Origin of the sequence: Ancylobacter gelatini (genome assembly GCF_022601675.1) — a bacterium.
Taxonomy (GTDB): Bacteria; Pseudomonadota; Alphaproteobacteria; order Rhizobiales; family Xanthobacteraceae; genus Ancylobacter; species Ancylobacter gelatini.
In genome coordinates, this window is the sequence record NZ_JAKVIL010000002.1 from 1 (window position 1) to 222272 (window position 222272).

At 67.8% G+C, this 222272-nt stretch carries 220 protein-coding genes, 2 tRNA genes, 1 pseudogene, 3 riboswitches and 1 other annotated feature (1 of these 227 running past the window's edge); of the genes and pseudogenes, 118 read left to right on the forward strand and 105 right to left on the reverse strand.

Features of this window, described 5'->3' with window-relative positions; genetic code table 11:
- The 5 genes from MKI84_RS03205 to MKI84_RS03225 all read right to left on the reverse strand — a co-directional run.
- Positions 1-302 (reverse strand): NAD(P)-binding domain-containing protein (locus MKI84_RS03205; RefSeq protein WP_241616531.1); only part of this gene is annotated, 302 nt, incomplete at its 3' end.
- A 29-nt stretch (positions 303-331) separates the two neighbouring features.
- Positions 332-1096: an aldolase/citrate lyase family protein gene (locus tag MKI84_RS03210; protein ID WP_241616532.1), complete on the reverse strand. Its 765-nt coding sequence runs from the start codon at positions 1094-1096 to the stop codon at positions 332-334.
- A 40-nt stretch (positions 1097-1136) separates the two neighbouring features.
- Positions 1137-2636: a tripartite tricarboxylate transporter permease gene (locus tag MKI84_RS03215; protein WP_241616533.1), complete on the reverse strand. Its 1500-nt coding sequence runs from the start codon at positions 2634-2636 to the stop codon at positions 1137-1139.
- An 18-nt stretch (positions 2637-2654) separates the two neighbouring features.
- Complete coding sequence (locus MKI84_RS03220) at positions 2655-3104, reverse strand: tripartite tricarboxylate transporter TctB family protein (protein ID WP_241616534.1); 450 nt, start codon at positions 3102-3104, stop codon at positions 2655-2657.
- 122 nt (positions 3105-3226) lie between these two features.
- A complete protein-coding gene (locus MKI84_RS03225; protein WP_241616535.1) occupies positions 3227-4204 on the reverse strand; it encodes a Bug family tripartite tricarboxylate transporter substrate binding protein in 978 nt (325 codons plus the stop codon).
- A 145-nt stretch (positions 4205-4349) separates the two neighbouring features.
- On the opposite strand from MKI84_RS03225, the gene MKI84_RS03230 reads away from it, so the two are divergent.
- Positions 4350-5249 (forward strand): LysR family transcriptional regulator, encoded by a 900-nt coding sequence (locus tag MKI84_RS03230; RefSeq protein WP_241616536.1) that lies wholly within the window; start codon positions 4350-4352, stop codon positions 5247-5249.
- Positions 5250-5254: 5 nt separating this feature from the next.
- Here the strand turns inward: MKI84_RS03230 and MKI84_RS03235 are convergent, their stop codons facing one another.
- Positions 5255-5578 carry a hypothetical protein gene (locus MKI84_RS03235; protein ID WP_241616537.1) on the reverse strand — a complete coding sequence of 108 codons (324 nt, stop codon included), beginning with the start codon at positions 5576-5578 and terminating at the stop codon, positions 5255-5257.
- Between the two features lie 285 nt (positions 5579-5863).
- On the opposite strand from MKI84_RS03235, the gene MKI84_RS03240 reads away from it, so the two are divergent.
- Positions 5864-6403 carry a TRAP transporter small permease subunit gene (locus MKI84_RS03240; RefSeq protein ID WP_241616538.1) on the forward strand — a complete coding sequence of 180 codons (540 nt, stop codon included), beginning with the start codon at positions 5864-5866 and terminating at the stop codon, positions 6401-6403.
- 76 nt (positions 6404-6479) lie between these two features.
- Entirely contained in the window at positions 6480-7892 is a 1413-nt protein-coding gene (locus tag MKI84_RS03245) for a TRAP transporter large permease (RefSeq protein ID WP_241616539.1), read from the forward strand.
- A 97-nt stretch (positions 7893-7989) separates the two neighbouring features.
- Here MKI84_RS03245 and MKI84_RS03250 read toward each other — a convergent pair whose 3' ends face one another.
- Positions 7990-8478, reverse strand: coding sequence for a hypothetical protein (locus tag MKI84_RS03250; RefSeq protein WP_241616540.1), 489 nt, complete (start codon positions 8476-8478; stop codon positions 7990-7992).
- Between the two features lie 334 nt (positions 8479-8812).
- Here MKI84_RS03250 and MKI84_RS03255 point away from each other — a divergent pair, with 334 nt between their 5' ends.
- Positions 8813-10021 (forward strand): multidrug effflux MFS transporter, encoded by a 1209-nt coding sequence (locus MKI84_RS03255; protein ID WP_241617506.1) that lies wholly within the window; start codon positions 8813-8815, stop codon positions 10019-10021.
- A 27-nt stretch (positions 10022-10048) separates the two neighbouring features.
- Here MKI84_RS03255 and MKI84_RS03260 read toward each other — a convergent pair whose 3' ends face one another.
- A complete protein-coding gene (locus tag MKI84_RS03260) occupies positions 10049-10567 on the reverse strand; it encodes an NUDIX hydrolase (protein ID WP_241616541.1) in 519 nt (172 codons plus the stop codon).
- Positions 10568-10639: 72 nt separating this feature from the next.
- On the opposite strand from MKI84_RS03260, the gene MKI84_RS03265 reads away from it, so the two are divergent.
- Positions 10640-11038 (forward strand): MAPEG family protein, encoded by a 399-nt coding sequence (locus MKI84_RS03265; RefSeq protein WP_241616542.1) that lies wholly within the window; start codon positions 10640-10642, stop codon positions 11036-11038.
- A gap of 17 nt (positions 11039-11055) precedes the next feature.
- Positions 11056-11622, forward strand: coding sequence for an RBBP9/YdeN family alpha/beta hydrolase (locus MKI84_RS03270; RefSeq protein WP_241616543.1), 567 nt, complete (start codon positions 11056-11058; stop codon positions 11620-11622).
- A gap of 8 nt (positions 11623-11630) precedes the next feature.
- Here the strand turns inward: MKI84_RS03270 and MKI84_RS03275 are convergent, their stop codons facing one another.
- Positions 11631-11843, reverse strand: coding sequence for a hypothetical protein (locus tag MKI84_RS03275; RefSeq protein WP_241616544.1), 213 nt, complete (start codon positions 11841-11843; stop codon positions 11631-11633).
- A gap of 115 nt (positions 11844-11958) precedes the next feature.
- Entirely contained in the window at positions 11959-12687 is a 729-nt protein-coding gene (locus MKI84_RS03280) for a phosphatase PAP2 family protein (RefSeq protein ID WP_241616545.1), read from the reverse strand.
- Positions 12688-12959: 272 nt separating this feature from the next.
- On the opposite strand from MKI84_RS03280, the gene MKI84_RS03285 reads away from it, so the two are divergent.
- From MKI84_RS03285 to MKI84_RS03310, 6 genes are all read left to right on the forward strand, one after another.
- Entirely contained in the window at positions 12960-15254 is a 2295-nt protein-coding gene (locus tag MKI84_RS03285; protein ID WP_241616546.1) for an MHYT domain-containing protein, read from the forward strand.
- Between the two features lie 98 nt (positions 15255-15352).
- Positions 15353-15477: riboswitch (TPP riboswitch) on the forward strand.
- Positions 15478-15534: 57 nt separating this feature from the next.
- Positions 15535-16539: a glycine oxidase ThiO gene (gene thiO, locus MKI84_RS03290; RefSeq protein WP_241617508.1), complete on the forward strand. Its 1005-nt coding sequence runs from the start codon at positions 15535-15537 to the stop codon at positions 16537-16539.
- On the forward strand, positions 16517-16714 hold the full coding sequence (gene thiS / locus MKI84_RS03295) for a sulfur carrier protein ThiS (protein ID WP_241616547.1): 198 nt from the start codon (positions 16517-16519) through the stop codon (positions 16712-16714). Before thiO ends, thiS begins: the two co-directional genes overlap by 23 nt.
- A 47-nt stretch (positions 16715-16761) precedes the next feature.
- Complete coding sequence (locus tag MKI84_RS03300) at positions 16762-17559, forward strand: thiazole synthase (RefSeq protein ID WP_241617510.1); 798 nt, start codon at positions 16762-16764, stop codon at positions 17557-17559.
- A gap of 36 nt (positions 17560-17595) precedes the next feature.
- Positions 17596-18201, forward strand: coding sequence for a thiamine phosphate synthase (locus MKI84_RS03305; protein WP_241616548.1), 606 nt, complete (start codon positions 17596-17598; stop codon positions 18199-18201).
- Positions 18202-18272: 71 nt separating this feature from the next.
- Positions 18273-18719, forward strand: coding sequence for a YybH family protein (locus MKI84_RS03310; RefSeq protein ID WP_241616549.1), 447 nt, complete (start codon positions 18273-18275; stop codon positions 18717-18719).
- On the opposite strand, the gene MKI84_RS03315 is transcribed toward MKI84_RS03310, so the two are convergent.
- From MKI84_RS03315 to MKI84_RS03335, 5 genes are all read right to left on the reverse strand, one after another.
- Positions 18698-19264 (reverse strand): DUF2087 domain-containing protein, encoded by a 567-nt coding sequence (locus tag MKI84_RS03315; protein ID WP_241616550.1) that lies wholly within the window; start codon positions 19262-19264, stop codon positions 18698-18700. The genes MKI84_RS03310 and MKI84_RS03315 overlap by 22 nt on opposite strands.
- A gap of 219 nt (positions 19265-19483) precedes the next feature.
- Positions 19484-20977 carry a SulP family inorganic anion transporter gene (locus tag MKI84_RS03320; protein WP_241616551.1) on the reverse strand — a complete coding sequence of 498 codons (1494 nt, stop codon included), beginning with the start codon at positions 20975-20977 and terminating at the stop codon, positions 19484-19486.
- 67 nt (positions 20978-21044) lie between these two features.
- Positions 21045-21100 (reverse strand) — a sequence feature (sul1 is cis-regulatory element that is thought to sense ions involved in sulfur or methionine metabolism; They are found in Alphaproteobacteria).
- 71 nt (positions 21101-21171) lie between these two features.
- A complete protein-coding gene (locus MKI84_RS03325; protein ID WP_241616552.1) occupies positions 21172-22542 on the reverse strand; it encodes an NAD(P)H-dependent oxidoreductase in 1371 nt (456 codons plus the stop codon).
- A gap of 137 nt (positions 22543-22679) precedes the next feature.
- Positions 22680-24044 (reverse strand): coiled-coil domain-containing protein, encoded by a 1365-nt coding sequence (locus tag MKI84_RS03330; RefSeq protein WP_241616553.1) that lies wholly within the window; start codon positions 24042-24044, stop codon positions 22680-22682.
- A 247-nt stretch (positions 24045-24291) separates the two neighbouring features.
- The gene (locus MKI84_RS03335) at positions 24292-24876 is read right to left on the reverse strand and encodes a DUF1134 domain-containing protein (protein ID WP_425353789.1); all 585 of its coding nucleotides are present in this window, start codon (positions 24874-24876) and stop codon (positions 24292-24294) included.
- 354 nt (positions 24877-25230) lie between these two features.
- Between MKI84_RS03335 and chpT the strand changes: the two genes are divergently transcribed.
- The 4 genes from chpT to copM all read left to right on the forward strand — a co-directional run bounded on the left by chpT (position 25231) and on the right by copM (position 28151).
- Positions 25231-25878 (forward strand): histidine phosphotransferase ChpT, encoded by a 648-nt coding sequence (chpT, locus tag MKI84_RS03340; RefSeq protein ID WP_241616554.1) that lies wholly within the window; start codon positions 25231-25233, stop codon positions 25876-25878.
- Positions 25879-26000: 122 nt separating this feature from the next.
- The gene (locus MKI84_RS03345) at positions 26001-27176 is read left to right on the forward strand and encodes a chemotaxis protein CheW (RefSeq protein WP_241616555.1); all 1176 of its coding nucleotides are present in this window, start codon (positions 26001-26003) and stop codon (positions 27174-27176) included.
- Positions 27177-27297: 121 nt separating this feature from the next.
- A complete protein-coding gene (locus MKI84_RS03350) occupies positions 27298-27660 on the forward strand; it encodes a hypothetical protein (RefSeq protein WP_241616556.1) in 363 nt (120 codons plus the stop codon).
- 77 nt (positions 27661-27737) lie between these two features.
- Positions 27738-28151 (forward strand): CopM family metallochaperone, encoded by a 414-nt coding sequence (gene copM, locus MKI84_RS03355; protein WP_281063190.1) that lies wholly within the window; start codon positions 27738-27740, stop codon positions 28149-28151.
- 133 nt (positions 28152-28284) lie between these two features.
- Here the strand turns inward: copM and ctrA are convergent, their stop codons facing one another.
- Positions 28285-28986 carry a response regulator transcription factor CtrA gene (ctrA, locus tag MKI84_RS03360; protein WP_241616557.1) on the reverse strand — a complete coding sequence of 234 codons (702 nt, stop codon included), beginning with the start codon at positions 28984-28986 and terminating at the stop codon, positions 28285-28287.
- 531 nt (positions 28987-29517) lie between these two features.
- On the opposite strand from ctrA, the gene MKI84_RS03365 reads away from it, so the two are divergent.
- Positions 29518-29913, forward strand: coding sequence for a flagellar export protein FliJ (locus MKI84_RS03365; RefSeq protein ID WP_241616558.1), 396 nt, complete (start codon positions 29518-29520; stop codon positions 29911-29913).
- Positions 29914-29964: 51 nt separating this feature from the next.
- On the opposite strand, the gene MKI84_RS03370 is transcribed toward MKI84_RS03365, so the two are convergent.
- The gene (locus MKI84_RS03370; RefSeq protein ID WP_241616559.1) at positions 29965-30618 is read right to left on the reverse strand and encodes a GNAT family N-acetyltransferase; all 654 of its coding nucleotides are present in this window, start codon (positions 30616-30618) and stop codon (positions 29965-29967) included.
- A gap of 181 nt (positions 30619-30799) precedes the next feature.
- Here MKI84_RS03370 and MKI84_RS03375 point away from each other — a divergent pair, with 181 nt between their 5' ends.
- A complete protein-coding gene (locus tag MKI84_RS03375; protein WP_241616560.1) occupies positions 30800-31900 on the forward strand; it encodes a sulfate/molybdate ABC transporter ATP-binding protein in 1101 nt (366 codons plus the stop codon).
- A gap of 3 nt (positions 31901-31903) precedes the next feature.
- Here the strand turns inward: MKI84_RS03375 and tmpT are convergent, their stop codons facing one another.
- From tmpT to recQ, 4 genes are all read right to left on the reverse strand, one after another.
- Positions 31904-32539: a thiopurine S-methyltransferase gene (tmpT, locus tag MKI84_RS03380; protein ID WP_241616561.1), complete on the reverse strand. Its 636-nt coding sequence runs from the start codon at positions 32537-32539 to the stop codon at positions 31904-31906.
- 69 nt (positions 32540-32608) lie between these two features.
- The gene (locus MKI84_RS03385) at positions 32609-33538 is read right to left on the reverse strand and encodes a YVTN family beta-propeller repeat protein (protein ID WP_241617516.1); all 930 of its coding nucleotides are present in this window, start codon (positions 33536-33538) and stop codon (positions 32609-32611) included.
- Positions 33539-33790: 252 nt separating this feature from the next.
- Positions 33791-34339, reverse strand: a complete 549-nt coding sequence (locus MKI84_RS03390) for an SRPBCC family protein (protein WP_241616562.1) — start codon at positions 34337-34339, stop codon at positions 33791-33793.
- A 127-nt stretch (positions 34340-34466) separates the two neighbouring features.
- Positions 34467-36299 carry a DNA helicase RecQ gene (gene recQ / locus MKI84_RS03395; protein WP_241616563.1) on the reverse strand — a complete coding sequence of 611 codons (1833 nt, stop codon included), beginning with the start codon at positions 36297-36299 and terminating at the stop codon, positions 34467-34469.
- A gap of 121 nt (positions 36300-36420) precedes the next feature.
- Here recQ and cbiB point away from each other — a divergent pair, with 121 nt between their 5' ends.
- A complete protein-coding gene (gene cbiB / locus MKI84_RS03400) occupies positions 36421-37404 on the forward strand; it encodes an adenosylcobinamide-phosphate synthase CbiB (RefSeq protein ID WP_241616564.1) in 984 nt (327 codons plus the stop codon).
- Between the two features lie 3 nt (positions 37405-37407).
- Here cbiB and MKI84_RS03405 read toward each other — a convergent pair whose 3' ends face one another.
- The 7 genes from MKI84_RS03405 to MKI84_RS03435 all read right to left on the reverse strand — a co-directional run bounded on the left by MKI84_RS03405 (position 37408) and on the right by MKI84_RS03435 (position 41955).
- The gene (locus tag MKI84_RS03405; protein ID WP_241616565.1) at positions 37408-38874 is read right to left on the reverse strand and encodes a cobyric acid synthase; all 1467 of its coding nucleotides are present in this window, start codon (positions 38872-38874) and stop codon (positions 37408-37410) included.
- A gap of 28 nt (positions 38875-38902) precedes the next feature.
- Positions 38903-39127 carry an NINE protein gene (locus tag MKI84_RS03410; RefSeq protein WP_241616566.1) on the reverse strand — a complete coding sequence of 75 codons (225 nt, stop codon included), beginning with the start codon at positions 39125-39127 and terminating at the stop codon, positions 38903-38905.
- A 90-nt stretch (positions 39128-39217) separates the two neighbouring features.
- A complete protein-coding gene (gene cobO / locus MKI84_RS03415) occupies positions 39218-39832 on the reverse strand; it encodes a cob(I)yrinic acid a,c-diamide adenosyltransferase (protein ID WP_241616567.1) in 615 nt (204 codons plus the stop codon).
- The gene (cobU, locus tag MKI84_RS03420) at positions 39832-40335 is read right to left on the reverse strand and encodes a bifunctional adenosylcobinamide kinase/adenosylcobinamide-phosphate guanylyltransferase (RefSeq protein WP_241616568.1); all 504 of its coding nucleotides are present in this window, start codon (positions 40333-40335) and stop codon (positions 39832-39834) included. Before cobU ends, cobO begins: the two co-directional genes overlap by 1 nt.
- Before the next feature lie 19 nt (positions 40336-40354).
- The gene (locus MKI84_RS03425; RefSeq protein WP_241616569.1) at positions 40355-40978 is read right to left on the reverse strand and encodes a HupE/UreJ family protein; all 624 of its coding nucleotides are present in this window, start codon (positions 40976-40978) and stop codon (positions 40355-40357) included.
- 50 nt (positions 40979-41028) lie between these two features.
- Positions 41029-41751, reverse strand: a complete 723-nt coding sequence (locus MKI84_RS03430) for a CbtA family protein (RefSeq protein WP_241616570.1) — start codon at positions 41749-41751, stop codon at positions 41029-41031.
- 15 nt (positions 41752-41766) lie between these two features.
- Entirely contained in the window at positions 41767-41955 is a 189-nt protein-coding gene (locus tag MKI84_RS03435; RefSeq protein WP_241616571.1) for a CbtB domain-containing protein, read from the reverse strand.
- Between the two features lie 33 nt (positions 41956-41988).
- Positions 41989-42207, reverse strand: a riboswitch (cobalamin riboswitch).
- Positions 42208-42303: 96 nt separating this feature from the next.
- Positions 42304-42513, forward strand: a riboswitch (cobalamin riboswitch).
- A 132-nt stretch (positions 42514-42645) separates the two neighbouring features.
- On the opposite strand from MKI84_RS03435, the gene cobW reads away from it, so the two are divergent.
- The 6 genes from cobW to MKI84_RS03465 all read left to right on the forward strand — a co-directional run bounded on the left by cobW (position 42646) and on the right by MKI84_RS03465 (position 50497).
- Complete coding sequence (gene cobW / locus MKI84_RS03440) at positions 42646-43701, forward strand: cobalamin biosynthesis protein CobW (protein ID WP_241616572.1); 1056 nt, start codon at positions 42646-42648, stop codon at positions 43699-43701.
- A 95-nt stretch (positions 43702-43796) separates the two neighbouring features.
- Entirely contained in the window at positions 43797-47186 is a 3390-nt protein-coding gene (gene cobN / locus MKI84_RS03445) for a cobaltochelatase subunit CobN (protein ID WP_241616573.1), read from the forward strand.
- Positions 47183-48370, forward strand: coding sequence for a precorrin-3B synthase (gene cobG / locus MKI84_RS03450; RefSeq protein ID WP_241616574.1), 1188 nt, complete (start codon positions 47183-47185; stop codon positions 48368-48370). The genes cobN and cobG overlap by 4 nt, the downstream gene beginning before the upstream one ends.
- Positions 48367-49017, forward strand: a complete 651-nt coding sequence (locus MKI84_RS03455; protein ID WP_241616575.1) for a precorrin-8X methylmutase — start codon at positions 48367-48369, stop codon at positions 49015-49017. The genes cobG and MKI84_RS03455 overlap by 4 nt, the downstream gene beginning before the upstream one ends.
- A complete protein-coding gene (locus MKI84_RS03460; RefSeq protein WP_241616576.1) occupies positions 49014-49742 on the forward strand; it encodes a precorrin-2 C(20)-methyltransferase in 729 nt (242 codons plus the stop codon). Before MKI84_RS03455 ends, MKI84_RS03460 begins: the two co-directional genes overlap by 4 nt.
- Positions 49739-50497, forward strand: a complete 759-nt coding sequence (locus MKI84_RS03465) for a precorrin-3B C(17)-methyltransferase (RefSeq protein ID WP_241616577.1) — start codon at positions 49739-49741, stop codon at positions 50495-50497. Before MKI84_RS03460 ends, MKI84_RS03465 begins: the two co-directional genes overlap by 4 nt.
- On the opposite strand, the gene MKI84_RS03470 is transcribed toward MKI84_RS03465, so the two are convergent.
- Positions 50467-51291: a cobalt-precorrin-6A reductase gene (locus tag MKI84_RS03470; RefSeq protein WP_241616578.1), complete on the reverse strand. Its 825-nt coding sequence runs from the start codon at positions 51289-51291 to the stop codon at positions 50467-50469. The genes MKI84_RS03465 and MKI84_RS03470 overlap by 31 nt on opposite strands.
- On the opposite strand from MKI84_RS03470, the gene cbiE reads away from it, so the two are divergent.
- From cbiE to glgX, 10 genes are all read left to right on the forward strand, one after another.
- Complete coding sequence (cbiE, locus tag MKI84_RS03475) at positions 51290-52561, forward strand: precorrin-6y C5,15-methyltransferase (decarboxylating) subunit CbiE (protein ID WP_241616579.1); 1272 nt, start codon at positions 51290-51292, stop codon at positions 52559-52561. The two genes, MKI84_RS03470 and cbiE, sit on opposite strands and share 2 nt — an antisense overlap.
- The gene (locus MKI84_RS03480) at positions 52558-52944 is read left to right on the forward strand and encodes a cobalamin biosynthesis protein (RefSeq protein WP_241616580.1); all 387 of its coding nucleotides are present in this window, start codon (positions 52558-52560) and stop codon (positions 52942-52944) included. Before cbiE ends, MKI84_RS03480 begins: the two co-directional genes overlap by 4 nt.
- Positions 52941-53699 (forward strand): precorrin-4 C(11)-methyltransferase, encoded by a 759-nt coding sequence (cobM, locus tag MKI84_RS03485; protein ID WP_241616581.1) that lies wholly within the window; start codon positions 52941-52943, stop codon positions 53697-53699. The genes MKI84_RS03480 and cobM overlap by 4 nt, the downstream gene beginning before the upstream one ends.
- On the forward strand, positions 53696-55003 hold the full coding sequence (locus MKI84_RS03490) for a cobyrinic acid a,c-diamide synthase CobB (RefSeq protein ID WP_241616582.1): 1308 nt from the start codon (positions 53696-53698) through the stop codon (positions 55001-55003). Before cobM ends, MKI84_RS03490 begins: the two co-directional genes overlap by 4 nt.
- Before the next feature lie 4 nt (positions 55004-55007).
- Positions 55008-55379 carry a DUF423 domain-containing protein gene (locus MKI84_RS03495; RefSeq protein WP_241616583.1) on the forward strand — a complete coding sequence of 124 codons (372 nt, stop codon included), beginning with the start codon at positions 55008-55010 and terminating at the stop codon, positions 55377-55379.
- Between the two features lie 109 nt (positions 55380-55488).
- Positions 55489-57987: a glycogen/starch/alpha-glucan phosphorylase gene (locus tag MKI84_RS03500; protein WP_241617518.1), complete on the forward strand. Its 2499-nt coding sequence runs from the start codon at positions 55489-55491 to the stop codon at positions 57985-57987.
- 201 nt (positions 57988-58188) lie between these two features.
- Positions 58189-60390: a 1,4-alpha-glucan branching protein GlgB gene (gene glgB / locus MKI84_RS03505; protein ID WP_241617520.1), complete on the forward strand. Its 2202-nt coding sequence runs from the start codon at positions 58189-58191 to the stop codon at positions 60388-60390.
- A 52-nt stretch (positions 60391-60442) separates the two neighbouring features.
- A complete protein-coding gene (glgC, locus tag MKI84_RS03510; protein ID WP_241616584.1) occupies positions 60443-61711 on the forward strand; it encodes a glucose-1-phosphate adenylyltransferase in 1269 nt (422 codons plus the stop codon).
- Positions 61712-61736: 25 nt separating this feature from the next.
- The gene (glgA, locus tag MKI84_RS03515; protein WP_241616585.1) at positions 61737-63194 is read left to right on the forward strand and encodes a glycogen synthase GlgA; all 1458 of its coding nucleotides are present in this window, start codon (positions 61737-61739) and stop codon (positions 63192-63194) included.
- Entirely contained in the window at positions 63191-67327 is a 4137-nt protein-coding gene (glgX, locus tag MKI84_RS03520; RefSeq protein ID WP_241616586.1) for a glycogen debranching protein GlgX, read from the forward strand. The genes glgA and glgX overlap by 4 nt, the downstream gene beginning before the upstream one ends.
- Positions 67328-67336: 9 nt before the next feature.
- Here the strand turns inward: glgX and MKI84_RS03525 are convergent, their stop codons facing one another.
- On the reverse strand, positions 67337-67516 hold the full coding sequence (locus MKI84_RS03525; RefSeq protein WP_241616587.1) for a hypothetical protein: 180 nt from the start codon (positions 67514-67516) through the stop codon (positions 67337-67339).
- A gap of 126 nt (positions 67517-67642) precedes the next feature.
- Here MKI84_RS03525 and MKI84_RS03530 point away from each other — a divergent pair, with 126 nt between their 5' ends.
- Positions 67643-68083 (forward strand): hypothetical protein, encoded by a 441-nt coding sequence (locus tag MKI84_RS03530; RefSeq protein WP_241616588.1) that lies wholly within the window; start codon positions 67643-67645, stop codon positions 68081-68083.
- A gap of 241 nt (positions 68084-68324) precedes the next feature.
- Here the strand turns inward: MKI84_RS03530 and MKI84_RS03535 are convergent, their stop codons facing one another.
- Complete coding sequence (locus tag MKI84_RS03535; RefSeq protein WP_241616589.1) at positions 68325-68762, reverse strand: GlcG/HbpS family heme-binding protein; 438 nt, start codon at positions 68760-68762, stop codon at positions 68325-68327.
- A gap of 220 nt (positions 68763-68982) precedes the next feature.
- On the opposite strand from MKI84_RS03535, the gene MKI84_RS03540 reads away from it, so the two are divergent.
- The 3 genes from MKI84_RS03540 to MKI84_RS03550 all read left to right on the forward strand — a co-directional run bounded on the left by MKI84_RS03540 (position 68983) and on the right by MKI84_RS03550 (position 72055).
- Positions 68983-69966 (forward strand): TRAP transporter substrate-binding protein, encoded by a 984-nt coding sequence (locus tag MKI84_RS03540; RefSeq protein ID WP_241616590.1) that lies wholly within the window; start codon positions 68983-68985, stop codon positions 69964-69966.
- 221 nt (positions 69967-70187) lie between these two features.
- Positions 70188-70739, forward strand: a complete 552-nt coding sequence (locus tag MKI84_RS03545; protein ID WP_241616591.1) for a TRAP transporter small permease — start codon at positions 70188-70190, stop codon at positions 70737-70739.
- A complete protein-coding gene (locus MKI84_RS03550; protein ID WP_241616593.1) occupies positions 70736-72055 on the forward strand; it encodes a TRAP transporter large permease in 1320 nt (439 codons plus the stop codon). The genes MKI84_RS03545 and MKI84_RS03550 overlap by 4 nt, the downstream gene beginning before the upstream one ends.
- A gap of 182 nt (positions 72056-72237) precedes the next feature.
- Here MKI84_RS03550 and MKI84_RS03555 read toward each other — a convergent pair whose 3' ends face one another.
- Complete coding sequence (locus MKI84_RS03555; protein WP_241616595.1) at positions 72238-75213, reverse strand: FAD-binding and (Fe-S)-binding domain-containing protein; 2976 nt, start codon at positions 75211-75213, stop codon at positions 72238-72240.
- 175 nt (positions 75214-75388) lie between these two features.
- Between MKI84_RS03555 and MKI84_RS03560 the strand changes: the two genes are divergently transcribed.
- The 5 genes from MKI84_RS03560 to MKI84_RS03580 all read left to right on the forward strand — a co-directional run bounded on the left by MKI84_RS03560 (position 75389) and on the right by MKI84_RS03580 (position 80278).
- Positions 75389-76594, forward strand: coding sequence for a pyridoxal-phosphate-dependent aminotransferase family protein (locus tag MKI84_RS03560; RefSeq protein ID WP_241616597.1), 1206 nt, complete (start codon positions 75389-75391; stop codon positions 76592-76594).
- 100 nt (positions 76595-76694) lie between these two features.
- Positions 76695-77381 carry a GntR family transcriptional regulator gene (locus MKI84_RS03565; RefSeq protein WP_241616599.1) on the forward strand — a complete coding sequence of 229 codons (687 nt, stop codon included), beginning with the start codon at positions 76695-76697 and terminating at the stop codon, positions 77379-77381.
- Positions 77382-77511: 130 nt separating this feature from the next.
- Positions 77512-78231, forward strand: coding sequence for a GntR family transcriptional regulator (locus MKI84_RS03570; protein ID WP_241616600.1), 720 nt, complete (start codon positions 77512-77514; stop codon positions 78229-78231).
- A complete protein-coding gene (locus tag MKI84_RS03575; RefSeq protein ID WP_241616601.1) occupies positions 78228-79478 on the forward strand; it encodes a CaiB/BaiF CoA transferase family protein in 1251 nt (416 codons plus the stop codon). Before MKI84_RS03570 ends, MKI84_RS03575 begins: the two co-directional genes overlap by 4 nt.
- Positions 79475-80278: an enoyl-CoA hydratase/isomerase family protein gene (locus MKI84_RS03580; RefSeq protein WP_241616602.1), complete on the forward strand. Its 804-nt coding sequence runs from the start codon at positions 79475-79477 to the stop codon at positions 80276-80278. The genes MKI84_RS03575 and MKI84_RS03580 overlap by 4 nt, the downstream gene beginning before the upstream one ends.
- Before the next feature lie 66 nt (positions 80279-80344).
- Here the strand turns inward: MKI84_RS03580 and MKI84_RS03585 are convergent, their stop codons facing one another.
- The 5 genes from MKI84_RS03585 to MKI84_RS03605 form a co-directional block, all read right to left on the reverse strand.
- Positions 80345-81373: an amino acid ABC transporter substrate-binding protein gene (locus tag MKI84_RS03585; RefSeq protein WP_241616603.1), complete on the reverse strand. Its 1029-nt coding sequence runs from the start codon at positions 81371-81373 to the stop codon at positions 80345-80347.
- Positions 81374-81407: 34 nt separating this feature from the next.
- Positions 81408-82037 carry a L,D-transpeptidase gene (locus tag MKI84_RS03590; RefSeq protein WP_425353790.1) on the reverse strand — a complete coding sequence of 210 codons (630 nt, stop codon included), beginning with the start codon at positions 82035-82037 and terminating at the stop codon, positions 81408-81410.
- A 575-nt stretch (positions 82038-82612) separates the two neighbouring features.
- A complete protein-coding gene (gene xylA, locus MKI84_RS03595; RefSeq protein WP_241616604.1) occupies positions 82613-83950 on the reverse strand; it encodes a xylose isomerase in 1338 nt (445 codons plus the stop codon).
- Positions 83947-85404, reverse strand: a complete 1458-nt coding sequence (gene xylB, locus MKI84_RS03600; RefSeq protein ID WP_241616605.1) for a xylulokinase — start codon at positions 85402-85404, stop codon at positions 83947-83949. Before xylB ends, xylA begins: the two co-directional genes overlap by 4 nt.
- Positions 85405-85439: 35 nt before the next feature.
- Entirely contained in the window at positions 85440-86477 is a 1038-nt protein-coding gene (locus tag MKI84_RS03605) for a LacI family DNA-binding transcriptional regulator (RefSeq protein ID WP_241616606.1), read from the reverse strand.
- A gap of 294 nt (positions 86478-86771) precedes the next feature.
- Between MKI84_RS03605 and xylF the strand changes: the two genes are divergently transcribed.
- The 7 genes from xylF (at position 86772) to MKI84_RS03640 (ending at position 93272) form a co-directional block, all read left to right on the forward strand.
- Complete coding sequence (xylF, locus tag MKI84_RS03610) at positions 86772-87800, forward strand: D-xylose ABC transporter substrate-binding protein (RefSeq protein WP_241617524.1); 1029 nt, start codon at positions 86772-86774, stop codon at positions 87798-87800.
- Between the two features lie 177 nt (positions 87801-87977).
- Positions 87978-89303 carry a sugar ABC transporter permease gene (locus tag MKI84_RS03615; RefSeq protein WP_241616607.1) on the forward strand — a complete coding sequence of 442 codons (1326 nt, stop codon included), beginning with the start codon at positions 87978-87980 and terminating at the stop codon, positions 89301-89303.
- A gap of 14 nt (positions 89304-89317) precedes the next feature.
- A complete protein-coding gene (locus MKI84_RS03620; protein ID WP_241616608.1) occupies positions 89318-90100 on the forward strand; it encodes an ATP-binding cassette domain-containing protein in 783 nt (260 codons plus the stop codon).
- A gap of 215 nt (positions 90101-90315) precedes the next feature.
- A complete protein-coding gene (locus tag MKI84_RS03625; RefSeq protein ID WP_241616609.1) occupies positions 90316-90666 on the forward strand; it encodes a hypothetical protein in 351 nt (116 codons plus the stop codon).
- A gap of 74 nt (positions 90667-90740) precedes the next feature.
- The gene (locus MKI84_RS03630) at positions 90741-91316 is read left to right on the forward strand and encodes a copper chaperone PCu(A)C (RefSeq protein ID WP_241616610.1); all 576 of its coding nucleotides are present in this window, start codon (positions 90741-90743) and stop codon (positions 91314-91316) included.
- 112 nt (positions 91317-91428) lie between these two features.
- A complete protein-coding gene (locus MKI84_RS03635; protein WP_241616611.1) occupies positions 91429-92787 on the forward strand; it encodes a PepSY-associated TM helix domain-containing protein in 1359 nt (452 codons plus the stop codon).
- Positions 92788-92849: 62 nt separating this feature from the next.
- Complete coding sequence (locus tag MKI84_RS03640) at positions 92850-93272, forward strand: winged helix-turn-helix domain-containing protein (RefSeq protein ID WP_241616612.1); 423 nt, start codon at positions 92850-92852, stop codon at positions 93270-93272.
- Here MKI84_RS03640 and modC read toward each other — a convergent pair.
- From modC to modA, 3 genes are all read right to left on the reverse strand, one after another.
- The gene (gene modC, locus MKI84_RS03645) at positions 93205-94359 is read right to left on the reverse strand and encodes a molybdenum ABC transporter ATP-binding protein (protein ID WP_241616613.1); all 1155 of its coding nucleotides are present in this window, start codon (positions 94357-94359) and stop codon (positions 93205-93207) included. The genes MKI84_RS03640 and modC overlap by 68 nt on opposite strands.
- Positions 94360-94369: 10 nt before the next feature.
- Positions 94370-95074: a molybdate ABC transporter permease subunit gene (gene modB / locus MKI84_RS03650; protein WP_241617526.1), complete on the reverse strand. Its 705-nt coding sequence runs from the start codon at positions 95072-95074 to the stop codon at positions 94370-94372.
- An 86-nt stretch (positions 95075-95160) separates the two neighbouring features.
- The gene (gene modA, locus MKI84_RS03655) at positions 95161-95931 is read right to left on the reverse strand and encodes a molybdate ABC transporter substrate-binding protein (RefSeq protein WP_425353799.1); all 771 of its coding nucleotides are present in this window, start codon (positions 95929-95931) and stop codon (positions 95161-95163) included.
- Positions 95932-96125: 194 nt separating this feature from the next.
- Here modA and MKI84_RS03660 point away from each other — a divergent pair, with 194 nt between their 5' ends.
- The gene (locus MKI84_RS03660; protein WP_245404629.1) at positions 96126-96611 is read left to right on the forward strand and encodes a BA14K family protein; all 486 of its coding nucleotides are present in this window, start codon (positions 96126-96128) and stop codon (positions 96609-96611) included.
- Positions 96612-96695: 84 nt separating this feature from the next.
- Here MKI84_RS03660 and MKI84_RS03665 read toward each other — a convergent pair whose 3' ends face one another.
- Positions 96696-97679, reverse strand: coding sequence for a zinc-dependent alcohol dehydrogenase family protein (locus MKI84_RS03665; protein WP_241616615.1), 984 nt, complete (start codon positions 97677-97679; stop codon positions 96696-96698).
- A 410-nt stretch (positions 97680-98089) separates the two neighbouring features.
- On the opposite strand from MKI84_RS03665, the gene MKI84_RS03670 reads away from it, so the two are divergent.
- Together MKI84_RS03670 and MKI84_RS03675 are read left to right on the forward strand one after the other, a co-directional pair.
- Positions 98090-99826 carry a YadA-like family protein gene (locus MKI84_RS03670; RefSeq protein WP_241616616.1) on the forward strand — a complete coding sequence of 579 codons (1737 nt, stop codon included), beginning with the start codon at positions 98090-98092 and terminating at the stop codon, positions 99824-99826.
- Positions 99820-100635, forward strand: coding sequence for a hypothetical protein (locus MKI84_RS03675; protein ID WP_241616617.1), 816 nt, complete (start codon positions 99820-99822; stop codon positions 100633-100635). The genes MKI84_RS03670 and MKI84_RS03675 overlap by 7 nt, the downstream gene beginning before the upstream one ends.
- 158 nt (positions 100636-100793) lie before the next feature.
- On the opposite strand, the gene MKI84_RS03680 is transcribed toward MKI84_RS03675, so the two are convergent.
- From MKI84_RS03680 to MKI84_RS03695, 4 genes are all read right to left on the reverse strand, one after another.
- On the reverse strand, positions 100794-101615 hold the full coding sequence (locus tag MKI84_RS03680) for a sugar phosphate isomerase/epimerase family protein (RefSeq protein ID WP_241616618.1): 822 nt from the start codon (positions 101613-101615) through the stop codon (positions 100794-100796).
- A 26-nt stretch (positions 101616-101641) separates the two neighbouring features.
- Positions 101642-103171, reverse strand: coding sequence for a tripartite tricarboxylate transporter permease (locus MKI84_RS03685; RefSeq protein ID WP_241616619.1), 1530 nt, complete (start codon positions 103169-103171; stop codon positions 101642-101644).
- A gap of 78 nt (positions 103172-103249) precedes the next feature.
- Positions 103250-103783 carry a tripartite tricarboxylate transporter TctB family protein gene (locus MKI84_RS03690; RefSeq protein WP_241616620.1) on the reverse strand — a complete coding sequence of 178 codons (534 nt, stop codon included), beginning with the start codon at positions 103781-103783 and terminating at the stop codon, positions 103250-103252.
- A gap of 16 nt (positions 103784-103799) precedes the next feature.
- Positions 103800-104777: a Bug family tripartite tricarboxylate transporter substrate binding protein gene (locus MKI84_RS03695; protein ID WP_241616621.1), complete on the reverse strand. Its 978-nt coding sequence runs from the start codon at positions 104775-104777 to the stop codon at positions 103800-103802.
- Positions 104778-104908: 131 nt separating this feature from the next.
- Between MKI84_RS03695 and MKI84_RS03700 the strand changes: the two genes are divergently transcribed.
- The 4 genes from MKI84_RS03700 to MKI84_RS20625 all read left to right on the forward strand — a co-directional run bounded on the left by MKI84_RS03700 (position 104909) and on the right by MKI84_RS20625 (position 108255).
- Positions 104909-105694, forward strand: coding sequence for a GntR family transcriptional regulator (locus tag MKI84_RS03700; RefSeq protein WP_241616622.1), 786 nt, complete (start codon positions 104909-104911; stop codon positions 105692-105694).
- 215 nt (positions 105695-105909) lie between these two features.
- Complete coding sequence (locus MKI84_RS03705; RefSeq protein WP_241616623.1) at positions 105910-106803, forward strand: beta-keto acid cleavage family enzyme; 894 nt, start codon at positions 105910-105912, stop codon at positions 106801-106803.
- Positions 106804-106832: 29 nt separating this feature from the next.
- Complete coding sequence (locus MKI84_RS03710; protein WP_245404630.1) at positions 106833-107900, forward strand: aldo/keto reductase; 1068 nt, start codon at positions 106833-106835, stop codon at positions 107898-107900.
- Between the two features lie 226 nt (positions 107901-108126).
- Positions 108127-108255 carry a hypothetical protein gene (locus MKI84_RS20625; RefSeq protein ID WP_281063191.1) on the forward strand — a complete coding sequence of 43 codons (129 nt, stop codon included), beginning with the start codon at positions 108127-108129 and terminating at the stop codon, positions 108253-108255.
- 205 nt (positions 108256-108460) lie between these two features.
- Here MKI84_RS20625 and MKI84_RS03715 read toward each other — a convergent pair.
- Positions 108461-108537, reverse strand: a tRNA-Met gene (locus MKI84_RS03715).
- A gap of 117 nt (positions 108538-108654) precedes the next feature.
- Positions 108655-109116: an NUDIX domain-containing protein gene (locus tag MKI84_RS03720; RefSeq protein WP_425353800.1), complete on the reverse strand. Its 462-nt coding sequence runs from the start codon at positions 109114-109116 to the stop codon at positions 108655-108657.
- A 66-nt stretch (positions 109117-109182) separates the two neighbouring features.
- On the opposite strand from MKI84_RS03720, the gene MKI84_RS03725 reads away from it, so the two are divergent.
- Positions 109183-110115 carry a metallophosphoesterase family protein gene (locus MKI84_RS03725; protein WP_241616625.1) on the forward strand — a complete coding sequence of 311 codons (933 nt, stop codon included), beginning with the start codon at positions 109183-109185 and terminating at the stop codon, positions 110113-110115.
- Here the strand turns inward: MKI84_RS03725 and MKI84_RS03730 are convergent.
- On the reverse strand, positions 110102-110710 hold the full coding sequence (locus MKI84_RS03730) for a hypothetical protein (RefSeq protein ID WP_241616626.1): 609 nt from the start codon (positions 110708-110710) through the stop codon (positions 110102-110104). The two genes, MKI84_RS03725 and MKI84_RS03730, sit on opposite strands and share 14 nt — an antisense overlap.
- A gap of 196 nt (positions 110711-110906) precedes the next feature.
- On the opposite strand from MKI84_RS03730, the gene MKI84_RS03735 reads away from it, so the two are divergent.
- A complete protein-coding gene (locus MKI84_RS03735) occupies positions 110907-112034 on the forward strand; it encodes an alpha-hydroxy acid oxidase (protein ID WP_241616627.1) in 1128 nt (375 codons plus the stop codon).
- Here MKI84_RS03735 and MKI84_RS03740 read toward each other — a convergent pair.
- Together MKI84_RS03740 and phnF are read right to left on the reverse strand one after the other, a co-directional pair.
- Positions 112013-112621, reverse strand: a complete 609-nt coding sequence (locus MKI84_RS03740; RefSeq protein WP_241616628.1) for a pyridoxamine 5'-phosphate oxidase family protein — start codon at positions 112619-112621, stop codon at positions 112013-112015. The two genes, MKI84_RS03735 and MKI84_RS03740, sit on opposite strands and share 22 nt — an antisense overlap.
- A gap of 13 nt (positions 112622-112634) precedes the next feature.
- Positions 112635-113423 carry a phosphonate metabolism transcriptional regulator PhnF gene (phnF, locus tag MKI84_RS03745; protein ID WP_241616630.1) on the reverse strand — a complete coding sequence of 263 codons (789 nt, stop codon included), beginning with the start codon at positions 113421-113423 and terminating at the stop codon, positions 112635-112637.
- 109 nt (positions 113424-113532) lie between these two features.
- Here phnF and phnG point away from each other — a divergent pair, with 109 nt between their 5' ends.
- From phnG to phnN, 8 genes and pseudogenes are all read left to right on the forward strand, one after another.
- A complete protein-coding gene (phnG, locus tag MKI84_RS03750) occupies positions 113533-114003 on the forward strand; it encodes a phosphonate C-P lyase system protein PhnG (RefSeq protein WP_241616631.1) in 471 nt (156 codons plus the stop codon).
- Between the two features lie 2 nt (positions 114004-114005).
- Positions 114006-114593: a phosphonate C-P lyase system protein PhnH gene (phnH, locus tag MKI84_RS03755; RefSeq protein WP_241616632.1), complete on the forward strand. Its 588-nt coding sequence runs from the start codon at positions 114006-114008 to the stop codon at positions 114591-114593.
- 5 nt (positions 114594-114598) lie between these two features.
- Positions 114599-115684 carry a carbon-phosphorus lyase complex subunit gene (locus MKI84_RS03760; protein WP_241616633.1) on the forward strand — a complete coding sequence of 362 codons (1086 nt, stop codon included), beginning with the start codon at positions 114599-114601 and terminating at the stop codon, positions 115682-115684.
- 20 nt (positions 115685-115704) lie between these two features.
- Positions 115705-116562, forward strand: a pseudogene (locus tag MKI84_RS03765) (alpha-D-ribose 1-methylphosphonate 5-phosphate C-P-lyase PhnJ); the annotation flags it as partial.
- Positions 116563-116728: 166 nt separating this feature from the next.
- Positions 116729-117505, forward strand: coding sequence for a phosphonate C-P lyase system protein PhnK (gene phnK, locus MKI84_RS03770; protein ID WP_241616634.1), 777 nt, complete (start codon positions 116729-116731; stop codon positions 117503-117505).
- A 121-nt stretch (positions 117506-117626) separates the two neighbouring features.
- Complete coding sequence (gene phnL / locus MKI84_RS03775; protein WP_241617532.1) at positions 117627-118337, forward strand: phosphonate C-P lyase system protein PhnL; 711 nt, start codon at positions 117627-117629, stop codon at positions 118335-118337.
- A 21-nt stretch (positions 118338-118358) separates the two neighbouring features.
- Positions 118359-119516, forward strand: coding sequence for an alpha-D-ribose 1-methylphosphonate 5-triphosphate diphosphatase (locus MKI84_RS03780; protein ID WP_241616635.1), 1158 nt, complete (start codon positions 118359-118361; stop codon positions 119514-119516).
- Positions 119513-120112: a phosphonate metabolism protein/1,5-bisphosphokinase (PRPP-forming) PhnN gene (phnN, locus tag MKI84_RS03785; protein ID WP_241616636.1), complete on the forward strand. Its 600-nt coding sequence runs from the start codon at positions 119513-119515 to the stop codon at positions 120110-120112. The genes MKI84_RS03780 and phnN overlap by 4 nt, the downstream gene beginning before the upstream one ends.
- A 57-nt stretch (positions 120113-120169) precedes the next feature.
- Here phnN and sciP read toward each other — a convergent pair whose 3' ends face one another.
- Positions 120170-120445, reverse strand: coding sequence for a CtrA inhibitor SciP (sciP, locus tag MKI84_RS03790; protein ID WP_241616637.1), 276 nt, complete (start codon positions 120443-120445; stop codon positions 120170-120172).
- A 260-nt stretch (positions 120446-120705) separates the two neighbouring features.
- Here sciP and mnmA point away from each other — a divergent pair, with 260 nt between their 5' ends.
- Positions 120706-121908, forward strand: a complete 1203-nt coding sequence (gene mnmA / locus MKI84_RS03795; protein WP_241616639.1) for a tRNA 2-thiouridine(34) synthase MnmA — start codon at positions 120706-120708, stop codon at positions 121906-121908.
- Positions 121909-121957: 49 nt separating this feature from the next.
- The gene (locus MKI84_RS03800; RefSeq protein WP_241616641.1) at positions 121958-122647 is read left to right on the forward strand and encodes a class I SAM-dependent methyltransferase; all 690 of its coding nucleotides are present in this window, start codon (positions 121958-121960) and stop codon (positions 122645-122647) included.
- A gap of 12 nt (positions 122648-122659) precedes the next feature.
- Here MKI84_RS03800 and MKI84_RS03805 read toward each other — a convergent pair whose 3' ends face one another.
- Both MKI84_RS03805 and MKI84_RS03810 read right to left on the reverse strand, forming a co-directional pair.
- Entirely contained in the window at positions 122660-123577 is a 918-nt protein-coding gene (locus MKI84_RS03805; protein ID WP_241616643.1) for a hypothetical protein, read from the reverse strand.
- A 29-nt stretch (positions 123578-123606) separates the two neighbouring features.
- The gene (locus MKI84_RS03810) at positions 123607-124575 is read right to left on the reverse strand and encodes a glutathione S-transferase family protein (RefSeq protein WP_241616645.1); all 969 of its coding nucleotides are present in this window, start codon (positions 124573-124575) and stop codon (positions 123607-123609) included.
- A gap of 215 nt (positions 124576-124790) precedes the next feature.
- Here MKI84_RS03810 and MKI84_RS03815 point away from each other — a divergent pair, with 215 nt between their 5' ends.
- Positions 124791-126074 carry an MFS transporter gene (locus MKI84_RS03815; RefSeq protein WP_241616647.1) on the forward strand — a complete coding sequence of 428 codons (1284 nt, stop codon included), beginning with the start codon at positions 124791-124793 and terminating at the stop codon, positions 126072-126074.
- Here MKI84_RS03815 and MKI84_RS03820 read toward each other — a convergent pair.
- Positions 126071-127054 carry a helix-turn-helix domain-containing protein gene (locus MKI84_RS03820; RefSeq protein WP_241616648.1) on the reverse strand — a complete coding sequence of 328 codons (984 nt, stop codon included), beginning with the start codon at positions 127052-127054 and terminating at the stop codon, positions 126071-126073. The genes MKI84_RS03815 and MKI84_RS03820 overlap by 4 nt on opposite strands.
- 166 nt (positions 127055-127220) lie before the next feature.
- Between MKI84_RS03820 and MKI84_RS03825 the strand changes: the two genes are divergently transcribed.
- From MKI84_RS03825 to MKI84_RS03850, 6 genes are all read left to right on the forward strand, one after another.
- The gene (locus MKI84_RS03825; protein WP_241616649.1) at positions 127221-128324 is read left to right on the forward strand and encodes a helix-turn-helix domain-containing protein; all 1104 of its coding nucleotides are present in this window, start codon (positions 127221-127223) and stop codon (positions 128322-128324) included.
- A gap of 252 nt (positions 128325-128576) precedes the next feature.
- Entirely contained in the window at positions 128577-130010 is a 1434-nt protein-coding gene (locus MKI84_RS03830) for a basic amino acid/polyamine antiporter (protein WP_241616650.1), read from the forward strand.
- Between the two features lie 25 nt (positions 130011-130035).
- On the forward strand, positions 130036-131271 hold the full coding sequence (locus MKI84_RS03835) for an arginine deiminase (RefSeq protein WP_241616651.1): 1236 nt from the start codon (positions 130036-130038) through the stop codon (positions 131269-131271).
- A gap of 91 nt (positions 131272-131362) precedes the next feature.
- A complete protein-coding gene (locus MKI84_RS03840) occupies positions 131363-132790 on the forward strand; it encodes a basic amino acid/polyamine antiporter (protein WP_241616652.1) in 1428 nt (475 codons plus the stop codon).
- A 217-nt stretch (positions 132791-133007) separates the two neighbouring features.
- Positions 133008-133517 carry a GNAT family N-acetyltransferase gene (locus MKI84_RS03845; protein ID WP_241616653.1) on the forward strand — a complete coding sequence of 170 codons (510 nt, stop codon included), beginning with the start codon at positions 133008-133010 and terminating at the stop codon, positions 133515-133517.
- A 96-nt stretch (positions 133518-133613) separates the two neighbouring features.
- On the forward strand, positions 133614-133826 hold the full coding sequence (locus tag MKI84_RS03850; RefSeq protein ID WP_241616654.1) for a hypothetical protein: 213 nt from the start codon (positions 133614-133616) through the stop codon (positions 133824-133826).
- On the opposite strand, the gene MKI84_RS03855 is transcribed toward MKI84_RS03850, so the two are convergent.
- The 5 genes from MKI84_RS03855 to MKI84_RS03875 all read right to left on the reverse strand — a co-directional run bounded on the left by MKI84_RS03855 (position 133814) and on the right by MKI84_RS03875 (position 141566).
- Positions 133814-134362: a dihydrofolate reductase family protein gene (locus tag MKI84_RS03855; protein WP_241616656.1), complete on the reverse strand. Its 549-nt coding sequence runs from the start codon at positions 134360-134362 to the stop codon at positions 133814-133816. The genes MKI84_RS03850 and MKI84_RS03855 overlap by 13 nt on opposite strands.
- 53 nt (positions 134363-134415) lie before the next feature.
- Positions 134416-136488, reverse strand: a complete 2073-nt coding sequence (locus MKI84_RS03860) for a hypothetical protein (RefSeq protein WP_241616657.1) — start codon at positions 136486-136488, stop codon at positions 134416-134418.
- 154 nt (positions 136489-136642) lie between these two features.
- Positions 136643-139531 carry a DUF4159 domain-containing protein gene (locus MKI84_RS03865; protein WP_241617534.1) on the reverse strand — a complete coding sequence of 963 codons (2889 nt, stop codon included), beginning with the start codon at positions 139529-139531 and terminating at the stop codon, positions 136643-136645.
- A gap of 5 nt (positions 139532-139536) precedes the next feature.
- The gene (locus MKI84_RS03870) at positions 139537-140490 is read right to left on the reverse strand and encodes a DUF58 domain-containing protein (RefSeq protein WP_241617536.1); all 954 of its coding nucleotides are present in this window, start codon (positions 140488-140490) and stop codon (positions 139537-139539) included.
- 65 nt (positions 140491-140555) lie between these two features.
- Positions 140556-141566 carry an AAA family ATPase gene (locus tag MKI84_RS03875; protein WP_241616658.1) on the reverse strand — a complete coding sequence of 337 codons (1011 nt, stop codon included), beginning with the start codon at positions 141564-141566 and terminating at the stop codon, positions 140556-140558.
- 191 nt (positions 141567-141757) lie between these two features.
- Between MKI84_RS03875 and MKI84_RS03880 the strand changes: the two genes are divergently transcribed.
- The 4 genes from MKI84_RS03880 to MKI84_RS03895 are packed head-to-tail and all read left to right on the forward strand — an operon-like array spanning position 141758 to position 144487.
- Entirely contained in the window at positions 141758-142345 is a 588-nt protein-coding gene (locus MKI84_RS03880) for a DUF1285 domain-containing protein (protein WP_241616660.1), read from the forward strand.
- The gene (locus MKI84_RS03885; RefSeq protein ID WP_241617538.1) at positions 142345-143016 is read left to right on the forward strand and encodes a CoA pyrophosphatase; all 672 of its coding nucleotides are present in this window, start codon (positions 142345-142347) and stop codon (positions 143014-143016) included. Before MKI84_RS03880 ends, MKI84_RS03885 begins: the two co-directional genes overlap by 1 nt.
- Positions 143016-143279: a DUF6111 family protein gene (locus MKI84_RS03890; RefSeq protein WP_241616661.1), complete on the forward strand. Its 264-nt coding sequence runs from the start codon at positions 143016-143018 to the stop codon at positions 143277-143279. The genes MKI84_RS03885 and MKI84_RS03890 overlap by 1 nt, the downstream gene beginning before the upstream one ends.
- Positions 143276-144487, forward strand: coding sequence for a CCA tRNA nucleotidyltransferase (locus MKI84_RS03895; RefSeq protein ID WP_241616662.1), 1212 nt, complete (start codon positions 143276-143278; stop codon positions 144485-144487). Before MKI84_RS03890 ends, MKI84_RS03895 begins: the two co-directional genes overlap by 4 nt.
- Positions 144488-144511: 24 nt before the next feature.
- On the opposite strand, the gene hemF is transcribed toward MKI84_RS03895, so the two are convergent.
- Together hemF and MKI84_RS03905 are read right to left on the reverse strand one after the other, a co-directional pair.
- On the reverse strand, positions 144512-145411 hold the full coding sequence (gene hemF, locus MKI84_RS03900; RefSeq protein ID WP_241616663.1) for an oxygen-dependent coproporphyrinogen oxidase: 900 nt from the start codon (positions 145409-145411) through the stop codon (positions 144512-144514).
- 80 nt (positions 145412-145491) lie between these two features.
- On the reverse strand, positions 145492-146184 hold the full coding sequence (locus MKI84_RS03905) for a VIT1/CCC1 transporter family protein (RefSeq protein ID WP_241616664.1): 693 nt from the start codon (positions 146182-146184) through the stop codon (positions 145492-145494).
- A 105-nt stretch (positions 146185-146289) separates the two neighbouring features.
- On the opposite strand from MKI84_RS03905, the gene MKI84_RS03910 reads away from it, so the two are divergent.
- Positions 146290-148158, forward strand: a complete 1869-nt coding sequence (locus MKI84_RS03910; RefSeq protein WP_245404633.1) for an ABC transporter ATP-binding protein — start codon at positions 146290-146292, stop codon at positions 148156-148158.
- A gap of 3 nt (positions 148159-148161) precedes the next feature.
- Here the strand turns inward: MKI84_RS03910 and MKI84_RS03915 are convergent, their stop codons facing one another.
- Positions 148162-148626 carry a tRNA (cytidine(34)-2'-O)-methyltransferase gene (locus tag MKI84_RS03915; protein ID WP_241616665.1) on the reverse strand — a complete coding sequence of 155 codons (465 nt, stop codon included), beginning with the start codon at positions 148624-148626 and terminating at the stop codon, positions 148162-148164.
- 224 nt (positions 148627-148850) lie between these two features.
- On the opposite strand from MKI84_RS03915, the gene petA reads away from it, so the two are divergent.
- The 3 genes from petA to MKI84_RS20755 are packed head-to-tail and all read left to right on the forward strand — an operon-like array spanning position 148851 to position 151596.
- Positions 148851-149411, forward strand: a complete 561-nt coding sequence (gene petA / locus MKI84_RS03920) for a ubiquinol-cytochrome c reductase iron-sulfur subunit (RefSeq protein ID WP_241616666.1) — start codon at positions 148851-148853, stop codon at positions 149409-149411.
- A 22-nt stretch (positions 149412-149433) separates the two neighbouring features.
- Entirely contained in the window at positions 149434-150711 is a 1278-nt protein-coding gene (locus MKI84_RS20750; RefSeq protein ID WP_241616667.1) for a cytochrome b, read from the forward strand.
- 9 nt (positions 150712-150720) lie between these two features.
- On the forward strand, positions 150721-151596 hold the full coding sequence (locus tag MKI84_RS20755; protein ID WP_241616668.1) for a cytochrome c1: 876 nt from the start codon (positions 150721-150723) through the stop codon (positions 151594-151596).
- Positions 151597-151921: 325 nt separating this feature from the next.
- On the opposite strand, the gene MKI84_RS03935 is transcribed toward MKI84_RS20755, so the two are convergent.
- The 11 genes from MKI84_RS03935 to lgt all read right to left on the reverse strand — a co-directional run bounded on the left by MKI84_RS03935 (position 151922) and on the right by lgt (position 162458).
- Complete coding sequence (locus MKI84_RS03935; protein ID WP_241616669.1) at positions 151922-152701, reverse strand: outer membrane protein; 780 nt, start codon at positions 152699-152701, stop codon at positions 151922-151924.
- 183 nt (positions 152702-152884) lie between these two features.
- Positions 152885-153982, reverse strand: coding sequence for a redox-regulated ATPase YchF (ychF, locus tag MKI84_RS03940; RefSeq protein ID WP_241616670.1), 1098 nt, complete (start codon positions 153980-153982; stop codon positions 152885-152887).
- A gap of 91 nt (positions 153983-154073) precedes the next feature.
- Entirely contained in the window at positions 154074-154694 is a 621-nt protein-coding gene (gene pth / locus MKI84_RS03945) for an aminoacyl-tRNA hydrolase (RefSeq protein WP_241616671.1), read from the reverse strand.
- A gap of 97 nt (positions 154695-154791) precedes the next feature.
- Positions 154792-155427 carry a 50S ribosomal protein L25/general stress protein Ctc gene (locus MKI84_RS03950; protein WP_241616672.1) on the reverse strand — a complete coding sequence of 212 codons (636 nt, stop codon included), beginning with the start codon at positions 155425-155427 and terminating at the stop codon, positions 154792-154794.
- A gap of 176 nt (positions 155428-155603) precedes the next feature.
- Complete coding sequence (locus tag MKI84_RS03955; RefSeq protein WP_241616673.1) at positions 155604-156503, reverse strand: hypothetical protein; 900 nt, start codon at positions 156501-156503, stop codon at positions 155604-155606.
- A gap of 222 nt (positions 156504-156725) precedes the next feature.
- Positions 156726-157679: a ribose-phosphate pyrophosphokinase gene (locus tag MKI84_RS03960; protein WP_241616674.1), complete on the reverse strand. Its 954-nt coding sequence runs from the start codon at positions 157677-157679 to the stop codon at positions 156726-156728.
- 150 nt (positions 157680-157829) lie between these two features.
- The gene (locus MKI84_RS03965; protein ID WP_241616675.1) at positions 157830-158495 is read right to left on the reverse strand and encodes a hypothetical protein; all 666 of its coding nucleotides are present in this window, start codon (positions 158493-158495) and stop codon (positions 157830-157832) included.
- A gap of 89 nt (positions 158496-158584) precedes the next feature.
- On the reverse strand, positions 158585-159736 hold the full coding sequence (locus tag MKI84_RS03970; protein WP_241616676.1) for a M24 family metallopeptidase: 1152 nt from the start codon (positions 159734-159736) through the stop codon (positions 158585-158587).
- 9 nt (positions 159737-159745) lie between these two features.
- A complete protein-coding gene (gene pgeF, locus MKI84_RS03975) occupies positions 159746-160507 on the reverse strand; it encodes a peptidoglycan editing factor PgeF (protein WP_241616678.1) in 762 nt (253 codons plus the stop codon).
- Positions 160504-161625: a class I SAM-dependent methyltransferase gene (locus MKI84_RS03980; protein WP_241616679.1), complete on the reverse strand. Its 1122-nt coding sequence runs from the start codon at positions 161623-161625 to the stop codon at positions 160504-160506. The genes pgeF and MKI84_RS03980 overlap by 4 nt, the downstream gene beginning before the upstream one ends.
- Positions 161622-162458: a prolipoprotein diacylglyceryl transferase gene (lgt, locus tag MKI84_RS03985; RefSeq protein WP_241616680.1), complete on the reverse strand. Its 837-nt coding sequence runs from the start codon at positions 162456-162458 to the stop codon at positions 161622-161624. Before lgt ends, MKI84_RS03980 begins: the two co-directional genes overlap by 4 nt.
- Positions 162459-162680: 222 nt before the next feature.
- Between lgt and MKI84_RS03990 the strand changes: the two genes are divergently transcribed.
- The 5 genes from MKI84_RS03990 (at position 162681) to MKI84_RS04010 (ending at position 165854) form a co-directional block, all read left to right on the forward strand.
- A complete protein-coding gene (locus tag MKI84_RS03990) occupies positions 162681-162947 on the forward strand; it encodes an accessory factor UbiK family protein (RefSeq protein ID WP_241616681.1) in 267 nt (88 codons plus the stop codon).
- Positions 162948-163194: 247 nt separating this feature from the next.
- Positions 163195-163692 carry a type III secretion system chaperone family protein gene (locus MKI84_RS03995; protein ID WP_241616682.1) on the forward strand — a complete coding sequence of 166 codons (498 nt, stop codon included), beginning with the start codon at positions 163195-163197 and terminating at the stop codon, positions 163690-163692.
- A 129-nt stretch (positions 163693-163821) separates the two neighbouring features.
- Complete coding sequence (proC, locus tag MKI84_RS04000; RefSeq protein ID WP_241616683.1) at positions 163822-164646, forward strand: pyrroline-5-carboxylate reductase; 825 nt, start codon at positions 163822-163824, stop codon at positions 164644-164646.
- Between the two features lie 82 nt (positions 164647-164728).
- Positions 164729-165430: a TetR/AcrR family transcriptional regulator gene (locus tag MKI84_RS04005; RefSeq protein WP_241616684.1), complete on the forward strand. Its 702-nt coding sequence runs from the start codon at positions 164729-164731 to the stop codon at positions 165428-165430.
- Between the two features lie 70 nt (positions 165431-165500).
- Positions 165501-165854: a tRNA-binding protein gene (locus MKI84_RS04010; protein WP_241616685.1), complete on the forward strand. Its 354-nt coding sequence runs from the start codon at positions 165501-165503 to the stop codon at positions 165852-165854.
- Positions 165855-165857: 3 nt separating this feature from the next.
- Here MKI84_RS04010 and MKI84_RS04015 read toward each other — a convergent pair whose 3' ends face one another.
- The 4 genes from MKI84_RS04015 to MKI84_RS04030 all read right to left on the reverse strand — a co-directional run bounded on the left by MKI84_RS04015 (position 165858) and on the right by MKI84_RS04030 (position 168861).
- Positions 165858-167243 carry an ATP-binding protein gene (locus MKI84_RS04015; protein WP_425353801.1) on the reverse strand — a complete coding sequence of 462 codons (1386 nt, stop codon included), beginning with the start codon at positions 167241-167243 and terminating at the stop codon, positions 165858-165860.
- A gap of 17 nt (positions 167244-167260) precedes the next feature.
- Positions 167261-167989 (reverse strand): response regulator, encoded by a 729-nt coding sequence (locus MKI84_RS04020; protein ID WP_241616686.1) that lies wholly within the window; start codon positions 167987-167989, stop codon positions 167261-167263.
- 64 nt (positions 167990-168053) lie between these two features.
- Positions 168054-168629: a MarR family winged helix-turn-helix transcriptional regulator gene (locus tag MKI84_RS04025; protein WP_241616687.1), complete on the reverse strand. Its 576-nt coding sequence runs from the start codon at positions 168627-168629 to the stop codon at positions 168054-168056.
- Positions 168622-168861, reverse strand: a complete 240-nt coding sequence (locus tag MKI84_RS04030) for a hypothetical protein (RefSeq protein ID WP_241616688.1) — start codon at positions 168859-168861, stop codon at positions 168622-168624. The genes MKI84_RS04025 and MKI84_RS04030 overlap by 8 nt, the downstream gene beginning before the upstream one ends.
- 36 nt (positions 168862-168897) lie before the next feature.
- Between MKI84_RS04030 and MKI84_RS04035 the strand changes: the two genes are divergently transcribed.
- On the forward strand, positions 168898-169785 hold the full coding sequence (locus MKI84_RS04035; RefSeq protein WP_241616689.1) for a branched-chain amino acid aminotransferase: 888 nt from the start codon (positions 168898-168900) through the stop codon (positions 169783-169785).
- A gap of 93 nt (positions 169786-169878) precedes the next feature.
- On the opposite strand, the gene MKI84_RS04040 is transcribed toward MKI84_RS04035, so the two are convergent.
- The 8 genes from MKI84_RS04040 to bluB all read right to left on the reverse strand — a co-directional run bounded on the left by MKI84_RS04040 (position 169879) and on the right by bluB (position 176016).
- Complete coding sequence (locus tag MKI84_RS04040) at positions 169879-170337, reverse strand: molybdenum cofactor biosynthesis protein MoaE (RefSeq protein ID WP_241616690.1); 459 nt, start codon at positions 170335-170337, stop codon at positions 169879-169881.
- A 14-nt stretch (positions 170338-170351) separates the two neighbouring features.
- Complete coding sequence (gene moaD / locus MKI84_RS04045; protein WP_241616691.1) at positions 170352-170603, reverse strand: molybdopterin converting factor subunit 1; 252 nt, start codon at positions 170601-170603, stop codon at positions 170352-170354.
- Positions 170600-171241, reverse strand: a complete 642-nt coding sequence (gene pgsA / locus MKI84_RS04050; RefSeq protein ID WP_241616692.1) for a CDP-diacylglycerol--glycerol-3-phosphate 3-phosphatidyltransferase — start codon at positions 171239-171241, stop codon at positions 170600-170602. Before pgsA ends, moaD begins: the two co-directional genes overlap by 4 nt.
- 76 nt (positions 171242-171317) lie before the next feature.
- On the reverse strand, positions 171318-173474 hold the full coding sequence (gene uvrC, locus MKI84_RS04055) for an excinuclease ABC subunit UvrC (protein WP_241616693.1): 2157 nt from the start codon (positions 173472-173474) through the stop codon (positions 171318-171320).
- A gap of 94 nt (positions 173475-173568) precedes the next feature.
- On the reverse strand, positions 173569-174294 hold the full coding sequence (locus MKI84_RS04060; protein ID WP_241616695.1) for a retropepsin-like aspartic protease family protein: 726 nt from the start codon (positions 174292-174294) through the stop codon (positions 173569-173571).
- Positions 174291-174482 carry a DUF1289 domain-containing protein gene (locus MKI84_RS04065; RefSeq protein WP_241616696.1) on the reverse strand — a complete coding sequence of 64 codons (192 nt, stop codon included), beginning with the start codon at positions 174480-174482 and terminating at the stop codon, positions 174291-174293. Before MKI84_RS04065 ends, MKI84_RS04060 begins: the two co-directional genes overlap by 4 nt.
- A gap of 75 nt (positions 174483-174557) precedes the next feature.
- Positions 174558-175370 (reverse strand): adenosylcobinamide-GDP ribazoletransferase, encoded by an 813-nt coding sequence (gene cobS, locus MKI84_RS04070; RefSeq protein ID WP_241616697.1) that lies wholly within the window; start codon positions 175368-175370, stop codon positions 174558-174560.
- A gap of 4 nt (positions 175371-175374) precedes the next feature.
- Positions 175375-176016, reverse strand: coding sequence for a 5,6-dimethylbenzimidazole synthase (bluB, locus tag MKI84_RS04075; protein ID WP_241616698.1), 642 nt, complete (start codon positions 176014-176016; stop codon positions 175375-175377).
- Positions 176017-176128: 112 nt separating this feature from the next.
- Here bluB and cobT point away from each other — a divergent pair, with 112 nt between their 5' ends.
- Genes cobT through MKI84_RS04090 form a run of 3 tightly spaced genes read left to right on the forward strand, consistent with a single transcriptional unit; the run spans position 176129 to position 178386 of the window.
- Entirely contained in the window at positions 176129-177151 is a 1023-nt protein-coding gene (gene cobT, locus MKI84_RS04080; protein ID WP_241616699.1) for a nicotinate-nucleotide--dimethylbenzimidazole phosphoribosyltransferase, read from the forward strand.
- A 4-nt stretch (positions 177152-177155) separates the two neighbouring features.
- Entirely contained in the window at positions 177156-177677 is a 522-nt protein-coding gene (locus MKI84_RS04085) for a thermonuclease family protein (RefSeq protein ID WP_241616700.1), read from the forward strand.
- A 4-nt stretch (positions 177678-177681) separates the two neighbouring features.
- Positions 177682-178386: a uracil-DNA glycosylase family protein gene (locus MKI84_RS04090; RefSeq protein ID WP_425353791.1), complete on the forward strand. Its 705-nt coding sequence runs from the start codon at positions 177682-177684 to the stop codon at positions 178384-178386.
- On the opposite strand, the gene MKI84_RS04095 is transcribed toward MKI84_RS04090, so the two are convergent.
- The 3 genes from MKI84_RS04095 to MKI84_RS04105 form a co-directional block, all read right to left on the reverse strand.
- On the reverse strand, positions 178358-179107 hold the full coding sequence (locus MKI84_RS04095) for an ABC transporter permease (protein ID WP_241617547.1): 750 nt from the start codon (positions 179105-179107) through the stop codon (positions 178358-178360). The genes MKI84_RS04090 and MKI84_RS04095 overlap by 29 nt on opposite strands.
- Positions 179107-179832 (reverse strand): ABC transporter permease, encoded by a 726-nt coding sequence (locus MKI84_RS04100; RefSeq protein ID WP_241616701.1) that lies wholly within the window; start codon positions 179830-179832, stop codon positions 179107-179109. Before MKI84_RS04100 ends, MKI84_RS04095 begins: the two co-directional genes overlap by 1 nt.
- A 103-nt stretch (positions 179833-179935) precedes the next feature.
- On the reverse strand, positions 179936-180712 hold the full coding sequence (locus MKI84_RS04105) for an ABC transporter substrate-binding protein (RefSeq protein WP_241616702.1): 777 nt from the start codon (positions 180710-180712) through the stop codon (positions 179936-179938).
- Positions 180713-180958: 246 nt separating this feature from the next.
- Here MKI84_RS04105 and MKI84_RS04110 point away from each other — a divergent pair, with 246 nt between their 5' ends.
- From MKI84_RS04110 to MKI84_RS04130, 5 genes are all read left to right on the forward strand, one after another.
- Entirely contained in the window at positions 180959-182161 is a 1203-nt protein-coding gene (locus MKI84_RS04110) for an Mrp/NBP35 family ATP-binding protein (protein ID WP_241616705.1), read from the forward strand.
- Between the two features lie 10 nt (positions 182162-182171).
- Positions 182172-182474, forward strand: a complete 303-nt coding sequence (locus MKI84_RS04115; RefSeq protein ID WP_241616707.1) for a putative quinol monooxygenase — start codon at positions 182172-182174, stop codon at positions 182472-182474.
- 297 nt (positions 182475-182771) lie between these two features.
- A complete protein-coding gene (locus tag MKI84_RS04120; RefSeq protein ID WP_241616709.1) occupies positions 182772-183860 on the forward strand; it encodes a TRAP transporter substrate-binding protein in 1089 nt (362 codons plus the stop codon).
- A 153-nt stretch (positions 183861-184013) separates the two neighbouring features.
- Positions 184014-185102, forward strand: a complete 1089-nt coding sequence (locus MKI84_RS04125; RefSeq protein ID WP_241616710.1) for a TRAP transporter substrate-binding protein — start codon at positions 184014-184016, stop codon at positions 185100-185102.
- 35 nt (positions 185103-185137) lie between these two features.
- A complete protein-coding gene (locus MKI84_RS04130; RefSeq protein WP_241616714.1) occupies positions 185138-186238 on the forward strand; it encodes a TRAP transporter substrate-binding protein in 1101 nt (366 codons plus the stop codon).
- A 19-nt stretch (positions 186239-186257) separates the two neighbouring features.
- On the opposite strand, the gene MKI84_RS04135 is transcribed toward MKI84_RS04130, so the two are convergent.
- From MKI84_RS04135 to moaA, 3 genes are all read right to left on the reverse strand, one after another.
- Positions 186258-187169: a DMT family transporter gene (locus MKI84_RS04135; RefSeq protein WP_241616715.1), complete on the reverse strand. Its 912-nt coding sequence runs from the start codon at positions 187167-187169 to the stop codon at positions 186258-186260.
- A 95-nt stretch (positions 187170-187264) separates the two neighbouring features.
- On the reverse strand, positions 187265-188446 hold the full coding sequence (locus MKI84_RS04140; protein ID WP_241616716.1) for an MFS transporter: 1182 nt from the start codon (positions 188444-188446) through the stop codon (positions 187265-187267).
- 155 nt (positions 188447-188601) lie between these two features.
- Positions 188602-189630: a GTP 3',8-cyclase MoaA gene (moaA, locus tag MKI84_RS04145; RefSeq protein WP_241617549.1), complete on the reverse strand. Its 1029-nt coding sequence runs from the start codon at positions 189628-189630 to the stop codon at positions 188602-188604.
- Between the two features lie 218 nt (positions 189631-189848).
- Between moaA and MKI84_RS04150 the strand changes: the two genes are divergently transcribed.
- Positions 189849-190229, forward strand: coding sequence for a gamma-butyrobetaine hydroxylase family protein (locus MKI84_RS04150; protein WP_241616717.1), 381 nt, complete (start codon positions 189849-189851; stop codon positions 190227-190229).
- Between the two features lie 22 nt (positions 190230-190251).
- On the opposite strand, the gene MKI84_RS04155 is transcribed toward MKI84_RS04150, so the two are convergent.
- A complete protein-coding gene (locus tag MKI84_RS04155; protein WP_241616718.1) occupies positions 190252-190866 on the reverse strand; it encodes a L,D-transpeptidase in 615 nt (204 codons plus the stop codon).
- Positions 190867-191039: 173 nt separating this feature from the next.
- Positions 191040-192959: an acyltransferase family protein gene (locus MKI84_RS04160; RefSeq protein WP_241616719.1), complete on the reverse strand. Its 1920-nt coding sequence runs from the start codon at positions 192957-192959 to the stop codon at positions 191040-191042.
- 173 nt (positions 192960-193132) lie between these two features.
- Between MKI84_RS04160 and MKI84_RS04165 the strand changes: the two genes are divergently transcribed.
- Positions 193133-193303 (forward strand): hypothetical protein, encoded by a 171-nt coding sequence (locus MKI84_RS04165; protein ID WP_241616720.1) that lies wholly within the window; start codon positions 193133-193135, stop codon positions 193301-193303.
- A 52-nt stretch (positions 193304-193355) separates the two neighbouring features.
- On the opposite strand, the gene MKI84_RS04170 is transcribed toward MKI84_RS04165, so the two are convergent.
- The 3 genes from MKI84_RS04170 to MKI84_RS04180 all read right to left on the reverse strand — a co-directional run bounded on the left by MKI84_RS04170 (position 193356) and on the right by MKI84_RS04180 (position 195612).
- Positions 193356-194654: a DUF2254 domain-containing protein gene (locus MKI84_RS04170; protein WP_241616721.1), complete on the reverse strand. Its 1299-nt coding sequence runs from the start codon at positions 194652-194654 to the stop codon at positions 193356-193358.
- 103 nt (positions 194655-194757) lie between these two features.
- A tRNA-Val gene (locus tag MKI84_RS04175) sits at positions 194758-194832 on the reverse strand.
- Between the two features lie 87 nt (positions 194833-194919).
- Positions 194920-195612, reverse strand: coding sequence for an HAD hydrolase-like protein (locus MKI84_RS04180; protein WP_241616722.1), 693 nt, complete (start codon positions 195610-195612; stop codon positions 194920-194922).
- Between the two features lie 192 nt (positions 195613-195804).
- Here MKI84_RS04180 and MKI84_RS04185 point away from each other — a divergent pair, with 192 nt between their 5' ends.
- The 3 genes from MKI84_RS04185 to MKI84_RS04195 all read left to right on the forward strand — a co-directional run bounded on the left by MKI84_RS04185 (position 195805) and on the right by MKI84_RS04195 (position 197788).
- A complete protein-coding gene (locus MKI84_RS04185) occupies positions 195805-196347 on the forward strand; it encodes a hypothetical protein (protein ID WP_241616723.1) in 543 nt (180 codons plus the stop codon).
- A gap of 126 nt (positions 196348-196473) precedes the next feature.
- The gene (rpiA, locus tag MKI84_RS04190) at positions 196474-197175 is read left to right on the forward strand and encodes a ribose-5-phosphate isomerase RpiA (protein WP_241616726.1); all 702 of its coding nucleotides are present in this window, start codon (positions 196474-196476) and stop codon (positions 197173-197175) included.
- A gap of 28 nt (positions 197176-197203) precedes the next feature.
- Entirely contained in the window at positions 197204-197788 is a 585-nt protein-coding gene (locus MKI84_RS04195; protein WP_241616729.1) for a DUF2059 domain-containing protein, read from the forward strand.
- Positions 197789-197873: 85 nt separating this feature from the next.
- On the opposite strand, the gene MKI84_RS04200 is transcribed toward MKI84_RS04195, so the two are convergent.
- From MKI84_RS04200 to MKI84_RS04210, 3 genes are all read right to left on the reverse strand, one after another.
- On the reverse strand, positions 197874-199385 hold the full coding sequence (locus MKI84_RS04200; RefSeq protein WP_241616731.1) for a tripartite tricarboxylate transporter permease: 1512 nt from the start codon (positions 199383-199385) through the stop codon (positions 197874-197876).
- Between the two features lie 13 nt (positions 199386-199398).
- Positions 199399-199881, reverse strand: coding sequence for a tripartite tricarboxylate transporter TctB family protein (locus MKI84_RS04205; RefSeq protein WP_241616733.1), 483 nt, complete (start codon positions 199879-199881; stop codon positions 199399-199401).
- Positions 199882-199971: 90 nt separating this feature from the next.
- Positions 199972-200940, reverse strand: coding sequence for a Bug family tripartite tricarboxylate transporter substrate binding protein (locus MKI84_RS04210; protein ID WP_241616736.1), 969 nt, complete (start codon positions 200938-200940; stop codon positions 199972-199974).
- Between the two features lie 204 nt (positions 200941-201144).
- Between MKI84_RS04210 and gor the strand changes: the two genes are divergently transcribed.
- From gor to MKI84_RS04235, 5 genes are all read left to right on the forward strand, one after another.
- Positions 201145-202548 carry a glutathione-disulfide reductase gene (gene gor, locus MKI84_RS04215; RefSeq protein ID WP_241616738.1) on the forward strand — a complete coding sequence of 468 codons (1404 nt, stop codon included), beginning with the start codon at positions 201145-201147 and terminating at the stop codon, positions 202546-202548.
- 139 nt (positions 202549-202687) lie between these two features.
- Positions 202688-204073, forward strand: coding sequence for a class II 3-deoxy-7-phosphoheptulonate synthase (locus MKI84_RS04220; protein ID WP_241616741.1), 1386 nt, complete (start codon positions 202688-202690; stop codon positions 204071-204073).
- A 163-nt stretch (positions 204074-204236) separates the two neighbouring features.
- Positions 204237-205079, forward strand: coding sequence for an alpha/beta hydrolase (locus MKI84_RS04225; protein WP_241616743.1), 843 nt, complete (start codon positions 204237-204239; stop codon positions 205077-205079).
- Positions 205080-205178: 99 nt separating this feature from the next.
- Positions 205179-206519: a glycosyltransferase family 4 protein gene (locus MKI84_RS04230; protein WP_241616745.1), complete on the forward strand. Its 1341-nt coding sequence runs from the start codon at positions 205179-205181 to the stop codon at positions 206517-206519.
- 52 nt (positions 206520-206571) lie between these two features.
- The gene (locus MKI84_RS04235) at positions 206572-208245 is read left to right on the forward strand and encodes an NAD+ synthase (protein WP_241616748.1); all 1674 of its coding nucleotides are present in this window, start codon (positions 206572-206574) and stop codon (positions 208243-208245) included.
- A gap of 7 nt (positions 208246-208252) precedes the next feature.
- Here MKI84_RS04235 and MKI84_RS04240 read toward each other — a convergent pair whose 3' ends face one another.
- Positions 208253-209173 carry an AEC family transporter gene (locus MKI84_RS04240; protein WP_241616750.1) on the reverse strand — a complete coding sequence of 307 codons (921 nt, stop codon included), beginning with the start codon at positions 209171-209173 and terminating at the stop codon, positions 208253-208255.
- A gap of 153 nt (positions 209174-209326) precedes the next feature.
- Between MKI84_RS04240 and MKI84_RS04245 the strand changes: the two genes are divergently transcribed.
- Positions 209327-210685, forward strand: coding sequence for a glutamate--tRNA ligase (locus MKI84_RS04245; RefSeq protein WP_241616752.1), 1359 nt, complete (start codon positions 209327-209329; stop codon positions 210683-210685).
- A gap of 5 nt (positions 210686-210690) precedes the next feature.
- Here the strand turns inward: MKI84_RS04245 and MKI84_RS04250 are convergent, their stop codons facing one another.
- On the reverse strand, positions 210691-211713 hold the full coding sequence (locus tag MKI84_RS04250) for a DUF2865 domain-containing protein (protein WP_241616754.1): 1023 nt from the start codon (positions 211711-211713) through the stop codon (positions 210691-210693).
- Positions 211714-211922: 209 nt separating this feature from the next.
- Here MKI84_RS04250 and MKI84_RS04255 point away from each other — a divergent pair, with 209 nt between their 5' ends.
- Positions 211923-212450, forward strand: coding sequence for a CreA family protein (locus MKI84_RS04255; RefSeq protein WP_241616757.1), 528 nt, complete (start codon positions 211923-211925; stop codon positions 212448-212450).
- Positions 212451-212536: 86 nt separating this feature from the next.
- On the opposite strand, the gene MKI84_RS04260 is transcribed toward MKI84_RS04255, so the two are convergent.
- Positions 212537-213046, reverse strand: coding sequence for a hypothetical protein (locus tag MKI84_RS04260; RefSeq protein WP_241616759.1), 510 nt, complete (start codon positions 213044-213046; stop codon positions 212537-212539).
- Positions 213047-213154: 108 nt separating this feature from the next.
- On the opposite strand from MKI84_RS04260, the gene cysS reads away from it, so the two are divergent.
- From cysS to MKI84_RS04275, 3 genes are all read left to right on the forward strand, one after another.
- Positions 213155-214549 (forward strand): cysteine--tRNA ligase, encoded by a 1395-nt coding sequence (gene cysS / locus MKI84_RS04265; RefSeq protein WP_241616762.1) that lies wholly within the window; start codon positions 213155-213157, stop codon positions 214547-214549.
- The gene (locus MKI84_RS04270; protein WP_241616763.1) at positions 214546-215058 is read left to right on the forward strand and encodes a GNAT family N-acetyltransferase; all 513 of its coding nucleotides are present in this window, start codon (positions 214546-214548) and stop codon (positions 215056-215058) included. Before cysS ends, MKI84_RS04270 begins: the two co-directional genes overlap by 4 nt.
- A 161-nt stretch (positions 215059-215219) precedes the next feature.
- Positions 215220-216413, forward strand: a complete 1194-nt coding sequence (locus tag MKI84_RS04275) for a GGDEF domain-containing protein (protein WP_241616766.1) — start codon at positions 215220-215222, stop codon at positions 216411-216413.
- Positions 216414-216431: 18 nt separating this feature from the next.
- Here MKI84_RS04275 and MKI84_RS04280 read toward each other — a convergent pair whose 3' ends face one another.
- Positions 216432-217043: an LOG family protein gene (locus MKI84_RS04280; protein WP_425353792.1), complete on the reverse strand. Its 612-nt coding sequence runs from the start codon at positions 217041-217043 to the stop codon at positions 216432-216434.
- Between the two features lie 159 nt (positions 217044-217202).
- On the opposite strand from MKI84_RS04280, the gene MKI84_RS04285 reads away from it, so the two are divergent.
- The 4 genes from MKI84_RS04285 (at position 217203) to pssA (ending at position 221568) form a co-directional block, all read left to right on the forward strand.
- Positions 217203-217583 carry an ArsR/SmtB family transcription factor gene (locus MKI84_RS04285; RefSeq protein ID WP_241616767.1) on the forward strand — a complete coding sequence of 127 codons (381 nt, stop codon included), beginning with the start codon at positions 217203-217205 and terminating at the stop codon, positions 217581-217583.
- 12 nt (positions 217584-217595) lie between these two features.
- A complete protein-coding gene (locus tag MKI84_RS04290) occupies positions 217596-219518 on the forward strand; it encodes an ABCB family ABC transporter ATP-binding protein/permease (RefSeq protein WP_241616769.1) in 1923 nt (640 codons plus the stop codon).
- 345 nt (positions 219519-219863) lie between these two features.
- Positions 219864-220562: a phosphatidylserine decarboxylase gene (locus tag MKI84_RS04295; protein ID WP_241616771.1), complete on the forward strand. Its 699-nt coding sequence runs from the start codon at positions 219864-219866 to the stop codon at positions 220560-220562.
- Between the two features lie 115 nt (positions 220563-220677).
- A complete protein-coding gene (gene pssA / locus MKI84_RS04300) occupies positions 220678-221568 on the forward strand; it encodes a CDP-diacylglycerol--serine O-phosphatidyltransferase (RefSeq protein ID WP_241616773.1) in 891 nt (296 codons plus the stop codon).
- Positions 221569-221625: 57 nt separating this feature from the next.
- Here pssA and MKI84_RS04305 read toward each other — a convergent pair whose 3' ends face one another.
- Both MKI84_RS04305 and MKI84_RS04310 read right to left on the reverse strand, forming a co-directional pair.
- The gene (locus tag MKI84_RS04305) at positions 221626-221886 is read right to left on the reverse strand and encodes a transferase (RefSeq protein WP_241616775.1); all 261 of its coding nucleotides are present in this window, start codon (positions 221884-221886) and stop codon (positions 221626-221628) included.
- 298 nt (positions 221887-222184) lie between these two features.
- A protein-coding gene (locus MKI84_RS04310; protein ID WP_241616777.1) for a protease inhibitor Inh/omp19 family protein crosses the window boundary here: on the reverse strand, positions 222185-222272 show its 3' end. The gene runs 500 nt beyond the window's last position; only the last 88 of its 588 coding nucleotides appear in the window; the start codon falls outside the window, past its right edge; the stop codon is at positions 222185-222187.

The following is a 222272-nucleotide window of genomic DNA, read 5'->3' on the forward strand; positions in this document are numbered from 1 at the left end:
TTGGTCTCCACCGGAGCGATCGAGGACATGTCCACGACGATCTTGCCCGCGCTCAGACCCGCCGCGATCCCGTTCTCACCGAACAGCACGGCCGCGACGTCGGAGGTGTCGGGCAGCATGGTGAAGATCACGTCCGCGGCCCGCGCCACCTCCGCCGCGGAACCGCAGGCGATCGCGCCGGCGGCGGCGAGTTCCGCCGGCAGCGCGCGCCGGGCATGGGCATGCAGCGTGTGCCCCGCGGCGAGGAGGTGCCCCGCCATGGGGGCTCCCATGATGCCGAGACCGATGAAACCGAGCTTCATGAGGCGCTCCCCGCTGCCGGAAAAGGTGGTCAGGACTTGTACTTCTTTGCGATCGCTTCCGTCGACCGCGCGAGCAGGCCGGTATCGATGCCCACCGCCGTGAAAATGCAGCCCGCCGCCATGTAGCGCCGTGCCAGCGTCTCGTCGCCGGTGAGGATGCCGGCGCGGTTGCCGGCGGCGACGATACGGGCAATCGTCTTCTCGATCAGTTCCACCACCTCCGGGTGCCCCTGATTGCCGAGATGGCCCATGTCCGAGGACAGGTCGCCCGGCCCGATGAACAGCCCGTCAATGCCCGGGACGGCGGCGATCGCCTCCAGATTGTCGAGGCCTTTCAGCGTCTCGATCTGGACGAGGAGGCACAGCTCGTCATGCGCCTTGTGGTGATAGTCCTTCACCCGGCCGAAGCGGGAGGCGCGGCTGGCGCCGGCGAAGCCGCGCAGGCCGTGCGGGGGAAACCGCGTCGCCGCCACGGCGGCCTGCGCCTCCTCGACGGTCTCGACCATCGGGATCAGGAAGCTCTGGGTGCCGATGTCGAGATGGCGCTTGATCACGATCGGGTCGTTGACGGGGATGCGCACGATCGGGTGCGTGGTGTTCTCCATCATCGCCTGAAGCTGCGCCATCACGTTCGGCACGTCGTTGGGCGCATGTTCGGCATCGATCAGCAGCCAGTCGAAGCCGGAGCCGGCGAGAATCTCGGTCGTGGTGGGGCACGCCATCGAGTTCCAGAAGCCGATCTGCTGCTGGCCGGCATGGATGGCGCGCTTGAAGGTGTTGACGGGCAGGTCCACGGGGAACGTCCTCGGTTTCGGTACAACGGGTCGGATGGAGCTATTCCGCCAGGGCTTCCTTGCGGGTCTTCAGTACGGCGGGGGACAGCATCGCCAGCAGCATGATCGCCACGATGCCGAGCAGCACGGCGCTGATCGGCCGGGTGACGAAGACCGACGGATCGCCGTCGGAAAGCTGCATGGCGCGGCGGAAATTCTCCTCCAGCTGCGGGCCGAGCACGAGCCCGAGCAGCAGCGGGGCGGGCTCGACGCCGACCTTGATGAAGAAGTAGCCGACGACCGCGCAGCCCAGCATCAGCCAGACGTTGAACGCGCTGTTGGAGATGCCGTAGGTGCCGATGCAGCAGAACAGCACGATGGCGGGGAACAGCAGCCGGTAGGGGATCTTGAGCATCGAGACCCAGAGCCCGACCAGCGGCAGGTTGATGATCAGCAGCATCAGATTGCCGGTCCACATCGAGGCGATGACGCCCCAGACCAGCTCCGGCTGCTCGGTCATCACCTGCGGGCCGGGCTGGATGCCCTGCATCATCAGCGCGCCGATCATCAGCGCCATCAGCGCATTGGCGGGAATGCCCAGCGTCAGCAGCGGGATGAAGCTGGTCTGCGCGCCGGCATTATTGGCGGCCTCCGGCCCGGCGACACCCTCGATCGCGCCCTTGCCGAAGCGCGAGGGGTCCTTGGCGATCTTCTTTTCCAGCGCGTAGGCGGTGAAGGGCGGCAGCGCCGCGCCCCCGCCCGGCAGCACGCCGAGCGCCGAGCCGATGAAGGTGCCGCGCACCATGGCCGGGAAGGCGGCCTTGAGGTCGGCGCGCGAGGGCATCAGGTCGCGCAGCTTCTGGCTCACCACCTGCCGCACCGCCGGCCTCTCCAGATTGGCGATGATCTCGGCGAGGCCGAACAGGCCCATGGCCACCGGCACGAAGTCCAGCCCGTCCGCCAGCGCCGGCACCCCGAAGGTCATGCGCGCAATGCCGGAATTGACGTCGATGCCGACCGTGCCGATCAGCAGGCCGAGGAACACCATGGCGAGCGACTTCGACACCGAGCCATGGGCGAGGATCACCGCCGCGAACAGGCCGAGCACCAGCAGGCTGAAATATTCCACCGCGGTGAACTTCAGCGCCAGCGCCGCCAGCGGCAGGCTCAGCACCGCGATGATCACCGTCGCCACCGTGCCGGCGAAGAAGGAGGAGATGGCGGCGATGGCGAGCGCGGCGCCGGCGCGGCCCTTCTTGGCCATCTCGTGGCCGTCGAGACAGGTCACCACCGAGGAGGTCTCGCCCGGCACATTGACCAGGATGGCGGTGGTCGAGCCGCCATATTGCGCGCCGTAGAAGATGCCGGCGAGCATGATCAGCGCCGAGGCCGGCTCCAGCCCGAAGGTGAAGGGCAGCAGCAGCGCGACGGTGGGGATCGGCCCGATACCGGGCAGCACGCCGATCGCGGTGCCGATCACCACGCCGATCAGGCAGTAGAACAGATTGTTGAACTGCAGGGCCGTGGAGAGGCCGAGGAGCAGGTTGTCGAACAGTTCCATAGGGTGTCCGCCTTTTGCTCACCAGGGCCAGATCGGAACCGGCAAAGCGAGCGCCTTCACGAACAGAAGGACCGCGCCGGCGGCGACGAACAGGCCGAAGAGGATCACCTCGAAGAACCGGCTTTCCCGGCTCGCCAGCGCGGCGATGAAGATCGAGGCCAGCGAGGCGGTCGCGAGGCCGGCCGTCTCGATCAGCAGCGCGAACACGCCGACCGCCGCCCCGACGCCGAGGATCGGGCGAAGCTGCACCCGCTCGATGCCGGAATGGGCGCGCAGCAGGCCGCGTATCGCGAAGAACAGCCCGAAGGCGAGCAGGATGCCCGCGATGGCGCGGGGCATGTAGCCCGGGCCCATATTGGCCGCCGTGCCGCCGTTCAGGCGCCAGGTCGCGGCGAAGGTGCCGGCCGCCACAAGGATCAGGAAGGCGCCGAACAGCAGGTCCGGCCAGTCGATCCGACGCTGTGTCATGATCGTGTATCCGCGCTGGGGCAGGGCCCGGCCGGCTCATGGGGAGCCGGCCGGATCTTGCGCGTTTCAGTCAATCGGAAGCGGCTCCCGGCCCGTCGCCGGGTGGCCGCCGGTTCGGCCGGTCAGTTGATCTTGACGTCGGCGGCGCGGGCGACTTCACCCCAGTTCTTGATGGCGTTGGCCAGCCAGGCCTTGGCATCGTCCGGCGAGCCGGGGCGCACCGAGCCACCCTGCTCGGCGACACGGTCCTTGATCTCCGGCATGGCAAGGATCTTGGCCAGTTCGGCATTGAGGCGGGCGACCACTTCCGGCGGGGTGCCGCCGGTGGTCATCACGCCCTGCCAGGTGCCGGCATCGGCCAGCGGCAGCTTGGCTTCCTTGAAGGTCTCGACATTCGGCAGCGCGGCGAGGCGCTCCTCGCCGGTGACGGCGATGCCGACAAGCTGGCCATTGGTGACGAAGGGCAGCGTCGCGGTGGCGCCGTTGATGATCACGTTGCTCTCGCCGGAGACCACGGCGCGCGAAGCGGCCGAGCCGCCCTTATAGGGCACGGTCTTCCATTCGATGCCGAGGTCCTTGGCAAGGGCGATGGCGGTGATGTGGTTCAGCCCGCCAATGCCGGAATTGGCGGCGGCCAGCTTGCCGGGATTGGCCTTGGCATAGGCCACCAGCTCGGCCACGTTCTTGGCCGGCACCGACGGATGCACCGCCAGCACGTAAGGCGCGAACATCACCATGCCGACCGGGGCGAGGTCGTTCTGCACGTTGAAGGTGAGGTCGGGGAACACGGTGGGCGCCAGCGCAAGGGTCCCGATGTCGGCCAGCAGCAGCGTGTGGCCGTCAGGCTTGGCCTTGGCGACGGAATCCGCGCCGATATTGCCGGCGGCGCCGGGCTTGTTCTCGACCACCACGGACTGGCCGATGGCTTCCGACAGCTTCGGCGCGATCAGGCGCGCGAGAATGTCGGAGGTGCCGCCGGGCGCGTAGGGCACGACGATGCGCACGGGGCGCTCGAATTCCTGGGCGCTCGCAAGCGAGGGGAGGGCGGCACTGCCGAGCGCGAGGGCGGCGAGGGCCGCCTTGAAGAGGCGTAGCGTCATTGGCGTTTCCTCCAGAAACGGAATCGGAAAGGGCGGCAAAGCTCTTGGGCTCTTGGGAACGCAGCGCGATCCGGGGCGCATGTTAGGCGAGACATGATGCGCGAATGAGTTGTTCTCGGCATGGATCAATGCCATTTTTGTATCGATGTTCGAGCTTTCCCACCTTCGATGTTTCGTCGCCGTCGCCGAGGAGCTGCATTTCGGCCGTGCCGCCGCGCGGCTGAACCTCACCCAGCCCCCGCTCAGCCGGCAGATCCAGCTGCTGGAGCACACGCTGGATGTGCGGCTGCTGGACCGCACCAGCCGTTCGGTGCAACTCACCCGCGCCGGACGGAGCTTCCTGCCCGAAGCGCGGCGGCTGCTGCGGCTGGCGGAGGGCGCGGCGCTGGCGGCGCGGCGCACCGCAAGCGGCGAGGCCGGCTCGCTCACGCTCGGCTTCACCGCGGTCTCGGGCTATGACTTCCTGCCGCGGCTGATCAAGCGCCTGCGCGCGGAAGCGCCGGACATCGATCTGGTGCTGAAGGAAATGGTGTCATCCGACCAGTTCGAGGCGCTGGCGACGGGGCAGATCGACGTCGGCCTGCTGCGGATGACGTTCAACCGCCACGAGTTGCAGGCGGTTTCGGTGGTGCGCGAGCCGCTGATGCTGGCCGCACCCGAGGATCATCCGCTCGCCGGCATCGAGGTGGTGCACCTCTCCGATCTCGCGGGGCAGCCCTTCGTCGCCTATTCGCCCTATGAGGCGCGGTATTTCTACGATCTGGTCGCGACCTTGTTCGCGCAGTCCGGCCTTGCGCCGCATTATGTCCAGCACATCAGCCAGATTCACACCATTCTCGGGCTGGTGAAGGCCGGGCTCGGCGTCGCGCTGGTGCCGCGCGCCGCGCGCCATCTCGGCTTTGAAGGGGTCGTGCTGAAGACGGTGGCGATGGAGCCCCCGGCCCTTGCGGAGCTGCACGCCGCGTGGCGCGCCTCGAACATCAACCCGGCCATCGCCACGCTCCGCCGCACCCTGTCGCGGATGGAGAGCACCGAGAGCGCCTAAGCGGCTCAGGCCGGAGAGAGCGGTCCGCTCGCGGTGCCCGGCAGCAGGCGCAGGTGGATTTCGTCGGCGCCGGCGGCATAGGCGGCGGCGCGGGCCTTGGCGCCCGCCGGGCCGCTCCACAGCGGCTCGCAGCGCCCGCCCGAACGCCGGACGGCCAGCGCGATGGCGTCGGGATAGTCCGGCGCGTCGTCCACGGCATAGACCGAGAACACCTGCCGGCGGCCGGTGCCGTCGCGCCAGAGATGGAAGCGTCGCGCCAGAACGAGATCGGCCGCGCTCAGCGGTCCGTCGTCGCTCAGGTGCCGGTCAGTGGGTGCGGTGCGCATCATCATGTGAACAAAAATAGAACATCATTCCCCGGCGTCAATCGCCGACGCCTAGTGAATCCGTCAATATGCTGAAGGTTCCCCTACCAACGGGCGAAATTCGCGGTTGCACACGCGAATGTGCGCAGCCCGCCGGTATCGGCCTGCGCCTTGAGAAAGCTGGATCGGGCGGGCTTAAATTGCGTGAGACGATGGTCTATCTTGCGTCATCGTACCTAAACGGCGGATTGAACGCCGAAATAAGAAACACGCCCCATTGCGGGGCAGCCTTTTCGAGGGGAACGTCGCATGGGTGGGCTTCTGGGCTTCAGCCGGGCTGTCGACTGGCTGAACGAGCGCTTCGGCCGCGTCGCCGATTATTGCGTGCTGGCGTCCTGCCTCATCAGTGCCGGCAATGCCACGGTGCGCTACCTGTTCAGCTACTCCACCAACGGCCTGCTGGAAATCCAGTGGTACCTGTTCGGCGCGGTGGTGCTGCTCGGCGCGCCCTATACGCTCAAGCGCAACGAGCATGTGCGGGTCGATCTCGTCTACATGGCGCTTACGCCGCGGGGCCGGCTCTGGGTCGACGCACTCGGCTTCACCATCATTCTGATCCCCGCCGGTCTCTATTTGTCCTGGCTGTGCTTCCCGTTCTTCTGGCAGGCCTTCGTGTCCGACGAGGTGTCGCAGAATGCCGGCGGCCTGATCCTGTGGCCGGCGAAGCTGTTGCTGCCGCTGGGCTTCGCACTGCTGACGGCGCAGGGCCTCTCCGAGCTGATCAAGCGTGCCGCCGCGCTTCAGGGCGTGATCGAGGTCGAGACCGAGTACGAGAAGCCCCTGCAATAGCCGAGCAGCCCGGGCGCCGTGAGGCGTCCCGCATCGCGTCCTCCCCCTATCCCTTTTCGCCAGAGACGAGCCCCGCATGTTTTCACACGGCGTAATGCCCCCGCTGATGTTCGCCGGCATGGTCTGCTTCATGCTGGCGGGCTTTCCGGTCGCTTTCTCGCTGGTCGCGGTCGGGCTGTTCTTCGGCACGGTCGGGATCCTGACCGATCATTTCCATCTCAGCTTCCTGCAGGCGCTGCCGCTGCGCTTCTACGGCATCATCTCCAACGACCTGCTGCTCGCCATTCCGTTCTTCACCTTCATGGGCGCCATCCTTGAGCGCTGCGGCCTGGCCGAGGACCTTCTCGAGGGAACCGGCAAGCTGTTCGGCAAGGTGCCCGGTGGCCTCGCCTATGCGGTGATCGTGGTCGGCGCGATTCTCGGCGCCATTACCGGCACGGTGGCGGCTTCGGTGATCGCCATGGGCGTGATCTCGCTGCCGGTCATGATGCGCTACGGCTACGACCAGAAGCTCGCCACCGGCGTGATCGCGGCGTCGGGCACCATCACCCAGCTCATTCCGCCCTCGCTGGTGCTGATCATCCTCGCCGAGCAGCTCGGCCGTCCGGTCGGCGAGATGTATCTCGGAGCCATCGGCCCCTCGATGCTGCAGGTGCTGATCTTCCTCGGCTTTGTGTTCGTGATGTCGCTGATCAAGCCGCAGATCATGCCGCCGCTGCCGCCCGAGGCGCGCGGGGAGGGCGGCTGGCCGCTGATCTGGCAGGTGCTGCGCGGCATGGTGCCCTCGATCGTGCTGATCATGCTGGTGCTCGGCACGCTGGCCATGGGCCTTGCCACCCCGACCGAGGCCGGCGCCATGGGCGCGGTCGGCGCGATCCTGCTGGCGGCGGTGCACAGCCGTCTGTCCTGGACTCTGGTGCGTCAGGCCATGGCCTCGACCGCCCGCATCACCTCCATGGTGGTGTTCATCCTGATCGGCGCCACCGTGTTCAGCCTCGTGTTTCAGGGCATGGACGGCGCGCTGTGGATCGAGCACCTGCTGTCCCAGCTCCCCGGCGGGCGCCTGGGCTTCCTGATCTTCGTCAACGTCTTCGTCTTCTTCATCGCGTTCTTCCTCGACTTCTTCGAGATCGCGTTCATCATCGTGCCGCTGCTGGTGCCGGTGGCGGTCAAGCTTGACATCAACCTGATCTGGTTCGGCGTGCTGCTCTGCGTGAACATGCAGACCGCCTTCATGCACCCGCCCTTCGGCTTCGCGCTGTTCTATCTGCGCGGCATCGCGCCGCCCTCGATCAAGACCTCGCAGATCTACTGGGGCGCGCTTCCGTGGCTGTTCATGCAGCTTATCCTCGTGGTGGTGGTGATCATGTGGCCGGAGGCGGTGACCTACTGGATCAGCGCGGGGCCGACCGTCGACCCCAACACCATCGAGCTGAACATTCCGCAGTTCGATGCGCCGCCACTGGACATGGGGCCGCCGCAGTTCTGATCCTGCATCGAGCCGCGACCTGACCGCCCGACAGGCCCGATCCCCCGCGGATCGGGCCTGTTGTGTTGAGGAGAGCGTGGGTCGTGGCGCGAAGCGGTCAGGCGGGCCGCAGCGCGGTGCGCCCGCCCCGGACTGCGGCGAAGCCGATCGCCACGAACAGCGCGAGCACGACAAGCTGCGCGATGGCGAAGGGCGGTTCGGACTGGGTGGGGGCGCTGGCCTGGAGCGCGGGGATCTTCACGAAGGCCTGCGCCACGCCGACGAAGACCAGCAGATACAAGCTGATGACCACGCCTACCACGTAGATCAGCCGCCACGGCCCGGCATAGTTCAGCAGGTAACGCGCGGGGAAGGTCGCCGCGAGCACCACCAGCGCCACCGCGCCGACGATGTGCGAGGGCAGCACGGTGTTGAAGGGAAAGCCGTAGCCGGTCAGGCTGGTCGCCGCCGCGGTTCCCAGGAACAGTGCCGTGACCATGGGCCGGTCGCGCCCGCCGATGAGGTCGTAGACGACCACGATGCCGGTGGCGATCGCGATCAGGCTCAGCCAGGTATGAAACCCGGTCCAGTTGGTAGGGTCGAACATGAAGGGCTCCCCGCCGCGGTGCGTTGCTCAAAAAGCACCGTGCGGCGTCAGGAGCCGTCCGGCACCCTTGCGGCCTGCGTTCCGTGCCGGCCGAATACTAATCATGCTAGCGATCCTGAAACGGCGGCGCCAGCGGAATACCGATGCGCCCGACCCATGTGATCACACCTTGATGAGCCGAGAGCGGAATGTTCGCTCCTGTGTCTTCTGGCCAATAGGGCGGACGGCGCTTTTGGGCGATAAGGCCAGCCCCGGCGAGTTGCGCCGGCGCTTCAAGCCTTCGGTCCGTCTCATGTCCTCCGCTCCCGCCACGCCTGAAAATCCCCATCCCGGCATGGGTTTCCGGCAGTTCGTCGTGTTCATCGCCGCCATGATGGCCACCAATGCCATCGCGATCGATTCCATGCTGCCCGCGCTTCCCGAGATCGGGCACGCGCTGGCCATCGACACGGCCAATCATGCGCAGTGGGTGATCACGGCCTATCTGCTCGGTTTCGGCGCGGCGCAGATCATCTATGGCAGCCTTGCCGACCGCTTCGGGCGGCGCAGCGTGCTGATGGTCGGGCTGGCGATCTACACGCTGGCCTCGATCGGCGCGATCTTCGCCGGCAGCTTCGAGGTGATGATGGCCGCGCGGGCCCTGCAGGGCGTCGGCTCGGCCGCGACCCGCATTCTCGCGGTCGCCATCGTGCGCGACTGCTATTCCGGCCGGCAGATGGCCCGCGTCATGTCGCTGGCCTTCATCGTGTTCCTGTCGGTGCCGATCATCGCCCCCTCCATCGGCCAGCTCATCGTGCTGTTCGCGCCGTGGCGCGGCATCTTCGTCATGCTCTGCCTGTTCGGCGCGGTGCTGATGGTCTGGACCTGGTTGCGCCTGCCGGAGACGCTGCACCCCGAGGACCGCACGCCGATCTCGGTCGCCGGCATTTCCCATGCCTTCGGGCTGGTGCTCGGCAGCCGCATCACGGTCGGCTACATGCTGGCCATGACCATGGTGATGGGCGGGCTGTTCGGCTTCATCAATTCCTCGCAGCAGATCTTCGCCGATGCCTTCGACGCGGCGCATCTGTTCACCATCGTCTTCGCGCTGATCGCGGTGTTCATGGCGCTGTCCTCGCTGCTCAACGCCCGCATCGTCGGGCGGGTCGGCATGCGGCGGGTGTCCCATGCCGCGCTGCTCGGCTATCTGGCGATCACGCTGGTCCATGCCGGCGTCGTGGCGTCGGGCGTCGAGAACATCTGGACCTTCTCGATACTGCAGGCCGGGATGATGTTCTGCTTCGGCCTGATGGTGTCGAACTTCAATTCCATGGCGATGGAGCCGGTCGGCCATGTCGCCGGCACGGCGTCCTCGCTGCTCGGCTTCGTCAGCACCATCGGCGGCGCGCTGCTCGGCTTCGTGCTCGGCCAGAATTTCGACGGGACGACGCTGCCGCTGACCTTCGGTTTCGCCGCGTTCGGAGTGATGGCGCTGGTGTTCGTGCTGTTCGCGGAAAAGGGCCGGCTTTTCAGTTCGCACGGCGCGCCGGCCGGCCGGTCCTAGTTCCCGGCTCCCTCGTGCCGGCGCGGCTCAGGGCGTGCTGCTGGAGGCGAGCGAACGCGGCGCGCGCAAATCCTCCTCGGGCGGCAGCGTCCAGCCGCGCGACTGGGCAAAATCGAGAATCAGCGTGCCGAGATCGGGCTCGTCGATCAGCAGCGCCGCCTCGTCCGGCGCCACCCACATATGCACCCGCTCGTGCCGCTCGGGCCAGTCGTCGAGCTGGCGCTTCACCATCAGCGGGTAGACCGTGACGCGGGTCAGCGCGAAATGGCTTTCCAGCCGCTTCCAGTACAGGTAGCGGCCGCAGGATTTGCGGCCGATTTCGCCAAGCACGCCGGCCTCCTGCCGCGCCTCGATCTGCGCCGATTTCCAGTCCTTGCGGTTCTTCATCGGCCAGCCCTTGGGAATCACTGCGCGATGGGTCTCGCGCGAGCTCATCACCAGGATTTCCAGCCGGCCATGCGCGCCGACGCGAAACGGCAGGGCCGCAACCTGCGTGAGCGGGCGGCCGGAGGAGGCTTTCCGTTTCTGTTGTTTTGCATTGGCCATGGCTGCTAAATCTAACGGGCCTTTCCGCATACAGCGACCGTTTTCGCCCGTCCTTCCCGATTGGAAGCCTCGATGACGACCGAGTTGACGCTGCTGGCCTGGACGCTGATCCTGGCCATCCTTCAGATATTGCTACCGGCGATGTTTCGCAATCGCGAGACCGGGACCGAGTTCAACGTCGGCCCGCGCGACACCGAGCGGCCGCCGGTCGGCGTGATCACGGGGCGGCTGCGGCGCGCGCAGGCCAACCTGTTCGAGACGCTGCCGCTTTTCGCGAGCGCGGTGCTGATCGCCCATGTCGCGGGCCGCGAGGGCGCGCTCACCCTGTGGGGCGCGTGGCTCTATCTCGGCGCGCGTGTGGTCTATGTGCCGCTCTATGCATTCGGCGTGCCCTATGTTCGTACGCTGGCCTGGTATGTCGCCATGGTCGGCCTTGTCCTGATTCTCGCCGCGCTGCTGCTGCCGGCCTGACCTTTCCGGGAGCCTTCATGCCTGTTGAACTCAGCTCCTTCGATTTCCTCGTCGTCCCGGGCCGGGAGAACGCTCCCGCGGCGCACTGGCAGTCGCACTGGCTCGGCGCCTTCGCCAATTCCTCGCGGCTGATCCAGGCCGACTGGTCGCGCCCGGAGGTCGGGGCGTGGACCGGGCAATTGGGGGCGGCGGTGGAGGCGGCGCCGCGCCGGGTGGTGCTGATCGGCCATTCGGTCGGGGTTGCGACCATCCTGCGCTGGACCGCGAGCGCGCCGGCCGCCCAGGTCGCCAAGGTGGCGGGCGCGTTCCTCGCCGCGCCGACCAATGTCGAGGACCCCGACCCCTCCTTCGATCTGGTGCGCAATTTCGCGCCGATGCCGATGGCGAGGCTGCCCTATCCGGCGCTGGTGGTGGCGAGCCGCGACGATCCGCGCGTGACGATGCCGCGGGCACGCGAATGCGCGCAGGCCTGGGGCGCGGATTTCGCCGATATCGGCGAGGCCGGCCATATTGGCAGCGCCGCCGGTCTCGGCATGTGGCCGGCGGGGCTGCTTCTGCTCGGCGGCCTGCTGGCGAGGATTTGAGCGACGGCTCAGTGGTGGCCGCTGAGCATGTCGGCGATGGCGCGGGCCACCTGCTTGGTCACGCGGCGCCGGTACTTGCGGTGTACCAGCTGGCCATTGTGGTAGATGTCCTGTTCCACATAGAGGTTCTCGCCGTCCCAGTGCAGCACGTTGTCGGACTCGGTGGTCTCGATCACACCGATCTCCCGGATCAACTGACCTTCGAGGGTCGAAGTGGACATGGTTGTTTCCTCCTGGAACGGTCCTTGGCACTCACCGCGGCGTGGGTCCGTCTCGCGTGGACCCTTCGCCGTCGCGGCTGTGTCACAACAATAGCTCGGGCCGCGCCGAACGCCATCACCCTTCGCGGGCTCCCGCGCCGCTTTCCTCAGGCTCGATGTCGCCGTGGCGCTGCAGCCGGAGCGCCACCAGCCAGCACCCCAGCGCCCACGCCCCGCCCAGGCACCAGCCGGCCAGAACATCGGTCGGCCAGTGCACGCCGAGATAGACCCGGCTGAGGCCGATCAGCAGCGTCAACGTCACCGCGACCGTCAGCGCATAGGCCTTGATTCGCCGCTTCTGTTCGGTGCGCACGATCAGTACGCCGAGCGTGAGATAGGTCAGCGCCGCCCCCATGGCGTGGCCACTGGGGAAGCTCAGCGTGTGCACCTCGACCAGATGCGCCACGAGGTCCGGGCGCGGTCGCTCGAAGCCGAGCTTCAGCAGGGTGGACATCACGCCGCCACTGGCGGTGGCCAGCAGCACGAACAGCGCTGAGGCGCGCTTGCCGTCCATGAACAGGAAGCCGGTGACGATCAGCGTCACCAGGATCAGCACCGTGGTGCTGCCCAGCGCGGTGATGTCCAGCATCATGATCTCCAGCCAGGCCGGGCCGAGTGGATCGGCGGTGTCGCCCGGCGCGCGGAACGCCAGAAGCAGCGCCTCGTCGAAACCATGGGTCTCGCCCTCGATCACCTCGTCGGCGAGCAGGGCGAAGCCGAGCAGGCCGGCGGCGATGGCAATGAGCGCGTAGAGCACCCCGAGTTCCGCGAAAAAGCGCGGGCGGGGCGAAGGCGGGGTCGGCATGGCGTCGTCCTCGTACATTCCCTTGAGGGAGGGGAACCAAATCGGGGCATGCGGTGTTCCCGCTGGACCAATGCAACAGGAGGAAGGCATGCTTAGAGGTGGTCTGCTATGGCTCATCGGCATTCCGCTGCCGATCATCATCGTGCTGTGGCTGATGGGGTACCTGTAATCCGAATTTCTCCTGCCGTCGGCGCCAGGAAGGTGCCGACGGTATGTACCAGTTTGGCGGGAGGCAGGGGGAGCCGGCCGCCGGGGGCTTGAACATCGTGGCGATGCACGTCGTCGGAGGTCATCATGTCGCGCTGGTCGCTCTGTCGATCCTGATCGCGATTGCCGCTTCCTATACTGCTCTCGATCTTGCCGGACGCATGCGGCATGCATCGCTGTCGATGCAGCGGCGTTGGTTGGCCGCGGGTGCCGTGGTGATGGGCGGCGGCATCTGGTCGATGCATTTCATCGCGATGCTGGCGCTGAAGAGCGGCATGGTCGTGTCCTATGATCCTCTTCTCACGCTGTTGTCCTTCCTGATCGCGCTCGCCGCGACCGGCGCCGCCTTTCTCGTGGCCAGCGGCCGCGAGACCTCGCGGCGCCTGGTGGTGCTGAGCGGCGTGTTCATGGGGCTCGGCATCGTCGGGATGCACTACACCGGCATGAGCGCGATGCGCATGTCGGGCCAGCTCTACTATGATTATCTCTTCGTCGGCGCCGCGATCATCATCGCCATCGGCGCGTCGGTCGCCGCTCTCTGGCTGGCGTTCCGCCGCCATTCGATCCCGCAGCGCATCGTCGGCGCCATCGCGCTCGGCATCGGCGTTGCCAGCGTGCATTACGTTGCCATGATCGGCATCACCTATGTGGGATCGGACGAGGCGATGGCCACGCATCAGGCGGCCGGGATCGACGATTCCCATCTCGCCGTGCTGGTGACGGGTACCAGCTTCATCATCTTCGTCGCCGCCATCCTCGCGGCCATGTATGACCGCCGCTTCGTGCTGCTGGCGGAGCGCGAGGCGCTGATGTGGCGCGAGGACGAGGAGCGCTACCGCACGCTCTACCGCCGCACGCCGCTGCCGCTGCATTCGCTCGGCGCCGACGGGCGGATCGAGCAGGTCAGCGACAAGTGGCTCGACATGCTGGGCTATCAGCGCAACGAGGTGATCGGCCGCCCGCTCACCGATTTCATGACCCCGGAATCCGCCCGCCAGCGCAATGAGGAGCACTGGCCGCTGCTGCTGGGCACCGGCGAACTGCGCGAGGCGGAGTACAAGCTCATCACCCGGGAAGGTCGCCAGCTGGACTGCGTGCTCTCCGCGGTCGCCGAGCGCGATTCCGAGGGGCGCCTGACCAAGACCCTGTGCGGCCTGATCGACATTTCCGAGCGGCGCCAGGCCGAGGAGGCCCTGCGCCAGGCGCAGAAGCTGGAAGCAGTCGGCCAGCTCACCGGCGGCATTGCGCACGATTTCAACAATCTGCTGGCGGTGATTCTCGGCAATCTCGAACTTGCTTCCAAGCGCGCGCCGGACGACCCGCGCCTGCGGCTCCTGCTCGGCAACACCATGCAGGCGGCGCAGCGCGGGGCGGCCCTCACCCAGCGCATGCTCGCCTTCGCGCGCCGGCAGGACCTCAATCCGCAGCCGGTGGACGTGCCCGAGCTGGTGCTCGGCATGGCGGAGCTGATGCGCCGGTCCATCGGGCCGAGCGTGAAGATCGAGACCCGCTTTCCGCTGGGCCTGCCACGCGCGCGGGTCGACGCCAACCAGCTCGAACTGTCCCTGCTCAACCTTGCGGTAAACGCGCGCGACGCCATGCCCGATGGCGGCTCGATCGTGATCGCCGCGCGCGAGGAGGAGATCGACGCCGCCAGCGCGGCGCAGGAGCCCGAGGGGCTGCCGACCGGCCGCTATTTCTGCCTCACCGTCACCGATGACGGCGTCGGCATGGACGAGGAAACGCTCTCGCACGCCACCGAGCCGTTCTTCACCACCAAGGGCATTGGCAAGGGCACCGGGCTCGGCCTTGCCATGGTGCATGGCCTTGCCGCGCAATCGGGCGGGCGGCTGGTGCTGACCAGCCGCAAGGGCGAGGGCACCACGGCGGCGATCTACCTGCCGATCGCCGACGAGATGGCCAAGGTTCCCGCCGTGGCGCCGCCCGCCGAGGTGTTCGCGGATTGCGCCGGCGCGCGCATCCTGGTGGTCGATGACGATCCGCTGGTGCTGTCGGCCACGGTGGCGATGCTCGAAGACCTCTCTTATGTCGTGACAGAGGCGTCCTCCGCGCAGCAGGCGCTCAACATCCTCGATGGCGGCGCGGCGTTCGACGTCGTGCTTACCGATCAGGCCATGCCGGGCATGACGGGTGTCCAGCTCTATCTCGCCATCCGCCGGCGCTGGCCGGATTTGCCGGTGATCCTCGGCACCGGCTACGCCGAGCTGCCCCCGGAGGCGGGAGCCGACCTCAAGCGGCTCGGAAAACCGTTCGGTCGGGATGCGCTGGAACAGGCGATTTCGGTCGCAACCCGCCGCGCCGGCGAGAACGTGGTCCGCATGCCGTCACGCCACGGCTAGGCTGTCCGCGCCGGTGGACCACGCGGCGCCGACCCTCGCGCGAAGCGTCGCAATTCTTCCGGCGCTCCCGTGACATCCGTGATCCGAATGATTATATCAGACCCGTCCAGGGGAGCCTCGTCAGGAGGCTGAGAGGCCATCAACGCGCGGGTTTCGCGTGGCATGGCGACCCTTTGAACCTGATCCAGCTCGGACTGGCGGAGGGAGGGAGTGCATGACCCCGCATACTGACCTGCATGACGACACGGTGACCGATGCCGCGCGCGGCGCCGACAATGCGATGCGCGTGCGCATCGTGGGCGCGGGCGTCGCGGGGCTGACCTGCGCCCATGCCTTCGCAAGGCGCGGGGCACGCGTGACTCTGGTGGACCGCAATGCCGGCTCCGGGCGTGGCTGCTCGTGGTATGCGGGCGGCATGCTGGCGCCATGGTGCGAGCGCGAGAGCGCCGAGCCGATCATCGTCGACCTTGGGCTGGAATCGCAGGCCTACTGGCGCGAGGCGGTGCCGGACGTGCCGAATGAGGGTAGCCTCGTGCTGGCGCAGCCGCGCGACCTGCCCGACCTTCGGCGCTTTGCGCGGCGTACCGATCATTATGAATGGCTCGACGGCCCGGCCATCGCCGCGCTGGAGCCGGATCTCGACGGGCGCTTCGACCAGGGCCTGTTCTTCGCCAGCGAATCGCATCTGGAACCGCGCAAGGCGTTGGCCGCGCTGACCCGTCGGCTGACCGACGAGTTCGGCGTCGAGATGACATTCGAGGCGGAAGGCTTCGCGGCGGAGGCGGACGACGCCGATGTCGTAGTCGACTGCCGGGGCCTTGCCGCCCGCGACGAACTCACCGACCTGCGCGGCGTCAAGGGCGAGATGCTGGTGCTCTATTCCACCGAGGTGTCGCTCAAGCGCCCGGTGCGCATGCTGCATCCGCGCATCCCGGTCTATATCGTGCCGCGCGGCGACGGGCATTTCATGATCGGCGCCACCTCGATCGAGAATGACGAGCGCGGCCGCGTGACCGGGCGTTCCATGCTGGAGCTGCTCGGGGCGGTCTACGCGCTGCACCCGGCCTTTGGCGAAGCGGAAATCGTGGAGATCGGCGCGGATGTCCGCCCGGCCTTCCCGGACAACCTGCCGCGCCTGCGCCGGCGGGGAAAGACCATTTATGTCAACGGCCTGTACCGCCACGGCTTCCTTGCCGCCCCCGCGCTGGCGCGCCGCGCGGCGGAACTGGCCTTCGACGGGACGCATTTCCCGGAGGTGATGGATGAAGATCGTCGTGAATGGTGAGGCGGCCGAGACCCGCTCGGCCAGCCTGACCGACCTTCTGACCGAACTCGGCTTTGCCGATGCCATAGTCGCCACCGCGGTGAACGGGGCGATGGTGCGCGCCGCCCGGCGCGGCGAGACCCCGATCACTGAAGGCGACCGCATCGAAATCCTCGCCCCGATGCAGGGAGGCTGAGCATGGACGCCGTGAACACCACCACGAATACGACATCGTCGAGCGCCATGACCGATCCGCTGGAGTTCTATGGCACGCAGGTGGCGTCGCGCCTGCTGCTCGGCACGGCGCAATATCCCTCGCCCGCCATTCTCACTGAGGCGATCCGCGCCAGCGGCACCGAGATCGTCACGGTCTCGCTGCGCCGCGAATCCGGCGCGGCCAAATCAGGCGAGAAACTGGCGGGCCAAAGCTTCTGGTCGCTGATCCGCGACCTCGGCGTGAAGGTTCTGCCCAACACCGCCGGCTGCAAGACCGTGAAGGAAGCCGTCACCACCGCCGAGATGGCGCGCGAACTGTTCGGCACGCCCTGGGTCAAGCTGGAGGTGATCGGCGAGGACGACACGCTGCAGCCCGACGTGTTCGGCCTGGTCGAGGCCGCGCGCATCCTGTCGCGCGACGGCTTCCAGGTGTTCCCCTACACCACCGAGGACCTCGTGGTCGCCGAGAAGCTGGTCTCCGCCGGCTGCGAGGTGCTGATGCCGTGGGGCGCGCCGATCGGCAGCGGGCGCGGGCTGAACAATCCCTATGGCCTGCGCTCCATGCGCGCGCATTTCCCCGGCATTCCGCTGGTGGTCGATGCCGGCGTCGGCGTGCCGTCCCATGCGGCGGCGGCGATGGAACTCGGCTATGACGCGGTGCTGCTGAACACCGCCGTCGCCAAGGCCGGCGATCCCGCGCGCATGGCCCGCGCCTTCGCCCGCGCGCTGGAGGCCGGCCGCGAGGCTTTCCTCGCCGACCCGATCGACGCGCGCGACATGGCCGCTCCCTCGACCCCGGTGATGGGACGGGCCGTGCTCGGCTGATCCATCGCCACCCTTCGCATATGTTCAGGTGCCTGAATGAAGCTCGACCCGTTCTATCTCATCGTCGACCGCGCGAGCTGGCTGCCGCGCCTGCTGCCGCAGGGCGTCAAGCTGGTGCAGCTGCGCGCCAAGGAGATGGAGCCCGACCAGCTTCGCCGCGAAATCCTGCTGGCGAAGGAAAGCTGCGCGCGCTACGGCGCGCAGCTCGTGGTCAATGATTACTGGCAGCTCGCCATCGAACTCGGCTGCGACTTCGTGCATCTGGGCCAGGAAGACCTCGCGGACGCCGATGTCGGCGCCATCCGCGCGGCCGGCATGCGGCTCGGCATCAGCACGCATGACGATGCCGAGCTCGACACCGCGCTGGCGGTGCGGCCGGATTATGTCGCGCTTGGCCCGGTCTATCCGACCATCCTCAAGCAGATGCGCTGGGCGCCGCAGGGGCTGGAGCGGGTGAGCCAGTGGAAGGCCCGCGTCGGCAAGGTGCCGCTGGTCGGCATTGGCGGGCTCACCATCGAGCGCGCGCAGGGCGTGCTTTCCGCCGGGGCCGACTGCGTGGCGGTTGTGACCGACGTGCTGCTGAATCCCAACCCCGAAGCGCGCGCCCGCGAATGGGTCTCGGCCACGCGCGAAAGCGCCTGACGCTGCACCGGGCCGGCCGCGCGTGCTAGGCTTGCCGGCGAACGGGAAGCCTCACGCCGGGAGCCTTCTGCATGCGCCTCTTCGCTTACGGCCTCTCTGCTTGCGGCCTCGCCGCGTTGGTCCTGTTCGCGGCAATGCCCGCGCGGGCGGACGATGCCGCCGACATCCGCGCGCGACTTCACGAATGGACCCGGCAGTTCAATGCCCGCGACAAGGCCGGCGCCTGCGAGCTGTTTTCCCGTTCGCTGGTCTCCGATTATCGCGGGCAGGGCGAGGCCGATTATGCGGCGCGCTGCGCCCTTATCTCGAAGGCGCTCGACGACCCCGCCCGCAGCTTCCACTACGGGCTCGACATCAAGGAAATCATCGTCGACCGCGACATGGCGGTCGTCCGCCTCACCTGGACGCTGACCGTCGCTCCCGGCGACATCACCAGCGTCGAGCCGGGGCTCGACGTGTTTCGCCGGGAGGAGGATGGACGCTGGCGGATCATCCGCTACATGGCGTTCGAGGAATAGCTTCCTTTCCCCGCCCGCAGCAGCGCGTTGAGCGCCGGCAGCTCCGGCGGCGGCGCGCGCTCGATGCGGGAATATTCCCGCCCGCCCGGCGTGCGGCGGAACAGGCCGAGTTCCACCAGCTCGCGGCGCAGCAACGCGTGGTCGCCGAAGCCGTGATGCTGGTTGAGCAGCTGGTTCATCCGCTTCTCCGCGAACACCTCATGCGCCGGGAGCTGCGCCCAAAGTACCCACAGGCACAGTTCCTGAAGATTGCGCTTCTTGGGCCAGCGCTGGAGCACGCCCGCGCCGTCGAACAGCCGCAGCGCCTTGGCGCAGCGCGCGTGATCGGGCGGCGGGGCCGGCGGCGCGGTGGGCTCCGCCAGCCGCTGGCGGGCCTGCGCGTCGGCCCTCAGATGCTGGAAGTTGCGGAAGCCGGCGGCTCTGGCCAGCAGGTTGAGCAACTCGACATGACCGGGCGGCCGGTCGCGGCCGGTCAGGTCGTTGCGGAGCGAGCGGGCGAGGGCGGAAATATCCGGCGCCTCATAGGCGAGAACGGTTCTGGGCATGACTTATCCTCATGCGTGCCGGACTCTAGGTAAGAGCGTCGGGGTTGCCGTCTTGCGACCGGGCACGGGGACAAGTGCGAAGGTCATCTATGGTGGTGCAGGTTTAGCTCCCCTTGCGGGGCGGCAACGCCTCGGTGAACTGCGGACCGTGGCGGCGATGTACACGCGGCGCGCGGCGAAGTCCAGCGGGGCGCGCCCGCCGGACGTCGCCGCCTGCGTTCAGTGCAGCGAGGCCGGGGCGCCGCTGGCCTTGTCGTGGATGGCGAAGCGGTCGACCAGCGTGGCGCTTGCCTCGTTGAGGCCGATCACCTCGACGCTGGCCCCTGCCTTGCGGAACTTCAGCACGGCCTTGTCGAGCGCTCCGATGGAGGTGATGTCCCAGAAATGGGCGTGGGTCAGGTCGATCACCACCGCGCGCTTCGGCGTCTCGAAGTCGAAGGCGCGCAGGAAAACCTCCGAGGAGGCGAAGAAGATCTGGCCCTCGACCACAAAGGTGATGCGCCCGGCCGCCTCGTCGATCACTTCACCGACGCTGACCAATTGCGCCACCTTGCCGGCAAAGAACACGCCCGAGAGCAGCACGCCCACCAGAACGCCGATGGCGAGGTCATGCGTCGCCACCACGGTCACGACCGTCGCCAGCATCACGATGGACGAGGATCGCGGATTGGTGCGCAGGTCGAGGATCGAGCGCCAGGAGAAGGTGCCGATCGAGACCATGATCATCACCGCGACCAGCGCCGCCATCGGGATGATGCGCACCAGATCGTCCAGCACCAGGATGAGGAACAGCAGGAAGGCGCCCGCCACGAAGGTGGAGAGCCGGCCGCGGCCGCCCGAGGTGACGTTGATCACCGACTGGCCGATCATCGCGCAACCGCCCATGCCGCCGATCAGCGCCGACGCGATGTTGCTGGTGCCCTGGCCGATGCATTCCTGGCTCTTGTTGCTCGGCGTGTCGGTCGTGTCGTCGACGATCTGCGCCGTGAGCAGCGATTCCAGCAGGCCGACCGCCGCCAGCGTCAGCGAATAGGGCAGGATGATCTGCAACGTCTCCAGGGTGAACGGCACCTGCGGCAGGGCGAAGACCGGCAGGCTGGAGGGCAGCTCCCCGAGATCACCGACCGTGCGCAGGTCCATCCCGCTCCACCACGCGAACAGGGTGAGGGCGGCGATGGCCACCAGCGGCGAGGGGATCGCCTTGGTCAGGCGCGGGAACAGATAGATGATGGCGAGGCCCACCGCGATCATCGGGTAGGTCTGAACCGGCACGCCGATCAGTTCGGGCAACTGTGCCATGAAGATGAGGATGGCAAGCGCATTGACGAAGCCGGTGATGACCGAGCGCGAGACGAAGCGCATCAGCCGCCCCACCCGCAGCGCGCCGGCGACGAGCTGGATGAGGCCCATGAGTATGGTGGCGGCGAAGAGATATTGCAGGCCGTGATCGCGCACGAGGCTGACCATCACCACGGCAGTGGCGGCGGTGGCGGCGGAGATCATGCCCGGCCGGCCGCCCACCAATGCGGAGACGCAGGCGATGGCGAAGGAGGCGAACAGCCCGACCTTCGGATCGACACCGGCGATCACCGAGAAACCGATGGCCTCGGGAATGAGGGCGAGAGCGACCACGATGCCGGCGAGGACGTCGCCGCGAATATTGGAGGTCCAGTCACGGAAATAGCGGGAGGCGGAAATGAAGCTCGGAGTCATGAGGGACAATCTTCGCAAAGAGCGGGGCATCCGCCCGGTGGGGCGGTGATGGCATGCGCTGACTATGCGTGGTCCGGCGGATCGGCGGCCGGAAGAGCCACCCGGATTTTCACCGGGTCCTGATGGGTGAGGGCGACCTAGCGCAATCGGCGCTGCAAGGCAACATGCAGCGCCGATCGGCGCGCCGATAGCGCCTATTCGGCGGCCGCCTGTGCGGTGCCTGAGAACCGTCGTTCCATCTCGCGACGCAGCCGCACGGTGTCATCCTCGACCATCGCGACATCGGCCCAACCCACGATTTCCCCTTCCGCGATGTCGCGGTGGAGCCGGGCGTGATGGGCAAGGCCGATGGGCAGGCCGCCACGCGCCAGCGAGGTGCCGGCCGGCAGCAGCTTGCCCCACACCGTGAAGCCGCCTTCCCCGTCGAGCATTTCGCCGGCCTTCAACGGGCGCTTGGCGACCGCCACCACGTCGGCATTGAAATGCTCCGTGACGCCGGTCGGCTCGCCACGCAGGGCGGCTGCGGCGACCGAGACGCCGAGTTCCAGCCCGATCATGTGATAGGGGCGATAGAGCGCGGTATAGCGGCCGGAGGAATCCGTCACCACGCCATATTCCTTGAAGCAGCGCCGCGCATAGTCGCCGCTCGGGCCGGGCTCGGCCTCGAACACCACATAGACGCCCCAGCGTAGATCGCGGAACACCGGCCGCCCGTCGCGTTCCAGCGAGGAGACGGTCTCCACCGTGCCGGAATGCTCCAGTACACCGCCATCCCCACGCGGGCGCAGGATGGTGGCGAGGTCGTCCACCCCGCAGGGCGGGAACAGAAGGCCGTCGGACGGCGCCTTCAGGTCGGCGGCATTGGCGATGGCCGCCATCTCGATCGAGGATTTGGTGCCGTCGGCGAAGGAGTTGAACATCTGCGCGTTCATGCCACCCTGCGCCGCCTGTTCGGCGGTGAGACCATAAAGGTCCCAGATCGTGTCGGGCGTCGAGCGGTGGAAGCTCGGCAGATATTTCGTGCCCTTGCCGGCGCAGACCACGTTGAAGCCGCAGGTCCGCGCCCAGTCCACCATGTCGCACACCAGCGCCGGCTGGTCGCCATAGGCCATGGAATAGACCACGCCGGCCTTGCGCGCACGCTCGGCCAGCAGAGGGCCGACCAGCACGTCGGCTTCCACCGTGACCATCACGATGTGCTTGCCATGCTCGATCGCCAGCAGCGCGTGGCGTGCCCCCGCCGCCGGGCTGCCGGTGGCCTCGACCACGACGTCGAGCCCGTCGGCGGCGATCAGCGCTTGCGCATCCTCGGTCAGCATGGTGCGCTCCGTCCGGCGCGCCTCATCGAAGGAGGCAGCGATGGCGGCATCGGCATCCCACCCGGTGCGCTCCAGCGCCTGCCGCGCGCGGGTGGCGGACAGATCGGCGATGCCGAGCAGATGCAGGCCGGGAGTGGTTCGGATCTGCGACAGGAACATCGAGCCGAACTTGCCGGCGCCGATCAGGCCGACCCGGACCGGGCGGCCGGCATCGGCGCGCGCCTTCAGCATGCGGGCGAGATTCATGGATTTCCTCCCTGTGTGCCGGACGTTGCCGGTCGTCGAACGCGGATCTGGCGGCGTTCGGCGTGTGCATCACGCGGGGGGAGCATAGTCCGAACCGGGGGGTACGATCCAGCCGGGCAGTCCGAGCGGGTGAGGTCTTATCCCGCCGCGACGTGATCGGGTGCGGGCGGACTGTCGGGCACGAGGCCGGGCGGGCCGCCAGCGGCCGGCTGGCTGGTCGCGGCCTGTCCATTAAGGGCCTGCCCATTGAGAGAGGGGCCGTTGAGAGCCTGCCCGTTCACCGGCGCCCCATGCGCGCCCTGTTCCTGAAGCGCGCGGATGCGGTCGGCGAGCGTCGGGCCGGCGCCGTTGTTTTTCCTGGCCGGGGAACCGGCGACGAGCAGGGACGTCACGGGCGAGCCGGGACCTTCCAGCGCGGCGGTGATGCGCGCCACTTGCGCGGCGACCTCGCTGATATGGCGTCGCAGCAGGCCGGCGTCTTCCACCGCCGGCGCACCGGGAACAACCGGCAGGCCGGCGTCGAGGCGGGACTGCAGCGCGTTGCGCTCCTCGCGAGCCTTGGCCAGCGCCCCCTCCAGCATGGCCTTCTCGGCCTGCAGCATGGTGACCTGGTCCTGCGACTGGCGCGCCGAGGTCTCGGCGGCGCGCTGGTAGCTCAGGGCGAGCCCGTTGCTGCGCTCGGCTTCGGCCCGGACCTCGTCGCGCTCCTTCTCGACCGCGGCGGAGCGCGCTTCCAGCAGCTCGGCATTGATCCTGAGGGCGGAAAGCTCGGCGCTCACCAGCGCCGCCTGGCTGCTGGTGGCGGCGAGGCTGGATTCGGTCAGCGACAGGCGACCGCCGAGGTCGGCGGTGCGGCTGCGCTCGGTGGCGAGCTGTTCGGTGGTTGTGCGCAGGGCCGCGCGCTCTTCCTCCAGCAGCGCGGTGGTGCGGGCCAGCCGGTGTTCAAGGTCGGCCACACGCCCGCTCAGCGTGTCGCGTACCGTGGTGAGCGTGACATTCTCGACCTGCAGCTCCTCGGCGAGGGTCTGGCTTTCGTCGCGGGCGGCGCGGGCCTCGGCAAGGTCGCGCCTCGTGATGTCGAGCGCGGCGGAAACCGTTGCGAGCTCGCTGGTGCGCGCGTCCAGCTCGGTGCTGATCTGCTGATCATGCCGCTCCAGCTCGCCATGGCGGATTTCCAGCGCAGCGAGCGTGGCGGACGTCTCATCCAGCCGGATCTGGCGCAGGCGCAGATCTTCAGTCTGGCGGCTGATCTGCGCCCATTGCTCGGCGGTGCGTTCGCGCAACTCGCCAACGTCCATTTCCTGGCGGCGCGCCTCCAGGGCGAAGGCCGCGCGCATCTCGTCCTTCTCGGCCTGGAACTCGGTCACGGAGATCGGCATGGCCGCCTCCATGCGCCGGCGCGTCAGCCTGACCGCGCGCCGCCAGACGGCAGGCAGCGTGAGCAGGGCGAGCAGCGTCGCCGACAGGAAGCCGATTGCGGCGTACATGATCGTTTCGATCACGCGGCGGTCTCACTTTGGCTCATGGAGCGCATCGAACGCAACGCTCCTACTCATGGAACAGGCAGTCATATGGGCAGGCACGTCGTCGGCGCCAGCCGGTTTCGAGGCACGGAACGTCGCTGCGGCACGCAGGCGTGCGAACGCGCAACCTCGGCGGAGCGGGCCAGCTGGGCACAGCATAGCGCCCAACCGTTACAAACATCAAAACGGCCGGTCACGCCGGCCGATGATCACGTGTCGTCGGTTTTCAGAACGGGTTCCACGTCGCCGAGGGCGTGAATTTCAGGTAGCCGATATTGGCGCCCAGCCGCACGCCGACGCCGGAGCGGATCGGCACCACCACCATGTTGTCGGCCGCGAGCGCGGTCATGCCGAAGCCGGCCACGAAATAGGCCGAGCCGGAAATGCCGCCGAAGCGCCGGAAGATGTCATTGATGGAATTGAGGTTGTAGACCAGGATCATGGTACGCGCGCCGTCGCCGCCGAAATCCCAGCCCAGCGACGGGCCCTGCCAGAACACCCGCAGGTCGCCGGCATTGCGGGTGTAGAGCGTGCCTTCGCCATAGCGCAGGCCACCGACAAAGGCGCCGCTGCCTTCCTGGCCGAGGATATAGCCATTGGGCTGGCCCCACTGGCTGACCGCCTTCTCGATGGACAGTGCGAGACCGCGCGAAACCTCGCCGAAGAAGCCGTGGCCCTGGCTGACGAGTTCATCGCTCGAATAGGAGCCCTGCTGCTGAGGCTGCTGGGCATATTGCGCCATGGCGGGGGCGGCGGCGAAAGGGACGCAGAGCAGGGCAAGGCAGGCAAGCAGGGCGCGCAAGGTCGGCATTGGCGGTCTCGCGATTGGTCGACGATGGACATGCAAAGGCATGGGGCATGGCGGGCCGGCAGCGCACCGGCACGCACACGTCCCAGCGTATCATTAGCACGTAGTGCGACCTTAGGAAGGCGGAGCGGGCCGCGGCGGCGGCGCAAAGGCCGGGCAGTGTGACGCGCCTGCGTCAGGTGATCCGCTGCGAACCCGCACCAGTGCTTGGCTCGCGCGTCGCGTCGCCCCCGTGGCTACCGGCCGGCCGCCGCGTGCCGCGGGTTGGCGTGGGCAGGGGTGCGGTGTATCACAACCCTCGTCCATTCCGCGCCGATGCGCGGCGATTCGCCCGAACCTGCCTTACATGGGAGCCCGATGACGACCGCCATCGATCTCGACAAGCTCGACCTCGCCGCCCTGCTGTGCTCGCGCGTCTGCCACGATGTCATCAGCCCGGTGGGGGCCATCGTCAACGGGCTCGAAGTGCTCGAGGACGAAGACGACGCCAGCATGAAGCAGTTCGCGCTCGATCTCATCGCCAAGAGCGCGCGCCAGGCGTCGGCCCGCCTCCAGTTCGCGCGCCTTGCTTTCGGAGCGGCCGGCTCGGCCGGCGCACAGATCGACACCGGTGACGCCGAGACCGTCGCGCGCGGCTTCATCGTCGATGACCGTACCAGCCTGGAGTGGCAGGTGCCGCGCGCGCTGCTGCCCAAGAACCGGGTGAAGCTGCTGCTCAACCTGCTGCTGGTCGCCGGTGCCACCATTCCGCGCGGCGGGCGCATCGCGGTGAGCGCGACCGGGGAGGGCGAGGCCGGCGGTTTCCGGCTCACCACCGTCGGTAGCCATTCCCGCATTCCTCCGCATCTGCCGCAGCTTATTGCCGGCGAGCCTCCGGAAGGCGGCGCCATCGATGCCCATGCTATCCAGCCGCATTATACCGGGCTGCTGGCCCGTGAAGTCGGGCTCGCCATCAGCTTCGCGCTGGAAGGCGAGGGTGTGACGATCCTCGCCGCGCCGGCGTGACCGGCCGGCGAAATCGGTAACGACGCACGTTTCGTTACGGCACTTTCAGAAGACATTAACGCGTGGCGGCACATTTTGTCGGTGAGCGCCTCCGGGCGCGCGTCCTGTCGAGTGCTGTGTCCATGTTTGAAAGAGACCTCTCTCCCGCCCGTAGCGACGGCGTCCCGGCTTCCGGCGCGCTGTCGTCCGGCATGGCAGGGACGACCATGGCGGCCGTGGTGCCGCTGCGTCCCCATGCGCCGCGCGAGGTCCCGGAAACCGATCTTCTCGTCTTCGCCCTGCGTGGCATGCGCTTCGCGCTGCCGGCGGCGCGCATCGTCGACACGCTGCCGGTGACCGGCGAGCGCTGGGGCAAGCTTCTCAACATGGCCGCCGCTGGCACGCTGGGCAGCAGCGGCCTGCCGCTGATCCGCCTGTCCAACCGGCTCGGCTTCCCGCCTGAGACGGCGCCGGAGCGCGGCGCGCTGGTGCTGTTCGGTACGGGCGGGCGGGTGCGGGCGACCGTTCTGGTCGACGACGCGCCGGTGCGCATGCGCGCGAAGGTCGAGCCGATGCCGGCAGCCTGGCGCGAGCATTTCCAGCCCTGCGCGGACCTGATCGACGGCGTGGCCCTGCTGCCGGACGGCACGCAGGCGGCGATGCTGGACCTCGCCATCGGCGTCGATGCGCCGCGTGCCCGGGTCATGCCGCGCGTGGAGCGCGACAGCGCGCATCTTCTGGTGCGCGCTGGGCGGCAGGAACTGGAAGCGGTGCGCGTCGCCGCATTGCGCGGCCTGCACCCGATCGAGGATGGCCGGATTTCCGGCGGACGCACCCTTCTGCTGCTTGGCGGCGAGGGCGAGGCGGTGGCGGTGGACGAGGTCATCGGTCTCGCCCCACAGGGCCGCATCGAGCGGATCGCCGGCGTACGCTACCTTGTCGCCTCCAATGGCCGCTACCGGCTGCTGGAGCCCGGCGAGACCAGCCCCGACGCTCTCGCGGTGCTGCGCGTTCTGGTGACGGCGCCCGCCGGGGAGGCCCGCAGCCGGCTCCGCGATCTCGTGCGCTCCATGGGTCATGACGTCTCGCTGGCCGACGACCCGCGCGCCGCGCGCCTCGCCGGCGGGCGGTTCGACGTGGTGCTGTTCGACCTCGACACCTATGCCGATGTCCGTGAGGCCGGGATCGCGACCCGCGACGGTGCGCGGCGCATCGGCTTTTCCACCGAGAGCCGGGTTCCGGTTCCGGCCGGCTTCGAGCGCGTCGTGGCGCCGGGCGATGCCGTGGCGCTGGTCGCCGCGCTCATCGGCGGCGCCTGAGCATTCACGCAAGCCTGATCACCGCGCGCGCCGGGTCCGTAGGGATCCTCCTGCCGCCTGCGCGAGCCTGTGCTAGCGTGGCGTCGCGCTGCTTTGGCGCGGCGGGACATCACACGCATCCATGCCCATCATCCGTATCCTCCGGCTGCTGCTGACGCTTCTTGCGCTGGGGTTCGCCATGGCGAACCCGGCGGTGGCGGTTCCGGCCATGACGGCCGGCGCGTCGGGCGCGGTGGACACCGGCGCGGCGACCATGCCGTGCCATGAGACGGAAGCGATTGCGTCGAAGGCGATGTCGCCTCCCGCCAAGATCGCGGGCGGCGCCCATCTGTGCTGCGTGCTGGCGTGCCTTGTGGTGCCGCCGCTCGGCGGGATGACACTGAGCCATCCGGTGGCACGTGCCGCCGTGCTCACACCCCCGACGATGCTCGTGCCGCGCGGGCGCATGGTGGCGATGCCGACCCCTCCGCCGCGTTTTTCCTGAACCTCGCATCGAGCCGATCTGCGCGCGGCGCGTTTTCGCGCGGCGCGCTCACTACCGATGATTCAGGAGTTCACACCATGAAGACCTTCCTTCGCGCCGGCCTCGTCGCCGGCAGCCTGCTGACGGCCGGCATTGCCTTCGCCCAGCAGGGGGCGCCGTCTGGAAACATGCCTCACGGCAACATGCCGGGCATGGACCACAGCGCCCATACAGGCGGGGCGGCGCCCGCCACCAGCCCGTCCAGTGCCGCCTTCGCCGCGGCCAATGCCAAGATGCATGAAGGCATGAGCGTGCCGATGACCGGCGACACCGATGTCGATTTCGCGCAGGGTATGATCCCCCATCATCAGGGCGCGATCGACATGGCCAGGATCCAGCTCGCCTTCGGCAAGGACCCGGAACTGCGCAAGCTGGCCGAGGACATCATCAAGGCGCAGGAGAGCGAGATCGCCTTCCTGAAGGAGTGGCTGGAAAAGAACGCGAAGAAGTAGCATTTCGCGACAGGACAAGGGCCGGCGCCAGCGAACGGCGCCGGTCTTCAGCAAACAAAAACCCCGCCTTGCGGCGGGGTTTTCAGTTGGGCGGACGACAGGTCGCGTCACGCCTCTCGGGAACTCGTCCGGCTCAGGCGGGGATGCGCTGCTCCTGCTCGCCCATCTCCCGCAGCACATAGCCGCGACCCCAGACCGTCTCGATGAAATTGTGACCCTGGCTGGCATTGGCGAGCTTCTTCCGCAGCTTGCAGATGAAGACGTCAATGATCTTCAGCTCGGGCTCATCCATGCCGCCATAGAGATGGTTCAGGAACATCTCCTTGGTGAGCGTCGTGCCCTTGCGGAGCGAGAGCAGCTCCAGCATCTGGTACTCCTTGCCCGTCAGGTGCACGCGGGCGCCGCCGACTTCCACGGTCTTGGTGTCGAGGTTCACCACCAGCTCGCCGGTGATGATCACCGACTGGGCGTGGCCCTTCGATCGCCGGACAATGGCGTGGATGCGGGCGATCAGCTCGTCCTTGTGGAACGGCTTGGTGAGATAGTCGTCGGCACCGAAGCCGAGACCCTTCACCTTGTCCTCGATGCCGGCAAGGCCGGAGAGGATCAGGATGGGCGTCTTCACCTTCGCCACGCGAAGGCCCTTCAGCACATCATAGCCCGACATGTCGGGCAGGTTCAGATCGAGGAGAATGATGTCGTAATCATAGAGCTTGCCGAGATCGACACCCTCCTCGCCGAGATCCGTCGTGTAGACGTTAAAATTCTCGGACTTGAGCATCAGTTCGATGCTCTGCGCGGTCGCGCGGTCGTCCTCGATGAGCAAGACGCGCATGCCAATCCCCTTCCCTCGCCACGGCCCCCGGGGTTTCGGCACAATCGGACATTACGCAGCCGAGCGTGACCCCACCCCGCGCCCGGCTTTGGCACAACCGATTCGACCTTCGATGGATTAGGGATAACAAAGTCTGATTCTCCTGCACAAGCGGGGTTCTCGATTTTATTCGAGTCTTTCCGCAACGCGCTGGAACAGAAACAGAATCTGTGAGTCCAAACCCTAGAGTCGAATCTCAAGAAGTGCCTCTAAGTGAATCGTGCGACTCTGCTTTTCCGCAAAAGCCGTCGATCCACACCGGACGGTGACCTGATCATTAACGAGGCCGGTAAACAAATCGTTTCCATCTGCCTGAAGAGTCACAGATTCAGCCCCCAATCGCCGCATTCGCGCCCACAGGGTAAGGAAGCGGCAATATCTGTTCGCGATCATGACCATCGCCGCTGCGTAATGGCGGCTCGAACCGGAGGGGTATGCGCCGTGCACACGGGGCATGGGGGCCAGCCGGACGAAAAGCGGAGTATCGCCGGCATGAAGCTCGACACAGCCATTCGTCTCAAGCGGTTCCAGGCGGAGGAAAAGCGCCGCCATTTCGTTCAGATCGAGACCATGATCTCGGACTTCGACCGCATGGCGCGCGAACTCGACCGGGAAATAGAGGCCGAGGAACAACGGGCCGGTATCACCGACGCCCAGCATTTCGCCTATCCGACCTATGCCCGCGCCGCGGCGACCCGCCGCGACAATCTGCGCCGCTCCGCTGACGAGCTGAAGCAGCAGCTCGACGAGGCCCGCGCGCTCTGGGACGCGGCGGTCGAGGAACTGAAGAAGGTTGAAGCGCTGGGCGAGCGCGAGCGCGGCCCCGAGGCGCCGGTGGAAATCGTCAAGAGCGTTGCCGGACGGGCGCGGGCCAGCCTCGCCATGTGATGTCGGCGTCGGACGCGCATTTCCCCGGCCGGGCTTCGGCCCCGTCGCCGTTCACGGTTGGATGATCGGGATGTGCGGTGCCGCCTCGCGCGGCAGCACGCCGGAAAGCCGGGGGTCGTCGACCACCTCCACCATCTGCGCCACCGGCTTGAAGCCCGCCTTGCGGTAGAAGCCGAGTGCGGCAGGGTGGTCGTTGCTGCAGGTGTGCACGAAGAACCGCGTCACCGCGCGCGCCCATACCAGCTCATTGGCGCGGTTGATCATGAAGCGGCCGGCCCCGGCGCCGACCAGTGCCGGCACCACGCCGAAGAACGCCAGCTCGACATCCGGCGCCTGCCGGAAATCCAGCTCCAGCAGGCCGAGATCGGTCTCGTCCCCGCGCTCCAGCACATAAATTTCCACCGCCGGATCGGTGATGATCGTTTCCAGGGCGGCATCCGACAGCGATTGCCGCGAGAACCACAGCCAGTCCTCGCCGATGGCGCGGAACAGCGCGCGGTACCAGCGGGCACGCGGTGCGCTGACCCGGCGCAGCCGCAGTGGCTCGCCACCGCGTTCGGGCAATGGGGCGGGGCGGGCGTGCATTTCCAGAAAGGTGACGATGGTCGCGACCTTGCCCGGCGGCAGCGCGGTATAGCCGTTGAGATCAAGGGCAGGGCCGGGCGGTAGGGTCTGGGGCGTCTGGGGCGATGATGGATCGGTCACGGGAACCTGACGGGCGGTTGAACCTACCCGCTTGTACAAGGGGGAACCGCTCCGGCGCTACCACCGCGGTGCCATGGGCGGGGATGGAATTCGGCTTGAACGCGCCCGAGGGTTCACAACAGCGAATTTTCAGATATCTTACGGGTAATTCAATTTATTACACTTAATGGAAGTTAATTAGATGACCGTCGCCGTGTCCATCGATTCCGTCGGCAAGAGCTTCGGCAGCGGGGCACCGGCACTGTCGCACGTCTCGCTCGACGTGGCGCCGAGCGAGCTGGTGGCGCTGCTCGGGCCTTCGGGCTCGGGCAAGACCACGCTGCTGCGCATCGTCGCCGGGCTGGAGCAGCCGAGCCATGGCCGCGTGCTGTTCAATGGCGAGGACGCGCTCTCGGTTCCGGTGCGTCGGCGCGGCATTGGCTTCGTGTTCCAGAACTACGCGCTGTTCCGGCATATGACAGTGGCGGAGAACGTCGCCTTCGGCCTGCGCTCGCGCCCGCGGGCCGAGCGGCCATCCGACGCAGAGATCCGCTCGCGCGTGGCCGATCTTCTCGCGCTGGTTCAGCTTGAGAGCTATGGCGGGCGCTTTCCCGCGCAGCTCTCCGGCGGCCAGCGCCAGCGCGTGGCGCTCGCCCGTGCGCTCGCCATCGAGCCGAAGGTGCTGCTGCTGGACGAGCCCTTCGGCGCGCTCGACGCGCTGGTGCGCAAGGAATTGCGCAAATGGCTGCGCGAGTTGCATGACCGCACCGGGCACACGACGCTGTTCGTGACCCACGATCAGGAAGAGGCGCTGGAGCTTGCCGACCGCGTGGTGGTGATGGGCAAGGGCAAGATCGAGCAGGTCGGCACCCCGGACGACGTGTATGACCGCCCGGCGACCGCCGCCGTGTTCGGCTTCATGGGCGAATCCAGCCGCATCGAGGTCGAGGTCAGGGACGGCGTGGCACTGGCCGGTAGCACCCCGATCGCGGCGGCGACTCAGACCGTGCCGAATGGCCCGGGTCTGCTCTATGTGCGCCCGCATGACATTTCGCTCGGCCTGCCGGGCACGCCGGGCCTCAAGGGCCAGGTGCGCGGCTTCCGCCGCCACGGTGCGATCCGCCGGGTTGAGGTCGAGGTCGGCAGCGCGCTGTTCGAGGCCGACATCGCGCCGACGGTGCGGGTGCCGATCGGCGAGCCGGTGGCGGTGCGGCTCGACCGCGCGCGGCTGTTCCCCGGCGGCGGCCTTGGGGTCGACTGCCGCGCCCCGGCGGCGCAGCAGAGCGGCGAATACGCGATCTGACGCTCAGCGCGGCTCCAGCAGCCAGGCGTCCTCATGCGCGGGGTGGCCCTTGAGGCCTCCCTTCAGCGCCACCCGCTCCAGCCGCGAGACATGATAGGCCCCGCCATAATGGCGGCGCACTTCGTGCTCGGGCACGCTGAAGGGCGGGCCTGCCATCAGCGCGGGGTCATAGTCGAAGCTGATGAGAAGCTGGCGGGCGTGATGAGTGAGCGCGGCCAGATGCGCGGTGTACTCGCCGCGCATCGCCTCGGGCAGAGCGACCAGCGCCGCGCGATCGTAGACCGCGTCCACCGGGCCGAGCGCATCGCGGTCGAGATCGAAGATGTTGCCGGCGAACACCGTGATTGCCTCGGCCTCGAACCGCTCCAGCGTGCCCTCATAGGTGATGGCAGGTGTAAGGTTCAGCTCGGCAAAGAGCTGTTCGACGGCGAGCCGGCTCAGCTCGGCGCCGGCGACGCGATAGCCCTGCTGGAGCAACCAGTGGATATCGAGGCTCTTGCCGCAGAGCGGCAGGAAAACGCGGGCGCCCGGGTGCAGTCCCAGCGCAGCGAGATGGCGCAGCAGCAGCGGATGCGGCGCGGCACTATGAAAGCCGATGTCGTTGTCAGACCATTTGCGGTGCCAGAACTCATGTTCCATCGCCTGTCCTCTCGGTCGCCCCCGGCGCTGGATAGCGCGCCGCAGCCCACATCCGACACTCCCCTCATGTCAGCGCGATGGCGCCCGGATGAACGCGCCGAAGGCGCGCGGGCCATCCGCAACCACGATGTCATCGACGAGCTTGAGCGTCCTCGCATCGACCACGCTCAGCGTGTTGGTCTCCCAGTTCGCGACATAGACGAAGGCGCCATCGCTGCTGGCGGCGATGCCTTCCGGGTATTCGCCGACCGCGACCGTGCCGATCGGTTCCAGCGTATCGAGGTCGAACACACTGAGCGTGCCGGCATACTGGTTGGTGACGAAGGCGCGGCCCTGCGCCAGCGCCACCGCATAGGGCCGCTCGCCGACCGTCACCGTGGCGATGAGCTGGCGCGTGGCGATGTCGATCACGCTGACATCGTTCGACGCGACATTGGCGGTGTAGGCGCGCGCTCCCGCCGCATCGATGGTGACGCCGAACGGGCGGCTTCCGACCTTGATCTCGCCGACCCGCTTCAGGCTCGCCGTGTCGATGACGCTCACCGCATCGGAATCGCGATCGGCGGAGAGCAGCAGCGCGCCATCCGGCGTGACCGCGAGACCGGAAGGCGAGAGCCCGGTTTCCACCGTGCCGAGAATGCGTCCACTGGCGGCCTCCACCGCCACCACTCGCGCGCCGTACCAGTCCGCGACATAGGCGACCTCACCGGAAGGCAGCACCGCGACACCGACCGGCCCGCCGCCGACATCCACCCGCGCGGTGACGGTGCGGGCGGCGGCGTCGAGAATGGTGAGTGCGCGGCCGTCCGGGCTGGTCACGAAGGCGCGCCGGCCATCCGGCGACACCGCGATACCCGCCGGCTTGCCGGGGATCGACAGCGTGGCCACGACCTTGCGCGTGTCGAGGTCGACGATGGAGAGCATTTCCGCCGGCTGCGAGGTGACGAAGGCTTCGTCCGGGCGGGCGGGGAAGGCGGCGAGGAAAGGCAGCAGCAGCAGGGCGCCCCAAAGCCCTCTCCACGAGGAAGCGGGATGGGAGGTCAGGCGGTTGCGCAGCGATGTGCTTGGCGGGCGCTGCCCCTCTCCCCACTGGTGAGAGGGGGCCGTGTCGCGCGTCCCGCACCCATCATCCCGACCGGAGGCAGGCCGATCCGCGATCACGCCACAGGCGCTCGTCCTTCCCGGCACAGGACGGCGCGAGGCCGGGAGGAATTGCGAGGGCCGAAGCGCAGGCGGCACAGGCGCGCTCGATCAGCTGCCGCCTTCGATCTTCTTCTTCAGCCCGTCGAGCCCTGCCTTGTAGAGCCCGCTCACGGCCTTGATCGCGGCCTCGTCGTTCAGTTCCGGCGGCGGGTCGTTGTTGGGGTAGCCGCGATAGAACGCGCCGCGCCACTCGACTTCCGACTTCTTGCCGCCGTCGAGCGGCGACACCACCAGCCAGGACGAGTAATTGGTGACGGGCAGCACCTTCACGTCGACCTTGTCGATCCGGTACATGAGCGTCATCTTCTCCGGATCGAGCTTGGCGACTTCCTCGTCCACCGTCGCCCCGCCCTTGAGCGTCAGCGTGCGCTTGGCGCCGGGGGCGTTGCCGCCCGTACCCTCGGTCTTGTCGACCACCGGAATCCAGCTGCCATCCTGGAAATTGGACACCACCGCCCAGACCTTCTCCGGCGCGGCGTTGATCTCGATCTTTTCGGAGACCTTCTGGCGCGTGGGGCCATGGGCATCGGCGCCGCTGAGCGTGACAACGGCGAGGGCGACCGCGGCACCGGCGGCGGCAAGGAGTTTCATCTTCATCGTTTCCATCCCGGAGACTGGTTTTGTGGCCGGACTTCACGTCCGTTGGCAGCAGTCTACGAAGAGAAACGCGGTTCGTGAACTCTTGGAATCGGGAAAAACTTCCCGATTTTTATATTTGAGATTTCTAAGAAAATTCTTTGAGAATCTTAAGAAACGCCGCGCCGAAGGCTTCCAGCTTGGCGGCGCCCACGCCCTTGATCCCCGACAGTTCGGTGCGGGTGCGCGGGTGCTCCACCGCCATCTCTTCGAGCGTGCGGTCGGCGAACACGACATAGGCCGGCACGTTGCGCTCGGCGGCGAGTTCGCGCCGCAGCGCCTTGAGCTTGCCGAGCAGCGCCGCCTCGGCGGGGGCGAGGTCGGGCTCGGAGGCGCGGCCCGGCTTCTCGCGCCGGCGCTTCACCGGCGCGCGCAGGGTGAAGGCGCGGGTGCCGGCGAGCACCGCCTGGCCGGTCTCGGTGAGGGTGAGCGCGCCGAAATGGGCAGCGTCGGCATGCAGCGCGCCGGTGGCGACCAGCTGGCGCAGCAGGGCCCGCCATTCCGTGGCCGGCCGGTCCGCCCCCGCGCCGAAATCGGCCAGACGGTCATGGCCGCGCGCGCAGACCTGGTCGGTGCGCTGGCCGGTAACGAGGCTGGCGATATAGGCCGCGCCGTAGCGTTCTCCGGTGGCGCGGGCGAGCCGGAGCGCGAGCTGCGCCTGTCGGCTGGCATCCACCACCTGCGGGGGATCGCGGCAGACATCGCACGCTCCGCACGCCTTGGCACGCTCGCCGAAATAGCCGAGCAGCACCGCGCGCCGGCAGGTCACCGCCTCGCAGAAGCCGACCATGGCGTCGAGCCGGCGGGCCTCCATCATCTTGCGCTCGGGCGAGGAATTCTCCTCGTCGAGGAAGCGGCGCCGGGTGGCGATGTCGCCGGCGCCGTAAAGCAGCAGCGCCTCGGAGGGCAGGCCATCGCGGCCGGCGCGGCCGATTTCCTGATAATAGGCCTCCAGCGTGCCCGGCGCGTCGGCGTGCAGCACGTAGCGCACATCTGACTTGTCGATGCCCATGCCGAAGGCGACGGTGGCGACCATGACGATGCCGCGCTCGGCGAGGAAGGTTTCCTGGTTGGCCGCCCGCGCCTCCGGGCTCAGCCCCGCATGGTAGGGCAAGGCGCGGATGCCGAGTGACTGCAGCCGCTCGGCGGTCTCCTCCACCTTCTTGCGCGAGATGCGGTAGACGATGCCGGACACGCCCGGCCGCGCCCGCACATAGCTCTCGATCTGCTGCGCCGGGGCGGTCTTTTCCTCCACCCCGATGAAGATGTTCGGCCGGTCGAAGCCGGAGACGAACACCCGCGCCTGCCCGCCGAGCAGCCGCTCCACGATGTCGGTCTGGGTCGCCTTGTCGGCGGTGGCGGTGAGCGCGACCATCGGCAGATCGGGGAAGATGTCGCGCAGCCGGCCGAGTTCGAGATATTCCGAGCGGAAGGAATGGCCCCATTGCGAGACGCAATGCGCCTCGTCCACGGCCACCAGCCGGAGCGGCAGCCGTGACAGCGCGGCGAGCATGCGGTCGGTCATCAGCCGCTCGGGCGCGAGATAGAGCAGGCGCACCTCGCCGGCCGCCACGCGGCGCCAGATCGCGACGTTCTCGTCGCGCGACTTGCCGGAATGGATCGCCTCGGCGGCGACGCCCTGCAATTTCAGCGCGTTCACCTGATCGTCCATCAGCGCGATCAGCGGCGAGACCACCAGCGCCAAACCGCCCAGCACCAGCGCCGGCAACTGGTAGCACAGCGACTTGCCCGCGCCGGTCGGCATCACCGCCAGCGTCGGCGCGCCGGAGAGCACGGCGTCCACCACCTCCTGCTGGCCGGCGCGGAAGCGGTCGAAGCCGAACACCTCGGCCAGATGGCGCTTCTTGCTGGCCTCCAGCGCGGCGGGCAGCATGCTGAGCGAGGGGGGCATCGCGTTCATCGGGGGAAGGCTTCAGCTTTCTGGTCGTGCCGCAAACTCGGCTCTTGTCGCCTGCGGCGCGGAAGGAAATGGTTCAGCCACTCGACCCTGCCGAATCGGACGAACCGGAGAATCAGTGCCGATGGCCCTGGAGCTTACCCTCGCTTTAACCGCTCTGGCGCTGCTGTTCGAGGCGGCATTCGGCTATCCCGCCGTCCTGTACCGCGTGATCGGCCATCCGGTGGGCTGGATCGGCCGGCTGATCGCCGGGCTGGAGCGGGTGCTGAACCGCGAGGAGGCGGCGCCGGGCGAGCGGCGGCTGGCGGGGGTGGCGACGCTGCTGGTGATCCTCGGCGCCAGCCTCGTGCCCGGCTTTCTCCTTCAATCCTGGCTGCTGTCGCTGCCGTTCGGGCTGTTCATCCTGGCCATTTTCGCCTCGTCGCTGCTCGCCCAGCGCAGCCTGCATCAGCATGTGGAGCGGGTGGCGCAGGCACTCGATCGTTCGCTGGACGAGGGGCGGGAGGCGGTCGCGCAGATCGTCGGGCGCGATCCGCATGTGCTGGACGAGGCCGGTGTCGCCCGCGCCGCCATTGAGAGCCTCGCGGAGAATTTTTCCGACGGCATCGTCGCGCCAGCGCTGTGGATGGCGGTCGGGGGGCTCGGCGGGGCGGCGGCCTACAAGGCGGTGAACACCGCCGACAGCATGATCGGCCACCGCAACCGGCGCTATCTGGAGTTCGGCTGGGCCTCGGCGCGGTTCGACGATCTGATCAACCTGCCGGCGGCGCGGCTGGCCGGCGCGTTGATCGTGGTGGCCGCGGTGATGGTGCCCGGCGCCTCGGCGGCCGATAGCTGGCGCGCGATCCGCCGCGACGCCCGCCGCCACCGTTCGCCCAATGCCGGCTGGCCGGAGGCGGCGATGGCCGGCGCACTCGGCCTCGCGCTCGCCGGGCCGCGCCATTATGGCGGCCAGCTCTCGGTGGACGGCTATATGGGCGAGGGCGGCCGGCGCGACTGCACGCAAGCCGATATCCGCCGCGCGCTGAGGCTCTACCGCGTGGCGGATACGCTGCTGGTCGCGCTGGTCCTTGCCGGCGCCGCCGCCGCGCTGTTCTCAGGGATGTGACCGCTACCGTCGGGCCGCCAGCGCCAGCAGCCGATCGAGATCGACATGCGCGCTCAGGTGGATGGCCAACCGGTCGAGTGTGGCGTCGATCCCGGCCTCATAATTCAGCCCGCTCGGCCCCAACCCCAGGCGGGCGAGCCAGGCGGAGCGCTGGTCATCGTCGCCGAACAGACCGTGCAAATAGGTGCCGGCGATCCGGCCATCAGCGGAGAGCGCGCCTTCCGCGTCCTCGCCGTCGATCTGCGCGAAGGGCCGAGCCCGGCCGGGGCCGGTGGTCACGCCCATGTGCATCTCGTAACCCGAGAACGGCACATCGTCCTGCGTGCGGCCGGTGATGGCGACGAGGCGCTTCTCGCCCGCGAGCACGGTGTCGACGTCGAGCAGGCCGAGGCCGGGTACGCTGCCGGGCGCACCTTCCACGCCATCCGGGTCGGACAGGGTGCAGCCGAGCATCTGGTAGCCGCCGCAGAGGCCGAGCACCCGCCCGCCGCGCCGCACATGGGCGAGGAGATCGATGTCCCAGCCGGCGCGCCTGAGATCGGCAAGATCGGCCATGGTGGATTTCGAGCCGGGCAGGATCACAAGATCGGCGTCGCCCGGCAGCGCCGTGCCGGGGCGGATGCGCAGCACCTCGACCATGGGTTCGGCGTCGAGCGGGTCGAGATCGTCGAAATTGGCGATGCGCGGCAGGATTGGCACGACGATGCGCAGCCGCGCGCCGGGTTTCGCCGGGCGAGGGCCGTCGAGCCCCAGCGCATCCTCGGCCGGCAGCCGCGCCGCCTCAGTGAAGAACGGGATCAGCCCGAGCGCGTCCCAGCCGGTGAGGGTTGCAATCTCATCCATGCCGGCGCGGAACAGCGCCGGATCGCCGCGAAAGCGGTTGACGAGGAAGCCCTTGATCATCGCCGCATCGTCCGGCGGCAGCACGGCTTTCGTGCCGACGAGACTGGCGATCACGCCGCCGCGGTCGATGTCGCCAATGAGAATCACCGGCACATTCGCCGCGCGGGCAAAGCCCATATTGGCGATGTCCGCCGCGCGCAGGTTGATTTCGGATGCCGAGCCCGCGCCCTCCACGAGCACAAGGTCGGCCTCGCCGCGCAACAGCGAGAAGCTCTCCAGCACGGGGGCGAGCAAAGCGGGCTTCAGCCTCTGATAGTCGGCCGCCTTCGCCATGCCGTGGACGCGGCCCTGCACGATCACCTGCGCACCGATTTCGCTCTGCGGCTTCAGCAGCACCGGGTTCATGTGAACGGAAGGGGGGATGCGCGCGGCGCGGGCCTGCAGCGCCTGAGCCCGGCCGATCTCGCCGCCGTCGGGCGTCACCGCCGCGTTGTTCGACATGTTCTGCGGCTTGAACGGGCGCACCTTCAGGCCCCGATTGGCGAAGGCGCGGGCGAGGCCGGCGACGATCAGCGATTTGCCGACATCCGAGCCGGTGCCCTGGAACATCAGCGCGAGGGCGCTCATCGCGAACCCTCGCGCCGGAGAGGCAGGCTCAGCCGTGACGGGCTTCGAGATAGTCGACGCGGCGTTCCAGATTGGCCTCGCGCACCATGCCGGGGATCAGGAACAGATCGATGATCTGCCCGATTCCGAGCAGGCCGAGGGTCAGCAGCCAAAGGGCGCCCGTCCAGTAGCGGCCGGTGTAGAAACGATGAATGCCGCAGACGCCGATCAGGCCGAACAGCCAGAAAAGGTAGGCGACGGGGGTGGAACGCATCGAAGCGTTTCTCCATGAACAAGCCACGCCGCAACAGCCGGCGTCCTTCTTCACATAGGAAGTCCCTCGCGGAATTTCGAGGGATCGGCATCAGAATTCGATGCCCTGCTGTGCCTTCACCCCGGCACTGAAATGATGCTTGACCGCGCCCATCTCGGTCACGAGATCGGCGGCTTCCACCAGCGCGGGCTTCGCGTTGCGGCCGGTGATCACGACATGCAGCCCCTCGCGGCGGGTTGCGAGCGTCGCGATCACCTCGTCGAGCGGCAGGTAGTCGTAGCGCAGCGCGATGTTCAGTTCGTCGAGAATGACGAGGCCAATCGCGGGGTCCGCCATCAACTCGCAGGCTTTTTCCCAGGCGCGGGCGGCGCTGGCCTTGTCGCGCGCGAGGTCCTGCGTCTCCCAGGTGAAGCCCTCGCCCATCGAATGCCAGCGCACCCGCGGGCCGAAGCTCTCCAGCGCGTCGCGCTCGGCGGAATGCCACGCGCCCTTGATGAACTGAACCACCCCGACCGAACCACCATGGCCGAGCACCCGCAAAGCGAGGCCGAAGGCGGCGGTGGACTTGCCCTTGCCGGGGCCGGTGTGGACGATCAGCAGGCCCTTCTCGATAGTCTTGGACGCGACCTCGGCATCCTGCACCTGCTTGCGCTTGGCCATCTTGGCGCGGTGGCGCTCGGCCTCGGCTTCCGAGAGTTCGCTCATCATTTCACCTTCATAGGCAGGCCGGCGACCATGAAGATCACGGTATCGGCCTTTGCTGCCACCATCTGGTTCAGCCGGCCCTGGGCATCGCGAAAGCGCCGGGCCAGCGCGTTGTCCGGCACGATGCCGAGCCCGACCTCGTTCGACACGACGAAGCTCGGTCCCGCACGTCGGGCAAGCCGATCGGCCAGCGCCGCGCTTTCCGCCGCGACATCGGCCTCGGCCAGCATGCGGTTCGACAGCCAGAGCGTCAGGCAGTCCAGCAGCAGCACGGCATCGGCGGGCACCTCGTCCAGGGTGCGGCAGAGGTCGTGTGGCGCGTCATGCGTCACCCAGCCCGCGCCGCGCCGGGAATGGTGGAGCGCGATGCGCTCCACCATCTCGTCATCATAGGCCTGCGCCGTGGCGATGTAGTGCCACGGCGAGCCCAAGCCTTCGGCCAGTGCCTCGGCATGCGCACTCTTGCCGGAGCGGGCGCCGCCGAGGACGAGGGTGAGGGGCACGGCCTGTATGCCGCGCCGCTCAGCCCGGAACCACCTGTCCGACCAACGCGGCAAAGCCGATGCCGGCAACCGCCGCGCCGGCAAGGCGCGGGGCGAGGGCCGAGAAGGCACGCCGGGACACGGCCGCCACCCCGATGGCGAGGGCTGACTGGATGATCACCAGGCCGGCCAGATAGGCATAAAGCGGGGTGGGCTCGGCGCCGACGATGGATTCGCCATAGGCGTAGCCATGGAACAGGCCGGCCACGGCGAACAGCGCCAGCCACGCGCCGGTGGCGACGCGAACGCCTCCCGCCAGCAGCACGCCCGCCAGCAGCACGGATGCCGCGATGACAAGCTCGGCCGCCGGCAGGTCGACCAGCGCCAGATGCAGGCCGACCCCCACCGCTGAAGCCGCGACGAACGCGACCGGCATCCAGAGCGGCATGGCGCCGACCGCCGTGGCGACGCCGACCGCGACCAGGAAGGCGAGATGATCGACCCCGATCACCGGATGGGCGAGGCCGGAAATGAAGCCCTCGGCGAAGGTCGAGGGCATGGCGCCGTCCATGGCGTGGTGGGCGGCGGCGGGGGTGGCGGCAAGCGCCAGCGCGGCGGGAACCGCCGCCAGAAGCGCGAACACGCGCGAATACGAAGACGTCATTGTCATCATCCTATGGCCCGCCTTTGCCGGCAGGCTGGAGAGGGAAAGGGTTACGCCGCCCGCTGGGCGAGGCGCGGACGCAGCCAGCCGGCGAGGCCGCCGAGCAGCACCCAGAACATGAAGCTCGCCACGATGCTCGCCACCACGAAGCTGTGGTGCAGCGATTCCGGGATCGGGCTGTCATGGCTGCCGGGCTGCGGCGCGCCGATGGCGTGCGGCGCGACGATCAGCACCACGCCGAGCACCGCCAGCAGCGGCGAGCCGCCATAGACCAGCAGAGCGAGACCGGTGGCGGTGGCTGTCGCCGTCCCGACCCACCAGAGCTGCCGCGCATCAAGATCGGCGGCGGGCATGGCCGGCAGTTCCGGCGGAAGGCCGAGCCCCGGCGCGAGGGTGAACACGGCGAAGCCGGCTAGCCCCCAGAGCACGCCCTGATGCCAGCCCTTGAGCCCGCCGGCGATCTCGCTGGCGGACACCAGCAGCAGCGCGAAGCCGAAGCCGGTGAGCACGGTGAAGATCACGGTGAGCCCGTTGCGTTCGAAGCCGTCGGCCGGCGCCCATTCGTCCTCGCCGTGCGAATGCTCATGCGCGGCCGTGCCCGGCGCGTGCTCATGCGCGGTCGCTTCCGCGGGAGAGGCCTCGCCGGCGCCCTCGAAGGTTTCCGCCTGGAGAATCAGTGGAACGGTGGTGAAAAGGTGAAGCCCCGCACTGGCAAGGCCGGTGCCGATGCCGGAAAGCGCGGCGACGAACAGAATCGTCCTGAAGACAGACATGCAACGTCCCCCGGTTCAGTGGCAGGGGAAGGCGTTCGCGTGGCGCACGTCATGCGTCGCGTTATGCGCGGCGCTGACATGGGAGAAGCCCACGCCGCCGAGAACGACCACGCCGAGCAGAGCGGCAAAGGTGATCTGGATCGCGCGGGAGGCCGGGGATTCGGCGGAAAGGCTGGGGGCGGACGTGGTCCGTTCGGTCGTCATGACAGGCTCCTTTGGCCCTCCACCCGAGGGCCAGTGCGGGTTGCGTCATCGGCCGGTCTCCTGGCTCGCGGGTCCTCGCCCGTTCCCCGCCTTCCCGGCGCCAAGGCGCCAGTGGCATGTGGAGTGGGCTCGCCGCTTACAGTTGCGGGGGCAGCCGCGGATTCGGCATCCCTCGAAGACCGAGCAATGCCCCACCGCGTTCCCGTCTTGCGTCCCGTGTGGATCACGGGAACCGACGACAGGGCGCGACTATAACGGCCGGCGGCCGCGCTGCAAATGGAAGATGTGGCGGCATTGGGGCACATCGGCGTTGCGCGGCCCCGCGTTGACATTCCACCCCTGCGCTCCTTAAGTGCCGCGACCGACGGTTCCTTCCTGCCAGGGAGGGATGAAAAGGGAATGCGGTGAGGGGGCCTTGCGAGAGGCGCCCGATTCCGCGGCTGCCCCCGCAACTGTAAGCGGCGAGCCCGTGCCACAAGTCCACTGGAGCGATCCGGGAAGGCGGCATGAGGGCTGTGACCCGCGAGCCAGGAGACCTGCCGTAGGTTCGGTCCTCATGCCGGCGGGGTGCCCGGTATCGGAGAGCGTCGCGCACCGTGCGCGGGGCTTGCGCGGAAGCTGTTTCCGCGGCCGGCGCATCCCGTTCCGCCCCCGGGCATTCCTGCCCCTTGGCCTTCGTGGAGACGCCGCATGACCGCCGCCGTAACCCTTTCCAAGGTGCCGTGCACCATCGTCACCGGCTTTCTGGGCTCGGGAAAGACCACGCTGATCCGCCATGTGCTGGAAAACGCGAAGGGCCGCCGGCTCGCGGTGATCGTCAACGAGTTCGGCGACGTCGGCATCGATGGCCAAATCCTCAAGGGCTGCGGCGTTGAGGCCTGCCCGGAGGAGAACATCGTCGAGCTGGCCAATGGCTGCATCTGCTGCACGGTGGCGGATGATTTCGTGCCCGCGCTCGACGCCATCCTCGCACTGCGCCCGAAGGTCGATCACATCCTGATCGAGACCTCGGGCCTCGCTCTGCCCAAGCCGCTGGTGCAGGCGTTCCACTGGCCGGCGATCAAGAGCCGCGTCACGGTGGACGGCGTGGTCGCGGTGGTGGACGGCGACGCACTCGCCTCCGGCCGGGTGGCGCATGACCATGACGCGCTGGCCGAACAGCGCGCGACCGATGTGGTGCTCGACCATGACGACCCGATCGAGGAAGTGTTCGACGACCAGATCGCCTGCGCCGACCTCGTGGTGATGACCAAGGCCGACCTGATCGACGCCGACGGTGCCGTGCGCGCCCGCGCCGCGCTCGATGCCGAATTGCCGGCCGGCGTGCGGGTGGTGAGCGTGACGCAGGGCCGGCTCGATCCCGCCGTCCTGCTGGGCCTCGGCGTCGGGACCGAGGACGATATCGAGAACCGCAAGACCCACCATGACGACGAACTCGACCACGACCACGACGATTTCGACAGCTTCGTCGTCGAGGTGCCGGAAATCGCCGACCCGGCGGAATTTGCCGCCCGCGTCGCCCGCGCGGCGAGCGAGGCCGATGTGCTGCGGGTGAAGGGTTTCCTCGCGGTCGCGGCCAAGCCGATGCGGCTGCTGGTACAGGCAGTCGGTCCGCGCGTGGCGCACCAGTTCGATCGGCCGTGGGGGAGCGACCCCCGCGCCGGCCGGCTGGTTGCCATCGGGCTCAAGGGGCTGGACCGCGCCAAAGTCGAGGCCATCCTAGCCGGGGAAAGCGTGCCGGCGTGAGCGGCGCGCAGTCATCCCGCAGGCGGCCTGCGGCAGTTCCGGGATCGCACGCCGCGTCGGCCAGGATGACGACAAGCTAGGAGAACTGCCGGTCCATGCACATTCTCGCCACCACCAGCGCCTCGCTCGACGATCTCGCCGAGCCGGTGGACCTTGCCCAGACGCCGGGCGAGATGGTGGTGGTGTCGTTCACCGACAGTGATCTGGGGGCGCTGGCCGCCGCCTATGAAGGCGAGAGCGACAAACTGCCGAGCCTGCGCCTCGCCAGCCTGCGCGATCTCAAGCACCCGATGTCGGTCGACCTCTGGATCGATCGCGTGGCCGCCCATGCGCGCCTTATCGTGGTGCGGCTGCTCGGCGGGCTGGACTGGTGGCGCTATGGCGTCGACCGGCTGACGGTGCTGGCGCGGGCGAATGGCATCGCGCTCGCGGTGCTGCCGGGCGAGGACCGCGACGATCCGCGCCTGAGCGACGCCTCGACCCTGCCGGATCAGGAACTGGCCGCGCTACTCGGCTATTTCCGCGCCGGGGGGCCGTCAAACATGTGCGCCCTGCTGCACCGGATGGCGGGCCATGCCGGGGTGGCGCTGGAGGCCGAACCGCCCCAGCCGGTGCCGCTGGCGGGGTTTTATGAGTGGAAGGGCGGCCCCTCACCCCTGCTGGGGGAGGGAGCCGCGCGGGCCGGAATCGGCGAAGCCCTCTCTCCATGGGTGAGAGGTGCGGGAGAGGGGACCGGCAGACCCGTCATCCCCGTCATCTTCTATCGATCCATGTGGCTCGCCGGCGATACCGCGCCGGTCGATGCGCTGTGCGCCGCGCTGGCGGCGCGCGGCCTCGAACCCCGCCCGATCTTCGTCGCCAGCCTCAAGGAGCCGTTCTCGATCGCCTTCCTGCGCGAGGCGCTCACGGCGCGAAAGCCGGCCGTGATCCTGACACTGACCGCCTTCGCCGCCGCCGAGCCGGGCGAAGCCACGGTGCTCGACACACCCGGCGTGCCGGTGCTGCAGGCGGTGGTGGCGACCACGCGGCGCGAGGCGTGGCAGGAGGGCGCGCGCGGGCTGACCGGCGCGGACCTTGCCATGCATGTCGTGCTGCCCGAGCTCGACGGGCGTATTCTTGCCGGAGCACTCTCGTTCAAGGCGCCGGCGGAGCGCGAGAGTGTGCCGGGCTTCGGCGCGCTGGTGAACCGCGCGGAGCCGGACCGGGTGGCGCAGGTGGCGGCGCGCGTGGCGGCGCTGGCGCGCCTTGCCGCGCTTCCCGCCGCGGAGCGACGGATAACGGTCCTCATACCTGAATATGCCGGCGCGCCGGGCCGCACCGGCTGGGCGGTCGGGCTCGACGTGCCGGCGAGCGTGCGGGCGCTGCTTGAGGATCTGCGCGCCGCCGGCTATCGCGTCGAGGGCGCGCCGGCGGATGAACGGGCATTGCTGGAGCTGTTGGCGCAAGCCCCGGACCAATCTGCGCCCACATCGCGGGAGGGCTTTGCCGGGCAAGCGCGCGCGTGGCGCGGAACGCTTGACCTCGCCACCTACCGCGCCCGCCTTCATGCGCTACCCGACGAGGCGCGCGCCTCGCTCCACGCGGCATGGGGCGCGCCGGAGGACGACCCGGATCTCATCGGCGGCGCCTTCCGGTTCCGCGCCCGTGCCTTCGGGAATGTCACCGTGGCCATCGCGCCCGATCGCGGCAGTTATGCGGAGCGTCGCGCGCAGTATCACGATCCTGCTTTGCCGCCGCGCCATGGCCTGCTCGCCTTCGGCCTGTGGCTGCAGGAGCATGCCGACGCGCTGGTGCATATGGGCGCCCATGGCACGCTGGAATGGCTGCCGGGCAAGCAGGCGGCGCTGACCGGCGCGTGCTGGCCCGAGCTGGTTCTGGGCCGCCTGCCGGTGGCCTATCCGTTCATCGTCTCCAATCCCGGCGAGGCCGCGCAGGCCAAGCGCCGCATCGCCGCCGTGACGCTCGGCCACCTGCCGCCGCCGATGAGCGAGCAGGGGCTGGCCGGCGAGGCGCAGGAACTGGAGCGTCTGGTCGACGAATATGCGCAGGCCGAGGGGCTGGATCCGCGCCGTCGCGAGAAGCTGGCACGGCTGATCGTGGACGAGGCCCAGCGCACCGGCTTTGCCCGCGACGCCGGGCTGGAGGGCCAGCCCGAAACCAATGAAGCACTGCGCCGGATCGATGCCTTTCTGTGCGACCTCAAGGATTTGCGGCTCAAGGACGGGTTCCATGTCTATGGACGCGGCGCCTGCGGCGCGGCCGAGCGCGACGGGCTGCTGGCCGCTCTGGACGGGCGCCGCGTCGCGCCGGGTCCGGCCGGTGCGCCGGGGCGGGGGCGATCCGATGTGATGCCGACCGGGCGCAATCTCTACGCCAGCGACCCGCGCGCGCTGCCGACCCCGACCGCCATGGACCTCGGCCGGCTGGGCGCGGACGAGGTGCTGCGCGCCTATCTGCAGGCCCATGGTGACTGGCCGCGCGCCCTCGTGCTCGATTTGTGGGGCAGCGCGACGCTGCGCACCGGCGGCGAGGAGATCGCGCAGGGGCTGGCGCTGATCGGCGCCCGGCCGGTCTGGGACCCGGCGACGGGCCGGGTGACGGGCGTCGAGGTACTGCCCTGCGCGGTGCTGGGGCGCCCACGCATCGATGTCACCTTCCGTATTTCCGGCCTGTTCCGCGACCTGTTTCCTGCACAGATCGCGCTGCTGGACGCGGCGCTGCGCGCGGTGGCGCGGCGGGAGGAGAGCGCGGAGGAGAACCCGCTGGCGGCGGCCGGTGAGGACGCGCCGCGCATTTTCGGCACCGCGCCGGGCGCCTATGGCGCGGGGCTCGATGGGCTGGAAGCCGACGCCCCACGCGAGGCGGTGGGGGCGGCCTATCTCGCCAGCGCCTCGCATGCCTATGGCGGGCCGGAAGGGCAGGCGCGGCCGGTGCCCGGCGCGTTCGTCGCGCGGGTGGCGGCGGCGGACCTTCTGGTGCACGGCGCCGACGATCCCGGCCGCGACCTGCTGGAGGGCGATGGCGACCTCGCCTTCATCGGCGGCTTCGCGGCGGCGGCTTCAAAGCTCGGCCGGCTGCCGGACCTCGTGGTGCTCGACACCGCCGATCCCGCCCGCCCCAGGGCGCGCCCGCTGGAGCAGGCGCTGGCGCGGATCGTGCGCGGGCGCGCCCATCCCCGCTATATTGCCGGCCTGCTGCGCCACGGCCCGCGCGGTGCGGCGGAAATGGCGGAGACGATCGACCGGCTGGTCGGCTTCGCGCAGGTAACGCGCGCCGTGCCGTCTCATCTCATCGAGCTGATGCACGACGCCTATGTCGCCGACGAGACGGTGCGCGCCTTCCTTGCGCAGGCTTCGCCCGAGGCGGCGCGCTTCATTGCGCAGCGGCTGGAGGAGGCCCGCGCTTGTGGTTTATGGCATCCGCGCCGTAATGATGCGGCCTTGCATGGCGAGGCGCTGCTCGCGGCAGCGGAGGGGGCGCGATGACGGCTTCCCTGCGGCGCGGCGCCTGTCCGAGCCTGCCAGCGCCGATGCTGACCGGCGACGGGCTGCTGGCCCGCCTCGTTCCCGCCGAACCGCTCAGCCCGGCGCAGTTGGCCGGCCTCGCCCGGCTGGCGCGCACGCTGGGCAATGGCGTGGTGGAGGTGACCGCGCGCGGCAAGCTGCAACTGCGTGGCCTCACCTCCGACACCGCGCCGAGACTTCCCGGCGGCATCGCGGCGCTGGGGATCGCGGTGCGCCCGGGGTTGGCGGTGGAGTTTCCCGCGCTGGCGGGACAGGCGGCGGATGCCGTGTTCGACCCGCGCCCGCTGGCGCGCGCGATCGAGAGCGGCGCCGCGCCCTTCGCTCCGGAGCTGGCGCCGAAGGTCTCGGTGGTGGTGGATAGCGGCGGGGCGCTCAACCTCTCGGCGCTCTCCGCCGATCTCGCACTGACGGTCGGCGACGAGCCGGGAGGGGTGCGACTGGTGCTCGCCGGCCAGCCGATCGGCACGATTCCCGAGACGGAGGCCGCCGACATGGCGGTCGCGTTGCTGGCGCGCCTCGCCATGCGCGGCCCGGCGGCCCGCATGGCCGAGCTGCTGCGTGGGGAGCTTCAGATCGAGCCGCAGGAAAGGGCTCCCGCCCATTCCGCCGAGCCGGTCGGGCTTCATCCGCTGCGCGAGGGCGGGGTGGCACTGGGCATCGCGCTGGCTTTCGGCCATGGCGAGGCGGATGCGCTGGAGCAACTCGCTGCGCGGGCCGAGGCCGCGGGCGTGACGAGCGTCGAGCCTGCCGCCGGGCGGGCTCTGCTGCTGTCGGCCCTGAGCGCGGACGCTGTCGCCCGGCTGCGCGAGGAAGCACACGCGCTCGGTTTCATCACCAATCCGGCCGATCCGCGTCGCGCGGTGTTCGCCTGCGCCGGCCGCCCGGCCTGCGGTGCCGCGACGCTGGAAACCCGGCCGCTGGCGCTCGCCCTCGCCCCGCTCATACGGGGGCGCACACTGCATGTGTCGGGCTGCTCCAAGGGCTGTGCCCATCCCGCGCCTACGGCTTTCGCCATCGTGGGGCTGGACGAGGGGGCCGGGATCGTGGTCGAAGGCTCCGCGCGCGCCACACCCGCGAGGATCGTGCCGGTGGCGGAGTTGCGCGCGAGGATGGAAGCCATGCTGGCGGAAAAGGCGGGGACATGACGGTGGCCGACGGGTCCGCGCCGTTCGAGTACGTCCGGGACGGCACGGCGATCTATGAACGCTCCTTCGCCATCATCCGCGCGGAGGCCGAACTCGGCCGCTTCGCGCCCGACGAGGCCGATGTCGCGGTGCGGATGATCCACGCCTGCGGGCTGGTGGAAGCCGCCGCCGCCATCGACTTCTCTCCCGGTGCCGTTCGCGCCGGCCGTCGCGCGCTTGAGGCCGGCGCGCCGATCCTGTGCGACGCGCAGATGGTGGCTCACGGCGTTACCCGCGCCCGGCTCCCTGCCGGCAATGAGGTGATCTGCACGCTGAACGATCCCGCCGTGCCGGAGCTTGCCGCGCGGCTCGGCACCACGCGCTCGGCGGCGGCGCTGGAGTTGTGGCGCGACAAGCTGGACGGCGCGGTGGTCGCCATCGGCAATGCGCCGACCGCGCTGTTCCATTTGCTGGAAATGCTCGATGCCGGCGCGCCGAAGCCGGCGGTGATTCTCGGCATTCCCGTCGGCTTCGTCGGCGCGGCGGAATCCAAGGACGCGCTGGCGGCCGGCGATCACGGCGTGCCGTGGATCGTGGTGCGCGGACGGCTCGGCGGCAGCGCCATGACGGCGGCGGCGGTCAACGCACTGGCGAGGCCCGGCATATGAATCCCGGCCATCTGATCGGTGTCGGCGTTGGCCCGGGCGACCCGGAGCTGATGACGCTCAAGGCGGTGCGGGCGCTCCAGCACGCCGATGTCGTCGCCTATTTCTCCAAGCTCGGCAATGCCAGCCACGCGCGCGCCATCGCTCACACCCATTTCCGCGCCGGCATCGAGGAACTGCCGCTCGGCTATCCGGTGACCACCGAGATGCCCAAGGACGAGGCGCCCTATCGCGCCGCGATCGATGCGTTCTACGAGCAGGCGGCGCAGGCGGTGGCGTGCCATCTCGACGCCGGCCGCACCGTCGCGGTGCTGTCGGAAGGCGATCCGCTGTTCTACGGTTCCTATATGCATCTGCATGTGCGCCTCGCCCATCGCTACCCGACGGACGTGATTGCCGGGGTTACCGGTATGTCCGGCTGCTGGTCGCAGGCCGGCACGCCGATCACACAGGGCGACGACGTGCTGAGCGTGCTGCCCGGCACGCTCTCGGAAGACGCGCTCACCGAGCGGCTTGCCGGAACCGATGCGGCGGTCATCATGAAAGTCGGGCGCAATTTGCCGAAGATCCGTCGGGCGCTGGCCCGCGCCGGCCGGCTGGATCGGGCGCTTTATGTCGAGCGCGGCACCATGACGGGCGGCCATCACGCCCCTCTGGCGACGCGCCCGGAGGCGCCTGCGCCTTATTTCGCCATTGTGCTGGTGCCTGGCTGGGAGACGAAGCGGTGAGTGGCGTTCTCTACGTGGTCGGCCTCGGGCCGGGCGATCAGCGCTTCCTCATTCCCGAGGCGGCGGACGCGCTGGCGCTCGCCGAGGCGGTCTATGGCTATGGGCCCTATGTCGAGCGCGTGCCGGCGCGCGAGGGGCAGGCCCGCCATGCTTCCGACAACCGCGTCGAGCTGGAGCGCGCGCAGGACGCGCTGGCCCATGCCGCCGCCGGCGCGCGGGTCGCCATGGTGTCGGGCGGCGATCCCGGCGTGTTCGCCATGGCGGCGGCGGTGATCGAGGCGATCGAACAGGGGCCGGAGAGCTGGCGGCAGATCGAATTGCTGATCGTGCCGGGCATCACCGCCATGCTGGCGGTGGCCGCCAAGGCCGGCGCGCCGCTGGGGCATGATTTCTGCGCCATCTCGCTCTCCGACAATCTCAAGCCGTGGGAGGTGATCGAGAAGCGGCTGCGTCTCGCCGCGCAGGCGGGGTTTGCCATGGCGTTCTACAACCCGGTCTCCAAGGCGCGCCCGCACCAGCTCGACACCGCCTTCGACATCCTGCGCGAGGAGCTGCCTTCCAGCGTGCCGGTGATCTTCGGGCGCGCGGTGGGGCGGCCGGACGAGCGGTTGCGCGTCGCCCCGCTCGCCCATGCGCGTGGGCACATGGCGGACATGGCGACCTGCATCATCGTCGGCTCGACCGAGACCCGCATCGTGGAGCGGCCCGGCAAGCGGGCACTGGTCTATACGCCGCGCCGGGCGGGGGATGCATGAGGGCGTGGCAGCGGTTGCCGCCGCTCCAGCCATGTGAGCGCGGCCTCGACGTCCGCGACGCTCTCCACCGCCGGCCGCGCCGGGCGCGTGATCATCATCACCTCGATGCCCAGCGCCCGGGCGGCGGCGATCTTGGCATAGGTCTCCGGCCCGCCGCTGTTCTTGGCCAGCACGGCGTCGATGCGGTGGCCGGTGAGCAGGTCGCGCTCGTCTTGTTCCGCGAAGGGGCCGCGCGCTTCGATATAGGCGGCGGAAGGCAGGTCGAGACGGGCCTCGACCGGATCGATGCTGCGGATCAGGTAATGGTGCTGCGGGGCGGCCTCCAGCGCCTGCACCTCGTTGCGGCCCAGCGCAGCGAACACACGGCGCGGGGCGGCTCCCAGAGCGGTCAGCGCCTCCGCGAGGCTTGCCGCTTCGCGCCAGATGTCGCCCGGCAGGGGCTCCCACTGGGGGCGGGCCAGCGCAAGCAGGGGGACGCCCGCGATCCGCGCGGCTTCCGCGGCATGGGCCGACATGATGGCGGCGAAGGGGTGGGTGGCATCGATCAGGGCATCGATGCGCTCGGCTTCGAGATAGGCGACAAGTCCCTCCACCCCGCCGAAGCCGCCCGTGCGCGTCGGCAAGGCCAGCACCAGCGGGTTGCGCGTGCGCCCGGCAAGCGACACGTTGGCCTCGAATGCGGGACGGGCCGCCAGCGCCTCGGCAAGGCGCCGCGCTTCGCCCGTGCCGCCCAGAACCAGCACGCGCAGCCGCGCGTTCGAGCCTGAAGGCGTGTCGATGTCGGAAGCCGCCATGCCGGACTGTGATCCTCTCGCGCCTCAAGGCCCCGAGCCTGTAGCAGGCCGGCGCTGGTTGTCCATTGTCGGTATCGGAGAGGACGGGCTCGCGGGCCTTTCGCCGGCCGCACGCGCGCTGATCGAGCAAGCGGGAATCGTGTTCGGCGGTGCACGCCATCTCGCCCTTGCCAGCGACGCCGTGAGGGGGACGGCGCGGGCGTGGCCGAGCCCGTTCGAGGAGGGCGTGCGCGAGGTGCTGGCGATGCGGGGTGAAAACGTCTGTGTGCTGGCTTCGGGCGACCCGTTCCTGCACGGCGTCGGTGCGGTGCTGGCGCGCCATGTGCCGGTGGATCAAATGCACGTTATGCCGGCTCCGTCCGCCTTCAGCCTTGCCACCTCGCGGCTCGGCTGGGCGCTACCCGATATCACCTGCCTGTCCGCCCATGGCCGCCCGCTCGATCTCATCCGACCGCATCTCCATCCCGGCCGCCGGCTGCTGGTGCTGACCTCGGACGAGAATGGCCCGCGCGCGCTGGCCGAGCTGGTGACGGTGGCCGGCTTCGGCGGCTCGCGGCTTCATGTGCTGGAAGCGCTGGGCGGCGCGCGGGAATGGGTGCGCGGCGTCGCGGCCGAGGCGTTCGATCTGGCGGACATCGACCCGCTGAACGTCGTCGGCCTTGAGGTCGAGGCGGGAGAGGGCGCGCGGATCATTGCGCTCACGCCCGGCCTGCCGGACGAGCTGTTCGAGCATGACGGCCAGCTCACCAAGCGCGACATGCGGGCCATGACACTCGGTGCGCTGGCGCCGCGCCGGGGCGAATTGCTGTGGGACATCGGCGCCGGGGCGGGCTCGGTCGCCATCGAATGGATGCTCGCCGATCCCTCCCTCAAGGCCATCGCCATCGAGGAGCGCGAGACACGCGCGGCCCGGATCGCCCGCAATGCCAGCGCGCTCGGCGTGCCCGGTCTCGTGCTGGTGCAGGGCAGCGCGCCGGCGGCGCTGGCCGGGCTGCCGGCGCCGGATGCCATCTTCGTCGGCGGCGGGGCGAGCGAGGCGGGCGTGATGGACGCGGCGCTGGCCGTGCTGAAGCCCGGCGGGCGGCTGGTGGTCAATGCGGTGACGCTGGAAACCGAAGCGCTGCTGCTGGCGCGCCATGCCGCGCTCGGCGGGGAACTCACCCGCATCGCGATTTCCCGTGCCGCACCGGTGGCGGGCATGACCGGCTGGCGCCCGGCGATGCCGGTGACGCAATGGAGCTGGATGAAGCCCGTGGGTCAGGCGCGATGATCGTCGCCGGGGTCGGCAGCCGTCGCGGCGTGACCGCGCAGGAGGTCTGCGCGGCGGTGCGCGGCGCCATGGAGCGCCACGGCGTGAAGCTCTGCGACATCTCGCTGATGGCAACCCCGGCGCTCAAGGGCAGCGAAGCCGGGATCATGCGCGCGGCGCTCGACCTAGGCCTCCTGCTGGTCATGGTGCCGCAGTCGCAGATGGAAGCGGCCGGCACGCGTGCGCTCTCCCATTCCGACCGCGTGGTCGCGCTGATGGGCGTGCCGTCCGTGGCCGAGGCCGCCGCGCTCGCCGCCGCCGGGCGGCGCTCCACCCTGATCGGCCCGCGCTTCGTGCTCGGCCCTGTGACCTGCGCGCTGGCGCGTGAGGCGGAAAAATCATGACCGTGCACTTCATCGGCGCCGGTCCCGGCGCGGCCGACCTCATCACACTGCGCGGGCGAGACCTGATCGCGCGCTGCCCGGTCTGCCTCTATGCCGGTTCGATCGTGCCGCGCGAGATGCTGGGCTGGTCCCCGCCCGGTGCGCGCCTTGTCGACACAGCGCCGCTGTCGCTGGACGAGATCGAGGCCGAGTTCCGCGCCGCCGACGCGGCAGGGCTCGACGTCGCGCGGCTGCATTCGGGCGATCTGTCGATCTATTCGGCGGTGGCCGAACAGATCAGGCGGCTGGAGCACGCCGGCATCGCCTATACGCTGACCCCCGGCGTCCCGGCCTTTGCCGCCGCGAGCGCGCTGCTGGGGCGTGAACTCACCGTGCCGGGCGTGGCGCAGAGCGTGGTGCTGACCCGCGTCTCCGGCCGCGCCTCCGCTATGCCGCCGCGCGAGACGCTGGAGGCGTTCGGGCGGACGGGGGCAACGCTCGTGCTCCACCTCGCCATCCACGCGCTCAGCGAGGCGGTGCGCGATCTTTCGCCGCTGTACGGCGCCGACTGCCCGGTCGCCATCGTGGTGGAGGCGACGCGCCCGGCGGAGCGGGTGATCGCCGGGACGCTCGACGACATCGAGGCACGTGTCGCCACCGAGCCGGTCGAGCGCATGGCGCTGATCCTGGTCGGGCGCGCGCTCGCCGCCGAAGGTTTCCGCGAGAGCGCGCTGTACGATCCGGGCTATCAGCGCCGCTTCCGGGGGCGTGAATGAGCGCCTTCATCATCGCCGCGCCGCGCTCGGGCTCCGGCAAGACCACGGTGACGCTCGGCGTGGTCGCGGCTTTGGCGCGCCGGGGGCTCAGGGTGCGGGCGGTGAAGTCCGGACCGGACTATATCGATCCCGCCTTCCACGCCGCCGCCAGCGGGCGTGCCGGTCTCAACCTCGACAGCTTCGCCATGGCGCCGGAGCTGGTCGACGCGCTGGCGGGCGACGCGGCGCGCGAGGTGGACCTCGTGATCATCGAAGCGGCGATGGGCCTGTTCGACGGCATTTCCGGCGAACCGGGGCGCAGCGGGGCGGCGGCCGACCTTGCCGCGCGACTTAATTTGCCCGTCGTGCTTGTGCTCGACATTTCCGGCCAGTCGCAATCGGCCGCCGCCGTGGTGCGCGGCTTCGCCAGCCATGACCCCGGCGTGCGAATTGCGGGCGTTGTGCTCAACAAGGTGGCAAGCGAGCGCCATCGCCTCCAGGCCAGCGAGGCGATCGCCGCGATCGGCATTCCGGTGGTCGGGGCCATCCCGCGCGACGGCACGGTGACCCTGCCGGAGCGCCATCTCGGTTTAGTGCAGGCGGCCGAACATCCGGCGCTGGCGGAGCATTTCGGGCGGCTGGCGGGGCTGGCGCAGGCGCATATCGACCTCGATGCGCTGGTGGCACTGGGCGCGCCGCTCCCCGCGCGTGATGGCGTACCCGTTCCGCTGCCTCCGCCGGGCCAGCGCATCGCGCTCGCCAGCGACGTGGCGTTCAGCTTCGCCTATCCGCATGTGCTGGAGGGCTGGCGGCGGGCGGGGGCTGAGATCGTGCCGTTCTCCCCGCTTGCGAACGAGGCGCCACGCCCGGATTGCGATGCCTGCTGGCTGCCGGGCGGCTATCCCGAGCTGCATGCCGGCCGGCTCGCGGCGGCGGAGCGGTTCCGCGAAGGGGTGCGCGCCTTCGCCGCGCGCGGCGGCATGGTTCACGGCGAATGCGGGGGCTTCATGGTGCTGGGCGAGGCACTGGAAGATGCCGACGGCCAGACCCACGAGATGCTGGGTCTGCTCGGCCATGCCACCAGCTTCCACAAGCGCCGGCTCAATCTGGGCTATCGCCGCGCGGTGACGCTGGCGGCCTCCGGTATCGGGCCGGCGGGGCTCGCCCTGCGCGGCCACGAATTCCATTATGCCAGCGTCACAGAGCCGGGCGACGATGCGCCGCTGGTCGCGCTGAGCGACGGGCAGGGTAAACCGATGGGCGAGGCGGGCGGCCGGCGCGGGCCGGTCTCCGGCGCGTTCTTCCACCTCATCGCCACGGAGTGAGCCAATGACCCTGTTCCGCCGCCTGATCGTCTTCCTGGCCGGGCTGTTCGGTACGGCGGGGGTCGCGGCCGCGGCCGCCGGTGCCCATGCCTTTTCCGACCCCGCTTTGACGACGGCCGCCACTTTCCTCATGATCGGCGCCTGCGCGCTGGCTGGGACTGCCGCGCTGGCGATCGCGCAGGGGCCGGGCTGGTCCTTCGCCGACGTGTCCGGTGGCCTGATTGCGCTTGGAACCTTGCTGTTCAGCGGCGCGTTGGCGGGCCGTGTCGTCTGGAATGTGGTGATTTTTCCCATGGCGGCGCCGACGGGCGGTACTATTCTGATGGCCGGATGGCTCGTGCTGGCTCTGGCCGCGTTCAAGCGGCGGGGCGGCTGACGGGCAGTTGGCCAAAAGGTTGCATGACGGGAACCGATATCCGCCGATGGGGGATCCGCGCTGATGGCGCGGGTCCGACGGGCCATCGCTTAGGGAGCAGATGCTGCACATGACAGTCGAGGTCGAGGAAAAGATGCTGGAAAAGCCGGAGACCCTCTCGCGCGCGATCGCCGACGGTGACGACGTGGCGAAGTTCCGCGCCCAGGTGATTTCCAAGCTCACCTATGCGGTGGGCAAGAATCCGGCGGCGGCGAGCGACCGTGACTGGTTCCTCGCCACGGCCTTTGCCACCCGCGACCGCATCGTCGACCGCTGGATCACCTCGACGCGGCAGACCTACTCCGAAGGCCGCAAGCGCGTCTATTATCTCTCGCTGGAATTCCTGATCGGCCGGCTGCTGTTCGACGCGCTGACCAATCTCGAACTGCTCGACACGGTGCGCGCCGCGCTCGGCGATCTCGGCGTCGATCTCGACCGGCTGCGCCAGGTCGAGCCGGACGCGGCGCTGGGCAATGGCGGCCTTGGCCGTCTCGCCGCCTGCTTCATGGAAAGCATGGCCACGCTCTCCATCGCTGCCTATGGCTATGGCATCCGCTACGACCATGGCCTGTTCCGGCAGGTGGTGAAGAACGGCTGGCAGCAGGAATATCCCGAGGACTGGCTGTCCTTCGGCAATCCATGGGAATTCGAGCGCCCGGAGGTCTATTACGATGTCGGTTTCGGCGGCTCGGTCGAGGCGGTGTCCGCCGGCGGCGAACGCAAGAAGCAGGTCTGGCACCCGGCCGAGACCGTTGAGGCGGTGGCCTATGACACGCCCATCGTCGGCTGGCGCGGCCGCCATGTGAACACGCTGCGGCTGTGGTCTGCCCGCGCGGCCGACCCGCTGCGCCTCGACGCCTTCAACCAGGGCGACCATGTCGGCGCACTGGTGAACCAGGTGAAGGCCGAGGCGATCTCCAAGGTGCTGTACCCGAGCGACGCCACCCCGGCCGGCCAGGAACTGAGGCTGCGGCAGGAGTATTTCTTCACCGCCGCCTCGCTGCACGACCTGATGCGCCGCCACATCGACAGCTTCGGCGACGTGCGTTCGCTGCCCGACAAGGTGTCGATCCAGCTCAACGACACCCACCCGGCCATCGCGGTCGCCGAACTGATGCGGTTGCTGGTCGACGAGCACGACATCGCCTGGGACGAGGCGTTCGACATCACCAACCGCACCATCTCCTACACCAACCACACCCTGCTGCCGGAGGCGCTGGAGACGTGGCCGGTGCCGCTGATGGAGCGCGTGCTGCCGCGCCACATGCAGATCATCTACCTCCTGAACGCCAAGCACCTTGAGAAGGTGCGCACGCAGTTCCCGGACGATGACGGCCTGCTCTCGGCGGTCTCGCTGATCCAGGAAGATCACGGCCGGCGCGTGCGCATGGGCAACCTCGCCTTCCTTGGCTCGCACTCGATCAACGGCGTGGCCGCGCTGCATTCCGACCTGATGAAGGTGACGGTCTTCAAGGATTTCTACCGCATCTTCCCGGAGCGGATGAACAACAAGACCAACGGCATCACCTTCCGCCGCTGGCTGATGCAGTCCAATCCCGGCCTCACCCGGCTGCTGGTCGATGTGTGCGGGCCCGAGGTTCTCGACGACCCCGCCCAGCTTAAGAAGCTGGAGCCGCTCGCCGGCGACAGCGCGCTGCACGACAGGCTGGCGGCGGTGCGCCGACAGAACAAGGTGGCGCTCGCTCGCATCATCCGCGACCGGCTGGACATCAAGGTCAATCCCGGCGCGCTGTTCGACGTGCAGATCAAGCGCATCCACGAATATAAGCGCCAGCTGCTCAACGTGCTGGAGACCATCGCGCTCTATGACGCCATGCGCGCCAACCCGGCCCGCAACTGGGCGCCGCGGGTGAAGATCTTCTCCGGCAAGGCGGCGGCCAGCTACCACATGGCCAAGCTGATCATCAAGCTGGCCAACGACGTGGCGAAGGTGGTGAACGACGATCCCACCGTGCGCGACCTGCTCAAGGTCGTGTTCCTGCCGAACTACAACGTGTCGCTCGCCGAGAGCATCATCCCGGCGGCGGACCTGTCCGAGCAGATCTCCACCGCCGGCATGGAGGCCTCCGGCACCGGCAATATGAAGATGGCGCTCAACGGCGCGCTTACCATCGGCACGCTCGACGGCGCCAATGTCGAGATCAAGGAACATGTCGGCGACGACAACATCTTCATCTTCGGTCTCACCGCCGAGGAGGTGGAGCAGCGCCGCATCGCCGGGATCGACGAGTTCGGCGCCATTTCCAGCTCCGCGCATTTGGGCGAGGTTCTGACGGCCGTCGAATCCGGCGTGTTCTCGCCGGACGAGCCGGACCGCTTCAAGCCGCTGGTCGACGCGCTGCGCCACCACGACTACTTCCTCGTGACGCCCGATTTCGACGCCTATTGGGATGCCCAGCGCAAGGTCGACGCGCGTTGGCACGCCCGGTCGGAATGGTGGACGTCGAGCGTGATCAACACCGCCAATATGGGGTGGTTCTCCTCCGACCGCACCATTTCCGAATATGCCAAGGACATCTGGAACGTGCCGGTTCGCCCGGTGCGCTGACAGCGCGCAATGGTCGCACGAAACGCCGTCCGGCCTTGCCGGGCGGCCCTTGGGGGGAGCCGGGTGGACCCGGCAGGGGTGTTTCACGCACCTCGTGCGGCAGTGAAGTGATTGCGGATAGTGGACTTTGTTTCAGCGGTAACGGAACCTGTACTGCACCCGGGTCTTGATGAGACGGATCCGCAGGAAAGGTCGTTGCTGATGCATGCGTGGCAGGCACCCGATCACGAGGTCGACGCACTCGTTGGTGGTCGCCATGACGACCCGTTCGCCCTGCTTGGTCCGCATGAGGACGGCGAGGGTCTGGTGATCCGCGCCTTCGTGCCCCATGCCGGCACGCTGGAGGCGATCGAGGAGGATGGCCGCGTCATCGCCAGGCTCGAGCGGCGCAACGATGCCGGCTTCTTCGAGGGGCGGATCGCGGAGCGTCCCGCCTGGGCACGCTATCGCCTGCGGGCACGCAATGAGGGCGGGGAATGGGAGCTGCGCGACCCCTATTCCTTCGGACCCGTGCTCGGCCCGCTCGACGACCACCTGCTGATCGAGGGCACCCACCACCTGCTCTATGAGCGCCTCGGCGCGCATGTCTGCACCCATGAGGGCGCGGAGGGCGTGCGCTTCGCGGTCTGGGCGCCCAATGCCGCCCGCGTCTCGGTGGTCGGTGACTTCAACGAATGGGACGGGCGCCGCCACCAGATGCGCAAGCGCGTCGACAGCGGGCTGTGGGAATTGTTCGCTCCCGATGTGTGCGAGGGCACGGTCTACAAATACGAGATCGTTTCCGCCGACGGTCGGCTGCTGCCGCTGAAGGCCGATCCGTTCGGCTTCCGCGGCGAGTTCCGCCCGGCGACCGGCTCGATCGTCGCCCGCACCGACCAGTTCACCTGGGACGACGACGCCCATGTCGCGGCGCGCGCCGAGGGCGAGGCGATCGCCAGGCCGATGTCGGTCTATGAGGTGCATCTGGGGTCGTGGCGGCGCGGGGAGGGCAACCGCTTCCTCACCTATGACGAACTGGCCGACCAACTCGTGCCCTATGCGGCCTGGATGGGTTTCACCCATATCGAGTTGCTGCCGGTCTCCGAGCATCCGCTCGATGCCTCGTGGGGCTATCAGCCGATCGGGCTGTTCGCCCCGACCAGCCGCTTCGGCGACCCGGCGGGCTTCGCGCGGTTCGTCGACCGCGCGCACCAGGCCGGGCTTTCGGTGCTGCTCGACTGGGTGCCGGCGCATTTCCCGACCGATATTCACGGCCTCGCCCATTTCGACGGCACCGCGCTGTACGAGCACGCCGACCCCCGCCGCGGCTTCCACCCGGACTGGAATACGGCGATCTATGATTTCGGCCGGCACGAAGTCGCCAATATGCTGATCGCCAACGCTCTGTATTGGCTCGACCGTTTCCATATCGACGGGCTGCGCGTCGATGCGGTGGCCTCGATGCTCTACCTGAACTACTCCCGCAAGGATGGGGAATGGGCGCCGAACCCGGATGGTTCCAACGACAACAAGGACGCCGTTGGTTTCATCCGCCGCGCCAATGAGGCGGTGTATGCCGAGCATCCCGGCACCGTGGTGATCGCCGAGGAATCTACCACCTGGTCCGGCGTCTCCGCTCCGGTCTATGCCGGCGGGCTCGGCTTCGGCTTCAAGTGGAACATGGGCTGGATGCACGACACGCTCGACTACATGGCGCTCGATCCGGTGCATCGCCCGTGGCACCACGACAAGATCACCTTCGGCTTTACCTATGCCTTCACCGAGAATTTTGTGCTGCCGCTCTCCCATGACGAGGTGGTGCACGGCAAGGGCACGGTCTTCAGCCGCATGGGCGGGGCCGATGACTGGCAGCGCTTCGCTACCCAGCGCGCCTATTACGGACTGATGTGGGCCTATCCCGGCAAGAAGCTGCTGTTCATGGGGCAGGAATTTGCCCAGCGTGCGGAATGGAGCGAGGAGCGCTCGCTGGACTGGCATCTGACTGGCCAGGGGCCGCACCATGCCGGGATGCAGAAGTTGGTGCGCGATCTCAACCACCTCTATCGCGATATGCCCGCGCTCCACGCCCGCGACTGCCGTCCTGACGGCTATCAGTGGATCGTGGTCGACGACGCCGCCCAGTCGGTGTTCGCCTGGATGCGGATCGGCGAAGAGGGCGATCCGCCGGTGGTGATGGTGTCGAACTTCACCCCCGTCTCGCGCCCGTTCTACCGGCTCGGCCTGCCGCAGGCGGGCACATGGCGGGAAATATTGAACACGGACAGTATCGATTACGGCGGCTCGGGCGTTGGCAATATGGGCGCCGCGCAGGCGGAGGACGTGCCCGCGCACGGTCAGCCCGCCAGCGCGCAGATCGTCCTGCCGCCGCTTGCGACGCTGTATTTCGTATGGGAGCCGGCGTGAGCCTCGAAAGTTCGCGCCCACAGGGAAACGCCAGTTAAGGAGAACGCGAGTCATGGCCAGGCCACCGGCACCAAATGCACCTCTCGCCCGCACGGCCATGGCCTACGTTCTCGCGGGCGGTCGCGGCAGTCGCCTCATGGAACTCACCGACCGGCGCGCCAAGCCGGCGGTCTATTTCGGCGGCAAGTCGCGCATCATCGATTTCGCGCTGTCCAACGCCATCAATTCCGGCATCCGGCGCATCGGCGTCGCCACCCAGTACCAGGCGCACAGCCTGATCCGCCACATGCAGCGCGGCTGGAACTTCCTGCGCCACGAGCGCAATGAGAGCTTCGACGTGCTACCCGCCAGCCAGCGGGTTTCCGAGACCATGTGGTATCTCGGGACCGCCGACGCCGTGTATCAGAACCTCGACATCATCGAGGCCTATGACACGCGCCACATCATCATCCTGGCCGGCGATCACATCTACAAGCAGGACTATGAGATCATGCTCCAGCAGCATGTTGATCAGGGCGCCGATGTGACGGTGGGGTGTCTGGAGGTGCCGCGCATGGAGGCGAGTGCCTTCGGCGTGATGCATGTCGACAAGAACGACAAGATCCTGTCCTTCCTCGAAAAGCCAAAGAACCCGCCGGCCATGCCGGGCCACCCGGACAAGGCGCTGGCGAGCATGGGCATCTATGTGTTCGAGACCAAGTTCCTGATCGACCTGCTGCGGCGCGATGCTGCCGATCCGCTGTCGACCCATGATTTCGGCAAGGACATCATCCCCTACATCGTCAAGCACGGTAAGGCGGTGGCGCATCACTTCTCGCGCTCCTGCGTGCGCTCGGACATGGAGACCGCCCCCTACTGGCGGGACGTGGGAACGGTCGATGCCTATTGGGAAGCCAATATCGACCTGACCGAGATCGTTCCGGAGCTCGATCTTTATGACAAGGACTGGCCGATCTGGACCTATGCCGAGATCACCCCGCCGGCCAAGTTCGTGCATGATGACGAAGGCCGGCGCGGTCAGGCGATTTCCTCGCTGGTCTCGGGCGGCTGCATCATTTCCGGCTCATCGCTGCGCCGTGCGCTGCTGTTCACCGGCGTGCGGGTGAACTCCTACGGCTCGATCGAGAATGGGGTGGTGCTGCCTTATGTCGAGGTCGGGCGCGGGGCGCGGCTGAAGAATGTGGTGATCGATTCGCATGTGCGGATTCCCGAGGGGCTGGTCGTCGGCGACGACGAGGTTCTCGATGCGCAGCGCTTCCGTCGCACGGAGAAGGGCATTTGCCTGATAACCCAGTCCATGATCGACCGGATCGAACTTTGACGGCTGTGAACGCGGGCAGGGCAACGTGGCGGATCTGAAGCTTCTCTCGGTCGTCTCCGAAGTGTTTCCGCTGGTGAAAACCGGCGGGCTCGCCGATGTCGCCGGCGCCCTGCCGGAGGCGCTGGCCCCGCATGGCGTCGGCTCGTACACGCTGGTTCCGGGCTATCCGGCGGTGATGGCGGCGCTGGGCGAGGCGGAGGTCGCGCACAGCTTCGACCATTTGTTCGGCGGGCCGGCTCGGCTGCTGGCGGGGCGCGCGGCCGGGCTCGACCTGTTTGTGATCGACGCGCCCCATCTTTATGACCGGCCGGGCGGGCCCTATGTCGGGCCAAACGGGCAGGACTGGGGCGACAATGCCGCGCGCTTCGCCGCGCTCGGTGCGGTGGCCTCCGGCATCGGGCTCGGCCTCGTGCCCGGCTTCGTGCCGGACATCGTGCATGCGCATGACTGGCAGGCCGGCCTTGCGCCGGCCTATCTCCACTATTCCGGCGGCCGCCGGCCTGCTACGGTGATGACGATCCACAACATCGCCTTCCAGGGCCAGTTTCCGCAATCCGTCGTGCCGATGCTCGGCCTGCCGTCCCATGCCTTCGCGGTGGACGGCATCGAGTATTACGGCATGGTCGGCTACCTGAAGGCGGGCCTCCAGCTCGCCGACCGCATCACGACGGTCTCGCCGGGCTATGCCGGGGAAATCCTCCAGCCGGAAGCCGGCATGGGGCTGGACGGGCTGCTGAATGCCCGCAGCCACGCACTCTCCGGCATTCTGAACGGGCTCGACCTCAACGCCTGGACGCCGGCCACCGATCCTCTGATCCCGCTGCCCTTCGACGAGAAGAAGCCAAAGGCGCGCGTCGCCAACAAGATCGCGCTCAAGCAGGCCTTCGGGCTCGATGCCGACCCGGACGCGCTCTTGTTCGGCGTGGTCAGCCGGTTGTCCTGGCAGAAGGGGCTGGATCTGCTTGCCGATAATCTCGGCACGCTGCTCGGCCTCGGCGCGCAGCTCGTGCTGCTGGGGGCGGGAGATGCCGACCTGGCCGAGCGCTTCATCGGCGCGGCGCGTGCCAATCCCGGGCGGATCGGCGTGAAGCTGGGCTATGACGAGGCGATTGCGCACGGCATTCAGGCCGGCGCCGACGCGCTGATCGTGCCCTCGCGCTTCGAGCCCTGCGGCCTCACCCAGCTCTCGGCCCTGCGCTATGGCGCGCTTCCCGTCGTGGCGCGGGTCGGCGGGCTCGCCGATACCGTGATCGACGTCAACGAGATGGCGCGCGCCGTCGGTGTCGGCACCGGCGTCCAGTTCTCGCCCGTGACCGCGCCGGCGCTGCGCGGCGCGCTGATCCGCGCGCACCAGCTCTGGCAGGACAAGGCGCTGTGGCGCAAGCTGCAGAAGAACGCCATGGCGACCGACGTGTCCTGGGACCGCGCCGCCAGGCAATATGCCGAGCTGTTCCGCACCGTGGTGGCGGAGCGCGCCGGGTGAACGACTGGACGCGTTCTCCCGGCAGCCCGGAGCCGCTCGGCGTCAGCGCGGATGCGAGCGGCGTCAATGTCGCGGTGTTCTCAGCTCATGCCGAGCGCATCGAGTTCTGCCTGTTCGATCCGACCGGCGAGCACGAGATCGCGCGGATCGAGCTGCCCGGGCGCACCGGGGACGTGTTCCACGGTCATATTGCCGGCGTGCCGCCGGGCGCGCGCTACGGCCTGCGCGCCGCCGGGCCATGGCGCCCGCAGGAGGGGCACCGCTTCAACCCGTACAAGCTGCTGGTCGATCCCTATGCCAGCCACCTGGACCGGCCGTTTCGGCTCGACGAGACCCTGTTCGACCGCCGCGCCCATGGCGCCGAGCGCGACGAGATCGACAGCGCGGCGGCGGTGCCGAAGGCCATCGTGCCCCATCCGGTCGCGATGGCGCAGCCGGCGACCCCGCGTTTCGCCTGGGACGACCAGGTGCTGTACGAACTGCATGTGCGCGGCTTCACCATGCGCCATCCCGAAGTGCCGGTGGAAATGCGCGGTACCTTCGCCGCGCTGGGGCAGCCGGCGGTGATCGAGCATCTGGTGAGGCTCGGCATTACCACGGTCGAGCTGATGCCGGCCTTCGCCTGGATCGACGAGCGGCATCTGCCCCCGCTCGGGCTGACCAATTACTGGGGCTACAATCCGATCCTGTTCGGCGCGCCGGATCCCCGGCTCGCGCCCGGCGGGTTCGAGGAGGTGACGCAGGCCATCGAGGTGTTGCACGGCGCGGGCATCCGCGTGGTGCTGGACGTGGTGCTGAACCACACCGGCGAGAGCGACGAGTTCGGGCCCACGGTGAGCCTGCGCGGGCTCGATAACGCGACCTATTACCGGCATGCGGCGGATGATCCCTCGCGCCTGCTCAACGATGCCGGCACCGGCAACACGCTGGCGCTGGAGCGCAGCCCGGTGCTTCGGCTCGGCATGGACATGCTGCGGCGCTGGGCTGGAACCGGGCTTGACGGCTTCCGCTTCGACCTCGCCGCCACGCTGGGACGGCGGGTGGACGGCTTTGACCCGCACGCCCCTTTCCTCGCCGCCATGCAGCAGGATCCGATGCTGCGCGACCTCGCATTGATCGCCGAACCGTGGGACGTTGGCCCGGGCGGCTACCAGGTCGGGCGCTTTCCCGCCGGCTGGGGCGAGTGGAACGACCATTTCCGCGACACGGCGCGCCGGTTCTGGCGTGGCGATGCCGGCCTCGTCGGCGAACTCGCCACCCGCCTCGCCGGATCGGCCGATCTGTTCGGTGCCAGCGAGCGCCCGCTGTCGCGCGGCATCAATTTCGTCACCGCCCATGACGGCTTCACGCTGGCCGACCTCGTCTCCTTCGAGACCAAGCACAACGAGGCCAATGGCGAGGATAATCGCGACGGCACCAACGCCAATTATTCATGGAATCACGGCATCGAGGGCTGGACCGACGATCCGGGGGTGCTCGGCCGGCGGCGTGCCGACATGCGGGCGCTGCTGGCGATTCTGATCGCTTCGCGCGGCACGCCGATGCTCACCATGGGCGATGAATGCGGGCGTTCGCAGGCCGGCAACAACAACGCCTATGCCCAGGACAACGAACTGACCTGGCTGGACTGGTCCCGCACTGACGAAGACCTCGCCGCCTTCACCGCGCGATTGGTGCTGCTGCGTCGTCGCCATCGCGCGCTCCGGCTGGAAGCCCCGCTCACCGGCCGCCCGGTCGATGCGAGCGCGATTCCCGATGTCGAATGGCGTGATCCCGCCGGTGGGGCGGTCGACTGGGACGGGCCGCAGGCGCGTGCGCTGGTCGCGGTGTTCTATGCGCCCGCAGCGGGTGGCCTGCCGGCCGACCGGGTGGCGGTGGCGCTGAACGCCTCGCAGGAAGCGCTGCCGCTGGTGCTGCCCGAGCCGCGCGACGGTTTCGCCTGGCGCCTCGCGGCGGACAGCGCGGGCGAGGATGCGCCCGCCGTGAACGATATGCCCGCCCGGGCGGTGCGAATTCTGGTCGAGGAGCCCGCGCCTGCGGCGCCGCAGCGCCGGGCGGACCCTGCGCTGCTGGAACGCCTCGCGGCCGCGGCAGGCATTTCCAACGAATGGTGGGATGTCGGGGGCACCCATCATGTGGTGAGCGATGACACCAAGCGCGCGCTGCTGAAGGCGCTGCGCCTGCCGGCCGGCACGTCCGGCGAGGCGCGCGATAGTCTGGCCGGTCTTTCGGACCAGCAGTTCGGCCGCGACCTGCCCTTCGCGCTGGTGCTGCGGCAGGGCGAGGCCGGCGAGGTGCGGCTCGGCGGTGAGGCCGCGCGGGCACGGCGCCGGCTCGACCTCGACATCGCGCTGGAGGACGGCACGCGGCGTGTCCTCCCGATCCATGCCGATGACGGCATCCGCATGCAGGCGACGCAGCCGGACGGCCGGCTGGCGGTGACCCGCCGGGTTGCGCTACCGGAACTTCCGCCGGGCCGGCACGAATTGCGGCTCGGCGATGTCGTCTGCCGCCTCACCGTGGCGCCGCCGGCCTGCTATCTGCCGCCAGCGCTGGTGCAGGGCGGCCGGTGCTTCGGCCTCGCCGCGCATCTCTACACGCTGCGCCGCGCCCGGCACGATCAGGGCATAGGCGACTTTACCGCGCTGGGAGAACTGGGGGCGCTGGCGGCCGGGGAGGGAGCGGCCACGCTCGGGCTCAACCCGCTGCACGCGCTGTTCCCGCACGACCGCGAGCGGGCGAGCCCCTATCACCCTTCGGATCGGCGTTTTCTCGACCCGATCTATATCGATCTTGCCGCGTTAGGCGCGGATGTGTCCGGCTTTGCCGGCATCGCAGGCGATGCGAATGTCGACTACACGGCGGTCTGGGCGGCCAAGGATGCGCTGCTGCGCGAGGCCTTCTCGCGCTTCGAAGCCGAGCCCGAGCCCGGCTTTGCCGGCTTCATCGCCGAGGGCGGCGAGCCGCTGAGCCGGTTCGCGGCGTTTCAGGCCATCTCCCGCCTGTACCCGAAGCGTGGCTGGCGCGACTGGCCGGAGGGCCTGCGCGATGCCAACCCTTCCATCATTGCGGAATTTACCGGCCAGCATGAGCGCGAGGTGCGGTTCGCACTGTGGCAGCAATGGATCGCCGACCGCCAACTCGGGGCTGCGGCGCGGAAGGCGCGCGAGGCCGGACTCATTCTCGGCTTTTATCGCGACCTCGCGGTCGGCACCGCGCCGGACGGAGCGGAAGCCTGGGCGGAGCAGGGCATGCTGATGCAGGGCGTGACCGTCGGCGCGCCGCCTGATCCGCTCGGTCCCGAGGGGCAGAACTGGAATCTGCCCCCGCCCGACCCGCTTGCCCTGCAGCGCGACGGCTATCGCGGCTTCGCCAAACTGGTGGCGGCCAATATGCGCCATGCTGGTGCGCTGAGGATCGATCATGTGATGGGCCTGCGCCGCCTGTTCCTGCTGCCGGAAGGCGCAGGAGCGGTGGAGGGCGCTTATCTCGCCTATCCGTTCGAGGACCTTGCGGGGCAGGTGGCCGCCGAGAGCGTGCGCGCGCAGTGCCTCGTGGTCGGTGAGGATCTGGGCACGGTGCCGTTCGGCATGCGCGATCAACTCACCCGCGAGCGCATGCTGTCCTACCGCGTGCTGTGGTTCGAACGCTCGGGGGAGGATTTCCTGCCGCCGCAGGATTACCCCGCGCTGGCGGCCGCCTGCGTCTCCACCCATGACCTGCCGACGCTCACGGGCTGGTGGGACGGCGTGGATATCGACGAGCGTCTTGCCCTCGGCCTTGCGGACGAGGCGGCAAGCGCGGTGGCCCGCGAGGAGCGGATCGCCGAGAAGCAGCGGCTGGCAAACGCCCTGCTGGCCGAGGGGCTGATCGAGGCCGCGCCGGAGCCGGACGCACCGCTGGCCGAAGCTTTCCTGATCGCGGTGCATGCCTATGTCGGGCGCACGCGCGCCCAGATCGCGCTCGCGCAGCTTGACGATCTCGCGGGCGAGGAGGTGGCGGTCAACCTGCCGGGGACGGATCGCGAGCGGCCGAACTGGCGACGGCGCCTCTCTCTATCCGCGGAGGCCGTGCTGGAGCGCCCCTCCGCCCGTGCCGCCCTCAAGGCGATGGCCGAGACGCGCGCGGAATAGCCAGCCCGCTCACGGGGCCGGCGCGGCGGGAGCCGGTGTTGCGGGAGCGGGGGGCGTCACGGGCTCGCCGACGGGCGGCGTCGGGCTCTCGGTCGGCTGGGTGGTGGTGCGGCCGGAATAATCGATCGCGGCATAGAGGGCGAGCCCCAGCACGATGGCGGCGATGACGAGGGTGGTGGTCCGGTTCATGAAGCGTCTCCCGTGGGTCGGCACGCACCCTTGAGTTGTTCCAGGCAACTTTTTTCAAGACGCGCCGCAGTCTCTCCGCGTGCATGAATAATAACCGCCGGGCCGACCCCATCCCGGCTTCGGGCGATGTCTCTACGTCAGGTTAAAAATGGATCGGACGCGGAGATTTTCGTTGTCGAAACGCCCGGCAACCCTCAAAGTTCCCATGAGAGTTTTCTGCGGCATCGCGAGCGCCTTGCCGGCAGGTTTGTGCCAGAGCCGCGCCAAGCGGCCAGCCCGCCTGGCGCGAGCCAGTGCGGTTTTCAACGAAGACGAGAGGGAGAACCCATGCCACACAACGAGTTCGATGTCGTGACGCTATCGCCTTCGACGGTGCGGGTGATGCACCGCAGCGCGCATCACGTGTACGAATTCGCGGTGGTGGATGATGGTCGCGGCCGCCGCATCGTGTCGAGCGGGCCGGCGATTCAGTTCGGCAAGGATGGGCAGATCGCTGCCTGGGATCTCGTAGCCGCCGCCGAGAAGGCCGCCGCCGCCGCCGCGCGCTCGACCGGGGTCATCGACTGAGCCCTCGGGCGCCGGAGCGTCCGGGAGACTGTTTGCCCACACAGCTTCGAGTGGCAATTTTGAACGGCATGGCCGCTCCGCCTGCTCAACGGGCTGCGCGGTGGCAGGCGGGATAATTTCCCGCGACAATCTCGTGGCGCTCGGCCTCGCCGGTCGGAATCTGCCGCCACGCATGAGAGCGATGGTCCACGCATGAAAAAGGCCGGGGGATGCCCGGCCTTTTTGCGTATTCAGCCAGCGCTCAGTCCGCGCCCGGGTCGCCGGCAAGGCCTGCCGCCGCGATGCCGGCCAGCGCCGCCGCCTCGTCATTCTCCGACGTGTCACCGGAGATGCCGACCGCGCCGACCACCTCGCCGGAGCCGTCGCGGATCAGCACGCCGCCGGGCACCGGCACCAGCGCGCCGCCGACCACGTTGGTGGCCGAAGCGATGAAGAAGGCCTGCTCCTTGGCCCGCTTGAAGATCGAGCGCGAGCCAATCCCCAGCGAGAGCGCGCCGTAAGCCTTGCCATGGGCGATCTCGAAACGCTTCAGGCTGGTGCCGTCCTCCGACGCCGCCGCACGCACCGCGCCGCGCTCGTCGAGCACGACGACGGCCATCGGCTTGAAATTGCCCTTACGGCAGGCGTCGAGCGCGGTCGCCAGAATGGTCTGGGCGGAACTGAGGCTCAGGCTTGGCATGGAATCTCCCAGGCTGATCGGTGTCAGGTTGCGCTCGATTGACGCCTTCGATGGGTCGACGTCAAGTCTCGCCTTGCCTTCTTTGTCATTTTTTGCATTCATAATTCATAGTTCGATTTTGTCGCGTTCGGCACGCCTCGGAGTGCTATCGTGACCTGGTCGCACATCAACAACAAACGCTGGACGAACCGGCGGCTGAGGAAACCCAAAGGAGCAAGCCATGATCCGCCTTACGCGACTCGTGTCGGCCATTGCCGGCACCGTCCTGCTCGCCGCGACGGCAAGCGCTGAACCTATCGAAATCAAGCTCGGGCATGTCGGCGAGCCCGGCTCGCTGTTTGACCAGACCTCCCAGGAATTCGCCAAGCGCGCGAATGCCAAGCTGGGCGACAAGGCCAAGGTCGTCACCTACGGCTCCAGCCAGCTCGGCGGCGATACCGAACTCCTCAAGAAGCTCAAGCTCGGCACGGTCGACCTGGCGCTGCCCTCCACGGTGATGACCACCGTCTCGCCGGAATTCGGCGTGTTCGAAATGCCCTATCTGGTGCAGAATCGCGAGCACGCGGCCAAGATCCGCGAGGCCGTGATCAAGCCGGTTCTGGTCCCGATCGCCAAGGACAAGGGTTACGAGATCATCGCCGTCTGGGAAAACGGCATCCGCCACGTCACCAACAATACCCGGCCGATCAACAAGCCGGAGGACCTGAAGGGCATCAAGCTGCGCGTGCCGCAAGGCGTGTGGCGCGTGCGCATGTTCCAGGCCTATGGCGCGACGCCGAGCCCGATGGCGCTGTCGGAAGTGTTCGTCGCGCTGCAGACCGGTGTGATGGACGGCCAGGAGAACCCGCTCGCCCAGATCTATCCGTCCCGCTTCCAGGAAGTGCAGAAGTACCTCTCGATGACCGGCCACGTCTATACGCCGGCCTATGTCACCGCGGGCCGCAGCTGGTCGAAGCTGCCGCCGGACGTGCAGAAGGCGCTGGTCGAGACCGCGGTGGAGATGGAGCCGGTCGCGCTCGACATCGCCGCCAAGCTCGACGACGAGCTGCTCGGCAAGCTGAAGGCTGCCGGCATGCAGGTGAACGAGGTCGACAAGGCCGCCTTCATCGAGGCCAGCAAGCCCGTCTACGAGGAATTCGCGAAGGAAGTGCCCGGCGGCCAGAAGCTGGTCGACGACTCCCTCGCCCTCGGCAAAGGCTCCTGAGCCTTCCCGGCGACCGGCGCTCCCCCGCCGGTCGCCGGAAGCCTCGGCTTATCGGATGCATCGCCGACCCACGCGGCGGGCGATGCACATCATGCAGCGTGCCGCCCTGATACGGCAGGATCGCCCGCTCTCGCGGGACAGGCCATCGTTCGCAGAACTCACAGCTCCCGCACTCACATCGTGCACGGTCGCCTGAGCGGCCGCGCCCTTGGAACAGGAACATGCTCGCAATCAGAAGATCCTACGACCGGATCTTGGAGATCATCGCCGCGCTGCTGATGGCGGCACTGACGGTCATCATCGTCCTTGGCTTCGTCTTCCGCGCCGTCGGCCTCTCGCTGGTCTGGTACGACGAAATCGCCTCGATCGGCCTGTGCTGGCTGACCTATTACGGCAGCGCGCTGGCGGCCCTGCGCGGTGCCCATATCGGTTTTCCGGGGATTGTGAACGCCTTCCCGCCGGGATTGCGGGTCGCCTCGACTATTTTCGCCGAGGTCATCGTGCTGGCCTTCTTCATCATCCTCACGGTGACGGGGCTTGAGGTGCTCGACATCCTGCAGGGCAGCACGCTGGTGTCGTTGCCGAACGTGTCGCTCGTGGTGACGCAGTCGGTGATCCCGGTGACGGCGGTGCTGATCATCATCTCCGAACTGCTGCGCTTCCCCGAAGTGCTGGCCGCCGCGCGCGGCGCGGGCTTCGAGGACCATGAACTGAAGGAAGCGCTCGAAACCGTCCATGAGACGGGCACGGCCAAGGAAGGGGCGGCACGATGACGAGCACTATGGGTCTGATGTTCATCGGCCTGTTCGGCATGGTGCTGCTGAACGTGCCGATCGCGATCGCACTTGGCATGGTCGCCGTGATCGCCATCTGGGCGACGCAGGGTGCCGACATGCTCCCGAACGTCGCGCTGGTGATGTTCGAAGGTGCGACCAACTTCCCGTTGCTGGCGATCCCGCTGTTCATCCTCGCCGGCGGCATCATGAATTCGTCGTCGATCTCGCGGCGGCTCATCAACCTCGCCTCGGCGATGCTCGGCTTCATCCGTGGCGGCCTCGCCATGGTGACCATCGGCTCCTCGATGTTCTTTGCCGAGATTTCCGGCTCGGCGGTGGCGGGCGTCGCGGCGCTCGGCTCGCTGCTGATCCCGGCGATGAAGAGCCGCGGCTACAGCAAGGAATTCGCCGCGGCGATCTCCTCGTCCTCGGCGAGCCTCGCGATCATCCTGCCGCCGTCGATCCCCATGATCCTCTACGCGGTCATGGCTCAGGTCTCGGTGGTGAAGATGTTCATCTCCGGCCTGCTGCCGGGCCTGCTGGGCGGCGCCGGCCTCGCGCTGGCAAGCTGGTACTATGCCGTCAAGTACGACTTCCCGGTGGAACAGCGTTTTGCCTGGAGCCGGCTGGCGACCGCCTTCCGCGAGGCGCTCTGGGCGCTGATGCTGCCCGTGATCATCCTCGGCGGCATCTTCGGCGGCCTGGTGACGGCCACGGAAGGCGCGGCGGTCGCGGTTTGCGCGGCGCTGTTCATTTCGGTGGTCATCTATCGCGAGCTCGACTTCAAGGCGCTGTACCGCGCCCTGGTCGACAGCGCGCTGCAGACCGCCGTGGTGATGCTGCTGGTGGCCGCTTCGGCGCTGGTCGGCGTGTTCCTCACCGAAAGCCGGGTGCCGCAGGCGCTGGCGCAGTCCATCGCCGAGCTGACGGACAATCCCTACCTCGTCCTTCTGCTGCTGAACGTGCTGTTCCTCATCCTCGGCATGTTCCTGCACTCGGCGGCGGCGATCATCCTGACCGTGCCGATCGTCCTGCCGCTGATCCAGCAGGTCGGCATCGATCCGGTGCATTTCGGGCTGGTGCTGACGCTGAATCTGGCGATCGGCCAGCAGACGCCGCCGGTGGCTTCGGTGCTGATCGCGGCGTGCTCGATTGCCAAGGCGGACATCTGGCAGACCACCAAGGCCAATCTCGGCTTCCTGCTGGTGCTGCTGGTGGTGCTGCTGATCTGCACCTATGTGCCCTGGTTCGCCCTTGCACCGACCCAGTGGTTCTACGGCGACAGCTCGATCGGCATGATGCCGACGAACTGATCGTTTCCCTCGAACCTCTCGACCTCCCCGGATGCCTTGCCGGGGAGGTTTTTTTTATGCGCCGGCAGCGCTGGCCCACTTAACCCCGCGGCGACATGCAGGGAGGGGCCGACAGCAGAACGCCCGGGCTTGCGGCCCGGGCGTCTGGTCGGCGTCGATGTCGGGGCGGCGAGGGGAGGCCGCTACTCGGCCGCCTCCAGATCGCGGACCGTGCCCGACTGACGCGCCGAGACCACGGAGCGAGCCAGTACCTGCACCACATGCACCGCGTCGCGCTGAGCGCCGTCATGTATCTGGTGGCGGCAGGAGGTGCCATCCGCCACCACCAGCGTGCCGGCATCGGCCTTGCGCACCGCCGGCAGCAGCGAGAGCTCGGCCATGGCAATCGATGTGTCGATGGTCTCGGAATGATAGCCGAAGGCCCCGGCCATGCCGCAGCAGCTCGACTCGATGGTCTCAACGGCGAGGCCCGGCACCAGACGCAGCGTCTTCTCCACCGCGCCCATCGCTCCGAAGGACTTCTGGTGGCAATGCCCGTGCAGCAGCGCCTTGTCGCCCACCGGGCCGAGGTCCAGCTCAAGCCGGCCGGCCTCATGCTCGCGGGCGAGAAACTCCTCGATCAGCAGCGCATGGGCGGAAAGCCGCTGCGCGCTCTCGCCGGGGAACATCGAGGGCAGTTCGTCGCGGAAGGCGAACAGGCAGCTCGGCTCAAGGCCAACCACCGGCACGCCGCGCGCGACGAACGGGGCGTAGGTGTCGAGCACGCGACGCGCCTCGGCTTTCGCCTGATCGACCAGACCGGCGGAGAGGAAGGTGCGCCCGCAGCACAGGGCGCGGGACTTGCCGTCGGACGGCGCGGGCATGTGCACGCGGTAGCCGGCGGCGGTGAGCACGGTGAGCGCGGCCTTGATGTTCTCGCTCTCGAACCAGCGATTGAAGGTGTCGGCGAACAGGACGACCTCGCGCCCGTCTTCCGGACCAAAGGTGGCGCCGTCGCCGCAGAAGCCGTCGGCGCGCCATTTGGGCAGGCTGCGGCGTGCGCTGAACTGGGCGACCTTTTCCGACATTGCTGCCGCGCCGGGCAGACGGTCGCGCAGATTAAGCAGCCACGGCACTTTCGAGGCGAGCGCCGCGTAGTGCGGGAGATAGGCGACGAGGCGCTGATGCAGCGTGATGCCCTTGGCTCTGGCGCGAGCGGCCAAGGCCTCGATCTTCATCTTCGCCATATCGACGCCGGTCGGGCATTCGCGCCGGCAGCCCTTGCAGGAGACGCAGAGCTTGAGCGTCTCCATCATCTCGTCGGAGGCGAGCGCGTCGGGGCCGAGCCGGCCGGAGATGGCGAGACGCAGCGTGTTGGCGCGCCCGCGCGTCACGTCGCGCTCGTTGCGCGTAACGCGGTAGCTGGGGCACATCACCCCGCCGACGGCCTTGCGGCAGGCGCCGTTGTTGTTGCACATCTCGATGGCGCCCTGCAGGCCGCCGCCCTCGCCGGAATAGCCGGACCAGTCCATAGCCGTCTTGATCGGCGCAACCTTGTAGTCCGGGGCGTAGCGGAACAGCGAGCGGTCGTCGAATTTCGGCGCGCGCACGATCTTGCCGGGATTGTAGAGCCCGTTGGGATCGAAGCGGTCCTTCACCTCCTCGAACACCTTGACGAGGTGCGGGCCGAACATGGTCTCGTGGAATTCCGAGCGCACGATGCCGTCGCCGTGCTCGCCGGAATGCGAGCCCTTGTACTCGCGCACCATGTGGAAGGCTTCCTCGGCAATGGCGCGCATCGCCTTCACATCCTGCTCCTGGCGCAGATTGAGCACCGGGCGCACATGAAGGCAGCCTTCGGAGGCGTGGGCGTACCAGGTGCCCTTGGTGCCGTGCTTCTCGAACACCTGGGTCAGCCGGGCGGTGTAGTCGGCCAGATGCGGCAGAGGGACCGCGCAGTCCTCGACGAAGGAGACGGGTTTGCCCGCCTGCTTCATCGACATCATGATGTTGAGGCCGGAGGTGCGCACATCCGCGATCGCGGCCTGAAGCCCGGGGTCGCGCACGTTCACCACGCCGCCCCAGCGCTCCCCGCTTTTGTCCCAGCCGAAGCCGAGATCGCCCATGGTCTGCTCCAGCAGCTTCAGGCGGCGCTCGTTCTCGTCCTCATCCTCGGCGAACTCGACCAGCAGCACCGCCGCCGGCGTGCCACGCACGAACTGGCGGAGCGTCGGCTGGAACATCGGAATCTCGCTGGCCAGCGACAGCAGCGTCTCGTCGACCAGTTCGACCGCGATGGGCCCCAGCTTCACCAGATGCTGGGCGGCGTCCATCGCCTGATAGAAGCTGCCGAAATGGCAGGCGCCGATCACCTTCTTGCCGATGACCGGCCAGAGCTTCAGCTTGATGCGGGTGGAGTAGGCGAGGGTGCCTTCCGAGCCGACGAGCAGATGGGCAAGGTTGTAGCCTGCCGGGTCCGGCACCAGCGCGTCGATATTATAGCCGCCGACGCGGCGCTGGACGCTGGGAAAGCGCGCGGCGATCTCGCCGGCCTCGCGGGCGCCGATATCCAGCAGGTCGCGCGCCAGCGGCATCAGCGGCGAATCCGTGGAGAGGCCGGACAGATTGTGATCGACCCGGCCGAAATGCGCCTTGGCGCCGTCGGCCATCATGGCGTCGATGGCGATCACATTGTCGCGCATCGTGCCGTAGCGCAGCGAGCGGCCGCCGCAGCTGTTGTTGCCCGCCATGCCGCCAATCGTCGCCCGCGAGGCGGTAGAGACGTCCACGGGAAACCACAGGCCGTGCTGCCGAAGCTGCCGGTTGAGGTCGTCCAGCACGATGCCGGGCTCGACCACGCAGCGCCGCTCGGCGACATCGAGTTCGAGGATGCGGTTGAGATATTTGGAGCCGTCGACCACAAGGGCGTCGTTGATGGTCTGTCCGCACTGCGACGTGCCGCCGCCGCGGGCCGTGACCGGCACGCCTTCCGACCGCGCCAGCGCGATCGCCCGCTCGGCTTCCTCCACCGTACGGGGAACCACGACACCCAGCGGCATGATCTGATAGAACGAGGCATCGGTGGCGTAGCGCCCGCGATTGAAGCGGTCGAACCACACGTCACCCGTGATTTCGCTCTTCAGGCGCCGCTCAAGTCCCGGCGTGAGCCGTGCCGCCATTTCATTCCTCCCTATGCCCGACGTTAAAGACGCAAACAGCGCTCCGACGGGCTTGACTGAATTTTGCATTCATAATTCATATATGCAAGACAGTCGGTGCGGAAAGTGGGTTTCCGCGTCGCGAGGCTGAACCGGAACGCGGTCCCAAGCACCGCGCCGTCAAGGGAGAAATAAGATGTCCAGCAATTCCGCCCGGGTCGCGGGTCGCCACTTCCTGCAGATTCCGGGGCCGACCCCGGTGCCGGACCGCATCCTGCGCGCCATGGACATGCCCACGATCGACCATCGCGGCCCCGAATTCCAGAAGCTCGGCCATCGGGTGCTGGACGGCATCAAGACCATCTTCAAGACCCAGAGCCCGGTGATCATCTATCCCGCGTCCGGCACCGGTGCCTGGGAAGGCGCGCTCGCCAACGTGCTGTCGCCCGGCGACAAGGTGCTGATGTTCGAGACCGGCCATTTCGCGACGCTGTGGAAGAACATGGCGATCAAGCTCGGCCTCAAGCCCGACTTCATCGCCTCCGACTGGCGCATCGGCGCCGACGCCGCGCAGATCGAGGCCAAGCTGCGCGAGGACAAGAACCACGAATACAAGGCGGTGTGCGTGGTCCATAACGAGACCTCGACCGGCTGCATCACCCGCGTCGACGAAGTGCGCAAGGCGATCGATGCCGCCGGCCACCCGGCGCTGCTGATGGTCGACACCATTTCCTCGCTGGCCTCGATCGATTTCCGCCATGACGAGTGGGGCGTGGACGTCACCGTCTCCGGCTCGCAGAAGGGCCTGATGCTGCCGCCGGGCCTGTCGTTCAATGCGTTGTCCGACAAGGCGCTGGCCGCCGCCAAGACGTCGACCATGCCCAAGCTGTTCTGGTCGTGGGAAGAGATGCTGCCCCACAATGCCAAGGGCTTCTTCCCCTATACGCCCGGCACCAACCTGCTCTACGGCCTCGCCGAGGCGATCGACATGCTGCACGAGGAAGGCCTCGACAACGTGTTCGCCCGCCACGATCGCCATGCCGAAGCCACCCGCCGCGCCGTGCGCGCCTGGGGGCTGGAAGTGCTGTGCCGCGAGCCGAAGTACTATTCGTCCTCGCTGACCGCCGTGATGATGCCGGAAGGCCATGACGCCGACGCCTTCCGCGAGAAGACGCTGAACCATTTCGACATGTCGCTCGGCACCGGCCTCACCAAGCTCACCGGCCGCGTGTTCCGCATCGGCCATCTCGGCGACACCAACGACCTGACCATGATGGGCGCGTTGTCCGGCGTCGAGATGGGCCTGTCGGTAGCCGGCGTTCCGCACAAGAAGGGCGGCGCCCAGGCGGCGATGGACTACCTTGCCGAGTGCGCGCAGGCCCCGGTCCGCGCCGCGGCATGATCGCCTGAATGCGCCGACCGGCGGCTCAAGTGGCTTGCCAAAGTCGCCGGTCGGCGCAATCTAGAAGCCTGAATCGACACATACGGGAGAGTGTCGCCCCATGGCGATGTCGGGCACGGCCATTATTCCTCGTCGCAGCCTTCACGGCGAACTCGCCGCGCAGTTGCGCGACATGCTGATGCGCGGGGACCTCAAGGCCGGCGAGAAGATCTCGGAGCAGGCTTTGTGCGCCCGATTCGGCGTCTCGCGCACGCCGCTGCGCGAGGCGCTGAAAGTGCTTGCCAATGAGGGGCTGCTGATCCTCTCGCCCAATCGCGGCGCGTCGGTCGCCCGTGTCACGCCTGAGGAAGTCGACGAACTGTTCCCGATCATGGGCGCGCTGGAAGCGCTGGCGGGGGAGGCTGCGTGTGCCCGGGCGACCGATGCCGACGTCGCCCGCATCCAGGCCATGCACGACCAGATGCTGGCCTATTACCGGGCCAATGATGCGGCCGGCTATCTGCGCCTCAACCGGCAGATTCACGAGGCCTTCTTCGACCTGTCCGGCAATGCCTCTCTGGTCCAGCTCTACCAGACACTGATGGTGCGCATCCACGCGGTGCGTTTCATCGCGCAGAAATCGTCGGAGCGCTGGCGCGAGGCGGTCGACGACCACGAGGAAATGATGGCCGCGCTGAAGGCCCGCGACGCCATGCGGCTCGGTAATATTCTGCGGCTCCATTTGCGCCACAAGGCGGCGATGGTGCACGAATCGCTGGGCCCGATGGACAGCGCCGCCGCCGAATAGGCATCCTGCCGCTGCTGCCGCCCTTGCTGCGGCGAGGGTCGAGGGGCTTAACGGATTGCATCTTTAATTATTGATGCGCAATGCGGGATCGGCTAGCGTTACGGCAACGTCGCCGGCAGGAAGCCCGCTTATGAACGCCCCGCAGATCGTTCGCCATTCGCTCCATGAATCGCTGGTGGCGCCTCTGCGTGAGATGATTCTCAACGGCGAATTGCGGCCCGGCCAGAAGGTGCCCGAAGAGCAGCTTTGCGAACGCTTCGGCGTCTCGCGCACGCCGATCCGCGAGGCGCTGAAGGTGCTTGCTGCCGAGGGTGTTCTTCAGATCCTGCCGCATCGCGGCGCCATTGTCGCGCGCATCACCGCCGAGCAGGTCGAGGAGTTGTTCCCGATCATGGCCTCGCTGGAGCGGCTCGCCGGCATCCTCGCCTGCGCCAGAGCCACCGAGGCCGACATTGCCCGGCTCGGTGCATTGCATGACGGGATGATGGCGTGTTTCGAGGCCGGCGAGGAGGTGGATTATCTACGCTACAACCGGCTGATCCATGAGGCGTTCTTCGAGGTCGCCGGCAATGCCACGCTGAGCACCTATTACCAACAGGTGCTGACCCGCATCCATTCCTGCCGCTTCGTGATGCGCAAGAGCCGCGAGCACTGGCTGGCGGCTGTGGCCGAGCATCGCGCGATGATGGAAGCCTTCGCCGCACGCGACGCGGCCCGGCTCGGCGCGCTCATGGAAGCGCACATCACCGGCACCACCGCGGGCATCGCCCGCGCCTTCATCAGCGGTGAGGGCGGTTCGGCTTCGGCTGACGCCCCCGAAAGCCGAACCAGAAAGGGACGCAACCGATGACCGACGTTCTCGACGAGACGCGCCCGCAGCAGCAGGCCGCTGCCGCCGCCCGCCCGCTGCCGCTCGCCGGCGTGCGTGTCCTCGATGTTGCGCAGGTCATGGCCGGGCCGTTCGCGTGCATGATGCTGGGCGATCTCGGCGCCGACGTGATCAAGGTCGAGCCGCCCGGCACCGGCGACCAGACCCGCGGCGCCATGGGGTTCAAGATGAAGGGCCCGGACAGCATGGGCTTCCTCAACATGAACCGGAACAAGCGTTCCGTGACGCTCAACCTCAAGAGCGAGGCCGGCCGCGAGCTGTTCTATGAGCTGGTGAAGAGCGCCGATATCCTGATCGAGAACTACCGGCCCGGCGTCATGAAGAAGCTGAAATGCGACTATGACATCGTATCAAAGCTGAATCCCCGATTGGTCTATGCCTCGATTTCCGGCTTCGGCCAGAGCGGCCCCTGGGCGAGCCGTCCCGGCTTCGATTTGATGGCGCAGGCCATGTCCGGCGTGATGAGCGTCACCGGCCATCCCGGCGGGCCGCCGGTCAAGGCCGGCGTGCCGGTCGCCGATATCGGCTGCGGCCTGTTCGCCACCTATGCGGTGCTCGCCGCCTATATCGGCGCGAAGAATACCGGGCAGGGGCAATATATCGACGCTTCGCTTTTCGAGGCCGCGCTCGCCTTCTCGGTGTGGGACATTTCCGAATATTGGGGCCGCGGCACCTACCCGATCCCGCTCGGCACGGCCAACCGCATGAGCGCGCCCTATCAGGCGGTGAAGTCGAAGGACGGCTATTTCGTCATGGGCGCGACCAATCAGAAGCTCTGGCTCTCGCTATGCGAGACCATCGGCCGGCCCGATCTGCTGGACGATGCGCGCTTCGACACCAACCCGCACCGGCTCGATAATCGCGAGGCGCTGATCGAGGAGCTGGAGAAGACCTTCGCCACGCGGACCTCCGAGGAATGGGTCGAGGCGCTGCTGGCGGTCGGCATTCCCGCCGGCACCATGTATTCCTACCCCGAGGCCTTCGAGAGCGAGCACGGCCGGCACCGCAACATGCGGATGGAGATCGACCACCCGAACGAGGGCAAGGTCTCCACCATCGGTTTTCCGGTGAAGCTGATGGGCACGCCCCAGCAAGTGCGCCTGCCGCCGCCGCTGCTCGGCGAGCACACGCAGGCTATCCTGACCGAGATCGGTCTCGACGAAGATGCCGTCGCGGCCTTCGGCGCGCGCGGAGCCTTCGCGGCATGAGCACGAAGGACAGCCCGGCCGTTGAGGCCGACGACAAGGGGCGGGTGCGCTTCGCCGTCGACGGGCCGGTGGCGCGCATCACCTTCGACCGTCCGGCGGCGCGCAATGCCATGACCTGGCGCATGTATGAGGAACTGGAGCAGGCCTGCCTCGCCATCGCGGCCGACCCGTCGATCCGGGTCGCGGTGCTCCGCGGCGCCGGCGGCAAGGCCTTCGTCGCCGGCACGGACATCGACCAGTTCCGGGCCTTCACGTCGGGCGAGGACGGGGTTGCCTATGAGCAGCAGGTCGAGCGCTTCGTCGGCGGGGTCGAACGCCTGCCGGTGCCGACGCTCGCGGTGGTGGAGGGCTGGGCGGTGGGCGGCGGCATGGCGATCGCCAATGCCTGCGATCTGCGCCTCGCCACGCCCGGCACGCGCTTCGGCGTACCGATCGCGCGCACGCTCGGCAATTGCCTCTCGACCACCAATCTCAGCCTGCTGGCCGCCACGCTGGGCGTGGGCATGGTCAAGCGCATGGTGATGCTGGCGGAGATGCCGACCGCGGAAACCATGCCGCCGGGCTATGTCGGCGTGGTCGCGCCCGAGGCGCTGGACGCCGAGGTCGATACGCTCTGCGCGAAGCTGGTGTCCCACGCCCCGATCACCATGCGGGTCACCAAGGAGGCCCTGCGCCGCCTGCGCCTCGATCCGCAGGCGTCCGCTGCGGATCTGGTGCGCGAGACCTATGGCAGCGCCGATTTCCGGGAGGGCGTCGACGCCTTCCTCGCCAAGCGTCCGCCGAACTGGCGTGGGGTGTAGCTGGTCGCGGCCGCAAATGAAAATGGCCCAGCGAACCGGGCCATTTCTGTCTCAAGGGCGTGCGCGTCAGCGGATCGGCGGGGCGTACTGGATGCCGCCGGCGCTCCAGAGCTGGTTGATGCCGCGCGGGATGCCGAGCTTGGAATCGGTGCCGATATTGGCCTCGAACACCTCGCCGTAATTGCCGACATTCTTCACGATCAGGGCGGCGAAGTCCTTGGTGAGCCCGAGCTGCTCGCCATAGGCGCCTTCGGTGCCGATAAGACGCTTCACGTCCGGCTTCTCGGACTTCAGCGCCTGATCGAGAGTCTGGGACGAGACGCCCAGCTCCTCGGCGTTCAGCATGGCGTAGAGCGTCCATTTCACGACGTTCAGCCACTGGTCGTCGCCCTGGCGCACCACGGGGCCGAGTGGCTCCTTGGAGATGACGTCGGGCAGCACGATGTGGTCGGCGGGCTTGGAGAGCTTCAGCCGCAGCGCGTAGAGCTGCGAGACGTCGGTGGTCAGCGCGTCACACTTGCCGGCATCGTAAGCCTTGGTCAGCTCCTCGACGTTCGGCAGCTCGATGAGCTGGAATTCCATCCGGTTCTGCTTGAAATAGTCGGTGACGTTCAGGGCGCTGGTGGTGCCGGCCTGGGTGCAGACCTTGAAGCCGCCGAGTTCGAGCGCGCCATTCACGTTCTTTGCGGCCGGGACCATGAAGCCCTGGCCGTCATAATAGGACACGCCCGCGAACATCAGGCCCAGATCGGCCTCGCGCGAGAGCGTCCAGGTGGAGTTGCGCGAGAGCAGGTCGATGTCGCCCTTCTTCAGCGCGGGAAAGCGCGCCTCGGCGGAGAGCGGGACATACTCGACCTTGGCGGCGTCGCCGAGCACGGCGGCGGCGACCGCGCGGCACAGGTCGACGTCGAAACCCTTCCAGTCGCCCTTGTCGTCCTTGGAAGAAAAGCCCTGCAGGCCCTGGCTCACGCCGCACTTCAGCGTGCCGCGCGCCTTGACGTCCGCGAGGGTCGCGGCGCCGGCCGCGGTGGAGTGTCCCATTTGCGACACGAGAAGAGCGCCGGCGACGGCCAGCGCGGTTCCAAGCTTGTTCATAGATCCCCCAGTGGGTTCAGCCCGCAACGGGCCGTCAGAGTTCGGGCGCGTGCTTGATGACCACCTTGGTGCCGACCGGCACCCGGTTGTACAAATCCTGGACGTCGGAGTTCACCAGACGGAAGCAGCCGGACGAGACGGCGCTGCCGATGGTCTGCGGCTGGTTGGTGCCGTGAATGCGGTACACGGTGCTGCCGAGATAGAGCGCGGCGGCGCCCATCGGGTTGCCCGGCCCACCCGCCATGAAACGCGGCAGGTAGGGCTGGCGCTGGATCATTTCTGCCGGCGGCGTCCAGTCCGGCCATTCGGCCTTGCGCGAAACCTTCTGGAGGCCGGCCCAGGTGAAGCCCTCGCGGCCGACACCGATGCCATAGCGCAGCGCGCTGTTGGGGCCGAGCACCAGATAGAGAAAGCGCTCATTGGTGTGGATGACGATGGTGCCGGGTGCTTCGTTGCTCCGGAAATAGACCGGCTGGCGACGGAACGCCGGATCAAGCTGCTCTTCGTCCGGCGAGGGCACGTAACCGGGCTTCTCCGGCACGTCGAGGATCTGGTTTCCCATCCCGGCGGTGGGGCGCATCTGCGCTTCGGCGGAAGAAAGGGAGAGGGCCGCGACGACCGTCAGCGCCACCCCCAGAATGCCAGAACGCATGGAATCGCGCATGGTCGTGGTTCCTTCTCACACATCTTGCCGCCCCTCGTGCCTTACCCGGCGAGGGTGCGATTCAAGTCGCTCCCGATGAGCGATCGAAGGGATTAATTCACCATAAGTCAATTACAGCGAGATTAATTCGCGGTCGCCTGCGCCGGGGCGCCACGGCAAAGTGATCGTCAGCTGTCGAGGCGTTCACCGGCATCGGGATGCCGGCGCGCCCGGATCGAACCAAAAATCGCCATTAGCTGCCGGGCCCGCGACAGTTAACACATACTGCGTCCGAAACACGGCGACTGGAGAGACAAGCGATGCGTGTTCATGCGCCGGCGCCGCCGGTCGCTGCCTCGCTGCGTGGCGCCGTCCCGGCGATGGCCCGGGAGAACAACCTCGTCACCTCGTGCAAAGCCGACATCGAGCGGCTGTGCAGAGGCATTCGGCCCGCGGCGGCAGGCTGATGAAACGCTTCAAATCCCGGCCGGTCGGTTGCGCTCCGGCGCTACAGAAAATGAAAAACAGCTGACCGGCCCCGCCGGGGGGCGGAGCGAAGGGGCGCGGTCCACCGGGATCGCGCCCCTTCGGCGTTTTCAGCGCAGATAGCTGCCCGCGAGCGCTTCCAGACGCTCCTGACGGCCCGAGCGCGGCTGCGGGTCGAGATTCTCGGCTTCCACCCGCGCGGCAATGCTCTCCAGCGAGGCGCCGGGCTCCAGCATCGCCTTGTTCTCCGGCTTGTCCCAGCCGGCATAGCGCGCATCGACCGCGTTCTTGAGCGCGCCGTCCTCGATCATGTCGGCCGCGATCAGCAGCGCCCGGGCGCACACGTCCATCGCGCTGGCATGGGCGAGGATGAGGTCTTCCGGCTCGATCGACTGGCGGCGGATCTTGGCGTCGAAATTGGTGCCGCCCGTGGTATAGCCGCCGGCCTTGAGGATTTCGTACATGGCGAGCGCGGTGTCCTCGACATTGGTCGGGAACTGGTCGGTGTCCCAGCCGGACTGGGCGTCGCCCTTGTTCATGTCGATGGAGCCGAAAATGCCGAGCGCCGCCGCCATGGCGATCTCGTGCTCGAAGGAGTGGCCGGCCAGCGTGGCGTGGTTGGCCTCGATGTTGACCTTCACTTCCTTCTCCAGCCCGGCGCGGGCCAGCAGGCCGTACACGGTTCCGACGTCGAAGTCGTACTGGTGCTTGGTCGGCTCCTGCGGCTTGGGCTCGATCAGGATCGTGCCCTTGAAGCCGATCTTGTACTTGTGCTCGACCACCATGTTGAGGAAGCGGCCCATCTGGTCCAGCTCGCGCTTCAGGTCGGTGTTGAGCAGGGTCTCATAGCCCTCGCGGCCGCCCCACAGCACATAGTTCTCGCCACCGAGCTCATGGGTGATCTCCAGCACGTTTTTCACCTGCGCGGCGGAGTAGGCGAACACGTCCGGGTCCGGGTTGGTGGCCGCGCCGGCCATGAAGCGGCGGTTGGAGAACAGGTTCGCGGTGCCCCAGAGCAGCTTGACCTTGGACGTCTCCATCTTCTTCGCGAAGATGTCGGCGATGGCGCGGACATTGGCGTTGCTCTCGGCCAGCGACTTGCCTTCCGGGGCGATGTCGCGGTCATGGAACGCGAAGTACGGCACGTCGAGAATGCGGAACAGCTCGAAGGCGACGTCGGCCTTCGCCTTGGCCAGCGCCATCTCGTCGCTGCCATGCATCCACGGGCGCAGGAAGGTCTCGCCGCCGAACGGATCACCGCCCGGCCAGGTGAAGCTGTGCCAATAGGCGACGGCGAAGCGCAGATGCTCCTCCATGGTCTTGCCGAGCACGACCTTGTCCTTGTCGTACCAGCGGAAGGTCAGCGGATCGCGGCTGTCGCGGCCGGCATATTTCAGCGGCTCGCTATTAGCGAAGAAGTGTGCGGGGGCGTTGATCGGGGCATTCATGGGGTCACTCCCTTGAGAGCGGGATACAGCGCACGGTAGCGCGCGTAACGTTCCGCATAGGCTTGTTGGAGAGCCGGGATCGGCTCGATGGTCTCGATGCGCCGGGGCGGCAGACAGATCTCGGCGGGGGCCTCGCCGGTCGCCGCCATGCGGGCGAGGCGGGCGGCGCCGAAGGCTCCCCCGCGCTCGCCTTCATCGACGCGATGAAGCGGCAGGCCGAGCACATTGGCGAGCACGCTGATCCAGTAGCCGGAACGCGAGCCGCCGCCGATCACGTCGGCGCTGGTCAGCTGCGTGCCGGCCTGCCCGAGCGCTTCCAGACAGTCGCGGAAGGCGAAGGCGACGCCCTCCAGCACGGCCTGCGTCAGCGTTTCGCGCGAGGTGTCGTGGTCGAGTCCGACGAAGGCGCCACGAATCGCGGTGTCGTTGTGCGGGGTGCGCTCGCCGGACAGGTACGGCAGGAAGGTGACAGGCGAGGGGCTCTGGGGCCGCGCGCCGAGGGGGGCAAGAAGCTCTGCCGGCGTGGACTTGCTGGCCGTCGCCCACCAGCCGAGCGCCGATGCGGCGGAGAGGATGACGCCCATCTGGTGCCAGGTCGCTGGCACGGCGTGGCAGAAGGCGTGGACGCTAGATTGCGGGTTCGGCGCGAAGCGGTCGGTGGTCGCCCATAGCACGCCCGACGTGCCGAGCGAGACGAAGGCGTCGCCGGGATGGATAGCGCCGAGGCCGACGGCACCGGCGGCGTTGTCGCCCGCCCCGCCCGCGACCACCGGCGGCGTCGCCATGCCCCAGCGCGCGGCAAGTTCCGGCCGGAGCCGCCCGGCGACCGCATTGCCCTCGACGAGACGGGGCATGTTCGCCCGGGTCATATAGGTCGCCTCAAGCGCGTCATCCGACCAGTCACGCCGTCCGACATCGAGCCAGAGGGTGCCGGAGGCGTCCGACATTTCCTCGACCTTCTCGCCGGTAAGGCGGAAGCCGACATAAGCCTTGGGCAGCAGCACGGTCCGGGTGGCGGCGAAGACGTCCGGCTCGTGGCGGCGCACCCACAAGAGCTTGGGTGCGGTGAAGCCGGGGAAGGCGAGATTGCCGGCGATGGCATGCAGCGCGGGAAAGCGCTGCTCCAGTTCCAGGCACTCGGCGGCGGCGCGCCCGTCATTCCACAGGATGGCGGGGCGGAGCACGGCATCGCTTGCGTCCAGCAGCACCGCGCCGTGCATCTGGCCGGACAGCGCGATGCCGCGCACGGCTTCAAGCGCGGTGGGCTGCTCGGCCTTGAGCGCGTCGATGCTGGCCAGCGTCGCCTGCCACCACTCCTCCGGATCCTGTTCGGAAAAGCCGGGAGCCGGGCGCGAAATGCCGAGTGGCGTCTCGGCGCTCGCCAGTACGTTCTGCGCGTCGTCGACCAGCACCGCCTTGACGGCGGAGGTCCCCATATCGAGGCCGAGATACATGCCTCACATCCTTTGAAGCGATCGGAAATGGAAGGTCACGGCAGGTTGTCCCGCACGAAAATGTCGATGCGGATGCGCTCCTGCTCGCTGAACAGCGGCTCGCCGGCGCAATGGGCCAGCAGCACGCGGGCGGCCGAGCGCGACTGGTGCCCGGCGTCCTGATTGATCACCGCGTCCATCACCCCGCGCAGCAGGAAGCGGCGGGTGTCCTCGGTGAGGTCGTGGCCGACGAACAGCGTCTCGCTGGCGCGGTTTGCCGAGGAGAGCGCCGCCGCAATTCCGCGATTGCCGGCGCCGACATTGTAGAGCCCCACGAGATCGGGCGCCTCGCGCAGCATGGTGCGGGTGATGGTTTCGGTGCGCTCGTCCTCGTCCAGGCTTTCCTGAACCGGGAGCACCTTGAGCGCGGGATACTCCCCGGCGAGCACCTGGGTGAAGCCGAACTGGCGCTCGGCATGATCGCGCAGCGCCGGCGTGCCGACGATGAGTCCGATCGTGCCGCGCCGGCCGCCGGCGAATCGGCCCAGCAGCGTGGCGGCCGTACGGCCTGCGGCGATATTGTCGATGCCGACATAATGCAGACGGTGCGAGGACGGCACGTCGGAGACCAGCGTAACGACGGCAATTCCCGAGGCGGTGAGGTCGTCGATGGCGGCACGCACGCGCGGATGGTCCAGCGCCACCACGGCAACGCCATCATAATGGCCAATCAGCCCCTCCAGCGCGCTCGCCAGCGTTTCGGGGGCGAACACGTCGACATGGAGCGTGTCGATATAGGCGTTGTTGACGGCGAGCCAATTCGCGGTGTTCGCCACCTGCTCGGCGAGCATGCGCATGAACACGTTGGGGCCGGCCGGCAGCACGAAGCAAAAGCGATAATGCGCGCCGCGCGCCAAACGCGCCGCCGCCGCGTTCGGCCGGTAGCCAAGTCGCGCCACCGCATCGCGCACCCGCTCAATGGTCGGGCCGCGCACTCCCGCACGACCATTGAGCACGCGGTCGGCGGTGGCGAGCGACACGCCGGCCTCGCGGGCGACATCCTGGAGCGTGATGCGTGAAAGCGGTCTGGACATGCGGGGCAGGATGCCTTCAATCTTTGAGGTACGCAACTCATTGTGCTGAGGGTACACCTAGACAAATTGGTAGGAGCCATGCTTCAAACACTTTGCTAGGGTGCCGCCAGTGTTCAGCAAGCGGTAAGATTAGCGGTTTGTGTGATCAAGCGTTGCAAAACGCGCATGACGCGTTCGGGCATATTTGAGGTTCGAACGTCAAAAATAACGTCCGGGTGCGCTGCGCTCTGTGCATCGAAGCCTGCGTCGCCCTCGATATCGGCACCCTTTGGGAGGAAGACCATGACGTTCAAGATGACAGTGGCCCTTGCTGCGCTCGCCACGGTGGCGACGGTAGGGCTGGCGCGGGCCGCCGAGCCGGTGGTCGGCGTGAGCTGGTCGAATTTCCAGGAAGAGCGCTGGAAGACCGACGAAGCGGCGATCAAGAAGGCTCTCGCGGCCGCCGGCGCCAAGTACATCTCCGCGGATGCGCAGTCCTCCGCCGCCAAGCAGCTTTCCGATGTGGAGGCGCTGATCGCGCAGGGCGCGACCGCCCTCATCATCCTCGCGCAGGATTCGGATGCGATCGCGCCCGCCATCGCCAAGGCGCAGAACGAGGGCATTCCGGTGGTCGGCTATGACCGCCTGATCGAGAATCCCTATGCGTATTACGTGACGTTCGACAATAAGGAAGTCGGCCGCCTGCAGGCCGCCGAGGTTCTGAAGCTGAAGCCTAAGGGCAACTACGTCTTCATCAAGGGTTCGGCGTCGGATCCCAATGCCGACTTCCTGTTCTCGGGCCAGATGGAAGTTCTGAAGCCCGCCATGGACAAGGGCGACATCAAGAATGTCGGCGAGGCCTATACCGACTCGTGGCTGCCGGCCAACGCCCAGCGGAACATGGAGCAGTTCCTGACCGCCGCGAACAACAAGGTCGATGCGGTCGTGGCCTCCAATGACGGCACCGCCGGCGGCGCCATCGCCGCGCTGGCCGCGCAGGGCCTTGCCGGTTCGGTGCCGGTCTCCGGCCAGGATGCCGATTTCGCCGCGCTGAACCGCATCGCGCTTGGCACCCAGACCGTTTCGGTGTGGAAGGATTCCCGCGAACTCGGCGCCAAGGCGGCGGAAATCGCGCTGGAGCTCTCCAAGGGCACCGATCCCAAGGCCGTTGCTGGCACCACCACCTTCACGGGCGGCCCCAAGGGCCAGGCGATGAACTCCACCTTCCTCAAGCCGCTGCCGATCACCAAGGACAATCTCGACGTGATCATCGAGGCCGGCTGGGTGCCGAAGGCCACCGTCTGTCAGGGCGTCAAGCCCGGCACGGTGAAGGCCTGCGACTGAGCATTTCACGCCATGCGGCGGCGGGAATCTTCCTGCCGCCGCGTACGGGCCTTCCGGTCGGGCGGCGCGCCGGATCGATCGGGACAGGTCCTCGAACCAACAGCTTGAGCTAGTCGCGTCGGCGGAGCACCCGGTTCCGGCTGGATTTGGCTCATGACGGGCATCAGGAGAACGCTCATGAGCGACACCACCACCACGGCGGCGCCTGCTGTGCCCCCGGCCCGGCCTGCATCGGTGCCTCCGTCGGCTTCAAGCTCCTTTCTCGGCGCGCTGGAGATCGATGTCCGCTTTCTCGGCATGGTCGGCGCGCTCGCGGTCATCTGGGTCGTGTTCGACTTTCTGGCGGACGGCACGTTCCTGACCCCGCGAAATCTCTGGAACCTCTCGGTCCAGACCTCCTCCATCGCGGTAATGTCCACCGGCATGGTGCTGGTCATCGTGATGCGTCACATCGATCTGTCGGTCGGCTCCATCCTGGGTGTCACCGGCATGATCATGGCGGTGTTCCAGGTGAACCACCTGCTGCCGGCTTTCGGTTTCAACCATCCGGCGGTGATCGTGCTCACGCTGGCGGCCGGCATCCTTGCCGGCGCATTGATCGGCGCCCTGCACGGCTTCGTCATCGCCTATCTCGGCGTTCCGGCCTTCATCGTCACGCTCGGCGGCCTGCTGGTGTGGCGCGGCGCGGCCTGGGCGATCGCCGAGGGCAAGACCATCCCGTTAGTCGACGACAATTTCAAGCTGCTCGGCGGCGGTGCCAATGGCTCGATCGGAGCGACATGGAGCTGGGTGGTGTGCGTGGTGGCCTGCCTCGCCATTCTCGCGGCCACCGTCCAGGCGCGGCGGCAGCGCCAGCGCTTCCACTTCCCGCTCAAGCCGCTCTGGGCCGAGGCGTTCACCATCGTCGCGGGCTGCCTCGCGGTGGTGTGCGCGACGCTTGTGGTCAATGCCTACACGCTGCCCGCAGCGCTCGCCCGGCGCTATGCCGAGGCGGCCGGGATCGAGGTGCCGCCCGAGGGCCTCGCGATCAGCTTCGGCTTCGCGGTGCCGGTCCTCGTGGCTCTGGCGGTCGGCATCGCCATGACCTTCCTGACCACCCGCACCCGCTTCGGCCGCTATGTGTTCGCCATTGGCGGCAATCCGGAAGCCGCCGAACTCGCGGGCATCAACACCAAGCGCGTGACGCTGATGGTGTTCGCGCTGATGGGCGCTCTCGCCGCCATCGGCGCCGCGATCTCCACCGCGCGCCTCAACTCCGCGACCAATGCGCAGGGCACGCTCGACGAACTCTACGTCATCGCCGCGGCGGTGATTGGTGGCACCTCGCTCGCCGGTGGTGCCGGTACGGTGGCGGGCGCCATGCTCGGCGCCGTGGTGATGCAGAGCCTGCAATCCGGCATGGTGCTGATGCGGGTCGATACGCCCTACCAGAACATCGTGGTCGGCGTCGTGCTGGTGTTCGCGGTGTGGATCGACACCATGTACCGCAAGCGGTTCAAGTGAGGGGAGACCGGGACATGGCCAATTCTGCTGCGACCCCGCTTGTCGACATGCGCGACATTTCCATCTCCTTCGGCGGCATCCGTGCCGTCGACGGCGTGAATGTCGATCTGTACCCCGGCGAAGTGGTCGGCCTGCTCGGCCACAACGGCGCCGGCAAGTCGACGCTGATCAAGATCCTCTCCGGCGCCTATCGCCCCGATACCGGCGAAATCCGCATTGCCGGCGAGAAGGCCGACATCGCCAACCCCCGCGACGCCAAGCGCTACGGCATCGAGACGATCTATCAGACGCTCGCCCTCGCCGATAATGTCGACGCCGCCGCCAACCTGTTCCTCGGCCGCGAGTTGCGCACGCCCTGGGGCACGCTCGACGACGTGGCGATGGAGGCGGCGACTCGCGAGGTGATGGGCCGGCTGAACCCGAATTTCCGCAAGTTCAAGGAGCCGGTGCGCGGCCTCTCCGGTGGCCAGCGCCAGTCGGTCGCCATCGCCCGCGCCATCCACTTCAACGCCAAGATCCTGATCATGGACGAGCCGACCGCCGCGCTGGGTCCGCAGGAGACGGCGCAGGTCGCCGAGTTGATCAAGCAGCTCAAGGCCGAAGGCATCGGTATCTTCCTCATCAGCCACGACATCCACGACGTCTTCGACCTCGCGGACCGGGTGAGCGTGATGAAGAACGGCAAGCTGGTGGGCACCGCCAAGACCTCGGACGTCACCAAGGACGAGGTTCTCGGCATGATCATCATGGGCAAAAGCCCGCCCGGCGCGATCCCCGGTCCCGGCGCCGCGCATTGAGTTTTCCGGCCTTTCCCTTTGGGAGAGGGCCGGGGTGAAGGGGGAGCGCCCCGCACGGCGTTCCCCCTCATCGTTCTGCGATCGCCCATGATGTATCGACGGCGAGTAGCGGCGGCATGCCGCTCTTTTTTCGTCTGCCGAGCCCGTGCTAGATACATCGTGAGGGGACACCGCACGAAATGACAGCCGCCCACGCCAGCTTGCGCAGAATGACGATGGCTCTTGCCGTCGCCTATCTGCTCGTGCTGCAGGCGCTGCTGGGCGGTGTCGCCACCGGTGCCCATGCGGCGGCCGGTCTGTCGCCCGGCGCCGGGCCGACAATCTGTCTCGGCATGGATCGCGGCGACACGCCGTCCGGTCCCGCCGATCCGGCGCATCATACACCCGATTGCTGCACCATTGGCTGCCAGAATGCGGGTCTCACCGCGCTGCCGCCTCCGGCTGCGACCACCCCGCTCGCGCCCGTCGCCTTTACCGACATGGCGACGCTCGTGCCGCCGACCGCTGGGTCGCTGCCGGGCATTGAGCGACTCTCCCATCCTCCGCGCGCGCCTCCCGCCGACTGACGCCGATCTGTCACCGTCAGTCGATATCCGCCGGCGTGAGGGCTTTGCCCCGCCGGCAAACGGGAGTGCCTTCGATGATCCGCTATACCCTTACGCGCGTGCTGCGCCACGGCGAGGAACGCTTCGGCGCCGCCATCCTCGCCGCCGCCCTCATCCTGTTCGCCGCCCAGCCGGTGCTCGCCCACGGCTTCAAGGTCGGCGAGATCGAGATCGGCCATCCCTGGGCGCGGATGACGCCTGCCGGCGCCAAGGTCGGCGGCGGCTATGTCGGCATCCATAACGAGGGCAAGGAGCCCGACACGCTGGTCTCCGCCTCCGCCGAGGTTGCCGATCACGTCGAGATCCACGAGATGGCCGTGACCGACGGCGTGATGAAGATGCGCATGCTGTCCGAGGGGCTGCCGATCCCCGCCGGCGGCGAGGTGAAGCTGGCCCCCGGTGGCTACCATCTGATGCTGATGGGCCTGAAGCAGCCGCTGAAGGAAGGCGAGAGCTTCAAGGGCACGCTCACCTTCGCCAAGGCCGGCACCGTCGATGTCGTGTTCAAGGTCGAGGGCATGGCCGGGCCGAAGGGCGCGGAGATGAAGGGCATGGAGATGCCGGAAGGCGGCCACGACGCCCATAGCGGGCACGGCGCGTCGACGAACTAGCGCCGCTCACGTCCCACGCATGTAGATGCCTCGCGCATGAGCGCCGCCCGGCTGCGTGCCGGGCGAGGGGCGCGCATGCCTCCAGAACCCCTCTTTTTCCGGATGTCGTCCGATGAACGCTACCTCCTTGCCTGCCGATGACGCCACGCGCTCGGCCAGTCTCTACCGTGCCGTGTGGCGCTGGCACTTTTATGCCGGGCTGCTGGTGCTGCCCTTCATGATCCTGCTGGCGGTGACCGGCGGGCTCTACCTGTTCCGCGACGAACTGGACGGGCTGTGGCATCGCGACCTCAAACAGGTCGTGGTGCGTGACGCGCCGCGGCAGGCCCCCAGCGAGTGGATCGACGCCACGCTCATTGCCCGGCCCGGCACCGCGCTTAAACTCATCTCCCCCGCGACGCCGAATGCGTCTGCCGAGGTGGTGGTCAAGACCAGCGACGGTGCGCGCCGCTCGGTCTATGTCGACCCCTATGACGGGCGCGTGCTCGGCGAACTCGCCGATCGCGGCACGGTGATGTGGCTGGTGCGCCGGCTGCACAGCCTTGCCGAATTTGGCACGATCACCAACGGCATCATCGAGATAGTCGGCGGCTGGTCGATCCTGCTGGTCGGTACCGGCTTCTATCTGTGGTGGCCGCGCCGACAGTCCGGGGGCGTGGTCACCGTGCGCGGCACGCCGGCAAAGCGGGTGTTCTGGCGCGACATGCACGCCGTGACCGGCGCGTTCGCCGGGCTCGCCATCGGCTTCATGTCACTGTCGGGCATGCCGTGGTCGCTGGTCTGGGGCGATAAGGTCAACGAACTGGCCAATAGCGGCAATTACGGCTACCCGGCCGGGGTCTATACCGCCGTGCCGATGTCGGACGAGCACCTCGCCCATGCCAACGGCCCGACGGCCTGGTCGCTGGAACAGGCGAAACTGCCGGAATCGACCCCCGCCTCGGCGCAACCCATCGGCATCGACCGCGCGGCGGCAATCGTCGATGGGCTGGGCATCTCGCCCGGCTACACGCTGAGCCTGCCCTCCGGCCCGACCGGCGTCTATTCGGCGAGCGTCTACCCCGACGATCTGTCGCTGCAGCGCGTGATCCATCTCGACCAGTACAGCGGCAATGCGCTGATCGATATGAGCTATGCCGATTACGGGCCGGCCGCCAAGGCGATGGAATGGGGCATCAACGTGCATATGGGGCAGGAGTTCGGGTTGGCGAACCAGCTCTTCATGCTGGCCCTCTGCCTTGCCACCATCCTGATGTCGGTCTCTGCCGGCGTGATGTGGTGGAAGCGCCGCCCGGCCGGTTCGCTCGGCATCCCCCCGGCGCCGCAGGATCGGTCGGTGATGCGCGGGCTGGTAGCGATGATGGCGGTGGTCGGGCTCATCTTCCCGCTGGTCGGCGCCTCGCTTCTGGTGATGCTGGCGCTCGACTTCCTGTTCGCACGCCGGCGCGCACCGGTCTCGCGGCCGGCCTGAGGCGGCCGGGCTTTCGGCAGGGCGCCTCTTCCCCTAACCTTGGCGACGAGGGAAGAGGCGCCATGACCGAACCGATCGAACCGGATGCCGAGGGCAACCGGCACCGTGACGGGCTTTTCATCCGTGTATATTTCGGCGACGGGCGCCATATCGGCCCGGGGATGATCGAGCTTCTGGAGACCATCCGCGCCGAGCGATCCATTCTCTCGGCGGCCCGGCGCATGGGCATGAGCTATCGCCGGGCCTGGCTGCTGGTGGACGAACTCGACCACGCCTTCACCGAGCGGGTGGTGCAAACCTATCCCGGCCGGCGCGGCCATGGCACCGACCTCACGGAATTCGGGGAAAGGCTGATCACGCTCTATCGCGAGATCGAGGCCGCCAGCGCGCAGGCCGCTGCGGGGGCGGTGGCGGAGCTCAGGGCAAAGCTTTCTCCGGACCGGGGAGCGGAGCCAGCTGCGGTGAAGGCTTGCGAGCCGCGCTGAAATCCGGGCTCCGGCTGTCCACCGCCACGCCCTTGATCATCGCCCAGACCGTCATGCCGTGGGCAAGGCCGAGCCGTTCCACGCTCTCGCGCGTGATCATCGCCGACAGCGCGCTGCCGCCGAGATCGAGCGCGATTTCGGCATAGGGACCTTCCTGCAACCGCACATCGGTGATGGTCGCCGGCAGTAGATTGGAGACCGAGGTGTCATCCGGCCGGGCCAGCGCCAGCGCAACGTCGCGGGATCGCACCCGTGCCCGCAGCCGCGCGCCGACAGCCAGGTCGACCCGCGGCACCCGCAAGTGCCCGCCGGCAAAGGCGATGGTGGACAGCGCATACACCTCGTCATGGCGCTCGACCACGCAGTCGAGCAGACTGCCCGCGTCGAACCGGCCGATGATCGGCAGTACTTCCGGCCGCGCCATCACCTCCGTCACCGAGCCATACGCCACCTGCCGGCCATCGCGCAGGGCGACCACAATGTCGGAAAGCCGCAATACCTCGTCCACCGAATGGCTTACATAGAAGATGGGCAGGGCCATCTCGTCGCGCAGGCGTTCGAGATAGGGCAGGATTTCCTGCTTGCGCGCTTCGTCCAGCGCCGCCAGCGGTTCGTCCATCAGCAGCAGGCGAGGCTGGGACAGCAGCGCCCGGCCGATCGCCACGCGCTGTCTTTCGCCGCCGGAGAGGGTGTGCGGGCGCCGGGCCAGCAAATGCGAAATGCCGAGCAGATCCACCACCGATGCGAAGCCGATACGTTTCTCGGGCGCGCGGCTGCGGCTCTCGCCATAGCGCAGATTGCGCTCCACCGACATGTGCGGGAACAGGCGCGCGTCCTGGAACACATAGCCCACCCGGCGTTCCTCGATCTTCAGGTCGATGCCGCGCGCGGCGTCGAAATAGGTCTCGCCATCGACGATGATGCGGCCGCGATCGGGCCGCACCACCCCGGCGACCGCCTGGATGATCGTGGTCTTGCCAGCGCCCGAACGGCCGAACAGCGCGGTGACGCCGGCGTCCGGCGCCACGAAATTCGCCTGCAGCGAAAAGCCGTCCGGGCGGGTGAGCGCGATGTCGATCTCGATCATGGCGCCGTCCTCACCGGCCCATCATGGCGCGGATACGCCGGTCGACCAGGCTCGCCAGCAGCAGCGAGGCCAGCGCCAGCACCACGGAAACCACCACGAGGCGGGCGGCCATCGCGTCCCCGTCCGGCATGTGGGTGGCGCTGTAGATGGCGAGCGGGATGGTGCGGGTCTGGCCCTCGACATTGGAGACAAAGGTGATTGTGGCGCCGAACTCGCCGAGCGCCGAGGCGATCGCCATCAGCGCGCCGGAGAGAATGCCGGGTAGCATCAGGGGCAGGGTGATGGAGAGGAACACATCGAGCCGGCTGGCGCCGAGCGTGCGCGCGGCGGTTTCCAACCCTTGGTCGACCGCTTCAAGCGACAGGCGGATGGCGTTTACCGTCAAGGGGAAGCTGACCACGGCGGCGGCAACCGTGGCGCCGGCGGTGGTGAAGATCAGCTTGATGCCGAACCACGCGTCGAGATACTGGCCGATAGAGCCGCGCGCGCCGAGCGTCAGCAGCAGCAGATAGCCGACCACCACCTTGGGCAGCACGAGCGGCAGGTAGAGGAGGCCGTCGAACAGCCCCCGGCCGGGGAAGCGCGTACGTGCCAGCAGCCACGCTGCGCCGATGGCGACCGGCAGGCTCCAGAACGTCGCCCAGAACGCGACCTTCAGGCTGAGATGGACCGCCGTCCACTCTTCGGGGGTGAGCCAATAGTCGGAGCTGAACAGGGCGGTCGATCCTTCAGAGTGCAGAGGGAAGACGGCGCCGCCCGGCTGTGGGCTCCGGCCGGGCGGCGTGCATCGTCAGGCGGCGATCACTTCACCACGAAGCCATACTGGGCGTACACCTTGCTGGCATCGGGGCCGATGAGGAAATCGAAGAAGGCGCGGGTGTCGGCGTTGTCCTGGCCCTTCACGATCTCGAACGGATATTCCACCGGCGGGTGGCTGTCCGCCGGGAAGGTGGCGACGACCTTCACATTCCTGGCGATGGCGGCGTCGGTCGAATAGACGATGCCCGCTGCGGCCTCGCCGCGCTCCACCAGCGCCAGCGCGGCGCGCACGCTCTCGGCGCCGACGATGCGCTCCCTCACCTTGTCCCACTGGCCGAGGCTGGTCAGCGCGGTCTTGGCATAGATGCCGGCCGGCACGCTGTCGGTCAGGCCCGTGGCCAGCCTGCCGTCGGCACCGAGGAAGGCGAGCCAGTCGAAGGACTTGTCGATGGTCACGTCTCTCGCCTTGTCCGCCGGCATGATCAGCACCAGCGAATTGCCGATCGGGGTGACGCGCGTGGCCTTCAGGGTGAGGTCCTTGCCCTCCGCATAATCCATCCACTTGTTGTCGGCCGAGGCGAAGATCGCGGCCGGAGCGCCGGCCTCCAGCTGCTTGGCCAGCGCCGAAGAGGCGGCGAAGGAGAAGGCAACGTCCTTGCCGGTCTGCGCCTTGTAGAGCTTGCCGATATCCTGAAATGCGTTGGTCAGGCTGGCGGCGGCAAAAACGGTGATCCGGTCCTGCGCCCCGGCAGGCGCGTGAGTCAGCAGGGTCGCGACCATCGCAATGGCGGCGACGCGGAAGGATCTGGACATCAAGGACATGGCGGCGCTCCCAGCATCATATATTCCTTCATATACATGATAGGAGCGACAGTGCCAGTGGCCTGTGAAGCCGCGGGTTTTTACACGCATGAGTGATCATGGATGAACGAGCATTCATTCAGCGCGCGTTCATTTCGCGGAACTTAACCTGAGTGTATCGCTTGTAGATCCAGAGGAGACTCAGGATGAAAAAGATCACCATTGTCGCTCTCGCCGTCGCAACGGCTTTCACATCGGCCGCAGTACCGGCGATTGCGGCGCCATTCGTGCCGAGTCAACTTGCGGCGCCGGCCTCTAATGTTGAAGCTGTGCGACATGGAGGCTATCACGGCCCGCGCCCCGGTGGCCCCGGCTATGGTCGTCCCGGCTACCGGGGGCCCGGCCCGGCCTATTACAACCGTGGCGGCCGCCACTATTACAATGGGCATCGCGGCTATAATTACTACCGGCCCGGCTATCGCCAGTATAATGGCTGGTGGTTCCCGGCCGCCGCGTTCGCCACCGGCGCCCTGATTGGCGGTGCCATCGCGGCCCAGCCCGGCCCGACCTATGTCAGTCCCGGTAACGCACATGTGCGCTGGTGCCAGAGCCAGTACCGCTCCTACCGGGTCTCCGACAACACCTTCCAGCCCTATAACGGCCCGCGCCAGCAGTGCGTCTCGCCTTACTGAGCCTGACCTGCATCTGATGCGCGACGCCTGACGTAACGAATGCCGCTCCGGCCTCACCGCCGGGGCGGCATTTTGCGTTTGGCGCTACGGAACCAGCACCGCCGCGCCGTCGAAACGCCCGTGCCGCAGGTCGTCCAGCGCCCGATTGGCCTGTTGCAAGGGATAGGTCGTGGTCCGGGTCACGATGCCGATGCGCGGGGCGAGGTCGAGAAAATCGATGCCGTCCTGCCGTGTAAGATTGGCGACCGAGAGCACCTGCCGTTCTTCCCAGAGCAGCGCGTAAGGAAAGCTCGGAATGTCGCTCATATGGATGCCGGCACATACCACGCGCCCACCCTTGCGCACCGCCCTCAGCGCCGCCGGCACCAGCGCCCCGACCGGGGCGAACAGGATGGCCGCGTCGAGCGGCTCGGGCGGGGCCTCGTCCGAGCCGCCGGCCCAGACCGCGCCCATCTTGCGGGCAAAATCCTGGCTTGCAGTGTCGCCCTTCTGGGTGAAGGCGAACACCGCGCGCCCCTGCCAGTGCGCCACCTGCGCGATGATATGGGCCGCTGCGCCGAAACCGTAGAGCCCGAGCCGGCGCGCTTTGCCCGCCATCACCAGCGAGCGCCAGCCGATCAGCCCGGCGCAGAGCAGGGGTGCGAGCGCGACATCCTCTCCCGTCTCGCCAAGCGGGAAGGCGAACCGGGCATCGGCGATCACCGCCGTCGCGTAACCGCCGTCGCGGGTGTAGCCGGTGAATTCCGGGGTGTCGCAGAGGTTCTCATGAGCGTCGCGGCAATAGGGGCAGGTGCCGCAGGTGTGGCCCAGCCACGGCACGCCTACGCGCTGGCCCAGGACAAGGCCGGTAACGCCGGATCCGATCGCGTCGATGCGGCCCACAATCTCGTGTCCGGGTATGATTGGCACGCGCGGCTGCGCAAGTTCGCCGTCGATGACATGCAGATCGGTTCGGCACACGCCGCAGGCCGTGACCTTCAGGCCGATTTCGCCGGGGCCCGGCCTGCGGTCGGGAAGCTCGGTCCAGACCAGATCCTCTCCAAGGGCATTCAGGACCATGGCGTGCATGGGCGCTCTCCAGGCGATGGCTCCGGCGGCGTGCGGCCACCCTACTGATGGTCAGCCCGGCCCTCCCGACATCCGCCGAAGGGCATTCATCGGTACGGGCAAGGCAGGCGGCTGTCGATCCGCGTTTCGCCGGACGGACGAACGGCGCGCCGGGCCCGAGCCCGTGCCGCGGGTTCCGTAGGATTGTCAGGGTGACTGACCTTTCATCCGGAGACACGACAAGACGTCTATTTCCGCTTACGTCGCGCTGTCTGGAAGAGCCGGCGTGAATACTTGAAGGAATACGTTGGTGCGGACTGAATCAGGCGTCGCTGCGCTACGGAGACCCTGTGGTGTGACCCTGCGCGTACACCATATCTGCTATGCTCGCGGGCAAGGGTGATTCGAGTCTGCGGGCAGGGCAGTGGGACATGGCTGAAACGACCGTTGACGCGGGCAGCGCCGCGCCAGTCTTTTCCGGCCGTAATGGGCCGCGCCCGCTGTTTTGCGCGTCTCTCGGCCTGGTGTCCGCTGCCGCTCTGTCATTTGCCCTGCTGATGCTGATGCTGATGCTGATGCTGATGCCGCTGCCGGTGCTGGCGGCCGATATCGCCTGCGATCTCACCGCCACCTCGCTGAGCTGCGCTGGCGATGCGACCGGCGCGGACGCCACGGCGGTCGGCGATGCGTCCGAAGCCACGCAGGATGGCGGCACGGCGGTGGGGCAGGGCGCCAAGGTGTTCGGTGTCAATGGCAGTGCCTTCGGCCAGCTCGCCGTTGCCAATGGTGTGTCCTCCACGGCGGTCGGCCAGAACAGCGCGGCCAACGGCGCGTCCTCCACGGCGGTTGGGCGCAACGCCGCTGCCAATGCCGACCAGACCACGGTCGTGGGCGCTGATGCCGCCGCCAACGCGGTTGCCGCCACCGCCATCGGCCAGGGTGCGAATGCCAATGGGCAGAGTGCCACCGCCATCGGCCAAGGCGCCAATGCCAATCTCGACTTTGCCACCGCGGTGGGCGCAGGTTCCGCCGCGCAGGGCGTGAACGCGTCCGCCTTCGGCTCTGGCGCGCAGGCCAATGCCGCCTCGAGCACGGCCCTCGGGCAGGGCGCCGGCGCCACCGCCGAGCAGTCCACCGCTGTCGGGCAGGGTGCGGTCGCCAATGGCGTCGGCGCGACCGCGCTGGGGCAGGAGGCGATCGCCAACGCCGACAGCTCCACCGCACTTGGCCAGAACGCCACCGCCAATGGCGAGGGCGCGACCGCGGTCGGCCGTATCGCCGCGGCCAATGCAGCCAACTCGACGGCGCTCGGCTGGAACGCGTCGGCGAACGGGGTCGGCGCCACCGCGCTTGGTCAGGGCTCGATCGCCGCGTTCGAGGGCGCGACCGCGGTCGGGCAGGGTGCGAACTCCTCGGCCGTCGACGCCACCGCTCTCGGCAATGGCGCCACCGCCGCCTCTCAGGCCTCCACCGCGCTTGGCAGCGGCGCCACCGCCAATGCGACCAACGCGACAGCGGTGGGCTGGGGTGCCTCGGCCAACGGGACCGGGGCCACCGCGCTGGGGCAGGGTTCCGTCGCATCGGCGCAAGGATCGGCGGCCTTCGGGCAGGGCGCGAGCGCGCTCGCTCAGGGCTCCACGGCGCTCGGCCAGGGGGCCACCGCCACCGCCCCCAACGCCAGCGCCGTCGGCGCCGGCGCGAGCGCCACCTTCGATAATTCCTTCGCGCTGGGCAGCGGCGCCGCCACGACCCGCGCCAATCAGGTCGCTCTCGGCACCTCCTCCAGCACGTATTCCATGCCGGGTCTCACCTCCTCGGCGAGTCGTTCCGCGCAGTCCGGGCCCGTGCAGATCGTGACCACGGATTCCTCGGGCAACCTCGCCTCGGCGGCGGTCAACGATCTGATCAATCTCGACAATGTCTATCGCGAGATCGACCGGGTGCAGGAGGGTGTGGCCATGGCGCTTGCGATGGACACGCCGAACCTGCCCTATGGCAAGGACATCGCGGTCAGCGCGCAGTGGGGCACGTTCGGCGGCCAGAACGCGATGGCGTTTTCCGGCATTGCGCGCATCTGGGACGACAGCCTGTTTCTCACCGGCGGCATCGGTGTCGGCCTCAACGAGGGGACGGTCGGCGGCAAGGCCGGCATGATGATGGCATGGTGACGCTGCGCCCCGCCGCGCTGGTGCTTGCCGCCGCCTTCGGCATCGGGCTCGGGCTGCCGGCCGTGACCAGCCAGCCGACCGGCTTTGTCAGTTCGGCACAGCAGGACGCGCCGGATGTGAACGCGCCCGCCAGCGATCCGCCGGCCCGCGCCAGTTCGCCGACCGTGCCGGCCTCAAGCTCGCAGGGTGTGATGCAGGTGCCGCCGCCCGCTGTACTGCTGGCCCTGCTGCGCGGCACGCTCGCCGCGGTAAATCAGGCGAACGTCACCGGGAATTACTCGGTCCTGCGGGATCTCGGCGCGCCGGCCTTTCGTGAGAATTACAATGCTGCCGAACTCGCCGACCGTTTCCGGCCGTGGCGCGACAATGCGCTCGATTTCGCCGCGATCCTGTTGCTCGATGCCAAACTCTCGCGTGCGCCCTCCATCGACAAGGATGGCGTGCTGCGTCTTGCCGGCTATTTCCCGACCGCGCCGCTGCGGATCGGCTTCGATCTCGGCTTCCAGGCGATCGGCGGCAATTGGCGGCTTTCGACCATTTCAGTCGATGCCCGCCAGCAGCAGGCCAGCGATGCGCCGGTCGCCAAGTCGGCTCCAGCCGCACCGGCTCCGGGTGTGGCCGCGACCCGAGACGTGCCGTCTCCCGCGCCGATCAGTATAGCGCGCGAGACCCCGTCCGCTGCGCCCGCGCGAGGCCTGCCGCCGCCGGCCGCGTCAGGCCGCAATGACACGGCCCCGGCCATCGCGCCCTTCAGCGCCACCGCCTCGCGGCTCGCGGTCCGGCCGGCGCCATTCGACATGCGGCCCTAGCGAGCGCAAGGAACGCGTGGCCTAACGTCCTGCTGGCAGCACACTCCGACGGCCTGCATCCGCGCCCTGTGACCCATCGGGTTCCGGCATGGCAGAAACAAAGCGGATCCCGGCGGCGATAGGCGCGCGCCGGGATCTTCTGCTGGAAGACCTCCGGGTCAGCCGACGGGTTCGTCCATCGCGGCGAGCGCGTCGCGTCCGGCGATCATGTCCTCCAGCGAGCCGAACGCGTTCATGTAATGGCCCTTGAAGCCGAGCGCATCGAGCCGCCGGAACAGGTCGGGAAAATCGAAGTCACCTTCGCCCGGCCGCAGGTGGATTTCCTTTCCATTGCGCCAGCAATCGGCGAGCCGGACTTCATCGCAGCGGGCGATGTCCATGCCCGCCAGAAAGCCTTCCACGCCGTCCGGCACCAGATGGGCGTGATTGGCGGTGAAGGCCCATCGGATGCTGGTCGATTTCAGGGCATCGAAGAAGAACTGCGTCTCCTCCAGGTTGAAGGCGAGATAATGCACCTCGGCGTCATCCGGCTCGACATTCATGTTCTCGAGCAAAAGCGTGACGCCGGCTTTGTCGGCGTGCTCGCTCAGCCGGGACAGTCGGTCGACGGCCGCCTGCTGCCGAAGCTGGTAGTCGGAGGTGAAGTGATAGCCGGCATGGACCACCATCCAGCCGCCACCGAGCCGCTTGCAGGCGTTGAGATGACCGAGGAGGTAGTTGTCGACGCCATCGCGCACATGAGGCGCGATCTCCGCGACATTGACCGCCGACATGGTGTGGATGCCGACATGGATGTCGTTGGCCTCGCAGGACTGCCGGATCTTCGATACCCGTTCGTCGGTGAGGCTCTCGACGGCATTGGGCGCGACGTCGACCTTCAGATCGAGATAGCGCACCTGATGCGCGATCGCCGCCGCGATGCCGTCCTCGATCTTGTTGCGCTGGCCGAGATCGATGCCGATCCTGTCACGTAAGTTCATTGTTCCACTCCCGGAGTTGGTTCTTTTCAGTTTGCGATCTCGGAAACGCCTTGCGGCGCGGCGGATGCCACTAGCGGCTTTCCTTCTCTTGCGTTCTTCCGCAGGCGCAGAAAAATGGACAAGGCGACGAAGAAGACAGTCAGGCCAAGCAGGCCGGCCGATACCGGGTCCTGAAGGAAGATCATCGGATCGCCGTAGCTGAGGTCGATCGAGCGTCGGTAGTTGCGCTCGACGATCCCGCCGAGAACGAGCGCCAGCACCAGCGGCAGTATGGGGAAGCCGAGTGTGCGCATGGCGTAGCCGATGACGCCGGCCCCCAGAACGATCCACATGTCGGCGATGCTGGCGTTCAGCGAGTAGATGCCGGACGCGATCAGGCAGATGATGATGGCCGTCAGGTAGGCTTTCGGTCGGTTGACCAGCCAGATGCACGGCGGCAGCATGACGATGCCGAGCAGGAGCTGCGAGATGTTCGCCACGAACAACCCGCCGAACAGGCCGTAGACGAAATCCGGGTTTTTCGTCAGCAGCAGCGGGCCGGGCTCCAGTCCGTGAAGGATGAGGCCGCCGAGCAGCACCGCCGTTGAGCCGGAACTCGGAATGCCGAAGGTCAGCGTCGGGATCAGCGCCGTCGCCGCCACCGTGTTGTTGGCGGCTTCGGGCGCGGCGATCCCTTCGGGCGATCCCTTGCCGAACTCTTCCGGGTGTTTCGACCAGCGCTTGGCTTCATTGTAGGAAAGGAACGAGGCCAGTGTTGAACCGCCGCCGGGTGTCAGCCCGTCGAGTGTGCCGATGGTCGTGCCGATGAAGGTCGGCAACGAAATGCGGCGCCACAGTTTCAGGCTGGGCAACACGATCCGTGTCCTGACCGACGCTTTCGCCCAGTTCTTCTGGCTGGCCTGCACCATCAGTTCCGTGATGGCGAACATGCCCATCATGATGAGGATCGGCTCGATCCCGCCCATCAAGTCCACCGAGTCGAAGGTGAAGCGCTGCACGCCGGACAGCGGGTCCACGCCGACCGTGGCGATGGCCAGCCCGACGACCGCCGACAGGAAGCCCTTGATGATCGCGCCGTCCGACAAAGCGGCGATGAGGCTCAGTCCGAAGATCCCGAGCGCGAAATAGGCGGGCGCGGTGAAGAACAGCGAGACATGCGCCAGCGGTTCGGTCAGCGCCACCACGAGCACCATGCCGATCACGCCGCCGACCACGCCGGCCATCAGCGAGATGCCGAGAGCCTCGCCGCTCCTGCCCTGCCGGTGCATCTCGTAGCCGTCGAGCACTGTGGTCACGGCGGCGCTGGTGCCGGGGGTGCGGATGAGGATGGCTGGAATCGACCCGCCATACTCGGCGCCGACATAGGTCGAGGCCAGCAGGATGATCGCCATGGTGGGGTCCATGCCGAAAGTGAGCGGCAGCAGCAGCGCCATGGAGATGGAGGCGGACAGGCCGGGGAGCGCGCCCCCGACGATGCCCCAGGCCACCCCGAACAGCGCGTAGAAGATGGCGGGGGTCGTGAACAGGGTGTGTAAGGCGATTTCCAAGCCGTGCATTCTGATTTCCCGATGAGCAGGTGCCGGATGAGCGGGCGTCAGACGGGGCGATGGTCGCCCCGCCCCCGGATGCGGGCCCTAAGCGGCATGAACCGGCCAGGAGACGACATCGAGCGCCCCCAGGTGCTCCAAGATCCCCATGGGCATGTGGATTCCCAGGAACTGGACGAAGAACAGCCAGAAAAACAGCGCCCCGCCGATCGCGACGGATGCGGTCTTCAGGCCGATCGGCATGCCCAGATAGATCGCCACGACAAAGATCAGGCTGGCGAGGGCGACCGGGTAGCCGAGCGGCTCCAGCAGCAGCAGGAACCCGCACATGATGACCAGCAGCCCCAGCGCCGCCTTGTGTCTGGGCCAGTCCGTAAGGGCGTCGTCGTCGGTCGCCTCCGCGCCAGCGGATGCGGGCCTCGCGCGCCTTGCTGACGCGCTCCACACCCCCTGGGCGATGAGCAGGACCGAGAAGAAGGCCCCGATCACCCCGATCATCTCGGGAAAGGCGGACGCGCTGACGGAGGTGTCGAGCGCGCTCTTGGGAAAGGCCGTCGCGGTCAGATAGTAGCCGACCGACAATGCCAGAAGGACGCAGCCGCAGATGATGTCCTTGAACATGCCGCACTCACCTTTCTCAGTTGATGAGGCCGATCTGTTTGAAGAAGGCTGAGATGTTGGCGACGTATTCGTTCGTCGCCTTGTCGTACTGCGCGGAGTCCATAAAGGCGGCGATCTGGCCGTTCTTGGCGAGCTGGGCCTTGTATTCGGGGTCCTGGAGGACCAGCTGGATCGCCTCTTCCCAGGCTTTCACCACCTCCGGCGGCAGACCCTTGGCGCCCACGATGCCGCGGAACTGGGTGACGACGACATCGGTTCCCTGTTCCTTTGCGGTCGCGAGGTCCGGGTAGCCGGGAATGCGCTCTTCGGTCAGGGCGGCGAGGATGCGGACCTTGCCGGCCTCGACCTGCGAGGCGACTTCCTGAATGTCGGCGGTGCCCGCGTCGACCGCCCCGCTGAGCACGCTGATGAGGAGCTGGCCGCCGCTGTCATGGGTGGCGACCACCATCTCCAGCTTGTTGAGGCGTTTGAAGGTTTCCACCGCCATGCGATCCGGCGAGGAGGCGGTGGCCGAGCCGAATTTCAACTTGCCGGGGTTGGCGCGCGCGTACTCCACCACATCCTGCAACGTCTTGAACGGGCTCTCGGTGCGCACATAGAATACGGGCGCGTCGACCAGCACGTTGGCGATGGGCTGGAGATCCTTATAGGTGTAGGGCGGCGTGCTGAGTACGGAGGTGATGAGGTGCTGGGTATTGCCGCCATACAGCAGAGACCCATCCTTCGGCCCTTCGACGATCCGCCGCAGCGCGTTGGTGCCGCCGCCGCCGGTCACGTTCTCGACGACGAGATTGAGCCCCCAGCGCGGCCCGAGAACCTTGGTCAGTTGTCGCAGGAAGACGTCGCCGCCGCCACCGGGACCCGAGCTGCTGAGCAGGGTGACGGTCTTCAGCGGATAGGCCGGATATTTGGCGTCCTGGGCCCATGCTGCCGTAGCGAGGCCCAGACCGAACAGCGCGGCGACCGCAAACGCGACTTTTCCGCTTCTCATCATGATCGTTCTCTCCCGTTTTGCCCCGCCTTTCTGGCAGGCGCATCATTTTCGGCTCATTGGCGTGAGCTGGAGGCTGTGCTGTTTGTTGACAAAAATAACGGATTAACGATTCCGTTCTGTGCCTCCAATGCTTGAAATCGCTGACTTTCGTTGATATTAAAAGAAAATGTCAGGCGACTGATAAAACCATTACGGCGAGATTGATTATTTTGTCAACAATCGAGATGTGCCCCTCGGGCGAAACTCACGTCGATCGCATCTTCACCGTGCTGGAGCACGACATCGTCAGCGGCCAACTGGCGATGGGCTCAAAGCTGGGTGAGGAGTTGCTGGCCAGCCGCTTCGGCGTCAGCCGCGGCCCTCTGCGCGAAGCGTTGCGCCGGCTGGAGGGCCGGGGGCTGGTGATCCGCACCGCCCATGCTGGCGTCCGGGTCGTGGCGCTTTCCCGCAAAGCGCTGCTGGAGCTGTATGAAATTCGTGAGCTGCTGGAGGGACTGGCTGCCCGGCTCGCGGCTCGCAACATGAGCGAGGAAGAGGTCGCCTCGCTGCGCGCGCTGCTCGATGAGGACCTGAATTCCGGCCTGCGCAGTGATGCCTATCCGCTGGTGTTCGGCGATGCCGACTTTCATTACCGCATCGCCGAGGGGAGCAAGTCCGTGCGCCTCAAGCAGTTGCTGTGCGGCGACCTCTATTCGCTGATCCGGCTGTGCCGATTCAAAACCGCCCATGTGCCTGGGCAGATGCAGTCCTTCCGCGATCACATGCGCATCATCGAGGCGATCGAGGATCGCGACGAGGCCCTCGCCGAATTTCTGATGAGCCGGCACATCTCGGCGGCACGCGCGCGTTTCCTGACGACGCCATTCAACGAGGCGAGCGACGCTGTCGACTCGCTGAAGGAGGCTGGTTTTGCATGAGTCGCTCTATTGTCGACAAAAACGTGATCTATTCGGTCTTCATGGCTTATATGGCTTTTTGAGAGTCTATTTTCGATAATCTTGTTGACAATAAAGGTGCGCTCCGTTTGTTTTTGCGGCGCGCTTGCCCCTCGCACGAGGAGGCCAAAACCACCATGCGCCATCCGCCGTCCGGATACGCCAGCCGGATGAAGAATTATCGGGAGGATTAACCAGTGAAAAAGAAGCTCATCGTCAATGTTCGTCTCAACGAATGGGAAATGCGCGGGCCAAATAACAATATTCCCTACACTCCCGATGAAATCGCGGCTGACGCCTACGAGTGTTATCAGGCCGGCGCCAACCTGGTGCATGTACATGCGCGCGGACCCAATGGCGAGAAAAGCCACAGTCCCGAGCTTTATGCCGAGATTACCCACAAGATCCGCGAGCGTTGCGATATCCTGATCCACACCACGCTCGGCAACGTCTATCTGGAAGGCGATGCCAAGGATCGGGTCAAGCATGTCGAGGCGGCCATGCCCGATATCGCCACCATCGATATCGGCAGCACGAACATGGACAAGTTCGACCGCCCGACGATGAAGTTCGAGACCACGAAGCAGCTTTATGCCAACACGATCGAAAGCTGCATGTACTTCGCCAATATCATGAAGGACATCGGTGTGAAGCCGAGTCTCGGGCTCTGGAGCGTTCCCTTCATGCGGACCGCGGGAGTGTTCCTCGATCTCGGGCTGCTGGATTCGCCGGCTCTGGCGATCATCCCGCTCAGTGGCGGCGACCTGATCGCCGGCCACGATGCCACGCCGGAGGGACTGCGCGCCTTCTTCCATGCCGAGCCGTCCAATGACCGGCTGCAATGGTGTGTCTGCAGCAAGTATGCGAACATCTTCCCGGTAGCCGCCGTGGCCATCGCTCATGGCCAGCATGTTGCGCCGGGCCTCGGTGACTACCAGTATCCCGAACTCGGCTGCCCGACCAATGCCGAACTGACCCGCCGTATCGTCGCGATGGCGCGCGACATGGACCGCGAGATCGCGACCCCCGCCGAAGTGCGCCAGATGCTGAGTATGCCGGCGCAGCCGCCGGTCGCCGCTGCCGCCCAGTAGTCTGCTTATGAGAACTCCCGCCGCGCCGGTTGTCTTCCGACGCGGCGGCCATGTGGTCCATTTACGCCGGAAATCCGATGTCCATTAAAATACCGGCCCGCCGACTTGGCCGCAGCGGTTTGGTTGTTTCCCGTCTCGTACTCGGTACGATGAATTTTGGCAGCAGGACCGCGGAGGCCGACGCGCTCCGCATCATTGAGGCCGCTGCCGAAGCTGGCGTGAATTTCATCGACACGGCCGATACCTATTCCGATGGACGCTCCGAGGAGATCGTCGGCACCGCCCTTGCCGGCCGCCGCGATGGCTGGGTGGTCGCAACCAAGATCGCGAACCGCAACGGGCCGGGGCATAATGATCGCGGCCTGTCGCGCAAATGGGTGCTTCACGAGACGCATCAAAGCCTTAAGCGTCTGAAAAGCGACTATATCGACATTCTGTATCTGCATACCGAAGATGTCGACACCCCGCTGGAGGAAACGGTTCGCGCGCTGGCGCAACTCCAGCGCGACGGCGCGATCCGCTATTTCGGCGTCTCCAATCACAGCGCCTGGCGCATGGCCACGCTGTGCGCGCTCTGCGACGAGGAGGGCATCGATCGCCCCGTGGTCGCCCAGCCGCTCTACCACGCGCTCGACCGCACGGCAGAGACCGAGTTGCTGCCGGCCTGCGAGTATCTCGGCGTCGGCGTCGCCGTCTATAGCCCGACGGCGCGCGGCATTCTGTCCGGCAAATACAGCGTCGACGGCCCGCCGCCGGCCGACAGCCGCGTCGCGGTCGGCGACCGCCGTATCCTTGAATCCGCTTATCGTCCGGAAGCCGTTCAGGCGGCTGCGCGGGTCGCGTCCTATGCGAGTTCTCTCGGTATCGAGCCGACCGCCTTTGCCATCGCGTGGGTGCTGGCGAACCACAAAATTACCGCAGCCATCGTCGGGCCGAGAACGATGGAGCAATGGAACAGTTACCTGAAGTCCGTCGAGGTCGCGTGGTCCGGTGTTCACGAGGCTGCCGTCGATGAGATCGTGGCGCGCGGCGCCGCGGCCGTGCCCTACGCCGTCGATCCGAAATATCCGGTTATGGGGCGGCGTGTCGGCGGCTGAAGGTGGCCGACAAGCTTCCGCGCCGGTCCGATCACGGACGCCCGCACAAACCGGAATGCTTCTGCACCGATGGCCCCGGGCAGGCCGCGCGCAAGGGCCCGCCCGGCCTCACGCGCTAGCGGAAATCCTCAAGCCGCGTGTTATCGAAGATGCCTGCGATCTTTGGTTGTAAATTTGGTCGATAAATATTACCCCTGGTTGCAGAGTGCGGCCGGAGAAGTTTAGCGTGGCAGAGAACGTTTCGCGCCCGAAGCTCATATTCTATGTCGTCATTGCCATTGTCGGCCTGCTCGCCTTCTGGATCATTCCGGCAATGATGCCCGGGCCGTTCAGCAGCCCGGCCGATTTCCGGTAGCTGGTCCCGTACAACACCACGACGTTTGGGTGCAGTAGGGCGGCGTTCTCTGCTGTGACATCATCGAACTCCCGCTCGGAAGGTTGCAGGCCGGCGGCCCATGCTTCCGTGCGATTCCTTGAAATGCGCGCAGGATAGCTCACAGTTCATCGCGTCGTTCCGAGGCGATGAACTGCCAAACGCTTGAAATCCCTGCGGAAGGTCGTGGTAGCGGGAGAGGGACTTGAACCCCCGACCCCAGGATTATGATTCCCGTGCTCTAACCAGCTGAGCTACCCCGCCACGACGGGCTGGCGCATCGCGCCGGCACCGCAGAGTGGGCGCGATATAAGGAAGACGGCCGGATGGTGTCAAGGCAGGAGTGCAAACTCCGCCCCGCCATCCCCATCGGGCCGCATGTCACCAATAGGGCGCGGCCGGTTGGCCTCCCGTGACTTCCGCGATGCGCCGGCGCGTGGCGGGCGTGGTGCCGGCCGGAAGAGCGGCGGGCGGGAAGAAGCCGACCTCCAGAATTTCGCGATTCGGCACATCCGGCGTCCCGGCACGGAAATGCTCGATCACATAGACCGCCACGTGGTCGCGTCGGCCGTGATTGAGGTTGAGCAACAGCCCGTGCAGGCGCGGCGGAGCCAGAATTTCCACGGCTGTTTCTTCGGCGAGTTCGCGCGCCAGCGCCTGTTCCGCCGCCTCGCCGCGCTCCACGCCGCCTCCGGGCAGGTGCCAGCCCGGTACATAGGAATGGCGCAACAGCAGGATGTCGCCCTTGGTGTCGATCACCAGCGCACGCACGCCCAGCGTCATGCCGCGCCGGAACCGGCCGAACGCATGGAGCAGGCTGGGGATCAGATGGCGCGGCAGCAGAGACGCCGGGCCAAAAGCCGGCGCCGTGCCTTCCACGGGCGGGTTCGGGCTGCTATGCAAGCCCTCGTGTTTGTTCTCGCCCATCTCACCGACGCCCATCTCGGGCCGCTGCCCCGCGCCCGGTTCCGTGAACTCGCCGGCAAGCGCGTGCTCGGCGTCTTGAACTGGCGCCGGGGCCGCCGGCACCGATTCTCCTCAGATACGATCGACCTGCTGCTGGCCGACATCAAGGAGCAGGCTCCCGATCATATCGCGGTGACCGGCGATCTGGTGAATGTCGGCCTGCCGGCGGAGTACCACACCGCGCTGCGGTTTCTTGAGGTTCTAGGCACCGGCACGGACGTCACCGTCGTGCCGGGCAATCATGACGCCTATGTGCGCTCCACCGCCCATCACGCGCTGCTGAACTGGGGCGACTACATGCGTGGCGACGGTGCGCCGGGGGATGTCACCGCCGCCCACGCCTTTCCCTTCGTGCGCCGGCGCGGCGACGTGGCGCTGATCGGTGTCTCGACCGCCATTCCCACCCAGCCCTTCATGGCGACCGGCCGGGTCGGCCATGCGCAACTGGAGCGCCTCGGTCGTGAGCTGGACGAACTGGGCGCGCAGGGCCTGTTCCGCGTGGTGCTGATCCATCATCCGCCGTGCGGCCAGCGTGCCGGGCACAAACGGCTGATCGACGCCGCCAGCGTGCGCGTCTGCCTCGCCCGCCATGGCGCGGAACTGGTGATCTGCGGCCACGACCATCGCCCGATGGTGGAGATGCTGCCCGGGCCGAATTCGGCGTTGATCCCGGTCGTCGAGGCGCCGTCCTTCGCGGCCGGTCCGGAAGACCGGCACTGGCCGGGCGGCTATCACCTATACCGCATCGAGCGCACGCAGGAGGCCGCCTTTCCGTGGCGCTGCACACTGGAAGCGCGCGGTTTTCGCGACGGCGGACTGGAGATCGCTGCGCGCACCGAGCGCCTGCTGAGTGCGCCGGTCGTCAGCGCCCGTTGATCAGCGCGTCCACCGCAATCATGGCGCAGACGCCGGCGAGCACGCCGGCGATGAAGGCGAAGAGCTTGGCACGCGTGCGCCGCTCGGGGGCGGGGGCGGCCGACTGGGGCGCCGGCGTTATGGCCGGCGCGTGATGAGGCGCGGGGCGCGGCGCGATGTCCAGCTCCGGCGGGCTGCTGGCCGAAATCGCCTGCTCACGGGCGATGAGCCGGCGGGCGACATAACGCGTTACCGCGTCGGCGATATCGTGCGGATTGGTGCTCTCCGCCAGCACGCGCCGGCCGGAGCGGGTGTCCTGGAGGAAGCGGTAGGTGCGCCGGTCACGGCCAAGCGTCACATGGGCCACCATGTCGACGAACAGGCGCGGAGTCTCGCCGGGCATGAGGCCGCGGTCGAACAGGTCGGCATGCTCAAGCGGCACTTCGACGAAGATCGGATCGAGGATTTCATTGAGCATGGACAGCCGGGCGAGGCTGGCGTCGCGCAACTCGACGATCACGCCGGTATGCTCGGCGGCCTCGACCCGGGCGGCGCGTATCGCCTCGCGCAGCGACAGGCCCGGCGTATCGCCACGAGAATGGCCGGCGTCGTCCATGGTTCGATACCTTGATCGAGAGGCTCTACGAAGATTAGCGGCTGTGCGCAGGCACCGCCAGCCTGACGGGCGCCCCGCCCCATGCCTTACAGGGACGCGGTTAATGGCGGTTTACCCTCGCCGGGCGGAAGGGTCGCCTGCGCGGGCGGGAGCGCTTATGAAGCGTTAGGTTGTTCCTGCCGATAGTGACGGTCACATGTCCAGAAGCTACGAAATACCGGCCGACGTGGTGTGCGCCGACGATTACGAGCGGGTCGCGCGGGAGCGGCTGAGCCCGCAGGCGCTGGCTTATTACGCCGGCGGGGCGGCCGATGAGCTGACGGTGGACTGGAACCGGCGGGCTTTCGGGCGGATCGCGCTGAAGCCTCGCGTGCTCGGCACGGCGGCGGGGGGCGGTACCGGACTTTCGCTGTTCGGGCAGGAATTCGCGCACCCGATCCTCATCGCCCCGACCGCCCATCACCGGTTCGCCGATCCCGATGGCGAGATCGCGACCGTGGTGGGCGCGGGCGGAGCAAAGGCGGGCATGGTGGTGAGCACCGAGGCCGATCTCACGCTTGAGGAGATCGCCGGGGCGGCAAGGACGCCGCTGTGGTTCCAGCTCTACATCCAGCACGATCGCGGTTTCACGCTCGAACTGGTGCGGCGGGCCGAGCGCGCGGGGTATGGCGCGCTGGTGGTGACGGTGGATGCTCCGGTCTTCGGCATGCGCAACCGCGAGCAGCGCGCCGGCTACCAGCCGCCAAAGCTCTCCGAGCACGCCAATCTCAAGGGGCTGCACACCACCTATTTCGCCCATGCCGAGCTGGGCGAGAGCATCATGTTCAACGGCTTCCTCGATGTGACCGCGCAATGGGCGGATATTGCGTGGCTGCGGGCCAACACGACATTGCCGATCCTGCTCAAGGGCATTCTGAGCCCCGAGGATGCGGTTCTGGCGCTTGAGCACGGCGCGGACGGGATCATCGTCTCCAACCATGGCGGTCGGGTGCTCGACACGTCTCCGGCCAGTCTCGACGCGCTGCCGGGCGTGGTGCGGGTCGTGGAGGGGCGCGTGCCGGTGCTGCTGGATGGCGGCATCCGCCGGGGCACGGATGTGCTCAAGGCGCTGGCGCTTGGCGCCCGTGCGGTGCTGGTCGGTCGCCCCTGCCTCTATGCGCTGGCCGTCGCCGGGCCGGCGGGGGTGGCGCATCTGCTTCATGTGCTGCGCTGCGAGTTCGAGATCGCCATGGTGCTGACCGGCTGCGCCAAGCTGGAGGAAATCGGCCCGCATATGTTGTGGGACGACGGGCTGCGCGAGGGTCAGTACAGCGTTTCGCGGTAGCGCAGGAGCATCTCGGCCTGGGTTTCCGCCGTGGCCAGCTTGAGCTGATCGCGCAGCATCTCGCCCATGCTGGGGAGCGTCGAGCGTTCGATGTGGCTGGACCCATCCCAGGCCCGCGAGCGCATGAAGGCCTTGGCGCAGTGCAGATAGGCTTCCTCGACGTGGACGCGTAGCACGGTGGCGGGCGGGCGGCCATCGATGACGAAAAGCTGGCGCAGCGCCTCGTCATCGCGGATCTCCGCGCGCCCGTTCACCCGCAGCGTCTCGTCCACGCCGGGTATCAGGAACAGCAGGCCGATCGCCGGGTTGGCGATCAGGTTGGTCAGCGTGTCCAGCCGGTTGTTGCCCGGCCGGTCCGGGATCAGCAGCGTGGCTTCGTCCTCGACACGGACGAACCCCGGCGCGTCGCCGCGCGGGGTGACGTCGGCGCGCCCGTCGGCCCCGACGCTTGCCACCATCACCAGTGGCGACAGAGCGATGACGGCGCGGCAATGCACGTCCAGCGCGGGGAGCACCTTGCGGCGGCTGCGCTCGCGCGGCTCGGGATAGAGCGTACGGAGCTGGTCGAGGCTCTCGATGCGGGCCATGTGCGGGGCGTCCTCAGTTCTTCACGATGAGCTGCACGCGATCGGCGGAGAAGCGCGCGCGGGTATATTGCAGGGGCCGGCGCTGGGCGTCACCATTCAGGCTCTCCACCACCATCACGGTGCGGCCCGGCTGCAGGCTGAGGAGGCGGCGTTCCTCCTCGTCGGCGGCACGGGCGGTGATGCGGGTTTCCAGCCGGCGATAATCGGTGATGCCTATGGCTTCCAGCGCCCGCGTCACCGAGCCGGTGGCGGCGGCGAGGAGGTCGAGGTCGCGGCAGCGCTCGGCGTCGTACCAGTGGGTGCCCAGCGTGATCGGCACGCCGTCGGCCTCGCGCACCATATCGAGCCGCAGCACGTCCGCGCCCGGGGCGAGGCGCAGCGCCAGCGCTATGTCGGGGCTGGCCCGTTCGAGGTGTGAACCGACCACCCGCCCACCCGGCGCCCGCCCTTCCGAGGAGACGATCTCCGAAAAGCGCGTGCGCGCGGCGATGGGGTAGCGCAGCGGAGCCTCCTTCACGAAGGTGCCGCGCCCGGGCGTCGCCTCGACCAGCCCCTGTTCAGTCAGCATGGCGAGCGCGCGGCGGAGCGTGTGGCGGTTCACACCGAAACGCTCGGCCATCTCCATTTCGGTGGGCAGGCGCTGGCCCGGCGTCAGGCGCCCTTCCGCGATATCGGCCTCGATTCGCTCGGTGATCTGCCTCCACAGCGCGACGCCCGTGCCGCGCGCGACATCCTCGTCCGCCTGAGGCGCCAGTGTCGTCGACGTCAGGCTTGTCACGGGGGTGTCGTCGGAAGGGCTCATGGTTTTTTCGCCGGATCGGTGGATGTGTATTGCCTGTTTGTATAGATCATTATACAAATTCGCCCGACAAGTAAATCGACCTTCCCAGTCCGACCGGCGGAATTTCCTCATGCAGATCTCTCCACAATCCAGCGCGGGCAAGGATTTGCCGGCCCGGCAGGCGGTGATGGCGCTGCTCGCCCGCGCCGGAATCGATGAATTGCAGGCGGCTCTGGAGCGTCTCTCGCCGGTTCCTGCCGCCACCGATCTGCGCCCGGCGGAGTCCGGTCTGGTCATGGTGCGCGCCCGAACGGGCGGCGACGGCGCGTCCTTCAATCTTGGCGAGGCCAGCGTCGCCCGCGCCGCGGTGCGGCTGGAAGGTGGGGCGGAAGGCTTCGGCTACCGGCTTGGCCGCGACATCGCCGCCGCCCGCGCGGCCGCAATTCTCGATGCGCTGTGGCAGGACCCCGCGTATCGCGCGTCGGTGGAAATGGCGCTCGGGCCGGTGCGCGGGCGCCTCGCTGAGGAGGCGGGCCTGGTGCGGGCCGAGACGGCGGCGACCAAAGTCGAGTTCTTCACATTGGTGCGCGGGGAGGATTGAGCATGGGTCTCGCCCTCGGATTTGCCGATCCGGTCTTCGATTCCCAGAGCGCCTTCCGCGCGGCGATGTGGGCGTTGGCCCGTCCCGGCCGGCTAGAACCGCTGGCCGTCACGCTCGACCCGCCCGCGCCGCTGTCACCTGAGGCGGCAGCGCTGCTGCTGGCTCTGTGCGATTTCGAGACGCCGGTCTGGCTCGACGCATCCGCTGCCGCTGTGCCCGAAGTGGCGCGTTTCCTGCGTTTCCACACCGGAGCGCGGATCGTTGCGGAGCCCGGCGCGGCGCGCTTTGTCCTGATCACGGACCCGGCGCGGATGGCCGACTTTGCCGAATTTGCGCAGGGCACGCCGGATTATCCGGACATTTCCGCGACGCTGGTGGTGCAGGTGGAGCGCTTCTCGGCCTCCGGCCTTGTTCTGGAAGGCCCGGGCGTGCCGGGCGTTCGAGGCTTTGGCGCGCAGCCGCTGCCGGCTGATTTCATCGCGCGCATGGTGGCGAACCGTGCGGGCTTTCCGCTGGGGGTCGATCTGCTGCTGGCGGGGGCAGGGCATGTTGCCGGGTTGCCGCGCTCGGTCATGGTTCGGGAGGGCTAGGCGCCATGTATGTCGCGGCTAAAGGTGGCGAGCGGGCGATCCGCAATGCCCATGCCCTGCTGGCAAAACGCCGGCGCGGAAACCGGGCGCTGCCTGCGCTCACGCTCGACCAGATCGCGCAGCAACTCAGCCTCGCGGTGGACCGGGTGATGGCGGAGGGTTCGCTCTATGACGTTGAATTGGCGAGCCTTTCGGTCAAGCAGGCGCGCGGCGACCTGATCGAGGCGATCTTTTTGATCCGCGCGTTCCGCACCACCTTGCCGCGCTTTGGTGCCTCGCAGCCGGTCGATACCGCGGCCATGCTGGTGCGCCGGCGGGTGTCGGCGACCTATAAGGATCTGCCGGGCGGGCAACTTCTCGGGCCGACCTTCGATTATACGCATCGGTTATTAGATACCTCTCTCGTCGGCGATATCGGCGCGCCGACGGCGGAAATCGGCGGCGCCGAACCGGCGGACATGCCGCGCGTGACCGACCTGCTCGGCGAGGAAGGGTTGATCGAGAGCGCGCCCGCCGATGACGGCGCGGAGCCCTTCGACATCACCCGCGCGCCGGTGACTTTCCCGGTCGACCGGCCGACGCGGCTGCAGACTCTGGCGCGGGGCGACGAGGGGTATCTGCTCGCGCTCGGCTACTCCACGCAGCGCGGCTATGCGCGCTCGCACCCCTTCGTCGGTGAAATCCGCGTGGGCGATGTCGAGGTCAAGCTGTTCGTCGAGGAGCTGGGCTTCGAGGTGTCGCTGGGGACGGTGCAGGTCACCGAGTGCCAGATGGTCAACCAGTTCAAGGGCAGTGCCGAGGTGCCGCCGCAGTTCACCCGCGGCTATGGCCTCGTCTTCGGCCAAAGCGAGCGCAAGGCGATGGCGATGGCGCTGGTGGAGCGGGCGCTGCGCTGGAAGGAACTGGGCGAGGAGCCCGGAGCGCCGGCGCAGGACGAGGAGTTCGTGCTGTCCCACTGCGACAACGTACAGGCCACCGGCTTCGTCGAGCATTTGAAGCTGCCGCACTACGTCGATTTCCAGGCCGAGCTGGACCTTGTGCGGCGCATGCGTGCCGAACATGAGGCCGAACTCAAGGAGGCGGCCGAATGACTACCGCAACGCTCGGGGGCATGCCCGCCATCACCTATAACTTCGCCTATCTCGACGAGCAGACCAAGCGGATGATCCGCCGCGCGATCCTGAAGGCGATCGCGGTTCCCGGCTATCAGGTGCCGTTCGCCGCGCGCGAAATGCCGATGCCCTATGGCTGGGGCACCGGCGGCGTGCAGGTTACCGCCGCCGTGCTCGGTCCGGACGATGTGCTCAAAGTGATCGACCAGGGCGCGGACGACACCACCAATGCGGTGGCGATACGCGGCTTCTTCGAGAAGACCGCCGGGGTGGCGACCACCACCGCGACCACGGAGGCGACCGTGATCCAGACCCGCCACCGCATTCCCGAGACGCCGCTGCGGGACGACCAGATCCTGGTCTATCAGGTGCCGATCCCGGAGCCGCTGCGCTTTCTCGAACCGCGAGAGACCGAGACGCGGCAGATGCACGCGCTCGAAGAATACGGGCTGATGCATGTGAAGCTCTATGAGGACATCGCCCGCCACGGCCATATCGCCACCACCTACGCCTATCCGGTCGAGGTCGCGGGGCGCTATGTGATGGACCCGTCGCCGATCCCGAAATTCGACAACCCGAAGATGGACGACTGCCCGGCGCTCCAGCTTTTCGGCGCCGGCCGCGAGAAGCGCATCTACGCGATCCCGCCGCATACCCGCGTGCGCTCGCTGGATTTCGAGGACCACCCGTTCGAGGTGCAGCGCTTCGCGCAGCCTTGCGCGCTGTGCGCGGCGCGGGGCGTGTATCTCGATGAGGTGATCCTCGATGATCGCGGCGGGCGGATGTTCGTGTGTTCAGACACCGATTATTGCGAAAGCCGGCAGGCGGCCGGGCATCGCGGCGAGATGGCGCCGCCGGATGCGGCCTTGCCCCAACCCGTTTCCCCACGGGGCGAGGATGCCACGCGTGTTAGCGATGATGCGTCTTCCGACCTCTCCGCGTCCGCGAGAGGCCGCCCCGCCGGGGCGGGTGCAGGGGCGGGTACAGGAGCGGGTACAGGAGCGGGCGGCACGGAGGCTGGCCATGACTGAACAGCCCCTGCTGATCGCCGAGACGCTCGGCAAGAATTATGGCGCGCGCATCGGCTGCCGCGACGTGGCGCTGGAGGTCTATCCCGGCGAAGTGCTGGCGGTGGTCGGGGAATCCGGCTCGGGCAAGTCTACCCTGCTCGGCCTGCTTTCCACCGAGCTGGAGCCGAGCGCGGGGCGCGTCTCCTACCGACTGCGCGACGGCAGCCTGCGCGATCTGGCGACGCTCGGCGCGGCGGAACGCCGGCTGCTGATGCGCACCGACTGGGGCTTTGTGCGGCAGAACCCCGCGGACGGCCTGCGCATGGCGGTCTCGGCCGGCGGCAATGTCGGCGAGCGGCTGATGGCGGTGGGGCGCCGCCATTATGGCGACATCCGCACGGAAGCGCTGGACTGGCTCGGCCGCGTGGAAATCGCGGCGGACCGGATCGACGACGACCCGCGCAGTTTCTCCGGCGGCATGCGCCAGCGCCTGCAGATCGCGCGCAATCTGGTGACGCGCCCGCGCCTCGTCTTCATGGACGAGCCGACCGGGGGGCTCGACGTCTCGGTGCAGGCGCGCCTGCTCGACCTCGTGCGCTCGCTGGTGTCGGAAATGGGGCTGGCGGTGATCATCGTCACCCATGACCTCGCGGTGGCGCGGCTGTTGTCGCACCGCATGGTGGTGATGCGGCAGGGGCGGGTGATCGAGACCGGGCTGACCGATCAGGTGCTCGACGACCCGCGCGAGCCCTATACGCAACTGCTGGTGTCCTCGGTGCTGGCGGCGTGAGGGGGATGGAATGACGACGACGGACAACGCCTCTCACCCCGCCTCTCTCGCCGTCGAGGAGAGGGAACCGGAGGAACGCATGGCCTCGGCCAGCCGGAGCGAGGTCGCCCCGCAGGGGCAAATGAGGGGGGAGGGGGCCCTGCTTGCGGTTTCCAGCCTCTCCAAGACCTTCGTGCTGCATCTGCGCGAGGGGGCGCGGCTGCCGGTGGTCTCCGGCGCGGCGTTCGAGCTGTATCCGGGCGAATGCGTGGCGCTGGGCGGGCCTTCGGGCGCGGGCAAAAGTTCGCTGCTGAAGATGATCTACGGCAATTACCGCGTGGATGCCGGCGCCATTCTCGTGCGTGACGGCGACGAGACCGTCGATGTCGCGAGCGCCGCGCCGCGCCGCCTGATCCGGCTGCGGGCCGGCACGATCGGCTATGTCAGCCAGTTCCTGCGCGTGATCCCGCGCGTGAGCGCGCTCGACGTGGTGGCCGAGCCGCTGGTCGGCGACGGGGTGCCCCGCGAGGAGGCGACCCGCCGCGCCGCTGATCTGCTGGCGCGGCTCAACCTGCCGGAGCGGCTGTGGGGCCTGCCGCCGGCCACCTTCTCCGGCGGCGAGCAGCAGCGCGTGAACATCGCGCGCGGGCTGATCGCCTTTCGCCCGCTGCTGCTGATGGACGAGCCCACCGCCTCGCTGGACGCGGCCAACCGGGCGGTGGTGATCGGGCTGATCGAGGAAAAGAAGCGGGCCGGCGTCGGCATACTCGGCATCTTCCACGACGCGGAAGTGCGCGAGGCGGTGTGCGGCCGGGTGATCGATGTGACGGAATTCGGCCGGCAAATGGCGTGAGATGTGCGGCGTGAGGATGTGATGAACGAGACGATGGGTGAGACCGTGCTGGGCAATGCCCGGCTGGTGCTGCCGGACGAGGTGAGGGCCGGCCATGTGGTGCTGCGCGACGGCGTGATCGCCGAGATCGGCGAGGGGGCGCTGCCGCGCGGCGCGATCGACCTTGAGGGCGATTACCTCATGCCCGGCCTTGTCGAACTGCACACCGATGCGGTGGAAGGCCACCTCTATCCCCGCCCGCGCGTGATGTGGAACGCGATGGCGGCGGTGACCGCCTATGACGCGCAGATTGCCAGCGCCGGCATCACCACCGTGTTCGACTCGTTGCGGGTATGGCCGGACAAGCGGGCGGTGGGCATGGATGGCGACGCACCGCTGCTGCTGCGCACGCTGCGCGAGGCCGGGGAGGTCGGCATGCTGCGCGCCGAGCACCACGTGCATCTGCGCTGCGAGGTCGCCGCCGAGGGCGTGGTGGAGGATGCGCAGGCGCTGATGGAAGAGGCCGATGTGCGCCTGATCTCGCTGATGGACCACACGCCGGGCCAGCGCCAGTTCCTCACCCAGGAGCATTTCCGCAATTACTACATGAAGAAAAGCGGCATCACCGAAGCCGAGATGGACGTGATCGTCGAGAAGCGGCTGGAGGCGCATCGCCTGCATGCGCGTCCGAACCGTCAGGCGCTGGTGGCGCTGGCCCATGAGCGCGCCATCGTGCTGGCGAGCCATGACGACGCCACCGGCGCCCATGTGACCGAAGCGCTGGAGGATGGCGTCGCCATCGCCGAATTCCCGACCACAACCGAGGCGGCGGCGGGCTCGCACAAGGCCGGCATTCAGGTGCTGATGGGCGCGCCCAATCTGGTGCGCGGCGGCTCGCATGCCGGCAATATCGCGGCCGAGAGCCTCGCCCGCGCCGGGACGCTGGACATCCTGTCGTCGGACTATGTGCCCGGCAGCCTGCTGCTCGCCGCCTTCGACCTGCCGCGCCGGGTCGAGGGCATCGATCTTGCCGCCGCCACCCGGCTGGTGAGCGCCAATCCGGCCCGCGCCGCCGGCATGGACGATCGCGGTCGGATCGCCCCCGGATTGCGCGCGGACCTGATAAGGGTGGCGCTGGCCGGCGCCGGCGAGGTGCCGGTGGTGCGGATGGTGTGGCGCGAAGGCGAACGGGTGGCGTGAGCGTGGACGCGGTGGAGAAAAACGCCGCCGGGGGCATCGGCAGTTCCGGCGCGGGGCTCTTGGTGTTCGTGGTCGGCCCGTCCGGGGCGGGCAAGGACACGCTGCTGTCCTATGCCAGGCAGCGTCTGGCGGAGCGCGAGGGCATCCTGTTCGCGCGCCGGCGCATCACCCGCGCGACCGACCACACCGAGGATCATCTCAGCCTCGATGTCGACGCCTTCGAGCGCGGCGTGGCGGAGGGACGCTTCCCGCTGTACTGGCGCGCCAACGGGCTCGGCTACGCGCTGGGCGAGGAGGTGGCCAGCGCGATCGACCAGGGCGGCATCGTGGTGGCCAACGGCTCGCGCGCGGCGGTGGCGCAGGCCCGGCGGCTGTTCGCGCGCGTCAAGGTGGTGCTGGTCACCGCCCCGCCGGAGGTGCTGGCGGCCCGCATCAGCGCGCGGGGGCGCGAGGGTGGCGAGGCGGCGGCGCAGCGGCTCGCCCGCGAGCCGAGGATCGACCTTCCGCCCGACCTCATCCTCATCAATGATGGCGGCATCGAACAGGCGGGCGAGCGGCTGACGGCCTATCTCGCCGGGCTGTGCGCGCGGCTCTGAAAACGCGAATGGCCGGGCGAGCCCGGCCATGGCGACAATGGGAAGGCAAGGCGCGGGCTATTGCCGGTATTGCTGAATACGGGTGGTGCGCAGGCCGGCGAGGCCGTGGCGGTCGATCGACGCCTGCCAGGACAGGAATTCCTCGGTGGTCAGCGTATAGCGCTTGCACGCCTCCTCAAGGCTGAGGAGGCCGCCACGAACGGCGGCGACGACTTCCGCCTTGCGACGGATGACCCACCGCCTGGTGTTGGGCGGGGGCAAGTCGGCAATGGTTAACGGACTTCCGTCCGGCCCGATTACGTATTTCACCCTCGGGCGATAGGGTTCGCTCATGGTACGCTCACTAAAAACACCCAATCAATGCTGGTAGCATAGACAGGCAGCCTTAAATATTTTCCTAAGCGAATCACCCGATCTTGAAAGTCTGCTGCGTAGTGCTTCGTTAATATTGTCGAAACGCTTTGTTTACGTTTGACGCATGGCTATGATGCGGGGCGCGCGCATGGAAGAGCGCCGAAGCCTGCCGATTGGGGTTCATAGAAGCGCCGGGGTACTCTATATAGAGCCTTCCGTGCCCCGAACCCGCAGCACCGATGATCCGTCTCGACGACACATCCCGCGCTCCCAGCCAGACCCGCGTCGTGGTGGCCATGTCCGGCGGCGTGGATTCCTCCGTGGTCGCCGCGCTCTATGCGCAGGCCGGCTATGATGTGCTCGGTGTCACGCTCCAGCTCTATGATCACGGCGAGGCGATGCACCACCGCCCGGGCGCGTGCTGCGCGGGACAGGACATCTATGATGCGCGCACCGTCGCCGAGAAGCTGGGCATTCCCCATTACGTGCTCGACTATGAAAGCCGGTTCCGCCACGCGGTGATCGAGCGCTTCGCCGATGCCTATGCCAGCGGCGAGACGCCGATCCCCTGCGTGGACTGCAACCGCACGGTGAAGTTCCGCGACCTGCTGGAGACCGCGCGCGATCTCGGCGCCGACATTCTCGCCACCGGCCATTACGTGACCAGCCGCGCGCTGCCGGAGGGCGGGCGCGCGCTGTTCCGTCCGCAGGACGAGAGCCGCGACCAGAGCTACTTCCTCTACGCCACCACCCAGGCGCAGATCGACATGCTGCGCTTCCCGCTCGGCGAGACCAGCAAGCCGGAAGTGCGCGCGCTGGCGGAAAGATTCGGGCTGAAGGTGGCGGACAAGCCGGACAGCCAGGACATCTGCTTTGTGCCCACGGGGCGCTACACCGACATCGTCGAGAAGCTGCGCCCCGAGGCCGCCGAGCCGGGCGACATCCTGCATCTCGACGGACGGGTGCTCGGCCGGCACAACGGCGTGATGCGCTACACCATCGGCCAGCGCAAGGGGCTCGGCATTTCCAGCGCCGAGCCGCTCTATGTGGTCGGCATCGAGGCCGCGAGCCGCCGGGTGCTGGTCGGCCCGCGCAGCGCGCTCGGCGTCGCGGTGGTGCCGGTGGACGAAGTGAACTGGCTTGGCGACGGCACGCTGGACGAGGCGCTGGCCAGTGAGCGCGAGATCTTTGTGAAGGTGCGCTCGACCCGTGCGCCGGTGCCCGGCCATCTGGCGCGGGCGGCGGACGGCTCGGTTACGGTGCATCTTCACATGGCGGAGGAAGGCGTGGCGCCGGGGCAGGCCTGCGTGTTCTACGAGGATGGCGGCCCGGCCGCGCGGCTGCTGGGCGGCGGCGCCATCCGCCGCGCGCGCCCATCCTTCACGCAGATGACACGCGGTGCGGCGATGGTGACCGATACGCCGACGGCGCGAGTCGGATAGCGCTTGAGGACACAACCCGCCGCGGCGGGCCGAGGGGAGACGAACGACGATGAGCACCGATCTCGATCGCACCACGGTGGAAGAAGCCTATGCGAAATGGGCGCCGATCTACGATGTGGTCTTCGGGGCGGTGTTCGAGGCCGGCCGCAAGGTGGCGATCCAGGCGGCCGAGCGCATCGGCGGGCGGATGCTCGAATTCGGCGTCGGCACCGGCTTCGCCCTCCCGGCCTATAAGCGCGGCAACCGCCTTATCGGCGTCGATATCTCCGAACCCATGCTGCAAAAGGCGCGCGAGCGGGTGGAGAAGGAGAAGCTCGACCACGTCGAGGGCCTGTGCCTGATGGACGGCGCCCATATGGGCTTCGCCGATGAGAGCTTCGACGTGGTGGTCGCGCAGTTCGTCATCACCGTGGTGCCGCACCCGGAGGAGACGCTGGACGAGATGGCCCGCGTGCTGAAGCCCGGCGGCGAGATCATCCTGGTCAACCATCTCGGCGCCGAGGACGGCCCGCGCGCAGTGTTCGAGCGCTGGTTCGCCCGCCGCGCCCGCAAGCTGGGCTGGCGCCCGGAATTCCAGTTCGCCCGCCTGCGCAACTGGGCGGTGGCCAACGGCACGGTGGACCTGCCGATCAAGCGCGACGTGGCGCTCGGCATGTACACGCTGGTGCGCTTTCGCAAGCGCAGCGCGGCGGAAGTGGCCGGCGCGGAAGAAGGTGCCGAGGTCGCGCTGGCGGGGTGAGTGCGAAGCTCCCTATGTTCCGCGAGCTTCAATTTCTGGTATGTCGAGTATTTTGCATATTGTATTGATGATATCTCTATTAATTGCAAGCTTTTCTGAGTCAGTTATTGTTTTCGACGCCCCTTCATGGATAATGTCGTTTCGTTTCTTCCGAATTATTCGTATCGTGGTTCCCCAATCTGTATTATTTTCTACATTTATTTTGGCCCTCAAAGAAGATGGTCCGCCATTTATTATTTCAAGCGCGGTCCAATAATCTATCAATTGCAGGCTTTTATTCTCATTAAAATATGCTCGCGCTAGTAATTTCATGCATAGAGATATTTTATTGTATATATCCTGTTCTTTAATGCATTCTATTTTATCTATTATTGCTTTTAATAAATCAAATCTATAGTATTCATAAAAACCTACGGACTTTCCAATTTCAACTGATGTTGAAGCCCAGCCAATTTCGTCTAAACGTTCTCTATGTACCCGGACGCTACCAAAGTGCGAATGGGCTATACTTTTACCGTATAAAGAAAATAATGCCCCCAAAGTAGCTAACGATGAATCTTTGGCTATTCCTTCATTGTATCCGCCATTATTTTTCCTTACAGGGGAAATTATAATAAGATATTTTCCAATAGGTATGGATTTTTTAGATAGTCCATTGCTATGAAGTATATTTTTTCCTTCAGAATATACAACATTTAGTTCTGAAAAGGAAATTTCGAATTCATTTAATAAATCTATAATAATTAATTTTACAGGATAAGAAGTCATAGATTGACAAAATGAAGAAATGACATCAAAATTTTTACGTGCCACACTGTGATAAGATGTGGAATAAAAATCAAAAATAAAATATTCAAAACTTACGTCATCTAGCCATTCTTTCGGTAAGAAAGATGATAAGTGCATAGGAGCGATTTGGTTGGTCGCCATGTTCTGTTCCATTGCGAAGTTACAACGCCTCACCCCCACGCCAACTCCGGCCCCACCGGCACGATCCCGGTCGGGTTGATCGTCTTGTGGCTCTCGTAATAGTGGCGCTTGATGTGGGGGAGGTTCACCGTCTCCTTCACGCCGTCGACGTGGTAGAGCGCGCGCAGGTAGCGGGTGAGGCTGGGGTAGTCGGCGATGCGGCGGATGTTGCATTTGAAATGGCCGACATAGACCGGATCGAACCGGATCAGCGTCGTGAACAGCCGCCAGTCGGCTTCCGTCAGCGTGTCGCCCATCAGATAAGGCTGGCCTGACAGCCGCGCCTCAAGCTCGTCCAGCATGGCGAACAGGGCGGTCACGGCTTCCTCATAGGCGTCCTGCGCGGTGGCAAAGCCCGCCTTGTAGACGCCGTTGTTCACGCGGTCATAGACCTTGGCGTTGATCGCATCGATCTCCTCGCGCAGCGCCGGCGGGTAATAATCGTGGCGGTCGGGCGTGACGGCGTCGAATGCGGTGTTGAACATGCGGATGATCTCCGCCGATTCATTGTTCACGATGGTGCCGCGCTCCTTGTCCCACAGCACCGGCACGGTGACGCGGCCGGAATAATGCGGATCGGCGGCCAGATACACCTCATAGAGCCGCTGCTTGCCCAGCACCTCGTCGCGGGTGGCGCCGGGGGAGGGGATGGCGGCGTGGTCGGCGAACACCCAGCCTTCCTCGCCCATATGCGGATCCACCACCGAGACCGAGATGACGTTCTCCAGCTTCTTGAGCTTGCGGAAGATCAGCGTGCGGTGCGCCCACGGGCAGGCATAGGAGACATAGAGATGGTAGCGCCCGGCCTCGGCGCGAAAGCCCGCCTCGCCGGTGGGGCCGGCGCTGCCGTCGGTCGTCACCCAGTTGCGGAAGCGGGTGACGGTGCGCTGGAAGCGCCCGCCGGTGCTCGACGTGTCGTACCATTTGTCGGCCCAGGTGCCGTCGACCAGAAGTCCCATCGCGATGTCTCCTCTTGCAGGGGTGAGACTAGTGCGGATGGCGCGGGATTTCCCCGGTAAAGTGCGGGCATCGGCGCAGGAGCGCGCGTGCCGGGATGCCCGCTTGCCAGTGCCGGCGCGGTGTGGTCCGCTGCTTCGGTATCACATGGCCGCTCACGGAAGTTTATGCCTCACGCCGCGCCTGCCGCCCTGCTCCGCTGCGCTCCGGCGCCTTTATGCTGATACCGGCCGCCGGGCGGGCGGCGCCGCCGCGGCAGGAGCGCGCGCTGGTCGCGGTGCTGCTGTGCAACGTGCTGGAATGGTTCGATTTCGCGATTTACGGCCTGCTCGCGGTCTATCTGTCGCGCGCCTTCTTCCCGCAGGGCCACGGGCAACTGGCGCTGCTGGCGACGCTCGCCGTGTTCGGGGTCAGCTTCGTCATGCGTCCGCTTGGCGGGCTGGTGCTGGGGGGCATGGGCGATGGCCGGGGCCGCAAGCCCGCTCTGCTGGCCGCCGCGCTGTTGATGGCGGTGAGCACCTTCGCCATCGGCCTCATCCCCTCATTCGAGCGGATCGGCCTTGCCGCGCCGCTGCTGCTGGTCGCCGCGCGCATGATGCAGGGCTTCTCGGCCGGCGGCGAATTCGGCATCGCCAACGCCTTCCTGCTGGAAACCGCGCCGGAAGGGCGACGCGGCCTCTCCACCAGCTTCCTCGCCATGACGGTCGCGCTCGGCAGCGGACTCGCCAGCGTGAGCACGGCGCTGCTGGTCGGGCTGCTGCCGGCGGAGGCGATGGAGCACTGGGGCTGGCGCGTGCCGTTCCTCGCCGGCGGGGTGCTCGGCATCCTCGCGCTGTGGTTGCGCCGCGGCATCGACGAGACGCCGGTCTATGAGCGCGCGGCGCCGGTGCCAGCCGCGCCGGAGGCGGTGCTGCAAAGGGTACGCCGGCCGATGCTCACCGTGTTCGGCCTCACCATGCACTGGACGGTGTGCTTCTACATCTTCCTGATCTACCTGCCCTTGTTCACGCAGAAGCAGGCGGGGCTGAGCGCCAGCGAGGCGAACTGGGCGAACGCGCTGTCCACGCTGGCGATCCTGATCTTCGTGCCGCTGGTCGGGCATCTGTCGGACCGGGTGGGGCGGCGGCCGTTCCTCATCGCCTCCTGCGTGCTGGTGCTGGCGCTGGTGCTGCCGGCCCTGTGGGCCATCGCCCATGCCGGGAGCTTCCTGCCGGTGGCGGCGATCCAGTTCCTGCTCGGCGGCTGCATCGCGCTCTATTCCGGGGCGGCGCCGGCGGCGGTGGTGGAACTGTTCGCCACACGCGACCGCTCGCGCTGGTCGGCGGTGGCCTATGCGCTGGCGGCGGCGGTGTTCGGCGGCTTCGCCCCGTTCATCGCGGTCTGGCTGACCGCGGCGCTGGACTGGCCGCTGGCGCCGGCCGGCTATGTCATTCTCGCCAGCGCGACCAGCCTCGTCACCGTGTGGCGCATGCCGGAGACGGCGCACCGGCCCTTGGCCTAACCCTCGACGGGCAGTGACCGCCCGAGAGCGGGGGCATGGCCGAAATGGGCGTGATAGGCGCGCGCGAAGCTGGAATAGCCTTCATAGCCGACGCGCCGGCCGATCTCGCTGATGGACAGCCGGCCCTCGCGCAGCAGGTCGCGCGCGCGCTCCATGCGCCGGGCCTGCGCGAAGGCGTGCGGGGTGAGGCCGAAGGCCTCGCGGAAGCCGCCGGAGAGTTCGTTGCGGTTGAGCCCGACGCGCAAGGCGAGCTGCTCGATGCTCGGCGGCTTCTCGATCTCGCGGCGATAGATATCGGCGGCGGTGTCGATCGCCTTGCGCCGGGCGTTTTCCCCGATCAGCCGGGGCGTGGCGGAGCGGAGCGGCTGCTGGAGCTGGGCGACGACGTGGCACAGGAACTCCACGGTCTTCACGCCGAGGAAGATGCCGCGCAGCGGCTCGGGATAGCGGCAGGCCAGCATCTGGTCGACAAGGCCGATGCCGGTCGTCGTCAGCGGAAGCTGGAACACGTCCGGCGTGCCTTCGCGCGACAGGAAGATCGGGCGGAACGCGGCAGGCACATGTTCCGGGTTCAGCCGGTAGTGATCCAGCAAGTGCCGGCGGTCGCAGATGAGCAGCATACCGCGCAGGCGCACGCCAGCCTGCGCGGCCGACGCCGAGGTCGGCGTGTTGCTGATCTGGAGCATGTGCGAGGACACCGGGTCCATGCGCGGGCCGATCCAGCGATGATAGCTGCCGGTGATGATGGCCTGTATGCACACGAGATCGGCGCGCGCCAGCGACAGCCGGTAGGGCTCGCGCACCTCGAAATTCATCAGGTGCAGTAGCGTATGGGCATCAATGCGGCGATAGCCGTGCTCGCGGGCATTCACGGCCTGTCCGAGTCCGCCCGCTACCAGCTCCGACGACGCGAATTCGCCCGCGCCGAGCCCGGACCGCAGCGCGGGAAAATCAACGGCGAATTTGCGCGGCTCGTCCAAGATCACCTCAAGCGAACGCCGCGGCCGGACGCCGCCGCGAACAGGTGGGAATAGTGCACTCCTTCACGATCTATATCCAGTTGTCACGACCCGGTTCGCGCGCTCTACGCAGCGGACTAGCAACGGATGGATCAAGGGCCGATGGCCTGCTTGTTCCGGTGCCGGCATGCTTCGCATTCAGCCTCCCCTCGCCAGCGAGCCGCTCCGCCGTCCGTTTCCCGCAAGCCCTGCAGCACCGACCGCCTTGCTCCCGTTCATCCTCACCAATGCCGGCCTCGCCCCGACACATCAGTTCGAGGCCTTTCGCGCGGCCTATGACGGCATCGTCGACATGGCGCCGTCGCCTGAGCGCGCGGCGGGTTATGCGGTCAGCCAGCGCATCTGGCCGCTGGGGCGGTGCCTGCTGGTCGCCATGAGCCTGCCGGCGTCCCCGCAGCCGCTGCGCTGGACCCATGCCGGCCATACGGTGTTCGACCATTGGTACGCGGCGCTGCCGTGCCGCTTCGTCGATGGACAGGCCGTGCCCGCGCGCTCCGCGCGTGCGGCAGCGCTTCATTCGCTCGCCCATCCCCATGCGGTGACCGTGCGGGAGGAGGGCGCGCTCCTGCTGTTCGTGCCGCGCGGTGCGTTGCGCGCGGCGCGGGGGCCGGGCATCGGGCTGCACGGCGTTGATCTGGACGATAACGGGCTGGACGACAACGGACTGCTCGGGCTGCTCGGCGACCTGATGCTGTCGCTGGCCAACCGGTTGCCGGGGCTCGACGACGGCGCGATCGCCCATGCCGCCGACGCGGTCTGCATGCTGGTCAGCGGCGCCGCGACGGCGTTCACGCCGCCAGGCCCGCTTGCGGCCTCGACCAATGATCTGTCGGTGATCGAGCGCGCGCGCCGGGTGATCCGTGCGCGGCTGAAGGACGAGGCGCTGGAGCCGGACGCCATCTGCCGCGAGCTGGCCGTGTCGCGGTCGCGGCTCTACCGGCTGTTCGCGCCGCTCGGCGGGATCGCGGCCTATATCCGCCGGCAGCGCCTGATGCAGGCGCGTCACGCGCTGGTCGATCCGTTCGAGACCCGCCCGATCATGATGATCGCGGAGGAATGGGGCTTTCGTGACCCTTCCGTGTTCAGCCGCGCGTTCCGGCATGAATTCGGCGTCTCACCCCGCGATGTGCGCGGGATCGGCCTCGGCGCGGCCGGCGCGGCGTCCGGACGGCCGGCGCCCCCGGCCGCGCCGCCGAGCCTCTCCGTGCTGCTCCATGGCCTTGTCGGCTGAGCGCGCCATGGCCCTTCGATGCCCGGAATGCTGCATGAGCGAAGCGACAAGTGGTGTTTTGATACCAATTTAGGGCGTTTTCGGATGTTTTTCTTCGCATGTGCAATATTAAATCGAGCGACCCCAGATTTTGGTACGGTGACTATTCGGGATTTTCAGTCAATAAATGAGATGCCGGGTCAATTTATTGAACAGGTAACTGTTCTATAGCTCTGTTTCGAAAGATTACGTCTGCAATCCGTGAGGCGATCCATGGCGAACGAAACGACCGGAAAACTCTCCCTCTACTCGCTCACCGCCATGGTCGTCGGCTCGATGGTCGGCGCCGGCATCTTCAACCTGCCGGGCCGCTTCGCCACCGCCACCGGGCCGTTCGGCGCCATCATCGCCTGGCTGATCGCCGGCACCGGCATGTACATGCTGGCGCGGGTGTTCCAGGCGCTCGCCGAGCGGCGGCCCGACATCGATTCCGGCGTGTTCGCTTATGCCAAGGCCGGTTTCGGCGACTATATGGGCTTCCTCTCGGCCTTCGGTTACTGGCTCGGGAGCTGCCTCGGCAATGTGTTCTACTGGGTGCTGATCGGCTCGACGCTGGGGCGCTTCTTCCCGGAGATCTTCGGCGACGGCTCCTCGATGATCGCGATCGTCGTGTCGCTGGCCGGCATCTGGGCGTTCCATTTCATGATCCTGCGCGGGGTGGAGCAGGCGACCTTCATCAACACGGTCGTCACCATCGCCAAGATCGTGCCGCTGATCGTGGCCATCCTCGGCTTCGTGTTCTTCTTCAATTACAATCAGTTCTCGGAGAACTTCTTCGGCGGCGTCGGCATGCCGGAAAAGACCCTGCTGGCGCAGGTGCGCGACACCATGCTGATCACGGTGTTCGTGTTTCTCGGCATCGAGGGCGCGAGCGTGTATTCGCGCTTCGCCAAGAAGCGCTCGGATGTCGGCGCCGCCACCATTCTCGGCTTCGTCGGGGTGACCGGCCTGATGGTCGCGGTCACGCTGCTGCCCTATGCCACGGCGCCGCGCGCGGCGATCGCGGGGGTGCAGAATCCCTCGCTCGCCGGCGCGCTCGAACTGGTGGTCGGCCACTGGGGCGCGGTGCTGATCTCGATCGGCGTGCTGGTTTCGGTGCTGGGCGCCTATCTCGCCTGGTCGCTCATCTGCGCCGAGGTGCTGTTCGCCGCCGCCAAGTCCAAGGACATGCCGAAGCTGTTCGCGGCGCAGAACGGCAACCGCGTGCCGGCCAATGCGCTGTGGCTGACCAATATCGTGGTCTCGCTGTTCGTGATCTCGACCTACTGGTCGCGTGACGCCTTCAACTTCATGCTCGACATGACCAGCGTGACCGCGCTGCTGCCCTATCTGCTGGTCGCCGGCTATGGCGTGCTGCTGGCGCGCAGCGGCGAGGGCTACGAGGCGGCGCAGGACAAGCGCGGGCGCGACCAGTTCTTCAGCTGGATCGCGGTGGTCTACACGCTGTTCATGTTCGGCGCGGCGGGGCCGAAATATGTGCTGCTGGTCACCGTGCTCTTCGTGCCCGGCACCATCCTCTATTTCTGGGCCCGGCGCGAGCAGAAGGCCCGGCTGTTCACGCCGGTCGAACTCGCGATCTTCGTCGTCGTGCTCATCGGCGGCGCCGTCGGCACCTACGGGCTGCTGACCGGCCTCATCACTCCCTGACAAGAAAAACACGAGGACTGCCAAGATGGAAACCAAGTTCGGCGTGCATTCCGAGGTCGGCCAGCTTCGCAAGGTGATGGTCTGCGCCCCCGGCCGCGCCCATCAGCGCCTGACCCCCAGCAATTGCGACGACCTGCTGTTCGACGACGTGCTGTGGGTCGATGTCGCCAAGCGCGACCATTTCGACTTCATCAACAAGATGCGCGAGCGCGGCATCGAGGTGGTGGAGATGCACAATATGCTCACCGAGACCGTCGCGATCCCCGAGGCGAAGAAGTGGATCCTCGACAACCAGGTGGTGCCGAACCAGATCGGGCTCGGCTTCGTCGAGGAGGTGCGCTCCTATCTCGAAGGGCTGACGGCGCGCCAGCTCGCCGAGACGCTGATCGGCGGCCTGTCGACCACCGAATTCCCCGAGACCATCGGCGGGGCGACGCTGGACCTGATCCGCGACGCCGCCGGGGCCAATGAGTACCTGCTGCCGCCGCTGCCGAACACGCTCTACACCCGCGACACCACCTGCTGGATCTATGGCGGGGTGACGCTGAACCCGCTCTACTGGCCGGCGCGGCACGAGGAGACCATCCTCACCACCTCGATCTACAAGTTCCACCCCGATTTCGCCGGCAAGGTGAATGTGTGGTGGGGCGACCCGACGCAGGATTGGGGCCTCGCCACGCTGGAAGGCGGCGACGTGATGCCGATCGGCAAGGGCAACGTGCTGATCGGCATGAGCGAGCGCACCTCGCGCCAGGCCATCAGCCAGCTCGCGCAGGCGCTGTTCGACAAGGGCGGGGCCGAGCGCGTGATCATCGCCGCCATGCCGAAGCTGCGCGCGGCCATGCATCTCGACACGGTGTTCACCTTCGCCGACCGCGACTGCGTGCTGCTCTACCCCGATATCGTCGACAAGATCGAATGCTTCTCCTATCGCCCGGACGGCAAGGGCGGCCTCACCCTCTCCAAGGATGGCGGGCTGGTCGAGACCGTGCGCGAGGCGCTCGGCCTCAAGGAGCTGCGCGTGGTCGAGACCGGCGGCAACGACTACATGCGCGAGCGCACTCAGTGGGATTCCGGCGCCAACCTGGTCTGCGCCTCGCCGGGCGTGGTCTTCGCCTATGACCGCAACACCTACGCCAACACGCTGCTGCGCAAGGCGGGCATCGAGGTCATCACCATCGACGGTTCCGAGCTGGGCCGCGGGCGCGGCGGCGGTCACTGCATGACCTGCCCGATCATCCGCGACGCCGTTGACTACTGACCTCTTATCCGGTCGGTAGTCGCGGGACGGCTCGGCAACCGCCCCCCGCCGAGTCGTCCCGTTTCACGTCGCATCGGAGCGGCCCGCCTGCATGACCCAGCCCGAACAACAGAAATTCGCCCTGCCCACGCTGACCGCGATGGTGGTGGGCTCCATGGTCGGGGCGGGCATCTTCTCGCTGCCGCAGACCTTCGGGCGCGTTACCGGCGGGCTCGGTGCGCTGATCGCCTGGGCCATCGCCGGCGCGGGCATGCTGATGCTGGCCTTCGTGTTCCAGACGCTGGCGCGGCGCAAGCCGGAGCTCGATGCCGGCGTCTATGCCTATGCCAAGGCCGGTTTCGGCAATTATCCCGGCTTCCTCTCCGCGCTCGGCTACTGGACGGTATGCTGCCTCGGCAACGTGTCCTACTGGGTGCTGATCAAGTCGACGCTCGGCGCGCTGTTCCCGATCTTCGGCGACGGCAACACGGTGGCGGCGGTGGCGCTGTCCTCGGTCGGGATCTGGCTGTTCCATTTCCTGATCCTGCGCGGGGTGAAGCAGGCGGCGTTCATCAACACGGTGGTGACCGTCGCCAAGATCATCCCGATCCTGATCTTCCTGATCTTCGTCGCCTTCGGTTTCAAGGCCGACATCTTCGCCGTGAATTTCTACGGCGGGCCGGGGCTGGAAGGCGCGGGCCTGTTCGCGCAGGTGCGCGGCACCATGCTGGTGACGGTGTTCGTGTTCGTCGGCATCGAGGGGGCGAGCGTCTATTCGCGCTACGCCCGCCAGCGGTCGGATGTCGGCCTCGCCACGCTGCTCGGCTTCCTCGGCGTGCTGTGCCTGCTGGTGCTGGTCACCATGCTGTCCTATGGCGTGATGCTGCGCCCGGACCTCGCCAGCCTTCGCAACCCGTCCATGGCCGGGGTGCTGGCGGCGGTGGTCGGGCCGTGGGGCGCGGTGTTCGTCAGCGTCGGGCTGATCGTCTCGGTGCTCGGCGCCTATCTGTCGTGGTCGCTGCTCGCGGCCGAGGTGCTGTTCTCCGCCGCCAAGAAGGAAAGCATGCCGGCCTTCCTCGCCGCCGAGAACCGCAACGGCGTGCCCTTCATCGCGCTGTGGCTGACCAACCTGCTCATCCAGCTCTTCCTCATCGTGACGCTGTTCGCGCAGGAAGCCTTCCTGCTGGCGCTCAAGCTCACCTCCTCGATGATCCTGCTGCCCTATCTGCTGACCGGCGCCTATGCGCTCAAGCTGGCGCTGAGCGGGGAGGGCTACCGGCCGGATGAAGGCCGGCGCGGCGATCTGGTGCGCGCCGGGCTCGCGACGCTCTACGCGGCCGGGCTGGTCTATGCCGGCGGGCTGAAGTTCCTGCTGCTGTCGCTGGTGATCTACGCGCCCGGCAGCGTGCTGTTCGTGATCGCGCAGAGGGAGCGCGGGCGGCAGGTGTTCACCCCGGTCGAACTGGGGCTCTTCATGGCGGTGGGTGCCGGGGCGGTGCTGGCCGTGTTCGGGCTGGCGACGGGGCGGATCGCGATCTGATCCGGGGCGCGCGCCCCTCGACCTCGCCCCCGGCCTGTGCTATCCGGCCGGACCTTTTCGGGAACTGACTTCATGACCGCCCGGTTCATCCAGCGACGACGAGAGCCGCGAGCCCGCGCATCCCTGCGCGTGTGCCGTGAAGCTCGTGCGTGCCGGCGACCGTGAACGAGGCGGGGCGCTGGTGCGTGCTGACCGTCTCCAGTGTCCGAGTGCCCCGATGACCGAACTGTCGATCGCCCTTCTGAATGAAACCCCCGCCGACGATGCCGCGATCGAGCGGCTGGCGGCGCGCACCTTCGGCCCCGGCCGGTTCGCGCGCACCGCCTATCGCCTGCGCGAGGGCAATCCGCACCGGCGCGACCTGTCCTTCACCGCCCATATCGGCACCATGCTGGTCGGCTCGGTGCGGCTCACCCCGATCGTGATCGGGGACGCGCCCGCGCTGCTGCTCGGTCCGCTCACCGTGGAGCCGCCGTTCCGCTCGCACGGCATCGGCCGGCGGCTGGTGGAGCGCGCGCTGGAGGCGGCGAAGGCCGGCGGCGCGACGCGGGTGCTACTGGTCGGCGACGAGCCCTATTATGGCCGCATGGGCTTCAAGCGCGTACCGCCCGGCCAGGTGGCGCTGCCCGGCCCGGTCGACCCGCGCCGCGTGCTGCTGTGCGCGCTGGACGGCACCCCGGTCGAGGCGGTGCGCGGGCCGGTGCGCAAGGATTTCACACCACGCTGATTTCACGCCACGCTGAAGGCGCCGCCGGCTTGAACCGGCGGTGTCCGCCATCCTATAGCGTGGGTGGGATTTGATCGTGACATTCGGGAGGTTCGCGTGCAGGGCGATGAGCTGAAGCTGATTCTGTGCCGCATGGCGCCGGGCATGTCCTTGAGCGTGCCGGATGAATGGCTCGACAAGCACATTGCCGGCACCCATGCCAGCCGCGCCGCGCTGGTGAGCGAGATCGCCCGCCAGTACCAGTGCGCGTGCAAGCCCGGCTTCGGCGTGCAGGTCTTCGAGAAACAGATCGTGCCCTATACGGGCTGAGGCGCCCGGCCAAGCCGGTAGGTGAGACGCACCATGCCCTTGGGCAGGGCGAGGCTGCGCTCCAGAGTGAGGCCGCGCGGGCCGCGCGCGTTTCGCGGGAACATGGCGAGGCCGTCGCCGAGCAGCACGGGTATGACGAACAGGTCGAGCCGGTCGAGCGCGTCCGCCGCGATGAACGCATCCTGAAGCCCGGCCCCGCCGACGATCCAGCTGTTTCCCGGCAGCGCCCGCAGATGTGCGATCAGCGCGGGGACGCCCTCCTGCCAGGGCTCGACGCCGACGGGAGCGTCGGCCAGCGGGCGAGAGGTCACGACAAGGCTGCGCTTGCCCTTGTAGAACCAGCCCGCGCCGCTCTCGCGCCCCATGGCGATGACCTGATCATAGGTCGTCCGGCCCATGACCACCGTCTCGATATCGGCGATGAAATCGGCATAGCCGGAATCCACCTCGTCGAACGGCGCCAGCCAGGAAATGCCGCCGTCCCGATCGGCGATATAGCCGTCGAGGCTGGCCGCCATGTAGCCCACTATGGCCATCACCCATCCCCCGCGATTCCGCGCGCGAGGATAGAGGCCGGGCTGGCGGGAGGCTACCGCCCCTCGCGTGCCCAGGCGGCGGCGATGCCGGCCATGAGGATGAGCAGGCCCGAGAGCCCGGCGAAGAGCGGGAACAGGCCGAGCCCGCGCACCACCGAGACCTCGCGCAGGGCGACGCCCATCCAGTCCTCGCCGGCATAGCGCTCGCCCGAGCGCACGCCGACCACGCGCGGGACGAAGCCGGCGAGGTCCGCCATGCGCCAGACGCCGCCGCCGGTGGCTTCCACCGCCGGGCGCAGGGCCTCGGTGGTCGAGGTGACTTCCGAGAACTCGCGCGGATTGAGCGGGCCGACATTCACCAGCGCGGTCAGCGTGCCGTCGCTGGCGCGCCACAGGCCGAGCGTGTCGGCCGGGAAGGTGGCGCGGAACAGGCCGGGCTCGGCCTGATCGAGCGTGACGCGCCGGGTGGCGCCGGTGGGCGTGGTCACCACCACGGTCGGCGCGGTGTCGCCCATGGTCTGGCGCTCCACCACGATGTCGCCGCCATGGGCGGACATGCGCAGGCGCTCCTCCTCAAGGTCCGGCTCCTTCATCAGCCAGTGCGAGAGCCGGCGCAGCAGGTCGATATGCGGCCCGCCGCCCTCGAAGCCGCGCGCCCACAGCCAGAAATGATCGGAGAGCAGCAGCGCGACCCGGCCTTCGCCCACCCGGTCGAGCAGCACCAGGGGCTTGCCGTTCGGCCCGTCCATCACGCTGGTGCCCTTGGCGCCGTCGGTGTCGACCACGCGGAAAAAGTGCGACCAGTTCGGCGGGTCGCTCTGCGAGCCGGGCAAGGCGCGCGTCACCGGGTGGCGCTGGCCGGCCTGGGTGAGGGTGGGGCGGAACGGGGTCTCGTCCATGCGCCCGGTCGGGGCGGCGGGCAGAATGGAATCCAGCGAGGTGTAATAGACCGAACCGTCGGAGATGTAGTCGGTCCCTGCCGCCACCAGCAGCGCGCCGCCCTCTTCGACATAGCGCACGATATTGTCGAAATAGATCATCGGCAGCACGCCCTGCTGGGCGTAGCGGTCGAAGATGATCAGGTCGAAATCCTTGATCTTCTGCTGGAACAGCTCGCGCGTCGGGAAGGCGATCAGCGACAGCTCGTTGATCGGCGTGCCGTCCTGCTTCTCCGGCGGGCGCAGGATGGTGAAGTGCACCAGGTCGACATTGGCGTCGGACTTCAGAAGATTGCGCCAGGTGCGCTCGCCGACATGGGGCTCGCCGGAGACGAGGAGCACGCGCAGCTTGTCGCGCACGCCGTCGATCGAGAGCGCCGCGCGGTTGTTGACCGGGGTCAGCTCGCCGTCGAGCGCGGCGGCCTCGATCTCGATGATGTTGGCGCCGGCATGGGTGATCTCGACCTCGACATTGGCCGGCTGGCCGGCGGTGACGATGGGCCGGGCCACCACCTCGCCGTCGCGCCGCACGGTGACGCCGACGCGGGCGCCGGCGGGGGCGCCCTCATCCTCGACGCGGTAGCCCACGCTCTGCTTCTGGCCGACAATGCCGAAGCGCGGGGTGGAGGTCAGCGCGACGCGGCGGTCGCGCTCGCCCTCCTGGCCGGAAATGATGGCATGCACCGGCGCGCGGAAGCCGAGCCCCGCCATGGTCGCGGGAATGTCGTGCACGCGGCCGTCGGTGAGGAAGATCGCACCGGCCACGCGCTCGGGCGGCACGTCGGCCAGCGCGGCGGAGAGCGCGGTGAACAGGCGGGTGCCGTCCACCTCGCCGGCGCCGCCGCCGGCTTCCACCATGCGCACCTCCGCGCCCTGCTCCTTCAGCCGGGCGAGGCGCTGCTCCAGCTCCTGCCGGGCGGCCTGCGTCATCTGCGTGCGCTCGCCGAAATCCTGGCTGGCGCTCTGGTCCACCACAACGGCGACCACGGTGGAGAGCGGCTCGCGCTCTTCGCGGGTCAGCGAAGGATTGGCGAGCGCGAGCACCGCGAGCAGCAGGGCGAGGGCGCGGAAGATCGCGCCGCGGGTGCGCGCCACCAGCAGCAGCAGGGCGACCACGGCGGTGACGGCCGCGGCGGCGAGGAGCCAGGGCAGCGGAATCAGCGGGTCGAAGGCGAGGCCCAGATTCATGAATGGCCTGCGTCAGTTGTGGCGGTCGTGATGGCCGGGACGACACCCGGCATGACGGCGGCGGGGGCCTTATGCCTCTCCGCGACGGCGAGGGTGAGCCGGGCGGCAGGGCCGGCGGCGATCGGGGAGGTCGTCTTCATCCGGGAGAGGTGCGTCATTGCCCCAGCCTTTCCAGCAGCGCCGGGACGTGGACCTGATCGGCCTTGTAGTTGCCGGTGAGCACATACATCACGAGATTGGCGCCGGTGCGGAACGCCATTTCGCGCTGGCGCGGGCTGCCGCCGGACATGGGCAGCAGCGGCTGGCCGTCGCTGCCGAGCGCCCAGGCGCCGGCAAGATCGTTCGAGGTGATGACCACCGGGGACACGCCGTCGCCGGCACGGGCCGGGCGTTCCTCGCCGTCTTCGGGCGCGGGCAGCGCCTCGACCCAGGTCGTGCCCTCGGCGAAGCGGCCGGGGAAATCCCGCAGCAGATAGAATGCCTTGGTCAGCACATGGTCGCGCGGCACCGGCTCCAGCTCGGGAATATCGAGACCTTCGAGGATGGTGCGCAGCGCGGTGTTGGCCGGGGAGCCCGAGCCGTTGGAGCCCGGCAGCACGGATTCGGCGTCGCGTGTGTCGAACAGGATGGTGCCGCCCTGCTTCATGAAGGCATCGACCCGCGCCAGCGTCTCCGGTGGCAGCGTGGTCGCGCCCGGCAGCACCGGCCAGTACAGCAGCGGGAAGAAGGAGAGGTCGTCGCGCGCGATATCGACGCCCATCGGCTCGCCGGCCTCCAGCGCGGTGCGATCACGCAGGAATTCGGTGAGCCCGGTCAGGCCGGCCTGGCTGATCTGGTCGGTGTCGGCGTCGCCAGTGACGACATAGGCGAGGCGGGTGGCGTTCGAGGCCTTGGTGGCGAACTCGATCTCGGCCGGCGTCATTTCGCGGCGCGCGGGCGGCTTGGCTGCGGCTTCGCTTTGTGCGGCAGGTGTGGGGGTGGTCGGAGTTCCCTGCGCGAGCGCCCGCTCCGTCGGCATCGCCGCGCCGAGCGCGAAAGCGAGCGCCAGCAGCGCGGCGGTGGCGGCACGGCGGGGCACGAGGCGCGAGAGGCCGCCGCCGAGCAGGAACACGATGATCGCGTCCACCAGCAGCAGCGCCAGCAGAGCGAGCAGCAGCGGCGCGCGCAGGTCGCTGGGCGTCGCGTCGCGATAGGGTTCGACTTGGCCGAGGCCTTGAAGGTCGAGCGGGGCCAGCCGGTCGCGCGGCAGCAGCGCGTTGACGGCGACCAGGCCTTCCGGCGGGCCGTAGAAGCCGGGCGGATGGTCGGCGCTGGCGCGCCCGTTGAAGCCGACCGGGATCGCCTTGGCGGTCGGGGTCACCGGGCGGAACGCGCCGAAACCGTCGAGAATGCGGCTCGGCGCCACGGTCTCGCCGGTGACGGCATTGGCGCCGCTCTCATCGGCGGCGACCTCGGCCGCGCTCGCCCCGCCCAGCGCCACCACACGGCGCAGCATGTCGACGAAGGCGCCGGACAGCGGCAGGTTGGACCATGATGTGTCGGCGGTGACATGGAACAGCGCCAGCGTGCCGGCGCCGCGCCGCTCGCCGGTGACCAGCGGCGTGCCGTCGGTCAGGGTTGCCCAGGTGCGGCCGGCCAGCAGCCCGTCCGGCTCGGCGAGCACCTGGCGCTCGACCGTCACGTCGGTCGGCACCGGCACGTCGCGGAACGGGCCTTCCTGAGCGAAGCCGCCCAGTGCCTGCGGCTGCTCCCAGGACAGCGAACCGCCGAGCACGCGCCCGCCGCGCCGCAGCGTGACCGGCACGAGGTCGTCGGAGGCATTGGCGAGGCGCGGGCCGGCGAAGCGGATCAGCACGCCGCCACCCTCGATCCAGCGATCCAGTCGTGCGCGGGTCTCCGGCTGAAGCGTGCCGATGTCCGAGAGCACGATCACCGGCAGCTTCTGGTCGATGAAGCGGTCGATGGCCTCCGAGGTCGAAGCGCCGTCGGCGGTGCGGATATCGGCGAAGGGGCCGAGCGCGCGGGTGAGGTAATAGGAGGGCGCGAGCAGCGGCTGGCGCTGGTCGGCGGAGGCGCCGGAGACGAGGCCGACCGTGCGGCGGCGCCAGCGCTTGTCGAGCAATTGCACCGCGCCGGCCGACGCCTCGTCGACGATTTCCAGCCGTGCGATCTCGTTGCGGATCTCGACGGGAATCGTGAAGCGCGCTTCGGTCTCCTTCGCGCCCGGCTCGAAGGAGAAGGGCGCCTCGCCAAGGGCAAGGCCGCGCAGATCGAGCGCGCGCACGGTGCCGGCGCGCGGCAGCGTGTTGCGGTCGGCGCGCACCACTTTCACGGAGAGCGCGTCCACCGCATTGTCAGGGGCGGTGAGGGCCAGCGGCTCCTCGACGCCATCGGCCAGCGTGATCAGCGGGTGAGTGCCGACGGTGCGGGCGAGCTCGGCGGCAAAGCCGTCCGTGCCCTCCAGCGCCACGCCGTCAGACAGATAGATCACCGAGGCCTGCGGTACGCCGGCCAGCGCCTTCGACAGGCTTGCCAGCGCCGGCCCGCGCTCGGGCACATGGGCGACCGGGGCCAGCGTGCGCAACCGCTCGCGGGCTTCGCTGGGCGACATGACGCGCGGCTCCAGCGGGGGCTCGCCGGTCGGGATGAGGACGACGCCGCGTCCATCGATATCGGCATCGGCCACCACGCTCTCGGCGCTGGCGCGGCGCGCGTTCCAGTGCGCGGCGGCGGGCCAGCCGGAATCGATCAGCAGCACGGCGGGGCCGGTGGAGGCCGGGCCGGCCACCGGGGGATTCCACACCGGGCCGGCGGCGGCGAAGATGACGAGCGCCGCCAGCAGCAGGCGCAGCGCGGTCAGCCACCACGGGGTGCGGGCCGGCGTCTCTTCCTTGGGCGGAATGTCCAGCAGCAGCCGCATCGGCGCGAAGGCGATGCGGCGCGGACGGGGCGGCACCAGACGCAGCAGGAACCACAGCAGCGGCAGGCCGGCGAGCGCGGCGAGGATCAGCGGCGAGGAGAAGGCGAGGGGCAATCCGAACAATCCGCTCATGCCGCGCGCCCCCGGTTGCCGGTCGTCCCGCCACTTCCCGCCTTGTCGCTACCGGCTTCGATCGAGGGGGTGTGGTGGCCCCCGCTCATGCGGGCATGGAGGGCGAGCAGCAGTTCGCTGGCCGGGCGATCGGTGCGGTGGACGATGAAGCTCCAGGTGCGCCGCTCCGCCTCGAAGCGGATGGTGTCCCGATGCCGGGCGACGCGGGCGATATAATCCTCGCGCACCGTCTCGGCGCGGCCGACCGTGAACACGCTGCCGCTTTCCGGCTCGCGGAACTCGATGCGGCCGGAGAACGGGAAGGTCTCCTCCGCCGGATCGCAGACCTGCACCACATGGCCGTGGCAGCCGGAGGCGGACGTCGCGGCAAGGCTCGCGACCACCTCGCTCGCCGGGCTCCAGAAATCGCCGAGCAGCACCACCTCGGCCAGCGGCGAGGGCGAGAAGTTCGGCGGCAGGCTTTCCGGCAGGCGATGCGAATGCACCAGTGCCTCGGCCATCTTCTCGACGATGCGGCGCGAGGCGGAGGGGCGCATGATGCCGGGAATGCCGACGCGCTCGCCGCCCTTCACCAGCAGTTCGGCCAGGGCGAAGGCGACCACCAGCGCGCGGTCGCGCTTGGTCTCCCACACCAGCGGCGAGGCATAGACCATGGAGGCGGAGAGGTCGGGCCAGATCCACACCGTGTGGGCGGCCTCCCATTCGCGCTCGCGGACATACAGATGGTCGTCGCGGGCGGAGCGGCGCCAGTCGACGCGGGCGGAAGGTTCGCCATCCATGAAGCGGCGGTACTGCCAGAAATTCTCGCCGGTGCCGGCGCGCCGGCGCCCGTGCAGCCCGTGATAGACGCTGGCGGCGATCTTGCGGGCTTCGAGCACGAGCCGGGGCATGGCGGCGATGAGGCCGGCCGCGTCCTGTGCTGCGCCGCGCACGGCGATGTCGGCGTCCATCTCCACCCGATCAGAACTCCTGTACGCGCCCGGTCGTCCACCCTGCCATCATCACCCGCGCATCATCACCCGATCTTGGACGCAAGTTTGGCGATAATGCCCGGCACTGTTTCGCCGTCGGCCCGCGCGGCGAAAGTGAGCGCCATGCGGTGCTTGAGGACCGGCTCGGCCAGCGCCACCACGTCGTCGATGGACGGCGCATAGCGCCCGTCCAGCAGCGCGCGGGCTCGCACCGCCAGCATCAAGGACTGCGAGGCGCGGGGGCCGGGGCCCCAGGAAATGAACTTCGACAGGTCGCCGGCATCGGTGCCGGGGCGGGCCGAGCGCACCAAAGTGAGGATCGCCTCCACCACGGATTCCCCGACCGGGAGCCGGCGCACCAGGCGCTGGGCGGCGGTGAGGTCGTCGGCCGTCATCACCGCCTTGGGCTTGGTCTCCTCGGCGCTGGTGGTGTCGAAGAGGATTTTCCGCTCCGCGTCGCGGTCGGGATAATCGACGTCGATTTCCATCAGGAAGCGGTCGAGCTGGGCTTCGGGGAGCGGGTAGGTGCCTTCCTGCTCCAGCGGGTTCTGGGTGGCGAGCACATGGAACGGCTTGGGCAGGTCATGCCGCACGCCGGCGACGGTGACATGGCCTTCCTGCATCGACTGCAGCAGCGCCGACTGGGTGCGCGGCGAGGCGCGGTTGATCTCGTCCGCCATCAGCAGCTGGGCGAAGACCGGGCCGGGAATGAAGCGGAACGAGCGCCGCCCGCCAGCGCTTTCCTCCAGCACCTCGGCACCGAGAATGTCGGAGGGCATGAGGTCCGGCGTGAACTGCACGCGCCGCGCGTCGAGGCCGAGCACGGTGCCGAGCGTTTCCACCAGCTTGGTCTTGGCGAGGCCGGGCACGCCGACCAGCAGGCCATGGCCGCCGGAGAGGATGGTGATGAGCGTGCGCTCGACCACGGCTTCCTGGCCGAAGATCACCGCGCCAATGCCTGCCTTGGCGGCGCGGATGTTGGCCGCCGTGCTCTCCGCGGAGCGCACGATCATGTCGTCGAGGGATTGGAAGTTCTCGCTGGTCGCTGACGTCATGTCCTGCTCCTGAAAACCCTTTGCCGGCCATGTTGCGCCGCAACAATGGATATTGCAATGCACGCACCATCGTACCGGTTGCCGTCGGGGCGGCTTTCCCGCATTCAAGCTTACGCTAAGTTTGGGCCTCGTCGACCATTGGTTGGGGCATCACGACTGCGCGATTACGCCCGTGTGACAGGGAAATTCCCGTGATTTCAGAATCTTCTGGGCGGCTTGACGATTTATTGAGGTCGGCCGGGGAGGCGAGTGGCCGCAGCCCGGCGCCGCTGGAGCGCTGGAATCCGCCCGATTGCGGCGACATCGATCTCAGAATCGACCGCGAGGGTGTCTGGCACTATGCCGGTACACCGATCCGCCGTGAGGCGCTGGTGAAGCTGTTCGCCTCCGTGCTGGCCCGCGAGGGCGAGCGCCATGTGCTGATCACGCCGGTCGAGAAAGTCGGGATCGTGGTGGAGGACGCGCCGTTCCTCGCGGTCGACATGGCGGCGGAGCCGTATGAGGCGGGCGAGCGGCTGGTGTTCCGCACCAATCTCGACGACCTCGTGCGCTGCGACACCGAGCACCCGCTGCGCTTCGAGCCGCAGGCGGGCGCGGACGGCGTTCGTCCCTATATATATGTCCGGCGCGGCCTGTGGGCCCGGCTCACCCGCGCCGTGTTCCTCGAACTCGCGGAGCGGGGCGAGGAACGTGAGGTCGAGGGTCGGCGCCTGTTCGGCGTCGCATCGGCCGGCGCCTTCTTCCCGCTGGCGCCGGCGGACGAACGGAACGGGACATGATGGATCACGCCGTGCCTTTCTCTGATGCCGCCCCTGCCGAGGCGGAGCTTTCCGCGCCGCTGGCGGACTTCCTGACGCGGGCGCGCACGAAGTTGATGAGCACCCCGGACATTGCCGGCGATCCGCGCCGCGGCGACCATGAGCTGACCCCGGAATTCCGTCCGCTGGTGGACCAGCGGCCGGTGCGCGCGGCGGCGGTGCTGATCCCGGTGATCACGCGGCCCGAGCCGACCGTGCTGCTCACGCTGCGCTCGGCGCATCTGCCGAGCCATCCCGGCCAGATCGCCTTTCCCGGCGGCAAGATCGACCCGACCGATGCCGGCCCGCTCGACGCGGCGCTGCGCGAGGCGGAGGAGGAGGTCGGGCTGGAGCGCGCCCGCGTGCGCCCGCTCGGCTATCTCGACAGCTATCTCTCGCGCACCGGCTACCGCATCGTGCCGGTGGTGGCGGCGGTCGAGCCGGATTTCGGGTTGAGGCTCAATCCCGGCGAGGTCGACGAAGCGTTCGAGGTGCCGCTGGATTTCCTGATGAGCCCGGCCAATCACCAGCGCCACTCGCGCGAGGCGGAGGGGCTGATCCGCACCTTCCATGCGATGGCCTATGAGAAGCGCTTCATCTGGGGCATCACCGCCGGCATCCTGCGCACGCTCTATGAAAGGATGTATGCCTGATGGCTCGGGTCGCGATTACCAACATCCTGCTGTTCCTGCTGCCCTTCGTGCTGTTCGCGCTGTATCTGCGCTATGGCCGGGGCGTCGACACGCTGCTCTCCGGCTGGTCGACGCGCGCTTTCGCGCTGTGCGCCCTGGCCGCCGTGGTGCTGGTGACGCTGAGCCTGCTGCTGTTCGAGGGCGAGGGGCGCGGGCCGACGACAGGGCGCTATGTGCCGCCGACCTGGCAGGATGGCGTGCTGATACCCGGTCACATCGAATGAACCCGCTGATGCAGGGGCGCCCTGGCCTCGCCCGCGTGCTCGACGCGCTGAACGGCGACGGCGAGGATGCCCGCATCGTCGGCGGCGCGGTGCGCGACTGGGTGGTCGGGCGCCGGCAGCGCTCGGATATCGACATCGCCACCACCGCCCGGCCCGAGGAGGTGGTGCGCCGCGCGCGCGCCAACGGGCTGAAGGCAGTGCCGACCGGCATCGAGCACGGCACCGTCACGCTCATTGCCGATGGCGAGCCCTATGAGGTGACGACGCTGCGCGAGGACATCGAGACCGATGGCCGCCGCGCCGTTGTGACCTTCGGGCGCGACTGGCGCCGCGACGCCGAGCGGCGCGACTTCACCATGAACGCGCTCTATCTCACCCGCGACGGCGAGCTGGTCGATCTCGTGGGCGGGGAGGCGGATGCGCGGGCGGGCCATGTCCGCTTCATCGGCGAGGCCGACCGGCGCATCACCGAGGATTATCTGCGCATCCTGCGCCTGTTCCGCTTCCACGCCGCCTATGGGCGCGGCGACCTCGACGCGCGGGCGCTGGCCGCCGCCATCCGCCACAGGGATGGCCTTGCCCGGCTGTCGCGCGAGCGGGTGCGAGCCGAGCTGATGAAGCTGTTCGTCGCCCCGCGCGCGGCGGAAACGCTGGCGATCATGCAGGAGGCCGGGCTGCTCGACCTTGTGCTCGGCCGGCCGGGCGATGTCGCGACCGTCGCCCGGCTCGCCGATATCGAGGCGGCGCTGGATCTGCCGCCCGACGCGGTGCGCCGGCTGGGCGCGCTCGCGGTGCGTGGCGAGGAGGAGGCGCGGGCGCTGCGCGAGGAGTTGCGCCTCTCCAATGCCGAGGCGGCGCGGCTGCTCGCCATGGCCGGCCCGGCGCCGACGCCGGGCATGTGCGAGAAGGGGCAGAAGGCGTTTCTCTACCGCATGGGCCGCGAGGCCTTCCTCGACCGCGCCCTGATCGCCTTCGCCCGCGCCGGCGCGCCGCTGGAGGAGGAAGGCTGGCGTGGGCTGGTGATGATCGCGCGCGGTTGGCCGCTGCCGGTGTTCCCGCTCAAGGCCGCCGACCTGATCGCCGCCGGCCTCACCCCCGGCCCGGCGCTGGGCGCCGCGCTCAAGCGGGCGGAAGACGCCTGGATCGAGGCGGGGTTTCCGATGGACGCGGCGGCGCTGGACGGGATCGTGCGGGAGGCGGTGGGGTAAGCGCCCCGACAGGGGATCGGGCCGTTACGGCCACTTCACCACGGGCGGCATGGAGGACAGGATCGAATCGACATTGCCGCCGGTCTTCAGGCCGAACAGCGTGCCGCGGTCGTAGAGCAGGTTGAACTCGACATAGCGGCCGCGGCGGATGAGCTGCTCCTCGCGCTCGGCCTCGTTCCATGGCGTGGCGAAGTTGGCCCGCACGAGGCGGGGATAGACGTCGAGGAAGGCGAGGCCGACCGCCCTGGTGAAGTGGAAATCGGCGTCGCGATCCTCCGAATCCAGCCAGTCGTAGAAAATGCCGCCAATGCCGCGCATCTCCTTGCGGTGCGGCAGGTAGAAATACTCGTCGCACCATTTCCTGTAGCGCTCATAGTCGATATGGGGCCGCCCCTCGCAGGCGCCGCGCATCGCCGCGTGGAAGGCAACCGAGTCCGGGTCTTCCTGCGTGCGGCGGGCGTCGAGCACCGGGGTGAGGTCCGCGCCGCCGCCGAACCACGCCTTGGTGGTGACGACGAAGCGCGTGTTCATGTGCACGGCCGGCACATGCGGGTTGGCCAGATGCGCGATCAGCGAGATGCCGGTGGCGTGGAAGCGCGGGTCTTCCTCGGCGCCGGGAATCTGCTTGCGGAATTCCGGGGCGAACTCGCCATGCACGGTCGAGCAATGCACGCCGACCTTCTCGAACAGCCGGCCGCGCATGATCGACATCACCCCGCCGCCGCCCGGCGCGCCGCTATGATCGGTGCGGGCCCAGGGCGTGCGCTCGAAGCGGCCGGGCGTGCCGGGATAGAGCGCGTCCGGCGCCTCGTCCTCCAGCGCCTCGAAGGCGGCGCAGATGCGATTGCGCAGTTCCTCGAACCAGGCGCGGGCGGCTTCCTTGCGGGCCTCGATATCGGTGGCAGCCATGTCGCTCGCGGCCATGGGGCGTCCTCGCGCTGTTCTCGTCGAGCGGGCTTTTATCGCCTAAGCCGCGTCGCCGGAAGGGCACAGACCGGCTCGCCTCAGACCAGCGTCCCGGCGAGGTGGCCGATCACCGCCGTCAGCGCCATCGCCAGCGCGCCCCAGAACGTCACGCGGATTGCCGCCCGCCACATCACGGCGCCGCCGGCCCGGGCGCCGACCGCGCCGAGCAAGGCGAGGAACACCAGCGAGCACAGCGTGACGCTCGCCCCGATCCAGGCCGTCGGCACCAGAATCGCGGTGGCGAGCGGTAACGCCGCGCCGGCCGCGAAACTCGCGGCGGAGGCAAGGGCGGCCTGAACCGGGCGCGCGACGCTGATTTCGGAAATACCCAGCTCGTCGCGGGCATGGGCGCCCAGCGCGTCGCCGGCCGTGAGCTGGATCGCGACCTCGCGGGCAAGGCCCGGCTCCAGCCCGCGCGCGACATAGATGCCGGCCAGTTCCTCCAGCTCGCCTATCGGATCGGTGCGCAGCTCCTCGCGCTCGCGCTTCAGGTCCGACTGCTCGGCATCGGATTGCGAGGACACCGAGACATATTCGCCCGCCGCCATCGACATCGCGCCGGCCACCAGACCGGCGAGGCCGGCGAGCAAGATATCGCCGCGCGCGGTGCTGGCGGCGGCGATGCCCACCATCAGGCTCGCGGTGGAGAGAATGCCGTCATTGGCGCCGAGCACGGCGGCGCGGAGCCAGCCGATGCGCGTGACGTAATGGCGTTCCATATGGCTGCGCATGGCGCGGGCCTCCCCCCAAGGCATGGTGCGACCCGTGTCGCCGGCATGGCTTTACACGCGCGTTACGACATACTGATGCCGCATCGAGGTATCACAAGGCGCGCCATGTTCACGCGCATCTTCGCCTGGTTCGAAAATCTGGTCGATCCGTTCCGTCCCGTACCCATCGAACGGCCGCCGGAAGGGCTTGCCGCGTTCTACTGGCACTTCGTCCGGCAGAGCGGCTGGATCTTCATAGCCGCGCTCGCCGCCGCCTTCGTGGTGGCGATCGTGGAGGTGTCGCTGTTCCGCTATATCGGCCAGATCGTCGACCTGCTGCAGAACTCCTCGCCGGGGACGATCTTCACCGACCATGGCGGCCTGCTGCTGTGGATGGCCTTCGTCGTGGTGATCGCGCGCCCGCTCGCCAATGCGTTGCATGACCTGCTGGTGCGCCAGTCCATCACCGCCAATGTCGGCAGCCTGATCCGCTGGCAGTCCTATCGCTGGGTGGTTCGCCAGTCGCTCGGGTATTTTCAGGGCGACTTCGCCGGCCGCATCGCGACCCGCGTGCTGCAGGCCGGGCCGGCGGTGCGCGGCTCCGTGGTCGAGGTGATCGACGCGCTCTGGTATGTAAGCGTCTATGCGGTGAGCGCAGTCATCCTGTTCGCCGAGGCCGACTGGCGGCTCGCCGTGCCGATGGTGGCGTGGATCGCGCTGTACATACTGGCGCTGTCGAAATTCGTGCCCGCGGTGCGGCATCTGTCGAAGACCACCTCCGAGAAGAACTCCATGCTCTCGGGCCGGATCGTCGACAGCTACACCAATGTCATGACGGTGAAGCTGTTCGCGCATGGCGACCGCGAGGACACCTATGTCCGCGACGCGCTGGAGAACCACAACCGCGCCTTCAAGGACCAGCAGCGCCAGATCACGCGGATGGCGCTGACAGTCAGCGTGCTCAACAGCGCCATGCTCGGCGCCGTGGGCGGCATCGGCATCTGGCTGTGGTCGACCGGCGCCATCAATCTCGGTGCCATCGCGCTCTCCACCGGCCTTGCCATCCGCATCACCAACATGTCCGGCTGGATCATGTGGGTGGTCACCGGCGTGTTCGAGAATGTGGGCACGGTGCAGGAGGCCATCCTCACCATCGCCCGCCCGCACACCGTGACCGACCGCGAGGCGGCGCCGGCGCTCACCGTGGCGCAGGGTGCGATCCGCTTCGAGGATCTGAGCTTCCACTACGGCAAGGGCGGCGGCGTGATCGACCATCTCGACCTCGCGCTCCAGCCGGGCGAGCGCGTCGGGCTGGTCGGGCCGTCGGGCGCGGGCAAGTCGACGCTGATGAGCCTTTTGCTGCGCTTCTACGACCCGGAGGGCGGGCGTATCCTGATCGACGGGCAGGACGTGACGGCGATCACGCAGGAATCGCTGCGCGCGAAGATCGGCGTGGTGACGCAGGACACCTCGCTGATGCACCGCTCGGTGCGCGACAACATCGCCTATGGCCGCCCGGAAGCCTCGGACGAGGAGATCTGGCAGGCCGCGCGGCGCGCCCATGCCGACGAGTTCATCGAGACGCTGGTCGACCCGCAGGGCCGCACCGGGCTCGACGCCCATGTCGGCGAGCGCGGCGTGAAGCTCTCCGGCGGTCAGCGCCAGCGCATCGCCATCGCCCGCGTGCTGCTGAAGGACGCCCCGATCCTCGTGCTCGACGAGGCGACCTCGGCGCTCGATTCGGAAATCGAGGCCGCGATCCAGGCCAATCTCGACACGCTGATGGACGGCAAGACCGTGATCGCCATCGCCCACCGGCTTTCCACCATCGCGAAGATGGACCGGCTGGTGGTGATGGAGCATGGGCGCATCGTCGAGACCGGCAGCCATGCCGAGCTGATCGCGCGCGGGGGGCTCTATGCCCGGCTGTGGAAGCGCCAGTCCGGCGGCTTCATCGACGCAGATGAGGCGGTGGTCGAGGAAGCGGCGGAATAGCGCTCACCCCGGAAAGCCCCCGGTCTGGCGCAGCGCCTCGCCGAGAATCATCGCGCCCGCCACCGCGACATTGAGCGAGCGGGTGCCGGCCGCCAGCGGGATCACGACCCGGGCGTCGGCCCGCTCATGCACAGATTCCGGCACGCCCGCGCTTTCCCGGCCGAGCAGCAGCACGTCCGATTCCGAAAAGTCGAAACCGGTATAGGCGATCGCCGCGCGGGTGGTGCACAGCACGAGCCGCCGATTCTCCCCGGCGCGCCAGCTCTCGAAGGCGGCAAAGCTGGCGTGGCGGTGGATGACGGCGCGGTCGAGATAGTCCATTCCCGCCCGCCGAAAACCGGCATCGCCCACCGGAAAACCCGCCGGCTCGATGATGTGCAGCCCGATGCCGAGGCAGGCGCTCGTGCGCGCCAGCGTTCCGGCATTCTGCGCGATATCCGGTTCAAACAGGGCCAGCGCGAGAGACATGAGACATTCCCGAAGGTTGGTAGCGGGCGCAGCGCCCGAGGGAGAATGGGGGGCAGGACGGACTGCCGCACTGCCTTCATCTGGACAAGGGGCTGTTCCGGTGCAATTAGAGGCACTCGAAGGTACGCCAGCCTGCGCAGGGTCCGCTTGCCTGCTCCGCATTGCGGAGCCGGACCGCCGGCGGGCGTGTATCTGTTGAGGGCATGAGGGGAAAGGGATCCATCGTGGCAACAACCGGGACGGCGGAAACCACGCGCCGCGACTTTCTCTATATAGCGACCGGCGCCATGGGCGCGGTCGGAGCCGCCGCTCTGGTGTGGCCTTTCGTTTCCCAATTGCAGCCCGACGCCTCGGTGCTGGCGCTGGCCTCCACGGATGTGGACATTTCGCAGATCGCCGAAGGCCAGATCGTCACCGTGAAGTGGCGCGGCAAGCCGGTCTTCGTGTGGAATCGCACCCCCGAGGACATCGCCAAGTCGAAGGAAGTGGCGCTGTCCGCGCTGCTGGACCCGATCGCGCGCAACGCCAACCTGCCGCCCGACGCCCCCGCGACCGACGAGAACCGCGCCGCCCCCGACAAGGAGCGCTGGCTGGTGGTGATCGGCATCTGCACGCATCTGGGCTGCGTGCCGATCGGCCATGCGGGCGAGTATGACGGCTGGTTCTGCCCCTGCCACGGCTCGGAATACGACCAGGCGGGCCGCGTGCGCCGCGGGCCGGCGCCGACCAACCTGGAGGTGCCGCCCTACGCCTTCGCGTCCGACACCAAGATCACCATCGGCTGATCGGCTTCAGGAAACTTATGCAATGAGCGGACACGCGACATTCGAGCCGAAGCATCCGGCACTCAAGTGGTTCGAGAGCCGGCTTCCCCTGGTCGGCCTCATCCATTCCTCCTTCATCGCCTACCCGACCCCGCGCAACCTGAACTACTGGTGGACCTTCGGCGGCATCCTGTCGCTGATGCTGGTGTGTCAGATCCTGTCGGGCGTGGTGCTGGTGATGCACTACACCCCGCATGTGACGCTCGCCTTCGACTCGGTCGAGCACATCATGCGCGACGTGTCCTATGGCTGGCTGATCCGCTACATCCACGCCAACGGCGCGTCGATGTTCTTCATCGCGGTGTACATCCACATGTTCCGCGGCCTGTATTACGGGTCCTACAAGGCGCCGCGCGAGGTGCTGTGGATCCTCGGCTGCATCATCTACCTGCTGATGATGGCGACCGCCTTCATGGGCTACGTCCTGCCGTGGGGCCAGATGAGCTTCTGGGGCGCCACCGTCATCACCAACCTGTTCTCGGCCTTCCCGGTGGTCGGCCCGACCATCGTCGAGTGGCTGTGGGGCGGGTTCTCGGTCGACAACCCGACGCTGAACCGCTTCTTCTCGCTGCACTACCTGCTGCCCTTCATGATCGCGGGCGTCGTCGTCCTGCACGTCTGGGCGCTGCATGTGGTGGGCCAGAACAACCCGACCGGCGTCGAGCCCAAGACCGAGAAGGACACCGTTCCCTTCACCCCGTACGCGACCATCAAGGACGGGTTCGGGATGGTGTGCTTCCTGATCTTCTTCGCGTGGTTCCTGTTCTACATCCCGAACTATCTCGGCCACGCCGACAACTACATCCCGGCCAACCCGCTGGTGACGCCGGCCCACATCGTGCCCGAATGGTACTACCTGCCGTTCTACGCGATGCTGCGCGCGGTGCCGGACAAGCTGGGCGGCGTGCTCACCATGTTCGGCGCGATCATCGTGTTGTTCTTCGTGCCGTGGCTGGATACCTCGAAGGTGCGCTCGGGCGTCTACCGCCCGCTGTTCAAGCAGTTCTTCTGGATCTGGATCGTGGTGTGCATCGGTCTGGGCTGGCTGGGCTCCAAGCCGGCCGAGGGCGGCTACGTCATCGCCGGCCGCATCCTCACCGTGTGGTACTTCGCGCACTTCCTCATCATCCTTCCGCTGCTCGGCCTGTTCGAGAAGCCGAAGGCGGTGCCGGCCTCGATCACCGAGGCGGTGCTGGGCAAGAAGACCAAGGGCGGCGCGCCCGCCTCGGTTGGCGCTCACGCGCCGCAGACGAAGGGTTGAGCGGACATCATGAACATGACCATGAACAAGCTCTCCTCCCTTCGTTCGCTCATCGCCCGCGCCGTCGTGGCGGCGACGCTGGTCACGGCGGCGGGCGGCCTCGCCGTCGCGGCGGAAGAAGGCGGCCACGGCTCGCCCAAGCCGCCGCGCGAGCACTGGTCCTTCGCCGGCCCGTTCGGCCGCTTCGACCAGGCCCAGCTCCAGCGCGGCTTCCAGGTGTTCAAGGAGGTTTGCGCCTCCTGCCACGGCGCGCACCTGCTGGCGTTCCGCAACCTTGCCCAGCCGGGCGGCCCGGGCTTCACCGATGCGCAGGCGCGCGTGGTCGCGGAGGGCTTCCAGATCCAGGACGGCCCGAACGACGCCGGCGACATGTTCGACCGGCCGGGTCGCCTGTCGGACCGCTGGCCCTCGCCGTTCCCCAACGAGCAGGCGGCCCGCGCCTCCAATGGCGGCGCCTATCCGCCGGATTTCTCGACCCTCGCCAAGGCGCGCACCTATGAGGTCGGCTTCCCCGGCTTCCTGATCGACATCTTCACCCAGTATCAGGAGCAGGGCCCGGACTACATCCATGCGCTGCTGAACGGTTACACCGAGCCGCCGGAAGGCTTCGCGGTCCCCGAGGGTGCGCATTACAACGCCTACTTCCCCGGCCACGCCATCAAGATGCCGCAGCCGATCTCGGAGGGTCAGGTGACCTATTCCGACGGCTCGCCGGAGACGGTCGAACAGTATTCGCGCGACGTCACCGCCTTCATGATGTGGGTGGCGGAGCCGCATCTGGAAACGCGCAAGCGCCTCGGTTTCCAGGTCATGATCTTCCTGATCGTGTTCGCCGGCCTGCTCTACTTCACCAAGAAGAAGGTATGGAAGAGCGTCGAGCACTGACCGGCTCTCACGACGATTGCCAATGCGAAAGGGCCCCGATGGGGCCCTTTTTCATGGCCGGCGTCCTCTCGTTCCGCACGGGCAGGCATTGTGGCGAGCGGCTGGCGCGCGTCGTGAGAGATCGCCGTGGCGGGTGCGTTGCAGGGTGCGTGATTGGAGCTTCATCGTCGGTGTGTGGCCGGCGCATCCGAAATCAGCCTCGGCGTGGCGGCCCCGGATGTCGTGCGGCTTGCGCACGCGCCGCACGCCAGATGGCGCACGACAGATGCCGGGCGGCAACCGTGTGCCACGCCGCGATGTCGCGCCTGCGGCGGCGATCCGGTTGTCAGTACCGGTAGTTCAGCCCGGCGCGCAGCATCTGGTGCTTGGGCGTCTCGTCGCCCAGCGTCGAGGTGATGAGGTCGACGTAGAGATATTCGGTCTTGGCGCTCCAGCGCTCGGAGATCGCATATTCGAGGCCGCCGCCCGCGGTCCACCCGGCCGTCCAGCCGCTGCCGCGCACCGACACTGGCGCCGCCCCGGTCGCCGTCCAGTTGCCGGGCGAGGTCTGGGTCTCGACGATGCCGAGCGACTGCAGCTCGACGGTGGAATAGGTCACGGCCACGCCGGCGGTGACGAAGGGCAGGAAGCGGCCGACCGCATAGCCCGCGCGCAGGCGCAGCGTGCCCAGGAACGGGGTATCGACCCGCGCCATGCCGGTTGCATCAAGGCGCTGATTGGCACTGAGCGGCACGATGCCGGCGAAGTCGAGGCCCTCGTCGAGCCCGCTATAGGCAACGTCCGCCTCGATGCCGAGCACGCCGCCATCGGCATAGGCCTGATTATAGCCGAAGGTGGCGCCGACCGCGTAGGACTCGCGCTTGCCGTCGCACAGCCCGCCGACGCAGCCATAACTCTGCCCCACCAGGCCGACGGCTCCGGCGATCGAGTTATGGTCTAGGCTGCTGACCACGCCGCCGGCCACGCCGCCGAGATAGAAGCCGGTCCAGTCGACCGCCGGCGTGGACGAGGTAACAGGAATAACCGCGGGAATATCGGCTGCGTGCGCGGCGGGCGCCATCAGGCCGGCGACAGCCAGCACCGCGAGTTTGACCCCAAGTTTCATCGTGCCGCCCCCCGACGGTCCCCTGACATGCCCACGTCCACATGCCGGCGCGCGGCCGGCAACCCCCAGACTGACCGCGCGGCCCTGCGGTTTCAACCGCCCCGATCATCGGGCCGGCGGCCCTGCGCGCCCCGGTTCCAGAACCTGTTCCGAACCGGTGGAATCACCCGGCCGGAAAACGCTCTAGTTCGCGAAGCGGAAGTGAAGCACATCCCCGTCCGCAACGACATATTCCTTGCCTTCCAGCCGCAGCCGGCCGGCGTCGCGCGCGCCCGCTTCGCCATTGCCCTTCACGTAATCGTCAAAGGCGATGGTCTCGGCACGGATGAAACCCTTCTCGAAATCGCTGTGGATAACGCCCGCCGCCGCCGGAGCCTTGGTGCCTGCGGTGATGGTCCAGGCGCGGGCTTCTTTCGGCCCGACGGTGAAATAGGTCACCAGCTTCAGCAACTCGTAGCCGGCGCGGATGACGCGGTTCAGGCCGGGCTCGTCGAGTTCGATGGCTTCGAGATACTCGGTCTGCTCCTCGGGCGGCAGCACGGCGATCTCGCTCTCGATCTTGGCCGAGACCACGACCGCCTTGGCGCCTTCCTTGGCGGCCTGCGCGAACACCTGCGCGGAGAGGGCGTTGCCGTCCTTGGCCGAGGCTTCCTCGACATTGCAGACATACAGCACGGGCTTTGAGGACAGGAGGCCGAGCATGCGGAACGCCTTCTCCTCCTCGGGCTTCACGTCGACGAGGCGGGCCGGCTTGCCCTCGCGCAGCAGCACCAGCGCGCGGTTGATCAGGTCGATGGCTTCCTTGGCTTCCTTGTCGCCGCCCTTCGCCTTCTTCTCCAGCGCGCCGGCGCGCTTCTCGAGGCTGTCCAGGTCGGCCAGCATCAGCTCGGTCTCGATGGTGTCGATGTCGTTCAGCGGGGCGATCTTGCCCTCGACATGGGTGACGTCGCCATCCTCGAAGCAGCGCACCACATGGGCGATGGCGTCGCATTCGCGAATATTGGCGAGGAACTGGTTGCCGAGACCCTCGCCCTTGGAGGCACCGCGCACCAAGCCGGCAATGTCGACGAAGGTCAGCCGGGTCGGGATGATCTGGCCCGAGCCGGCGATCTTCGCCAGCGTATCAAGCCGGGGATCGGGCACCGCGACGTCGCCGACATTGGGCTCGATGGTGCAGAACGGGTAATTGGCCGCCTGCGCTGCCGCGGTCTGCGTCAGCGCGTTGAAGAGGGTCGACTTGCCGACGTTCGGCAGGCCGACAATGCCGCATTTGAAGCCCATGGGGTCGGTGCTCGCGATCGCTTGAAGGTTGTGGCCGTTGGTTAGGCCATCGGCGGGCCGGCAGGCAAGCCTCAAGCCCGTAATTTGGGGTTCAGCCGGGCTTCATGCCGGCCCGGCCGCTCGGTACGGGGTCGCCGAAGCCGCGCTGCTCCATGAAGAGGTGCAGCCGGCTCTGGAATTCCTCGAGCTTGTGCGCGACCAGCAGCTCGGCCAGATCCGCGCAGCCTTCGCACACCGCGCCCACCCAGTCGCGCTCGGCCTTGGCGAAGTCGCTCAGCACATAGTTGTGCACCAGCGCCTTGTCGCCGGGATGGCCGATGCCGAGCCGGACGCGGCCATACTCGTTGCCGCAATGGGCGGTGATCGAGCGCAGGCCGTTATGGCCGGCATTGCCGCCGCCGCGCTTCACCCGCACCTTGGCGGGCGGCAGGTCGAGCTCGTCGTGGAAGGCGAACACGTCGCGCAGGTCGATCTTGTAGAAGCGCTGCGCCTCGGCGACCGCGCGGCCGCTTTCGTTCATGAAGGTTTCCGGCAGCAGCGCGACCACCTTCTCGCCGGCGATCTCGCCCTCGCAGGCGGCGCCCTGGAAGCGGCGGCGCCAGGGGGAAAAGCGATGGCGCCGGGCGATGGCGTCGACGGCCATGAAACCGATATTGTGCCGGTTGCCGGCATATTTCGGCCCGGGATTGCCGAGCCCCGTGAACAGGTACACAGCTGGCCTCCGCGCGAGCTAAAAGAAATGGAGCCGGAAGCGGACTTCCGGCTCCCTGTTCAGGAGAGGCTGACGAACGGGCCCGAGCCCGCCCCGGTCACGCCTTGGTGGCGGAGCTGGCGGCAGCGGCCGCAGCGGCGGCGGCTTCGTCTTCCTCGGCGTCCTTGAGGCCCGACGGCGCCACGATGGTGGCCAGCGTGTCGTCGCCATGGCCGGCCCAGGTCACGCCCGCCGGCAGCTTCACCGCCGAGAGGTGGATCGAGTCGCCGAAGCTGAAGCCGGTGATGTCGACCTCGATCGCCTCGGGGATGGCGTCGGAGGGGACGTTCAGCGAGACGGTGTGGCTGACGACGTTCAGCGTCGCGCCTTCCTTGATCACCGGCGCGGTGTCGGCGTTCAGGAAGTGCACGGGCACGTCGACGGTCAGGCTGGCGCCGACGGCGACGCGCAGGAAGTCGACGTGAACCGGCAGATCCTTGAGCGGGTCGAGCTGGTAGTCGCGCGGGATCACGCGGTGCTTCTCGCCCTCGACGTCGACGCTGAACAGCGTGGTCAGGAAGTGGCCGGCATAGATGGTGCGGGTGATCTGCGTGTGGTCGAGCGAGATCGTGACGGGGGCCTTCCCGTCGCCGTAGATCACGGCGGGGACGCGACCGGCGCGGCGTTCGGCGCGAGCGGCCCCCTTGCCGACCTTCGCGCGGGCCGTCGCCTTCAGTTCCTTGATGGCGGTCATGGCATAAGTCCTTGCATATGGTGCAAAAGCAGAAGGCCGCTCGCGCGGCCCCATCTTTCGCGGCTGGGTATCGGATCGGCCGCGGCGCGCCTCCAGGGGTGCGGAAAGGCCACGAGCCGGGGCGGCTCATAGCAGCAAAAGCGTTGCGGGGCAATGCGCGCGCCGCAGCCGGCGCTTTAGAACTTGCCGAGCACGCCCGCCTTCAACAGGCCGCTGCCGTCGCTGTCGGGGGCAATCGAGCGCTGCACGCTGATATAGCGCTCATAGGAGCCGAGTGGCGAGCGCAGCTCAAGTCCGGTGGTGACGGTCTGGGTGCTGTTCATCTCGACGCTGGCGCCGAGCTTCTCATTGCCGAGCCCGAGCGGGGCGAGCGGCATGGAATAGGTGCTGCCGACGGCGAGATTGTCATACAGCGAGGGCACGCCCGTGCTCGCCGCCGCCCCGACCGCGCCGGTGCTGTAGATGGTCAGATTGTCCTGCTCGAAGCCGACCCGGCCCTTGATCTCGCCGGAGCCGCCGCCCGCGCTGGTCGACAGCGCGCCGGAAACCGGCGCCGAGGCGCTCGCATTGGTGGAAACGGCAAGGCTCGCCGGCCCCTGCTTCAGCTCCAGCTTGGTCGGCACGGAGGCGGATTTCGGCGCGGCGACGGATTTGCGCTCGGGCAGTTTGGCCGGGGCGGCGCCGGAGGTCACGCCGACGCTGCCGAGCAGCGCGTTCCACAGCGAGGGCGCCGGCGCCTCGCCAGCCTCGACCAGCGCGCCCTGCATGGCCGCATCCGCGTCCTCGTCGCTCATATATTCGCTGTCCGCCGGCTGCGTGGTGGCGGCGGCTTCCGCCTGAGCGGCGATGGCCGCGGCCTCGGTTTGCGCCGCGACGGCGGCATCGGAGGCGCGCTGGGCGGCCTCATAGGGCGATTCGCCGGCGGGCGAGAGCAGGATGACCGTGATGCTGCCCCAGGGGTTGGTCGGAGCCGGAGCACCCGTCGTCTGGGCGGCCGCCGGCAGCGCCAGCAACGTGAACGGCAGGATGAAGGAGAGGCGTGCCGCCAGATGGGCGCGCGGCAGGGCTCGTTTCATGCGTCGTCCGTCCTGTAGCTTGGTGGAGCGGCAAAGCCTGCGGACGAAGTGTGGAGCGATCATGGCGCAATGCACAACGACCGCGATTTTTCGCGAAATGCTGCGCGTGCGCAGGTAGTTGAATGGCGGATCGCCAGCAGGAAATGCGCGGCTGCGACCAATGAGACACAGCAAGGGGCGCCGCAGCGCCCCTTTTCGTCCGACGGATCGCGCGTTGCCGGCTCAGTTGAACAGGCTGGAAACGCTCTCTTCATGCGCGGTACGGCCGATGGCCTCCGCCAGCAGGCTGGCGATCGAGATGACACGGATGTTGCGCGCCACCCGCACCGCCTCGGTCGGCTGGATGGTGTCGGTGATCACCAGTTCCTTGAGATTGGAGGCGGTGACGCGCGCCACAGCGCCGCCGGAGAGCACGCCATGGGTGATGTAGGCGTGGACTTCGGTCGCGCCGCGCGCCAGCAGGGCATCGGCCGCGTTCACCAGCGTGCCACCGGAATCGATGATGTCGTCGACGAGGATGCAGCGGCGTCCCTCGACATCGCCGATCACGTTCATCACCTCGCTCTCGCCGGGGCGCTCGCGGCGCTTGTCGACGATGGCGAGCTGGGCGTCGATGCGCTTGGCCAGCGCGCGGGCGCGCACCACGCCGCCGACATCGGGCGAGACCACGGTGATGTTGGACAAATCGAACCGTGCCTTGATGTCCTGCACCATGACCGGCGCGGCGAACAGATTGTCGGTCGGGATGTCGAAGAAGCCCTGGATCTGGCCGGCGTGCAGGTCGACGGTCAGCACGCGGTCAGCGCCGGCATGGGTGATGAGGTTGGCGACCAGCTTGGCCGAGATCGGCGTGCGGCCGGAGGAACGGCGGTCCTGCCGGGCATAGCCGAAATAGGGCAGCACGGCGGTGATGCGGCGGGCGGAGGAACGGCGCAGCGCATCGGTGATGATGAGCAGTTCCATCAGGTGGTCATTGGTCGGGAAGGAGGTGGACTGCAGGATGAACACATCCTTGCCGCGCACATTCTCCTGAATCTCGACGAAGATCTCCATATCGGCGAAACGCCGCACCACAGCCTTGCTCAGCGGCGTGTTGAGGTAGGCGCCGATCGCCTCGCCCAGAGGCCTGTTGCTATTGCCGGCGACGATTTTTATCGACCCGTTATCACTCGACATTCCGGCACGCTCCCAGCCGTACTATCTCACCGTGCGGCCGTCGCAAGACCGTCGCGAAGCCCTGATAGGCGGGCGAGGGCGTGCTGTAAAGCACTGGAGGCTCCAAGTTCTGCCGTGCAGACGCGCAGCGGGTGCAGCGCGGCCTTTCGATCACGGATGCGCGGCGAAGGTGAGGGCGGTGGCGCCGACGGTCGGCTCGGCGTCGCTGGGCAGCGCATCGTCGGCCGGCGCGCTCGAGGCGACCTGCGGGCCGTCATCGGTGCGGATGTCAGGTGCTTCCTCGGTGGCCGGCGCGACCGCCGGCTCGCTGCGCACCGGAGCGGAAGGCCCGCCGGCAAGGCGAGAGCCGATTTCATCGAGGCTTTGCGCGGCGATGCGCTGGAGCGTGGCATCGTCGACCTGGTTCCACACGTCCTTGCCCTTGCCGATGGTCTCGACGCCGGCCACGCGCAGCACGCGCTCGCGGTCCTTGTCGAACACGTCCCACACCCAGTCCACCGAGCCCTTGTCGCCGTCGACCGAGGCGGCGAGATAGCCGCGCACCCGATAGGTGGCCTCGCCGTTGCGCGAGACGACATGCATCCGGCGGGCGTCGGCGGCGGTGGAGAGATTGGCGACCAGCTTGTTGAAAACCGGCTCCGGCGGGCCATCGATCGATTCGAAGGCGATGGCGCGGGGCGCGCCGGAGGAGAGGGCGGCGCTGGCAGTGGGGGAATTGCCGCCGCCGGTCTGGCAGGCCGCGAGCGCGAGGGAACCGAAAAGAACCGCCGCTACCGGAAGCAGTCGGGCGGGGCGCTGGCGAAGGCGATCGGTCATGGGGCGCGGTTTCTCTCGAGAGCCGGGCATCCGCGCATCCCGCAACGGGATGCCTCGCGGCCGCCGCAATCCTTAAGAAACCGTTAATGCTATTTGACCAGCAGGTCCAGAGGCGCGTCGGTCGCACACTCGTTACCGTTAACGGTGACGAGGTAGGTGCGCCCGAGGCACATGGCGGTCGAGGTCTCGCTGTCCATCAGGATCATGTGGGCGAACATGACCATGCCCGGCTCCAGCACCCAGTCATTGCCGGCATAGAACATGGGCGGGTCCATCCAGGACGGGGTGAACTTGGCGCCGAGCGAATAGCCGCAGGCGGCGAGGCGATGCCCGGCGAGGCCGTGGCCGTCCATGACATGGGCGTGGGCGGTGAACACGTCGCCGGCGGTCTTGCCGGGCACGATGGCGTGGGCGCAGGCTTCCAGCGCCTGCCTGGCGGCGGCGAAGAGTTCGAGGTGCCGGTCGCGCGGCGGGCCGACGATCACCGTCTCCATCATCGCCGCGTGGTAGTGGCGATAGGCGCCGGCCCATTCCAGCGTGATCTGGTCCTCGCCCTCCAGCCGGCGGCGGCCGGATTTGTAGCGGCACAGCAGCGCGTCCGGGCCGGAGCCGATGATGAACTCGTTGGCGGGATAGTCGCCGCCGCCCTTGAAGATCGCGCCCTGCATGCCGGCGAGGATGTCGCCCTCGTCGACGCCGTCGCCGATCATGTCGATGGCGACGTCGCGCGCCGCCAGTGCGAGTTTCGCCGCCTGCTTCACATAAAGGATTTCCGCCGGCGACTTCACCGCGCGCAGCCGGTCGACGAGGCGCGAGGCGTCCTCCAGCGTCGCGAAGCCGTCAAAGGCGGCGTCGAGCTTCTTTCCATTGGCGGCGGTCAGGCCGTAGCTCTCATATTCGACGCCGATGCGCGCGCCCGTGCCGCCGAGATCAGCCACCATGTCGCGCAATTGCTGCTGCGGGGTGGCGTCGGCGCGGTCGGTCCAGACGCGGACATCCTCGATCAGCGAGGTGTGCTGCGCCTGCCGCAGGTCCGCCGAGCGGGTGAGCAGCGCCAGCCGGCCGTCGGCGGAAAGGTAGAGCGCCTGGAAGAAGCAGAAGCCGAACGTGTCGTAGCCGGTCAGCCAGTACATCGATTCCTGCTGGAACATCAGCAGCCCGTCGAGCCGGCGCGCCGCGAGTTCGGCCAGCAGGCGCTGCCTGCGGCGCTCGAATTCCGGGGCGGTGAAATGCAGCGTCATGGCGCCCTCTCAGGCCAGGGTGATGGCGGCGATCAGCCGGCCGTAATCGGGCTCGCCGCGATGGGTGGTGCGGCGGTAGCTGAAGAAGCGCGCCTCGTCGGAATAGGTGTCGAGGCATAGATCGTCGATCTGGCCCACGCCGATCGTCTCCAGCCGCGCCCGGATATAGCCGGGCAGGTCGAACATGGCGTGGTGGTCGCGCTCGGAAGGCGCGAAGAAGCGGATATTGGCATGGTCGAGCGCCGTCAGCGTGCTGACGAATTCCGGCCCGACCTCATAGCTCTGCTGGCGGATCAGCGGGCCGATGGCGGCGACGATGCGCTCGCGCTTCGCCCCCAGCTCTTCCATGCGCGCGATGGTGGAATCCAGCACGCCGCCCACCGCGCCCTTCCAGCCGGAATGGGCGGCGGCCACCACGCGGGCCTCGCCATCGGCGAACAGGACGGGCCCGCAATCGGCGATGGCGACGCCGACCGCGATGCCGGGCGTATTGGTCGCCACCGCATCCGCCTTGGGCCGCTCGCCCCAGGGCGCGGAGGCGATGAGGCAGTCCGGCGAGTGGATCTGCCAGCAGGTGAGCAGATGGCCGTCCGGCACGCCGAGCGCGCGGGCCATGCGCGCGCGGTTCTCGGCGACATTTTCGGGGGCGTCGTTGGAGCCGGTGCCGCCATTCAGCCCGGCATAGATGCCCTGCGAGACGCCGCCCTCGCGGGTGAAGAAGGCGTGGCGGATTCCGGGGAGCGCGGCGAGCGCCGGGGATTCGACCTTCATGATTCCACCTTCTTGCCTGTCGGGAAGACATCCTGCGGCGCGAATCCCGCCGCGCCGCCAAGGGCAGGATGCACCAGCGCGAGCGCCTTGAAGAGGGCCCCCATCTCGCCTTCGCCGCTACCGGCGAGCCGGCGGGTGGCGGCATCGATGGCGGCGGCGGCTTCGGGCGCTGCTTTCGCCTTCAGCCGCTCCGCCCGCGCGGCGATGCCGAGCCGGGCGAGAAACGCGCCCTGCGGGATCGGGCCGAGGGCGAGCGCGCCGGCCGCCATCCCCGCCTGCGCCAGCGCGGAGAAATCGACATGGGCGGTGAGGTCGGCGTCGCCGGGATGGGCGAGCACCTCGTCATAGGCGTGGGATTTCAACGCCTGCAGCGTGTCGCCGAAGCCGCCAGCATGGCCGTAATCGATGAACAGCGCCGCGCCGCCTTCGCGCGAGACGCGGGCGGCGATGTCGCCGGCGATGGCGGTGCCCGAGGGGCAGACTTCCAGCAGCGCGCCCTCCCGCGCTGCCATCAGCCGCGCGGCGTCGGCCGGGTCGGGACGCGCATCGGGGCGCAGGCCGAAAGCGAGGGCACCATCCTCGCCAAGCCCCACCATGCGCTCGGCGATGCCGGTGGCGGTGCGGACGAACTGGCGGATCGGCAGCGCGTCGAAGAACTCGTTGGCGAGCAGGATCAGCGGCCCGTCCGGGATGTCCTCGAACCGCCCGCGCCAGTCGACGGGGTAGGCGGACAGCGTCGCGGCCTGCTTCTCGCGCAGGCGCGGGGAGGCTTCCACCAGCACGACCTGCGCGGCCTCGTGAAAGCCGGGCACGATACGGGTGGCGCGCAGCACGTCCGCCATCATGGTGCCGCGGCCGGGGCCAAGCTCGGCGAGGATGAGGCGGGCGGGCGAGCCCATGCGCATCCAGCAATCGGCGGCCCACAGGCCCAGCAGTTCGCCGAACATCTGGCTGATCTCCGGCGCGGTGACGAAATCACCGGCCGCGCCGAAGGGTTCATGGGTGGTGTAATAGCCGTGCTGCGGGTGGAACAGGCACTCGGCCATGTACTCGGCAACGTTCATCGGCCCGCCGGCGGAAATCCGCCGGGCGAGAAGATGGGCGAGCGCAGTGCTCATGACGCCGCGCCGCCCAGCGCCGGCCGGTGCCGCGCGCGCAGGATCAGCGTGAGGCCGACCGCGAGCATGGGCAGCGAAAGCACCATGCCCATGGTGACGAAGCCGCCCGCGAGATAGCCGAGCTGCGGATCGGGCTCGCGCACGAATTCCACGATGATCCGCGCGAGGCCGTACATCAGCACGAACAGGCCGGCCACCAGACCGGGGCGCGCCAGCCCGCCGCGCCGGATCACCAGCATCAGCACCGCGAAGATGAGAAGTCCTTCCAGCCCGGCCTCGTAGAGCTGGCTCGGGTGGCGCGGCAGCGGGCCGCCATGGGGGAACACGAAGGCCCAGGGCACATCGGTCGTCCGGCCCCACAATTCGCCATTGATGAAATTGGCGAGGCGTCCGAGGAACAGCCCGATCGGCACCACCGCGGCGGCGATGTCCAGCATGGAGAGCAGCGGCAGGCCGCGCCGGCGGCAGAACAGCGCCATGGCGAGGATGGAGCCGAGGAAGCCGCCATGGAACGACATGCCGCCATGCCAGACGGTGAGCGCCTGCAACGGGTTCTCGACGTAATAGGCGAGGTTGTAGAACAGCACATAGCCGATGCGCCCGCCGAGGATGACGCCGAGGGCGACCCAGACGATGGCGTCGTCGAACTCTTCCGGCGCGATCGGCGCCTTGCCGCCCCAGAGCGCGGGGCTCGCGCACAGCTTCTTGGCGAGCCACCAGCCGATCAGCAGCCCCGCCACATAAGCCAGCGCGTACCAGCGTATGGCGAAGGGGCCGAGCTCGATCAGCACCGGGTCGATGGCGGGGAAGGGGAGTGCGAGCAAGGGCAGCATGGGTCCGTCGCTTTCCGGGGCAGGCCGGTCGCCCGCAGGCGGCACGGGTATCGCGGCATCGTTTGCGGGTGTGCCTGCGTCGCGTGACGGGATCAAGGCCTTAAGCGGCGCGTGGAGTTGTGCGCTGCACTTGCGAAGCGGAGCCGCGCGCCCCATTGTCTCTTGAGGGAAACGGCTGCGCGAGTGGACCGATCTTCGGTGCCCAGACCGGGAGTAATGAGCATGACCCAGACCACCAGCCGCATTTTCGATGATTTCGCCAAGCTCATGAACGACGCCGCCGGCGTCGCCACCGGCGTGCGCCGCGAGGCGGAAACCGTGATGCGGGCTCAGGCCGATCGCATCCTGCGCGAGCTGGACGTGGTGACGCGCGAGGAATTCGAGACCGTCAAGGAACTCGCCGCCGCCGCGCGCGAGGAGAATGAGCGGTTGGAGGCCCGCATCGCGGCGCTGGAAGCCAAGCTCAGCCCGCCGGATTCACTGGGCTGAGGCCCTCCTTCCGGGCCGGGCTTGTGGACGGGCGCCAAGCGCGCTTGCGAGGGGGCACCGAATCCCGGACATCTTGTCGCCATGGACCGATTGTTGATGGTTCCTGACAGTCGGTCATAGCGGGGAGCAAGTTGCGCGCGATAAAGTCGGGTACGGCGATTCGAACACAATTTGCAGGTTTCGCCGCTACTGGCTGCGCGTCGCGTGCGTTCCTGTCCTTGCAGCGCCTACCCTCGCGAGGTCGTGCATGACCTATACCGATTTCGAAGCCGATACCCGCCTGAACCCGCTCGATCTGATCGAGCGCATGGCTGCGCTCAATGAGTGGGCCTTTGAGCGCTCCGCCGAGGACGAGATCACCATCTCGCTCGAAGGCCGCTGGACGGACTGCCATGTCTCGTTCCAGTGGATGGACGAGGTGGAGGCGCTGCATGTCGCCTGCGCCTTCGACCTTAAGGTGCCGGAGAAGCGCAAGACCGAGGTGCTGCGCCTGCTCTCGCTGATCAACGAGCAGATGTGGATCGGCCATTTCGACCTGTGGTCGAAGGAGGGCGTGATCATGTTCCGTCACGCGCTTCTGCTGGCCGGCGCGGAAGCGACCGACCGCCAGTGCGAGGTGCTGATGGAATGCGCCATCGAGGCGGTCGAGCGCTATTTTCCGGCGTTCCAGTTCGTGGTCTGGGCCGGCAAGTCTGCCCGCGAGGCCATGGACGCCACGCTGTTCGAGACCGTCGGCGAGGCGTGACGGGCGGCGCCCGTCCTCCGGCTGCTGCCAAAATCGTGGATGGCCGGCCTCGCACCGGGCATCCGGCGGGCAAAGGCGCTATGTTACGGCGGGCTCGCGCGTGAGCCGGTGACAGCCGAGAGTTCGACCATGCCTGCACTTTCCGATATTCCCGGCCGCGTGCTGCTCGTCGGCGCCGGCAAGATGGGCGGCGCCATGCTGGAAGGCTGGCTCGATCTCGGGCTGGAGCCGGCAAAGGCGGCGGTGATCGATCCCGGTCCGCCCCCGGAAGTGGCGGCGCTGCTGGATGCGCGCGGCGTCGCGCTCAATCCGCTCAATGGCGGCCCGCCCGCCGTGATGCTGCTGGCGGTGAAGCCGCAGGTCGCGGCCGACGTGATCGCGAAGGTCGCCCCGCTGGCCGGGCCCGGCACGCTGGTGGTGTCGGTCATGGCCGGTCGCACGCTGGGGTTTCTTGAGGCCGGCTTCGCGCCGGGCACAGCGGTGGTGCGCTCCATTCCCAACACGCCGGCCGCCATTGGGCGCGGCATCACCGTCGCGGTGCCGAACGGCGCGGTGAGCGCGGAGCAGAAGCTGATCGCGGACGGGTTGCTGCGCGCCTCCGGCGAGGTGGAGTGGGTGGAGGACGAGGCGATGATCGACCTCGCCACTGCCGTCTCCGGGTCCGGCCCGGCCTATGTGTTCCTGCTGGCGGAGGCGCTGGCGGCGGCGGGCGCGAAGGCGGGCCTTCCTGCCGACCTCGCCGACCGTCTCGCCCGCGCCACCGTCGCCGGAGCTGGTGAATTGATGATCCGCTCCGGCATCGATCCCGCGCAGCTCCGCAAGAACGTCACCTCGCCGAACGGCACCACGGCGGCCGCGCTGGCGGTGCTGATGGACGAGGCGCGCGGCTTTACCCCGCTGCTCACCGAGGCGGTGGCCGCCGCCGCGAAGCGCTCGCGCGAACTCGCCGGCTGACGCTTCCTGAAGGGCAGGCCTTCTCCCGGCCACCCTTCGACCCTAAGTTCCAGAAGGACGATTTTCTGGACAGGAGGTTTCGATGGCAGCATCTCCCGGCCGGCCCCGCGCCGGCGCCAAGGCGCCCGACCCGCGCGGCCCGATCATCGACAGTTTTCTCGCGCTTCTGGCCGAGCGGCCGTTCGAGCGCATCGGCCTTGCCGAGGTCGCGGACAAGGCCGGCGTCTCGCTGGCCGAGTTGCGCGCCTCGTTCGGCTCGACCTTCGACATTCTTGCCGGCTTCGTGAAGCGCACCGATACGCTGGTGCTGGAAGGGACCGGCGAGGACATGGCGGACCAGCCGGCGCGCGACCGGCTGTTCGACGTGCTGATGCGCCGGCTCGACGTGCTCGCACCGCACAAGGCGGCCATCGCCTCGCTGGCGCGCTCCGCCCGCAGCCATCCCCAGCTTGCCATGGGGCTGAACCGCTTGAGCGTGCGCTCCCAGCAATGGATGCTGGCGAGCGCGGGCATCGACACTTCCGGCCTCAAGGGCGCGGTGCGCGCGCAGGGGCTGGCGCTGCTGTTCGCGCGCGTGCTCCAGACCTTCGTGACCGATGACGACCCGGCGCTGTCGCGTACCATGGCCGCGCTCGACCGGGAACTCGCCAAGGGCGCTCGGGCGCTCGGGCTGATGGACCGGCTGTTGCGGCTGACGCGCTGTAGCGGCCGGACGGCGCGTCGGCCGGAGCCGTCGCCTTCGCCCGAACCGCCCGCCGCGCCGCAAGCGCCGGTGGCGGCCTGAAACAGGTCAAGCGCGTGAGAATCGCAACGTGAGGACAGTGCAGTGAGGACGGTGCAATGAGGACGATTCAATGAGTCTTGGCCCTGTCGAACAGATCACCATCGCCGAGTTTCTCAAGGTCGATATCCGCGTCGGCACGATCATCCTCGCCGAGCCGTTCCCGGAGGCGCGCAAGCCGGCGCTGAAGCTGACCATCGATTTCGGACCGCATATCGGGGTGAAGAAGTCCACGGCGCAGATCACCGTGCATTACGCACCGGAGGATCTGGTCGGGCGGCAGGTGGCGGCGGTGGTGAATTTTCCGCCGCGCCAGATAGGCCCGGCGATTTCCGAGGTGCTGACTCTCGGCTTTCCCGACGAGGACGGCGCGGTGGTGCTGTTCGCCCCGGACCTGCAGGTGCCGAACGGGGCCCGGCTGTTCTGAGGCTCAGACCGGTATCCGCACCGTGGCGCGCAGGCCGCCGAGCGGGCTGTCACTGAGCGTGACGTCGCCGCCATGGGCGCGCGCGGCGTCGCGGGCGATGGTGAGCCCGAGCCCGGAGCCGCCGGCATCCTGATTGCGCGCATCGTCCAGCCGGACGAAGGGGCGGAACACCTCCTCGCGACGGTCCGGCGGAATGCCCGGGCCGTCATCGTCCACCGTGACGGTGAGCCAGCGCGCATCGGAATTGCCGTTGATCGCCAGCTTGCGGCCATGGCGCCAGCCATTGGCAACCAGATTGCCGATGCAGCGCCGGAAGGCGTCGGCGCGCAGCATCACCATAGGCTCGCCGGTGAACCGCGCCTCGATCTCGACGCCGTGGCGCTCGCCATTGCGGCGGGCATCGTCGAGGATGCGCGACACATCGGTCAAAGCGGGCGGCTCGCCGGCGGAATCGTCGCGCGCAAAGGCGAGATAGGCCTCCAGCATGCTCTGGAGTTCGTCGACATCGGCGCGCAGCGCTTCCGAATCCACCGTGTCGCCGATCAGCGCCAGTTCCAGCTTGAAGCGGGTGAGAATGGTGCGCATGTCATGGGACACGCCCGCGAGCATGGTGGTGCGCTGCTCGATCTGCCGCTCGATGCGCCGCTTCATCTCCAGGAAGGCCAGCGCGGCCCCGCGCACCTCGCGCGCGCCGCGCGGGCGGAAGCCGGTGACGTCGCGCCCCTTGCCGAAGGCCGCCGCCGCTTCGGCCAGCGCCTCGATCGGCTTGATCTGGTTGCGCAGGAACAGGATGGCCACCGCCAGCAGCACCAGCGAGGTGCCCACCATCCACACCAGGAAGATGTGCGAGTTCGACAGATAGGCCTGGGTGCGCCGGGCGAAGACGCGCATCACCTTGTCGTCGAGCTGGACGCGGACCTCCAGCAGGTTGGAATTGCCGACCGTGTCGGTCCAGAACGGGCGGCGCAGCCGCTTGCCGACCTCGCCGGTGAAGTGTGAATCCAGGATGGAGAAGAAGGGTTTCGGGCCGGGCGGCGGCAGGTGCTGGTCGGGCAGGAAATCCACCGTGAGGTTCATGGTGAATTGCGCGATCTGCTTGATGCGCTCCTGATCGGCGGCATCGGGGAAGGCGATGGCGAGCTCGGCCAGCGCGGCGATGTCCTGCGAGACGGCAGCGGAGAGCCGGCGCGTCACGGTGCTGTAGTGCCGCTCCATGAACACGAAGACCAGAACCGACTGCAGGATCACCATCGGCGCGACGATGATGATCAGCGAGCGGGCGAACAGGCCCTTGGGCATGGTGCGGTTGAACCACGCGCCGAAGCGCAGATTCGCTTCGTGCCAGCGCGCCATCGCGCGCCTGAGGCGCAGCAGGGCGGCATCGCGCATATGGGCGTCGAGCAGGCTCAAGGCGCGACGACCAGCCGGTAGCCGACGCCGCGCACGGTCTGCACATAGGCCGGGTTGGCCGGGTCGCGCTCGATCTTGCGACGCAGCCGGTTCACCTGCACGTCGACGGCGCGGTCACCGGCCGCGACGCCGGGCGCGACCAGCGCCTGACGGGGCACGGTGTCGCCGGGGCGCTCGCTCAGCACGCGCAGCATGTCGCGTTCGCGGTCGGTCAGGCGCACCGGCTCGTCCTCGCGCGTCAGCTCCCCGCGCTCCAGATGGAACATGAACGGGCCGAAGCGCACCGCCTCGATCACTTGCGTCGGCGGAGCGGCCGAGCGCTTGATGATGTTGCCGATGCGCAGCAGCAGTTCGCGTGGCTCGAACGGCTTGGCGAGATAGTCGTCGGCGCCGATCTCCAGCCCGGTGATGCGGTCCTGCGTCTCGGCGCGGGCCGTGAGCATCAGGATCGGCACATGCGAGCCGCTGCGTACGAACTGGGCGAGTTCGAAGCCGTTTTCGCCGGGCATCATCACGTCGAGGATCAGGAGATCGAAGGTAAGGCCCGACAGCCGGCCGCGCGCGTCAGCCGCCGATTCGGCGGTGGTGACGCGGTAGCCATGTTCCGAGAGGAAGCGCGAGATCAGGTCGCGGATGCGCCGGTCGTCGTCCACGATCAGCAGATGAGGGGCGTCGTCCGCCGGGGTGGCGGCGCGGGGGCGGGGTTTCGCATCGACATCCGGCATGTCACGGGTCTCTCAGCTGTCGTGGTCGCGGGCCGCGCGGCCGTTCAGGTCTTGCACCCGCGGATCAGGCCTTGCGCGCGCGGGAAGGGTCGGCGGCAATCTGGTCGGCGCGCGCGATGAGCTTCTCGACCGACCCGCGATCCTCGGTGTCGATCATGGCGACAAGAAAGCGGCGGCACAGTTCGCGCGAGTCCGGACCGCATTCGGACAGGGCGCGCGCGATACGCCTCGACTGGATCGCGACGAATTGCCGGGCCAGCGCCTCGCCCTTGGGCGTCAGATAGAGCAGCCGCTGGCGTCGGTCGGACTTGCCGGCACGGCTGTCGATGAAGCCCTGGTCCACCAGCTCCCGCAGCACGCGGCCAAGGCTCTGCTTGGTGATGCGCAGGATCTCCAAGAGGTCCGTCACGCGCATGCCAGGGTGGCGATTGACGAAATGCAGCACGCGGTGATGCGCGCGGCCGAAGCCGATGCCCTGCAGAATCTCGTCGGGATCGCTGACGAAGTTCCTGTAGGCAAAGAAGAACAGCTCGATCAGTTCGAGCATGGATTCGTCTCCCGGCGCGGTTGGCGCTCGCGCGGAAGCGGGGGATTCGACGGCGCCGGCGCGGGCCGGCAGAGAGACATTTATGTCAGCCATGTTGACTTTTTTCGTTATGATCGTTACCCAGATGCACCGCTCGACGAAAGGATCGTTCGGCGAGACGGTTCGAACCGATGTATCGATCCGTGTCGCGGGGCGTTCCTTCCAGCGGACCCTTGCGGGTCGCGAACGATAACGGGACTTCGGCCGCTAGGCAAAACATGTGCTCGCGCGCATGCTGGTCGGTCACAGGCTTAACGAATTCAAGAAGGGTCTCGACGCCTTCCATGGCGCGCGCCGGGCCCCGGTTTGGGAGACGAGAACCATGGCTAGCGAACCTTTCGACAAACGCAGCGGCTGGATCTGGTACGACGGTGCCTTCGTGCCGTGGTCGGATGCGCAGGTGCACGTACTGACTCACGGGCTGCACTATGGCAGCAGCGTGTTCGAGGGCGAGCGTGCCTATGGCGGGGAGATTTTCAAGCTCGACGAGCACACGGCGCGCCTGAAGGAAAGCGCCCGGCTGCTCGACTTCGAGATTCCCTACAGCGAGGCCGAGATCAACGCGGCCTGCCGCGAACTGCTGGTCAAGCAGAAGCTCACCAATGCCTATCTGCGCCCGGTCGCCTGGCGTGGCTCGGACATGATGGGCGTCTCGGCGCAGCACAACACCATCCACCTTGCCATCGCGGCGTGGGAATGGCCGAGCTATTTCGACCCCGCCGAGCGGCTCAAGGGTATCCGCATCGGCGAGGCGAAGTATCGCCGTCCCGATCCGCAGACCGCGCCCTCGACCTCGAAGGCCGCCGGCCTGTACATGATCTGCACCATCTCCAAGCACGCCGCCGAGCGTGAGGGATATTCCGACGCGATGATGCTGGACTGGCGCGGCCGCGTGGCGGAATGCACCGGCGCCAACATCTTCTTCGTGAAGGACGGGGTGATCCACACGCCGGAGGCCGACGCCTTCCTCAACGGCATCACCCGCCAGACCGTGATCGAACTCGCCAAGCGGCGCGGCTTCACGGTGATCGAGCGCGCGATCATGCCGGAGGAACTGCCGGACTTCGACGAGTGCTTCATCACCGGCACCGCCGCCGAAGTGACGCCGGTCTCCGAGATCGCCGGCCGCCACTACCAGCCCGGCCCGGTGACGCGCACGCTGATGGAAGACTACATGGCCGAAGTGCAGCCCAAGAAGGCCGCGGCCTGAGGGCATAGCCCAGTGGCTCAAGGAAATGCCGGCCCTCGGGCCGGCATTTTCGTTTCAGGGGAGGTCAGGGGCGGAAAGGGGCGCACCCAGCCTTCAACTCCACCGCTCGGCCGCCGCGTCGTCGGCGTCCTTGGCCTCGATCCAGCTCTGGGCCTCGCCGCGCTCCTCCTGCTTCCAGAACGGGGCGCGGGTCTTCAGCCAGTCCATCAGGAACTCGGCGGCCTCGAAGGCGGCGGTGCGATGGGCGGAGGCGGTGACGACGAGGACGATATTGTCGCCCGGCACAAGCCTGCCATGGCGGTGGATCACGGTGGCGCCGGCGAGCGGCCAGCGCGCGCGGGCGTCCTCCATGAGGCGGCCGATCTCTTCTTCCGCCATGCCGGGGTAATGTTCGAGCGTCAGCGCGTTGAGCGGCGCGGCACCGGGCGTGTCGTCGGCGCGGCACAGGCCGGCGAAGGTGACCACGGCTCCGATATCGGTGCGACCGCGCGCCAGCGCGGCAGCCTCGGCGGAGGCGTCGAAATCCTCGGCCTGAATGCGGACGGTAAACATGCCGTCTTCCTGTCTCAGCCGCCGGTCATGGGCGGGAAGAACGCGACTTCCCGGGCCTCGCCCAGCGCGCTGTCGGGCCGGGCGTGGTGCCGGTCGATGGCGGCGCGCACCACGCGCGGGTTCTCGAAGGCATGGGCATAGCCCTCGCCGCGCGCGGCCAGCCATGCGGCAAGCTCGGCCACGGTGCGCACATCCTCGGGCAGCTCGATGTCCTCGGCCTCGCGCCCGATGCGCTCGCGCACCCAGGCGAAATAACGAATCTTCACCGCTCGTCCTCGACCAGATGGCGGGCGCCGGCGCGGAAATAGTCCCAGCCGGTGTACAGCGTCAGGATCGCGGAAATCCACAGCAGCAGGATGCCGGCCAGCGTGGTGCCCGGCAGCAGGCTGTCGGCAGCCGGGCCGGCCAGCAGCACGCCCACCGCGATAAGCTGGGTCGCGGTCTTCCACTTGGCGAGCCGGGTCACCGGGACGCTGACGCGCAGTTCGGCGAGGAATTCGCGCAGGCCCGAGACCAGGATCTCACGGCAGAGGATGACGGCGGCGGCCCAGAGCGACCAGCCGCGAATCGTGCCGTCGGAGGCCAGCATCAGCAGCGAGGTCGAGACCAGCAGCTTGTCGGCGATCGGGTCCAGCATGCGGCCGATGGCCGATTGCTGCGACCACATGCGCGCGAGATAGCCGTCGAAGAAATCGGTGATGGCGGCGACGATGTAGATGCCGAGCGCCAGCCAGCGCAGCCACAGGCCGCCGGCCATGATGTCGGCCCAGAACAGGCAGGCCGCGACCAGCGGCACCGCCACGCAGCGGCCATAGGTCAGCATGTTCGGCAGCGAGAAGGCATGGCTGCGTTTGCCGGAGGAAGGACCCGGCGCGCTGGTTCGGCTGGACGTTACATCAACCATGGCTCATCGGGCTCCCTGTCACGGACGTAATCATCCACGGCATGAACGTCAATCCATACCCGGAGACAGGTAGGCCTCACCGGGGGCCGGAATGGAAGAAATCATACACCGCCCGCGCGGTCGCGGCATTGACGCCCGGCACGGATTCGAGGTCGCTGAGTGAGGCGCGCTCTATGGCTTTCAGCGTGCCGAAATGATGCAGCAAGGCGCGCTTGCGGGTGGGGCCGATGCCGGGGATTTCCTGAAGCCCGGCCTGGGCGATGTCCTTCTTGCGCCTTGCGCGGTGGGAGCCGATGGCAAAGCGGTGCGCCTCGTCGCGCAGCCGCTGCACGAAGTAGAGCACGGGATCGCGCGGCTCCAGCCGGAACGGCTCGCGGCCGGGAACGAAGAAGGTCTCGCGTCCCGCGTCGCGGTCCGGTCCCTTGGCGATGCCGACCAGCGGAACATTGGTGATGCCGAGTTCGGTGAGCGTCTCTCTCGCCGCCTTCAATTGTCCGAGACCGCCGTCGATCAGCACCAGATCGGGCCAAGCGGTGGTGCTGGCGTCGGCGGGGTCCGGCCCCTCTCCCCCGCTGGCGGGAGGGGAAGGAGGAGACGTCATGGCGGGCGGCTCGCCGGTTTCAGAAAGCAATTCGCTCTCCCCGTCGGGAAGAGGGGTGGGGCGAGGGGGCCCGCCGGTGCTGGGAGACTCGGCCTCGTCACTTGCAACAAGGCCGGCATCCGCTCGCGGATTCTCCCGCAGCAGGCGGGAGAAGCGCCGGGTCAGCACCTCGCGCATCATACCGTAATCGTCTCCGGGCACGAGGTCGGCCGACTTGATGTTGAATTTGCGGTACTGGCTTTTGGCGAAGCCTTCCGGCCCCGCCACGATCATGCCGCCGACGGCGTTCGAGCCCATGATGTGGCTGTTGTCGTAGACCTCGATGCGCCGGGGCGGGGCGGGCAGGGTGAAGGCGCGGGCCAGCTCGTCGAGCAGCCGGGCCTGGCTGGCGCTCTCGGCGAGCTTGCGGCCCAGCGCCTCGCGCGCGTTCTGTAGCGCGTGCTCCACCAGCTCGCGTTTTTCACCACGTCGGGGCACGGCAATCTCGACCCGGTAGCCGGCGCGGGCGGAGAGGGCCTCCTCCAGGAGCTCGCGCTCGGCGATGTCGTGGCTGAGCAGCACCAGGCGCGGACAGGGCTTGTCCTCGTAGAACTGGGCGATCAGGGCATCCAGCACCTCACCGGGGCCGAGCGAGCGGTCGGCGCGGGGGTAGAGCGCGTGGTTGCCCCAGTTCTGCCCGGTGCGGAAGAAGAACACCTGCACGCAGGTCGCCCCGCCCTCCTGATGCACGGCGAAGACGTCGGCCTCTTCCACCGAGCGCGGGTTGATGCCCTGCGTTCCCTGAACCGCCGAGAGCGCGGCGAGGCGGTCGCGCAGCGCGGCGGCACGCTCGAATTCGAGGTCCTCGGATGCCTGCTGCATCTCGTGAGCGAGCTGTTCCTTCACCGCCCGGCTCTTGCCGGACAGGAAGTCGCGCGCCTCGCGCACATAGTCGGCATAGTCGGCGGTGGAGACCTCGCCGGTGCAGGGGCCGGCGCAGCGCTTGATCTGGAACAGCAGGCAGGGCCGGCTGCGCGCCTCGTAGAAGCTGTCCGAGCAGGAGCGCACCAGAAACGCCTTCTGCAGCGCGTTGATGGTGCGGTTCACCGCCCAGACCGAGGCGAAGGGGCCGTAATAGTCGCCCGGCCGATTGCGCGCGCCGCGATGCTTGGTGATCTGCGGGGCGGCGTGGTCGCGGGTGATCAGGATATAGGGGAACGACTTGTCGTCGCGCAGCAGCACGTTGAAGCGCGGGCGCAGCTGCTTGATGAGGTTGGCTTCCAGCAGCAGCGCTTCGGTCTCGGTCTGGGTCGAGACGAACTCCATCCGCACCGTTGCCGCCACCATGCGCATGATGCGCGCGGTGAGCCCGGTCGGGCGGGTATAGGCGATGATGCGCTTGCGGATGCTCTTGGCCTTGCCGACATAGAGCACCGCATCATCCGCGCCGATCATGCGGTAGACGCCGGCGCCGGTCGGGGCGTGCTTCACCGCCGCGAGAATGGCGGCGCGGCCGAGCTTGAGCGTGCCGGCGCTGGGCTCGGCCTCCTCAAACAGGGGATCGGCGAGCAGCAGCGCCTCGTCCTCGGTGTCCGCCAGTTCGGCGTCGTCCGGGTCGAGGTCGGGTGCGTCAGGTGTCGGGCGGGCGATCATCGGGTCTCAAGATAGGGATTCGCCGGCAAAGTCGACAGGGGGGCCGGCGAGTTGGGGCGCGTCAGCAGGGGGGCGCGGCGAGTTGGGGCCGGCCCTATTGGACCACTTTGGCCCGCATGACGAGCTTCTCGCCGCGGATCTCGAAGCTGTCGAGCCGCGACAGGAAGGTCATGCCGAGCAGGCTGTGCTTGAGGGTGCCCGGGCTGGCGATGAGAGCGGGCACCTGCCGCTCGTCAATGTCCCCGGCGATCGCCACCCGGTCCAGCACCACCGCCGCCGCGCGGCCGCGCCCGTTGGCTGTGTCGATCGGGATGTCGTAGCGCAGGAACTCGATCGGCAGGCCGACCGCTACCGCGTCCTCGGGCGTCAGCACCACGGAGGAGGCGCCGGTATCGACCAGCATGGGGATGCGCGTGCCGTTGATCTCGACGCGGATGTTGAAATCGCCGTCGCGGGCACGGGCGACCTCGACCGCCGGCCCGGAATCACGGGCAAGCGGCACGGCATAGCCGGGTGCGAGTTCCGCCAGCACGCGATAGGCGGCGGCGTGCAGCTCGTAGCGATAGGTGTAACCGGTGGCGATGACAGCGAAGATCGCCATCCAGACCAGCGCGGCGCCGATCAGCTCGCCGATCCGGCCGGTGAACATGGCCACGGCGCCGGCACCGACCATCAGCAGTATCGCGCCGTAGAACACCACACGGGCGAGTTCCGAGGCGCTGAGACCGGCAATGCCCCCCGCCTCATGCGCCCACATGATCAGCCCGACCCCGGTACCGAGTCCAAGGATGACCACCCAGAGAAAACGATCCGCGTTCATCGCGCCGCCTCCGGCCGTGCGGCCCCGAGCCGGGCGGGCAGCTCGGCCATGATGGTGCGGCGGCGCGGCTCGTCGAGCGTGGCCCACGCGCCGATCTCCTCGGTCGTGCGGCCGCAGCCGAGGCAGAACCGCGCGGTCCCGTCCAGCGTGCACACGGCGATGCAGGGGGTGGAAGTGGTCATCGGCATGGTGGACGGATCATCGGCCATAATGTTTAGGGCATTGCTTACGCGGCGGGGCCGGGTCCGAATTTTCGCCTCGCCCTAGGCCGGACGCGCGAGGATAAGCACGCCGAGCAGGAAGGCAATCTCGGCCAGCACCGCGCCAGCGCCGGCAACGTCTCCGGTCTGTCCACCGAATTGGGCGCTGGCAAGGCGGCTGAACGCCGCGAGCACCGCCGCCCCGAGGGCGAGCCCGGCCAGCAGGGCGATCAGCCCGAAGCCGGGGAGGACGAAAAGCGCGGCAAGCACGACGCCGGCGAGGGCGGCGTCGCGAATTCCGGTGCTTCCGGGCGTGCCGACCGTGTAGGCGAGCCCGTCGGCGCGGGCCGGGGGGAGGGCGTGCACTATCCACAGCCCCGCGACACGCGTCAGCGCCTGCGCCGCCACCAGCGCGCCAGCCGCGGCCATCAGCTCGAGACCTGCCAACGCCTCCAGCGCGCCGATGCGCAGGGCGAAGCCGAGGATGAGGGCCACGGCACCGAACGTGCCGATCCGGCTGTCGCGCATGATCTCCAGCCGCCGCGCGCGGTTCATGGCGCCCAGAGCGTCGGCGGTGTCGGCGAGGCCGTCTTCATGAAACGCGCCGGTGATCGCGGCCAGCACGGCGAAGGCGAGCGTCGCGCCGAGGAAAGCGCTCAAGCCCACAAAATGCGCCAGCAGCAGGACCAGCGCACCGGCAAGGCCGAGCAGCGCGCCGGCCACCGGGAGCGCCGGGCCGAGCTTCGCCATGTCCGGCGCCTCGTTCTCAGGCTCGAACGACAGGCGCGGCACGGGCAGCCGCGACAGGAAACGCAGCGCGGCGGGCACCTGGCGCAGAAGGTCGAGGCGCAAAAGATCGGCGGCAGGCAGCGGCATGGGTTCAGCGTTCCAGCAGGACGTCGGCAAGCGGGGCGCGCCTCTCCCAGCCGGCCCGCTCCAGCTCCGGCACGTCCGAAGGCTCACGCGGATAGCCTATGCACAGATAGGCGACGAACCGCCAGTGGGCGGGCACATCGAGCGCGCCGGCCATGGCGACGGGATCGAGGATCGACACCCAGCCCAGCCCGAGCCCGCGCGCGCTGGCGCCGAGCCACAACGTGTGGATGGCCAGCACGGCGGAATAGGCCAGCGTCTCCGGCATGGTGGCGCGCCCCAACCCGCCGCCAGTGGCGGGATCGGGATCGATGAACACCGCGATCTGTTCCGGCGCCTCCTCCAGGCCGGAGAGCTTGAGCCGGGCATAGAGCCCCGCGCGCTCGGCCGGCTGGAGAGACTGGGCGTCGGCGTTGCAGCGGCGGTAGATGGCGCGTACCGCCTCGCGGCGCTCCTCCTGCCGCACCCGCGCGAGGCGCCAGGGCTGGCTCAGGCCCACGCTCGGCGCCCGGCAGGCGCTGGCGAGCAGGTCGTCCATCATTGCCGTCTCCACCGCGCGGGTGTGGAAATGGCGCACATCGCGGCGCCAGGCGAAGAGTTCGGCCAGCTCGCCGGTGAAGCGCTCATCGAAGATCGGCGGCGTGCTCATGCGGTCTCCGCGGGTGGCGGCGGCGGGAATATGGGTTGCTCTCGCCCCGAGGAGGGTCTACCCCGCGCCATCGCCCGATGCACCCTCCAGATGCATCCCAAGGGAGCTCTTCATGCCGCGCGCTGTCACCGGACTGCCCTTCGACGACATCCGCAACCTTGCCGCCTCGCTGCCCGACGCCGATGAGGCGGCGCGGCAGGGCGCGCTCGACCGTCAGGCGCAGCTGGTCAAGCCGCCCGGTGCGCTCGGCCGGCTGGAGGAAATCGCGGTGCACATCGCTGCTTGGCAGGGGCGTGCCATTCCGAAGGTCGACCGGCCGACCGTCGCGGTGTTCGCCTCAACCCACGGCGTCGCCAGCCGCGGCGTCTCGCCCTATCCGCCGGAAGTGACCAAGCAGATGGTCGCGACCTTCACCGACGGCAAAGCGGCGGTGAACCAGATTTGCGGGGCGTTCGGCGCGGGGCTGCGCGTGTTCGATCTCGCGCTCGACCTGCCGACGCCCGACATCGTGGAGGCCGACGCCTTCACCGAGGCGGAATGCGCGGCGACCATGGCGTTCGGCATGGAAGCGCTGGCCGGCGAGCCGGACCTGCTGTGCCTCGGCGAGATGGGCATCGGCAACACCACCGTCGCGGCCGCGATCTTCCACGCGCTCTATGGCGGCGAAGCGGAGGAATGGGTCGGCCCCGGCACGGGCGCCTCCGGCGAGGTTCTGGAGCGCAAGATCGCAGCGGTGCGCGCGGCGGTGGAGCGCGCGCGCGGTCATCTCGACGACCCGCTGGAAATCCTGCGCAAGCTCGGCGGTCGCGAAATCGCGGCCATGGCCGGGGCGATCCTCGCCGCGCGGCTCCAGCGCGTGCCGGTCGTGCTCGACGGCTATGTCGTCACCGCCGCCGCCGCGCTGCTGCACCGGCTGAACCCGGCCGCGCTCGACCATTGCCTCGCCGGTCATGTCTCCGCCGAGCCGGCCCATGCGCGCGTGCTCCAAAAGCTGGGCCTGCGCCCGATCCTCGATCTCGGCATGCGGCTCGGCGAGGGCTCCGGGGCGGCGCTGGCGATCGGCGTGGTCAAGGCGGCGGTGGCCTGCCATTCCGGCATGGCGACCTTCGCGGAAGCCGGCGTCGCGGACGCCTGAGGCCTTGAACGTCCCTTGGCGCGGTCCCCGGCGCCGTCCCCGGCGGGGTTGGCGGCCGGACACCTGGAAATCGGTTCTGGTCGCGCTGGCGATGATTGCCGTGGCGCTGGTGGCGGAGCGCTTTCTCCCCGCAATCACCGGCAGCGTGCGCGTGGCGGATGGCGATAGCCTGGAGGTCGGCGGGGAGCGCATCCGACTGGAAGGTCTGGATGCGCCGGAGCTTCACCAGTCCTGCGGCGCTCCCGGCAAGGAATGGCCATGCGGGCGGCGCGCGCGCGAGGCCTTGCAGACGCTGGTCGATGCCGGCGAGGTGAGCTGCCGCCCGGTAGACGAGGACCGCTATGGCCGCGCGGTGTCGATCTGCGAGGCGGGCGGGCGCGATCTCGGGAGCGCGATAGTGGCGCAGGGGCTCGCCATCTCGCTCGGCGCCTATGCCACGGAAGAGCGCGAGGCACGAGCCAGCCAACGCGGCATCTGGGCCGGGCCGTTCGAGCGGCCGGCGGACTGGCGCGCGCGGAACATGTGAGGGGATGACAGCGGGCGGGGTCATCCTCATCTATCAGCACATGGACGCCACCTCGCCGCCTGACACCCTCGACACCCTGCTCGCGGAGATTCGTGCCTGCCGGTTCTGCGTGGAGAGCCCGCGCGGCAAGCCGCTGCCGCATGAGCCGCGCCCGGTGCTCAGCGTCTCCGCGCGGGCGCCGATCCTCGTCGCCGGGCAGGCGCCGGGCACGCGGGTGCATGCGTCGGGGCAGTCGTTCAACGACCCGTCCGGCGACCGGCTGCGGACATGGATGGGGATAGACCGCACGACCTTCTACGACCCGTCGCGGATTTCGATCGCCGCCATGGGCTTCTGCTTTCCCGGGCAGGATGCCAAGGGCGGCGACCTGCCGCCCCGGCGCGAATGCGCGGCGCGGTGGCACGACCGGCTGTTCGCGGCGCGCCCGCCCTTCGAGCTTGTGCTGGCGATCGGGGCGGCCTCGCAGGCCTACCACCTGAGGCGGCTGGGACTGGAGCGCTTCGCGACCGGCGGGTTGACCGAGCGGATCGCGCGATGGCGCGACATCTGGCAGGCGCGGCAAGGGCCGCGCGTGCTGGTGCTGCCGCATCCCTCCTGGCGCAATACCGGCTGGCTGAAGCGCCACCCATGGTTCGACGCCGAGCTGGTGCCGGTGCTGCGGGCGGAGGTCGCCCGCCTCATCAGTGCGACAGCAGAAGATGCCGGTTAAGCCGGCGTTCCAGCACGTCCCACACCCGGCGGATGGTTTCCACCATGACCAGATAGAGCACCGCCGCCCAGAGATAGACCTCCATGTCATAGGAGCGCGAGAAGGCGAGGCGGGTGACGCCCATCAGGTCGTAGACCGTGATGACGGAGGCGATGGAGGACGCCTTGACCATCAGCACCAGCTCATTGCCGAGCGGCCGCAGGCCAACCGCGAAAGCCTGCGGCAGGATCACCTTGATATAGGTCTGGACGCTGTTCAGCCCCAGTGCCTTGGCGCCCTCGCTCTGGCCGACCGGCAGGCTCTGGATGCCGCCGCGCAGGATTTCCGACTGATAGGCGGCGGTGTTCAGCGTGAAGGTCAGCACCGCGCAGTTGAACGCGTCGCGGAAGAACCACCACAGGCCGATATCGGTGAGTTGCTCGCGAAACTGACCGGCGCCATAATAGACCAGGAAGGTCTGCGCCAGCAGCGGCGTGCCGCGGAAGAAATAGGAATAGGCGAAGGCTGCCCGGGAGGTCCAGCGGCCGCCCTCGACGCGCGCAATGGCGAGCGGCAGGGCGAGCAGGAGACCGAAGAACACCGAGATTCCGACCAGCTCCAGCGTCACCCAGATGCCGCCGAGGAAGCGCTCGCCATAGCGCGACATCAGGTCGGCGTTGAGGCCGAGCAGCCCCATCAGCGCGAGGAAGCCGGCGCCGAGCGTGGAGAACACAGCGTCCATCATGCCTTGCCCCCGATGCGCTTCAGGCCGCGATTGGCGCGCGCCTCGGCATAGCTGAATCCTACGCTCGAAAGGATCGAGAACAGGAGATAGATCGTGCAGGCGACCAGGTAGAAGAAGAAGGGCTGCTTGGTCACGCCGACCGCGATCGAGGTCTGGCGCATCAGGTCGTTGATGGCGATCACCGACACCAGCGAGGTGTCCTTCAGCAGCACCATCCAGTTGTTCGACAGTCCGGGCAGGGCCACGCGCCAGAGCTGGGGCAGCACCACCAGCCGGAATGCCTGCCATTTCGACAAGCCGAGCGCGCTGGCGGCTTCCTTCTGGCCGCGCGAGACCGAGCGCATCGCGGCCAGAAACACCTCGCTGGAAAAGGCGCCGAGCACCAGGCTGAGTGCGATGACGCCGGCGAGGAACTGGTTGACCTCGATCGTGGCGCCCTCGACCAGATAGCCGGCGATCCGGGTGAACAGGATCTGCCCGCCATAATAGACGATGAACAGCGTCAGCAGCTCGGGCAGGCCGCGGAACACGGTGGTGAAGAGGTTGCCGGCGGCACGGACCAGCCGGGAGCCGGAATCCTTGGCCAGTGCGACGCCGAGCCCGATGGCGAAGCCCACCGGCAGGGTGGCGATGGCCAGTTCCAGCGTGAGCAGCGCACCCTTGGCGATTTCATCGCCCCACCCGTTCGGGCCGAACGACAGAAGCTCCAGTAAGTTGAGCATAGGGACCGATGCGCTCCGCTGCCGCGCCGCGGCTGCGGCGTCATTTCAAGGGACGGCGACGCCGTTCCGGGAGCCACTACCGGAACGGCGCCTGGGGAGCGCGTCAGTAGACGCTGAAGGGGAAGTACTTGTCGTTGATCTTCTTGTAGGTGCCGTCGGCGACGATCTCGTCGATCGCCTTGTTGAACATGGCGACCAGTTCCGCGTCGTCCTTGCGGATGCCCACGCCCACGCCCTCACCGAAATATTTCGGGTCCTTGTATTCGCTGCCGACGAACTTGCAGCATTCGCCTTCCTTGGTGCCCATCCATTCCAGCAGCACCACCTTGTCGGCAAGAATGGCGTCGAGGCGGCCATTGGCGAGGTCGAGATTGGCCTCGTCCTGCTTGCCGTAGAGCTTCACCTCGGCGCCGGCCTTGGCGTAGACGTCCTCGAGATAGTTCGAGTGGATGGTGGAGCCCTGCGCGCCCAGAACCTTGCCTTTCAGCGCTTCCGGGGAGGTATCGGTGATCTTGGTGTCCTTCGGCGCCACGAAGTTCGCCGGGGTGTTGTAGTACTTCTTCGAGAAGGCGATCTGCTGCTTGCGCTCTTCGGTGATCGACATCGAGGCGACGATGGCGTCGTACTTGCCGGCAAGCAGCGCGGGAATGATGCCGTCCCAGTCCTGGGCGGTGAAGGTGCAGGTGACCTTCATCTTCTCGCAGAGCGCCTTGGCGATATCGATGTCGAAGCCCTTGAGCTCGTTGTTCTCGACATAGTTGAAGGGCGGGTAAGCCCCCTCGGTGCCGATGCGCACCGTCTTCCATTCCTTCGCGGACACGCCGGTGGTGGCCGCGGCGACGAGAACGGCCGCTGCGGCGAGGCGGGTGAAGAGGCTCATGCTGTTCCCCTCTGGAGGTTGCTCTGGGGCCGGATTGTTTTTTTGCCGGCGCCGGATGCTGGCACTATTTCGAGGAGAAGCGCAACCGGGGGGTGATGCAATTGTGGTCACCCGTTGCATCTGTCCATCTTATAAGCATCGCCAAACCATTTGCCGTGCCGATCGTTCGACAGGGTAGAACGGGTTGACGCTGCGCCGGCTGTGTTGTCTCACAACATCAACGAATGCGATATCGGGAGCGCTATCATGGTGACCGCTGAAGAGGTGAAGGCACGGCTGGCTCAGGTGGTTGCGCCTGACGGGCGGCCGGTGACCGAGACCGGCGCGCTGTCCGAAGTGGTGGTGTCGAATGGCAAGGTCTATCTCTCGCTGACGGTAGACGCCGCGCAGGCCAAGGCCTGGGAGCCGGTGCGCGCCGCTGTGGAGCGCGCGGTGCGGGCGACGCCGGGGGTCAGTTCCGCGCTGGTGGCGCTGACAGCCGAGCGCCGCGCCGGAAGTGCCCCGGCGGGAGCTTCCGCCGAGCCGGTCCGGGTCTCGGGCCAGGGCGCGCAGGCGGGCCACTCCCACGCCGGGCACACCCATGCGGGCCATGCGCATGCCGGCCATTCCCATCCCGCGCCGGCCGATCCGCAGAAGGAATCGCCAAGTCTTCCCGGCGTCGGCGCGATCATCGCGGTGGCGTCCGGCAAGGGTGGCGTCGGCAAGTCGACGCTGGCGGCCAATCTCGCGCTCGGCCTGTCCGCGCTCGGCCTCAAGGTCGGCCTGCTCGATGCCGACATCTACGGCCCCTCCGTGCCGCGTCTCATGGGCCTCAAGGGCCGTCCCGAGGTACATGGCCGCATCATGCAGCCGCTCGCCTCCTGGGGCCTCAAGGTGATGTCCATCGGCTTCCTCGTGGAGGAGGAGACGCCGATGATCTGGCGCGGCCCGATGGTGATGAGCGCTATCAGCCAGATGCTGAAGGAAGTGAACTGGGCGCCGCTCGACATTCTGGTGGTGGACATGCCGCCCGGCACCGGCGACGCCCAACTGACCATGGCCCAACAGGTGCCGCTGGCCGGCGCGGTGATCGTCTCCACCCCGCAGGATCTCGCGCTGATCGACGCGCGCCGCGGCATCGCCATGTTCGAGAAGGTGAACGTGCCGGTGCTCGGCGTGGTCGAGAACATGAGCTATTTCCTGTGCCCGCATTGCGGCGAGCGCTCCGACGTGTTCGGCCATGGCGGCGCGCGGCACGAGGCCAAGCGCCTTGGCGTTCCGTTCCTCGGCGAGGTGCCGCTGCACATGTCGATCCGCGAAAGCTCGGATGCCGGCCGCCCGGTGGTCGCCGCCAATCCGGACAGCCGCGAGGCCGAGATCTACCGCACCATCGCTGCCACCGTGCGCGACCGGCTGGCCGGCAAGCACGCCAGCGCCCGCCAGGCGCCGCGTATCGTGATGGAGGGGTGAGGCACCCTCTATGCTGAAGGTGATCGCGCAGGATTTCATCAGGCCGGAATCGGTCGACACCGTCCTGCCGCTCTATCGCGAGCTGGTCGAGAAGACCCGGCAGGAAGAGCGCTGCCTGTCCTATGATCTGTTCATCGACCAGAAGGACCCCGGCCATTTCGTCTTCGTCGAGGAATGGCCGGACCGCGCGGCACTCGATGCCCATTGCGCGAGCGAGCATTTCACCCGGCTGGTGCCGTTGATCAACGCGCACCAGCGGGCGGAATGCATCATCACCCTGATGGATGCGTTCCCGTTGCAGGAAAGCGTCTGACCGCGCGCAGAGCCACCTCCGGCCGATAAGCGCACGGCCGTTTGCGGTGTCCTGCTGGACGGCGACGGGGTATGTCGGGGATGACGTAGGGAAAGATATTCGAGCGTGCGTTCAGCCGCGCGGTCGTCCCCGCGATCGTCCGCACAGTCTCGTGTTTGCCCTCGACAAAAGGCGCAGGTCAACGCCGTTGCGCCCCGCGATGGCCTAGCGTAACTGTTTTGCCAACAAGCGTTTCGAGCGCGGAGGCGGATGTCGCCAACTGCGCCGATGAGGAACCCCCCAAGGAGAGAAATCCTGATGAAGCGTCGTCAGTTTATTGCCGCCGCCGGCACCGGCGTCGCGGCTGCGGCCATCGCTGCCCCCGCCATTGCCCAGTCCGCCCCCGAGATCAAATGGCGCCTCGCTTCCAGCTTCCCGAAGTCGCTGGACACGATCTATGGCGGCGCCGAAGTCATGTCGAAGATGGTTTCGGAGCTGACCGACGGCAAGTTCCAGATCCAGGTGTTCGCGGCCGGCGAAATCGTGCCCGGCCTGCAGGTGCTCGACGCCGTGCAGAACAACACGGTCGAGATGTGCCACACCGTCTCGTATTATTTCGTCGGCAAGGATCCGACCTTCGCCATCGCCGCCTCGGTGCCGTTCGGGCTCAACGCCCGCATGCAGAATGCCTGGCTCTACCAGAACGGCGGCAATGAACTCTTCAACGAGTTCTACCAGAAGTACAATGTCTACGGCATGCCCTGCGGCAATACCGGCGCGCAGATGGGCGGCTGGTTCGCCAAGGAAATCAAGAACGTCGCCGACATGAACGGCCTGAAGATGCGCATCGGCGGCATTGCCGGGCAGGTCATGGCCAAGCTCGGCGTGGTGCCGCAGCAGATCGCTGGCGGCGACATCTATCCCGCGCTCGAAAAGGGCACGATCGACGGCGCCGAGTGGATCGGCCCCTATGACGACGAGAAGCTCGGCTTCTACAAGGTCGCCAAGTTCTACTACTATCCCGGCTGGTGGGAAGGTGGCCCGACCATCCACGCCTTCGCCAATCTCGAGAAGTTCAACGCCCTGCCCAAGACCTACCAGCAGGCGCTGATCGCAGCGACGACCTATGCCAACACCATCATGCAGGGCCGCTACGACGTGCAGAACCCGCCGGCGATCAAGCGCCTGGTGGCGAACGGCACGCAGCTGCGTCCCTATCCCACCGAGGTGATGGAAGCCTGCCTCAAGGCGACCAACGAGCTGTGGGCGGAAATCTCGGCCAAGAACCCGGATTTCAAGAAGGCGATCGACACCATGCAGGCGTTCCGTAACGAGGAATATCTGTGGTGGCAGGTGGCTGAGTACACCTTCGACAGCTTCCAGATCCGCACCCGCCCGCGCGGCTGATCACGGGATCGTTTCCTCCCCACAGGCGCGCAGGCCGTGCTATAGGCCCGCGCGTTGCGGCTCTGTGATGAGACCGCTCGACATATGGCCCGGCCGCTCACCCGGCCGGGCCTTCGTCCTTCCATGGGAGGGACGATGCCAAGGAGTCGCCTGATGAAGCGCCGCGATGTTCTTCGCTCCGCCGCCCTCGCCGCCCCGGCAGCCATGCTTGCCGCGCCCGCACTGGCTCAGTCCGCCCCGGAGGTGCGCTGGCGGCTGACCTCCAGCGTGCCCAAGGTGCTGGACAATATCTTCGGCGCCAATGAGCTTGTGTCGAAATATGTGAGCGAGGCTACCGACGGGCGGTTCGTGATCCAGAATTTCGCGGCCGGCGAAATCGTCCCCGGCCTTCAGGCGCTCGACGCGGTGCAGAACGGCACGGTCGAACTCGCCCAGACCCCGCTCTACTATTATGTCGGCAAGGATCCGACCTTCGCCTGCTTCACCACCATGCCGTTCGGCCTGAACGCGCGCATGCAGAACGCCTGGTTCTACCATGGCGGCGGGCGCGAGCTTCAGGACGCGTTCCTTGAGAAGTACAATCTCGTCGGCTTCCTCGGTGGCAATACCGGCACCCAGATGGGCGGCTGGTTCCGACACGAGGTGAAGGACATCGCCGATTTCAAGGGCCTGAAATTCCGCATCGGCGGCATTGCCGGGCAGGTGGTGGCCAAGCTCGGCGTGGTGCCGCAGCAGATCGCGCCGGGCGACATTTATGCCGCGCTCGAAAAGGGCACGATCGACGCCTGCGAATGGGTCGGGCCCTATGACGACGAGAAGCTCGGCTTCGTGAAGGTCGCGCCTTATTACTATTATCCCGGCTGGTGGGATGGCGGACCCACCATGAATGTGGTGGTGAACCGCGCCAAGTGGAACGCGCTGCCCAAGCCGTATCAGGCGATCTTCGACGCGGCGGTCGCCTACGCCAATTCCGACATGCTGGCGAAATACGACGCGCGCAATCCGGCGGCGCTGCGCCGGCTGGTGGGGCAGGGCGCGCAGCTTCGCACGTTTCCGCAGAGCTTCCTCGACGCCTCCTACACCGCGACCACCGAGCTTTATGCCGAGCTTTCCGCCAAGAATCCCGAGTTTAAGAAGGTGCTGGAGTCGCTTCTCGCCTTCCGCAACGAGGGCTATCTGTGGTGGCAGGTCGGCGAATATCCCTATGACGGCTACATGATCCGCGCCCGCTCGCGCGGGTGAGCCGATCGGATCGACGATCAAGAAGGAAAAACACCATGTCGACCCCGACTTCCCGCCGCCATCTGCTCAAGGGCGCCGGCCTTGCCGCTGCGGCCGGCACGCTCGCCGCCCCCGCCATCGCCCAGTCCGCGCCCAAGGTGCGCTGGCGCCTGACCTCCAGCTATCCGAAGTCGCTGGACACCATCTATGGCTCGGCGGTGCTGCTGTCCAAATATGTCGGCGAGGCAACCGACGGCCAGTTCCAGATCGACGTGTTCGCCCCGGGCGAACTGGTGCCGGGGTTGCAGGCCTTCGACGCGGTGCAGAACGGTACGGTCGAGGCCGCGCAGACCGCGCTGTATTACTACATCGGCAAGAACCCGGCTTTCGCGCCCTTCACCACGCTGCCCTTCGGGCTGAACGCGCGGATGCAGACGGCGTGGCTGTACCATGGCGGCGGGACGCAGCTTCAGAACGCCTTCCTCGCCAAATACAACGTGATCGGCTTCGCCGGCGGTAATACCGGCGCGCAGATGGGCGGCTGGTTCCGCAAGGAGATCAAGAGCGTCGCCGACATCAAGGGGCTCAAGATGCGCATTCCCGGCATCGCCGGGCAGGTGCTCTCGCGTCTTGGGCTGGTGCCGCAGAATCTCGCCGGCGGCGATATCTATCCGGCGCTGGAAAAGGGCACGATCGACGCCGCCGAGTTCGTCGGGCCGGTGGACGACGAGAAGCTCGGCTTCGTTCGCGTGGCGCCCTATTACTATTATCCCGGCTGGTGGGAAGGTGGCCCGACCATCCATTTCGTCGCCGGCAACAAGGCGTGGGACGCGCTGCCCAAGGCCTACAAGGCGGCCTTCGAGGCGGCTTCCGCCTATGCCAATGCCGACATGCTGGCCAAGTACGACGCCGGCAATCCGGCGGCGCTGCGCAGGCTGGTGGCACAGGGCGCGCAACTCCGTCCGTTTCCGATGGAGGTGATGGATGCCGCCTATAAGGAAAACATCGCGCTGATGGGCCAGATTTCCGCGCAGAACGCCGATTTCAAGGCGATCTACGACTCGATGCTGAACTTCCGCAACGAGTCCTATCTGTGGTGGCAGGTCGGCGAATATCCCTATGACGGCTACATGATCCGCGCGCGTACGCGTACCTGACCGATGACAGGCGAGGCGGTCAGACCGCCTCGCGCTCGGCCCGCGCGGCGGTGGCGAGCGCGGCCTTGTGGCTCGCGCGGTGGCTGTGCATCGTGAACAGCCCCGCCGCGACGATCATCGCCATGCCGGCGATCGAGATCAGGTCCGGCGGGTTGTTGAAGATGATCGCGCTCAGCGCGACCGAGCACACCACCGTGGCGTAGCGGAACGGCGTGATCAGCGCCGGATCGGTGCCGCGGAAGGCGCCGATGGTGAAGATGTGGCCGAGCACCAGCGTGACGCTGCCCGCCGCCAGCAGGATCAGGACATGGACGTCGAGCGGGCGCCATTCCTGGATCGCGGTGCCGCCGAAGCCGAGCATCATGCCGACAATGGCGGTCACCAGCGTCACCACCAGCGTCGGGATGTGGGCGTGGATGCGCCCGGTGATGAAATCGCGGAACGCGATCAGGAACGCGCAGACGAAGGGCAGCGAGGCCATCGGGTCGAAGCCGTGGCCGCCGGGCTTGATGATCAGCGCCACGCCGATGAACCCGGCAATGACCGCCAGCCAGCGTTGCCAGCTCAGCTTCGCGCCGAAGAACAGCACCGCGAGCGCCATGGTCACCAGCGGCGCGACCTGGATGATCGCCGCGGCATCGCCAATCGAGATCACCGAAATGGCGGTGATGAACAGCACCGCGCTCATCGCCTCGATCCCCGCGCGGAGCAACACGAGGCGGTCGAAGGCATGGCGCAGGCCCGGCAGTTCGCCCCGCACCGCCAGGAGGGCCAGCAGCACCAGGCCAGCCATCGCGCCGCGCACGGCGAGTACCTGCGAGGACGGAAGTTCGATCAGGGCGAGCTTCGACAGCGCGTCATTGCCGGCAAAGAAACATGAGCCCGCGATCATCAGCAGGATGCCGCGCGTATTGGCTGAATGGTTGTGCATGGGTCTGGCTTCGGCGGGAGACGGCTCTTCCTAGCCGTGAATCACGGCCGGATCGGGACAGATTAAACGATTTATGCGGTTTCGCGGGCGCGCATTCAGCATTCCTCGCAGGCGGCTTGTGCAAGCGGGGAGTTCTCGCGCCTCTCTAGCGCCTGGGAGGCGACGCACAGGCCGAGCGCGCCGACCGCCAGAGCCGCGCCGACCCAGGGCAGTTCGGCATAGCCGACGCCCAGCGTGATCGCCGCGCCGCCGATCCATGCCCCGCCGGCATTGCCGAGGTTGAACGCGCCCTGATTGAGCGTGGAGGCGAGGTTGGGCGCGCCGATCGCGCTGTCGACCACGCGCATCTGGATCGGCGGCACCACGGCGAAGACGAGGATGCCCCACACGAAGATGGTCGCGACGGCCGCGACCGCGAACGGCACGGCGAAGACCAGCACAACGAGCACCGCCGCGAGCCCGACGAAGATTCCCATCAGCGAGGGCATCAGCCGCCAGTCCGCCAGCTTGCCGCCCACGATGTTGCCGATGGTGATGCCGATGCCGAACAGCACCAGCACCCAGGTCACGGTGTGCGGGCTCATGCCGGTCACGTCGCGAAGCAGCGGCGCGATATAGGTGAAGACGGTGAACAGGCTGGCCGAAGCGAGGATGCTCATGCCCATGGCCAGCAGCACCTGCGGACGCTTCAGCACCGCGAATTCCGAGACGATGTTGCCGCTGGAATGGGGGATGTTGCGCGGCACCCACAGCGCGATGGCGCTAACGGCCGCGATCCCGATGAACACCACGGCCCAGAAGGTCGAGCGCCAGCCCAGTGCCTGACCCAGTGCCGTGCCGGCCGGCACGCCCAGCACATTGGCCAGCGTCAACCCGGCGAACATCAGCGCGATGGCGCTGGCGCGCTGGTTCGGCGGCACGAGATTGGAGGCGACGACCGCACCGATGCCGAAGAACGCGCCATGGCAGAAGGCGGTGACGATGCGCGCGCCCATCAGCATCCAGTAATCCGGCGACACCGCGCACAGGAAATTGCCCAGCACAAACATGCTGGAAAGACCGATCAGCGTCGCCTTGCGCGGCAGAGAATTGGTGATGATGGCAACGATCGGCGCCCCGATCACCACGCCCATCGCGTAGCCCGTCACCAGCAGCCCGGCGGCGGGAATGCTGACGCCGAGATCGGCCGCCACTTCCGGCAGCAGGCCCATGATCACGAATTCGGTGGTGCCAATGCCGAACGAGGCCATGGCGAGGGCAAGAAGCGGCATTCTCATGAACGAGGCTTTCACGCGCGGCGCGCCGCACTCCGGCGGGCGCGACGCAGCTTATAGGGAGTCTTACGGATTTAACGCCTGGTGCTGCGGCGCAGCAAGGCCCCGCCGCGCAGTCCTGCCATGTGCGGATGGCGATGGAATGTCGGCGCGCAGCCTCAGCCGCCGGTGACGCTCATGTGCCGGCGCAGCGCCGGCGGGCGACCGGGGCGATCGATCACGAAGTCGTGACCCTTGGGCTTGCGGAAGATCGCGTCGTCAAGCGCGGCGTGGAGCTTCCCGTCGCTCTCCGAGGCCCGCAGCGGCGCGCGCAAATCCGCCGCGTCTTCCTGGCCGAGGCACATATAGAGCGTGCCGGTGCAGGTAACGCGCACGCGGTTGCAGCCCTCGCAGAAATTATGCGTCAGGGGCGTGATGAAGCCGAGCCGACCGCCGGTCTGCGCGATCGAGACATAGCGCGCCGGTCCGCCGGTGCGGTAGGGGATGTCCTCCAGCGTCCAGCGCTCGGCGAGCTGGGCGCGCACGCGGCTCAGCGGCAGGTACTGGTCGATGCGCTCGGCCCCGGTCTCGCCCAGCGGCATGACCTCGATCAGCGAGACATCAATGCCGCGTCCATGCGCCCATTCGATGAGCGAGGGAATTTCGGCCTCGTTCTCGCCGGCCAGAGCCACGGCGTTGAGCTTCACCTGCAGGCCAGCGCGCTGCGCGGCGTCGATGCCGGCGAGCACCTTGGAGAGATCGCCCCAGCGGGTCAGCGCGCGGAAGCGGTCGGGGTCCAGCGTGTCGAGCGAGACGTTGATGCGCTTGACCCCGGACGCGGCGAGATCGCCGGCGAAGCGGGCAAGCTGCGAGCCGTTGGTGGTGAGGGTGAGTTCCTCCAGCGCGCCGGAATCGAGATGGCGGCCAAGCGAGCGGAACAGCGTCATCACATCGCGTCGCACCAGCGGCTCGCCGCCGGTGAGCCGCAGCTTTTTCACGCCGCGCGCCACGAAGGCGGAGCACAGGCGATCCAGCTCTTCCAGCGTCAGCAACTCGGGCTTCGGCAGGAACGTCATGTGTTCCGCCATGCAGTAGACGCAGCGGAAATCGCAGCGGTCGGTGACCGAGACGCGCAGATAGGTGACGGCGCGGCCGAACGTATCGACCAGCGGCGCGCGCGCCGGCTCACGTAGCATCCTGTCGATCATCGCCTCGCGCTGGTCGCTCACGCTGCACTCCCTCGGCGCCGCAGGACAAGCCTGTCTCTCTCGGGCCTATCCCTATGTAATGGCTGCCTGCGGGGCTGCCAAGCTGACGAACCCTATCGTGCGATAGCTGAAACCGTTCAAATTCCCGTTTGGCACGACCATCTTGGCGGATCGGCGCGCGGGGCTTATGTGGTGGGCAGATGTGAGGGGAAACGCCCGTGACCGACGCCTGGCCTACCGAAATCCGCGTGCACAAGGACCGCCGCGGCATCACCATCGCCTTCGACGACGGCGCCAATTACACGCTGTCGGCGGAATATCTCAGGGTGGAGAGCCCGTCGGCCGAGGTGCAGGGCCATTCGCCCGCCGACCGCCAGACCGTGCCCGCCAAGCGGGAGGTGCGCATACAGGAGGTGATACCGGTGGGTCACTACGCCGTGCGCCTGATCTTCGACGACGGGCATTCCACCGGCATCTACACCTGGGACACCTTCCGTACGCTGGGAGGGGAATATGAGGAGCGCTGGAAGCGCTACCTGCAGGAGCTTGCCTCCAAGAACCTGTCCCGCGACCCGGCCGGGGCGCAGCGCCGGCATTGAGCCGGCGCCGCCTGCGCAGGATTCAGTTCAGCACATAGACCCGAGTGCCGACCGCCACGCGGTTGTAGAGGTCGGTCACGTCGTCATTGGTCATGCGGAAGCAGCCCGACGATACCGCCTGACCGATCGTCTCCGGCTCGTTGGAGCCGTGGATGCGGTAGAGCGAGGAGCCGAGATACATGGCGCGCGCGCCGAGCGGGTTGTCGATGCCGCCGGGCATATAGCGCGGCAGGTCGGGGCGGCGCTTCAGCATTTGCGGCGGCGGCGTCCAGCCCGGCCATTCCGCCTTGCGGGTAATGGTCTTGGTGCCGGCCCAGCGGAAGCCGTCGCGGCCAACGCCGATGCCATATTTCAGCGCGGTGCCGCCCGGCTGCACGAGGTAGAGCCGCCGCTCCGCGGTGTTGATGATGATGGAGCCGGGCGCGTACCTGCCATCATAGCGCACGGTCTGGCGCGGGATTGGCGAGGAGCCGCGATAGCCGGACTTGGGCCCGACGCCGAAATCGGACGGCATCGGGAAGATGCCCAGGAATCGGCTCTGGCCGGGTTCATAAGCCATGGCGGGCGCCATGGAGCTCAACATCAATGCAGCGACGGCCCCCGCCGCCAATCTCATCAGTCGCATCGCCAGCCTCATACGGAACGAACCTGCCCCTGAACCTGCCCTTGTAACCCGCCTTGCCGGCCCGGCCCGGGCAACGGAGCATAGCCTGACCTTGCGGCCTCGTCGAAGGGCGCGAGACAGACAATATGCGTCGAATGTACGAATGAACTCTTCATCTTGTCGCGAGGTGGCGCTGTCGCGGCCCACTATGGCGCGGAAGACACAGGCGCGGCCGACACGCCTGCCGCTCCGTCTGGCGTCGCGAAGATGTGTCGGGCGAGGGGAAGGCCGAAGAAATCGACGCCGGCCTGCGTGAAGTGCGAGGCGTCGAATTGCAGCGGCTCGCCATTGGCCGAGAGCGGGCAGTCCGTGCCGCCGCAGCCGGTGTCGAGCACCGAGAGATAGGTCACATCGGGATTGCCGGCGAAATGCGCCTTGAGCGCCGCGTCCTCCTGCGCCACTTCCGGCTTCAGGTCGCGCCCGGCCATGGTGTCGACGTCGCCACGTATGAGGCGGCGCGCGAGGATTTTCGGAACGGTCGTCCGGTAGAGCGGCACCGGACCGACCACCACAACGCGGATGCCGGCCTTGGCCAGCGCCGCGATTCCCTCATCGAACTCCGGGAAGGCCGCCGACACGGCGCCGATGACCACGATGTCCGGACGGTTCTTCAACAGCCAGTCCAGCGCGAACGCGTTCATCGTGGCGCAGAACGGCGAGCCCCCGCCCTGTCCCCCGGCGAATGGCATGCAGGCCGCCCCGGTGACCTGGCCGAGCGCATAGCCGTGTTGTTTGGCCACGTCGTCGATGGCGTTGACGAACTGCGCGATGTGGCTGTTGCCCCACAGGATGATGTTGGGGCGCTGCGTCGGCAGGCATTCCGGCTTGAGGTTGGTATCGCGCCTGCTGAACACGATGAAGCAGCTGCCCGAGCGGAAGATGTGGTCGGATTTGTAGGTGGCGAACTTGGCGAGCCGCAGCACCTCGCCCTCATAGCGCATCGGCAGGCCGCGCGTGGAAATGGTGACCTGTGCGAGGATGGCGAGCAGCAGGGTCGCAGCCGTCGTGCCGCCGACCAGCCGGGCGCGCGTGAACAGGGCGCGGTTGAAGCGCACCGGCTGTTCGACGAAGCGGTAGGACAGGTAGCCCAGCAGCGTCGAGGCCACGACGCCGCCGATCAGGAAACGGGTCGGGTCGAGATCGTCGAAGCGCTCGGAGACCAGCGAGACGATCGGCCAGTGCACGAGATAGAGCGAATAGGAGATCCGCCCGAAGAACAGCATGGGCGGGATGCTGAGCAGGCGCGAGGGCAATGTCGCGCCCTTCTCCCCACCCCAGATCACCAGCGCCGCCCCGAGGCTCGGCACCAGCGCCAGCAGGCCGGGGAACGGCATGGCGGAGGTGATGAACACCATGCCGCCGACGATCAGCGCGCAGCCGGCGAGGACGGCGCCCGCCCGCACCGGCACGGAGGCCGGAAACCGCATCGCGGGCAGGGCGAGAGCCGAGCCGATGAGCATTTCGAAAGCGCGGAACGGCAGCAGGAAATAGGCGGCGGCCGGGTCGTGGCGCAGCATGGCCTCGCTCGCCACGAGCGAGGCGAGGAGCAGCACCGCGATCATTCCCGGCACCGCACCGGGGCGGTAGCGCCGGCACAGCAGCAGCAGCGCCGGGAGGACGAGGTAGAACTGCTCCTCGACGCCGAGGGACCAGTAGTGGAGCAGCGGCATTTCCTGCGCGCCGGGGCCGAAATAGTCCAGTCGCTGATAGAAGAAGATATTACCGGCGGCGAACACCGACCACAGCATCGAGCGGCCGAAGATCAGCATCTCGTGCGGCAAAAGGATCAGCGAGGCGGCGAGCGCGGTGACTGCCGTCACCACCAGGAAGGCCGGCGCGATGCGCCGGATGCGGCGCTCGTAGAAGTCGACGATCGAGAACGAGCCGTCGGCCATGTCCCCGAAGATCGAGCGGGAGATCAGGAAGCCGGAAATGACGAAGAAGACGTCGACGCCGATAAAGCCGCCCGGCAGCCAGTCGGCCCCGAAATGGAACAGGACCACACCGAGAACCGCAATCGCCCGCAGGCCGTCAATATGGGCGCGATAGGAGGGGGGCTGGTGCAAAAAGACGCAACTTTTCTGACATGTTTCATTTCACCAATTATCATAGGACCCCTATCGCGTCATCGCGCTTGCGGCTCCGCACGAAGGGCGATCGAGGCTATCCACACGCCTTGTGATTGATGGGAAATGATGGCTGGTTCTCTAGCCGGGGCGAGTCTGTCGGGGAGAACGCAATGATCGCGATCGGGTGTCTGGCTCCGTTGATTCTCGGGGTGGCGGGGCTGTTGGGCGGCAACTGGCTGGCCGGCAGCGAGGGCGCGATCTGGGGCGGGGCAGGCGGCCTCCTCGCCGGAGGCGCCATTCTGGCGGGCATTGGCTGGCTGGCACGGCAGCTCAAGACCTGAGCCGAGGGCCGGGTCCCCAGTAGCTGAGACCCCAGGTGCCGCGCCGCGTCGGTCAGGAGAGCGGGGCCGCAGGTCTGCCCTCGATATCCGCATGCACCTCGTGCAGGCGCTGCTTGTCCTCGTCGAGCGTCAATGCCGCCTCCGCGCGTTGGCGTGCCATGGATGCCTGCCGGCGGGCGGCAGCGCGAAAATCGGTATCGCCGAGCTGCGCGAGGGCATTGAGTGATTTTTGCAGCCGCAACTGCACCTCGATCAGCGCGGCGCCGTCACGCGCGATCAGCATGAAGGCATCCTCCATCAGATCGTTGGCGGCGAGCGGCGCGACGAAGAGTTGCGGAAATTCCGGCTCCGTCGCCTCCACCGGCTCGGCCCAGAGCGCGAGCAGGCGCGTCGCCCGACCCAGGACATCGATCGCCGTGCCCGGGTCGTTCACCGCCGGCGACAGCGCGCGCATCGCGATCTCGCTGAGCACGGCGAGGCCGAAGCGAGGGTCCTGATCGAAGCTGCGTTCCGACGCGATGGCGAAGGCGCCGCGCACCTCGTGCATCAGCGCGTCCATATCCGCGTCGCCCTCGTCGGTGGGGGCATCCTTGCGCGGCGATATGCGGGCGAGCGCCGTCGTCGGGTAGGTGAACGTTCCCGGTAGCGCAAGGACGAGGATATCGACATGCCGGGCCTCGCAGCAGCGGGACAGCGCCGGCATGTCGATGTGCTGGACATAGCCGATGAGGTCGGCCCCAACTGCCCGCGCGTCGTGTAGCGGGCGCGGTGCCTCGCCGAGCGGCCTTCCGCCGAGGCACGGCGCCTTCCGGCGCTGCTCGATGGCGATGCGGGTCGCCTGCTCCACGCGATCGGTGGTCTCGCCAACCCGGCCGAGCCGGGTGAGATGATCGATCCAGCGCAGCAGCGTGATGACGATGAGGATCACGATGCCGATGGTGATCAGGAACAGCACCACGCGCCCGCGCTCGCCGTAAAAGCTGAGCTTCAGCGCGATCATGCCGACAATGCCGAACAGGAAGCAGCCGAGGAAGGTCGACAGCACGTTCTGCGAGACGCGATCCTCGATCAGCAGGCGTGTCGCGCGCGGCGTCACGTTGCTGGTGGCCGAACCATAAGCCGACACCATCACGCTGAGCGAAAACGTGGTCACGGCCAGCATGCTGGAGGCGATGATGTCCAGCAGACTGTCCACCGCGTCCGCGCCTATGGACTGCGGCAGTTCCCAGGGAACGTAAGGCTCGACGAAGGCGGCGACCACCGCACCGGCGGCGCCGAGGAAGCCGATGAGGCTGGCCCGGACCCAGAGGCGCCGGCTGAACTGGGTCAGAATCCACTGCCACTGTGCCATGGAGATACTCGCGCCCGCCCGGCTTGCCCCGGCTGTGAACAGGGGCCCAGTTCTAAGGGCCGCAGACGCGGCCGCCAACTGCAACATGTCGGAGGGAAGGAAATGGTGGGCGATACAGGGATTGAACCTGTGACCCCTCCCGTGTGAAGGGAGTGCTCTCCCGCTGAGCTAATCGCCCGTCGGGTTCTTGGCGAACCGCAACAGTGCCGTCAGGCGGGCTGGATTTAGTGTGTCGGCATGAGTGGTGTCAAGCGCCTGGCTGCAATCAGCGCGCCAGAAGCAGATGCTCCACAGTTTCCGGCAGCCGGTCGAAATGTGTGATGAAGGCATCGCCGCCCAGTTCCTCGGCCGGGATGTCGGTATAGCCGAACGGCACCACCACCACCGGCACGCGCGCATTCTTCGCGGCGAGCACGTCGGTCATGCTGTCGCCGACCATCACCGCGCGGCCGGCCAGTCCCCCGGCGCCGGCAATGGTGCCAAGCAGGTGGCCGGCATCCGGCTTCTTCACCGGGAAGGTGTCGGCACCGGCGATGATGGCGAAGCGCTCGGCGAGGCCGAGGCGGGTCAGCAGCAGCTTGGAGAGGTACTCCAGCTTGTTCGTGCAGACGGCGAGCAGGTGACCGCGCGCGGTGAGTTCGTCCAGCGCCTCGACGAGGCCTGGGAACGGGCGCGAGCGGTCGGCGATGTGGTCGGCATAATGGGCGAGGAACATGGCCTCCAGGGCGGCGAAGCGCGCCTCGTCCACGGTGACGCCGGCGGCGTCGAGACCGCGCGTCACCAGCGCCCTTACCCCGGCGCCGATCATCTTGCGGGTTTCCTCGTGCGGCAGCGGCCGGGCGCCGGCCTCGATCAGCACCAGGTCGAGCGTGTCGAGCAGGTCCGGGGCGGTGTCGACCAGGGTTCCGTCGAGATCGAAGGCGATGACGGCTGGCGCGGAGGCGAACGATGAGGGCATAAACGGTTCCGTAGAGAAAAACGCGATAGATGCGGGGACGAAAAGCGGGGAGCGGACGGCCTAGTGCAGCACGTGATGCTACAGGCCTACAATCCTGCCGCTTTTGCTGTCCAGCGTTCCGCGTCCATACGGCGCAGGTGCCGGCCGGCACGCCGATCCATTCGTCGAGGCTTTGCTTTCGGGAGTTTTCTGATGATGCCGTTGTTCCGAACCGGCTCTTCGCGTCGCCATGGCGGGCGCGGGCCTGTGCTGGCAAGCCTGACGGCCTGCGCTTTGTCGGCGCTGTGCTTCGGCCTGTCGCAGGTCGCCATGCCGCAACCCGCCTTCGCGCAGGGCCAGTCGACCACGCCGGCCGAGGCCGCGCCCGCGCCGGCGCCATCCACCGAGGCCGCGCCGCCGGCCTATGCCGGGCCCTATGTGTTCGGCTCGCCGCCTTCCGCGCAGGCCAACCGGCTCTATTCGGTCAATGCCCGCACGGGCGAGGTCTCTGCCTGCCAGTTCGAGCGGCCCGAAGGCAGCCTGATCGGCCTCACCAAGTGCTTCCCGCGTGATGCCAGCGCTGGCCCGGCCGGGGAGGGCAGCTACGACATCGTGTCCACCCGCTACTCCGGCGAGACCGGCATCTTCCGGGTCAATGTGGAAACCGGCGAGATGAGCGTGTGCTATGTGCGCGACATGCCGCGCCCCAATGGCGGGGCCGAGGCGGTGGTCGTGTGCACGCCGGGCGCGCGCTGAGCGGGCCGCTTTCCGCGACCCTTTCCGCGGCCCTTGCACGCGCGAAGCTGCGCGCAAAAGGCGCGGCGGGCTTGTTCTCGCCGCGGTTCGGCGGTAGGCAGCGGAGCTGGATTTCTGGAGCCCCGCATGTCCGACGCCGAGAGTCTCAAACGCCTTGCGGCCGCCCGCGCGCTGGAGCAGGTGCGTTCCGGCATGAAGCTCGGGCTTGGCACCGGCTCCACCGCGAAGCATTTCGTCGAATTGCTGGCCGAGCGTGTCGCGCAGGGGCTGGAGGTGGTCGGCGTGCCGACCTCCGAGCAGACCCGCGCGCTGGCGGAGAGCCTGAACGTGCCGCTCGGCACGCTGGACGAGCATCCCGCGCTCGACATCACGATTGACGGCGCCGATGAGGTAGGCCCCGATCTGGTCCTGGTGAAGGGCGGCGGCGGCGCGCTGCTGCGCGAGAAGATCGTCGCCTCGGCCTCCGCGCAGATGATCGTCATTGCCGACGCTTCCAAGCATGTCGCCAGGCTCGGCGCCTTCCCGCTGCCGATCGAGGTGGTGGATTTCGGCGTGGCGGCGATCCGCCGGGGCATCGAGCGCGCCGCCAGGTCCGCCGGCTGCGCGGGGCTTCTGACCCTGCGCCGTGGCAAGGACGGCCATGTTTTCGTCACGGATCAAGGACACCTGATCCTCGACGCGGCCTATGGCGCGATTCCCGAGCCCGCGCTCCTCGCCCGTGCGCTGGAGCAGGTTCCGGGCGTGGTGGATCACGGCCTGTTCATCAATCTGGCGAGCCGCGTCATTCTCGCGGGCGCCGACGGCATAACGGTCCTCGACCGTGCGTGACGGTTACGAGTTCGTCAGGGAGAGATTTATGCGTTTTGCGCCTGCAGGACGGTTCCGGCAACCGGCCGCGAACACAGTCGCCGCCGTGATGCTGGTCGCCGGACTCGCCGCGGCCGGCCCGGCTCTTGCCCAGAACCAGCCCTTTCCGATGGCCGGCGCGACCGCTGCCGCGCCGGCCAAGCCGGCCACCCCGCCCAGCGCCGGCCAGATCAAGCTCGCCAATGAGCTGCTGGTCGCCAATGGCGAGGCGAGCGCCTTCGACGCGCTGATCCCCGGTGTCATCGAGCAGGCGGCCAATAGTTTCGTCCAGGCCAACCCGGACCTGATCCGCGACCTGCGCGACGTCGCCAAGTCGATGATCCCGCAATATGAGAACCGCCGCTCCGAGATCACCTCGATCCTGGCGCAGACCTATGCGGCACAGTTCTCCGAGGCCGAGCTGACCGAACTTTTGACCTTCTACCGCTCGCCGGTGGGCGTGAAGCTGGTACAGCGCCGGCAGGAACTGCTGGACGACGGCCTGCGCGGCATCCAGACCTGGAGCGCCAAGTTCTCCCGCGAGATGGAAGCGCGGGTTCGCGAGGAGATGAAGAAGCGCGGCTTCACCATCTGATCCTCGCAGCAGGACGGAAATGAAAATGCCCGGCGCGAGCCGGGCATTTTTGTTGGTGCGGTGAGGCGGCAGTGGCCGGCGCGCCTCAGTCCTCGTCGCCGCCCACGGGGGCCTTGCGGCCGGTCGCGAGGAAGAAGAGCAGCGGGCCGAACAGGGCGAGCGCGGACAACGCGTAGAGCGTGAGTGCGATCGGGCTCTGGAACAGCACCACGGGATCGCCCACGCTGATGGCGAGCGCGCGGCGCAGCTGCTGTTCGGACAGCGGGCCGAGGATGAGGCCGACCACGACCGGCGCGATCGGATAGTCGTAGCGCCGCAGCACATAGCCCAGCAGACCGAAGATCAGCAGCATGCCGAGTTCGACCAGCGAGGGATTGGCGCCGAGCGTGCCGAGCGTGGCGAACACCAGAATGCCGCCATAGAGCCACGGGCGCGGGATCGCCAGCAGCCGCACCCACAGGCCGACCAGCGGCAGGTTGAGGATCAGCAGCATCGCATTGGCGATGAACAGGCTGGCGATGAGGCCCCACACGAGATCCGGATTGGTCACGAACAGAAGCGGACCGGGATTGAGACCGTATTGCTGGAAGCCGGCCAGCATGATCGCGGCCGTCGCCGAGGTGGGCAGGCCGAGCGTCAGCAGCGGCACCAGCACGCCGGCTGCGGCCGCGTTGTTCGCGGCTTCCGGCCCGGCGACCCCCTCGATGGCGCCATTGCCGAACTCGTCCGGCTTCTTGCACAGCCGCTTTTCCAGCGCATAGGACAGGAAGGTCGGAATTTCCGCGCCGCCGGCCGGCATGGCGCCGATGGGGAAGCCGAGGAACGTGCCGCGCAGCCACGGCTTCCAGGAGCGTTTCCAGTCCTCGCGGTTCATGAACACCGAGCCCTTCACCGGCTCGATGATCTCGTCGGCGCGTGCCCCGGCGGCCACCACAGAGAGCGTCTCGCCGATGGCGAACAGTGCGACGGCGAGCGTGGTTACTTCCACGCCGTCCAGAAGGTCGGGTACGCCGAAGGAAAGGCGCGCCTGCCCGCTCTGCAGGTCGATGCCGATGAGGCCCAGCGAGAGGCCGATGAACAGGCTGGTGAGACCCTTGGTCACCGAGGAGCCGAACGCGGCCGACACCGTGGTGAACGCCAGCACCATCAGCGCGAAATAATCCTCCGGGCCGAAGGAGATGGCGATGTCGACCACGGTGGGGGCGATCAGCGCGAGGCCGATGGTGGCGATGGTGCCGGCCACGAAGGAGCCGATGGCGGCGGTGGCGAGCGCGGGCCCGCCGCGCCCAGCGCGGGCCATCTTGTTGCCTTCCAGCGCCGTGACGATCGAGGAGCTTTCGCCCGGCGTGTTCAGCAGGATCGAGGCGGTGGAACCGCCATACATGCCGCCATAATAAATACCGGCGAACATGATGAGCGAGCCGGCCGGATCGAGCTTGAAGGTGATCGGCAGCAGCAGCGCCACGGTGAGCGCGGGCCCGATGCCCGGCAGCACGCCGACCGCCGTGCCGAGCATGACGCCGACAAAGGCGAAAACGAGATTCATGGGCTGCAGGGCGATCATCAGGCCCTGGCTGAGAGCGGCGAACGTATCCATCGACGGCGGCCCCTCAGATCAGCCGTTCAAGCGGGCCAGCAGGCAGCGAGAGCTGCAGCCCCTTGGCAAAGATCAGGTAGATGATGAAGCACATGAGCGTGCCAGCGAGGAAATGCCCCCAGATCGGGCCCTTGCCGAATCCCTTCGCGGTGGCGGCGAACAGCCAGCCGGTAGCGATGGAAAAGCCGAGGAATGGCAGCAGCGCGATCTGCCCGACCAGCCCGGCCAGTACCCAGGCCATGGGCACGATCTCGTCGCGCGGGCGGTCTACCGGCCCGGCACGCATCGCCTCGACCGCGGTCGCGACGGCGAGCAGCGCAAGCCCGGCCGAGATGATGGTGGGGAAGGCCGCGGGGCCGACCGCCGAATGCGCGTTGACGCTCGACAGGCGCCAGGCGTCCCACCCGACGACGAAAGAGAGCGCCGCGAGGCCGAAGGCGATGGCGAAGCCGGCCTTGTCGGCGGTCTTGGAGGATGATGGGGTGGTGTCGGACATCGGCGGCTCCCGAAGGATGAAGACGCGCACTCCCCCGCGGCCGTCGAGCCGGCGGGGGAGTGGCAGAGGGCAGGTCGAACGACCGCGCGCTTACTGCGCGAGGCCGATATCCTTGAGGATGGTCTGGGTGGAGGCGATGTCCTTGGCGAGTTGCGCCTCGAATTCGGGGCCGGCGAGATAGGTGTTCACCCAGCCCTTCTGGGCCAGCATGTCTTCCCAGGCCTTGGACTTGGCCATCTTCTCCACGGCCGCCGCGACTTCGGCCTTCTGTTCCGGCGTCAGGCCGGGGGCGGCCGCGACCATGCGCCAGTTCTGAATGTCGACGTCGACGCCCGATTCCTTGAAGGTCGGTACGTCCGGCAGGCTGGCGAGGCGTTCGGGGCTGGAAATGCCGAGAATACGCAGCTTGCCGGCCTTGGCCTGCGATTCGAACTCGCTCATGCTCGAAATGCCGACCGTGACCTTGCCGCCAAGGATGGAGGCCAGCGATTCGCCGCCACCCGAGAAGGCGATGTAGTTGACCTTGGTCGGATCGATGCCGATGGCCTTGGCGATCAGCCCGGCGGTGATGTGGTCGGTACCGCCGGCCGAGCCGCCGGCCCAGGAGACCTTCTGCGGGTCCGCCTTCAGCGCCGCCACAAGGTCGGCCATCGACTTGAGCGGGGAACTGGCCGGCACGGCGATGGCTTCATACTCGCCGGTGAGGCGGGCGATCGGGGTCACCTGCGACAGGTTCACCGGCGACTTGTTGGTGATGATCGCGCCAACCATCACATAGCCGCCGACGATGAGCTGGCTCGGGTCGCCCTTGGCCGAGTTTACGAACTGGGCGAGGCCGATGGTGCCGCCCGCGCCGGGAACATTCAGTACCTGCACGTTGGGGACGATCTTCTCGGACTGGAGCACCTGCTGCATGGAGCGCGCGGTCTGGTCCCAGCCGCCGCCGGGGCCGGCCGGCGCCATGATCTTCATATCGCTCATCTGCGCCTGTGCGGCGCCGAGCGGAAGGGTAATGGCGAAGGCTGCCGCAAGCAGGGCGCCGCGGAAATTCTGGTTCATGGTTTTCCTCCAGGTCGTGCGTGCGGCGCTTGTGGGGGGCAGCACCGTCTTTACGCTGGACGCGAAGCTAGAGCGGCGCGGGGGCGCTGTCGAGATACACGGAAGGCTAACCGATTGCCGGAGGTCAGCCATGCGCCGGCTTGACGTAGCGCGTCGTCGGGGCGACATGCCGGTGAGCTGGAAATGTCACCGGGGTGCGCCTTCATGGACAAGTTCGACGTCGACCTCTTCGTCATCGGCGGGGGCTCGGGCGGCGTGCGTGCCGCGCGCATCGCGGCCTCGCATGGCGCGCGCGTCAGGATCGCGGAGGAATACCGGCTCGGCGGCACTTGCGTGATCCGCGGCTGCGTGCCCAAGAAGCTCCTCGTCTATGCCGCGCGCTTCGCCCATGAATTCGAGGCCGCCGCCGGTTTCGGCTGGACCGTGGACGGTGTTCGGTTCGACTGGCCAACCCTGATCGCCAACAAGGACCGCGAGATCGCCCGGCTGGAGGGCGCCTATCGCGCCAATCTGGAGCGCGCGGGCGTCGAGATCGTGCCGCAGCGCGCGGTCATCACCGGCCCGAACGAGGTCCAGCTTGCCGACGGCAGCCGCGTCACCGCACGTTATATTCTCGTGGCGACCGGTGGGCGGCCCAATCTCGGGCTCGACATTCCCGGCCGCGAGCTGGGCATCACCTCGAACGAGATCTTCCACCTGTCCCGCCTGCCGGCGAGCATCGTGATCCAGGGCGCCGGCTATATCGCGCTCGAATTCGCCAGCCTGCTGGCCGGTCTCGGTTCGAAGGTCACGGTGGTGCATCGCGGCGATAAGCTGCTGCGCGGCTTCGACGAGGAGATCCGCGAGCGGCTGTCGAAAGAGCTGGAGGCCGCCGGCATCGCGCTGGAATTCGGCGTCACCGTCGATTCCATCGACGCCACCGATCAGGGCCGGCGCGTCCGCCTCAATGACGGGCGCATCCTGCTGGCCGACGAGGTGATGCTCGCCATCGGCCGGGTGCCGAACACGGTCGGGGTCGGGCTGGAGACGGCCGGCGTTCACCTCAATGCCAACGGCGCCGTCGTGGTCGACGAGAATTCGCGTACCAACATACCCTCGATCTACGCCGTGGGCGACGTCACCGACCGGGTGAACCTTACCCCGATCGCGATCCGCGAGGGCCATGCCTTCGCCGATACCGTGTTCGGCGGCAAGCCGTGGGTGGTGGATCACTCGCTGGTACCCACCGCCGTGTTCACCGAACCGGAGATCGGCGTGGTCGGGCTGACAGAAGAAGAGGCGCGGGCGCAAGGCCGCCGGCTCGACATCTACAAGACCGACTTCCGCCCGATGAAGGCGACGCTCTCGGGCAGTCCCTCACGGGTGTTCATGAAGATCATCGTCGACCAGAAGGACGACAAGGTGATCGGCGTGCATCTCATCGGCGAGGCATCGGCCGAGATCATCCAGATCGTGGGCATCACCATGACTGTCGGCGCCACCAAGGCCGATTTCGACCGCACGCTCGCCCTGCACCCCAGCGCGGCGGAGGAACTGGTGACGCTGCGTACCAAGCATGACAGCAGCGACCTGCCCGAGCACTCGGCGGAATCCACCCCGGCGATCTAGGGCATCCGCGCAACGTCGCTCCTGCGCGCGTGCGTCGCGGCCTTCTGGTGTTTCCCTTGCGCTTGGGTGTATAAGGCGCGCCTTTCCCGTCCCCCGGGGTGTCAGAAGGGGCGGTGATCAATGTCTTTAGGAGGCAATCATGTCCGAACGCTGGACACCGGAAAGCTGGAGGGCCAAGCCCATTCAGCAGGTGCCGGATTATCCCGACGCGGAAGCCCTGGCTTCGGTGGAGCGTCAGCTTGCCTCCTTTCCGCCGCTGGTTTTTGCAGGTGAGGCCCGCCGCCTGAAGCGCGAACTCGCGAAGGTGGCCAAGGGAGAGGCCTTCCTGCTCCAGGGCGGCGACTGCGCCGAGAGCTTCGCCGAGCATTCGGCCGACAACATCCGCGATTTTTTCCGCGTCTTCCTGCAGATGGCGGTGGTGCTGACCTATGCCGGCGCCTCGCCCGTGGTGAAGGTGGGCCGCATCGCCGGCCAGTTCGCCAAGCCGCGCTCGGCGCCGATGGAGACGGTCGGCGGCCTGGAGCTGCCGTCCTATCGCGGTGACATCGTCAACGACATCGAGTTCACGCCGGCCGCGCGCATTCCCGATCCGCGCCGCCAGCTTGAGGCGTACCGCCAGTCGGCGGCCACGCTCAACCTGCTGCGCGCCTTCGCCAATGGCGGCTATGCCAGCCTCGGCAACGCGCATCAGTGGATGCTCGGCTTCATCAAGGACAGCCCGCAGTCAGGTCGCTACCAGGCGCTGGCCGATCGCATCACCGAGGCGCTCGACTTCATGCGCGCCATCGGCATCGACCCGGAAACCCATCCGGAGATGCGTTCGACCGATTTCTTCACCTCGCACGAGGCGCTGCTGCTCGGCTTCGAGCAGGCGCTGACCCGCGTGGATTCCACCACGGGCGACTGGTACGCGACCTCCGGCCACATGATCTGGATCGGTGACCGCACCCGCCAGCCGGACCATGCGCACATGGAATATGCTCGCGGTGTGAAGAACCCGATCGGCCTTAAGTGCGGCCCGTCGCTGAAGCCGGATGACCTGATCCGCCTCATCGACCAGCTCAACCCGCAGGACGAGCCGGGCCGCCTCACGCTCATCGCCCGCTTCGGCGCCGACAAGGTGGGCGACCATCTGCCGGGCCTGGTGCGCGCCGTTCAGCGCGAGGGGCGCAGCGTGGTGTGGTCGTGCGATCCCATGCACGGCAACACCATCAAGGCCGCCTCGGGCTACAAGACGCGCCCGTTCGACCAGATCCTGCGCGAGGTGAAGGACTTCTTCGCCGTGCACGCGGCCGAGGGCACTTTCCCAGGCGGCATTCATCTGGAAATGACGGGCAAGAACGTCACCGAATGCACGGGCGGCGCCCGCGCGATCTCGGATGCGGACCTCAAGGACCGCTACCACACCTATTGCGACCCGCGCCTCAATGCCGAGCAGGCCATCGAGATGGCCTTCCTCGTCGCTGAACTGCTGAAGCAGGCGCGTTCGGGCCGCGAACGTCCGGTGATCGCCGCCGCCGAATGAGGCGGCGGCGTGGCGTGACGCTTCGGCAACAAAGGCCGGGCTTTTCAGCCGAATGTTGCTGAATGTCGCCGATCGTTTCTGAATATGTGCTACCTGCATTCAGACTGTGTTCCCGGCGTGTTTTTGCCGCCCGGAACACAGTCTTGCAGGGAGGGCCGTCCGCGTGCGGCAGGTTGTGTACGAGAGTGAAAATCTCTCGCTGATCAAAGTGCCGGGCGCGCGTGAAGACGTGGTGTTCGTCACATTCGAGCCGTTTATTCCCGGCGAGCGCGAGCCGGTGCGTGATGGTTTCGGCGAGGCCTTTTTCGCCAAGCGCGGCATCACGGCCTATCATTTCATCAGCGAAAGCAACGCCTGGTATCAGTATCCGGAAATGCCGGAATTGCTGGCGCGGGTGCGTGCCGACCTCGCGCCGGGCGTGCGCGTTGTCGCCTATGGGCACAGCATGGGCGGCTATGCCGCGATCCACTTTGCGAATCTGCTCGGCGCCGAGACCGTTCTCGCCTTTTCTCCGCAGGCCAGCATCGAACTGCCATGGGAGACGCGCTGGGAGATGGCCGGCGTGCGCAAGCTCTGGGACGAGCGCCCGCCGGATCCGAATGTGCGGGTCTACACCGTCTACGATCCGCTGAGCCTCGACGACCGGCATATACGCTATATCGGCGCGCGGGCCGCCATCGAACCGGTGCGCGTCCATTTCTGCGACCATGATTCCGTCGTCTATGCCCATGAGGCGGGACTGCTTGAAGGCATGCTCCTCGATGTCGCCGCCGGTCGGCTGGATGTGCCGGATCTCGAATACCGGCTTTGGTCGGCTCGCCACGACACGCCGATCTATCGCAAATACCGCGCGCGCAAGAGCACCAGTACCTTGCGCCGTTTCCGCTACACTTGTCTGGAGCGCGTCATCGAGTGGCGGTTGCGAAGGAGCCTTGCGCGCGCGCCGCAGCCTGCCGCCGCCGGCAATGAGAAGCCGGCCGGTTGGCGGGTCAAGACATCGTCCTGATCGCCGTGGGCGCCTGATCGCTGTGGGCGGGGGTTCCGTTGCCGGCTATGGCGGGGTATGCGGGGGCGGTGAAACGCCGGCTCGGACGGAAAGCAGCCCATGAATGAGCACGGCGCCCCCGCCGCACAGCCGATGCCGGCCCCTCCCGCGCCCGCCCTTGTCTTCGACCTGACCGATCTCGTAATGCTTCTGCACCGCAAGGCGGGCGTCGGTGGCATTGCCCGCGTGGTGCTGGAAATCCTGCGCCATGTCGCAGCAAGGGCCGATGCCGAGGGCATGGCTCTGGTGTTCCACCATCCCACGCGCGGCATCTATGTGGCGATCGATCCCGCCGTGGTTTCTCAGGCGTTGGAAGAGCCGGCGGCGCTGATCCACGGGCTCGGCCTCGCCGACGCCTATTTCCCGATCAACGAGCTGAAATATCGCGGCCGTCCGCTGCGCGCCTGGTATCGGCGCTGGCGGCGCCACATGCGTTTCCGCCGCAAGGTGCGCCATGTGCCTCCGCGCGGCGAGACCCGTCCCGCCGGCTGGGCGCTGCGCGACTGGCGCCTGCCGCAAGGCCCCGTGCGGCTCGCCGTGCTCGGCACGGCCTGGGCGCTCGACGATCACCCCATGCGACTGCGCGAACTCGCGGCCCAGGGCGATGTCGAGGTCGTGTTGCTGGTGCACGACCTCATCCCCTTCGCCGACCCGCCGATGGACGTCGACAACCCCGAATTCCGCGACTGGTTCGCGGCGATGGCGGTGCTGGTGCGGCGCTATCTGTCGGTCTCGGCCTATACCGGGCGGGAAATCGCGGTGCGCGTCCCCGCCCTCGGCGGCCATGTCGATCGGCTCGACGTGGTGCCGCTGGCCCATGTCTTCGACTATGAGGGGGAGGCCGGGCCGGCCGGCATCGCGGGTGAGTATGTGCTCACGATCGGTTCGCTCGGCTATCCGCGCAAGAATTTCCTCCGTCTGATGGAGGCGTGGGCGCTGCTGCATGCGCGGCTTGGCGCGGAGCTTCCCAAGCTGGTCATCGCCGGGAGCCATGGCGGCAAGAGCGCGCTGCTCGATTCGTTCCTTGCCCGCCACCCCGCGCTGGCCGGCCATATCGCGCTGGTGGACCGCCCGGACGACGCCCGTCTCGCCGGGCTTTACAAGCACTGCCTGTTCTCGGTCTATCCGTCGCTGTTTGAGGGCTGGGGCCTGCCGGTGGGCGAGAGCGCGTGGTTCGGCAGGTTCTGCGTCGCCTCGCATGCCTCCTCGATCCCCGAGGTTGTGGGCGCGGCGGCCGACTATTTCGATCCGAACTCGGCGCAGGACATGGCGGACAAGCTGGAGCGGCCGATGCGGGACCGCGACTATCTGCGCGCCCGCGAGGCGGAGGTCGCCGCGCTTCACCTGCGGACATGGGACGAGGTGGCGCGCGATCTGGTCGCGGCGCTGAGGGCACAATAGTGACATGCCACCCGATTGCCCCGCGCGCGACAGAACGGTAAATCTCCCGGTCATGTCCAGCGCCCCGGTCGACCAGCTTCTCATCGCCTTCGCCCAGCTCAACCCCATCGTCGGCGACATTGCCGGCAATGCGGACAAAGCGCGCGCCGCCCGTGCCCAGGCCGGCGAGCAGGGCGCCGATCTCATCCTGTTCACCGAGCTGTTCATCGCGGGCTACCCGCCGGAGGACCTGGTGCTGAAGCCGGCCTTTCAGGCCGCCTGTCGGGAGGCCGTGGAAGCGCTCGCCGCCGAAACCGCCGATGGCGGCCCGGCCGTCCTGATCGGCTCGCCCTGGGTGGAGGGCGGACGGCTGCACAATTCGGTGCTGCTGCTGGAGGACGGCGCCATCTCGGCGGTGCGCCACAAGGTGGACCTGCCCAATTACGGCGTGTTCGACGAGAAGCGCGTGTTCACGCCCGGTCCGATGCCGGGGCCGATCCCGTTCAAGGGCGTGCGGCTCGGTGTCCCGGTCTGCGAGGACATTTGGGGCCCCGACGTGGTGGAGTGCCTCGCCGAGACCGGCGCGGAAATGCTGCTGGTGCCTAATGGCTCGCCCTATCGTCGCTCGGCCCATGATGAGCGCACCAATGTCGCGGTGGCCCGCGTGGTCGAGAGCGGCTTGCCGCTCGCCTATATCAACCAGCTCGGCGGGCAGGACGAACTCGTGTTCGATGGCGGGTCGTTCGTGCTGAACGCCGACCGCTCGCTGGCGATCCAGTTCCCCAATTTCCAGGAGCGCCTGCGCATCACCCGCTGGGAGCGCTGGGCCGATGGCTGGCGCTGCGAGGAGGGCGCGCGCGCGCCGCTGATCACCGATGACGAGGCCGACTATGCCGCCTGCGTCATGGGGCTGAAGGACTATGTCGAGAAGAACCGCTTCCCCGGCGTGGTGCTCGGCCTGTCGGGCGGCGTGGATTCGGCGCTGGTTGCCGCCATGGCGGTCGATGCGCTCGGGCCTGAGCGCGTGCATTGCGTGATGCTGCCCTATCGCTACACCTCGGACGAATCGTTGGCGGATGCGGCGGGCGTCGCCAATGCGCTGGGCTGTCGCTACGACATCGTGCCGATCGCGGATGCGGTGGAAGGGTTGGAGCGGGTGCTCGGGCCGCTGTTCGAGGGCCGCCCGCGCGACGTCACCGAGGAGAACCTGCAGTCCCGGGCGCGCGGGACCATCCTGATGTCGATCTCCAACAAGTTCGGCGCGATGGTGGTCACCACCGGCAACAAGTCGGAAATGTCGACCGGCTACGCCACGCTCTATGGCGACATGAACGGCGGCTATAACCCGCTCAAGGATCTCTACAAGACGCAGGTGTTCCGTCTGTGCCACCTGCGCAACCGCTGGAAGCCGGCCTATGCGCTCGGCCCCGACGGCGAGGTGATCCCTGAGAACATCATCGTCAAGCCGCCGACCGCCGAACTGCGCGAGAACCAGAAGGACCAGGACAGCCTGCCGCCCTACGAGGTGCTGGACGCCATACTGGAACGGCTGGTCGAACTGGAGCGTCCGGTGGCCGCGATCGTCGAGGAGGGGTTCGACGCCGCGCTGGTGGCGCGGGTGGAGCGGATGCTCAATCTTGCCGAATATAAGCGCCGACAGGCAGCGCCCGGGGTGAAGGTGACCCCCCGCAATTTCGGCCGCGATCGGCGCTACCCGATCACCAACCGCTTCCGCGAGGGGGCCTAGCCGTCCATCATCCCGCGAGGTGGCGGGCAAGGCCCGTCCAGAGCGGCGCGGCGACGGCGAATCCCAGTACGCTGACAATGAGCGTCGACGAGGCGAGGCCGACATAGGTGTGCTCGCGCCCGGCAATGACGATCCCCGAGAAAGCCGGCGGCAGCGCGGCGAGTAACACCACCTGCTCGAGATGCGTTGCGCTCACGCCGGTGGCGAGCGCCAGTGCCAGCATCGAGGCGGGCATGAAGCCGACCTTGATCACCGAGTTCCAGATGACTTCGGCGTTGAGCTGGAACTTGTGGGCGGAGAGCACCAGCCCGGCGGCAAATATCGCGACGCCGGACGTGGCATGACCGATCAACGCCAACGGCGCCCGAAACAGTTCGGGCATTTGGATGCCGGTGATGACGAGGATGACGGCGATCATCGGAGCGAGGACGACCGGCTCCTTGGCCGCATTGATCAGGGCCGCCATCGGCTTCGTGCCTTTGGGGGCGACGAAGAACATGCCCAGAGGCACCAGTATGACGTTCACGACCAGTGCGACGATGGCGACACTGAGCGCGGCACTGCCGCCGAACAGCGGCGAGAGCACCGCCATGCCCAGGAACCCGACTGTGGGGGCGCCGGCACTCAGCCCGGCGATACCCGCCTCACGGCGATCATGTCCGAACACGAACAGGGCGCCGAAAAAGGCTACCAAATACCAGAAAAGTAGGACAGCAACGGATATGATCAGTAGTCGCGTGTCGGAAAGCAGTTCTTCGCGGGAGGAATTGGCAATAGAGACGAACAGAAGAGCCGGAAGGCAGTAGGTTAGAACAAGGTGATTGAAGCCGAACGCTTGGGCCTGATCGAAACTTGAGCGCTTGCCGGCAATGTATCCTAAGGCGAGAACAAAGAAGATCGAGAAAATATCCTGAAATATTGGCGTCACATCGGGCTCCAAATTCTGTCGGCCCGCGGCGAAATCGAGTATATGGCTGACCGGTAGCAGAATACGCGGCTATGCCTCCTCTGGTAAAGATAGAGAAGGCCAATTCGGCTGGGCGGCTTGCTCCCATCCCCTAACCTCGGCGATAAGCGCGCCATGTCGAAATCCGCCACGCCCCCCGTCCTGCGCTTCGCCCCATCGCCGACCGGTCTTCTGCATGTCGGCAACGCCCGTACCGCGCTCTACAACGCGCTTTACGCGCGGCGCGCGGGCGGCACCTTCATCCTGCGCTATGACGACACCGACCTGTCCCGCTCCACGTCCGCATTCGCCGAGGCCATCGCCGAGGACCTCGCCTGGCTCGGCCTGACGCCGGACCGGGTGGAGCGCCAGTCGGATCGCACCGCGCGCTATGACGCGGCGGTGGAGCGGCTGAAGCAGATCGGCCGGCTTTATCCCGCCTATGAGAGCGAGGAGGAATTGGAGACGCGGCGCCTGTCGCGCCGCCGTCGCGGCCTGCCGCCGATCTATGACCGCGCCGCCCTGATGCTCACCGATGACGATCGCACGCGGATGGAAGCGCAGGGGCGCGTGCCGCACTGGCGGTTCCGGCTGAACGGGCGCCGCGTGGCGTGGGACGACCTGGTGCGCGACGAACAGGGCGTCGATACCTCGACGCTCTCAGATCCGGTGCTGGTGCGCGCCGACGGCTCCTATCTCTACACGCTGACCTCGGTGGTCGACGATATCGAGATGGGCGTCACTCATGTCATCCGCGGCGAGGACCACGTCACCAATACCGGCGTGCAGATCGAGATCATCGAGGCGTTGGGAGGTGTGGCGCCGGTGTTCGGGCATCACAACCTGCTGACCCTGCCGAACGGGGAGGGGTTGTCGAAGCGCCTCGGCCACCTCTCATTGCGCGCCCTGCGTGAGGCCGGGGAGGAGGCGCTGGCGGTGGCCGCGCTCGCGGTGCTGACCGGCACCTCGCTGGCGGTGGAGCCGGTGGCGAGCCTCGACGAACTGGCGGAGAGGATCGACCTCGCCAAAATCTCCCGCGCCCCGGCGCGCTTCGACCCCGACGATCTCGCTGCGCTGACCGCCGCGACGTTGCACGGGCTGCCGCATGAAGCGGTTGCCGGCCGGCTGGCGGCGCTTGGCGTCGGCGGTGGGGAGGCGTTCTGGCTGGCGGTGCGCGGCAATCTCGCCCGGCTGACGGATGCCGCCGCATGGTGGCAGGTTGTCGACGGCCGGATCGAGCGCGGCGCGGCGCCGGAGGATGCCGATTTTCTCAGCCAGGCCGCCGGGCTGCTGCCGCCGGCGCCGTGGGACGGGTCGACCTACGCGCAATGGATCGCCGCCGTGAAGCCGGCGAGCGGGCGCTCGGGGCGGGCGCTGTTCCACCCGCTGCGTCTCGCGCTCACTGGCGCGGATAGCGGGCCAGAGCTGAAGGCGCTGCTGCCGCTGATCGGGCCGGAAAAGGCGCGGGCGCGCCTCCTCGGCGAGAGCGCCTGAGCGCCTCAGTTCTTCTTCTGGGGCGCGGGAGTGATCACCGGGCGCGGCTGCGACATTTCCCGCGAGGCGTCCTCGGTCACCACGATGTCGCCCTTGCGCAGGGTGGTGTCGTTCTCGCCGCCGAGCGCCTGCGCCCAGCCCATGCCGGCGGGGCGGCACGAGCAGGCGTTGACATATTGCTTCCGGAATATCAGCGCATTCGGCAGCGACATGTAGCGCTCGCCATTGGTGCCGACCGCCTGCTCGATATCCTCGCCCGGATTGCGATAGGCGAACAGCTTGGCCTCGGTGCCGGGGCATTGCGCCTGGCACTGCGCCTCGTCGGTCGAGAACCGGGCCGGGGTGGCGGCGAACGAAATCGGGAAGAAGAACCCGTCGCAGGTGCGTACGCACACGGTGCGGTAGGTCGAGACCTTGGGGAGTTCGTAGAGCGGCTCGACGTCGAGCGGGCCGGCCTCCTCGCGCGGCACCGGGGCGCCGAAGAGCTGCTCGAAGAAATTGCGCGGGCGCCGCTCGACATTGCTGGCGCGGCCGCCGCCGTCGCCGAGCGCGGCGCGGTATTGCGGCCCGCAATCATTCTGCGCGAGCGCGTAGACCAGTTGCCGGCGCTGCTCGTCATTGCCGCTGCGCTGGCCGCGCGCCTCCATCATGGTGCGATCGAGCTGGGAGCGGACGCGGGTCAGGTTACGGTTCAGCGCCTCGCATTGCGGGGGAAGCTGCGGCTGGAAAATGAGGAAGCCGCGCTTGTCGCAGCCGAGCTGGCGTACCTGCGCGGAAATGTTCGCCAGTTCCTGCTGCTGCTGGGCGATGAGGGCGCCGACGTCGCGCTGCTGCCCGCCGCCGCGGTCGAGCTGGGCAAGCTGGCCTTCGAGCCGCATGCAGGCCGCGCGGTCCGCCCCGCCGCCCACCGCGCCGGGCGGCAGGTTGGGATCGGTCTGCGCGCTCGCCGCCACCGGGCCGAGCGCCAGCAAGGCGAGGCTCGCGAGGGTGGCCGCGAAGGCGCGGGCGGTGGGTCTGCGTTCCGTCATCGTCGCTCTGCCGTTCGTGTCCTGTGCCGGTCTCCCCTCGGGGGACCGGGGAATCGGTCCGGCAGCTTTAGCACGCCGAGATGGGCCAAAGTTTGAAGACGCATTCGGCGCGCGGCGCAACCCCGGCCCTTCACGCAGGCGATCACGATCTTTGCGCGCGTCTTGGGCATCACCATATGACGTCTGGTTCCCTTGGGAGAAAGCGACCCATGAAACGTGCCGTTGCCCGCTGCCTGCTCGCCCTCGCCGTGCTTGCCACGGCGGCCCTCACGCAGGCGGCGCCCGCCCATGCGCAGGAGCCAAGCCTGATCTTCAAGAAGTCGACGGTGTGGAAATTCCTGACGCCGGACGACAAGCTCGCGACCTATGCGATCGACGATCCGATCGTGGAGGGCGTTGCCTGCTACTACACGATTCCCGAGCGCGGCGGGGTCAAGGGCATGCTCGGCGTGGCGGAGGAAGTCTCGGATATTTCCATTGCCTGCCGGCAGGTCGGTCCGATCACCTTCAAGAAGAAATTCGAGCAGGGCGATGTCGCCTATCGCGAGAGCCGCTCGCTGATCTTCAAGAAGATGCAGATCGTGCGCGGCTGCGATGCGACCCGCAACGTGCTGGTTTATCTGGTCTATTCAGACAAGCTGATCGAGGGTAGCCCGAAGAACTCGACCACCGCCGTGCCGATCATGCCCTGGGGCGCGCAGACCGAGGCGCCCAAATGCGCGGACTACCTGCAATGAGCGAACGGGAGCGAAGCCGCCGGTAGCCCTGCGCGCGAGGACTTCCGCGCGCGCCAGGACTTCGCCACGCGCAAGCGGCTAGCGGCTCACCGCGTGCAGGTGATCGCAACGCTATCGGTGCAGGCAGCGCCCACGCAGGCGGTGCGCACCGGCGCCACGGAGGCCGAGGCGAGGATCGCGTCGGTCTTCATCTTGCCGAAGCTTGCCGCGCGCTCGAAGTCGTGGACGCGGCACCAGGCATCGGCCATCGCCTGTCCGCAGGACGCGCCCGAGGCGAGGCAGGTATCGATGCCGTAGCCGTCGGAATTATCCACGATGAAGATGTTATCGGCGCTGTTTGCCACGGCCAGCGTGGGGGCAAAGAAAACGAGCGCGGCGAGGAGGCTGCTGCGGAGACGCGGGGCGGGGCGCATGGTGAGTTTCGCGAGGGTTCGGGTTGATCGGGCGTGTGGCCCGATAACGCCAATGTGGGCAAAAGGTTTGAATCGACCTTTAACAAGAGACGCGGTGTACGGCTCCGCGGCGATTTCGGCGCCGGAATAGCTCTGGGCCGCGAGGGCGTCAATCGCCGTTTCGTCGACGAGACGATGTGACACTGGGGGCGGTGGGGATCGTTCAAATCCGCACGATGTCTTGACGTGGCGGTGCAAACGGACGACAGACGCGCCGTCGCTCCCCGCGCGGGAGCGTGAGGAGATTGATTGATGTCGGGCATTTCCGGGTCGGGGCTTCCCGAGCTGAAACTCTACAACACGCTGACGCGCGCCAAGGAGGGCTTCGTGCCCCTCGATGCCGGTCTGGTGCGGATGTATGTGTGCGGCCCGACCGTCTATGATCACGCGCATATCGGCAATGCGCGCCCGGTGATCGTGTTCGATCTGCTGTACCGGCTGCTGCGCCACTTCTATGGCGCGGAGCACGTCAAATATGTGCGCAACATCACCGACGTCGATGACAAGATCAACGCGCGCGCGGTGACCGAATTCCCCGGGCTCGACCTCAATGAGGCGATCTCCCGCGTGACCGCCAAAACCGAGGCGCAGTTTCACGACGATCTGGAAGCGCTGGGGGTTCTCCATCCCGATGTGGAGCCGCGCGCGACCGAGCATATCGGTCAGATGCGCGAGCTGATCGAGCGGCTCGTCGCCTCAGGCAACGCCTATGTGGCGGAAGACCATGTGCTGTTTTCGGTGCCCTCCATGCCCGATTACGGCCAGCTCTCGCGCCGTCCGCTCGACGACATGATCGCCGGCGCCCGCGTCGACGTCGCGCCCTACAAGAAGGACGCGATGGACTTCGTGCTGTGGAAGCCGTCCAAGCCCGGCGAGCCCGGCTGGTCATCGCCCGCCGGCATCGCGGTTCCCGGTCGGCCGGGCTGGCACATCGAGTGCTCGGCCATGAGTTGGGCGCATCTGGGCGAGACCTTCGACATTCATGGCGGCGGCATCGATCTCGTCTTCCCCCACCATGAGAACGAGGTCGCGCAGTCGCGCTGTGCCTTCCATTCCGGCATCATGGCCAACGTCTGGATGCACAACGGCTTCCTGCAGGTGGAAGGCGAGAAGATGTCGAAGTCGCTCGGCAACTTCATCACCATCAACCAGCTTCTCGCCGACTGGCCGGGCCAGGTGCTGCGCCTCAACATGCTCAAGTCGCACTACCGCCAGCCGATCGACTGGACGGTGAAGGGGCTGGAGGAGAGCGCGAAGACGCTGGAACAATGGTTCGACGCCAGCGCCCCGGATGCCTATCCGCGGCCCGCGCCGGCCGTGCTGGAGGCGTTGGCGGACGATCTCAACACGCCCAAGGCCATCGCCGAGATGCACGGGCTCAAGGACCATGCCGGCAAGAAGGCGCTGGCGGGAACGCTGGCCTTTCTCGGCTTCGAGGCCGGGCCGCTGCGCGAGTGGACCGCCGCACGGACGCCGACGCTGGACGTCGATGCCGCGACGGTGGAGGCGCGCATCGCCGAGCGCATCGAGGCGCGGCGCAACCGCGACTGGGCGGCCTCCGACCGGATCCGCGATGAACTGCTCGCCCTCGGCGTGGCGCTGAAGGACAACAAGGACGGCACCACGACCTGGGAGCCGAAGCGGTGAGCCCGGCCGCTCCGGGCGCGCCCGGAACCGGCCTGCGGCCCGCGCTGCCCTCCGACATCGGGCTGCTCGCCGCCATCGCCCAGGCCGCCATCTTCGAGCTGACAGGCGAGGATTACGACGCCAATCAGCAGGAGGCGTGGGCGGCCCGGTTCGATGACGAGGACGCCTTCGGGCGCCGACTCGCCGACCGCCTGACGCTGGTCGCGACCCGCGGCGGCGAGGCGGCCGGCTTCATCGCGCTGGCCGACAACCGGCAGATCGACCTGCTGTATGTCCATCCGTCCGTTGCCGGCGAGGGTGTGGCGGCGCTGTTGTGCGACGCCGCCGAGAAGCTCGCCGCCGCGCGCGGGGCGAAAAGCCTCACCGTCGACGCCAGCGACACCGCGCTCGGCTTCTTCCAGAAGCGGGGCTATGTGCCGCGCCAGCGTAACACGGTGACGCTCGGCGACGTCTGGCTCGGCAACACCACGCTGGAAAAGAGCCTGACCGGCGAGGCGGCTACCGGCTGATCGCCATCCGGCCGGCACGCAACCGCGTGCGGAAATCGCGCGGGATTAGAGGCGATTTCGTACCAAATTACCCGTTGTGGTATACAGAGCACGGTGGCGGCACCTTACCCCTTGCGGGGGTGGCGGTATGAGCGGGCCTTGGGGGACCTGCGCACGTGGTCATGGACCTGTTTACCCTCTACACGGTGGTCCTGTTCAAGGGTCTCGCGTTGTCGCTGCTGTGGTGCGCGATCTGGCGGCTCTACGGGCAGTCTGCGGCAGCGCGGCACTGGATGTTGTCGAACCTTGCCGCGTTGGCCGGTGGCCTGATCATGGCGCTGGAGACGCGCTCCGGGCCGCTGTCGCCGGCCATCCTCGGCAATACGCTGGTGATCGTCGGGTTCTTCCTCAACTGGGCGGGGCTCCGTCGCTTCTTCGGGCGGCCCGCGCCCTGGATCGCCAGCCTGCTCGCCCCGTCGCTGGCGCTGTGCGTGCTGATCGCGTTTGACGATTCACGGCTTGTGCGAAACCTCGTCTACGCGCTCGGCCAGTCGATTCCGCTGGTGCTGTGCCTGCCGCTGCTGGTGGGCGCGCGACGCCATACCGGCGCGCCGCTGGCGCTGGTCTCGATCCTGGCTGCGATCGCCGCCATCATGCTGCGCTATGGCGGGCTGGTGATGCACAATGCCGGGCAACTCTCCGATGAGAGCTACAATGTCGTGCTGTTCGGCACGCTGCTGGTGACGATCTTCGGCGGCTTCGTCTGGAATTTCGGCTTCCTGCTTCTGGTGATCGAGCGCCTGCATTCGGAGGCGCACTCGCTCGCCGTGGTCGACGAACTGACCGGCCTGCCCAACCGGCGGATGTTCACCGCGCGGATGGAGGCCGAGAAGGAGCTCAGCGAGCGCGAGGGACGCGGCTTTGCCCTGCTGCTGATCGACGTGGACCGCTTCAAGGGCATCAATGACGAATATGGTCACGCCGCCGGCGATGCCTGCCTCACCCATTTCAGCCGGCTGGTGGCGGGGCGGGTGCGCAAGGGCGATCTTCTGGCGCGGCTCGGCGGCGACGAGTTCTGCGTGCTGCTGTCCGATACCGGGCTTGAGCCCGCCGCCGTCATCGCCGGCGAGATCGTCGAGCTGATGGACCGCAACCCGCTCTTCTACTACGGCACCACCATTCCGGTGACGCTCAGCATCGGCATCGCAATCTGGCAGCCGAAGCGCCATGCCACCATCGCCGAACTGGTCGAGGAGGCCGACTCCGCGCTGTATCTGGCCAAGCGGCGCGGGCGGAACCGCTACGCCCTGCCGGAGGCCGTCCCGCAATTCGTCGCCCCGCCGAGCGCGCTGCGCACCGTGCTGCGCGATCGGTAGGCGGCTGCGGGCGCCGTCTCACATGCGGTCGAGCACCTTCTCCGCCGCGTCGCCGTGCGGGTCGCGGTCGTGAACCGCGTCGAGGGCCGTGTTCAGCTTGGGCAGGACGGCGCGGACATTATGCGCCACCAGCATGCGGATCGGCCGCGCGACGTTCACGAAGCCAGTGGCCTGCATGTGGTCGAACAGGGTCAGCAGCGGGTCCCAGAACCCGGCGATGTTGAGCACCATGACCGGCTTGGTGTGCCGGTTGAGCTGCACCCAGGTGAGTTGCTCGACCAGTTCCTCCAGCGTGCCGATGCCGCCGGGCAAGGCGATGAACGCGTCCGCCCTCTCGAACATCAGGCGCTTGCGCTCGTGCATGTCCTTGGTGACGATCAACTCGTGAGCATGCTCGAAGGCCTGCTCCTTGCCGATGAGGAAATCCGGGATGATGCCGGTGACGCGCCCGCCGGCCTCGGCGCAGGCGCGCGCGGCCGCGCCCATCAGCCCGACGCCGCCGCCGCCATAGACGAGACGGATATTCTCCCGGGCGAAGAGTCGCCCGAGCTCGATGGCGGTTTCGAGATAGACGGAGTCGGACCCCGAGGCCGCTCCGCAATACACGCAGACGCTTTTGATCGTGTTCATGCGCACCATGATGCAGTGCGGCAGGAAAGCGTCAAGCCGGCAGGCGGCCGCGCCGGCGTTCCACCCAGCCGCGCGCCGGTCCGGCGGGCGCCTGCCGGGGCGGCGCATTTCCCGGCGTGTCTTCCCAATGCCGCAATCATCGTCTATCGACGATGAACGATGACCACCAGCGTCCCGATCGATGACGAACTTCTCGCCGTGCGTCTGCGCGCGCTGGGGCACCCCGCGCGGCTGGCGATCCTTCGTGCGCTGGCGCGGGCGGAGCGCTGCCATTGCGGGGAGATCGTGCGGGGCCTGCCGCTGGCGCAGTCCACGGTCTCGCAGCACCTCAAGATCCTCAAGGACGCCGGGCTGATCGACGGAACGGTCGAGGGGCCGCGCTCCTGCTACTGCCTCGATCGTGCCGCGTTGGCCGGCACGCTGGCCGCGCTCGGCTCGCTCGGGGCAGCCATGCGGACAGCGATGGGGCACATCTCCACCGGCGCGCCTATCTATGATCACCTACCGGGTGAGGTCGTCCCGCCCGCCTCGCTCGAATGACTGGAATGAATGATGTCTGCACCTGACGGCGGCGCCGCTCTGTCGCGTCCCACCAAGGCCTCCGAGATCAATCCGCGCGGCAGCCTCTTGGTGGCTCTCAAGGGGCTCGGCCCTTATTTGTGGCCGGCTGACCGGGCCGATCTGCGCGCGCGCGTGATGTGGGGCCTGCTGCTGCTGGTGCTCGCCAAGGTCGCCACCATGGCGACGCCGTTCATCTTCAAATGGGCGACGGACGCGGTGGCCGAGACCGAAGGCGCGCGCATCGGCACCGATGCCATCAGCCTGATCATCGCCGCGCCCGCCGCGCTGGCGCTGGCCTATGGCCTGTCGCGCATCGTGATGGCCGGCCTCACCCAGTGGCGCGACGGCCTGTTCGCCAAGGTCGCGGTGCATGCCGTGCGCCGGCTCGCGCTCGAAACCTTCGAGCACATGCACGCCCTGTCGCTGCGCTTTCATCTGGAACGCAAGACCGGCGGGCTGACCCGCATTCTGGAGCGCTCGCGCGAGGGCATCGAGACCATCGTGCGCATGCTGGTGCTGCATCTGGCCCCGACCATCCTGGAATTCGCCATGGTGATCGGCGTGCTGCTCTGGGTGTTTGACTGGCGTTATGCGCTGGCCTCGGTGCTGATGATCGGCGGCTATACGCTGTTCACCTTCATGATGACCGAATGGCGCATGGGCATCCGCGCCGCCATGAACGAGAGCGACACCGACGCCAACGCCAAGGCGGTCGACAGCCTGCTCAATTACGAGACGGTGAAGTATTTCGGCGCCGAGAAGTGGGAAGCCCAGCGCTATGACCGCTCCATGGCCCGCTTCGAGCGCGCGACCGTGCACACCCACACCTCGCTCGCCTGGCTCAATCTCGGTCAGGCGGTGATCTTCACGATCGGTCTGACCGCGGTGATGGTGCTGTGCGTGTTCGACATTCGCGCCGGTCGCCAGTCGGTCGGCTCCTTCGTCATGGTCAACGCCATGATGATCCAGCTCTATCAGCCGCTGAACTTCCTCGGCATGATCTATCGCGAGATCAAGCAGTCGCTGATCGACATCGAGGCCATGTTCACCATCCTCTCCCGCTCGCCGGAGATCGAGGACCGGCCGCGCGCCCCTGCGCTCCAGCTCTCGGGCGGCACGGTGCGTTTCGAGGATGTGCGCTTCTCCTACGATCCCGATCGGGAAATCCTCAAAGGCATCTCCTTCGAGGTGCCGGCCGGCAAGACGGTGGCGATCGTCGGTCCTTCGGGCGCCGGCAAGTCGACCATCTCGCGGCTGCTGTTCCGCTTCTACGACGTGGCGGGCGGGCGCATCACCATTGACGGGCAGGATCTGCGCGAGGTCTCTCAGGAGAGCCTGCGCGCCGCCATCGGCATGGTCCCGCAGGACACGGTGCTGTTCAACGACACGCTCGGCTACAACATCCGCTATGGCCGCCATGGCGCCTCCGACGCGGAGGTGGCCGCCGCCGCCGAACTCGCCCAGATCGACGGCTTCGTGCGCCGCACCCCCAAGGGCTACGAGACGGAAGTCGGCGAGCGCGGGCTGAAGCTCTCGGGCGGCGAGAAGCAGCGCGTTGCCATCGCCCGCACCATTCTGAAGGCGCCGACCATTCTCCTGCTCGACGAGGCGACCTCGGCGCTGGACAGCCACACTGAGCGCGAGATCCAGGACGCGCTCGACCGTGTGTCGCGCGGGCGCACCACGCTGGTGATCGCGCATCGCCTGTCCACCGTGGTTGGCGCGGATGAGATCATCGTGCTGGAGCACGGCGTGATCCGCGAGCGCGGCACTCATGCTGAACTGATGCTGCGCCATGGCCTGTACCATTCGATGTGGGAGCGCCAGCGCGAGGCCGAGCGCGCGCGCCAGACCCTGCGCGCGGCGGACGACGACGACGAGAACGGGGCCGGCGCCAGCGACGCGGCGGCCTGAGGCCCGGTCGCACGGCTGCCCTCGTCGGGCCATGGCAACGAACTGATCATTGGCCTCGACGGCGACGGACGGTACGTGCCACGACGCGGGGAGGGCCGACGGCTCCGATCACGCCGGAAATCGGCTCGCTCGCGCGTCAGGCCTTCAAGCGTCATGGTTGGGACGCGGCGATCCGGCGCAGCCTAATAGGGATGTCAATGCAGCGCCCATGCCTGCGCGCGGGCGCAAAGCGTGCCAGTGCTGTACAAGGGCTGGGACTTCGCCCGCACCGACATGGCCACCGCCGCGTGATTTGACGTTGCGGCGGCGGCCCTTTAGCTGTGCGTGCATAATTGGGAACCCGACATGTCCGTGATCGACTCCATCCGCAGCGGCATCGCGCCGATCCATCGCGAAGGCTATCCGTTCGTGCTGATCGGGGCGGCGGTATCGGCCGTGCTGCTCTGGCTCGTGCCGCCGCTCGGCTGGATCTGCGTGCTGATCACGCTGTGGATCTGCTATTTCTTCCGCGATCCCGAACGGGTGACGCCGGTCCGCGAGGGGCTGGTGGTCTCGCCGGCCGATGGGCGGGTCTGCCTCATCGGCCCTGCCGTGCCGCCGGTCGAGCTTGGCCTCGGCGACATGCCGCTGCCGCGCATCTGCATTTTCATGAACGTGTTCGATGTGCATGTGAACCGTTCGCCGATCGCCGGCCGGGTGGCGCGCATCGCCTACAAGCCCGGCAAGTTCCTTTCCGCCGATCTCGACAAGGCGAGCGAGGACAATGAGCGTTCCGGCATGGTGCTCGACACCGCGATCGGCCGCGTGGGCGTGGTGCAGATCGCCGGCCTGGTGGCGCGGCGCATCGTCGGTTTCGTGCGCGAGGGCGACATGCTGGCGCCGGGTCAGCGCTTCGGCCTGATCCGCTTCGGTTCGCGCGTCGACGTCTATCTGCCGGAAGGCGTCCAGCCGCTGGTGGCGGAAGGCCAGCGCGCCATTGCCGGCGAGACCGTGCTCGCCGATTTCGCAAGCCTGGAGCGTCCGCTCAGCTTCCGGCTCGACTGACGGTTCGTCTGCTCCGGCGCCTCAGTTCGCCGGAGTGCCGATGTCGTGACATGATCGAACCGAGCCCGGCGACGAGTCGACCCGGGCTTTCGTTCCAGACCCAAGGCGGCCCGAGATGTCCGATCTCTTCCCTCCCTTCGATCCCCGGTCGTCCGACCCCGAGCCGCGCCGCCGGCGCTTCCAGGCGGTGCCGGTCCGCGTGCTCATCCCCAATGTGGTGACGCTGCTCGCGCTCTGCGCCGGCCTGACCGGCATTCGCATGGCGATCGAGGGCCGGATGGAAGTGGCGCTCGCCGCCATCATCGTCGCCGCGGTGCTCGACGGCATGGATGGGCGGCTGGCCCGCATGCTTCAGGGCACGTCGCGCTTCGGCGCGGAACTGGACAGCCTGTCGGACTTCGTCTGCTTCGGCGTGGCGCCGGGGCTCGTGCTCTATATGTGGGGACTGGAGACGCTGGGTTCGATCGGCTGGATCGCCGCGCTCGCCTTCGCCATTTGTGCGGCGCTGCGCCTCGCGCGTTTCAACGTGATGCTGGAAGACCCCAACAAGCCGGCCTTTGCGGCGGATTTCTTCACCGGAGTTCCGGCGCCCGCCGGGGCGATCTGCGTGCTGCTGCCGGTCTATCTTGAGCTCATCGGCATGCCGCGCCTTGTCGCTTCGCCGGCGGTGGCGGCGATCTTCTGCCTCGCGATCGCGCTGCTGATGGTCTCGAAGCTGCCGGCCTGGTCCGGCAAGAAGCTGGGCGCCCGCATCCCGCGCGATGCGGTGCTGCCGCTCTTCGTCTGCGTGGTGCTGTTCGTGGCTGTCCTGGTGACCTGGCCCTGGGCGATGCTCTCCATCCTCAGCATCGCCTATCTCGCAGCGCTGCCGTTCTCGGTCGTGCGCTATGCGCGGCTGGCGCGCGAGCATGAGGCGCGGATGGCGACGACGGGCGGGGCCGGCGGGCCGCTGCCGCCTTATGATGATGAGAATGACGCCGACCGTCCGGGCGGCCCGCTTAACTGAGCCGGCCGCGTATCGGAAGGCGACCGCGAGAAAGCCGGCGCTGTCTTTGACGAGGACCTAGCGCGCGCGCTCCGCCATGGCGGTGACGCGGGCCGCCAGCGAGGCGGACGGGAAGGCCTGACGCAGCAGTCGCAGGGCCTCGGCGTCGGTGCGCGGAGCGGCGAGATCGAGATGCTGGCGCATGAGCTGGGTGACCGATTGGGCATCGCCACGCCAGGCAGCCATGCCCGACGGGGAGCTCTCGGCGGTCCTCGCCGTCACGGATTCCATCGCTCCGGACGAAGCCGGCGCCACGAACACGCGCGCACCTTGCAGCATCACAACCGCCTCCGATCGAAAGAGCGAATCAATCGACTTTCCTGATGCCGAGCATGCGGCAATCCGTTCGCCAACGCACGAGATTTCTGCAGGTTCCGCATTTTGTGAAGCAAGACCCCACAAAGTGATCATGCCGCAACGCAACGTGTGCGCCATGCGTATTTCACCGCAACGGCGCAGTATTTTCAAAGTTACTTCAACTTTCAAAATAGAACGGTGGCGGGAGTGGGGGCACCTTGCCGGCGGCACTCGCGACCCGGTTCGCAAGGGGAGGAGACGGCAGTGAATTCTTTGCCGACTACAGGCGGGTGAGGGTCACCTTTTCGCCGTCCCCGGTCAGCACGCCGTCATAGCGACCGTCGCCCGCCGGCTGCAGCCGCGCCGTG

Bases quoted from the DNA above. Each gene is read 5' to 3' on its own strand.
- MKI84_RS03550 (WP_241616593.1), top strand. From the start codon at position 70,736: ATGACGAGCACTATGGGTCTGATGTTCATCGGCCTGTTCGGCATGGTG.
- MKI84_RS20755 (WP_241616668.1), top strand. From the start codon at position 150,721: ATGAACATGACCATGAACAAGCTCTCCTCCCTTCGTTCGCTCATCGCC.
- xylA (WP_241616604.1), bottom strand. From the start codon at position 83,950: ATGAATGCCCCGATCAACGCCCCCGCACACTTCTTCGCTAATAGCGAG.
- MKI84_RS03960 (WP_241616674.1), bottom strand. From the start codon at position 157,679: ATGTCGAGTGATAACGGGTCGATAAAAATCGTCGCCGGCAATAGCAAC.
- MKI84_RS03740 (WP_241616628.1), bottom strand. From the start codon at position 112,621: ATGGCCCGCATCGAGAGCCTCGACCAGCTCCGTACGCTCTATCCCGAG.
- MKI84_RS03335 (WP_425353789.1), bottom strand. From the start codon at position 24,876: ATGCCGACCTTGCGCGCCCTGCTTGCCTGCCTTGCCCTGCTCTGCGTC.
- MKI84_RS03955 (WP_241616673.1), bottom strand. From the start codon at position 156,503: ATGAAACGAGCCCTGCCGCGCGCCCATCTGGCGGCACGCCTCTCCTTC.
- MKI84_RS04220 (WP_241616741.1), top strand. From the start codon at position 202,688: ATGTCCGAACGCTGGACACCGGAAAGCTGGAGGGCCAAGCCCATTCAG.
- MKI84_RS03525 (WP_241616587.1), bottom strand. From the start codon at position 67,516: ATGAACCGGACCACCACCCTCGTCATCGCCGCCATCGTGCTGGGGCTC.
- MKI84_RS04185 (WP_241616723.1), top strand. From the start codon at position 195,805: ATGATGCCGTTGTTCCGAACCGGCTCTTCGCGTCGCCATGGCGGGCGC.
- rpiA (WP_241616726.1), top strand. From the start codon at position 196,474: ATGTCCGACGCCGAGAGTCTCAAACGCCTTGCGGCCGCCCGCGCGCTG.
- MKI84_RS03690 (WP_241616620.1), bottom strand. From the start codon at position 103,783: ATGTTCAAGGACATCATCTGCGGCTGCGTCCTTCTGGCATTGTCGGTC.
- MKI84_RS04250 (WP_241616754.1), bottom strand. From the start codon at position 211,713: ATGACGGAACGCAGACCCACCGCCCGCGCCTTCGCGGCCACCCTCGCG.
- MKI84_RS03260 (WP_241616541.1), bottom strand. From the start codon at position 10,567: ATGGCCAATGCAAAACAACAGAAACGGAAAGCCTCCTCCGGCCGCCCG.
- MKI84_RS04285 (WP_241616767.1), top strand. From the start codon at position 217,203: ATGACCACCAGCGTCCCGATCGATGACGAACTTCTCGCCGTGCGTCTG.
- MKI84_RS03695 (WP_241616621.1), bottom strand. From the start codon at position 104,777: ATGATGAGAAGCGGAAAAGTCGCGTTTGCGGTCGCCGCGCTGTTCGGT.
- MKI84_RS04205 (WP_241616733.1), bottom strand. From the start codon at position 199,881: ATGTCCGACACCACCCCATCATCCTCCAAGACCGCCGACAAGGCCGGC.
- MKI84_RS03670 (WP_241616616.1), top strand. From the start codon at position 98,090: ATGGCTGAAACGACCGTTGACGCGGGCAGCGCCGCGCCAGTCTTTTCC.
- MKI84_RS03230 (WP_241616536.1), top strand. From the start codon at position 4,350: ATGTTCGAGCTTTCCCACCTTCGATGTTTCGTCGCCGTCGCCGAGGAG.
- MKI84_RS03860 (WP_241616657.1), bottom strand. From the start codon at position 136,488: ATGAATCTGGGCCTCGCCTTCGACCCGCTGATTCCGCTGCCCTGGCTC.
- MKI84_RS04165 (WP_241616720.1), top strand. From the start codon at position 193,133: ATGATCGCGATCGGGTGTCTGGCTCCGTTGATTCTCGGGGTGGCGGGG.
- moaA (WP_241617549.1), bottom strand. From the start codon at position 189,630: ATGATCGACAGGATGCTACGTGAGCCGGCGCGCGCGCCGCTGGTCGAT.
- MKI84_RS04120 (WP_241616709.1), top strand. From the start codon at position 182,772: ATGAAGCGTCGTCAGTTTATTGCCGCCGCCGGCACCGGCGTCGCGGCT.
- uvrC (WP_241616693.1), bottom strand. From the start codon at position 173,474: ATGATCGCCCGCCCGACACCTGACGCACCCGACCTCGACCCGGACGAC.
- MKI84_RS03980 (WP_241616679.1), bottom strand. From the start codon at position 161,625: ATGAGCACTGCGCTCGCCCATCTTCTCGCCCGGCGGATTTCCGCCGGC.
- MKI84_RS04140 (WP_241616716.1), bottom strand. From the start codon at position 188,446: ATGAGAATGCCGCTTCTTGCCCTCGCCATGGCCTCGTTCGGCATTGGC.
- MKI84_RS04010 (WP_241616685.1), top strand. From the start codon at position 165,501: ATGAGTCTTGGCCCTGTCGAACAGATCACCATCGCCGAGTTTCTCAAG.
- MKI84_RS03325 (WP_241616552.1), bottom strand. From the start codon at position 22,542: ATGAATCTCGCCCGCATGCTGAAGGCGCGCGCCGATGCCGGCCGCCCG.
- MKI84_RS04200 (WP_241616731.1), bottom strand. From the start codon at position 199,385: ATGGATACGTTCGCCGCTCTCAGCCAGGGCCTGATGATCGCCCTGCAG.
- MKI84_RS04065 (WP_241616696.1), bottom strand. From the start codon at position 174,482: ATGCCGATGACCACTTCCACCCCCTGCATCGCCGTGTGCACGCTGGAC.
- MKI84_RS04005 (WP_241616684.1), top strand. From the start codon at position 164,729: ATGGCAGCATCTCCCGGCCGGCCCCGCGCCGGCGCCAAGGCGCCCGAC.
- MKI84_RS04235 (WP_241616748.1), top strand. From the start codon at position 206,572: ATGTCCAGCGCCCCGGTCGACCAGCTTCTCATCGCCTTCGCCCAGCTC.
- pssA (WP_241616773.1), top strand. From the start codon at position 220,678: ATGTCCGATCTCTTCCCTCCCTTCGATCCCCGGTCGTCCGACCCCGAG.
- MKI84_RS03835 (WP_241616651.1), top strand. From the start codon at position 130,036: ATGGAAACCAAGTTCGGCGTGCATTCCGAGGTCGGCCAGCTTCGCAAG.
- MKI84_RS03675 (WP_241616617.1), top strand. From the start codon at position 99,820: ATGGTGACGCTGCGCCCCGCCGCGCTGGTGCTTGCCGCCGCCTTCGGC.
- MKI84_RS03215 (WP_241616533.1), bottom strand. From the start codon at position 2,636: ATGGAACTGTTCGACAACCTGCTCCTCGGCCTCTCCACGGCCCTGCAG.
- MKI84_RS04305 (WP_241616775.1), bottom strand. From the start codon at position 221,886: ATGCTGCAAGGTGCGCGCGTGTTCGTGGCGCCGGCTTCGTCCGGAGCG.
- MKI84_RS03375 (WP_241616560.1), top strand. From the start codon at position 30,800: ATGACCGTCGCCGTGTCCATCGATTCCGTCGGCAAGAGCTTCGGCAGC.
- MKI84_RS03585 (WP_241616603.1), bottom strand. From the start codon at position 81,373: ATGAACAAGCTTGGAACCGCGCTGGCCGTCGCCGGCGCTCTTCTCGTG.
- MKI84_RS03500 (WP_241617518.1), top strand. From the start codon at position 55,489: ATGACAGTCGAGGTCGAGGAAAAGATGCTGGAAAAGCCGGAGACCCTC.
- MKI84_RS03635 (WP_241616611.1), top strand. From the start codon at position 91,429: ATGAACGCTACCTCCTTGCCTGCCGATGACGCCACGCGCTCGGCCAGT.
- MKI84_RS03935 (WP_241616669.1), bottom strand. From the start codon at position 152,701: ATGAAACTTGGGGTCAAACTCGCGGTGCTGGCTGTCGCCGGCCTGATG.
- cobW (WP_241616572.1), top strand. From the start codon at position 42,646: ATGACCGCCGCCGTAACCCTTTCCAAGGTGCCGTGCACCATCGTCACC.
- MKI84_RS04280 (WP_425353792.1), bottom strand. From the start codon at position 217,043: ATGAACACGATCAAAAGCGTCTGCGTGTATTGCGGAGCGGCCTCGGGG.
- MKI84_RS03970 (WP_241616676.1), bottom strand. From the start codon at position 159,736: ATGACGCTGCATTTCACCGCCCCGGAATTCGAGCGCCGCAGGCAGCGC.
- xylB (WP_241616605.1), bottom strand. From the start codon at position 85,404: ATGTATCTCGGCCTCGATATGGGGACCTCCGCCGTCAAGGCGGTGCTG.
- MKI84_RS03310 (WP_241616549.1), top strand. From the start codon at position 18,273: ATGCGCCTCTTCGCTTACGGCCTCTCTGCTTGCGGCCTCGCCGCGTTG.
- MKI84_RS03590 (WP_425353790.1), bottom strand. From the start codon at position 82,037: ATGCGCGATTCCATGCGTTCTGGCATTCTGGGGGTGGCGCTGACGGTC.
- MKI84_RS03680 (WP_241616618.1), bottom strand. From the start codon at position 101,615: ATGAACTTACGTGACAGGATCGGCATCGATCTCGGCCAGCGCAACAAG.
- MKI84_RS03300 (WP_241617510.1), top strand. From the start codon at position 16,762: ATGACCGATCCGCTGGAGTTCTATGGCACGCAGGTGGCGTCGCGCCTG.
- MKI84_RS04040 (WP_241616690.1), bottom strand. From the start codon at position 170,337: ATGTTTACCGTCCGCATTCAGGCCGAGGATTTCGACGCCTCCGCCGAG.
- MKI84_RS03910 (WP_245404633.1), top strand. From the start codon at position 146,290: ATGTTCACGCGCATCTTCGCCTGGTTCGAAAATCTGGTCGATCCGTTC.
- MKI84_RS03235 (WP_241616537.1), bottom strand. From the start codon at position 5,578: ATGATGCGCACCGCACCCACTGACCGGCACCTGAGCGACGACGGACCG.
- MKI84_RS20750 (WP_241616667.1), top strand. From the start codon at position 149,434: ATGAGCGGACACGCGACATTCGAGCCGAAGCATCCGGCACTCAAGTGG.
- MKI84_RS03435 (WP_241616571.1), bottom strand. From the start codon at position 41,955: ATGACGACCGAACGGACCACGTCCGCCCCCAGCCTTTCCGCCGAATCC.
- MKI84_RS04030 (WP_241616688.1), bottom strand. From the start codon at position 168,861: ATGGAAGGCGTCGAGACCCTTCTTGAATTCGTTAAGCCTGTGACCGAC.
- MKI84_RS03580 (WP_241616602.1), top strand. From the start codon at position 79,475: ATGAGCACGAAGGACAGCCCGGCCGTTGAGGCCGACGACAAGGGGCGG.
- MKI84_RS03530 (WP_241616588.1), top strand. From the start codon at position 67,643: ATGTCTCTACGTCAGGTTAAAAATGGATCGGACGCGGAGATTTTCGTT.
- MKI84_RS03950 (WP_241616672.1), bottom strand. From the start codon at position 155,427: ATGACCGCCATCAAGGAACTGAAGGCGACGGCCCGCGCGAAGGTCGGC.
- recQ (WP_241616563.1), bottom strand. From the start codon at position 36,299: ATGAACGCGATGCCCCCCTCGCTCAGCATGCTGCCCGCCGCGCTGGAG.
- MKI84_RS03625 (WP_241616609.1), top strand. From the start codon at position 90,316: ATGGCTCTTGCCGTCGCCTATCTGCTCGTGCTGCAGGCGCTGCTGGGC.
- MKI84_RS04035 (WP_241616689.1), top strand. From the start codon at position 168,898: ATGGCTAGCGAACCTTTCGACAAACGCAGCGGCTGGATCTGGTACGAC.
- MKI84_RS03735 (WP_241616627.1), top strand. From the start codon at position 110,907: ATGTCCAGAAGCTACGAAATACCGGCCGACGTGGTGTGCGCCGACGAT.
- MKI84_RS04245 (WP_241616752.1), top strand. From the start codon at position 209,327: ATGTCGAAATCCGCCACGCCCCCCGTCCTGCGCTTCGCCCCATCGCCG.
- MKI84_RS03620 (WP_241616608.1), top strand. From the start codon at position 89,318: ATGGCCAATTCTGCTGCGACCCCGCTTGTCGACATGCGCGACATTTCC.
- tmpT (WP_241616561.1), bottom strand. From the start codon at position 32,539: ATGGAACATGAGTTCTGGCACCGCAAATGGTCTGACAACGACATCGGC.
- MKI84_RS03220 (WP_241616534.1), bottom strand. From the start codon at position 3,104: ATGACACAGCGTCGGATCGACTGGCCGGACCTGCTGTTCGGCGCCTTC.
- MKI84_RS03990 (WP_241616681.1), top strand. From the start codon at position 162,681: ATGACCCAGACCACCAGCCGCATTTTCGATGATTTCGCCAAGCTCATG.
- MKI84_RS03455 (WP_241616575.1), top strand. From the start codon at position 48,367: ATGACGGTGGCCGACGGGTCCGCGCCGTTCGAGTACGTCCGGGACGGC.
- MKI84_RS04290 (WP_241616769.1), top strand. From the start codon at position 217,596: ATGTCTGCACCTGACGGCGGCGCCGCTCTGTCGCGTCCCACCAAGGCC.
- thiS (WP_241616547.1), top strand. From the start codon at position 16,517: ATGAAGATCGTCGTGAATGGTGAGGCGGCCGAGACCCGCTCGGCCAGC.
- MKI84_RS03540 (WP_241616590.1), top strand. From the start codon at position 68,983: ATGATCCGCCTTACGCGACTCGTGTCGGCCATTGCCGGCACCGTCCTG.
- MKI84_RS03320 (WP_241616551.1), bottom strand. From the start codon at position 20,977: ATGACTCCGAGCTTCATTTCCGCCTCCCGCTATTTCCGTGACTGGACC.
- MKI84_RS03265 (WP_241616542.1), top strand. From the start codon at position 10,640: ATGACGACCGAGTTGACGCTGCTGGCCTGGACGCTGATCCTGGCCATC.
- MKI84_RS03615 (WP_241616607.1), top strand. From the start codon at position 87,978: ATGAGCGACACCACCACCACGGCGGCGCCTGCTGTGCCCCCGGCCCGG.
- cobT (WP_241616699.1), top strand. From the start codon at position 176,129: ATGCCGCGCGCTGTCACCGGACTGCCCTTCGACGACATCCGCAACCTT.
- MKI84_RS03480 (WP_241616580.1), top strand. From the start codon at position 52,558: ATGATCGTCGCCGGGGTCGGCAGCCGTCGCGGCGTGACCGCGCAGGAG.
- phnL (WP_241617532.1), top strand. From the start codon at position 117,627: ATGAGGGGGGAGGGGGCCCTGCTTGCGGTTTCCAGCCTCTCCAAGACC.
- copM (WP_281063190.1), top strand. From the start codon at position 27,738: ATGAAGACCTTCCTTCGCGCCGGCCTCGTCGCCGGCAGCCTGCTGACG.
- MKI84_RS03870 (WP_241617536.1), bottom strand. From the start codon at position 140,490: ATGGACGCCGACATCGCCGTGCGCGGCGCAGCACAGGACGCGGCCGGC.
- MKI84_RS03425 (WP_241616569.1), bottom strand. From the start codon at position 40,978: ATGACGTCTTCGTATTCGCGCGTGTTCGCGCTTCTGGCGGCGGTTCCC.
- MKI84_RS03250 (WP_241616540.1), bottom strand. From the start codon at position 8,478: ATGTTCGACCCTACCAACTGGACCGGGTTTCATACCTGGCTGAGCCTG.
- MKI84_RS04015 (WP_425353801.1), bottom strand. From the start codon at position 167,243: ATGCGCGATGCCGCCCTGCTGCGCCTCAGGCGCGCGATGGCGCGCTGG.
- bluB (WP_241616698.1), bottom strand. From the start codon at position 176,016: ATGAGCACGCCGCCGATCTTCGATGAGCGCTTCACCGGCGAGCTGGCC.
- cysS (WP_241616762.1), top strand. From the start codon at position 213,155: ATGTCGGGCATTTCCGGGTCGGGGCTTCCCGAGCTGAAACTCTACAAC.
- MKI84_RS03495 (WP_241616583.1), top strand. From the start codon at position 55,008: ATGACCCTGTTCCGCCGCCTGATCGTCTTCCTGGCCGGGCTGTTCGGT.
- sciP (WP_241616637.1), bottom strand. From the start codon at position 120,445: ATGAGCGAACCCTATCGCCCGAGGGTGAAATACGTAATCGGGCCGGAC.
- xylF (WP_241617524.1), top strand. From the start codon at position 86,772: ATGACAGTGGCCCTTGCTGCGCTCGCCACGGTGGCGACGGTAGGGCTG.
- phnF (WP_241616630.1), bottom strand. From the start codon at position 113,423: ATGAGCCCTTCCGACGACACCCCCGTGACAAGCCTGACGTCGACGACA.
- MKI84_RS03245 (WP_241616539.1), top strand. From the start codon at position 6,480: ATGTTTTCACACGGCGTAATGCCCCCGCTGATGTTCGCCGGCATGGTC.
- MKI84_RS04130 (WP_241616714.1), top strand. From the start codon at position 185,138: ATGTCGACCCCGACTTCCCGCCGCCATCTGCTCAAGGGCGCCGGCCTT.
- MKI84_RS04125 (WP_241616710.1), top strand. From the start codon at position 184,014: ATGAAGCGCCGCGATGTTCTTCGCTCCGCCGCCCTCGCCGCCCCGGCA.
- MKI84_RS03555 (WP_241616595.1), bottom strand. From the start codon at position 75,213: ATGGCGGCACGGCTCACGCCGGGACTTGAGCGGCGCCTGAAGAGCGAA.
- MKI84_RS03430 (WP_241616570.1), bottom strand. From the start codon at position 41,751: ATGTCTGTCTTCAGGACGATTCTGTTCGTCGCCGCGCTTTCCGGCATC.
- MKI84_RS04230 (WP_241616745.1), top strand. From the start codon at position 205,179: ATGAATGAGCACGGCGCCCCCGCCGCACAGCCGATGCCGGCCCCTCCC.
- MKI84_RS03315 (WP_241616550.1), bottom strand. From the start codon at position 19,264: ATGCCCAGAACCGTTCTCGCCTATGAGGCGCCGGATATTTCCGCCCTC.
- MKI84_RS03805 (WP_241616643.1), bottom strand. From the start codon at position 123,577: ATGGCGACCAACCAAATCGCTCCTATGCACTTATCATCTTTCTTACCG.
- MKI84_RS04020 (WP_241616686.1), bottom strand. From the start codon at position 167,989: ATGCCGGATGTCGATGCGAAACCCCGCCCCCGCGCCGCCACCCCGGCG.
- cobS (WP_241616697.1), bottom strand. From the start codon at position 175,370: ATGCCGCTGCCTGCCGCCGATCTTTTGCGCCTCGACCTTCTGCGCCAG.
- MKI84_RS03535 (WP_241616589.1), bottom strand. From the start codon at position 68,762: ATGCCAAGCCTGAGCCTCAGTTCCGCCCAGACCATTCTGGCGACCGCG.
- MKI84_RS03570 (WP_241616600.1), top strand. From the start codon at position 77,512: ATGAACGCCCCGCAGATCGTTCGCCATTCGCTCCATGAATCGCTGGTG.
- cobN (WP_241616573.1), top strand. From the start codon at position 43,797: ATGCACATTCTCGCCACCACCAGCGCCTCGCTCGACGATCTCGCCGAG.
- cobO (WP_241616567.1), bottom strand. From the start codon at position 39,832: ATGAGCGAACTCTCGGAAGCCGAGGCCGAGCGCCACCGCGCCAAGATG.
- MKI84_RS03965 (WP_241616675.1), bottom strand. From the start codon at position 158,495: ATGACCGATCGCCTTCGCCAGCGCCCCGCCCGACTGCTTCCGGTAGCG.
- glgB (WP_241617520.1), top strand. From the start codon at position 58,189: ATGCATGCGTGGCAGGCACCCGATCACGAGGTCGACGCACTCGTTGGT.
- MKI84_RS03390 (WP_241616562.1), bottom strand. From the start codon at position 34,339: ATGAAGATGAAACTCCTTGCCGCCGCCGGTGCCGCGGTCGCCCTCGCC.
- MKI84_RS03305 (WP_241616548.1), top strand. From the start codon at position 17,596: ATGAAGCTCGACCCGTTCTATCTCATCGTCGACCGCGCGAGCTGGCTG.
- MKI84_RS03460 (WP_241616576.1), top strand. From the start codon at position 49,014: ATGAATCCCGGCCATCTGATCGGTGTCGGCGTTGGCCCGGGCGACCCG.
- MKI84_RS04275 (WP_241616766.1), top strand. From the start codon at position 215,220: ATGGACCTGTTTACCCTCTACACGGTGGTCCTGTTCAAGGGTCTCGCG.
- MKI84_RS04255 (WP_241616757.1), top strand. From the start codon at position 211,923: ATGAAACGTGCCGTTGCCCGCTGCCTGCTCGCCCTCGCCGTGCTTGCC.
- MKI84_RS03730 (WP_241616626.1), bottom strand. From the start codon at position 110,710: ATGGACGACGCCGGCCATTCTCGTGGCGATACGCCGGGCCTGTCGCTG.
- MKI84_RS03470 (WP_241616578.1), bottom strand. From the start codon at position 51,291: ATGGCGGCTTCCGACATCGACACGCCTTCAGGCTCGAACGCGCGGCTG.
- MKI84_RS03240 (WP_241616538.1), top strand. From the start codon at position 5,864: ATGGGTGGGCTTCTGGGCTTCAGCCGGGCTGTCGACTGGCTGAACGAG.
- modC (WP_241616613.1), bottom strand. From the start codon at position 94,359: ATGATCGAGATCGACATCGCGCTCACCCGCCCGGACGGCTTTTCGCTG.
- MKI84_RS03915 (WP_241616665.1), bottom strand. From the start codon at position 148,626: ATGTCTCTCGCGCTGGCCCTGTTTGAACCGGATATCGCGCAGAATGCC.
- MKI84_RS03760 (WP_241616633.1), top strand. From the start codon at position 114,599: ATGTATGTCGCGGCTAAAGGTGGCGAGCGGGCGATCCGCAATGCCCAT.
- MKI84_RS04180 (WP_241616722.1), bottom strand. From the start codon at position 195,612: ATGCCCTCATCGTTCGCCTCCGCGCCAGCCGTCATCGCCTTCGATCTC.
- pgsA (WP_241616692.1), bottom strand. From the start codon at position 171,241: ATGGTTGATGTAACGTCCAGCCGAACCAGCGCGCCGGGTCCTTCCTCC.
- MKI84_RS04090 (WP_425353791.1), top strand. From the start codon at position 177,682: ATGACAGCGGGCGGGGTCATCCTCATCTATCAGCACATGGACGCCACC.
- cbiE (WP_241616579.1), top strand. From the start codon at position 51,290: ATGCCGGACTGTGATCCTCTCGCGCCTCAAGGCCCCGAGCCTGTAGCA.
- MKI84_RS04295 (WP_241616771.1), top strand. From the start codon at position 219,864: ATGTCCGTGATCGACTCCATCCGCAGCGGCATCGCGCCGATCCATCGC.
- MKI84_RS03875 (WP_241616658.1), bottom strand. From the start codon at position 141,566: ATGACGTCAGCGACCAGCGAGAACTTCCAATCCCTCGACGACATGATC.
- MKI84_RS03660 (WP_245404629.1), top strand. From the start codon at position 96,126: ATGAAAAAGATCACCATTGTCGCTCTCGCCGTCGCAACGGCTTTCACA.
- MKI84_RS04195 (WP_241616729.1), top strand. From the start codon at position 197,204: ATGCGTTTTGCGCCTGCAGGACGGTTCCGGCAACCGGCCGCGAACACA.
- MKI84_RS03275 (WP_241616544.1), bottom strand. From the start codon at position 11,843: ATGTCCACTTCGACCCTCGAAGGTCAGTTGATCCGGGAGATCGGTGTG.
- MKI84_RS03565 (WP_241616599.1), top strand. From the start codon at position 76,695: ATGGCGATGTCGGGCACGGCCATTATTCCTCGTCGCAGCCTTCACGGC.
- MKI84_RS04105 (WP_241616702.1), bottom strand. From the start codon at position 180,712: ATGAGCCTCTTCACCCGCCTCGCCGCAGCGGCCGTTCTCGTCGCCGCG.
- MKI84_RS03810 (WP_241616645.1), bottom strand. From the start codon at position 124,575: ATGGGACTTCTGGTCGACGGCACCTGGGCCGACAAATGGTACGACACG.
- MKI84_RS03845 (WP_241616653.1), top strand. From the start codon at position 133,008: ATGACCGAACTGTCGATCGCCCTTCTGAATGAAACCCCCGCCGACGAT.
- MKI84_RS03665 (WP_241616615.1), bottom strand. From the start codon at position 97,679: ATGCACGCCATGGTCCTGAATGCCCTTGGAGAGGATCTGGTCTGGACC.
- cbiB (WP_241616564.1), top strand. From the start codon at position 36,421: ATGGCCCTGGAGCTTACCCTCGCTTTAACCGCTCTGGCGCTGCTGTTC.
- ctrA (WP_241616557.1), bottom strand. From the start codon at position 28,986: ATGCGCGTCTTGCTCATCGAGGACGACCGCGCGACCGCGCAGAGCATC.
- MKI84_RS03685 (WP_241616619.1), bottom strand. From the start codon at position 103,171: ATGCACGGCTTGGAAATCGCCTTACACACCCTGTTCACGACCCCCGCC.
- MKI84_RS03815 (WP_241616647.1), top strand. From the start codon at position 124,791: ATGCTGATACCGGCCGCCGGGCGGGCGGCGCCGCCGCGGCAGGAGCGC.
- cobM (WP_241616581.1), top strand. From the start codon at position 52,941: ATGACCGTGCACTTCATCGGCGCCGGTCCCGGCGCGGCCGACCTCATC.
- MKI84_RS04025 (WP_241616687.1), bottom strand. From the start codon at position 168,629: ATGGCTGACATAAATGTCTCTCTGCCGGCCCGCGCCGGCGCCGTCGAA.
- hemF (WP_241616663.1), bottom strand. From the start codon at position 145,411: ATGGCCGCGAGCGACATGGCTGCCACCGATATCGAGGCCCGCAAGGAA.
- MKI84_RS04095 (WP_241617547.1), bottom strand. From the start codon at position 179,107: ATGGACGCTGTGTTCTCCACGCTCGGCGCCGGCTTCCTCGCGCTGATG.
- MKI84_RS03255 (WP_241617506.1), top strand. From the start codon at position 8,813: ATGGGTTTCCGGCAGTTCGTCGTGTTCATCGCCGCCATGATGGCCACC.
- MKI84_RS03895 (WP_241616662.1), top strand. From the start codon at position 143,276: ATGAACCCGCTGATGCAGGGGCGCCCTGGCCTCGCCCGCGTGCTCGAC.
- glgC (WP_241616584.1), top strand. From the start codon at position 60,443: ATGGCCAGGCCACCGGCACCAAATGCACCTCTCGCCCGCACGGCCATG.
- MKI84_RS03885 (WP_241617538.1), top strand. From the start codon at position 142,345: ATGGATCACGCCGTGCCTTTCTCTGATGCCGCCCCTGCCGAGGCGGAG.
- MKI84_RS03410 (WP_241616566.1), bottom strand. From the start codon at position 39,127: ATGCGTTCCACCCCCGTCGCCTACCTTTTCTGGCTGTTCGGCCTGATC.
- lgt (WP_241616680.1), bottom strand. From the start codon at position 162,458: ATGCTGCCCTTGCTCGCACTCCCCTTCCCCGCCATCGACCCGGTGCTG.
- MKI84_RS04170 (WP_241616721.1), bottom strand. From the start codon at position 194,654: ATGGCACAGTGGCAGTGGATTCTGACCCAGTTCAGCCGGCGCCTCTGG.
- cobG (WP_241616574.1), top strand. From the start codon at position 47,183: ATGACGGCTTCCCTGCGGCGCGGCGCCTGTCCGAGCCTGCCAGCGCCG.
- MKI84_RS03365 (WP_241616558.1), top strand. From the start codon at position 29,518: ATGAAGCTCGACACAGCCATTCGTCTCAAGCGGTTCCAGGCGGAGGAA.
- MKI84_RS03405 (WP_241616565.1), bottom strand. From the start codon at position 38,874: ATGAGCGCCCTCGCGCTGATGTTCCAGGGCACCGGCTCGGATGTCGGC.
- phnK (WP_241616634.1), top strand. From the start codon at position 116,729: ATGACTGAACAGCCCCTGCTGATCGCCGAGACGCTCGGCAAGAATTAT.
- phnH (WP_241616632.1), top strand. From the start codon at position 114,006: ATGGGTCTCGCCCTCGGATTTGCCGATCCGGTCTTCGATTCCCAGAGC.
- MKI84_RS04210 (WP_241616736.1), bottom strand. From the start codon at position 200,940: ATGAACCAGAATTTCCGCGGCGCCCTGCTTGCGGCAGCCTTCGCCATT.
- MKI84_RS03855 (WP_241616656.1), bottom strand. From the start codon at position 134,362: ATGGCCATAGTGGGCTACATGGCGGCCAGCCTCGACGGCTATATCGCC.
- MKI84_RS03830 (WP_241616650.1), top strand. From the start codon at position 128,577: ATGGCGAACGAAACGACCGGAAAACTCTCCCTCTACTCGCTCACCGCC.
- MKI84_RS03560 (WP_241616597.1), top strand. From the start codon at position 75,389: ATGTCCAGCAATTCCGCCCGGGTCGCGGGTCGCCACTTCCTGCAGATT.
- MKI84_RS03640 (WP_241616612.1), top strand. From the start codon at position 92,850: ATGACCGAACCGATCGAACCGGATGCCGAGGGCAACCGGCACCGTGAC.
- gor (WP_241616738.1), top strand. From the start codon at position 201,145: ATGGACAAGTTCGACGTCGACCTCTTCGTCATCGGCGGGGGCTCGGGC.
- MKI84_RS03905 (WP_241616664.1), bottom strand. From the start codon at position 146,184: ATGCGCAGCCATATGGAACGCCATTACGTCACGCGCATCGGCTGGCTC.
- MKI84_RS03345 (WP_241616555.1), top strand. From the start codon at position 26,001: ATGTTTGAAAGAGACCTCTCTCCCGCCCGTAGCGACGGCGTCCCGGCT.
- MKI84_RS04060 (WP_241616695.1), bottom strand. From the start codon at position 174,294: ATGAACGCGGATCGTTTTCTCTGGGTGGTCATCCTTGGACTCGGTACC.
- MKI84_RS03890 (WP_241616661.1), top strand. From the start codon at position 143,016: ATGGCTCGGGTCGCGATTACCAACATCCTGCTGTTCCTGCTGCCCTTC.
- chpT (WP_241616554.1), top strand. From the start codon at position 25,231: ATGACGACCGCCATCGATCTCGACAAGCTCGACCTCGCCGCCCTGCTG.
- MKI84_RS03840 (WP_241616652.1), top strand. From the start codon at position 131,363: ATGACCCAGCCCGAACAACAGAAATTCGCCCTGCCCACGCTGACCGCG.
- MKI84_RS03225 (WP_241616535.1), bottom strand. From the start codon at position 4,204: ATGACGCTACGCCTCTTCAAGGCGGCCCTCGCCGCCCTCGCGCTCGGC.
- MKI84_RS03350 (WP_241616556.1), top strand. From the start codon at position 27,298: ATGCCCATCATCCGTATCCTCCGGCTGCTGCTGACGCTTCTTGCGCTG.
- ychF (WP_241616670.1), bottom strand. From the start codon at position 153,982: ATGGGCTTCAAATGCGGCATTGTCGGCCTGCCGAACGTCGGCAAGTCG.
- MKI84_RS03605 (WP_241616606.1), bottom strand. From the start codon at position 86,477: ATGTCCAGACCGCTTTCACGCATCACGCTCCAGGATGTCGCCCGCGAG.
- MKI84_RS03490 (WP_241616582.1), top strand. From the start codon at position 53,696: ATGAGCGCCTTCATCATCGCCGCGCCGCGCTCGGGCTCCGGCAAGACC.
- MKI84_RS03545 (WP_241616591.1), top strand. From the start codon at position 70,188: ATGCTCGCAATCAGAAGATCCTACGACCGGATCTTGGAGATCATCGCC.
- MKI84_RS04100 (WP_241616701.1), bottom strand. From the start codon at position 179,832: ATGCTCAACTTACTGGAGCTTCTGTCGTTCGGCCCGAACGGGTGGGGC.
- MKI84_RS04115 (WP_241616707.1), top strand. From the start codon at position 182,172: ATGCTGAAGGTGATCGCGCAGGATTTCATCAGGCCGGAATCGGTCGAC.
- MKI84_RS03270 (WP_241616543.1), top strand. From the start codon at position 11,056: ATGCCTGTTGAACTCAGCTCCTTCGATTTCCTCGTCGTCCCGGGCCGG.
- mnmA (WP_241616639.1), top strand. From the start codon at position 120,706: ATGATCCGTCTCGACGACACATCCCGCGCTCCCAGCCAGACCCGCGTC.
- MKI84_RS03780 (WP_241616635.1), top strand. From the start codon at position 118,359: ATGAACGAGACGATGGGTGAGACCGTGCTGGGCAATGCCCGGCTGGTG.
- MKI84_RS03825 (WP_241616649.1), top strand. From the start codon at position 127,221: ATGCTTCGCATTCAGCCTCCCCTCGCCAGCGAGCCGCTCCGCCGTCCG.
- MKI84_RS04110 (WP_241616705.1), top strand. From the start codon at position 180,959: ATGGTGACCGCTGAAGAGGTGAAGGCACGGCTGGCTCAGGTGGTTGCG.
- MKI84_RS03285 (WP_241616546.1), top strand. From the start codon at position 12,960: ATGCACGTCGTCGGAGGTCATCATGTCGCGCTGGTCGCTCTGTCGATC.
- MKI84_RS03800 (WP_241616641.1), top strand. From the start codon at position 121,958: ATGAGCACCGATCTCGATCGCACCACGGTGGAAGAAGCCTATGCGAAA.
- modA (WP_425353799.1), bottom strand. From the start codon at position 95,931: ATGTCCAGATCCTTCCGCGTCGCCGCCATTGCGATGGTCGCGACCCTG.
- MKI84_RS03280 (WP_241616545.1), bottom strand. From the start codon at position 12,687: ATGCCGACCCCGCCTTCGCCCCGCCCGCGCTTTTTCGCGGAACTCGGG.
- MKI84_RS03995 (WP_241616682.1), top strand. From the start codon at position 163,195: ATGACCTATACCGATTTCGAAGCCGATACCCGCCTGAACCCGCTCGAT.
- MKI84_RS04155 (WP_241616718.1), bottom strand. From the start codon at position 190,866: ATGAGGCTGGCGATGCGACTGATGAGATTGGCGGCGGGGGCCGTCGCT.
- MKI84_RS03630 (WP_241616610.1), top strand. From the start codon at position 90,741: ATGATCCGCTATACCCTTACGCGCGTGCTGCGCCACGGCGAGGAACGC.
- phnG (WP_241616631.1), top strand. From the start codon at position 113,533: ATGCAGATCTCTCCACAATCCAGCGCGGGCAAGGATTTGCCGGCCCGG.
- proC (WP_241616683.1), top strand. From the start codon at position 163,822: ATGCCTGCACTTTCCGATATTCCCGGCCGCGTGCTGCTCGTCGGCGCC.
- MKI84_RS03575 (WP_241616601.1), top strand. From the start codon at position 78,228: ATGACCGACGTTCTCGACGAGACGCGCCCGCAGCAGCAGGCCGCTGCC.
- MKI84_RS04135 (WP_241616715.1), bottom strand. From the start codon at position 187,169: ATGCACAACCATTCAGCCAATACGCGCGGCATCCTGCTGATGATCGCG.
- pgeF (WP_241616678.1), bottom strand. From the start codon at position 160,507: ATGAAGGTCGAATCCCCGGCGCTCGCCGCGCTCCCCGGAATCCGCCAC.
- thiO (WP_241617508.1), top strand. From the start codon at position 15,535: ATGCGCGTGCGCATCGTGGGCGCGGGCGTCGCGGGGCTGACCTGCGCC.